209 protein-coding genes, 3 tRNA genes and 2 pseudogenes (1 of these 214 cut by a window edge) are annotated in these 229,197 nt (G+C 73.4%); 140 read left to right on the top strand and 74 right to left on the bottom strand.

Annotated features, from left to right (window positions below):
• From GA0070621_RS30245 to GA0070621_RS00215, 4 genes are all read left to right on the top strand, one after another.
• Positions 1-942: the end of a hypothetical protein gene (locus GA0070621_RS30245; protein WP_167666451.1), read on the top strand. It extends 2,862 nt beyond the left edge of the window; 942 of the gene's 3,804 nt are visible here — the last part of the coding sequence; its start codon lies beyond the left edge, outside the window; it ends in the stop codon at positions 940-942.
• Positions 926-3,199, top strand: a complete 2,274-nt coding sequence (locus GA0070621_RS31155; protein ID WP_167666452.1) for an RHS repeat domain-containing protein — start codon at positions 926-928, stop codon at positions 3,197-3,199. Before GA0070621_RS30245 ends, GA0070621_RS31155 begins: the two co-directional genes overlap by 17 nt.
• A gap of 85 nt (positions 3,200-3,284) precedes the next feature.
• Positions 3,285-3,692, top strand: a complete 408-nt coding sequence (locus tag GA0070621_RS00210) for a DUF3592 domain-containing protein (protein WP_167666453.1) — start codon at positions 3,285-3,287, stop codon at positions 3,690-3,692.
• A 112-nt stretch (positions 3,693-3,804) separates the two neighbouring features.
• Complete coding sequence (locus GA0070621_RS00215; RefSeq protein ID WP_091190139.1) at positions 3,805-4,536, top strand: Clp protease N-terminal domain-containing protein; 732 nt, start codon at positions 3,805-3,807, stop codon at positions 4,534-4,536.
• Between the two features lie 74 nt (positions 4,537-4,610).
• On the opposite strand, the gene GA0070621_RS00220 is transcribed toward GA0070621_RS00215, so the two are convergent.
• The 8 genes from GA0070621_RS00220 to GA0070621_RS00255 all read right to left on the bottom strand — a co-directional run bounded on the left by GA0070621_RS00220 (position 4,611) and on the right by GA0070621_RS00255 (position 10,646).
• Positions 4,611-5,129: a hypothetical protein gene (locus tag GA0070621_RS00220; RefSeq protein ID WP_091190145.1), complete on the bottom strand. Its 519-nt coding sequence runs from the start codon at positions 5,127-5,129 to the stop codon at positions 4,611-4,613.
• 120 nt (positions 5,130-5,249) lie between these two features.
• Positions 5,250-5,435: a DNA repair protein gene (locus GA0070621_RS00225; RefSeq protein ID WP_091201801.1), complete on the bottom strand. Its 186-nt coding sequence runs from the start codon at positions 5,433-5,435 to the stop codon at positions 5,250-5,252.
• Positions 5,436-5,499: 64 nt separating this feature from the next.
• A complete protein-coding gene (locus GA0070621_RS00230; protein ID WP_091190149.1) occupies positions 5,500-6,528 on the bottom strand; it encodes a sensor histidine kinase in 1,029 nt (342 codons plus the stop codon).
• Entirely contained in the window at positions 6,521-7,216 is a 696-nt protein-coding gene (locus tag GA0070621_RS00235; protein ID WP_091190153.1) for a response regulator transcription factor, read from the bottom strand. The genes GA0070621_RS00230 and GA0070621_RS00235 overlap by 8 nt, the downstream gene beginning before the upstream one ends.
• A gap of 255 nt (positions 7,217-7,471) precedes the next feature.
• Complete coding sequence (locus tag GA0070621_RS00240) at positions 7,472-8,176, bottom strand: TetR family transcriptional regulator (protein WP_091190156.1); 705 nt, start codon at positions 8,174-8,176, stop codon at positions 7,472-7,474.
• Positions 8,112-8,609, bottom strand: a complete 498-nt coding sequence (locus GA0070621_RS00245) for a thiol-disulfide oxidoreductase DCC family protein (RefSeq protein ID WP_091190158.1) — start codon at positions 8,607-8,609, stop codon at positions 8,112-8,114. Before GA0070621_RS00245 ends, GA0070621_RS00240 begins: the two co-directional genes overlap by 65 nt.
• Positions 8,606-9,088, bottom strand: a complete 483-nt coding sequence (locus tag GA0070621_RS00250; RefSeq protein WP_091201803.1) for a hypothetical protein — start codon at positions 9,086-9,088, stop codon at positions 8,606-8,608. The genes GA0070621_RS00245 and GA0070621_RS00250 overlap by 4 nt, the downstream gene beginning before the upstream one ends.
• Positions 9,089-9,194: 106 nt before the next feature.
• Positions 9,195-10,646 carry a glycoside hydrolase family 3 protein gene (locus GA0070621_RS00255; RefSeq protein ID WP_091190161.1) on the bottom strand — a complete coding sequence of 484 codons (1,452 nt, stop codon included), beginning with the start codon at positions 10,644-10,646 and terminating at the stop codon, positions 9,195-9,197.
• Positions 10,647-10,769: 123 nt separating this feature from the next.
• Between GA0070621_RS00255 and GA0070621_RS00260 the strand changes: the two genes are divergently transcribed.
• A complete protein-coding gene (locus GA0070621_RS00260; RefSeq protein ID WP_091190164.1) occupies positions 10,770-11,945 on the top strand; it encodes an ROK family transcriptional regulator in 1,176 nt (391 codons plus the stop codon).
• Between the two features lie 114 nt (positions 11,946-12,059).
• Here GA0070621_RS00260 and GA0070621_RS00265 read toward each other — a convergent pair whose 3' ends face one another.
• Positions 12,060-13,070 (bottom strand): ABC transporter permease subunit, encoded by a 1,011-nt coding sequence (locus GA0070621_RS00265; protein ID WP_091190168.1) that lies wholly within the window; start codon positions 13,068-13,070, stop codon positions 12,060-12,062.
• Entirely contained in the window at positions 13,067-14,080 is a 1,014-nt protein-coding gene (locus GA0070621_RS00270) for an ABC transporter ATP-binding protein (RefSeq protein WP_091190172.1), read from the bottom strand. Before GA0070621_RS00270 ends, GA0070621_RS00265 begins: the two co-directional genes overlap by 4 nt.
• Before the next feature lie 75 nt (positions 14,081-14,155).
• On the opposite strand from GA0070621_RS00270, the gene GA0070621_RS00275 reads away from it, so the two are divergent.
• Positions 14,156-15,007: an ABC transporter ATP-binding protein gene (locus tag GA0070621_RS00275; protein ID WP_407940363.1), complete on the top strand. Its 852-nt coding sequence runs from the start codon at positions 14,156-14,158 to the stop codon at positions 15,005-15,007.
• Between the two features lie 17 nt (positions 15,008-15,024).
• The gene (locus GA0070621_RS00280) at positions 15,025-15,924 is read left to right on the top strand and encodes a ribokinase (protein WP_091190174.1); all 900 of its coding nucleotides are present in this window, start codon (positions 15,025-15,027) and stop codon (positions 15,922-15,924) included.
• A 5-nt stretch (positions 15,925-15,929) separates the two neighbouring features.
• Here the strand turns inward: GA0070621_RS00280 and GA0070621_RS00285 are convergent, their stop codons facing one another.
• Positions 15,930-16,898 carry a helix-turn-helix domain-containing protein gene (locus GA0070621_RS00285; protein ID WP_091190177.1) on the bottom strand — a complete coding sequence of 323 codons (969 nt, stop codon included), beginning with the start codon at positions 16,896-16,898 and terminating at the stop codon, positions 15,930-15,932.
• 71 nt (positions 16,899-16,969) lie between these two features.
• On the opposite strand from GA0070621_RS00285, the gene GA0070621_RS00290 reads away from it, so the two are divergent.
• Positions 16,970-17,422, top strand: a complete 453-nt coding sequence (locus GA0070621_RS00290) for a rhodanese-like domain-containing protein (protein WP_091190180.1) — start codon at positions 16,970-16,972, stop codon at positions 17,420-17,422.
• Between the two features lie 7 nt (positions 17,423-17,429).
• On the opposite strand, the gene GA0070621_RS00295 is transcribed toward GA0070621_RS00290, so the two are convergent.
• Positions 17,430-17,912, bottom strand: coding sequence for a DUF6232 family protein (locus tag GA0070621_RS00295; protein ID WP_091190184.1), 483 nt, complete (start codon positions 17,910-17,912; stop codon positions 17,430-17,432).
• 345 nt (positions 17,913-18,257) lie between these two features.
• Between GA0070621_RS00295 and GA0070621_RS00300 the strand changes: the two genes are divergently transcribed.
• Entirely contained in the window at positions 18,258-18,683 is a 426-nt protein-coding gene (locus GA0070621_RS00300) for a nuclear transport factor 2 family protein (RefSeq protein WP_091190187.1), read from the top strand.
• On the opposite strand, the gene GA0070621_RS00305 is transcribed toward GA0070621_RS00300, so the two are convergent.
• Positions 18,629-19,150, bottom strand: coding sequence for a DUF6232 family protein (locus GA0070621_RS00305; RefSeq protein WP_091190191.1), 522 nt, complete (start codon positions 19,148-19,150; stop codon positions 18,629-18,631). The genes GA0070621_RS00300 and GA0070621_RS00305 overlap by 55 nt on opposite strands.
• 98 nt (positions 19,151-19,248) lie before the next feature.
• Here GA0070621_RS00305 and GA0070621_RS00310 point away from each other — a divergent pair, with 98 nt between their 5' ends.
• Both GA0070621_RS00310 and GA0070621_RS00315 read left to right on the top strand, forming a co-directional pair.
• Positions 19,249-20,022 carry an enoyl-CoA hydratase/isomerase family protein gene (locus GA0070621_RS00310; RefSeq protein WP_091190195.1) on the top strand — a complete coding sequence of 258 codons (774 nt, stop codon included), beginning with the start codon at positions 19,249-19,251 and terminating at the stop codon, positions 20,020-20,022.
• Between the two features lie 108 nt (positions 20,023-20,130).
• Complete coding sequence (locus tag GA0070621_RS00315) at positions 20,131-21,753, top strand: acetolactate synthase (RefSeq protein ID WP_091190199.1); 1,623 nt, start codon at positions 20,131-20,133, stop codon at positions 21,751-21,753.
• Between the two features lie 39 nt (positions 21,754-21,792).
• Here the strand turns inward: GA0070621_RS00315 and GA0070621_RS00320 are convergent, their stop codons facing one another.
• The 3 genes from GA0070621_RS00320 to GA0070621_RS00330 are packed head-to-tail and all read right to left on the bottom strand — an operon-like array spanning position 21,793 to position 22,908.
• Positions 21,793-22,197, bottom strand: coding sequence for a PLD nuclease N-terminal domain-containing protein (locus GA0070621_RS00320; RefSeq protein ID WP_091190203.1), 405 nt, complete (start codon positions 22,195-22,197; stop codon positions 21,793-21,795).
• Positions 22,198-22,225: 28 nt separating this feature from the next.
• Positions 22,226-22,525 carry a DUF202 domain-containing protein gene (locus GA0070621_RS00325; RefSeq protein ID WP_091190206.1) on the bottom strand — a complete coding sequence of 100 codons (300 nt, stop codon included), beginning with the start codon at positions 22,523-22,525 and terminating at the stop codon, positions 22,226-22,228.
• Positions 22,525-22,908 (bottom strand): YidH family protein, encoded by a 384-nt coding sequence (locus GA0070621_RS00330; RefSeq protein WP_091190209.1) that lies wholly within the window; start codon positions 22,906-22,908, stop codon positions 22,525-22,527. Before GA0070621_RS00330 ends, GA0070621_RS00325 begins: the two co-directional genes overlap by 1 nt.
• 41 nt (positions 22,909-22,949) lie before the next feature.
• Between GA0070621_RS00330 and GA0070621_RS00335 the strand changes: the two genes are divergently transcribed.
• The 9 genes from GA0070621_RS00335 to GA0070621_RS00375 all read left to right on the top strand — a co-directional run bounded on the left by GA0070621_RS00335 (position 22,950) and on the right by GA0070621_RS00375 (position 31,347).
• Complete coding sequence (locus GA0070621_RS00335) at positions 22,950-23,747, top strand: GNAT family N-acetyltransferase (protein WP_091190214.1); 798 nt, start codon at positions 22,950-22,952, stop codon at positions 23,745-23,747.
• Positions 23,744-24,154, top strand: a complete 411-nt coding sequence (locus GA0070621_RS00340) for a hypothetical protein (protein ID WP_197673932.1) — start codon at positions 23,744-23,746, stop codon at positions 24,152-24,154. The genes GA0070621_RS00335 and GA0070621_RS00340 overlap by 4 nt, the downstream gene beginning before the upstream one ends.
• Positions 24,155-24,542: 388 nt before the next feature.
• Positions 24,543-25,322: an electron transfer flavoprotein subunit beta/FixA family protein gene (locus GA0070621_RS00345; RefSeq protein WP_091190218.1), complete on the top strand. Its 780-nt coding sequence runs from the start codon at positions 24,543-24,545 to the stop codon at positions 25,320-25,322.
• Between the two features lie 9 nt (positions 25,323-25,331).
• Entirely contained in the window at positions 25,332-26,291 is a 960-nt protein-coding gene (locus GA0070621_RS00350; protein WP_091190221.1) for an electron transfer flavoprotein subunit alpha/FixB family protein, read from the top strand.
• A gap of 210 nt (positions 26,292-26,501) precedes the next feature.
• On the top strand, positions 26,502-27,677 hold the full coding sequence (locus GA0070621_RS00355) for a cysteine desulfurase family protein (RefSeq protein ID WP_091190225.1): 1,176 nt from the start codon (positions 26,502-26,504) through the stop codon (positions 27,675-27,677).
• Between the two features lie 37 nt (positions 27,678-27,714).
• Complete coding sequence (mnmA, locus tag GA0070621_RS00360; protein ID WP_197673933.1) at positions 27,715-28,788, top strand: tRNA 2-thiouridine(34) synthase MnmA; 1,074 nt, start codon at positions 27,715-27,717, stop codon at positions 28,786-28,788.
• 104 nt (positions 28,789-28,892) lie between these two features.
• Positions 28,893-29,897 carry a uroporphyrinogen decarboxylase/cobalamine-independent methonine synthase family protein gene (locus tag GA0070621_RS00365; RefSeq protein ID WP_091190232.1) on the top strand — a complete coding sequence of 335 codons (1,005 nt, stop codon included), beginning with the start codon at positions 28,893-28,895 and terminating at the stop codon, positions 29,895-29,897.
• Between the two features lie 36 nt (positions 29,898-29,933).
• The gene (locus tag GA0070621_RS00370) at positions 29,934-30,302 is read left to right on the top strand and encodes a VOC family protein (RefSeq protein ID WP_167666457.1); all 369 of its coding nucleotides are present in this window, start codon (positions 29,934-29,936) and stop codon (positions 30,300-30,302) included.
• A gap of 31 nt (positions 30,303-30,333) precedes the next feature.
• Complete coding sequence (locus GA0070621_RS00375) at positions 30,334-31,347, top strand: ADP-ribosylglycohydrolase family protein (RefSeq protein ID WP_091190240.1); 1,014 nt, start codon at positions 30,334-30,336, stop codon at positions 31,345-31,347.
• A 24-nt stretch (positions 31,348-31,371) separates the two neighbouring features.
• Here the strand turns inward: GA0070621_RS00375 and GA0070621_RS00380 are convergent, their stop codons facing one another.
• On the bottom strand, positions 31,372-31,902 hold the full coding sequence (locus GA0070621_RS00380) for a type II toxin-antitoxin system PemK/MazF family toxin (RefSeq protein ID WP_091190244.1): 531 nt from the start codon (positions 31,900-31,902) through the stop codon (positions 31,372-31,374).
• A gap of 223 nt (positions 31,903-32,125) precedes the next feature.
• On the opposite strand from GA0070621_RS00380, the gene ligA reads away from it, so the two are divergent.
• The 7 genes from ligA (at position 32,126) to GA0070621_RS00415 (ending at position 44,524) form a co-directional block, all read left to right on the top strand.
• Positions 32,126-34,261, top strand: coding sequence for an NAD-dependent DNA ligase LigA (gene ligA, locus GA0070621_RS00385; RefSeq protein WP_167666459.1), 2,136 nt, complete (start codon positions 32,126-32,128; stop codon positions 34,259-34,261).
• Positions 34,262-34,424: 163 nt separating this feature from the next.
• Positions 34,425-36,935, top strand: coding sequence for a putative bifunctional diguanylate cyclase/phosphodiesterase (locus tag GA0070621_RS00390; RefSeq protein WP_091190250.1), 2,511 nt, complete (start codon positions 34,425-34,427; stop codon positions 36,933-36,935).
• A gap of 171 nt (positions 36,936-37,106) precedes the next feature.
• Positions 37,107-37,412 carry an Asp-tRNA(Asn)/Glu-tRNA(Gln) amidotransferase subunit GatC gene (gene gatC, locus GA0070621_RS00395; RefSeq protein ID WP_091190253.1) on the top strand — a complete coding sequence of 102 codons (306 nt, stop codon included), beginning with the start codon at positions 37,107-37,109 and terminating at the stop codon, positions 37,410-37,412.
• Positions 37,409-38,890: an Asp-tRNA(Asn)/Glu-tRNA(Gln) amidotransferase subunit GatA gene (gene gatA, locus GA0070621_RS00400; RefSeq protein WP_091190258.1), complete on the top strand. Its 1,482-nt coding sequence runs from the start codon at positions 37,409-37,411 to the stop codon at positions 38,888-38,890. The genes gatC and gatA overlap by 4 nt, the downstream gene beginning before the upstream one ends.
• Positions 38,891-39,042: 152 nt before the next feature.
• Positions 39,043-40,404: a putative Ig domain-containing protein gene (locus tag GA0070621_RS00405; RefSeq protein ID WP_091190260.1), complete on the top strand. Its 1,362-nt coding sequence runs from the start codon at positions 39,043-39,045 to the stop codon at positions 40,402-40,404.
• A 97-nt stretch (positions 40,405-40,501) separates the two neighbouring features.
• The gene (gene gatB / locus GA0070621_RS00410) at positions 40,502-42,001 is read left to right on the top strand and encodes an Asp-tRNA(Asn)/Glu-tRNA(Gln) amidotransferase subunit GatB (RefSeq protein ID WP_091190264.1); all 1,500 of its coding nucleotides are present in this window, start codon (positions 40,502-40,504) and stop codon (positions 41,999-42,001) included.
• A 165-nt stretch (positions 42,002-42,166) separates the two neighbouring features.
• Positions 42,167-44,524 (top strand): transketolase-like TK C-terminal-containing protein, encoded by a 2,358-nt coding sequence (locus GA0070621_RS00415; RefSeq protein ID WP_091190267.1) that lies wholly within the window; start codon positions 42,167-42,169, stop codon positions 44,522-44,524.
• A 54-nt stretch (positions 44,525-44,578) separates the two neighbouring features.
• Here the strand turns inward: GA0070621_RS00415 and GA0070621_RS00420 are convergent, their stop codons facing one another.
• Positions 44,579-46,198: a metallophosphoesterase family protein gene (locus GA0070621_RS00420; RefSeq protein ID WP_091190271.1), complete on the bottom strand. Its 1,620-nt coding sequence runs from the start codon at positions 46,196-46,198 to the stop codon at positions 44,579-44,581.
• An 86-nt stretch (positions 46,199-46,284) separates the two neighbouring features.
• Entirely contained in the window at positions 46,285-47,460 is a 1,176-nt protein-coding gene (locus GA0070621_RS00425; protein WP_091190273.1) for a PQQ-dependent sugar dehydrogenase, read from the bottom strand.
• Between the two features lie 69 nt (positions 47,461-47,529).
• Here GA0070621_RS00425 and GA0070621_RS00430 point away from each other — a divergent pair, with 69 nt between their 5' ends.
• Positions 47,530-48,456 (top strand): 2-hydroxyacid dehydrogenase, encoded by a 927-nt coding sequence (locus GA0070621_RS00430; RefSeq protein WP_091190276.1) that lies wholly within the window; start codon positions 47,530-47,532, stop codon positions 48,454-48,456.
• A gap of 43 nt (positions 48,457-48,499) precedes the next feature.
• On the opposite strand, the gene GA0070621_RS00435 is transcribed toward GA0070621_RS00430, so the two are convergent.
• Positions 48,500-48,877: a PH domain-containing protein gene (locus GA0070621_RS00435; protein ID WP_167666461.1), complete on the bottom strand. Its 378-nt coding sequence runs from the start codon at positions 48,875-48,877 to the stop codon at positions 48,500-48,502.
• 241 nt (positions 48,878-49,118) lie between these two features.
• Here GA0070621_RS00435 and GA0070621_RS00440 point away from each other — a divergent pair, with 241 nt between their 5' ends.
• Positions 49,119-51,497, top strand: coding sequence for an EAL domain-containing protein (locus GA0070621_RS00440; RefSeq protein ID WP_167666462.1), 2,379 nt, complete (start codon positions 49,119-49,121; stop codon positions 51,495-51,497).
• Positions 51,498-51,529: 32 nt separating this feature from the next.
• On the opposite strand, the gene GA0070621_RS00445 is transcribed toward GA0070621_RS00440, so the two are convergent.
• Positions 51,530-52,549, bottom strand: a complete 1,020-nt coding sequence (locus tag GA0070621_RS00445; protein ID WP_091190281.1) for a LacI family DNA-binding transcriptional regulator — start codon at positions 52,547-52,549, stop codon at positions 51,530-51,532.
• Positions 52,550-52,922: 373 nt separating this feature from the next.
• Between GA0070621_RS00445 and GA0070621_RS00450 the strand changes: the two genes are divergently transcribed.
• From GA0070621_RS00450 to GA0070621_RS00465, 4 genes are all read left to right on the top strand, one after another.
• Positions 52,923-54,206: an ABC transporter substrate-binding protein gene (locus tag GA0070621_RS00450; protein WP_091190285.1), complete on the top strand. Its 1,284-nt coding sequence runs from the start codon at positions 52,923-52,925 to the stop codon at positions 54,204-54,206.
• Between the two features lie 78 nt (positions 54,207-54,284).
• Positions 54,285-55,292 carry a carbohydrate ABC transporter permease gene (locus GA0070621_RS00455; RefSeq protein ID WP_091190289.1) on the top strand — a complete coding sequence of 336 codons (1,008 nt, stop codon included), beginning with the start codon at positions 54,285-54,287 and terminating at the stop codon, positions 55,290-55,292.
• A 200-nt stretch (positions 55,293-55,492) separates the two neighbouring features.
• Positions 55,493-56,335, top strand: coding sequence for a carbohydrate ABC transporter permease (locus GA0070621_RS00460; protein ID WP_091190293.1), 843 nt, complete (start codon positions 55,493-55,495; stop codon positions 56,333-56,335).
• Between the two features lie 26 nt (positions 56,336-56,361).
• The gene (locus GA0070621_RS00465; protein ID WP_091201812.1) at positions 56,362-58,773 is read left to right on the top strand and encodes a glycoside hydrolase family 2 protein; all 2,412 of its coding nucleotides are present in this window, start codon (positions 56,362-56,364) and stop codon (positions 58,771-58,773) included.
• Here GA0070621_RS00465 and GA0070621_RS00470 read toward each other — a convergent pair.
• On the bottom strand, positions 58,760-59,698 hold the full coding sequence (locus tag GA0070621_RS00470) for an RNA polymerase subunit sigma-70 (protein ID WP_091190296.1): 939 nt from the start codon (positions 59,696-59,698) through the stop codon (positions 58,760-58,762). The two genes, GA0070621_RS00465 and GA0070621_RS00470, sit on opposite strands and share 14 nt — an antisense overlap.
• Before the next feature lie 68 nt (positions 59,699-59,766).
• On the opposite strand from GA0070621_RS00470, the gene GA0070621_RS00475 reads away from it, so the two are divergent.
• A complete protein-coding gene (locus GA0070621_RS00475; protein ID WP_091190298.1) occupies positions 59,767-60,369 on the top strand; it encodes a dihydrofolate reductase family protein in 603 nt (200 codons plus the stop codon).
• On the opposite strand, the gene GA0070621_RS00480 is transcribed toward GA0070621_RS00475, so the two are convergent.
• Together GA0070621_RS00480 and ilvD are read right to left on the bottom strand one after the other, a co-directional pair.
• Entirely contained in the window at positions 60,366-61,076 is a 711-nt protein-coding gene (locus tag GA0070621_RS00480) for a hypothetical protein (RefSeq protein ID WP_091190300.1), read from the bottom strand. The two genes, GA0070621_RS00475 and GA0070621_RS00480, sit on opposite strands and share 4 nt — an antisense overlap.
• Before the next feature lie 57 nt (positions 61,077-61,133).
• The gene (gene ilvD / locus GA0070621_RS00485; RefSeq protein WP_091190303.1) at positions 61,134-62,981 is read right to left on the bottom strand and encodes a dihydroxy-acid dehydratase; all 1,848 of its coding nucleotides are present in this window, start codon (positions 62,979-62,981) and stop codon (positions 61,134-61,136) included.
• 111 nt (positions 62,982-63,092) lie between these two features.
• On the opposite strand from ilvD, the gene GA0070621_RS00490 reads away from it, so the two are divergent.
• The 5 genes from GA0070621_RS00490 (at position 63,093) to serA (ending at position 71,237) form a co-directional block, all read left to right on the top strand.
• On the top strand, positions 63,093-65,546 hold the full coding sequence (locus tag GA0070621_RS00490; protein WP_091190306.1) for a putative bifunctional diguanylate cyclase/phosphodiesterase: 2,454 nt from the start codon (positions 63,093-63,095) through the stop codon (positions 65,544-65,546).
• Between the two features lie 182 nt (positions 65,547-65,728).
• Entirely contained in the window at positions 65,729-67,663 is a 1,935-nt protein-coding gene (locus GA0070621_RS00495) for an acetolactate synthase large subunit (RefSeq protein ID WP_091190310.1), read from the top strand.
• A gap of 61 nt (positions 67,664-67,724) precedes the next feature.
• The gene (ilvN, locus tag GA0070621_RS00500) at positions 67,725-68,240 is read left to right on the top strand and encodes an acetolactate synthase small subunit (protein WP_091190312.1); all 516 of its coding nucleotides are present in this window, start codon (positions 67,725-67,727) and stop codon (positions 68,238-68,240) included.
• An 85-nt stretch (positions 68,241-68,325) separates the two neighbouring features.
• Positions 68,326-69,339, top strand: coding sequence for a ketol-acid reductoisomerase (gene ilvC, locus GA0070621_RS00505; protein ID WP_091190316.1), 1,014 nt, complete (start codon positions 68,326-68,328; stop codon positions 69,337-69,339).
• Between the two features lie 299 nt (positions 69,340-69,638).
• On the top strand, positions 69,639-71,237 hold the full coding sequence (gene serA, locus GA0070621_RS00510) for a phosphoglycerate dehydrogenase (RefSeq protein ID WP_091190319.1): 1,599 nt from the start codon (positions 69,639-69,641) through the stop codon (positions 71,235-71,237).
• Between the two features lie 62 nt (positions 71,238-71,299).
• Here the strand turns inward: serA and GA0070621_RS00515 are convergent, their stop codons facing one another.
• Positions 71,300-71,656: a hypothetical protein gene (locus tag GA0070621_RS00515; protein WP_091201814.1), complete on the bottom strand. Its 357-nt coding sequence runs from the start codon at positions 71,654-71,656 to the stop codon at positions 71,300-71,302.
• A gap of 344 nt (positions 71,657-72,000) precedes the next feature.
• Positions 72,001-72,873: an FAD:protein FMN transferase gene (locus tag GA0070621_RS00520; RefSeq protein WP_091190321.1), complete on the bottom strand. Its 873-nt coding sequence runs from the start codon at positions 72,871-72,873 to the stop codon at positions 72,001-72,003.
• A 222-nt stretch (positions 72,874-73,095) separates the two neighbouring features.
• Between GA0070621_RS00520 and GA0070621_RS00525 the strand changes: the two genes are divergently transcribed.
• Both GA0070621_RS00525 and GA0070621_RS00530 read left to right on the top strand, forming a co-directional pair.
• Positions 73,096-74,127, top strand: a complete 1,032-nt coding sequence (locus GA0070621_RS00525) for a 3-isopropylmalate dehydrogenase (RefSeq protein WP_091190325.1) — start codon at positions 73,096-73,098, stop codon at positions 74,125-74,127.
• A 207-nt stretch (positions 74,128-74,334) separates the two neighbouring features.
• Positions 74,335-75,432, top strand: a complete 1,098-nt coding sequence (locus GA0070621_RS00530) for a branched-chain amino acid aminotransferase (RefSeq protein ID WP_091190329.1) — start codon at positions 74,335-74,337, stop codon at positions 75,430-75,432.
• Between the two features lie 99 nt (positions 75,433-75,531).
• Here GA0070621_RS00530 and GA0070621_RS00535 read toward each other — a convergent pair whose 3' ends face one another.
• From GA0070621_RS00535 to GA0070621_RS00550, 4 genes are all read right to left on the bottom strand, one after another.
• Positions 75,532-76,272: a tyrosine-protein phosphatase gene (locus GA0070621_RS00535; RefSeq protein WP_091190332.1), complete on the bottom strand. Its 741-nt coding sequence runs from the start codon at positions 76,270-76,272 to the stop codon at positions 75,532-75,534.
• 68 nt (positions 76,273-76,340) lie between these two features.
• The gene (locus tag GA0070621_RS00540) at positions 76,341-76,799 is read right to left on the bottom strand and encodes a PRC-barrel domain-containing protein (protein ID WP_091190335.1); all 459 of its coding nucleotides are present in this window, start codon (positions 76,797-76,799) and stop codon (positions 76,341-76,343) included.
• An 89-nt stretch (positions 76,800-76,888) separates the two neighbouring features.
• Positions 76,889-77,419 (bottom strand): carboxymuconolactone decarboxylase family protein, encoded by a 531-nt coding sequence (locus GA0070621_RS00545; RefSeq protein WP_091190338.1) that lies wholly within the window; start codon positions 77,417-77,419, stop codon positions 76,889-76,891.
• Positions 77,420-77,421: 2 nt separating this feature from the next.
• Positions 77,422-77,982 (bottom strand): peroxiredoxin, encoded by a 561-nt coding sequence (locus GA0070621_RS00550; RefSeq protein ID WP_091190341.1) that lies wholly within the window; start codon positions 77,980-77,982, stop codon positions 77,422-77,424.
• Between the two features lie 363 nt (positions 77,983-78,345).
• On the opposite strand from GA0070621_RS00550, the gene cimA reads away from it, so the two are divergent.
• A complete protein-coding gene (cimA, locus tag GA0070621_RS00555) occupies positions 78,346-79,926 on the top strand; it encodes a citramalate synthase (RefSeq protein WP_091190344.1) in 1,581 nt (526 codons plus the stop codon).
• A 15-nt stretch (positions 79,927-79,941) separates the two neighbouring features.
• Here the strand turns inward: cimA and GA0070621_RS00560 are convergent, their stop codons facing one another.
• Positions 79,942-80,937: an endonuclease/exonuclease/phosphatase family protein gene (locus GA0070621_RS00560; RefSeq protein WP_091201816.1), complete on the bottom strand. Its 996-nt coding sequence runs from the start codon at positions 80,935-80,937 to the stop codon at positions 79,942-79,944.
• A 337-nt stretch (positions 80,938-81,274) separates the two neighbouring features.
• Here GA0070621_RS00560 and GA0070621_RS00565 point away from each other — a divergent pair, with 337 nt between their 5' ends.
• From GA0070621_RS00565 to GA0070621_RS00605, 9 genes are all read left to right on the top strand, one after another.
• Entirely contained in the window at positions 81,275-81,814 is a 540-nt protein-coding gene (locus GA0070621_RS00565) for a hypothetical protein (protein WP_091190348.1), read from the top strand.
• A 216-nt stretch (positions 81,815-82,030) separates the two neighbouring features.
• Positions 82,031-83,080, top strand: coding sequence for an AAA family ATPase (locus GA0070621_RS00570; protein WP_091190352.1), 1,050 nt, complete (start codon positions 82,031-82,033; stop codon positions 83,078-83,080).
• Positions 83,077-84,078, top strand: a complete 1,002-nt coding sequence (locus GA0070621_RS00575; protein ID WP_091190356.1) for a DUF58 domain-containing protein — start codon at positions 83,077-83,079, stop codon at positions 84,076-84,078. The genes GA0070621_RS00570 and GA0070621_RS00575 overlap by 4 nt, the downstream gene beginning before the upstream one ends.
• Positions 84,075-85,034, top strand: coding sequence for a VWA domain-containing protein (locus GA0070621_RS00580; RefSeq protein WP_091190360.1), 960 nt, complete (start codon positions 84,075-84,077; stop codon positions 85,032-85,034). The genes GA0070621_RS00575 and GA0070621_RS00580 overlap by 4 nt, the downstream gene beginning before the upstream one ends.
• A 48-nt stretch (positions 85,035-85,082) precedes the next feature.
• Positions 85,083-85,943: a S1C family serine protease gene (locus GA0070621_RS00585; RefSeq protein WP_091190364.1), complete on the top strand. Its 861-nt coding sequence runs from the start codon at positions 85,083-85,085 to the stop codon at positions 85,941-85,943.
• Positions 85,944-86,071: 128 nt separating this feature from the next.
• Positions 86,072-86,377: a hypothetical protein gene (locus GA0070621_RS00590; protein WP_091190367.1), complete on the top strand. Its 306-nt coding sequence runs from the start codon at positions 86,072-86,074 to the stop codon at positions 86,375-86,377.
• Between the two features lie 9 nt (positions 86,378-86,386).
• Positions 86,387-86,812 (top strand): alternative ribosome rescue aminoacyl-tRNA hydrolase ArfB, encoded by a 426-nt coding sequence (gene arfB / locus GA0070621_RS00595; RefSeq protein ID WP_091190370.1) that lies wholly within the window; start codon positions 86,387-86,389, stop codon positions 86,810-86,812.
• Positions 86,813-86,863: 51 nt separating this feature from the next.
• Positions 86,864-87,436 (top strand): GNAT family N-acetyltransferase, encoded by a 573-nt coding sequence (locus GA0070621_RS00600; protein WP_091190375.1) that lies wholly within the window; start codon positions 86,864-86,866, stop codon positions 87,434-87,436.
• A gap of 112 nt (positions 87,437-87,548) precedes the next feature.
• Positions 87,549-88,697, top strand: coding sequence for a cellulose binding domain-containing protein (locus tag GA0070621_RS00605; protein ID WP_091190378.1), 1,149 nt, complete (start codon positions 87,549-87,551; stop codon positions 88,695-88,697).
• 74 nt (positions 88,698-88,771) lie between these two features.
• Here GA0070621_RS00605 and GA0070621_RS00610 read toward each other — a convergent pair whose 3' ends face one another.
• Positions 88,772-89,638 carry a 3-methyladenine DNA glycosylase gene (locus tag GA0070621_RS00610; RefSeq protein WP_091190381.1) on the bottom strand — a complete coding sequence of 289 codons (867 nt, stop codon included), beginning with the start codon at positions 89,636-89,638 and terminating at the stop codon, positions 88,772-88,774.
• Positions 89,639-89,672: 34 nt separating this feature from the next.
• Positions 89,673-91,061, bottom strand: coding sequence for a hypothetical protein (locus GA0070621_RS00615; RefSeq protein ID WP_091190385.1), 1,389 nt, complete (start codon positions 91,059-91,061; stop codon positions 89,673-89,675).
• Positions 91,062-91,239: 178 nt separating this feature from the next.
• On the opposite strand from GA0070621_RS00615, the gene GA0070621_RS00620 reads away from it, so the two are divergent.
• The 4 genes from GA0070621_RS00620 to GA0070621_RS00635 all read left to right on the top strand — a co-directional run bounded on the left by GA0070621_RS00620 (position 91,240) and on the right by GA0070621_RS00635 (position 92,668).
• Positions 91,240-92,043: a fumarylacetoacetate hydrolase family protein gene (locus tag GA0070621_RS00620; protein WP_091190388.1), complete on the top strand. Its 804-nt coding sequence runs from the start codon at positions 91,240-91,242 to the stop codon at positions 92,041-92,043.
• A 106-nt stretch (positions 92,044-92,149) separates the two neighbouring features.
• A tRNA-Gln gene (locus GA0070621_RS00625) sits at positions 92,150-92,221 on the top strand.
• 135 nt (positions 92,222-92,356) lie between these two features.
• Positions 92,357-92,432, top strand: a tRNA-Glu gene (locus tag GA0070621_RS00630).
• A gap of 160 nt (positions 92,433-92,592) precedes the next feature.
• Positions 92,593-92,668 (top strand) — tRNA-Glu (locus GA0070621_RS00635).
• A 168-nt stretch (positions 92,669-92,836) separates the two neighbouring features.
• Here GA0070621_RS00635 and GA0070621_RS00640 read toward each other — a convergent pair.
• Positions 92,837-93,523 carry an IclR family transcriptional regulator gene (locus GA0070621_RS00640; protein WP_091115602.1) on the bottom strand — a complete coding sequence of 229 codons (687 nt, stop codon included), beginning with the start codon at positions 93,521-93,523 and terminating at the stop codon, positions 92,837-92,839.
• A gap of 49 nt (positions 93,524-93,572) precedes the next feature.
• On the opposite strand from GA0070621_RS00640, the gene leuC reads away from it, so the two are divergent.
• The 4 genes from leuC to GA0070621_RS00660 all read left to right on the top strand — a co-directional run bounded on the left by leuC (position 93,573) and on the right by GA0070621_RS00660 (position 98,668).
• Positions 93,573-95,015: a 3-isopropylmalate dehydratase large subunit gene (gene leuC, locus GA0070621_RS00645; RefSeq protein ID WP_091190392.1), complete on the top strand. Its 1,443-nt coding sequence runs from the start codon at positions 93,573-93,575 to the stop codon at positions 95,013-95,015.
• Between the two features lie 13 nt (positions 95,016-95,028).
• Complete coding sequence (gene leuD / locus GA0070621_RS00650; RefSeq protein WP_091190395.1) at positions 95,029-95,616, top strand: 3-isopropylmalate dehydratase small subunit; 588 nt, start codon at positions 95,029-95,031, stop codon at positions 95,614-95,616.
• 160 nt (positions 95,617-95,776) lie between these two features.
• Positions 95,777-96,448 (top strand): HU family DNA-binding protein, encoded by a 672-nt coding sequence (locus GA0070621_RS00655; RefSeq protein ID WP_167666466.1) that lies wholly within the window; start codon positions 95,777-95,779, stop codon positions 96,446-96,448.
• 129 nt (positions 96,449-96,577) lie between these two features.
• Positions 96,578-98,668, top strand: a complete 2,091-nt coding sequence (locus GA0070621_RS00660; RefSeq protein WP_091190402.1) for an endonuclease/exonuclease/phosphatase family protein — start codon at positions 96,578-96,580, stop codon at positions 98,666-98,668.
• A 48-nt stretch (positions 98,669-98,716) separates the two neighbouring features.
• On the opposite strand, the gene GA0070621_RS00665 is transcribed toward GA0070621_RS00660, so the two are convergent.
• From GA0070621_RS00665 to cofC, 3 genes and pseudogenes are all read right to left on the bottom strand, one after another.
• Positions 98,717-99,598, bottom strand: a complete 882-nt coding sequence (locus tag GA0070621_RS00665; RefSeq protein WP_091190406.1) for an NUDIX hydrolase — start codon at positions 99,596-99,598, stop codon at positions 98,717-98,719.
• 73 nt (positions 99,599-99,671) lie between these two features.
• Positions 99,672-101,972, bottom strand: coding sequence for an RNA degradosome polyphosphate kinase (locus GA0070621_RS00670; RefSeq protein WP_197673963.1), 2,301 nt, complete (start codon positions 101,970-101,972; stop codon positions 99,672-99,674).
• A 276-nt stretch (positions 101,973-102,248) separates the two neighbouring features.
• Positions 102,249-102,866, bottom strand: a pseudogene (cofC, locus tag GA0070621_RS30620) (2-phospho-L-lactate guanylyltransferase); the annotation flags it as partial.
• A gap of 112 nt (positions 102,867-102,978) precedes the next feature.
• On the opposite strand from cofC, the gene GA0070621_RS00680 reads away from it, so the two are divergent.
• The 5 genes from GA0070621_RS00680 (at position 102,979) to GA0070621_RS00700 (ending at position 107,962) form a co-directional block, all read left to right on the top strand.
• On the top strand, positions 102,979-103,704 hold the full coding sequence (locus tag GA0070621_RS00680; protein ID WP_091190415.1) for a lysophospholipid acyltransferase family protein: 726 nt from the start codon (positions 102,979-102,981) through the stop codon (positions 103,702-103,704).
• Positions 103,701-104,708, top strand: a complete 1,008-nt coding sequence (locus tag GA0070621_RS00685; protein ID WP_091190418.1) for an NAD(P)H-dependent glycerol-3-phosphate dehydrogenase — start codon at positions 103,701-103,703, stop codon at positions 104,706-104,708. Before GA0070621_RS00680 ends, GA0070621_RS00685 begins: the two co-directional genes overlap by 4 nt.
• Before the next feature lie 7 nt (positions 104,709-104,715).
• Entirely contained in the window at positions 104,716-105,831 is a 1,116-nt protein-coding gene (locus GA0070621_RS00690) for a cystathionine gamma-lyase (protein WP_091190421.1), read from the top strand.
• A gap of 167 nt (positions 105,832-105,998) precedes the next feature.
• Complete coding sequence (locus tag GA0070621_RS00695) at positions 105,999-106,784, top strand: putative protein N(5)-glutamine methyltransferase (protein WP_091190425.1); 786 nt, start codon at positions 105,999-106,001, stop codon at positions 106,782-106,784.
• 125 nt (positions 106,785-106,909) lie between these two features.
• Positions 106,910-107,962 carry an ROK family protein gene (locus tag GA0070621_RS00700; RefSeq protein ID WP_091201818.1) on the top strand — a complete coding sequence of 351 codons (1,053 nt, stop codon included), beginning with the start codon at positions 106,910-106,912 and terminating at the stop codon, positions 107,960-107,962.
• Positions 107,963-108,007: 45 nt separating this feature from the next.
• On the opposite strand, the gene GA0070621_RS00705 is transcribed toward GA0070621_RS00700, so the two are convergent.
• Positions 108,008-108,208 carry a DUF397 domain-containing protein gene (locus GA0070621_RS00705; protein WP_091190428.1) on the bottom strand — a complete coding sequence of 67 codons (201 nt, stop codon included), beginning with the start codon at positions 108,206-108,208 and terminating at the stop codon, positions 108,008-108,010.
• A gap of 4 nt (positions 108,209-108,212) precedes the next feature.
• Entirely contained in the window at positions 108,213-109,058 is an 846-nt protein-coding gene (locus GA0070621_RS00710) for a helix-turn-helix domain-containing protein (RefSeq protein ID WP_091190431.1), read from the bottom strand.
• 278 nt (positions 109,059-109,336) lie between these two features.
• Between GA0070621_RS00710 and GA0070621_RS00715 the strand changes: the two genes are divergently transcribed.
• Entirely contained in the window at positions 109,337-109,564 is a 228-nt protein-coding gene (locus GA0070621_RS00715) for a hypothetical protein (protein WP_091190434.1), read from the top strand.
• A 253-nt stretch (positions 109,565-109,817) separates the two neighbouring features.
• Positions 109,818-110,918: a D-alanine--D-alanine ligase family protein gene (locus GA0070621_RS00720; RefSeq protein WP_091190436.1), complete on the top strand. Its 1,101-nt coding sequence runs from the start codon at positions 109,818-109,820 to the stop codon at positions 110,916-110,918.
• Between the two features lie 21 nt (positions 110,919-110,939).
• Here GA0070621_RS00720 and GA0070621_RS00725 read toward each other — a convergent pair whose 3' ends face one another.
• Positions 110,940-111,620, bottom strand: a complete 681-nt coding sequence (locus GA0070621_RS00725) for a DUF3515 family protein (RefSeq protein WP_167666469.1) — start codon at positions 111,618-111,620, stop codon at positions 110,940-110,942.
• Positions 111,621-111,854 carry an Lrp/AsnC ligand binding domain-containing protein gene (locus GA0070621_RS00730; RefSeq protein WP_018786298.1) on the bottom strand — a complete coding sequence of 78 codons (234 nt, stop codon included), beginning with the start codon at positions 111,852-111,854 and terminating at the stop codon, positions 111,621-111,623.
• A 161-nt stretch (positions 111,855-112,015) separates the two neighbouring features.
• Here GA0070621_RS00730 and GA0070621_RS00735 point away from each other — a divergent pair, with 161 nt between their 5' ends.
• Positions 112,016-112,963 (top strand): thiamine-phosphate kinase, encoded by a 948-nt coding sequence (locus GA0070621_RS00735; RefSeq protein ID WP_091190438.1) that lies wholly within the window; start codon positions 112,016-112,018, stop codon positions 112,961-112,963.
• Between the two features lie 64 nt (positions 112,964-113,027).
• Complete coding sequence (locus GA0070621_RS00740) at positions 113,028-113,495, top strand: GNAT family N-acetyltransferase (RefSeq protein ID WP_091190441.1); 468 nt, start codon at positions 113,028-113,030, stop codon at positions 113,493-113,495.
• A gap of 160 nt (positions 113,496-113,655) precedes the next feature.
• Here GA0070621_RS00740 and rpmB read toward each other — a convergent pair whose 3' ends face one another.
• The gene (gene rpmB, locus GA0070621_RS00745; protein ID WP_013284551.1) at positions 113,656-113,847 is read right to left on the bottom strand and encodes a 50S ribosomal protein L28; all 192 of its coding nucleotides are present in this window, start codon (positions 113,845-113,847) and stop codon (positions 113,656-113,658) included.
• A gap of 342 nt (positions 113,848-114,189) precedes the next feature.
• Here rpmB and GA0070621_RS00750 point away from each other — a divergent pair, with 342 nt between their 5' ends.
• A complete protein-coding gene (locus GA0070621_RS00750; RefSeq protein ID WP_091190444.1) occupies positions 114,190-115,806 on the top strand; it encodes a DAK2 domain-containing protein in 1,617 nt (538 codons plus the stop codon).
• Entirely contained in the window at positions 115,803-118,004 is a 2,202-nt protein-coding gene (gene recG, locus GA0070621_RS00755) for an ATP-dependent DNA helicase RecG (RefSeq protein WP_091190447.1), read from the top strand. The genes GA0070621_RS00750 and recG overlap by 4 nt, the downstream gene beginning before the upstream one ends.
• A 186-nt stretch (positions 118,005-118,190) precedes the next feature.
• Here recG and GA0070621_RS00760 read toward each other — a convergent pair whose 3' ends face one another.
• Positions 118,191-119,150, bottom strand: a complete 960-nt coding sequence (locus GA0070621_RS00760; protein WP_091190451.1) for an RAD23 family protein — start codon at positions 119,148-119,150, stop codon at positions 118,191-118,193.
• Positions 119,151-119,402: 252 nt separating this feature from the next.
• Between GA0070621_RS00760 and rsmD the strand changes: the two genes are divergently transcribed.
• From rsmD to GA0070621_RS00805, 9 genes are all read left to right on the top strand, one after another.
• Complete coding sequence (gene rsmD, locus GA0070621_RS00765) at positions 119,403-119,963, top strand: 16S rRNA (guanine(966)-N(2))-methyltransferase RsmD (protein WP_091201822.1); 561 nt, start codon at positions 119,403-119,405, stop codon at positions 119,961-119,963.
• Entirely contained in the window at positions 119,960-120,448 is a 489-nt protein-coding gene (coaD, locus tag GA0070621_RS00770) for a pantetheine-phosphate adenylyltransferase (RefSeq protein ID WP_091190453.1), read from the top strand. Before rsmD ends, coaD begins: the two co-directional genes overlap by 4 nt.
• Positions 120,449-120,729: 281 nt before the next feature.
• Complete coding sequence (locus GA0070621_RS00775; RefSeq protein WP_073832495.1) at positions 120,730-121,227, top strand: SPFH domain-containing protein; 498 nt, start codon at positions 120,730-120,732, stop codon at positions 121,225-121,227.
• A gap of 126 nt (positions 121,228-121,353) precedes the next feature.
• Positions 121,354-121,917, top strand: coding sequence for a YceD family protein (locus GA0070621_RS00780; RefSeq protein ID WP_091190457.1), 564 nt, complete (start codon positions 121,354-121,356; stop codon positions 121,915-121,917).
• A gap of 5 nt (positions 121,918-121,922) precedes the next feature.
• Entirely contained in the window at positions 121,923-122,096 is a 174-nt protein-coding gene (rpmF, locus tag GA0070621_RS00785) for a 50S ribosomal protein L32 (protein ID WP_091190461.1), read from the top strand.
• Between the two features lie 111 nt (positions 122,097-122,207).
• Positions 122,208-123,188, top strand: coding sequence for a phosphate acyltransferase PlsX (locus GA0070621_RS00790; RefSeq protein ID WP_091190464.1), 981 nt, complete (start codon positions 122,208-122,210; stop codon positions 123,186-123,188).
• On the top strand, positions 123,185-124,006 hold the full coding sequence (gene rnc / locus GA0070621_RS00795) for a ribonuclease III (RefSeq protein WP_091190467.1): 822 nt from the start codon (positions 123,185-123,187) through the stop codon (positions 124,004-124,006). Before GA0070621_RS00790 ends, rnc begins: the two co-directional genes overlap by 4 nt.
• Positions 123,999-124,856: a bifunctional DNA-formamidopyrimidine glycosylase/DNA-(apurinic or apyrimidinic site) lyase gene (gene mutM, locus GA0070621_RS00800; protein ID WP_091201824.1), complete on the top strand. Its 858-nt coding sequence runs from the start codon at positions 123,999-124,001 to the stop codon at positions 124,854-124,856. The genes rnc and mutM overlap by 8 nt, the downstream gene beginning before the upstream one ends.
• Before the next feature lie 235 nt (positions 124,857-125,091).
• Positions 125,092-127,311, top strand: coding sequence for an MMPL family transporter (locus tag GA0070621_RS00805; protein ID WP_091190469.1), 2,220 nt, complete (start codon positions 125,092-125,094; stop codon positions 127,309-127,311).
• A gap of 82 nt (positions 127,312-127,393) precedes the next feature.
• On the opposite strand, the gene GA0070621_RS00810 is transcribed toward GA0070621_RS00805, so the two are convergent.
• Positions 127,394-128,290, bottom strand: coding sequence for an endo alpha-1,4 polygalactosaminidase (locus GA0070621_RS00810; RefSeq protein WP_167666474.1), 897 nt, complete (start codon positions 128,288-128,290; stop codon positions 127,394-127,396).
• A gap of 142 nt (positions 128,291-128,432) precedes the next feature.
• Positions 128,433-129,611 (bottom strand): CAP domain-containing protein, encoded by a 1,179-nt coding sequence (locus GA0070621_RS00815; protein ID WP_091190472.1) that lies wholly within the window; start codon positions 129,609-129,611, stop codon positions 128,433-128,435.
• 373 nt (positions 129,612-129,984) lie between these two features.
• On the opposite strand from GA0070621_RS00815, the gene GA0070621_RS00820 reads away from it, so the two are divergent.
• From GA0070621_RS00820 to GA0070621_RS00830, 3 genes are all read left to right on the top strand, one after another.
• Complete coding sequence (locus GA0070621_RS00820) at positions 129,985-130,179, top strand: hypothetical protein (protein WP_007456482.1); 195 nt, start codon at positions 129,985-129,987, stop codon at positions 130,177-130,179.
• A gap of 325 nt (positions 130,180-130,504) precedes the next feature.
• Entirely contained in the window at positions 130,505-134,104 is a 3,600-nt protein-coding gene (gene smc, locus GA0070621_RS00825; protein WP_091190475.1) for a chromosome segregation protein SMC, read from the top strand.
• On the top strand, positions 134,101-134,721 hold the full coding sequence (locus GA0070621_RS00830; protein ID WP_091190477.1) for an HAD family hydrolase: 621 nt from the start codon (positions 134,101-134,103) through the stop codon (positions 134,719-134,721). Before smc ends, GA0070621_RS00830 begins: the two co-directional genes overlap by 4 nt.
• Positions 134,722-134,822: 101 nt before the next feature.
• Here the strand turns inward: GA0070621_RS00830 and GA0070621_RS00835 are convergent, their stop codons facing one another.
• The 5 genes from GA0070621_RS00835 to GA0070621_RS00855 form a co-directional block, all read right to left on the bottom strand.
• Complete coding sequence (locus GA0070621_RS00835) at positions 134,823-135,344, bottom strand: DinB family protein (RefSeq protein WP_091201829.1); 522 nt, start codon at positions 135,342-135,344, stop codon at positions 134,823-134,825.
• A 44-nt stretch (positions 135,345-135,388) separates the two neighbouring features.
• Complete coding sequence (locus tag GA0070621_RS00840) at positions 135,389-135,880, bottom strand: universal stress protein (protein ID WP_091190480.1); 492 nt, start codon at positions 135,878-135,880, stop codon at positions 135,389-135,391.
• Positions 135,877-137,466 (bottom strand): MDR family MFS transporter, encoded by a 1,590-nt coding sequence (locus GA0070621_RS00845; RefSeq protein ID WP_091190483.1) that lies wholly within the window; start codon positions 137,464-137,466, stop codon positions 135,877-135,879. Before GA0070621_RS00845 ends, GA0070621_RS00840 begins: the two co-directional genes overlap by 4 nt.
• A gap of 124 nt (positions 137,467-137,590) precedes the next feature.
• Positions 137,591-138,028 carry a MarR family winged helix-turn-helix transcriptional regulator gene (locus GA0070621_RS00850; protein ID WP_091190486.1) on the bottom strand — a complete coding sequence of 146 codons (438 nt, stop codon included), beginning with the start codon at positions 138,026-138,028 and terminating at the stop codon, positions 137,591-137,593.
• Between the two features lie 13 nt (positions 138,029-138,041).
• On the bottom strand, positions 138,042-139,811 hold the full coding sequence (locus GA0070621_RS00855) for an alkaline phosphatase D family protein (protein WP_091190490.1): 1,770 nt from the start codon (positions 139,809-139,811) through the stop codon (positions 138,042-138,044).
• 148 nt (positions 139,812-139,959) lie between these two features.
• Between GA0070621_RS00855 and ftsY the strand changes: the two genes are divergently transcribed.
• From ftsY to GA0070621_RS00970, 23 genes and pseudogenes are all read left to right on the top strand, one after another.
• On the top strand, positions 139,960-141,141 hold the full coding sequence (gene ftsY / locus GA0070621_RS00860) for a signal recognition particle-docking protein FtsY (RefSeq protein WP_091190493.1): 1,182 nt from the start codon (positions 139,960-139,962) through the stop codon (positions 141,139-141,141).
• A gap of 7 nt (positions 141,142-141,148) precedes the next feature.
• Positions 141,149-142,012, top strand: coding sequence for a phosphotransferase (locus tag GA0070621_RS00865; protein WP_197673934.1), 864 nt, complete (start codon positions 141,149-141,151; stop codon positions 142,010-142,012).
• Positions 142,013-142,239: 227 nt separating this feature from the next.
• Entirely contained in the window at positions 142,240-143,601 is a 1,362-nt protein-coding gene (locus tag GA0070621_RS00870) for an ammonium transporter (RefSeq protein ID WP_091190499.1), read from the top strand.
• 25 nt (positions 143,602-143,626) lie between these two features.
• Positions 143,627-143,965 (top strand): P-II family nitrogen regulator, encoded by a 339-nt coding sequence (locus GA0070621_RS00875; protein ID WP_067307311.1) that lies wholly within the window; start codon positions 143,627-143,629, stop codon positions 143,963-143,965.
• Between the two features lie 12 nt (positions 143,966-143,977).
• The gene (locus tag GA0070621_RS00880; RefSeq protein WP_091190502.1) at positions 143,978-146,293 is read left to right on the top strand and encodes a [protein-PII] uridylyltransferase; all 2,316 of its coding nucleotides are present in this window, start codon (positions 143,978-143,980) and stop codon (positions 146,291-146,293) included.
• Positions 146,294-146,383: 90 nt separating this feature from the next.
• Positions 146,384-147,286 (top strand): ABC transporter ATP-binding protein, encoded by a 903-nt coding sequence (locus tag GA0070621_RS00885; protein WP_091190505.1) that lies wholly within the window; start codon positions 146,384-146,386, stop codon positions 147,284-147,286.
• The gene (locus tag GA0070621_RS00890) at positions 147,276-148,097 is read left to right on the top strand and encodes an ABC transporter permease subunit (RefSeq protein ID WP_091190507.1); all 822 of its coding nucleotides are present in this window, start codon (positions 147,276-147,278) and stop codon (positions 148,095-148,097) included. Before GA0070621_RS00885 ends, GA0070621_RS00890 begins: the two co-directional genes overlap by 11 nt.
• A gap of 20 nt (positions 148,098-148,117) precedes the next feature.
• On the top strand, positions 148,118-149,245 hold the full coding sequence (locus tag GA0070621_RS00895) for a sensor histidine kinase (RefSeq protein ID WP_091190510.1): 1,128 nt from the start codon (positions 148,118-148,120) through the stop codon (positions 149,243-149,245).
• Positions 149,242-149,898, top strand: coding sequence for a response regulator transcription factor (locus tag GA0070621_RS00900; protein ID WP_091190512.1), 657 nt, complete (start codon positions 149,242-149,244; stop codon positions 149,896-149,898). The genes GA0070621_RS00895 and GA0070621_RS00900 overlap by 4 nt, the downstream gene beginning before the upstream one ends.
• A 124-nt stretch (positions 149,899-150,022) precedes the next feature.
• Positions 150,023-151,576 (top strand): signal recognition particle protein, encoded by a 1,554-nt coding sequence (gene ffh / locus GA0070621_RS00905; RefSeq protein ID WP_091190515.1) that lies wholly within the window; start codon positions 150,023-150,025, stop codon positions 151,574-151,576.
• 133 nt (positions 151,577-151,709) lie between these two features.
• Complete coding sequence (locus GA0070621_RS00910; protein ID WP_091190517.1) at positions 151,710-152,789, top strand: amidohydrolase family protein; 1,080 nt, start codon at positions 151,710-151,712, stop codon at positions 152,787-152,789.
• Between the two features lie 70 nt (positions 152,790-152,859).
• Positions 152,860-154,266, top strand: a complete 1,407-nt coding sequence (proS, locus tag GA0070621_RS00915; RefSeq protein ID WP_091190520.1) for a proline--tRNA ligase — start codon at positions 152,860-152,862, stop codon at positions 154,264-154,266.
• A 72-nt stretch (positions 154,267-154,338) separates the two neighbouring features.
• Positions 154,339-154,986, top strand: a complete 648-nt coding sequence (locus tag GA0070621_RS00920) for a DUF402 domain-containing protein (protein WP_091190526.1) — start codon at positions 154,339-154,341, stop codon at positions 154,984-154,986.
• Between the two features lie 240 nt (positions 154,987-155,226).
• A complete protein-coding gene (rpsP, locus tag GA0070621_RS00925; RefSeq protein WP_091190529.1) occupies positions 155,227-155,673 on the top strand; it encodes a 30S ribosomal protein S16 in 447 nt (148 codons plus the stop codon).
• Positions 155,648-155,908: an RNA-binding protein gene (locus tag GA0070621_RS00930; RefSeq protein WP_172967834.1), complete on the top strand. Its 261-nt coding sequence runs from the start codon at positions 155,648-155,650 to the stop codon at positions 155,906-155,908. The genes rpsP and GA0070621_RS00930 overlap by 26 nt, the downstream gene beginning before the upstream one ends.
• Positions 155,908-156,459 carry a ribosome maturation factor RimM gene (gene rimM / locus GA0070621_RS00935; RefSeq protein WP_091190533.1) on the top strand — a complete coding sequence of 184 codons (552 nt, stop codon included), beginning with the start codon at positions 155,908-155,910 and terminating at the stop codon, positions 156,457-156,459. The genes GA0070621_RS00930 and rimM overlap by 1 nt, the downstream gene beginning before the upstream one ends.
• Positions 156,460-156,475: 16 nt before the next feature.
• Positions 156,476-157,249 (top strand): tRNA (guanosine(37)-N1)-methyltransferase TrmD, encoded by a 774-nt coding sequence (gene trmD, locus GA0070621_RS00940; protein ID WP_091190535.1) that lies wholly within the window; start codon positions 156,476-156,478, stop codon positions 157,247-157,249.
• Between the two features lie 143 nt (positions 157,250-157,392).
• Positions 157,393-157,752: a 50S ribosomal protein L19 gene (rplS, locus tag GA0070621_RS00945; protein WP_091190539.1), complete on the top strand. Its 360-nt coding sequence runs from the start codon at positions 157,393-157,395 to the stop codon at positions 157,750-157,752.
• Positions 157,753-157,942: 190 nt separating this feature from the next.
• Positions 157,943-158,808, top strand: a pseudogene (lepB, locus tag GA0070621_RS00950) (signal peptidase I).
• A 9-nt stretch (positions 158,809-158,817) separates the two neighbouring features.
• On the top strand, positions 158,818-159,450 hold the full coding sequence (gene lepB, locus GA0070621_RS00955; protein WP_091190546.1) for a signal peptidase I: 633 nt from the start codon (positions 158,818-158,820) through the stop codon (positions 159,448-159,450).
• 48 nt (positions 159,451-159,498) lie between these two features.
• Positions 159,499-159,966, top strand: a complete 468-nt coding sequence (locus tag GA0070621_RS00960) for an NUDIX hydrolase (protein WP_091190553.1) — start codon at positions 159,499-159,501, stop codon at positions 159,964-159,966.
• A complete protein-coding gene (locus tag GA0070621_RS00965) occupies positions 159,960-160,772 on the top strand; it encodes a ribonuclease HII (RefSeq protein WP_091190557.1) in 813 nt (270 codons plus the stop codon). Before GA0070621_RS00960 ends, GA0070621_RS00965 begins: the two co-directional genes overlap by 7 nt.
• Positions 160,769-161,092 (top strand): DUF2469 domain-containing protein, encoded by a 324-nt coding sequence (locus GA0070621_RS00970; protein ID WP_011905215.1) that lies wholly within the window; start codon positions 160,769-160,771, stop codon positions 161,090-161,092. Before GA0070621_RS00965 ends, GA0070621_RS00970 begins: the two co-directional genes overlap by 4 nt.
• 45 nt (positions 161,093-161,137) lie before the next feature.
• Here the strand turns inward: GA0070621_RS00970 and GA0070621_RS00975 are convergent, their stop codons facing one another.
• Together GA0070621_RS00975 and GA0070621_RS00980 are read right to left on the bottom strand one after the other, a co-directional pair.
• Positions 161,138-162,244, bottom strand: a complete 1,107-nt coding sequence (locus GA0070621_RS00975) for a sulfite oxidase (protein WP_091190559.1) — start codon at positions 162,242-162,244, stop codon at positions 161,138-161,140.
• A 19-nt stretch (positions 162,245-162,263) separates the two neighbouring features.
• Complete coding sequence (locus tag GA0070621_RS00980; RefSeq protein ID WP_091190561.1) at positions 162,264-162,914, bottom strand: class I SAM-dependent methyltransferase; 651 nt, start codon at positions 162,912-162,914, stop codon at positions 162,264-162,266.
• A gap of 131 nt (positions 162,915-163,045) precedes the next feature.
• Between GA0070621_RS00980 and GA0070621_RS00985 the strand changes: the two genes are divergently transcribed.
• Positions 163,046-163,768 (top strand): M23 family metallopeptidase, encoded by a 723-nt coding sequence (locus GA0070621_RS00985; protein ID WP_167666477.1) that lies wholly within the window; start codon positions 163,046-163,048, stop codon positions 163,766-163,768.
• Here GA0070621_RS00985 and GA0070621_RS00990 read toward each other — a convergent pair.
• The 5 genes from GA0070621_RS00990 to GA0070621_RS01010 form a co-directional block, all read right to left on the bottom strand.
• Positions 163,702-164,883 (bottom strand): aminotransferase class V-fold PLP-dependent enzyme, encoded by a 1,182-nt coding sequence (locus GA0070621_RS00990; RefSeq protein WP_091190565.1) that lies wholly within the window; start codon positions 164,881-164,883, stop codon positions 163,702-163,704. The genes GA0070621_RS00985 and GA0070621_RS00990 overlap by 67 nt on opposite strands.
• Before the next feature lie 86 nt (positions 164,884-164,969).
• Positions 164,970-166,097, bottom strand: a complete 1,128-nt coding sequence (locus tag GA0070621_RS00995; RefSeq protein WP_197673964.1) for a tyrosine recombinase XerC — start codon at positions 166,095-166,097, stop codon at positions 164,970-164,972.
• A gap of 258 nt (positions 166,098-166,355) precedes the next feature.
• Positions 166,356-167,555: a DNA-processing protein DprA gene (locus tag GA0070621_RS01000; RefSeq protein ID WP_091190573.1), complete on the bottom strand. Its 1,200-nt coding sequence runs from the start codon at positions 167,553-167,555 to the stop codon at positions 166,356-166,358.
• Between the two features lie 76 nt (positions 167,556-167,631).
• Positions 167,632-169,152 (bottom strand): YifB family Mg chelatase-like AAA ATPase, encoded by a 1,521-nt coding sequence (locus GA0070621_RS01005; RefSeq protein ID WP_091190577.1) that lies wholly within the window; start codon positions 169,150-169,152, stop codon positions 167,632-167,634.
• A gap of 2 nt (positions 169,153-169,154) precedes the next feature.
• Positions 169,155-169,514, bottom strand: a complete 360-nt coding sequence (locus GA0070621_RS01010) for a YraN family protein (RefSeq protein WP_091201833.1) — start codon at positions 169,512-169,514, stop codon at positions 169,155-169,157.
• Between the two features lie 255 nt (positions 169,515-169,769).
• Between GA0070621_RS01010 and GA0070621_RS01015 the strand changes: the two genes are divergently transcribed.
• The 8 genes from GA0070621_RS01015 (at position 169,770) to GA0070621_RS01050 (ending at position 178,904) form a co-directional block, all read left to right on the top strand.
• The gene (locus GA0070621_RS01015) at positions 169,770-170,690 is read left to right on the top strand and encodes a hypothetical protein (RefSeq protein WP_091190580.1); all 921 of its coding nucleotides are present in this window, start codon (positions 169,770-169,772) and stop codon (positions 170,688-170,690) included.
• Between the two features lie 457 nt (positions 170,691-171,147).
• Positions 171,148-171,975 carry a 30S ribosomal protein S2 gene (rpsB, locus tag GA0070621_RS01020; protein ID WP_091190583.1) on the top strand — a complete coding sequence of 276 codons (828 nt, stop codon included), beginning with the start codon at positions 171,148-171,150 and terminating at the stop codon, positions 171,973-171,975.
• A gap of 137 nt (positions 171,976-172,112) precedes the next feature.
• A complete protein-coding gene (tsf, locus tag GA0070621_RS01025) occupies positions 172,113-172,940 on the top strand; it encodes a translation elongation factor Ts (RefSeq protein ID WP_091190587.1) in 828 nt (275 codons plus the stop codon).
• Positions 172,941-173,101: 161 nt separating this feature from the next.
• A complete protein-coding gene (gene pyrH / locus GA0070621_RS01030) occupies positions 173,102-173,869 on the top strand; it encodes a UMP kinase (RefSeq protein ID WP_091190591.1) in 768 nt (255 codons plus the stop codon).
• Positions 173,870-173,945: 76 nt separating this feature from the next.
• Positions 173,946-174,503: a ribosome recycling factor gene (frr, locus tag GA0070621_RS01035; protein WP_091190595.1), complete on the top strand. Its 558-nt coding sequence runs from the start codon at positions 173,946-173,948 to the stop codon at positions 174,501-174,503.
• Between the two features lie 570 nt (positions 174,504-175,073).
• Positions 175,074-176,372 (top strand): phosphatidate cytidylyltransferase, encoded by a 1,299-nt coding sequence (locus GA0070621_RS01040; RefSeq protein WP_091201835.1) that lies wholly within the window; start codon positions 175,074-175,076, stop codon positions 176,370-176,372.
• A gap of 104 nt (positions 176,373-176,476) precedes the next feature.
• Positions 176,477-177,625, top strand: coding sequence for a 23S rRNA (adenine(2503)-C(2))-methyltransferase RlmN (rlmN, locus tag GA0070621_RS01045; RefSeq protein ID WP_091190598.1), 1,149 nt, complete (start codon positions 176,477-176,479; stop codon positions 177,623-177,625).
• A gap of 31 nt (positions 177,626-177,656) precedes the next feature.
• Complete coding sequence (locus GA0070621_RS01050; protein ID WP_091190602.1) at positions 177,657-178,904, top strand: DivIVA domain-containing protein; 1,248 nt, start codon at positions 177,657-177,659, stop codon at positions 178,902-178,904.
• A 119-nt stretch (positions 178,905-179,023) separates the two neighbouring features.
• Here the strand turns inward: GA0070621_RS01050 and GA0070621_RS01055 are convergent, their stop codons facing one another.
• Complete coding sequence (locus tag GA0070621_RS01055) at positions 179,024-179,248, bottom strand: DUF2631 domain-containing protein (protein ID WP_091190605.1); 225 nt, start codon at positions 179,246-179,248, stop codon at positions 179,024-179,026.
• 89 nt (positions 179,249-179,337) lie between these two features.
• Between GA0070621_RS01055 and GA0070621_RS01060 the strand changes: the two genes are divergently transcribed.
• The gene (locus GA0070621_RS01060) at positions 179,338-180,207 is read left to right on the top strand and encodes a tetratricopeptide repeat protein (protein ID WP_091190609.1); all 870 of its coding nucleotides are present in this window, start codon (positions 179,338-179,340) and stop codon (positions 180,205-180,207) included.
• Between the two features lie 127 nt (positions 180,208-180,334).
• Positions 180,335-181,891: a Rieske 2Fe-2S domain-containing protein gene (locus tag GA0070621_RS01065; RefSeq protein WP_091190612.1), complete on the top strand. Its 1,557-nt coding sequence runs from the start codon at positions 180,335-180,337 to the stop codon at positions 181,889-181,891.
• A gap of 153 nt (positions 181,892-182,044) precedes the next feature.
• Here the strand turns inward: GA0070621_RS01065 and GA0070621_RS01070 are convergent, their stop codons facing one another.
• Positions 182,045-183,646 (bottom strand): phytoene desaturase family protein, encoded by a 1,602-nt coding sequence (locus tag GA0070621_RS01070; protein WP_091190615.1) that lies wholly within the window; start codon positions 183,644-183,646, stop codon positions 182,045-182,047.
• 11 nt (positions 183,647-183,657) lie between these two features.
• Positions 183,658-184,395 (bottom strand): TetR/AcrR family transcriptional regulator, encoded by a 738-nt coding sequence (locus tag GA0070621_RS01075; protein ID WP_091190618.1) that lies wholly within the window; start codon positions 184,393-184,395, stop codon positions 183,658-183,660.
• A gap of 110 nt (positions 184,396-184,505) precedes the next feature.
• Here GA0070621_RS01075 and GA0070621_RS01080 point away from each other — a divergent pair, with 110 nt between their 5' ends.
• The 7 genes from GA0070621_RS01080 (at position 184,506) to ispG (ending at position 192,045) form a co-directional block, all read left to right on the top strand.
• A complete protein-coding gene (locus GA0070621_RS01080) occupies positions 184,506-186,680 on the top strand; it encodes an MMPL family transporter (RefSeq protein WP_091201837.1) in 2,175 nt (724 codons plus the stop codon).
• Positions 186,681-186,739: 59 nt separating this feature from the next.
• Positions 186,740-187,279: a GNAT family N-acetyltransferase gene (locus GA0070621_RS01085; RefSeq protein ID WP_091190622.1), complete on the top strand. Its 540-nt coding sequence runs from the start codon at positions 186,740-186,742 to the stop codon at positions 187,277-187,279.
• A gap of 230 nt (positions 187,280-187,509) precedes the next feature.
• Positions 187,510-187,881, top strand: a complete 372-nt coding sequence (locus GA0070621_RS01090) for a roadblock/LC7 domain-containing protein (RefSeq protein WP_091190626.1) — start codon at positions 187,510-187,512, stop codon at positions 187,879-187,881.
• Positions 187,878-188,348 carry a roadblock/LC7 domain-containing protein gene (locus GA0070621_RS01095; RefSeq protein WP_167666481.1) on the top strand — a complete coding sequence of 157 codons (471 nt, stop codon included), beginning with the start codon at positions 187,878-187,880 and terminating at the stop codon, positions 188,346-188,348. Before GA0070621_RS01090 ends, GA0070621_RS01095 begins: the two co-directional genes overlap by 4 nt.
• A 56-nt stretch (positions 188,349-188,404) precedes the next feature.
• Positions 188,405-189,616 carry a 1-deoxy-D-xylulose-5-phosphate reductoisomerase gene (dxr, locus tag GA0070621_RS01100; protein ID WP_091190630.1) on the top strand — a complete coding sequence of 404 codons (1,212 nt, stop codon included), beginning with the start codon at positions 188,405-188,407 and terminating at the stop codon, positions 189,614-189,616.
• On the top strand, positions 189,616-190,863 hold the full coding sequence (locus tag GA0070621_RS01105) for a M50 family metallopeptidase (RefSeq protein ID WP_091190634.1): 1,248 nt from the start codon (positions 189,616-189,618) through the stop codon (positions 190,861-190,863). Before dxr ends, GA0070621_RS01105 begins: the two co-directional genes overlap by 1 nt.
• Positions 190,864-190,872: 9 nt before the next feature.
• The gene (gene ispG, locus GA0070621_RS01110) at positions 190,873-192,045 is read left to right on the top strand and encodes a flavodoxin-dependent (E)-4-hydroxy-3-methylbut-2-enyl-diphosphate synthase (protein WP_091190638.1); all 1,173 of its coding nucleotides are present in this window, start codon (positions 190,873-190,875) and stop codon (positions 192,043-192,045) included.
• 66 nt (positions 192,046-192,111) lie between these two features.
• On the opposite strand, the gene GA0070621_RS01115 is transcribed toward ispG, so the two are convergent.
• A complete protein-coding gene (locus tag GA0070621_RS01115) occupies positions 192,112-192,798 on the bottom strand; it encodes a winged helix-turn-helix transcriptional regulator (protein WP_091190640.1) in 687 nt (228 codons plus the stop codon).
• A 130-nt stretch (positions 192,799-192,928) separates the two neighbouring features.
• On the opposite strand from GA0070621_RS01115, the gene GA0070621_RS01120 reads away from it, so the two are divergent.
• Positions 192,929-193,750, top strand: coding sequence for a class I SAM-dependent methyltransferase (locus GA0070621_RS01120; protein ID WP_091190644.1), 822 nt, complete (start codon positions 192,929-192,931; stop codon positions 193,748-193,750).
• Between the two features lie 60 nt (positions 193,751-193,810).
• On the opposite strand, the gene GA0070621_RS01125 is transcribed toward GA0070621_RS01120, so the two are convergent.
• Entirely contained in the window at positions 193,811-194,398 is a 588-nt protein-coding gene (locus tag GA0070621_RS01125; protein ID WP_091190647.1) for a PadR family transcriptional regulator, read from the bottom strand.
• A 122-nt stretch (positions 194,399-194,520) separates the two neighbouring features.
• On the opposite strand from GA0070621_RS01125, the gene GA0070621_RS01130 reads away from it, so the two are divergent.
• From GA0070621_RS01130 to GA0070621_RS01155, 6 genes are all read left to right on the top strand, one after another.
• Positions 194,521-195,747 carry an MFS transporter gene (locus GA0070621_RS01130; RefSeq protein WP_091201842.1) on the top strand — a complete coding sequence of 409 codons (1,227 nt, stop codon included), beginning with the start codon at positions 194,521-194,523 and terminating at the stop codon, positions 195,745-195,747.
• Between the two features lie 88 nt (positions 195,748-195,835).
• Positions 195,836-196,675, top strand: a complete 840-nt coding sequence (locus GA0070621_RS01135; RefSeq protein WP_091190651.1) for a GNAT family N-acetyltransferase — start codon at positions 195,836-195,838, stop codon at positions 196,673-196,675.
• A gap of 120 nt (positions 196,676-196,795) precedes the next feature.
• The gene (locus GA0070621_RS01140) at positions 196,796-197,542 is read left to right on the top strand and encodes an ATP-binding cassette domain-containing protein (protein ID WP_091201844.1); all 747 of its coding nucleotides are present in this window, start codon (positions 196,796-196,798) and stop codon (positions 197,540-197,542) included.
• Entirely contained in the window at positions 197,539-199,689 is a 2,151-nt protein-coding gene (locus GA0070621_RS01145; protein WP_091190655.1) for a YhgE/Pip family protein, read from the top strand. The genes GA0070621_RS01140 and GA0070621_RS01145 overlap by 4 nt, the downstream gene beginning before the upstream one ends.
• Before the next feature lie 65 nt (positions 199,690-199,754).
• Positions 199,755-200,348: a TetR/AcrR family transcriptional regulator gene (locus GA0070621_RS01150; RefSeq protein WP_167666483.1), complete on the top strand. Its 594-nt coding sequence runs from the start codon at positions 199,755-199,757 to the stop codon at positions 200,346-200,348.
• An 89-nt stretch (positions 200,349-200,437) separates the two neighbouring features.
• The gene (locus tag GA0070621_RS01155; protein WP_091190663.1) at positions 200,438-203,935 is read left to right on the top strand and encodes an ABC transporter ATP-binding protein; all 3,498 of its coding nucleotides are present in this window, start codon (positions 200,438-200,440) and stop codon (positions 203,933-203,935) included.
• Positions 203,936-204,017: 82 nt separating this feature from the next.
• On the opposite strand, the gene GA0070621_RS01160 is transcribed toward GA0070621_RS01155, so the two are convergent.
• The 4 genes from GA0070621_RS01160 to GA0070621_RS01175 all read right to left on the bottom strand — a co-directional run bounded on the left by GA0070621_RS01160 (position 204,018) and on the right by GA0070621_RS01175 (position 208,253).
• Positions 204,018-205,085 (bottom strand): NADH:flavin oxidoreductase/NADH oxidase, encoded by a 1,068-nt coding sequence (locus GA0070621_RS01160; protein WP_091190667.1) that lies wholly within the window; start codon positions 205,083-205,085, stop codon positions 204,018-204,020.
• A 59-nt stretch (positions 205,086-205,144) separates the two neighbouring features.
• On the bottom strand, positions 205,145-206,437 hold the full coding sequence (locus GA0070621_RS01165) for a dicarboxylate/amino acid:cation symporter (protein ID WP_197673966.1): 1,293 nt from the start codon (positions 206,435-206,437) through the stop codon (positions 205,145-205,147).
• 237 nt (positions 206,438-206,674) lie between these two features.
• Positions 206,675-207,295, bottom strand: coding sequence for a DUF998 domain-containing protein (locus GA0070621_RS01170; RefSeq protein WP_091190674.1), 621 nt, complete (start codon positions 207,293-207,295; stop codon positions 206,675-206,677).
• Positions 207,288-208,253, bottom strand: a complete 966-nt coding sequence (locus GA0070621_RS01175; protein WP_091190678.1) for a glutathione S-transferase family protein — start codon at positions 208,251-208,253, stop codon at positions 207,288-207,290. Before GA0070621_RS01175 ends, GA0070621_RS01170 begins: the two co-directional genes overlap by 8 nt.
• A 103-nt stretch (positions 208,254-208,356) precedes the next feature.
• Between GA0070621_RS01175 and pcaF the strand changes: the two genes are divergently transcribed.
• The 3 genes from pcaF (at position 208,357) to GA0070621_RS01190 (ending at position 212,006) form a co-directional block, all read left to right on the top strand.
• Complete coding sequence (gene pcaF, locus GA0070621_RS01180) at positions 208,357-209,562, top strand: 3-oxoadipyl-CoA thiolase (protein WP_091190682.1); 1,206 nt, start codon at positions 208,357-208,359, stop codon at positions 209,560-209,562.
• A gap of 101 nt (positions 209,563-209,663) precedes the next feature.
• Positions 209,664-210,077: a hypothetical protein gene (locus GA0070621_RS01185; RefSeq protein WP_157739794.1), complete on the top strand. Its 414-nt coding sequence runs from the start codon at positions 209,664-209,666 to the stop codon at positions 210,075-210,077.
• Between the two features lie 363 nt (positions 210,078-210,440).
• On the top strand, positions 210,441-212,006 hold the full coding sequence (locus tag GA0070621_RS01190) for an amino acid permease (RefSeq protein ID WP_091190688.1): 1,566 nt from the start codon (positions 210,441-210,443) through the stop codon (positions 212,004-212,006).
• Positions 212,007-212,189: 183 nt separating this feature from the next.
• On the opposite strand, the gene GA0070621_RS29315 is transcribed toward GA0070621_RS01190, so the two are convergent.
• Positions 212,190-212,573 (bottom strand): SH3 domain-containing protein, encoded by a 384-nt coding sequence (locus GA0070621_RS29315; protein ID WP_157739795.1) that lies wholly within the window; start codon positions 212,571-212,573, stop codon positions 212,190-212,192.
• Between the two features lie 314 nt (positions 212,574-212,887).
• Here GA0070621_RS29315 and GA0070621_RS01195 point away from each other — a divergent pair, with 314 nt between their 5' ends.
• The 5 genes from GA0070621_RS01195 to GA0070621_RS01215 all read left to right on the top strand — a co-directional run bounded on the left by GA0070621_RS01195 (position 212,888) and on the right by GA0070621_RS01215 (position 221,059).
• Entirely contained in the window at positions 212,888-214,252 is a 1,365-nt protein-coding gene (locus GA0070621_RS01195; RefSeq protein ID WP_091190690.1) for a glutamine synthetase family protein, read from the top strand.
• A gap of 120 nt (positions 214,253-214,372) precedes the next feature.
• Entirely contained in the window at positions 214,373-215,728 is a 1,356-nt protein-coding gene (locus GA0070621_RS01200) for an aldehyde dehydrogenase family protein (RefSeq protein ID WP_091190692.1), read from the top strand.
• Position 215,729: 1 nt separating this feature from the next.
• Positions 215,730-216,497 carry a 3-oxoacyl-ACP reductase gene (locus GA0070621_RS01205; RefSeq protein ID WP_091190696.1) on the top strand — a complete coding sequence of 256 codons (768 nt, stop codon included), beginning with the start codon at positions 215,730-215,732 and terminating at the stop codon, positions 216,495-216,497.
• A gap of 56 nt (positions 216,498-216,553) precedes the next feature.
• Complete coding sequence (locus tag GA0070621_RS01210; RefSeq protein WP_091190698.1) at positions 216,554-217,276, top strand: gamma-glutamyl-gamma-aminobutyrate hydrolase family protein; 723 nt, start codon at positions 216,554-216,556, stop codon at positions 217,274-217,276.
• Between the two features lie 123 nt (positions 217,277-217,399).
• Positions 217,400-221,059, top strand: a complete 3,660-nt coding sequence (locus GA0070621_RS01215) for a SpoIIE family protein phosphatase (protein ID WP_091201846.1) — start codon at positions 217,400-217,402, stop codon at positions 221,057-221,059.
• Positions 221,060-221,093: 34 nt separating this feature from the next.
• Here GA0070621_RS01215 and GA0070621_RS01220 read toward each other — a convergent pair whose 3' ends face one another.
• Positions 221,094-221,408 (bottom strand): STAS domain-containing protein, encoded by a 315-nt coding sequence (locus tag GA0070621_RS01220; RefSeq protein WP_167666485.1) that lies wholly within the window; start codon positions 221,406-221,408, stop codon positions 221,094-221,096.
• Positions 221,409-221,502: 94 nt separating this feature from the next.
• On the opposite strand from GA0070621_RS01220, the gene map reads away from it, so the two are divergent.
• Together map and GA0070621_RS01230 are read left to right on the top strand one after the other, a co-directional pair.
• The gene (map, locus tag GA0070621_RS01225; RefSeq protein ID WP_091190703.1) at positions 221,503-222,360 is read left to right on the top strand and encodes a type I methionyl aminopeptidase; all 858 of its coding nucleotides are present in this window, start codon (positions 221,503-221,505) and stop codon (positions 222,358-222,360) included.
• Positions 222,357-223,070, top strand: coding sequence for a VIT1/CCC1 transporter family protein (locus GA0070621_RS01230; RefSeq protein WP_091190707.1), 714 nt, complete (start codon positions 222,357-222,359; stop codon positions 223,068-223,070). Before map ends, GA0070621_RS01230 begins: the two co-directional genes overlap by 4 nt.
• 66 nt (positions 223,071-223,136) lie before the next feature.
• Here the strand turns inward: GA0070621_RS01230 and GA0070621_RS01235 are convergent, their stop codons facing one another.
• The 6 genes from GA0070621_RS01235 to GA0070621_RS01260 all read right to left on the bottom strand — a co-directional run bounded on the left by GA0070621_RS01235 (position 223,137) and on the right by GA0070621_RS01260 (position 229,128).
• Positions 223,137-223,874, bottom strand: a complete 738-nt coding sequence (locus tag GA0070621_RS01235) for a hypothetical protein (RefSeq protein WP_091201847.1) — start codon at positions 223,872-223,874, stop codon at positions 223,137-223,139.
• 173 nt (positions 223,875-224,047) lie between these two features.
• The gene (locus GA0070621_RS01240) at positions 224,048-226,744 is read right to left on the bottom strand and encodes an FtsX-like permease family protein (RefSeq protein ID WP_091190710.1); all 2,697 of its coding nucleotides are present in this window, start codon (positions 226,742-226,744) and stop codon (positions 224,048-224,050) included.
• Complete coding sequence (locus GA0070621_RS01245; protein ID WP_091190713.1) at positions 226,741-227,472, bottom strand: ABC transporter ATP-binding protein; 732 nt, start codon at positions 227,470-227,472, stop codon at positions 226,741-226,743. Before GA0070621_RS01245 ends, GA0070621_RS01240 begins: the two co-directional genes overlap by 4 nt.
• Positions 227,473-227,586: 114 nt before the next feature.
• Positions 227,587-228,168, bottom strand: coding sequence for a PadR family transcriptional regulator (locus GA0070621_RS01250; protein WP_091190716.1), 582 nt, complete (start codon positions 228,166-228,168; stop codon positions 227,587-227,589).
• Positions 228,169-228,238: 70 nt separating this feature from the next.
• Positions 228,239-228,688, bottom strand: a complete 450-nt coding sequence (locus GA0070621_RS01255; protein WP_091190719.1) for a ferritin-like domain-containing protein — start codon at positions 228,686-228,688, stop codon at positions 228,239-228,241.
• Positions 228,685-229,128 (bottom strand): hypothetical protein, encoded by a 444-nt coding sequence (locus tag GA0070621_RS01260; RefSeq protein ID WP_197673967.1) that lies wholly within the window; start codon positions 229,126-229,128, stop codon positions 228,685-228,687. The genes GA0070621_RS01255 and GA0070621_RS01260 overlap by 4 nt, the downstream gene beginning before the upstream one ends.
• Between the last annotated feature and the right edge of the window lie 69 nt (positions 229,129-229,197).

A 229,197-nucleotide genomic window follows, 5' to 3' on the forward strand; every position in this document is an offset into this window, starting at 1 on the left:
TCGTACGACGGCAATGCCTGGAAGACCGCTCCGACGCGAGGGCTGGCCACCCGCAGCGAGGAGATGGCGGCCTGGAACGCCGGTGCGCCGACCTTCACCACGGTGGGGCAGGCCGACTACGACGCGCAGGGCCGGATCACCTCGTCCCGCGACGCGCTGAACTACGAGACGAAAACGGCGTACGTCCCGGCCAGCGGCGGTCCGGTGACGTCGATGACGATCACCAATCCGCTTCTGCACACCGCGACGACCACGCTCTCACCGGCCTGGGGTTCGGCGACCGCCACCGTCGACGTGAACGGCAAGCGGACCGACCTGGCCTACGACGGGCTGGGCCGGCTCACGTCGGTGTGGTTGCCGGGCCGGGTCAAGGGCACCGACACGGCCAACTTGACCTTCGCCTATCTGATCCGGAACAACGCGGCCAGCGTGGTGTCGACGTCGAAACTCAACCCGCAGGGTGGCTACACCACCTCGCACACCCTCTACGACGGCCTGCTGCGCGTCCGGCAGACCCAGGCGTCCTCACCGTCGGGCGGCCGGCTACTCACCGACGTCTTCTACGACTCCGCCGGCCGGCAGGTGAAGGTCTTCGACCCGTACCACACGAGCGGTAGCGCCGGCACCACCCTGGTGACGGCGACCGAGCGGGCCTTCGTGCCCACTCAGACCCGGACCGTCTACGACGGGGCGGGTCACCGCGTCGGTATTCCAGCCCTACGACGCCGAGCGCTGGCGGACCCGGACCTACTACGCCGGCGACCGGGTCGACGTCACCCCGCCCGCCGGCGGCACCGCCACCTCGACCGTCACGGACGCCCGGGGCCGCACCGTCGAGCTGCGCCAGTATCTCGGCACCGCGCCGACCCCGGGAACGGCGGGAAGCTGGGACGCCACCCGCTACTCCTTCAACCGCCGGGGACAGTTGGTCGGGGTCCGTGACGCGGCAGGCAACGACTGGAAGTACGGCTACGACATCCGGGGCCACCAGACCACGGTGGACGACCCCGACAAGGGCCTGACCACGTCTACCTACGACAACGCTGGGCGGATCGCCACGACGGTTGACGCTCGCGGCCGGAAACTCGCCTACCTGTACGACTCGCTGAACCGCAAGCGGGCGGTGTACGACGACCAGGTCGGCGGCACCATGCGGGCCCAATGGGTGTACGACACCCTGGCCAAGGGCCAGCTCACCCAGAGCACCCGGTTCGTCGGCGCCAGCTCCTACCAGGTACGGGTCACCGGGTACACCGACAACTACCAGCCGACCGGGACACAGGTCGTCATCCCTGCCTCCGAGACGGGCCTCGGCGGGACGTACGACTTCACCAGCACGTGGAACGCGGACGGTTCGCTGGCATCGAACAGCCTGCCGTCCACCAACGGGGACCTACCGGCCGAGACCCTGCTCTACGGCTACAACCAGCTCGGCCTGGCCACCACGCTGAGTACGATCTACGGGTCGATCAACACGCAGTACGTCGAGCGGACCGACTACAACGCTCTCGGCCAGGCCGACCAGTACGACCTGCACGGCCCGAGCGGCGGGCACGTGTGGCAGTCGTTCAGCCGTGAGCTGGAGACCGGGCGGCTGACCGGGATCCGGACCGACCGCGACTCGGTGGCCCCCAACACCCTCGCCGACGTCCGCTACACCTTCGACGACGCCGGCAACATCATCAAGTCCCAGGACGTCGCACCCGATCCGGTCGACGACACCCAGTGTTTCCAGTACGACCACCTCCGCCGGCTGACCCAGGCATGGACCCCTGCCTCCGGCGACTGCGCGGCCGCGCCGACAGCGGCCGGGCTGGGTGGCCCGGCGCCGTACTGGCACAGCTGGGGCATCGACAAGGTGGGCAACCGGACCACGGAGACGGTGCACACGACCGCCGGGGACTCGACGACCACCTACAACTACCCGCCGGCCGGGAGTGCGCGGCCGCACACCCTGACGTCGACCACGGGGGCCCGCACCGGCTCGTACACCTACGACGCCACCGGCAACACCCTCACCCGTCCCACCGCCTCCGGCGGCACGCAGACGCTGACCTGGGACGCGGAGGGCCGCCTCGACACGTCCACGGACGCCACGGGCGAGACGCGCTACATCTACGACGCGGACGGCAACCGGCTGATCCGGCGGGACCCCACCGGTCGCACGCTCTACCTGCCGGGCCAGGACATCCGCTACACGGCGAACAGCGGGGCCACCAGTTCCACCCGCTATTACGCCCACAACGGTCGGGTGATCGCCTCCCGTACGGCCGCCGAACTCACCTGGCTCGGGGGCGACCACCAGGGCACCATGCAGGTCGCCGTGAACGCCGCGACGCAGGCGTCGAGCATCCGCCGGCAGACGCCGTACGGCGGAGGCCGTGGCGCGAATCCGGGTTGGCCCAACGACCGGGGTTTCGTGGGCGGCGTCACGGACAACACCGGGCTGACCCACCTCGGAGCCCGCGAGTACGACCCGGCCATCGGGCGGTTCCTCTCCGTCGACCCGGTGATGGACGAGGGCGACCCCCAGCAGTGGCAGGCCTACTCGTACGCCAACAACACGCCGATCACCATGAGCGATCCGGACGGGCTCGCCCCGTGCGAGCCGGGTGAGGACTGCAGTGGCTACAAGCCGGGCTGCGAACGCTGCAACATCGACGAGAAGGCCAAGAACCCGTGCTGGCCGGCCAAGTCCTGCGACCCGCCGAAGAAGCCCGCCGACAACCACAAGGGCGGGGACGACTCGAAGGAGAAGCCGCCGCCGCCGAAGAAGAAGGAGGAGCCGAAGTTCCTGGCTCTGGCCGAGAACGTGGCGAAGGCGCTTGACTTCGCGAGCACGCTGCTAGGCCTCCTACCCGGCTTCATTTGCCAGCCGTGCGCCGTGCTCGGGATGATCGCCGGGACGCTCGCCGGTGTTATGTTCCTCATCGCCGGCAAGGTCGGTGAGGCGATCAAGGCATTTGGCGGGGCATTGCTCGGCATGGTGCTGGGCGAGGCGGGCAAGCTGCTGTCCAGCAAGATTCTGATCAAGAAGTTCGGTGGACAGTTCTTCGACGTCGCGTACTCGATCAGGAACAAGGTGCACCACTATCGATTCGTCCCGTCCGGCATCAGAGCGAAGATCGATGCCGCGATCGATACCATCACAGCGGGCATCGGGACGCTCTACAACGCACTTGTCCCAACGGGCAGTTGATCGATGCGAACCGAGGTGCGGGGAGGATCAGGGGTTGGCGGGCCTACGTGCTGGACGGCAGTTGAGGTTGGTCCTGGCTGTCGTCGTGGGCACCCTTCTGGTCGGCGGTGGGCTCCTGCTCGACGCCCGGCTGAGGGCCGCGATCGACGAGCGGGTGCGCGTCGGCGCCGAGACGACCGGCCGGGTGGTCCACGTGGAACGGTTCCAGATCAGTCGTTCCTTCGCGGCTACGAGGGTGACCGTGGACTACACGTTCGACGGCGTGCGGCACCGGGAGCGGTTCTCGAACGAACTCAACAAGCGTCGGTTCGAGATCGGGGAGGTGCTCTCGGTGCGGGTCGACCCCGTCGATCCGACCAGGGCCGCCACCCCTGACGGATACGCGACGGAAGACCTGCTCCTGCAGGCGCCGACCGTCCTGGAAGGCTCCGGCCTCATCGCCATCCTGATCTCGCTCGCACTGATCCGGACAGGGCCCACCCGGGCCCAGTGAGACGAGAGGGCAACTGCCGCCCCGCCCCGGCCCGGGGGGCGGGGCGGCAGTTCCACGAAGGCAGCGTCAACCCAAGGTTGACGAAAGTCATGCGTCAACCTATGGTTGACGCATGACTGATCCGCTGAAGATGCCCCACCCGGTACGCCTCGACGACCTGATCGAGGGGATCAAGAAGACGCACACCGACGCGCTGGACCAACTCGCCGACGCCGTCCTGGTCGCCGACCACCTGGGCGACATCGCCGACCACCTGATCGGCCACTTCGTCGACCAGGCGCGTCGGTCCGGTGCCTCCTGGACGGAGATCGGCCGCAGCATGGGCGTCAGCAAGCAGGCGGCCCAGAAGCGCTCCGCCGCCAAGGCCGAGACGGCGGCCGCCCTGGACCCGAACGCCGGGTTCGGCCGGTTCACCCCCCGAGCCCGCAACGTGGTGATGGCCTCGCAGGAGGAGGCACGCTCCGCCGGTAACGCCGAGATCGGCCCCGGGCACCTCGCCCTCGGCCTCTTCGTCGACCCGGACGCGCTCGCTCCGCGCCTGATCGAGGCCGCGGGCGTGTCCGCGGAGCGGTTCCGGGAGGCGGTCACCGCGACCCTGCCGGCGAAGGCCGAGCAGGTCCCGGACCTGATCCCGTACGACCCGCGTGGCAAGAAGGTGCTGGAGCTGACGTTCCGGGAGGCGCTCCGGCTCGGCCACAACTACATCGGCACCGAGCACATGCTGCTCGCCCTGCTCGAAGAGGAGGGCGGCGACGGCGTACTCGCCGGCCTCGGGCTGAGGAAGGACACGACGGAGGCCGCGATCGCCGGCGCACTGGCCGAGATCGCCCGGAAGATGGCCTGACCGCGCGCTGCCCACACCGAGGGCCGCAGTCGACCGGGCACGCGCCGCGGGGGCGCGTGCCCGGAACCGCGACGTCAGTCGGCGGCGGGGAAGCCGTAGCGGGCGGCGTGCTCCGGGTCGACCGGGTCGACCTGGCGGATCCCGGCGTCGGCGAGGCGCTTGTTCACCTCGTCGAGGTGCTCGCGCACCAGCCGCGCCTCCTCCTCGGTGACCCGGCCGCGGTGCGGCTTCCCGGCGTGGTCGATGGTGCCGTAGTCGACCTTCTCCGGGCTCCGCCGCGCCTTCGGCGGCCTGACCCGCTCCGCGGTACGCAGCAGCTGCGCCATCGGCACGTCGGTGGCCATGGTGTCGAACTCGCTGGCGGTCAGCACCACCCGGCGCGGCTCGCCCCCGCCGTGCCTGTCGTGGATCTCCACCACGGCCACGTCCAGCGCCGCGTCGTCGATGTTCTCCACCTCGACGGGTGTGGCATCCAGCTGCACGGGCCCGGCGACGAGGTCAGGGTGCTCCAGCACGACGACCTTGACCACCTCGTCGTCGGGGCCGAGCAGCTGGCCGGTGAAGTCGGAGACGTGGATCGTCTTCTTGCCCATGCGCGGCGTTTCTCCTGTCGTAGGCCGGGATTTCGGACCAGACGACGCTACCCGACACCTGTGCGAAAGGTCGGGGTGGAGCGCCCGGGTGTGTCGCCGCCGTCGGTGGGCCGTGGCGCGTCAGCGGGTGTTGAGGCCGTGCCGGGCCGAGACGCCGGCGGGTAGCGCGTTGAGTGCCGCCCACGAGAGCGACCGGGTCCGGGTTTCCCGGTGTCGGGACTGTGCCGGGATCCGCTCGGCGCGTACGGTGGCCGGCCAGTTGCGCTCGGCGTCCTGCTGATACCGGTCATCTGGCTGTTTCGGCATGACCATTACCGTCCCAGGAAAAGTTGTACATGTATGGAAATGAATATGACGCGGGATCGATGCGTCAGGTTCCCGACGCCGGCAGCCGCACCACGAACCGGCAGCCTTCGGCGAGGTTGTGTACGTCTACCCGCCCGCCGTGCGCCTCAACCAGCCCGCGCACGATCGCCAGTCCCAGCCCGCCCGACCCCTCGACGCCGCCGTTGCCCTGTCGTGGGGTCCGGGCCGGCTCACCCCGGAACGCCACGTCGAACAGCCGGGGCAGATCCGCCTCGGGAATGCCGCCGCAGGTGTCCGCCACGGAGAGCCACGCGAAATCAGCGTCCCGGCCGGCGTCCACCCGTACCGTGCCGTCCTCCGGGGTGTAGCGGATCGCGTTCAGCAGCAGGTTGCCCACCACCCGGGCCAGTTCCGGCTCGCTCGCCGTCACCGTCGGCCAGCCCGACTCGGGCGCGACCAGCCGGACCCGGTGCGCGGCGGCCAGCGGCGCGGTGCTGGCCAGGGCGTCCGAGACCACGTCGCCGAGCGGCACCGCGGAGAGCGACAGCCGCAACGCGCCCGCGTTGATCCGGGACAGCTCGAACAGGTCGTCTACCAGCCGGGTCATCCGGTCGGTCTCCACCCGGATCCGGCGGTGGTACTCGGCCACCGTCTCCCGGTCGCCGACCACCCCGTCCTCCAGCGCCTCGGCCATCGCCCGCAGGCCGGCGAGCGGGGTGCGCAGGTCGTGCGAGACCCAGGCGACCAGATCCCGGCGACCCTTCTCGATCCGCCGTTCCCGCTCCCGCGCCTGATTCGCCCATACCGCCGCCGCGGCCAGCCGGCGGCCGAAGAGCCCGCCGACCGCGAGGCTCACCACCGCCGCGGCCGACACGCTGATCAGCACCACCTCCAGGTCGTGCGGCGAGAGGAACATCGCCTCGGCGACCACCGCCACCCCGGCCACCACCGCGCCCACCGTGACGGTCAGCAGCACGAGGATGTGCCCGGTGATCGACCGGCCGCGCAGGAGCCGCAGGGCGATCGCGCCGGCCAGCCCCACCGCGAGCGCGGCGGCCAGCGCCATCCCGAAGATCAGTGCCAGGTCACGCATCGGCCGGCTCGTACCGGTAGCCGACGCCCCACACGGTGACGATCCGGCGGGGGTTGGCCGGATCGGTCTCGATCTTCTCCCGCAGCCGTCGTACGTGGACCGTCACCGTCGACTGGTCGCCGAAGTTCCAACCCCACACCCGTTCCAGCAACTCGCCGCGGCGGAACGCCCGCGCCGGGTGCCGCATCAGGTGCGCCAGCAGGTCGAACTCCCGCAGGGTCAGGGTCAGCTCCCGGCCGTGCAGCCGGGCCACCCGGGGCCCCGTGCGCACCTCCAGGCCGTCGTCGACAAGCACCTCCGGGGGTACGTCGCTCGGCTCCCCGCCGACCCGACGCAGCACCGAGCGGACCCGCAGCACCAGCTCACGCGGAGAGAACGGCTTGCCCAGGTAGTCGTCCGCGCCCAGTTGCAGGCCGAGGATCCGGTCGGCCTCGTCGCCGCGCGCGGTCAGCATGACGATGGGTACGCCGTCCGGGCGTTCCCGCAGCCGCCGGCAGACCTCCAACCCGTCCAGCACCGGCAGCATCAGGTCGAGCACCACCAGGTGCGGCGGGCGGCGGGCCACGGCGGCCAGCGCGGCCGCCCCGTCCCCGACGTGACTCACCTCGTAACCGGCGTGCTCCAGGTAGCGGCACACCACGTCGGCGACCGTTTGGTCGTCGTCGACCACCAGCACCCGCTGCGCCACCGCTGACCTCCCTGCCGTGGGCAGCGTATCGGCGTACACGGTAGTTGATCTATTGCCGGTTTCTTACGGGCTGGTCGGTACGGCGGCGCGGACCGTGGATCCCGGGCCGGATCCACGGTCCGCAGCCTCTCCTCCCAGGTCCGTCCCCGGTAACGCTAAGTGTCGAAGATCTGCCGGGCAAGGGCTGCGGAGAGGGTTGCCTGTGTCCGGTAGTGGACTTGACCTGGGGTTCCGTGCGGCCGGGTGCGGTGGCGGTCAGTGACGTAGCGTGTGGATGAGGGTGAGTACCTGCCGGGTCACCGGGCGCAGCACCCGGAGCCGGGACAGCCCGATCAGCCGGTCGACCAGCGGCACCGCGCCGTCGATGAGCTGTCGCGTCTTCACCTGCTCCGGCGAGCGGTCGTGCACCCAGTAGAGGATCACGCCCATGTACGCGAGCCACAGCAACTCCGGCAGCGCCGGGCGCAGCTCGGGGTCCACCCGGGCGGTGGAGCCCTCCAGCACCTCCCGGAACAGCGCGACCGCCGCCTCACGAGGTTCGGAGGACTCCGCGGAGAACGGGCTGAGCGGCGAGGTCGGCTCGGCCGCCGTCTTGAAGAAGCTGGCGGCGAAGGAGTGGTACGGCGTCAGCACGTCCACGCCGGCGTGCAGCACCCCGGCGAGCCGGGCGGCGAAGTCCCGCTCCCGGGCGAGCGTCGGCGCCGTCGCGGCCCGGTGCTCGTGCTGGGTGTCCGTGTAGAACCCCTGGATCAGATGTTCCTTCGAGCCGAAGTAGTAGTAGGCGTTGCCCACCGCCACGCCGGCCTCCTGGGCGATCACGCGCATGGTGGTGCGCGCGTACCCCCGCTCGCGGAACAGCCGCATCGCGGTGTCCAGGATCAGCTGCCGGGTCTGCTCACCCCGGGCGGTCGCCCCGGTGGTCGGGCCACCCGCACCGGTCGCCGCAGTCTGCTCGGTCATCGTCGTCACCGTATCCCGGGTCCGGCCACGGCTGGCGGACCAGTCCGCGTACCGAGGAGGCGGTGGCCACCATCCGCCGGGCCAGCGGCAGCAGGTGCGGGCGGGCCAGCCGCTCGGCCGTCGACCGGTGGTCGGCCAGCGCCCACAGGCAGGCGAACCAGGCGCCGTCGCCGGCGTACACCGCGCCGGTGTCGGCCACCACGGTCAGGTCCCGCAGCGTCGCGTCGTGGTCGAGCCCGGGGAAGCGCCGCCGGGCCTCCGCCGAGCCGGCCGGCACGAACTCCAGGGGTACGAGCTGGGCGCGGGACGCGAGCCACTGCCGGGCGGCCCGGCACAGCGGGCAGTGCGCGTCGTAGAGGACGGTGAACCCGCGGATCCCACCGGCCCCGTGCCCGGTGGGATCCGCGGGGTGCCCGCCCGGCCCGACGGTCACGGTGCCGGTGGCGTCGGGCCGGTGGACGGTGCGGGGCCGCCGGTTGGGATCGGCCCGGCGGGGCCGGCCGGTCGAGGTCCGGGCGGTACGGCCAGGTAGCCGACCGGGGCGAGCGGGGGATGGGCGGCCGCCTGCTGACGGAGTCGGCCGCGCCGGTACCGGCCGAGCGCGAAGACGTTGAAGAAGTGCAGCGCGCCGAGCACCAGCAGCACCAGGCCGATCTTCATGGAGAGTTCCTCCAGCGCCCGGCTGGTGGTGCCGATCGGTCCGGCCTCCTTCATCGCCACCGTCACGTAGCCGAGGTTGAGCAGGTAGAAGCCGACCACGAGGAGGCTGTTGACCGCGTCCGCCAGCCGCTTGTCGGCGAAGACGTCCTCCAGGAAGACCAGCCCGTTGCGGGCGAGCGCCCGGGCCACCCAGACGGTCAGACCGATGCTGATCGCGAGGTAGGTCAGGTACATCCAGACCTTCACGTCCATCTCGTCGCCCTTCTTGAACGTGTTCAAATCGAGGTCGGCCTCAGCGTACGACAGGTTTTGAACGTGTTCAAGTAGGGTGGCGCGATCCCGGCGCGCCCGGGGCGGCTCAGCCGGCCAGGCCGAGCACCTGCGCCGCCGCGCGCCCGTTGGCGTGGCTGGCGCCGTACGTGGTGACGAAGGCGCGGGCTCCGGCGGGACGCCAGGCGCCCGGCCAGCCCATCTCGACCACCGTCACCGGATGCGCGGCGGCCAGCGCCTCGACCAGCTCCCGCGCCCCGGGCAGCCGGTGCAGGTGGCGGCCCACCAGCACGATCGGCCGGTCACCGGCCCGCCCGCGCAGCTCGTCCGGGTCGGTCTCACCGGCGACCACGCGGACCTCCTCGGCGCCGGCGAGGTGCGGACCCAGCCCCCACGGCACCCGCCCCTCGGCGATGGTGGAGGCGGCGTGGACCTGCACCACCAGCGGCGCGGTCAGGCCGGTGACGTCGCCCTCGACGCGTACCGCGCGCAGCGCCGCGGCGTAGCCGAGGCCGTCGGGCGTGGCGGCCGGGGTGCCGGCGGCACCTGTCCAGGCGGCCAGCTCGGCGGTCCGCCCGGCCGCCTCCTCGACCCGGCCCCGGTCCAGCCGGCCCTCGCCGAGCGCGCCGACGATCTCCTCGACCACCAGTTCCACCAGGTCGGCGTCGACCTTCGCGCCGATGCAGAGCAGGTCCGCCCCGGCGGCCAGGGCGCGTACGGCGGCCGGACCGACCCCGCCCGCGGCCAGCGCGGCCCCCTTCATCTCCAGCGCGTCGGTGATCACCGTGCCGGTGAAGCCGTACTCGCCCCGCAGCAGGTCGACCAGGACCGGCCGGCTGAACGTGGCCGGGCCGTCGCCGGTCAGCGCCGGCACCCGGATGTGCGCGGTCATGATCGCGCGTACCCCGGCGTCGACGACCGCGGCGAACGGCGGCAGGTCGCGCTCACGGAGCACCGCCGGCGGTACGTCGACGGTGGGCAGCTCGTAGTGGGAGTCGGCGACGGTCGCGCCATGCCCGGGGAAGTGCTTGGCGCAGGCGGCCACCCCGGCCGACTGGAGGCCGGCGACCGCGGCTGCCGAGTGGGCGGCCACCCGGGCCGGGTCGGCGCCGAACGAGCGGGTGCCGATCACCGGGTTCTCCTCGGCGCTGTTCACGTCGACGGTGGGCGCCAGGTCGACCGTGATGCCGAGCGCCCCGAGCTCCGCCCCGATCGCCGCGTACACCTGGCGGGTGAGCGTCACGTCGTCGACCGCGCCGAGCGCGGCGTTGCCCGGGTACGGGCTGCCGGTGGCGTGGGCCAGCCGGGTGACGTCGCCGCCCTCCTCGTCGATCGCGAGGATCACGTCGGGTCGGCCGGCGCGCAGCGCGGCGGTGGTCGCCGCCACCTGGGCCGGGTCGTGGATGTTGGTGCCGAACAACGTGTGCCCGGCGAGCCCCTCGGCGAGCAGGTCCACCGCCCAGTCGGGCGGGATCGGGCCCGGGTACGCGGCCAGCAACGTGCCCAGCGCCAGCCGCCGGAGTCCTGGATCCTGCCCCACGAGTCTCCCCTTTCCCTGCCGGGTCGTCCGACGACTCCGGATCGGGGCGGCCGATACGCTAGCGGACACCCCGGTACAGGCATTTTGTGGTTAGCAAACTTTACTGAAAATAGAGGACGTGGCATGAGTGCGACCCGGCTGCCCGGCACCCCCCGCCTGCTACGCGCGCTCAACGACCGGGCGGCGCTGGAGCTGCTGCTCGAACGCGGGCCGCTCACCCGGGCCCGGCTCGGCGAGCTGACCGGGCTCTCCAAGGTCACCGCGTCGCAGCTGGTGGAGCGGCTGGAGGAGCGTGGCCTGGTCACCCGGGTCGGCGAGCAGGCCGGCGGGCGGGGCCCGAACGCCCAGCTCTACGCGGTCCGGCCGAGCAGCGCGTACGTGGTGGGCGTGGACGTCGGCGCGGAGCGCGTGGTGGCGGCCTGCGCCGACATCACCGGCGAGGTCGTCGGCCGGGTGGAACAGTCCACCCGGGACACCGACGACCCGGTCGGCGTGGTGCACAACGCGGTGGTCCAGGCGGCGAGCAGCGCCGGGGCGGAGCTGTCGAGCGTACGCCGCATCGTGCTGGGCACCCCGGGCCTGGTGGACCCGGGCACCGGCGACATCACCTTCGCGTTCAACCTGCCGCGCTGGCACCGCGGCCTGCTCGCCGCGCTCCGCGACGACCTGCACACGCCGGTGGTCTTCGAGAACGACGTCAACCTGGCCGCCGTCGCCGAGGCCCAGTCCGGCGCGGCCCAGGGCGTGTCGGACTTCGTGCTGGTGTGGGTGGGCGCCGGCGTCGGCCTGGCGATCGTGCTCGGCGGCCGGCTGCACCACGGCAGCAGCGGGGCGGCCGGCGAGATCGGCTACCTGCCGGTGCCCGGCGTACCCATCCCGCGGGACGTCTCGAAGCGGGCCAAGCCGGCGTTCCAGCAGCTCGCGGGCGCGGACGCGGTCCGCGCGGTGGCCGCCGAGCACGGCTTCACCGAGGCCGGCGCCGCCGAGGCGGTGTGCGCCGCGATCGCCGCCGGCACGGCCGGCGGGCCGATGCTGGACGAGTTGGCCCGCCGGCTGGCCCTCGGCGTGGCGAGCACCTGCGTGGTGCTCGACCCGCCGCTGGTGGTGCTCGCCGGCGAGGTGGGCCAGGCGGGCGGGGCGGCGCTGGCCGAGCGGGTGCAGCACGAGGTCGCCGCGATCACCCTGGTCCGGCCGCGGGTGGTCACCACCGGACTGACCGAGGAGCCGATCCTGCGGGGCGCGCTGCGTACCGCGCTCGACGCGGTACGCGACGAGGTGTTCGGCTCGACGGTCGGTTGACCGTCCGCCACTCGCCGCCCCCACCGCCATGTGAAGGAATTCTTCACTAGCCGGAGAAGTGCTGCAAGGAGTTGCCGGTACGGCCCCGCCGTCGCGGGGCCGTACCGGTCGCGCTCAGATCAGGTCGCGGCGGCGGAACGCGGTGAAGGCGCCCCCGACCAGCAGGACCGTGAACCCGAGCAGCACCGCCAGTCCCGCTCCCCAGCCCAGGGTGTACGAGCCGTCGCAGTAGCTGCCGAAGTCGTTGCGGCAGGCGTGGCGGTCCCAGAACTGGACCTCACCGGAGAGCCAGGCGATCAGGTAGCTGGAGAACATCCACTGTTCCGGCCGGGCCACGTCGACGATCTGCATCACCAGACGCGCGCCCAGCTCCCACACCACCAGGTACGCGGCCACCGTGCCCAGCGCCGCCGAGGTGTGCCGCCCCAGCGTCGCGATGGCGAAGCCGAGCGCCCCGGCGAGCAGCACCAGCACCAGCCCCCGCCCGTGCACGGCACCCAACGACCGCCAGAACGCCCCGTCCAGATGCCCGGGGTGCCCCGCCGTCTGTCCGATCAGCCAGAACGCCGTCAGGTACGCCGCCGACGCCACCGCGGAGAGCACCAGCAGCGCGCCGAGCAGCGTACCCAGCTTGGCGCTGAGCACCGCCCAGCGGCGGGGCCGCCACAGCAGCAGGTTGACCACCCCGCCCGAGTTCAGGTCGGCGCCCATGTACGAGGCCCCGACCAGGAACCCGAAGAGCACCAGGAACGCCACGAGGAAGTAGAGCAGCGGCCGGGCCTCGACGGCGAAGACGAACACCCCTTCGAGGAAGTCCGCCGTGATGGGCAGCCGCTCCATCCGGCCCGGGTCCACCTCGGCGCAGTCCGCCGGGACGTAGTCGTTCTCGGTCGGCGTCGCCTGCCCGGCCTTGATCCGCAGACAGCGGTCGTGCGCCATCTCCAGCTCGCGTATCTGGTTGACGGCCTGTGCCTGGGCCCGGCTCAGCTCCGCCGGCGTGGGCCGGTGCGAGCCGGCCAGCGTGGTCGCCGCGGTCACCGCGAAGGCGAGCAGCAGCAGCACCACCATCAGTTGCACGAAGCGGCGAGCGGTCAGCCGCTCCAGCTCGGCTCGGACCAGGTTCACGCGTCCACCTCCCGGTTCTCGCGCGCGTCGAGGTCGATCACCACATCGTCCGCACCGGCCGGTGGCGTCCCCGACCCGTCCACCTGGCGCGGCAGGTGCGGGGTGGTGCCGGTCAGCTCCAGGAAGACGCTCTCCAGATCCGGGCGGAGCGGGATCAGCTCGCGTACCCAGAGCCCCTGCTCGCCCAGCGTGCGGCTGATCAGTTCCGGCTCGTCGACCCCGGCGACCACCAGGTGGCCGGGGTGGGCGGTGACCGACAGGCCGGCCCGCCCCAACAGCTCCACGGCCCGCTCCGGCTCGGCCACCCGGACCTGCCACTCGTGCTGGTCGAAGCCGGCCAGCACGTCGTCCACCCGGCCGTGCGCCACTCGCTGGCCCCGGCTGATGATCGTCACGTGGTCGCAGATGAGCTGGATCTCGGCCAGGATGTGGCTGGAGAGCAGCACGGTCACCCCGGCCGCGGCCAGCGACCGCACCAGGTCCCGCATCTCCCGGATGCCGGCCGGGTCCAGGCCGTTCGCCGGCTCGTCGAGAATCAGCAGCTCCGGCTGCTTCAACAGCGCCGAGGCCACCGCCAGCCGCTGCTTCATGCCCAGCGAGTAGCCCTTCACCCGCTCCTCGCTGCGGTCCCGCAGGCCGACCTGGTCCAGCACCTCGTCGATGCGGCTGGTGGGCACACCCCCGGCCAGGGCCAGCAGCCGCAGCGTACGGCGGGCGGTGAAGTTGCCGAAGAACTGCGGGCTCTCCACGATCGCGCCGACCCGCCCCGCCACCTCGGGCAGGCGGTCGGGCGACTCGGCCCCGAGCACGCTCATCCGGCCGCCGTCGGCCCGGACCAGCCCGAGCAGGGCGCGCAGGGTGGTGGTCTTGCCCGAGCCGTTCGGCCCGAGGAACCCGTGCACCTGTCCGGCCTCGACCAACAGGTCGAAGCCGTCCACGGCGACCCGGCGCCCCTGGCGCAGGGTGTGGAACGTCTTTCGGAGACCGGAGATCTCGATGACCGCGCTCATCCGCGCGGCTCCGGGCAGCAGTCGGGCATGAACCGTCCTCGGGTAATGGTGACCAACGACACGGCGCCCCACCATATGGCGGCGGCGCCGCCCGTGGGGGGCAACCCGCGGGCTGCGTGGTTGGATGGACCGGTGACTGGTGACCTTGATCTGGTGGTCAGCCTCGACGGGGTCGGCGTCAAGCGCTCCGGCACCGCGCTGCTGCACGACATCGACTGGCAGGTCGAGCTGGACGAACGCTGGGTGGTGCTGGGCCCGAACGGCGCCGGCAAGACCACCCTGCTCAACCTGGCCGCCGGCCGGCTGTATCCGACCACCGGCACCGCGCACGTCCTCGGCGAGCGGATCGGCCGCACCGACATCAACGAGCTGCAGACGCGGATCGGCCTCTCCACCGCCACGTTGGCCGAGCGGATCCCCGCCGACGAGCGGGTCGCCGACGTCGTGGTCACCGCGGCCTGGTCGGTGATCGGCCGCTGGCGGGAGAGCTACGACCGCGTCGACGAGGCGCGCGCCCACGCGCTGCTCGGCCAGCTCGGCGTCGGCCACCTCGCGGACCGGCCGTACGGCACGCTGTCCGAGGGGGAACGCAAACGGGTGCAGATCTCCCGGGCCCTGATGACCGACCCGGAGCTGATGCTTCTCGACGAGCCCGCCGCCGGGCTCGACCTCGGCGGGCGCGAGGACCTGGTCGCCCGGCTCGCCGAGCTGGCGTACGACCCGGACGCGCCGGCCATGGTGCTGGTCACCCACCACGTCGAGGAGATCCCACCCGGCTTCACCCACGCACTGCTGCTGCGCGAGGGCGGCGTGATGGCGCAGGGACTGCTCGCCGACACGCTCACCGCCGACAACCTGTCCAAGACCTTCGGCCTGCCCCTGGTCGTCGAGCGCTCCGGCGACCGCTGGACCGCCCGCGCCGCCTGATCCGAGGAGAGACCAGCGTGCCGCAGACCCGGGTCGCCGTGGTGGGCAGCGCCAACATGGACGTGGTCGGCACCACCGCCGCGCTGCCCCGTCCCGGCGAGACCGTGCTGGGCAGCGACTTCGTGATGGTGCCCGGCGGCAAGGGCGCCAACCAGGCCATCGCGGCGGTCCGGGCCGGCGCGTCCTGCGCCTTCCTCGGCGCGATCGGCTCGGATGCCTTCGGGGTCACCCTCAAGGCCCGGATCACCGCCGCCGGGGTCGACACCAGCCAGCTCCGGGTGGTCTACGGGTCCTCCGGCGTCGCCCTGGTCATGGTCAACGCGACGGGCGAGAACGCCATCCTGGTGGTCCCCGGCGCCAACAGCGCGTTCACCGGCCTCACCGAGGGCGAGCTGCACGCCGTACGCGAGGCGGACGTGCTGGTCGCCCAGCTGGAGGTGCCGGTCGAGACGGTGACCGAGGCGGCGGTGGCGGCCCGGGCGGCCGGCACCCGGGTGGTGCTCAACGCGGCGCCCGCCCGGCCGGTGCCGGCGGAGCTGCTCGCCGCGGTGGACCTGCTGGTGGTCAACGAGACCGAGGCCCGCACGCTCACCGGCCGGGGCCGGGACGCGCCGGAGGCGCTGCTCGACCTGGTGCCCCGGGCGGTGCTCACCCTCGGCGCCGAGGGAGCCCGGTACGTCGACCGGGACGGGACCTCGGTGCACGTCCCGGCGGTGAAGGTCGACGTGGTGGACTCCACCGCGGCCGGGGACGCCTTCACCGCCGCCCTCGCGGTGGCCTGGGGCGAGGGGCGGGAGTTGCTCGACGCGGTGTGCTGGGCGGCGGCGGCCGGTGCCGCCTGCGCCCGCCGGCTCGGCGCCTCGGTGGCGCTGCCCCGCCGGATCGAGATCGACGAGCTGTACGTCGCGCCCTCCTGACCGGCTCAGGCCGGGCCGGCCCGAAACGCCCGCCGATACGCCGACGGCGAGGTCCGCATCGCCCGGCCGAAGTGGTGCCGGTAGGTGACCGGGCTGTCGAAGCCGACCGCCGCCGCGATCTGCGCGACCGGGGCGTCGGTCGTCTCCAGCAGGGCCAGGCTGGCCCGAACCCGCTGGTCGATCAGCCACCGGATCGGGCTGGTGCCGGTGGCCCGGGCGAAATGTCGCAGGTAGCTGCGGGCCGACAGGTGGGCCTGCCGGGCCAGCGCCGCGACGGTCAGCGGCTCGGTGAGGTTTCGTACCGCCCAGGCCATGCTGGCCGCGATCCGGTCGTCGTCCGGGTCGACGCTCACCGGCGCCTCGATGAACTGGGCCTGCCCGCCGTCCCGTTGCGGCGGAATCACCAGCCGGCGGGCGACCGCGTTGGCCACCGCAGCGCCGAAGTCGCGGCGTACCACGTGCACGCAGAGGTCCAGCCCAGCGGCGCTGCCCGCGCTGGTGAGGATGTCGCCGTCGTCGAGGTAGAGCACGTCCGGGTCGACGGTGACCGCCGGGTGCCGGCGGGCCAGCAGGTCGGCGTACCGCCAGTGGGTGGTGGCCCGGCGGCCGTCGAGCAGGCCCGCACCGGCCAGGGCGAACGCGCCGGAGCAGATCGACATCAGCCGGGCGCCCCGATGGTGCGCCCGGCGCAGCGCGGCCACCAGCGCCGGCGACGGGTCGACGGTCACGTCCGGCACCCCGGGCACGATCACCGTGCCCGCCCCGGCCAGCGCCGCCAGGCCGTACGGGGTGTGCAGGGCGGCGCCGCCGACCACCGGCACCGGCCCGGGCAGCTCCGTGCAGACGGTGAGCCGGTACCAGTCGACTCCCAGCTCGGGCCGGGGCAGCCCGAACACCTCGGTGACGATGCCGGTCTCGAACACCGACATCCCCGGGTACGCGAGCACCGCCACGGTCCGGTCGACGGGAGGCATGGCGGGATGTTAGCGAAGGACGGCGATCCTGCCACTCCCGCCGGGGTCCGGGGCGGCTCAGGATCGGGGGCATGATCTTCTCTACACCGCCGGCCGACCCGGCGACCGCCGCCGCTCACTTCGGCGCCCGGCTCAGCGTCGAGACCGACGTCAGCGACGTGCACGCCGCCCTCGAAGCGGGCACGCCGGGGCTGGTCGTGGTCGACTCACGGGGCGTCGCGGCGTGGCAGCAGGGACACCTGCCGGGCGCGCTGCATCTGCCCACCGCCGAGATCGCGGCCCGGGCCGCCGAGCTGGTGCCCGCCGGGACGATGGTGGTGACGTACTGCTGGGGACCGGGATGCAACGGCGCCACGCGGGCGGCGCTGGAGTTCGCCCGGCTGGGCCGGCCGGTCAAGGAGATGATCGGCGGCTTCGAGTACTGGGTCCGGGAGGGGCTGCCGGTGGTCACCGCGACGGGGACGGTCCGCCGCCGAGTGGACGAGCTGACCGCCGTGCGCGCAACCGTGGCCTGCGACTGCTGAGAGCCGGTCAGCGGTGCTCGCTCTGCTGCTCGACGGCCCGTTGCACGGCCCGGTAGATCTGGCCGAACCGTAACGCGTCGGGGGTGCGCAGCAGCATCACCTCTCGGCCGTGGTGCTGCACCCACAGCTCGTGCACCCGGCTGCCCCGCTCGTAGGAGCGGTCCAGCCAACCGAGCGGCAGCTCCAGGAACGGGGTCAGCGCCAGCCCGACGACCACGAACGCGGCCAGGATCACCACCGCCAGCTTCCAGTCGCCCCGGTCCTGCGCGGCCCAGGCCAGCGAGAGCACACAGACCAGCGCCGCGAGCGGCGGCAGCGACAGCAGCAGAACCAGCACGCCCCGGCCGAGGACCCGGGACCGGACGGCCATGGTCGTCGCGCCGCGGGCGTGCCAGACGTACGTCACGTCGGCGATGGCGACGACGTGCCCGCCGGCGTGGATCGATTCGGAGGTGACCTGTACCGCGTCGTCCCGGTAATAGAGGGTCATCACTTAGCCTAACCATCCGGGTTCAAGGTGGACGATGCCCGCGATGTCCAGTGGCGCGAATGCCGTGCGCACCGAGATGGGTGGGCACCGCCTTTGGAGCTGAATCGTCTGCGCTATCGCCGCGGTTCGCCCCGCACGGTCCGGCACGCTCCACCCCGCCGGCCGCTCGGCCGGGACCGCTCGGCCGGGACCGCTCGGCCGGGACCGCTCGGGCCCGCACGCCGATTTGTTTGCGATATCAGTTCCAAAGGCGCTGTACGGGAGTGGCGGTGGTCGGCCGGGCTGACCGGTGCCCAGGTCCTTGCCGGGCGGCGGGGAAGGGCCGGTCCCGGTAGCGTCCCGGGCATGGCGGACCGGGATGGGGCGGACACCACCGAGCCGGAGCGCAATGTCGCGGTGGTCCGGCGTTACCTGCGGACGTTCGTCACCAAGGACCTGGCCGAGTTGGCCGAGGTGGTCGCCGGGGACGTGGCGATCTACGGTTCCGGCGCGGCGGTGCGCGGGCGGCACCACGTCGAGGCGGCGATCTCCGCACCCGGGCTGACCGTCCTCCGCCAGGAGATCCAGGAGATCTTCGCGGCGGAGGACCGGGTGGTCGTCTCGTTGGCGCAGACGTACCGGCGGGAAGCGACCGGGGCCACGACGGTGCAGAGCGCCTGCAAGATGTACCGCCTCGCCGACGGGCGGATCGTTCAGTTCTGGGGCGAGCAGGACACCTACGGCCTGCTGCGCGGCCTCGGTCTGCTGCCGGACGAGCCGATCGCGTTCTGAGCCGGTGACGACGCCTGGGCGCGTTCCATCGCCCGCTGCACCGCCCGGTAGATCTGGCCGAAGCGCAGCGCGTCGCCGGTACGCAGCAGCCGCACCGGCCGGCCCCGCCAGCGCGCCCACATCTCCAACTCCCGGCTGCCCCGGGCGTACGACCGGTCGAGGCGCTCGAACAGAACGTCGGCGAGCGGCCCGGCCCCGAGGCCGACCAGCACGGACGCCCCGACGACGGCGACGGTGACCACGGGGGAGAGGTGCAGCCGGAGCGCGATTCCGACGCCGAGCGCGGCGGCCACCAGCGGCCCGGCGAGGGCCACGCCGATCGCGCCCCGGCCGGCGAGCACCCGCCAGGAGCGGGCGCCCCGCCGGTGCCACACCAGGCCCAGTTCCGCCAGCGGATAGGACCGCCCGTCCACCCGGACGGCGGCGGAGGTCACCTGCACCGACCGGTCCTCGTAGTAGGTGATCATGGCCTCACTCCGGGTGTCGCGGCGGACACCATACTGTCTACCCCAACGAGCCGGGTCGTAAGGTTGGCACGCGACTTCGACGAGGAAGTGAGGGCAGCGTGGGCGAGTTCGTCAGGCTGGAAGTGAAGGACGGCATCGGCACCATCCGGCTGGAGCGGCCGCCGATGAACGCGCTCAACACGCAGGTGCAGGAGGAGTTGCGGGCCGCGGCGACCGCCGCCACCGCCGACGCCGAGGTCCGCGCCGTCATCGTGTACGGCGGGGAGAAGGTCTTCGCCGCCGGCGCGGACATCAAGGAGATGGCCGACATGTCCTACGTGGACATGGCCGACCGGGCCGCCGACCTCTCCAGCGCCCTGGGCGCGATCGCCCGGATCCCGAAGCCGGTGGTCGCCGCGATCACCGGGTACGCCCTGGGCGGCGGCTGCGAGCTGGCCCTGGCCTGCGACTGGCGGGTGGTGGCCGAGGACGCCAGGCTCGGCCAGCCGGAGATCAAGCTCGGCATCATCCCGGGCGCCGGCGGCACCCAGCGGCTGGCCCGCCTGGTCGGCCCGGCGCGCGCCAAGGACCTGATCATGACGGGCCGGATGGTCGACGCGCAGGAGGCGCTGCGCATCGGGCTCGCCGACCGGGTGGTCCCGGCCGCCGAGGTCTACGACGCCGCGGTGGCGCTGGTGAGGCCGTTCCTGACCGGTCCGGCGCAGGCGCTGCGGGCCGCCAAGCTGGCCGTCGACGGCGGTCTGGACATGGACCTCAACTCGGGCCTCGCCTGGGAGAGCCAGCTCTTCGCGGCGCTCTTCGCCACCGACGACCGGCGCGAGGGCATGGCCGCGTTCGTCGAGAAGCGTAAGCCGGACTTCACCGGCCGCTGATCCGCCGTCCGGGTCGGCGGCGCACCCCGCCGCCGGCCCGAGGGCGGTTCCCATTCTGCCTACCGGCCAGTAACGTGTGACTCCGGTCCTGGGACGAGGGGAGTCGCGATGACGGAACGGGTCGAGGGGCACGGCGGCGAACTGGCGCTGGCGGCGCTGCGCGCGCACGGCGTACGGGAGATGTTCACCCTCTCCGGCGGGCACGTCTTCCCGCTCTACGACGCCGCGCACAAGACCGGCTTCCCGATCTACGACGTCCGGCACGAGCAGTCCGCCGTCTTCGCCGCCGAGGCGGTGGCGAAGCTCCAGCGCCGCCCCGGCCTGGCCGTGCTCACCGCCGGCCCCGGCGTCACCAACGGTGTCTCCGGCCTGACCAGCGCGTTCTTCAACGCCTCCCCGGTGCTGGTGCTCGGCGGGCGGGCCCCGCAGTTCCGCTGGGGCTCCGGCAGCCTCCAGGAGCTGGACCACCTGCCGCTGGTCGCCCCGGTCACCAAGCACGCCGAGACGGTCTTCAGCGCCGACGACATCCCGCGTGCGGTCACCGCCGCGCTCACCGCGGCGCGCACCCCGCACCGCGGCCCGGCCTTCCTCGACCTCCCCCTCGAAGCGGTCTTCTCCGCCGGCGACGCCGACCTGCCGGCCGTCACCCCGATCGAACCGATCGAGGCCGACCCGGACGAGGTCGCGAAGGCCGCCGGGCTGATCGCCGGCGCGTCCCGGCCGGTGGTCATCGCCGGCTCCGACGTGTACGCGGGCGACGCAGTCGACGCCCTGCGCGCTGCCGCCGAGTCGCTCCAGGCGCCGGTCTTCACCAACGGCATGGGTCGGGGCGCGCTGCCCCCGGCTCACCCGCTCGCCTTCGCCAAAGCCCGCCGGGTCGCCCTCAAGGGCGCCGACGTGGTCGTGGTGGTCGGCACCCCGCTGGACTTCCGGCTCGGCTTCGGCGACTTCGGCGACGCGCGGGTCGTGCACGTCGTCGACGCGCCCAGCCAGCGCGCCGGGCACGTCCAGCCGGCCGCCAGCCCCGCCGGCGACCTGCGGCTCATCCTCACCGCCTTCGCCGAGCACCCCGGCGACCGGGCCGACCACGCCGACTGGATCGCCCAGCTGCGTACCGCCGAGGACGCCGCGAAGGCCCGCGACGCCGAGGAGATGGCCGCCGAGACGGACCCGATCCGGCCGGCCCGGGTCTACGGCGAGCTGCGCAGGGTGCTCGCCGCCGACGCGATCACCATCGGCGACGGCGGCGACTTCGTCTCGTACGCCGGAAAGTACCTGGAGCCGGCGCAGCCGGGCACCTGGCTCGACCCCGGCCCGTACGGCTGCCTCGGCACCGGCATGGGCTACGCGATGGGGGCCCGGGTGACCCACCCCGACCGGCAGGTCTGCGTGCTGATGGGCGACGGCGCGGCCGGCTTCTCGCTGATGGACGTGGAGTCCCTGGTCCGGCAGCAGCTCCCCGTGGTGATCGTGGTCGGCAACAACGGCATCTGGGGCCTGGAGAAGCACCCGATGCGGGCCATGTACGGCTACGACGTGGCCGCCGACCTCCAGCCCGGCCTGCGCTACGACCGGGTGGTCGAGGCGCTCGGCGGTGCGGGCGAGACGGTGGAGAAGGCCGCCGAACTCGGTCCGGCCCTGGGCCGCGCCTTCGACGCCGGAGTGCCGTACCTGGTCAACGTGCTCACCGACCCGGCGGACGCGTACCCCCGGTCGTCGAACCTGGCCTGACGACCAGGGCGACGCCCGGCCCGCGCCCGGCGGCCGTGCTCAGACCTCCGGCCGGTCCCGGTCGCCCTCCTGCCGGCGCAGCTCATCCTCGCGCCGGCGCAGGTCGTCCTCCCAGCGGCGCAGGCGCTCCTGGTCGTCCCGGCGGGCCCGGTCGGCGAGGGAGGACAGGAACGCGGGGTCGTCGTCCGGCGCCACCGGTCGGCGTTCCCGCTCGGAGAACCCGTTGCCCATCGGCCAGGCGGTGGGCGACCGCCGGGCGGTCGGCTCCCGCCCGGCGGCGAACCAGGCGATCGAGCCGACCAGCGGGAAGAACAGGATGATCAGCACCCAGGCGATCCGGGGCAGCGCCCGGATCTCCCCCTCCTCGGCGGAGAGACAGCTGATCAGCGCGAAGACGGCGAGTACGACTTGGGCCAGGAAGAGGAACCCGTAGAGGCGTGCCATGCCGGACATCATCGCGCAGCGATGCCGGTCAGCGCAGCCCGTGTAGCACCAGCACGGCACCGAGCAGCGCGAAACCGGCGGCGGTCAGCGCCGCCAGCGGGAACGCCCAGCGGTCCGCGCACCGGGGGCCGGTGCCGGTGGCCCGCCGCCAGGTGACCCCGAGCGCGCCGAGCCAGCCCGCCACGGCGAGCCCGGCCAGCAGGGCGCCGGTGAGCCCGCCGCCGAGCGCCAGCCGGACCAGCAGCAGGGTGACCCCGGTGAGGGTCAGCAACGTACGCCGCCAGGCCAACCGGGTCCGCTCCGGCTGGAGGCCGGGGTCGCCGGTCATCAGAGGCCCCGGACGAGGACCACGATCACCAGCAGCAGCGCCCCCACGGCCACGGCGAGGGCCAGGATCGCCGGGAAGCGGGACGCCGGCAGTTCCTCGCCCAGCCGGATCGCCCGCTCGGTACGCGCCCAGTGGTCGACCGCCCGGATCGCGACGGTGGCGCCGAGCACCAGCAGCGCGATGGCGATCGCCTCGCGCAGGTGGGCCAGCGGGAGCGGAGGCAGGAACTGCGCGGCGGCCAGCCCGCCGGCGACCAGCGCCAGCCCGGTACGCAGCCAGGCCAGGAAGGTCCGCTCGTTGGCCAGCGAGAAGCGGTAGTCCGGCGTACTGCCGACCGACCGTAACTCGCGCGGGTCGAACCACCGCCTGATCGCCTGCCACACATCGCCGATTATCCGCTTTGCCCGCTGCCTAGCCTGTCAGCATGACCGACCTTGACGCGCGGACCCTGCGCGACGCATACGACCTCCAGATCCGCCCGGAGATCCCGGACCCGCTGCCGGCCGGGGTGACCGTCGAGCGGGACGGCCCACTGGTCCGCATCGTCGGATTGGACCACGGCGGCTTCCTCACCTACCGGACTCTCGACGGGCTGGCCGGCGCGGACCTGGACGCGCTGATCAACCGGCAGGTCGAGTTCTTCCGCCGCCGGGGCGAGGCGGTCGAGTGGAAGCTCAACGGCCACGACGAGCCGGCCGACCTGGGTGACCGGCTGCGCGCCGCCGGGTTCGTCCCGGATGACCTGGAGACCGTCGTGGTCGGCCCGGTCGCGGCCCTGGCCGCCGCCGTCCCGGTCCTGCCCGACGGGGTACGCCTGCGCGAGGTCACCGCCCGGGAGGACCTGGAGCGGATCCGCGCGATGGAGGAGGCGGTCTGGCACGCCGACCGCAGCCACCTGGTGACCGGGTTGGCGAAGGAGATCGAGGCCGACCCGCAGTCGATCACGGTGGTGGTGGCCGAGGCGGGCGAAACCGTGGTCAGCGCCGGCTGGGTGCGTTACCTGCGCGACACCAGCTTCGCCACGCTGTGGGGCGGCTCGACGCTGCCGGAGTGGCGGCGCAAGGGCGTCTACCGGGCGCTGGTGGCGTACCGGGCGCGGCTGGCCGAGCAGCGGGGGAAGGCGCTGGTGCAGGTGGACTGCTCGTCGGACAGCCGGCCGATCCTGGAGCGGCTCGGGCTCGTTGCGGTCACCACGACCACCCCGTACGTCTACACTCCATGATCATGGAACGGTTGACGGCGGACGAGCGGTTGACCCTCAAGACGGGGGCGTTCGGTGCTGTCTTCCTGGTCTCCAACGCCGAGCCCGGGATGCTGGCCATGGTGCGGGAGAGCATCGCGGCGTCGGGCGCGTTCGGCGCGGCCAGCGGGGTGGTGAAGGAGGCCCTGACCACCGGCCCGCTGCCGGAGCTGCCCCGGGACTCCGCGCTGGAGATCGAGGCGATCGTGCTGCCCGCGCTGAGCCGGTCGGTGGTGATCCTGCGGGCGAAGTCACCGGGGGACGTCGAGGTGTACCGGTCGGTGGTGCTGGCTGCGGCCGACCAGGTGGCGCAGGCCCATCATGGCGTGACTGCGGCCGAGGCTGCGGTGCTGGAGCGGATCAGGGTGGCGCTGGCCGAGCCGGTCTGAGCGGCTGGGCGGACCAGAGCGTCCGGACGCTGGCCCGGACGCAGCGGTCGCGGACCCGGCCGCAGGCACACCGGTAGGTGTCCGGGAGCATCCGACGGCAGGGGCGGCGGGAGGTGCCGGTGCCTTCCGCCGCCTCGCGTACGACGACCGGAACGCAATTTTCCGACATGTACGTCACCTCCCGATTCGGGAGCTTACCCGCCGCTCCGCCCCTCGGTGAGCTGTGTCACTCTAAGGCTCCCGAGAGGGCATGCTACTTGTGGGTAACATTGGCCCGTGGGCAAGTGCACAGCGGCCCGCAGTTGACCGATCGTTAAGTCACGCGGGAGGCTGCGCCCGTGACCGGGCGAGGGATCGCTACACCAAACAGGAGGGTCGTCGAAGCGCGATGAACATCGTCGTACTCGTCAAGCAGGTGCCCGATTCGGGCGCGGACCGCAACCTGCGTGCTGACGACAACACCGTCGACCGCGGTTCGGCGAACAACGTCATCAATGAGATGGACGAGTACGCCGTCGAGGAGGCGTTGAAGATCAAGGAGGCGCACGGCGGCGAGGTCACCATCCTGACCATGGGTCCGGACCGGGCGACCGAGTCGATCCGCAAGGCGCTCTCCATGGGCCCGGACAAGGCCGTGCACGTGGTGGACGACGCCCTGCACGGCTCCTGCGCCGTGACCACCTCGAAGGTGCTCGCCGCCGCCCTCGGCCAGCTGGGCGCGGACCTGGTGATCTGTGGCGCGGAATCGACCGACGGCCGGGTCCAGGTCCTGCCGCACATGATCGCCGAGCGGCTGGGCGTGGCCGCGCTGACCGGCGCCCGCAAGCTCACCGTCGACGGCACCACGCTGACCGTCGAGCGGCAGACCGAGGAGGGCTACGAGGTGGTCACCGCCTCGACCCCGGCCGTGGTCTCCGTCTGGGACACCATCAACGAGCCGCGCTACCCGTCCTTCAAGGGCATCATGGCCGCCAAGAAGAAGCCGGTGCAGACGCTCGCCCTGGGTGACCTGGGCGTCGCCCCCTCCGAGGTGGGCTTCGACGGGGCGACCAGCACCGTGCTGGAGCACACCAAGCGCCCGCCGCGCTCCGGCGGCGAGAAGATCACCGATGAGGGCGAGGGCGGCGTGAAGCTGGTCGAGTTCCTCGCCACCGAGAAGTTCGTGTGAGGTCTGGACATGTCTGAGGTTCTCGTCGTCGTCGAAGCCACCCGAGAGTTCGGCGTCAAGAAGGTCACCCTGGAGATGCTCACCCTCGCCCGTGAGCTGGGCACCCCGAGCGCGGTCGTGCTCGGTGGCGCCGGCGCGGCGGAGGCGCTGAGCGCCAAGCTGGGCGAGTACGGGGCGGAGAAGGTCTACGCCGCCGAGGGTGAGGAGATCGACGGCTACCTGGTGGCGCCGAAGGCGACCGTGCTGGCCGACCTCGTCCGGCGGGTACAGCCGGCCGCGGTGCTGCTCGCCTCGTCGCAGGAGGGCAAGGAGATCGCCGCCCGGCTCGCCGTGAAGCTGGACAACGGCATCCTGACCGACGTGGTCGCCCTCGCCGCCGACGGCACCGCGACCCAGGTCGCCTTCGCCGGCTCCACCATCGTCAAGTCCAAGGTCACCAAGGGTCTCCCGCTGGTCACCGTCCGGCCGAACTCGCTCACCCCGGCCCCGGCCCCGGCCACCCCGGCCGTCGAGCAGCTCGCCGTCTCCGTCGGTGCGGCCGACAAGCTGGCCCGGGTCGTCGAGCGGGTCGCCGAGCAGAAGGGCTCCCGCCCCGAGCTCACCGAGGCGTCGGTCGTCGTCTCCGGCGGTCGCGGTGTCGGCAACGCCGACAACTTCAAGCTGGTCGAGGAGCTGGCCGACCTGCTCGGCGGCGCGGTCGGCGCGTCCCGCGCGGCGGTCGACTCCGGGTTCTACCCCCACCAGTTCCAGGTGGGTCAGACCGGAAAGACCGTCTCCCCGCAGCTCTACATCGCGCTGGGCATCTCCGGCGCCATCCAGCACCGTGCCGGCATGCAGACCTCGAAGACCATCGTCGCGGTCAACAAGGACGGCGAGGCGCCGATCTTCGAGCTGGCCGACTTCGGCGTGGTCGGCGACCTGTTCAAGGTCGTCCCGCAGGCCGCCGAGGAGATCCGCAAGCGCCGGTGAGCGCTCCCCTTCCCCCGTACGGGCGAAAGGGAGCTGATCGGCGGGCCGGGGAGCTGAGCCGGCCCGCCGATCAGCTCGTCAGGGTGACCCCTCGGTTCAGCCTACCGAGCGGGGACATCCGCATCGTGCCGGGATGGACAATCCGGTCCCGGCCCGCGAGGGGTGGTCCGGGACCCGGCACGACGCGGCTCGGCCGTTAGGCTGAACGGGATGGCATACCTGGATCACGCGGCGACGACCCCGATGCTCGACGAGGCACTGGAGGCGTACGTCGCCACGGCCCGCGAGGTGGGCAACCCGTCGTCGCTGCACGCCGCCGGCCGGCGCGCCCGGCGGCGGGTGGAGGAGTCGCGCGAACGGGTGGCCGCCGCGCTCGGTGCCCGCCCCTCCGAGGTGATCTTCACCGGGGGTGGCACGGAGAGCGACAACCTCGCCGTGAAGGGCATCTTCTGGGCCCGTCGCGCCGAACTTGCCGACCGCACCCGGGTGGTCTCCAGCGCCGTCGAGCACCACGCGGTGCTGGACACGGTGGACTGGCTGGCCGGGCACGAGGGCGCCGAGGTCGGCTGGCTGCCGGTCGACGCCACCGGCCGGCTCGACCCGGCGCGGCTCCGCGCCGAGTTGTCCACACACGGCGACCGGGTCGCCCTGGTCACCGCGATGTGGGCGAACAACGAGGTGGGCACGGTGCAGCCGGTGGCCGAGCTGGCCGCGGTCGCGGCCGAGCACGGCGTGCCGTTCCACACCGACGCGGTCCAGGCGGTCGGCCAGGTGCCGGTCGACTTCGCCGCCAGCGGCGTCTCCGCGCTCACCGTCACCGGCCACAAGCTCGGCGGTCCGGCCGGCGTGGGCGCGCTGCTGCTGGCCCGCGACGTGGCCGCCACCCCGCTGCTGCACGGCGGCGGCCAGGAGCGCGACGTCCGCTCCGGCACCCTCGACACCGCCGGCATCGTGGCCTTCGCGGTCGCCGTCGAGGCCGCGGTGAAGGGCCAGCAGGAGTACGCGACCCGGGTCGCCGCGCTCCGCGACGAACTGGTGGAGCGGGTCCGGCAGGCGGTCCCCGAGGTGGTCTTCAACGGCGACCCGGTCGACCGGCTCCCCGGCAACGCGCACTTCTCCTTCACCGGTTGCGAGGGGGATGCGCTGCTGCTCCTCCTGGACGCCCAGGGCATCGCCTGCTCCACCGGCTCGGCCTGTTCCGCCGGGGTGGCCCAGCCCTCGCACGTGCTGCTGGCGATGGGCGCCGACGACGACCGGGCCCGGTCGTCGTTGCGGTTCACTCTCGGCTACACCAGCACCCGGGCGGACGTCGACGCCCTCATCGCCGCGCTGCCCGCCACCGTGGAGCGGGCCCGGCGCGCGGCCGCTCTCCGTACCCCCCGCTGATCCGGATACCCTCGGTGAGGACGAGGGGAGTGGGCCGGTGAGGGTTCTGGCGGCGATGTCGGGTGGGGTGGACTCCGCCGTGGCGGCGGCGCGGGCGGTGGCGGCCGGGTACGACGTGACCGGGGTGCACCTGGCGCTGGCCCGCAACCCGCAGACCTACCGCACCGGCGCCCGGGGCTGCTGCACCCTGGAGGACTCCCGGGACGCCCGACGGGCCGCCGACGTGATCGGCATCCCGTTCTACGTCTGGGACATGGCCGACCGGTTCCACGCCGACGTGGTGGACGACTTCGTCGCCGAGTACGCGGCCGGCCGTACCCCGAACCCGTGCCTGCGCTGCAACGAGAAGATCAAGTTCGCTGCGGTGCTGGACCGCGCCGTGGCCCTCGGCTTCGACGCCGTGGTCACCGGCCACCACGCCCGGCTCGGCCCGGACGGGCTGCTGCGCCGCAGCGTCGACGTGGCCAAGGACCAGTCGTACGTCCTCGCGGTGCTGACCCGTGAGCAGCTCGACCGGTCGATCTTCCCGCTCGGCGACTCCACCAAGGCCGAGGTACGCGCGGAGGCCGCCCGGCGGGGCCTCGCCGTGGCCGACAAGCCCGACTCGCACGACATCTGCTTCATCGCCGACGGCGACACCCGCGGCTTCCTGGCGCAGCGGCTCGGCGAGGCCCCGGGCGACGTGGTCGACGCGCTCACCGGCGGGGTGGTCGGCAGCCACAGCGGCGCCTACCAGTACACCGTCGGGCAGCGGCGCGGTCTGCACCTGGACCGGCCCGCCCCGGACGGCCGCCCCCGCTATGTGCTCTCCATCACCCCGAAGACCAACACCGTGACGGTCGGCCCGGCCGAGGCGCTGGAGGTCGCCCAGGTCCGGGCCACCCGGCCGGTCTGGACCGGTGGCGACCGGCCGGCCGCGCCGATCGAGTGCGAGGTGCAGCTACGGGCGCACGGCGACGTGGTGCCGGCCACCGTCGAGCTGACCGCCGACGGCCTCCGCGCCGACCTGCGCCGCCCGGCCCGCGGAGTGGCCGCCGGCCAGGCGATCGTGGCGTACCGGCCGGACCCGGCCGGGGACGTGGTGCTCGGCTCCGCCACCATCACCGGCTGACCCGGCCGCTGCCCGGGCCCGGACTCCCACCACCGTTGATCTTCGGCGAGCACACGGCGGGCGTCCGCGCCGAGAGCGGACCCGGCAGCGGATAGTCTGCGGCGGTGACTGATCAGCCCTGGCCCTGGCCCTCGGGGGCGGCGACCGGCATCGGTTCGCTGCCCGGCACCGACATCGGCGAGGCGCAGCGCATCGTGCTCGGCGAGCTGCCCGCCCTGCCGCACCTGCCGGAGCTGCCTGCCCGGGGCCCCGGCGCGGACCTGATCGGCCGGACCGCCGGCCTCCTCGTCGAGCTGCCGGTCGAGCTGTACGCGGCCCGCTGGCGGATCGCCCCGCGCCCCGGCCGGGACCTGCGCCGCGCCCGCGACCTGTTGGAACGCGATCTCGACCAGCTCGCCGAACAGGCCGAGGAGTACGCCGGCCCCGTCAAGATCCAGGCGGCCGGCGCGTTCACCCTGGGCGCCTCGCTGGAACTGCCGATCGGCGGCCGGCTGGTCCGCGACCCGGGCGCGCTCCGCGACCTCGCCGGCTCGCTCGCCGAGGGGCTGCGCGGGCACGTCGAGGCGGTCGCCCGGCGGCTGCCCCGCGCGTCGGTGCTGCTCCAGCTCGACGAGCCGTCCCTGCCGGCGGTGCTGGCCGGCCGGGTACCCACGGAGAGCGGCTTCGGCACGTACCGGGCGGTGGAGCCGGAGGTCGCCCGGACGCTGCTGCGTCGCGTGATCGAGGCGGCCGGGGTGCCGACCGTGGTGCACTGCTGCGCGCCCGACGTGCCGCTGGAGCTGATCCGGACCGCCGGGGCGGTCGGGGTCGCCCTCGATCTCGGCCTGGTCACCGACCTGGATCCGCTCGGCGAGGCGATCGACGCCGGGCTCGGGCTGCTGGCCGGCGCCGCGCCCGCGCTGCCCCCGTCCGCCGGGCGCGCCCCCAGCTCGGCCCAGGTCGCCGATCGGGTACGACAGCTCTGGGACCGGCTCGGCTTCCCCCGCCGCCGGCTCGCCGAACAGGTGGTGGTCACCCCCGTCTGCGGCCTGGCCGGAGCCACCCCGGCGTACGCCCGGGCGGTCCTCACGGCCTGCCGTGACGCCGGGCGGCGGCTCCACGAGGAGTGAGGTTTCCTGTCGTACCTCGGGGGCAGGATGACCGGCATGGTTGGACGACTGCGTTCCACGGTGATCGACTGCCCCGACCCGCGTGCCCTGGCCGGCTTCTACGCCGAGCTGCTCGGCCTGCCGCTGATCGAGGACAACTCCGACGGTGACGAGTGGGTGGTGCTCGGCGGCCCGCCGGGACACCAGCCCCGGATCGCCTTCCAGCAGGCGCCCGGCCTGCGTGCGCCGCAGTGGCCCGACCCGGATCGGCCGCAGCAGTTCCACCTCGACGTGACGGTGGACGACATCGAGGCGGCGGAGAAGGCGGCACTGGCCCTGGGCGCGCGCCGGCTGCCCGGCGAGGGCGAGGGCTTCCGGGTCTACGCCGACCCGGCCGGGCACCCGTTCTGCCTCTGCTGGGACTGACCACGGCGGCTGCGGCTTGCGCCCGGGCGGCATGATCGCCATCGTGATCGACTCCGCTCCGCGCCGTGCCTCCGGTTCGTTCTTCGGCCTTGCCTACGGTGACGCTCTGGGGCGCCCCACCGAGTTCCTCACCGTCGCCGAGATCGTCCGCCGGTACGGCCCGGCCGGCCCCCGGGAGCTGGCCGGCGACCCGGCCCTGGTCACCGACGACACCCAGATGGCGCTCGCGGTGGCCTGGGCGCTGCACGACGCACCCGCGTACGCGCCGGAGGTGGTGGAGCCGCTGCTGCGGCGGCGGTTCCTCGATTGGGCGGTCAGCCCGGACAACAACCGCGCGCCGGGGATGACCTGCCTGCGGGCCTGCGCCGAGCTGGACCGGGGCATCCGCTGGCAGGAGGCGACCGTGGCCGGATCGAAGGGGTGCGGGGCGAACATGCGGGTCACCCCGGTCGGGCTGCTCGACGTCGACCTCGACACGCTCGCCGGGCTGGCCCAGCTCCAGGCCGGGCTGACCCACGGCCACCCGACCGGCCTGGCGGCCAGCGAGCTGACCGCGTACGCGGTCCGGCTGCTGCGCGACGGTGCCGCGCTCGCCGAACTGCCCGGACTGCTCGCCGCGCGGGCCCGGGAGCAGCGGACGGTCTACCGGGCCGACTGGCTCGGCGACCTGTGGCGGCGTTCCGGCGAGACGACACCGGCGGCGTTCATCGCCCGGGGCTGGGACGACTGCCTGCGCGTGCTCGGCCTGCTCGACGCGGCGCTGGCCCACCCGGACGACGGCGACGACCCGTGCCGGCTCACCGGGGAGGGCTGGATCGCCGAGGAGGCCCTGGCGACCGCGCTGCTCTGCGCGCTGCGGCACGCCGACGACCCGGTCGGCGCGCTGGCCCGGGGCGCCACCACGGCCGGCGACTCGGACTCGATCGCCGCTCTCGCCGGCGCGTTCGTCGGCGCGGCCCACGGCATGTCCGCCTGGCCCGCCGAGTGGTCCGCCCGCATCGAGTACGCCGGCCAGCTCACCGCCCTCGCCGCACCGCACGACTGACCGCTGACTTCGGGGCCGGAAGGGTCAGGGGGTGAGGTGGGGCAGCCGGCGGAGCTGACGCCAGAGCGCGGGGTCGCAGGTGCCGGCCCGATCCGCGAAGGCGGTGGCGGGGACCGGGATGGGCTCGCTGATGTCGAGGAAGCTGTCGTGGTCGGCGTCCGGGTCCCAGCTCCGGGTCGGAATGGGGACGTGATCGTCCCGGTCCGACTTGTCCTGGCTGGTGATCTTCAGCACCTCGCCGCCCAGGCCGTCGACCCGCAGCACCAGGCAGGGGCGCACCTTCGAGCCGGTCCCGTCGGCGTACGGCACGTCGGCCCACCAGATCTCGCCGGGGCGCGGCGCCTCCGCTCCCCGGTCGGCGTCCCGTGGCCGGGGTGCCGCGCCGGTCCGCCCCCGCGCCGGCCTGCCGGGGCGACCGCCGGCCGCCCCCGTCCGGCTCGGCCGGGCGCCGCCACGCCCCGGCCGGGCCGCGCGGCGAGCGCGCCACTCGCTCCACAGCCAGCCGGCCGCCACGGCGGCCACGATCAGCGCCGCCCAGAGCACCCAGTCGGGCATTCCTACCCCTGCCTCTCGTCCCGTGCGGTCCACCGCCGTCCGGCGATCGTCGCACGGCCCCGGCCGCCGCGCCGGACGGCGCGTCGGTAGGCCGCCGACGCCGGGCCGGCGGGTGCCGGTGCCCAGGTCAGGGCGGGTGGCGGGACGATTGTCAGCCCCGCCCGCTACCGTGCGGGAGTAACGCGATCACGGGAGGTCGACAGCGGTGTCCGAAGGCGGCAGGGTGTCCGAGGAAGCGGTTCCCCAGGCGGTCACCGCCGCGCAGGAGGCGGCGGCGGGCGCCGAGCCGACCCCGGCGGCGCGGGAGCGGCACGCCACGCTGAGCCAGGAGCTCACCGAGCACCAGTACCGCTACTACGTGCTGGACGCGCCGACCATCTCCGACGCCGAGTTCGACAAGCAGCTGCGCGAGCTGGAGGCGCTGGAGGCGGAATACCCGGCGCTGCGCACCCCCGACTCGCCGACCCAGCGGGTCGGCGGCACCTTCTCCACCGAGTTCACTCCGGTCACCCACGCCGAGCGGATGCTCTCGCTCGACAACGCCTTCGCCGACGAGGAGCTGGCAGCCTGGGCCGAGCGGGTCGAGCGGGACGCCGGCGGCCCGGTGCCCTACCTCTGTGAGCTGAAGGTCGACGGCCTGGCCATCAACCTGACCTACGAGAAGGGCCGGCTGGTCCGGGCCGCCACGCGGGGTGACGGGCGTACCGGCGAGGACGTCACCGCCAACGTGCGCAGCATCCGGGACGTGCCGGCCCGCCTGACCCCCGCCGACGACTTCCCGGACGTGCCGGAGTTCCTGGAGGTACGCGGCGAGATCTACTTCCCGGTCGCCGCCTTCGCCGATCTGAACGCCGGCCTGGTCGAGCAGGGCAAGGCCCCGTTCGCCAACCCGCGCAACGCCGCCGCCGGCAGCCTGCGCCAGAAGGACCCGAGGATCACCGCGTCCCGGCCGTTGCGCCTGGTGGTGCACGGCATCGGCGCCCGCCGGGGCTTCCAGCCGACGGCGCAGTCCGAGTCGTACGCGGCGCTGAAGGCGTGGGGGCTGCCGACCAGCGACCGCTGGCGGGTGGTGCCCGACCTGGCCGGGGTCGCCGACTTCATCGCCTACTACGGCAAGCACCGGCACGACGTCGAGCACGAGATCGACGGAGTGGTGGTCAAGATCGACCCGGTCTCCATCCAGGGCCGGCTCGGCTCGACCAGCCGCGCGCCGCGCTGGGCGATCGCCTTCAAGTACCCGCCCGAGGAGGTGACCACCAAGCTGATCGACATCGACGTCAACGTGGGCCGCACCGGCCGGGTCACCCCGTTCGCCGTCCTCGAACCGGTCCGGGTGGCCGGCTCCACGGTCGCCCTGGCCACCCTGCACAACGCCCAGGAGGTCGAGCGCAAGGGCGTGCTGATCGGCGACACGGTGGTGCTGCGCAAGGCTGGCGACGTCATTCCCGAGGTGCTCGGCCCGGTGGTCGACCTGCGCCCCGCCGACGCCCGTCCGTTCGTCATGCCGACCACCTGCCCGGCCTGCGGCACCCCACTGGCACCCGCCAAAGAGGCCGACGTCGACATCCGCTGCCCCAACGCGCGTACCTGCCCGGGCCAGATCCGCGAACGGGTCTCCTACCTGGCCGATCGCAAGGTGCTCGACATCGAGGCGCTCGGCGAGAAGAGCGCCGCCGCGTTGCTGGACGACCAGATCATCACCAACGAGGGCGACCTGTTCCAGCTCGACGCCGAGCAGCTCGCCCGCTCCCCGTTCTTCGTCAACAAGGACGGCACCCTGGGCGGCAACGCCACCAAGCTGCTGGACAACCTGGCCGTGGCCAAGGAGCGCGACCTGTGGCGGGTGCTCGTCGCGCTCTCCATCCGGCACGTCGGCCCGACCGCGGCGCAGGCCCTGGCCCGGCACTTCCGCTCGATCGACGCGATCGAGGCGGCCAGCGAGGAGGAGCTGTTCTCGGTGGACGGCGTCGGCCCGACCATCGCCGCGAGCATCAAGGAGTGGTTCGCCGTCGACTGGCACCGCGAGGTGGTGCGCAGGTGGGCCGACGCCGGCGTACGGATGGCGGAGGAGGCCGGCGAGGAGGGGCCGCGCCCGCTCGAAGGGTTGACCGTCGTGGTGACCGGCACCCTGACCGGGTTCAGCCGCGACCAGGCGTCCGAGGCGATCCAGAGCCGGGGCGGCAAGGTCACCGGCTCGGTCTCCAAGAAGACCAGCTTCGTCGTGGTGGGCGACAACCCCGGCTCCAAGGCCGACAAGGCGGCCAGCCTCAAGCTGCCCGTCCTCGACGAGGAGGGCTTCCGGGTGCTGCTGGAGTCCGGCCCGGAGGCGGCCCGGGAGGTGGCCCGCGTCGAGTCCTGAAGCGGGCACAAAGTGAATCTTGGCCGGGCCGCGCCGCGTATACCAACTTAATTACGACTACGACCGATTCGTGACTGTCGTGTCGGGGAATCCGGCACCGAGGGCGTTTCATTGGCGTACGGCGTGCGGTGGGCGCACGCCAGGGCCGTGCCCGGGAGGTGCGATGGAGACCGGCGACCCGCGAAACTCCGTTCCGCCCGGGCGGGGTGCGCCGTTCTTCGCTTTCGTCGTGGCGGTCGGTGTCCTGGCCGTACTCGTCTCGGCCGGCCCGCTGGGCCAGCTGCCCGCCCGGCTGTCCGGCATGCCGGCCGCGTTCTGGACCATGGCCGCGCTCGCCGTCGCCTGTGACGCCCGACCGTTCGTGCCACCCGGGCGCCGCACCTCGGCGGTCTTCCCGTCGACCTGCTTCACCTTCGCCATCCTGCTCGGCTGGGGGCTCGGCCCGGCGGTCGCCGTGCAGGCCGTGGCGGTGGCCGTCGCCGGCTGGCGGTTGGGACACGCCCCGTGGCGGACCGCCTTCAACGCCGCCCAGTACGCCTGTGCGCTCGCCGCCGCGTACGCGGTCACCCGGCTCGGCCCCGGCGAGCTGTTCGACGACGGGCGGCTGCACTGGACGGACGTGGCGGCGGTGGGCGGCGCCACGGCCGCCTGGTTCGTGGTCAACTACGGCCTGGTCAGCTCCGCGATCCGGCTGCGCTTCGGTGACCGCTGGTGGCCCAGTGTCCGGCTCGGCCTGGGGTACGAGCTGCTCTCCACCGGCTCGCTGCTGCTGCTCGCCCCGGTGCTGGTCGCCGCCGCTCGGGCCAGCGCCGCGCTGATCCCGCTGGTGCTGGTGCCGCTGTTCGCCGTCTACCGGATGGCCCGGCTCTCCACCGAGCGCGAGCAGTTGGCCGCCCTCGACCCGCTCACCGGGCTGCCCAACCGCAAGGCGCTGCTGGCCGAGGTGGCCGAGCAGGTGCACCTGCACGCCGAGCGGGCCGCCCGGGGCGAGCCGGACGCCCACCTGGCCCTGCTGCTGCTCGACCTGGACCGGTTCAAGCACGTCAACGACGCCCTCGGGCACGCGGTGGGGGACCGGCTGCTGGTCGAGGTGGGCGCCCGGCTGACCGGCGTGGTGCGCGAGGGCGACCTGGTGGCCCGCCTCGGCGGTGACGAGTTCGCCATCGTCGTACCCCGACTCACCGGCACCGACCAGGCCCGCGAGCTGGCCGACCGGGTGGTCGCCGCGCTGGCCGAGCCGGTCCCGCTGGACGGGCTGCCGCTGGACGTGGGCGGCTCGATCGGCATCGCGATCTTCCCCGAGCACGGCGAGGACTTCGCCACCCTGATGCGCCACGCCGACGTGGCCATGTACGACGCCAAGCAGCGCAACGACACCGTCGCCGTGTACGCGGCCGAGTCCGATCACAACTCGGCGGAACGGCTCAGCCTCCTCGCCGACCTGCGTCGGGTCCTGGAGACCACGCCCGCCGTCGGTGCCGAGGAGCCGCCCGGCGTACGCGGGGGCGACGGCGCCACCCTCGCTCCCGCACCCGGCCTGACCGGCCCGGACCGCGCCGGCCGGGGCGACGGCGTACCCCGCAACGGTGGCCGGGCCGGCGGCGCCGGACGGCCGGGGGACGGACCGGGGCGGTGGCGGCTGCGGCGGCGCGAACGGGCCGAGGTGCGGCCCGACGACGAGCTGATCAACCGGATCGTCACCAACGCCGATCCGATCCGTCGCCGGGCGGTCCGGACGGTCACGGCCGACGGGCCGGCGGGTGCCGGCCACGGGGGCCGGCTGCCGGCGACGTTCGGCGGCCGACCGGAGGCGGCGTCCGGCGGCGCCGGGATCCGGGCGACCGGCGGTGCGGACGACCCGGCCGCGGATCCGGGCGAGATCACCATGTACTACCAACCGCAGATCGAGATCGCCACCGGTGAGGTGGTCGGGGTCGAGGCGCTGCTGCGCTGGCGGCACCCGCGTCGGGGCATGGTCGACCCGGGGGAGCTGATCCAGGTCGCCGAGCAGAGCGCGGTGATGCGGCTGCTCACCCGGCGGGTGGTGGACGACGTGGTGGAGCAGCTCGCGAAGTGGTCGGCGGCCGGCATCACGCTGCGCGCCGCGCTCAACGTCAGCGTCCGGGACCTGCACACCGGCGAGATCGCCGACCAGATCGCCGACCGGCTCGCCGGCTACGGCGTACGCCCGGACCGGCTCCAGGTGGAGATCACCGAGGGCGCCCTGATGGCCGACCCCCGTCGGGTGCTGGCCAGCATCTCCCAGCTGCACCGGATCGGCGTCGGCATCGCGCTGGACGACTTCGGCACCGGGTACTCGTCGTTGCAGCACCTGCGCCGGCTGCCGCTGTCCGAGGTGAAGGTGGACCGGTCTTTCGTCCTCGGCATGGTCGACGACCCGGACGACGCGGCGATCGTCCGGTCGATGATCGAGCTGGCCGGGGCGCTCGGGCTGCGGGTGGTGGCCGAGGGGGTGGAGGACGAGCGCACCTGGCGGCTGCTGCACGCCGCCGGCTGCGACGTGGCCCAGGGCTGGTTCCACGCCCGGCCGATGCCGGCCGGGGAGCTGGCCGCCTGGCTGGCCCGGTACCGCCCGGTCCGCCCGGTGGTGACCGCGGACACCGACGGGCCGCACCGCCGTCCGGGAGCGCGCGGCGACGACGACCACGGATAGCGTGCGGGTGCGGGCAAGGTTCCGCGCCGGGCGCGGCGCGGCTGCCGGGTGGTGGGCGGCCGGGGAGCCGGAGGGACCGTCGGACGCCCCGACACATAGACTCGGCACGGTCACCACCTGCGCGGCACGCGGGCAGGTCGGCACGCAGCACACAGCCAGGAAGGGGTCGTCATGGCCGCCATCTCCCGCGAGGAGGTCGCGCACCTGGCGCGACTGTCGCGGCTCGCCGTCACCGAGGAGGAGCTGGACACCTTCGCCGGCCAGCTCGACGTGATCCTCCAGTCGGTCGCCCAGGTCGGCGAGGTCGCCGCGGCGGACATCCCGCCGACCTCCCACTCGGTGCCGCTGACCAACGTCCTGCGCGAGGACGTGGTGGTGCCCGGGCTGACCCCGCAGGAGGCGCTGTCGGGTGCGCCCGACGCCGAGGAGCAGCGGTTCCGCGTCCCGCGGATCCTGGACGAGGATGTGGCTTCATGACCGACCGTGACTTGACCAGACTCACCGCCAGCGAGATCGCGGGGCTGGTGGCCAGCGGGGAGACCTCCGCGGTCGAGGTGACCCAGGCCCACCTGGACCGGATCGCCGCCGTCGACGATCGCGTGCACGCCTTCCTGCACGTCGACACCGAGGGCGCGCTGGCCGCCGCCCGTACGGTGGACGAGCGCCGGGCCGCCGGCGCGGAACTGGGCCCCCTGGCCGGCGTGCCGGTGGCCGTGAAGGACGTGCTCACCACCAAGGGCGTGCCGACCACGGTCGGCTCGAAGATCCTGGAGGGCTGGCGCCCGCCGTACGACGCGACGATCGTGCAGCGGCTGCGTGACGCGGGCACGGTGATGCTCGGCAAGACCAACATGGACGAGTTCGCCATGGGCTCCTCCACGGAATACTCCGCGTACGGCCCGACGCGTAACCCGTGGGACCTCGACCGCATCCCGGGCGGCTCCGGTGGCGGCAGCGCCGCGGCCCTGGCCGCGTACGAGGCGCCGCTGTCGATCGGCTCGGACACCGGCGGCTCGATCCGCCAGCCGGGCGCGGTCACCGGCACGGTCGGCGCGAAGCCCACCTACGGCGGCACCTCCCGGTACGGCCTGGTCGCGTTCTCGTCGTCGCTGGACACTCCCGGCCCGTGCGCCCGTACGGTGCTGGACGCCGCGCTGCTGCACCAGGTGATCGGCGGCCACGACCCGCGCGACTCGACCTCGATCCCGGCCGCGGTGCCGGACGTGGTCGGCGCGGCGAGGCTCGGCGCGACCGGCGACCTGACCGGCGTGAAGCTCGGCGTGGTGACCGAGTTCACCGGCGAGGGCGCCGAGCCGGGCGTGATGGCCGCGTTCCGCGAGTCGGTCGAGCGGCTGGCCAAGCTGGGCGCCGAGATCGTCGAGGTCTCCTGCCCGCACTTCAAGTACGCGCTGCCGGCCTACTACCTGATCGCGCCGAGCGAGTGCTCCTCCAACCTGGCCCGGTTCGACGGCGTCCGGTTCGGCCTGCGGGTCGGCGACGACGGCAACCGGTCGCTGGAGGAGGTCATGTCGCTGACCCGCGAGGCCGGCTTCGGCCCCGAGGTCAAGCGGCGCATCATGGTCGGCACGTACGCGCTCTCCTCGGGCTACTACGACGCCTACTACGGGCAGGCGCAGAAGGTGCGGACCCTGATCACCCGGGACTTCACCGCCGCGTTCGAGCGGGTGGACGCGCTGATCTCGCCGACCACCCCGTTCGTGGCGTTCCCGATCGGGGCGCGCACCTCCGACCCGTACCAGATGTACCTGGCCGACCTGTTCACCATTCCGACCAACCTGTACGGCGGGCCGGCCATCTCCGTCCCGTGCGGCGTCTCCGACGGGCTCCCGGTCGGTTTCCAGATCATGGCTCCGACCATGGCCGACGACCGGATGTACCGGGTCGCCGCCGCCCTGGAGTCCGCGGTCGGCACCCTCACCCCGCCGGCACTGTGACCCTTCGCGGGGCGGCCGACCGGCCGCCCCGCGAATCGGCGACACGTGCACACCGTTCGGTCCATTACGCGTTGCCAGCGCTCCTGATTGGATAAAGTCTCTTTCCACTGGCGAACGCGAATGGCTTGCCTCGATAAATTCCTGGACGGGCGATGAAGACGCTACGGCCGATCATGATTCTGTCGGCGCTCATGGTGCTCATTTTCGGCACGGCGCAGCCGGCGGCCGCCGCGACGATCACCATCACCTCGGGTGATCCCACCTCCCCGGTGACCGCGTACGAGCCGTATCCGACGCACACGTTCACGGCGTCGGGTGGCACGGAGCCGTACACCGCCTCGCTGCGGTCGGGCTCGTTGCCGGTGGGCATGGCGCTGTCGTCGATCTCGCGCAACCTCTCGGGTACGCCGACCACTCCGGGCACCTACACCTTCGGCGTGCGGATCACCGACAAGGACGGGTCCTACGCCGACCAGGACGTGACCGTCGAGGTGGTCGCGCCGACGATCACCATCACCTCGGGTGATCCCACCTCCCCGGTGACCGCGTACGAGCCGTATCCGACGCACACGTTCACGGCGTCGGGTGGCACGGAGCCGTACACCGCCTCGCTGCGGTCGGGCTCGTTGCCGGTGGGCATGGCGCTGTCGTCGCTCTCGCGCAACCTCTCGGGTACGCCGACCACTCCGGGCACCTACACCTTCGGCGTGCGGATCACCGACGCGAACGGCTTCTACGCCGAGCAGGAGGTGACCGTCGAGGTGGTGGCACCCACGATCACCATCACCTCGGGCGCCCCCACCTCGCCCTGGTTCACCGGGCAGCCGTACCCGACGCACACGTTCACGGCCTCCGGTGGCACCGGGCCGCACACGCTGTCGCTGCGGTCGGGTTCGTTGCCGGTGGGGATGGCGTTGTCGTCGATCTCGGGGAAGCTCTCGGGTACGCCGACCAGCACGGGCACCTACACCTTCGGCATCCGGATGACCGACGCGAACGGCTTCTACGCCGAGCAGAACGTCACGGTCGTCATCGCCGACCCGGCCACCACCATCACGTCGGGCGACCCGCCGCTGGGCACGGTCGGCGAGGCGTACTCGTTCCGGTTCACCGCCGCCGGTGACTCCGACATCAGGTTCAGCCTGGCCGCCGGTGACCTGCCCGACGGGCTCACCCTCGCCCCCGACGGCGTGCTCGGCGGCACTCCCGAGGCCGTTGGCAGCTTCCGCTTCACGGTCAAGGCGACCGGCACGGCGACGAGTGACACGGCCGAGGTGACCGTCACCATCGCCGCGGCGCCCTCGCCGACGCCGTCGCCGACCTCGACGCCGACCTCGCCGGCGCCGGGCACGCCGGATCCGGCCTCGCCGACGACCACACCCGGCAGCGGCCTTCCGGTCACCGGATCGAGCACGGCCACCATGCTGCTGCTGGGCGTCGCGGCGATCGCCGTCGGTGGGATGATCCTCGTTGTGCTCCGCGTCCGCCGCCAGCGCTTCACGGCGGGTGGGTGACGCCCGACCGAGGCGGGACAGGCCGAGCGGTTAGGCTTGCGTCTGTTGTTTCCGGATGCCGCCGTGCGCCGGCTGCCGCCCGAAAGCTGGAGTTCTCATGACCACGACGCTGCCCGCGTACGACGAGGTCGTCGCGCGGTACGAACCGGTGATCGGCCTGGAGACCCACGTCGAGCTGGGCACGAACACCAAGATGTTCTGCGGCTGCCCGACGGATTTCGGCGGCGAGCCGAACACCCGGGTCTGCCCGGTCTGCCTGGGCCTGCCCGGCTCGCTGCCGGTGGCCAACAAGGCCGCGATCGAGGCGACGATCCGGATCGGCCTGGCGCTGCACTGCTCCATCGCCGAGTGGTGCCGGTTCGCCCGGAAGAACTACTTCTACCCGGACATGCCGAAGAACTTCCAGATCAGCCAGTACGACGAGCCGCTCTGCGTCGACGGCTACCTGGACGTCGAGGTCAACGGCGAGACGGTGCGGATCGGCATCGAGCGGGTGCACCTGGAGGAGGACACCGGTAAGACGCTGCACGTCGGCGGCGCCACCGGCCGGATCCACGGCGCGACCGAGTCGCTGGTCGACTACAACCGTGCCGGCATTCCCCTCGTCGAGATCGTCACCAAGCCGATCCCCGGCACCGGCGCGCTCGCGCCGGAGGTGGCCCGGGCGTACGTCACTGAGCTGCGCGACGTGCTCCGCTCGCTGGGCGTCTCCGACGTCCGGATGGAGGAGGGCTCGCTGCGCTGCGACGTCAACACGTCGCTGAACCGGCCGGGCGACGAGTGGGGCACCCGTACCGAGACCAAGAACGTCAACTCGCTCCGCTCGGTCGAGCGGGCGGTCCGGTCGGAGATGCTGCGCCAGGCGTCCGTGCTCGACGCCGGCGGGAAGATCACCCAGGAGACCCGGCACTTCCACGAGGACACCGGGGACACCACGCCCGGCCGGTCCAAGGAGACCGCCACCGACTACCGGTACTTCCCGGAGCCGGATCTGGTTCCGCTCGCGCCGGACCCGGCCTGGGTGGTCGAGCTGAAGGCCGCCCTGCCGGAGCTGCCGCGCCTGCGCCGCAAGCGGATCCAGCAGGATTGGGGCCTGTCCGACCTGGACATGCAGTCGGTGGTCAACGCCGGCGCGGTCGAGCTGATCGAGGCCACCGTGGCCGCCGGGGCCACCCCGGCCGCCGCCCGTAAGTGGTGGCTGGGCGAGCTGTCCCGGCGGGCCAACGAGGCCGGCGTGGAGCTGGCCGACGTCGGGGCCACCCCGGGGCAGGTCGCCGAGCTGCAAGGCCTGGTCGACGCGGGCAAGCTCAACGACAAGCTGGCCCGTACCGTCCTGGAGGGCGTGGTGGCCGGCGAGGGCTCGCCGACCGAGATCATGACCAACCGCAATCTGGAGGTCGTTTCCGACACCGGCGCGCTCACCGCCGCCGTGGACGAGGCGATCGCCGCCAACCCGGCCGTCGCCGACAAGATCCGTAGCGGCAAGGTCGCCGCGGCCGGCGCGCTGGTCGGCGCGGTCATGAAGACCACCCGCGGCCAGGCGGACGCCAAGACCGTCCGCGAGCTGATCCTGGAGCGCCTCGGCGTCCAGGCGTAGAGAAGGCCCCTGTTGACGCCTGGCGTGTGACAGGGGCCCTCCTGACAGCATCCGCGAAGGCCGCCGCCGTGATCCGGCCGGCGGCCTTCGGAGCCTTACGAGTGCGCGCGTGATCCGCGCCACCCCTCGCGAGGGCGTCAACGGCGACGCCCGGATGGAGCCACCGTGAACCAGCACGACCTCGACGTTCTCGACGACATCCAGCGGCGGGTGCTCTGGCTGGCCACCCGCATCGTGGACGCGGCCAACCACGACCGGAACACCGGCGACGGGGTGAAGGTCGGCGGCCACCAGGCGTCCAGTGCCTCCCTGGTCACCGCGATGACCGCGCTCTGGTTCGCCCACCTGGACGCCGAGGACCGGGTCGCGGTCAAGCCGCACGCCTCGCCGGTCTTCCACGCCATCCAGTACCTGCTCGGCAACCTGGACCGGTCGTACCTGCCGAGGCTGCGGGCCCGGGGCGGGTTGCAGTCGTACCCGTCGCGGACCAAGGACCCGGACGGGGTGGACTTCTCCACCGGCTCGGTCGGCCTCGGCGCCGCCGCGCCGCTCTTCGCCGCGGTCACCCGCCGCTACGTCGACGCGCACTTCGGCCAGCGCCCGCACTCCCGGTTCATCGCGCTGATCGGCGACGCCGAGCTGGACGAGGGCAACATCTGGGAGGCCGTCGCCGACCCGGCCACCACCGGGCTGGGCAACGTGATGTGGCTGGTCGACTTCAACCGTCAGTCGCTGGACCGGGTCGTCCCGGGCATCCGGATCAACCAGTGGCGCGGCCAGTTCGAGGCCGCCGGCTGGCACGTCGTCGAGGTCAAGTACGGCCGCCGGCTCGCCGAGGCGTACGCCCGGCCGGGCGGCGCGGCGCTGCGGGACTGGATCGACCTGATGCCGAACGAGCAGTACCAGTCGCTGTTCGGGCTGACCGGGCCGGCCCTGCGCAAGCAGTTCCTCGACGGTGCGCCGGCCGAGGTGTCCGCCTTCGTCGCCGACATCCCCGACGCCGAGCTGGGCCCGCTCGTCACCGACCTCGGCGGGCACGACCTGGAGGCCATGCTCGACGCGTACGCCCAGTGCGACGGGGTCACCGACCGGCCCAGCGTGGTCTTCGCCTACACGGTCAAGGGGTGGGGCCTGCCGATCGCCGGCAACCCGCGCAACCACTCGGCGCTGCTCACCACCGAGCAGGTCGACGCGCTGCGCGAGGCCCACGGCCTGACCGTCGACACCGAGTGGGACCGCCTCGACCCGGCGTCCCGGGCCGGCATCCGGGCCGGCGAGCGCCGGGAGGCGCTGTCCCGCGCGCCCCGCGAGCGGGCGCTGGGCGTCACCGTCCCGGAGACCACCAAGGTACGCGCGAACAAGCCCGTCTCGACCCAGGAGGTCTTCGGCCGGGTGCTGGTCGACCTGGCCCGGGACGAGAACGTCGCCCCCTACCTGGTCACCACCGCGCCGGACGTGGCCACCTCCACCAACCTGGCCGGGTTCATCAACAAGACCGGCGTGTTCGCCCCCACCGCGCAGCGTTCCTGGTCCGAGGACCGGATGCTGCGCTGGACGGAGAGCCCGGCGGGCCAGCACATCGAGCTGGGCATCTCCGAGATGAACCTGTTCCTGCTGCTCGGCCAGCTCGGCCTGTCCTGGGACCTGTCCGGCCAGCCGCTGCTGCCGGTCGGCACGGTCTACGACCCGTTCGTGCTGCGCGGCCTCGACGCCTTCCTCTACGGCACCTACTCCGGCTCCCGGTTCGTGGTCGCCGGGACCCCGTCCGGCATCACCCTCGCGCCGGAGGGCGGCGCCCACCAGTCCACCATCACCGCCTCCGTCGGCCTGGAACTGCCCGGCGTCACCTTCATCGAGCCCGCGTACGCCGGCAGCCTCGACTGGCTGCTCTGCGACGCGCTCGGCCAGATCGCGCAGGGAGCGACGCCGACCGCCACCGCCGCGCCGAGCGAGGACGGGGCGTACTACTTCCGGCTCAGCACCCGCCCGATCGACCAGGCGCCGTTCGAGGCGGCTCGGGCCCGGATCGGGGACGCGGTGCTGCGCCGGCAGGTGGTCGCCGGGGCGTACCGGCTGGTGGACGCGCACGAGGCGTACCCGCACCTGGCGGACGCCCCGGTCGTGCAGCTCGCCGCCTCCGGCGCGGTGCTGCCCGAGGTCCTCGCCGCCGCCGCGGAGCTGGCCGAGGAGGGCGTCGCCGCGCACGTGGTCGACGTGACGAGCCTGGACCGGCTCTACCGCGCCTGGCAGCGGACCCTGCGCCAGGGCGTACGCACGGCGACCGTGCCGAGCGTGCCCGGCGCGCTGCGGTCGGCGTTCGCCGACCGGGTGCCGGTGGTGACCGTGCACGACGCCGCCTCGCACGCGATGGCCTGGCTCGGCTCGGCCCTCGGCGCCCCGGCGGTGCCGCTCGGGGTGGACGAGTTCGGCCAGTCCGGCAGCGTCCAGGAGCTGTACGAGCTGCACGACCTGCTGCCCGGCAGCATCGTCAACGCCGCCCTGGCCGCGCTCTCGCTGCGCTGACCCGGCCACCGGCCGCCGGGCGGCCCCGCGCGGTGGCGGGGCGCCCGGGGCCGGTCAGCGGGTGGGGGTCACGGCCGGGGTCGGGGTCGACGACTCCAGTCCACCCCGGGTGGGCGTCGGGGTGACCGGCACCTGGGCGCCCTTCTCCGGCTCCCGGATCACGTGCCGTTCCAGGTTGACCTGCGACTGCCCGGTGCCGCCCACGGTGATCTCGTCGTACGCCTGGAGCATCTTCTGCTGGTCGAAGTAGAGGACGGTCATCGTCAGCGGGGTCGGCTTCTCGCCCTCCAGGCCGCGCAGCCCGGCGCCGCCGGTGGAGCCCTCCACCATCAGCGTGGTCGGGTCCGCGCCCGGCGGCTGCGGCAGCTTCGCCACCTGCCGTTCGTGCAGGTGCCCGGCCAGCACCAGCGGGGTGATGCCGGAGAGCGGCCCGGCCGAGGCCGGGTCGTGCACCAGCGCGATGTCCACCTTGGTCGGCGAGTTCTTCACCGTGGTGCCGAGCTGCTCACCGGCCCCGATCACCTGGTCGGCGACCTGCGGGGTGAGCCCGCTGCCGGCCGGCGAGGTCTCCTTGTCGGGGGTGAACCGGGGGTCGCCGATGCCGGCGATGGTCAGCCCGGAGACGGTGGTGGTCGAGTTGTCCAGCACGATCGCGTTCGGCTGCTGGGCCACCGCCGCGGCGGTCCGCGCCGAGTCGTGGTTGCCGCGGATATAGACGTACGGCTTCTTGAGCAGGCCGATCGAGCCGACGTAGGACGCCTCCGGCTCGCTGCCCCAGTCGGTGATGTCCCCGGTGTCGATCACCACGTCGATGCCGAACTGCTCGACCACGGTCCGGATCAGCGACCAGCCGGTCGGGTTCAGGTGCATGTCGGAGACGTGCAGCACCCGGGTGGAACCGGGCGCCGGCTCGTACAGCGGCAGCGCGGAAACCGTGGTGTAGAGCTGGCTGACGTTGCCGACCATTCGCTGGAGCTGCTCGGCGTACTTGGTGTAGTCGTTGGCGATCCGCCGCGCGTCGCCGACTATCGCCGGCGCGTTGACCAGCAGCCCCTCGTAGCGGGGCTCCTCGATCGACTGCGGGCGGACGGTTGCGGCGGCCAGGCCGAGGCTGCCCCCGGTGATCACCAGCGCCAGGCCGCCGGCCCAGGCCGTCCGGCGTACGTTCCGGAAGACCAGTCCGGCCAGCAGCAGGGTGGCCAGCACCGCCCAGGCGAGCGTCTTGAGCCCGAGACGCATCACGCCGATGCGGACGTCCTCGACGGCGGACTGGCTGGCCCGGCTGATGCTCGCCGGGTCGTCGAGCAACGCCTCGGTACGCCGCTGGTCCAGCGAGCCCAGCTTCACGGTCAGGTAGGCCGGCCCGTTGTGGCTGTCCAGCAGCAGCGCGCCCAGCGGCGACACGTCGATGGTGGTGCCCCCGCTCAGTGACGGGCTCAGGCTGAGTTCCGCGCGGAACGGGCCGATGTCGGTGCCCTGGTGCCCGCCGGCGTACGTGCCGGCGACGGTCCCGGCCAGGGTGACCACGAGCACAGCCAGCGCCAGGCCGAGCCGGCGCAGCCCGGCGACCCACCACCGGGCACCCGGCCAACGGAACGCCCGGCGGCGGGCACGCCCGGCCTCCGGGGCCGCCTCGTCCCCGGTGCCGCGTTCCTCGTTCTCCTGGCCGTCCATGTTCAAATCCTGACCTGCCCAATGAGGGATCGTGGAAAACCCGGGGCTTCCCGGGCCTGCTCAACCGCCCGGCCGTACGGCCGGCCTCAGCTGCGTCCGGCCCCGCCGTCGGCGAAGACCAGCCGCAGTATTCGGTCGTCCTCCGCGGCCGGCTTGCCCCGCCCGTCCCGGTTGGACGTGCTCACCCAGACCGAGCCGTCCGGGGCGACCGCGACGGCCCGGAGCCGGCCGTACTTGCCGGTCAGCAGCTCGTGCGGCTGGCCGAGAACGCTGCCGTTCGCGGCCAGCTCGACCAGCCAGAGCCGCTGCCCGCGCAGGCAGGCGGTGACCAGCAGTCGCTCCGCCGCGGCCAACCCGGAGCAGGAGGCGTCGGCGGTGCGCCACTGCACGATGGGGTCGACGTAGCGCTGGTCGTCGACACGCCCCTCGGCCTGCGGCCAGCCGTAGTTGCCGCCCTTGTTGATCTGGTTGATCTCGTCCCAGGTGTTCTGGCCGAACTCCACCGCGTACATCCGTTTGTCCGGCGTCCAGGCGAAGCCCTGGACGTTGCGGTGCCCCAGCGACCAGACCGGGGAGCCGGGGGTGGGGTTGCCCGGCGCGGGCTTGCCGTCCGTGGTGATCCGCAGGATCTTGCCGCCGAGGCTCTTCGGGTCCTGCGCGTTGGCCGTCTTCCCGGCGTCGCCCGTGCTGGCGTAGAGGTAGCCGTCCGGGCCGAAGCCCAGCCCGCCGCCGTCGTGGTTCCCGGCCTTCGGGATGCCGGTGAGGATCGGGGTGGGTGCCCCGCCCAGTTGCAGCTTCGCGATCCGGTTGTCCTGCTCGGCCGTGTAGTAGACGAAGACGGTGCGGTCCTTGGCGTACGACGGGGAGACGGCGATGCCGAGCAGCCCGCCCTCGCCGCCGGCCGCCACGCCCGGCACGGTCTGCACCACGCCGACCTTCAGGCCCTCCGGCCCGGACTCGGGGCCGACCTGGAGGATCCGGCCGTTGTCCCGCTCCGTCACCAGCGCGCCACCGTCGGGCAGGAAGGCGATCGCCCAGGGCACCGCCAACCCCTTGGCCAGCACGGTGGCGACCACCTGCTGCCCGGCGCCGCCGGCGCCGGCCGTCGCCGAGGGCGTCGGCAGGTTCGGCGGCTCGCCGGCCGGGTCGGGGTCCGGCTCGCCGAACGCGCAGCCGGCGGTGCCCAGCAGCAGCGCCGCGCAGGGCGCCGCCAGCGCCGTCCGGAGGCGGCCGATGCGGGGGTACGGGGGACGGGCGTTCACCCGCCCCAGGGTAGCCGGGCTGCGGCCGACCGGCTGGCTCGGCGGGCGCGACGGCTATCGTCGGCGGTCGTGAAGGTATGGATTCCGCACTCGGCCGGCCGTGCTCTCCTCGGCGAGCTGCCCCCGGGCGTCACCGTGGAACTGCTGGAGAACCCGACCCGACCGCCGTCGTCGCCGGCCGGCGTGCGCTTCTGGGTGCCGCCGTTCCTGTCCGGCGGGGATGCCGGCGCGCTGCTGGCCGAGCTGCCCGACCTGGCGGTGGTGCAGCTGCTGTCCGCCGGCGCGGACGCCTGGGTGGGCCGGATTCCCGACGGGGTGACGCTCTGCGACGCCCGGGGCGTGCACGACTCGGCCACCGCCGAGTGGGTGGTCGCCGCGATCCTGTCCGCGCTGCGCGGCTTCGGCCCGCTGGCCCGGGCCCAGGGCCGCCGCGAGTGGGCGTACGACGAGGTGGCCCCGACCGACGAGCTGGCCGGCAAGCGGGTGCTGATCGTCGGGGCGGGCTCGATCGGCGCGGCGGTCCAGGCCCGGCTGGCCCCGTTCGAGGTGACCTTCACCCTGGTCGCCCGCACCCCGCGTCCCGCCGAGGGGGTGTACGGGGTGGACGAACTACCCGCCCTGCTGCCCGAGGCGGACGTGGTGGTGCTGCTGGTGCCGTTGACCGAGCGGACCCGGGGGCTGGTCGACGAGAAGTTCCTCGCCGCGATGCCGGACGGCGCGTTGTTGGTCAACGCCGCCCGCGGCCCGGTGGCCCGAACCTCGGCGCTGGTGGCCGAGTTGGCCTCCGGCCGGCTGCGGGCCGCCCTGGACGTCACCGATCCCGAGCCGCTGCCCGCCGACCACCCGCTGTGGGAGCTGCCGAACGTGCTGCTCACCCCGCACGTCGCCGGCTCGGTACGCGGCCTGCTGCCGCGGGCGTACCGGCTGGTGGGGGAGCAGCTACGCCGGTTCGTGGCCGGAGCGCCGCTGGCGAACCGGGTGGTGGACGGCTACTGACCGGGCCCGCCCGGCCGGGGTCCTCGGGCGCCGGCCGGGCGGCTCAGCCGGCGCCGCCGGGCAGGTCCTGCCCGGTGGCGGAGACCAGCCGGGGCAGGTCGGCGGCGCGTACCGCGGGGAGGACGAGCAGTTCCCCGTCGTCGAGCCGGACGACCCCCCGGCCGCGGGCGTCGCCGGCCAGTTCGGCGACCCGGTCCCAGGGGATCCGTCGCTGCCCGGCGAGGGCCCGCAGGCGCAGCTCGCGCGAGTCGGCGTCGGTGCCGGCCCGCCACGCCCAGACGAGGACCGCGAGCGGGATCAGCAGCACCCAGAGCAACCACAGGCTCGCGGTGGCCAGCGGCAGCGCGCCGACGAACGCGACGATCGCGGCGACCAGGATGGCCTGGTTGTGGCGGAAACGGATGGTGTCGGGGCGGGTCACCTCCCGATGATCGCACCCCGGGGGCGTACCGGTCCCGGCGGGCGCGACGGCGGCGATCGGCGGCACACCTGTGACTGGCATCACGCGCGGTGTCCCGTCACCGGCCGCGTCCGGGATCGTTCATAGGCATGGCCGCGCCGGTCCCCGCCCGGACGGCCGAGCGCCATTCTCCGCCCACCGCTGAACCCGCACGCCGCTCCGCAACAGCACCGCCCCGTGCCCCCTCACGAAGGCGATCGCCGTGCCCGTCACCCGCCCCGTCGCCGGTCGGCGCCACCGACCCCCGCGGTCCGATCTCGTCCCCTCGCTGCCCGACCTGGTCGTGCCGCTCGCCGGCGGGCTGCTCGTCCTGGCCGGGGCCGCCGGCCTCGTCCCACCCCTCGCCGCGGTGGCGCTCGCCGTCGCCGCGGGCTGCACCGTGGCCTGCGTCCGGCTCGCCTGGCTGGCCGGTGCCCCGCCCGCCGCCACCGAGCCGGACCGACCCCCGCCCGCCGCCACCGACCGACCCCCGCCCACCGGCACCGAGCCGGACCGGCCCCCGGCCGCCGAGCCGGCTCGCACCACCGTCGGGTCATCGGTGACCGGTCGGCGGGCCCGGCGGCGGGCGCTGTCCCGCCGGTGCGCCGCGATCCTCGACGGGGCCGTGCTGGCCGCCGGGCTCACCGTCGCCGTACTGCCGCTGGCCGATCCGTCGCGCCGGCCGCCGGTCGCGCTGACCGGCCTCGCCGTCACCGCCGCGCTGTACGCCGTGGCGCTGCGCAAGCTTCCCGGCCGTTCGCGGCTCGCCGCCGCCGAGCGCCTCCGCCGGACGGTGGACGTCCTCAGCCTCGGCGTCAGCCTGGTCTTCACGGCCTGGATGCTGTTGCCGCCCGGCCCGGTGCCACCGGCGGCGGCCACCACGACCGTCGGCGGCGCGACCGGAGCGGCGGTGCTGCTGGTGACCGCGCGGGCGGACCGACGACGCCGGCCGGGGCCGGCGCGCTGTTTCGCCGGAGCGGCAGCCTCCCTCGCCGGGCTGGCCCTGCTCGTGGTGCTGTTCGCCTACGGCGCCCCGGACCGGGCCGCCCTGGCCGCCGCGCCCCCGTTGCTGGCCGGTGCGCTGCTCACCGCCGACGGCGCCCGGCGCACGGCCGCCGGGGAACGGCCCCGGCCCAGCGGCTTCCCGGCGGTCTGGCCCGCGCTGACCGCGCCGGCCGGCATCGCCGCGCTCGCCGCCGGACACCACCTGTGGACGGTGGGGGAGATCGCCGCCCCGGCGATCGCCCTGGGACTGGCGGTCATCCCGCCGATGGTGCTGCGCGAGCTGCTCGCCGTCGCCGACCAGCGTCGCCACGCCGACCGGCTGGCCCGGGACGCCGGCATGCCCGCCCGGGCCGACGTCCGGCCGGCCACCGACCCGCTCGCCGCGCTGGCGGACCCGAGCGACCTGCTACGCGGGCTCGTCGGGCGGGCGGGCGGCGCGCTGCTCGTCGTCGACCTGGTCGGTGCCGACGACGGCACGGTCGTGAACCGGCCCGTGCTGGTCGAGGTCGCCCGGCGGCTCCGGGCCGGTTGCGGCCCCGGCGATCTGGTGGCCCGTCTCGCCGAGGCCGAGTTCGCCGTGCTCACCGACGTCGGGCCGGTTGTCGCGTACGCGCTGGGCAGCCGGTTGCTGGCCGCGCTGACCGAGCCGTACCCGAGGGAGGGCGGGGTGACCCGGCTCCGGGTCGGCATCGGGCTGGCCGAGACGACCGGCGGTGAGCCGGCGGACGTGCTGCGCGCGGCCGAACTGGCCCGGCGGCGCGCGGTGCAACTCGGCCGGGACCGGGTCGAGTGGTACGACGCGTACCTGGAGGAGCAACTCGTCCGGCGGCTGGACCTGGAAAGGGAGCTGCCGGGCGCGATCGCCCGGGGCGAGCTGGACCTGGTCTACCAGCCGGTGCTGACCCTCGCCGATCGGCAGCCGGTCGGCACCGAGGCGCTGCTGCGCTGGCGTAGCCCGGCGCTGGGCACCGTGCTGCCGGACGAACTGCTGCCGGTCGCGGCCGACCTGGACCTGCTCGGCGAGGTGGGGCGGTGGGTGCTGGACCGGGCCTGCCGGCAGCTAGCCGACTGGTCGTACGGGGGGCGGGAACTGTGGATGGCGGTGAACGTCACGCCCCGCGAGCTGGCGGCGCCGGACTTCGTGGCCCGGACGGCGACCGCCCTGGCCGCGTACGACGTGTCACCGGAGCGCCTCGTGGTGGAGGTCGCCGAGCCGGCCGTCGCCGCGGAGCTGCCCACGGTGGTGGCCCGGCTCGCCGGTCTGCGTTCCCTCGGGGTACGGACGGCGTTGGACGACTTCCGCGCCGAGCACGCCTCGCTGGCCCAGCTCCGCCGGCTGCCCATCGACCTGCTCAAGGTCGGCCCGCACCTGGTCGGGCCGGCCCCGGACGGGAACCGCCCGCTGATCGACGTGGTGGCCAACCTGGGCGACCGGCTCGGCCTGGAGGTGGTGGTCGAGGGGCTGGAGTCCGACGTCCAGGTCACCGGGGCGCGGCGGGCCGGCTGCCGCTACGGCCAGGGCTTCGCCCTCGCTCGTCCGGCCACCGCCGAGCGGGTCGAGGCGTGGTTCGAGGAGTTCGGCTCCGCGCCCCGCTGAACTGGGCGCTCAGTTGGATTCCCTGAACCGGTTCACCGGATTCGCGGCGGTGCCGTGCTGCCGCGCGGCGTGAGGTGGGCGGTCTCGTCCTGGAGGCCGGTGACCGGTTCGCCCGCGATCACGGCGAGGAGTTGCCGGGCGGCGTGTGCCCCGTACGCGGGGATGTCCCGGCCGAGGGCGGTCAGCGGCGGGTGCACCAGCTGGCAGAGCGGTGAGTCGTCCCAGGCCACGATGGACAGGTCGCCGGGGACGGCGAGCCCCATCTCCTGGGCGACCGACAGCCCGGCGATCGCCATCACGTCGTTGTCGTAGATCACTGCGGTGGGCCGGTTGGCGGAGCTGAGCAGCCGGCGGGTGGCCCGGGCGCCCTCCTCCCCGGTGTAGTCCGACCAGACGGTGCTGGCGTCGGCCAGCCCCAGCCGTCGGCACACCGCGTCGAACGCGTCGTCGCGGATCTCGGTGTGCAGCAGTGCGGGCAGTCCGCCGACCCGGGCGATCCGCCGGTGCCCGAGCGCGACCAGGTATTCCACGGTTTCCGCCAGGGCCGCCGCGTCGTCGGACCAGACGTTGGTCAGGCGGCCGGTGTGACCGGGCCCGCCGATCACCACGGCCGGTAGTTGCAGCTCCTCCAGCGCCGGCACCCGCCGGTCGTCGGTCCGCAGATCGCACACGAGGACGCCGTCCACCCGCCGCTCGGCCCACCACCGGCGGTAGACCGCGACCTCCGCCTCCTGGTCGGCCACCACCTGGAGGGTCAGCGCGTACGAGCGGGCCGACAGTTCGGCCTCGACGCCACTGATCAGCTCCATGAAGAACGGCTCGATGCCCAGCGTCCGCGCCGGCCGGCACAGGGCCAGGCCGACCGCGTTGGCGGTGGCGCCGGAGAGCGCCCGCGCGGCGCTGCTCGGGCTGAACCCGATCTCGGCGGCGATCGCCAGGATGCGTCGGCGGGTCGCCTCGGACACGCCGGGTTGTCCGTTGAGCGCGTACGACACCGCGCCCTTGGAGACCCCGGCCCGCCGGGCGACGTCGGCGATGGTCGGCCGCTTCACCGGCGCGCTCCTCCAGTTGTCCGGCCCCGCGGGGCACTTTTCAGCCGCCGGGGGACCGGCGGCTGCCACGCTACTGCAACGGGCCTCGCCCGCGCCTCGGCGCGGCGGCGTGGCCCGGGGACTCCGCACTTGCGCGGTTAAGCGTACGACCACACCCGGCGTCGTCCGCCAGGACCCAGCTCACGATTTTGCTCTGGAGAGCGCTTCACCACGCATGATCGCGCTCCCACGACGGCCGTGAGGTTACCGTTCGGCCTCGCTGTTAACCGGCCGTTGACAGTCCAGATGGTCCCCCGTACGGTGTGCTCACTTATCCGGTTCAGTCAACGTTTCTCGATCTTGGGAGCGTTCCCAGTTTGGTGCGGAGGATGACATGAAACGGTCCTGGACGCACTGGGCCCGGGCGGTCACCGTGGGTGCCGTCAGCCTGGTCATGGTCGCGGCATGCAGCGGCAAGAGCACCACCGGCGGCTCGGATTCGGCCGACGGGCAGATCACTCTGAAGATCAACTTCTGGGGCGACTTCGGCCTCCAGGACCTCAAGGCCAAGTACGAGGCCGAGCACAAGAACGTCAAGATCCAACTGAACTCGGGCGAGTACAACGCCCAGCACGAGGACCTGCAGAAGAAGCTGGTCGCCGGCTCCGGTGCCGCGGACATCGCCGCGATCGACGAGGGCTTCATGGTCCAGTTCCGCAGCCAGTCCGACAAGTTCGTCAACCTGCTGGACAAGGGCGCCGGCTCGTACGAGAGCAAGTACCTGCCCTGGAAGTGGAAGCAGTCGCTGTCGGCCGACGGCAAGACCCAGATCGGTCTCGGCACCGACGTCGGCGGCCTGGCCATGTGCTACCGGACCGACCTGTTCCAGGCCGCCGGCCTGCCCACCGACCGGGACCAGGTCTCCGCCCTCTGGCCCACCTGGGACAAGTTCATCGAGGTCGGTCAGCAGTACACCGCCAAGACCAAGAAGAAGTTCGTCGACTCGGCCACCAACATGTTCAACCCGATCCTCGGCCAGCAGCCGGTCGGCTTCTACAACGAGCAGGACCAGCTCCAGATGGACGGCGGCCCGAAGGTCGCCTTCGACTACACCGTCAAGGGGATCGAGGCCGGCCTGTCGGCCAATCTCGCCAGCTTCCAGGCCGACTGGGACAAGGGCTTCACCAGTGGCTCCTTCGCCGTGCTCGCCTGTCCGGCGTGGATGCTCGGTCACATCAAGGACACCGCGCCCGGCACGCAGGGCAAGTGGGACATCGCCGCGGTGCCCGGCGGCGGCGGCAACTGGGGTGGCTCCTTCCTGACCATCCCCAAGCAGGGCAAGCACGTCGACGAGGCGTACAAGCTGCTGGAGTGGCTGGTCGCGCCCGAGCAGCAGATCGAGATCTTCAAGAAGGTCGGCAACCTGCCCTCGCAGCCGGCGCTCTACACCGACCCGGCGATCGCCGACTTCAAGAACCCGTTCTTCAACAACGCGCCGGTCGGGCAGATCTTCCCGAAGATGGCCCAGGGCCTGACCCCGCAGTACCTCGGCAAGAAGAACGGCCCGACCCGGGTCGCGGTCGAGAACGTCATCAACCGGGTGCAGAACAAGAGCCTGAAGCCGGACGCCGCCTGGGGCGAGGCGGTGAAGGAGGCCGAGAAGGCCGCCAACTCCTGACGCAGCACCGGTGCCGGAGCGGGTCCGTCCGCTCCGGCACCGCCCGTCCCGTCACCACCTCGGCCCTGGAGTGACCCGATGTCCACCACCCGTGCCGCGCCGTCGAGCCGGCGACCCGCGCCGGAGCGCGGCCGCCCCGGGGCCGACGACCGGCGGATGACCTGGCGCGACCGGCTGTACCGCTTCGACATGCGTTACATGCCGTACCTGATGATCGCGCCGTTCTTCCTGCTCTTCATCGTCTTCGGGCTTTTCCCGCTGGTCTTCAACGGCGTGGTCGCGCTGCGCAACTACCGGCTCGACGACCCGACCCTGCCGTACTGGGCCGGCGGCGACAACTTCAGCAGACTCGTCGGCGACGAGGACTTCTGGAACGCCCTCTACAACACCTTCGGCATCTTCCTGCTCTCCTCCGTGCCGCAGCTGCTGCTCGCGCTGGTGGTCGCCGCGCTGCTCAACCGCAAGCTGCGGGCGCAGACCTGGTGGCGGGTCGGCGTGCTGCTCCCGTACGTCACCCCGATCGTCGCCTCGACCATGGTGTTCAGCGTCTTCTTCTCCCGCGACTTCGGCATGGCCAACTGGGTGCTCGGCCTGTTCGGCCTCGGTGGCCCGGACGACCCGATCGACTGGCGGGCCGACAAGCTGCACGCCTGGATCGCCGTCGCCACGATGGTCAACTGGAAGTGGATCGGCTACAACGCCCTGCTCTACCTGGCCGCGATGCAGTCCATCCCGCGTGACGTCTACGAGGCGGCCGCGATCGACGGCGCCGGCCCGTGGAAGCAGCTATGGCGGATCACGGTGCCGATGATCCAGCCGGTCGTGCTGTTCACGGTCATCCTCTCCACCATCGGCGGCCTCCAGCTCTTCACCGAGCCGATGCTGTTCGACCTGAACGCGCAGGCCGCGACCGGCGGGCCGAACGGCGAGTGGCAGACCATCGCCCAGCTCGTCTACAAGGTCGGCTGGAAGGACCTCAACCTCGGCTACGCCGCGGCGATGTCCTGGGCCCTCTTCCTGATCATCCTGATCGTCGCCGGCATCAACTACCTGGTGACGAACCGACTCTCCGGAGGCCGCCGGTGAGCGCGAGGAACGCAGCGGAGCGGAGTCCCGCAGTCGCGAGCGAAAGAAGGTACCGGTGAGCGCGAGGAACGCAGCGGAGCGGAGTCCCGCAGTCGCGAGCGAAAGAAGGTACCGGTGAGCGCGAGGAACGCAGCGGAGCGGAGTCCCGCAGTCGCGAGCGAAAGAAGGTACCGGTGAGCGCGAGAATCACACCTCGGCTGATGGCCCGGGCCCCGCAGGACACCCAGGCCGGGGTCTGGACGTACCTGCTGCTCTCGCTGACCCTGCTGTTCGCCGCGTTCCCGTTGTACTGGATGTTCGTCATCGCGACCAGCAACGACGAGGCGCTGGCCAAGCTGCCCCCGGCGGTCATCCCCGGCGACCGGTTCCTGACCAACGTCGACGAGGTCTTCTCCCTCCAGGACGTCTACTTCGCCGCCTCGCTGGTCAACAGCGTCATCGTCTCGACCGTGGTGGCCGCCTCGGTGCTCTTCTTCTGCTCGCTGGCCGGGTTCGCCTTCGCGAAGCTCCGGTTCAAGGGCAGCAACGCGCTGATGCTCTTCGTGGTGCTCACCCTGACCGTGCCCAACCAGCTCGGCATCGTGGCGCTGTACATCGTGATGGGCAAGCTCGGCTGGAACGGCACCCTGCTCGCGGTCATCGCCCCCGGCCTGGTCACCGCGTTCGGCGTGTTCTACATGCGGCAGTTCATCGTCAACAGCGTGCCCGACGAGCTGGTCGAGTCGGCCCGGGTGGACGGCGCCACCACCATGCGGGTGTACGCCACCATCGTGCTGCCGGCGATCCGTCCCGCCCTGGCGGTGCTCGGCCTGCTCACCTTCGTGGCCACCTGGAACGACTTCCAGTGGCCGTTGATCACACTGAGCGGCACCGACTACCCGACCTCGATGGTGGCGGTGTCCGACCTGGCCAGCGGCAACTACGTGATCTACCGGCGGGTGCTGGCCGGGGCGTTCATCGCCACCGTCCCGCTGCTGGTGATGCTGTTCATCGGCGGACGTCAGATCGTCCGCGGAATCATGGAAGGCGCGGTGAAGTCGTGAGCCGGCAGGCGTTGCACGAGGGCTGGATGCTGCGCGCCGTACCCGGTCCGCAGGTGCCGCCGGAGGTCGCCGACACGGCGGTGCCGGCCACCGTGCCCGGCTGCGTGCACACCGATCTGCTGGCCGCAGGCATCATCCCCGACCCGTACCTCGACGACAACGAGACGAGGCTCGGCTGGATCGGGCGTACCGACTGGGTCTACGAGACCACCTTCGACCGGCGGCCGGGCGACGCGGACCGGGTGGACCTGGTCTGCGCCGGCCTGGACACGGTCGCCACGGTGATCCTCAACGGCACCGAGGCCGGCCGCACCGAGAACCAGCACCGTGGGTACCGGTTCGACGTCGGCGCGCTGCTCCGGCCGGGAGAGAACACGCTGACCGTCCGCTTCGACTCGCCGTACCGCTACGCGGAGGCGCACCGCGACCGGCTCGGTGACCGGCCCAACTCGTACCCGGAGCCGTTCAACTTCATCCGCAAGACCGCCTGCAACTTCGGCTGGGACTGGGGGCCGAACCTGGTGACCGCCGGCATCTGGCAGGAGATCGGGCTGCACGCCTGGTCGACCGGCCGGCTGGCCGGCGTCCGTCCGCTGGTCACCGTCTCCGGCGACACCGGCCGGGTGGAGCTGCACGTCGAGGTGGAGCGGGCGGCGGACGTACCGTTGGTCGTGCGGGCCGAGGTCGCCGGCGTCGCCGCCGAGGTCACCGTCCCGGCGGGGCGGCGCACGGCCGTGGCGACGCTCACCGTCCGCGACCCGGAGCGGTGGTGGCCCGTCGGGTACGGCGAGCAGCCGCGCTACGACCTCGACGTGACCCTCCGCGCCGAGGACGGCCCGGAGCTGGACGCCTGGTCGCGGCGGATCGGTTTCCGTTCGGTACGCCTCGACACCGCCCCCGACGCGCACGGCACCCCGTTCGCGCTGCACGTCAACGACGTGCCGGTGTTCGTCAAGGGCGTCAACTGGATCCCCGACGACGTCTTCCCCAACCGGGTCACCCGGGATCGGCTGGCCGAACGCCTCACCCAGGCGGTCGGGGCGAACGTCAACCTGATCCGGATCTGGGGTGGCGGCCGGTACGAGTCGGACGACTTCTACGACCTGGCCGACTCCCTCGGCCTGCTGGTGCAGCAGGACTTCCTCTTCGCCTGCGCCGCCTACCCCGAGGAGGAGCCGTTCCGGACCGAGGTCGAGGCCGAGGCGCGCGAGCAGGTGACCCGGCTGGCCGGCCACCCTTCGCTGGTCCTCTGGACCGGCAACAACGAGAACATCTGGGGCTGGCACGACTGGGACTGGCAGCAACCCCTCGCCGGCCGGACCTGGGGGCGCGGCTACTACCTGGAGCTGCTGCCCCGGATCGTCGGCGAGCTGGACCCGACCCGACCGTACTGGCCGGGCAGCCCGTGGTCGGGCCGGGAGGACGTGCACCCCAACGATCCGGCGCACGGCACCACGCACATCTGGGACGTCTGGAACACCGACGACTACCCGAAGTACCGGGCGTACCTGCCGCGTTTCGTCGCCGAGTTCGGCTACCAGGCGCCCCCGGCGTACGCGACCCTTCGGCGGTCCATCTCGGACGAGCCCCTCGCCCCCGACTCGCCCGGGATGGCCCACCACCAGAAGGCGATCGACGGGGATCTGAAGCTCCGGCGCGGGCTGGACGCGCACCTGCCGGTGCCCGCCGACTTCGACGACTGGCACTACCTCACCCAGCTCAACCAGGCCCGGGCGATCCAGCTCGGCGTCGAGCACTTCCGGTCCCACCGGCCGGTCTGCATGGGCGCCATCGTCTGGCAGCTCAACGACTGCTGGCCGGTCACCTCCTGGTCGGCGGTGGACGGCGACGGCCGGCGCAAGCCACTCTGGCACGCGCTGCGCCGTGCGTACGCCGACCGGCTGCTCACCGTGCAGCCCCGCGAGGGCGGGCTGGCCCTGGTGGCGGTCAACGAGACCGCCGAGCCGTGGCGTACGCCCGCCACGGTCACCCGGTTCACCCTGGCCGGGGAGCCGAGGGCGAAGACCTCGGTGGATCTCGACGTCCCCGCGTACTCGTCGGTGGTGCTGGCGCTGCCCGCGCAGCTCGCGCGGCCGGACGAGGCCCAGCGGGAACTGCTGGTCGCGGACGCCGGCGAGACCGCGGAGCGGGCGCTGTGGTTCTTCGCCGAGGACCGGGACGTCGAGTGGCCGACGGCGGAGCTGGACGCGGTGGTCGAGCCGGCCGGCGACGCCCAGCGACTCCGGGTGACCGCCCGGACGATCCTGCGCGACCTGACCCTCCAACCGGACCGGCTCGACCCGGCCGCCCAGGTCGACGAGGCCCTGGTCACCCTGCTGCCGGGGGAGTCGGCCACCTTCACCGTCACCGCGGCGACGCCGCTCGACCCGGTCGCCCTCACCACCCGCCCGGTGCTCCGCTGCGTCAACGACTCATGAGAGGCGCGGTCGGCTGTTCGTCGTCCAGGGTCGCCGGGAGGCCGAAGGCGGCGAACAGGCCGGGCGTCTCGAACACGTCCATCGCGGCGAGGAGGCCCGCCTCGGGGCGCAGCACGATCAGCGCGAAGGAGCGGAACACGGTGTCGCCGGCGCCGCGGACGTAGGCGGCGACCGCCGGCTGGCGGTTCGCGGCCGTCGGTAGCATCCGCCACCGGCCGGGGGTGTTCATGTCCCGGCGCAACGCTCGGGCGACCGCGGCCCTGCCGTTCCACTCGCCGACGCCCGGCTCGATGGTCAGCCGGATGTCCTCGTGAAGCAGGTCGACCAGGGCCTGCGGGTCCGCCCGCTCGTGCGCGGCGATGTACCGCGCCAACAACTCGCGCTGCGCCGGGTCCGGAAGCGCTGCGGGCGACCACTCCAGGCGGCCACCCGGCCACCGTTCGCGCAGCGTGGCCCGGGCCCGTTGCAGAGCGCTGTTGGCGGCCGGCACGCTCGTGCCGAGCAGCGCGGCCGTCTCGCCCGCAGTCCAGGACAGCACGTCGCGCAGGATGAGCACGGCCCGCTGGCGGGGCGGCAGGAGCTGGATCGCGGCGAGGAACGCCAGGGAGATCGTCTCGCGGCCGATGGCCACGGCGTCGGGGCCGGGACGCTCGTCGAGCAGATGATCCGGGTACGGCTGCAGCGGCGGGGTCGTCCGGCGCAGGGTGTCGAGGCAGGCGTTCGTGGCGATGCGGTACAGCCAGGTTCGGGCGCTGGCACGTTCCTCGAACGCCTCCCTGGACCGCCATGCCCGCAGGAACACCTCCTGCACGTGGTCCTCGGCCGCGTCCAGCGACCCGAGCAGCCGGTAACAATGGACCCGCAGCTCGCGGTGGTGCCGACGGGTCAGTTCCGCGAACCTCGTGGCGTCCACAGCAACGTTCATACCGGTACCGACGGAAAAAGACGGCCCGGTCACCGGTGATTCTTCCGCCGGGGCGCGTCTACCCGGGTATGGCGATTGTTGAGGTGGACATCTCGATGTCGGTGGACGGGTTCGTCACCGGGCCCGACCTGGACACCTGGCCCGGCTTCGGCAGGGGCGGCGAGCGGCTGCACGCGTGGCTCGGGCACGACGCGGGGCGGCGGCTGAGCGAGGCGACGTTCGCCGCGTCCGGCGCTGTGGTGACGAGCCGGAGGGTGTACGAGGACACCAACGGCTGGGCCGACCAGGACGGCTTCTACCGGATGCCGGTCTTCGTCGTGACGCACCGGCCGCACGAGGCGGTACGCCGGGGCGACACCGCGTTCACGTTCGTGACCGGCGGGGTCGCCGCCGCGATCGAGGCGGCCGTGGCCGCCGCCGCCGACAGGCGGGTGCACGTGATGGGCGGCGCGTCGATCATCCGGCAGGCGCTGCGGAGCGGCCTGGTCGACCAGCTCCGCCTGCACATCGTTCCGCTGCTGCTGGGGGCCGGCACCGCCCTGTTCGACGGTGCCGGCCCGGAGCTGGAGCACCAGGACACGGTGGACACACCGGAGGCCACGCATGTGACGTACCGGGTCGGGCGGATCGGACCCGGACCGGCCCGGGCCGAGCCAGGCGATCCGGCCTAGCTCGGCAGAGCGCCCAGCCCGGCGAGCAGTTCCCACCGCTCGTCCGCGCTGAGCACCGCGTACGCCGGTGCGTCGCGGCGGTCGGTCTCGGCCTCGATCGCCGCGCGTTCCGGCCCGTCGGGGAGGGCCTTGATCTGCTCGGCGGTCAGCCCGGCGGCCCGCCACGCCGCCCGGTGCGCGTCGGCCCGGTGGTGACGCAGCGAACCGAGCCGGGTGGTGAGCAGCACCGCCGGCGAGGCGTCGTCCGGCTCGTACGGCGGGGTCATGGCGCGGAACGCGGGCCCACCGGTGGCCAGCCCGTGTGCCAGCACCCGGCCGACCAACTCGGCCAGCCGGGGCACCGACGCCAGGCCGGGCAGCATCGGGGGTCCGGCGGACCAGAGTTCCTCGGCGGCCTCGCCGGTCGCCCGCTGCGCGTACCGCGCCAGTTCCCGGCCCAGCTCGGTCAGGTGCCAGGTGCCCTCGGCGTCCACCTTCAGCACGCCGCGCGTCAGCTCGGGGCTCATGTCACCGTCGGTGTAGGCCAGCCCGTCGGCGAGCGCGTCGGCCGGCATCGGCCGGGCCAGCAGGCCGGAGTAGAAGCTGTTCTCCGCGCCGAGTTCCGCGCCCCGCTCCGCGTAGAACGCCTCCATCCGGGCCCGGGCCGTCCACCGGGCAGCCACGTACACCCGGTCGATGACCGGTCGGATCTGTCGCGCATAGCTCATGGTCGTCTCCACGACGCGCGACCCTACCTAGGTAGGGCCGCGCCGTGGGGGCGGCGACTACTCCGGCACGCGGCGGTAGGCGCCATCGCTGGCCGAGGTGGCCATCGAGGCGTACGCGCGCAGCGCCGCGGAGACCGGCCGCTGCCGGTCGGCCGGGGTGTACGGGCGGTCCCGCTTCTCCTCGGCGACCCGGCGGGCCTGGAGCACGTCGTCCGGCACGTCGAGGTGGATCGAGCGGGCCGGGATGTCGATGACGATCTCGTCGCCCTCCTGTACCAGCGCGATCAGCCCGCCGGAGGCCGCCTCCGGGGAGACGTGGCCGATGGAGAGCCCGGAGGTGCCGCCGGAGAACCGCCCGTCGGTGAGCAGCGCGCAGGAGCGGCCCAGCCCGCGGCCCTTGAGGAACGAGGTGGGGTAGAGCATCTCCTGCATGCCGGGGCCGCCCTTCGGGCCCTCGTACCGGATCACCACCACGTCCCCGGCGGCGACCTCCTTGGCCAGGATCGCCGACACCGCGTCGTCCTGCGATTCGTAGACCTTGGCCGGGCCGCGGAAGGTCAGGCACTCCTCGGGCACGCCGGCGGTCTTCACCACGCAGCCGTCCGGGGCCAGGTTGCCGTGCAGGATGGCCAGCCCGCCGTCGGCGGAGTACGCGTGCTCCCGGTCCCGCACGCAGCCGCCGGCCGCGTCGGTGTCCAGCGACGACCAGCGGTTGGTGGTGGAGAACGGCTCGGTGGTGCGCACCCCGCCCGGGGCGGCGTGGAACAGCTCGACCGCCGCCGGCGTGGCCGAGCCGCCCCGCACGTCCCAGTCGGCCAGCCACTGCGCCAGACTCGGGGAGTGGACGGCGTGCACGTCCCGGTGGAGCAGGCCGGCCCGGTCCATCTCGCCGAGGATGGCCGGGATGCCGCCGGCCCGGTGCACGTCCTCCATGTGGTACTGCGGCGAGTTCGGCGCGACCTTCGCCAGGCAGGGCACCCGGCGGGAGATCGCGTCGATGTCGGACACGCCGAAGTCCAGCTCCGCCTCGCGGGCGGCGGCGAGCAGGTGCAGCACGGTGTTGGTCGAGCCGCCCATGGCCACGTCGAGCGCCACGGCGTTCTCGAATGCGGCCCGGTTGGCGATCGAGCGGGGCAGCACCGAGGCGTCGTCGGAGTCGTACCAGCGCTTGGCGATCGCCACGGCGGTGCGGCCGGCCTCGACGAAGAGCGAACGGCGGGCGGCGTGGGTGGCCAGGGTCGACCCGTTGCCGGGCAGCGCCAGGCCGATCGCCTCGGTGAGGCAGTTCATCGAGTTGGCGGTGAACATGCCGGAGCAGGAGCCGCAGGTCGGGCAGGCCGAGCGCTCGATCTGGCCGAGCTGGTCGTCGGTGACCGCCTCGTTGGACGAGGCGATCATCGCGTCGATCAGGTCGATCTTGGAGTGCACGATGCCCTCGATCGCCACCGTCTTGCCGGCCTCCATCGGGCCGCCGGAGACGAAGACGGTCGGGATGTTGAGCCGCAGCGCGGCCAGCAGCATGCCCGGAGTGATCTTGTCGCAGTTGGAGATGCAGACCAGGGCGTCCGCGCAGTGCGCGTTGACCATGTATTCCACCGCGTCGGCGATCAGCTCCCGGCTGGGAAGCGAGTAGAGCATGCCGCCGTGGCCCATGGCGATGCCGTCGTCCACGGCGATGGTGTTGAACTCCCGGCCCACGCCGCCGGCCTCGGCCACCGCGTCGGCCACCAGTCCGCCGAGGTCCTTGAGGTGTACGTGGCCGGGTACGAACTGGGTGAAACTGTTGGCGATGGCGACGATCGGCTTGCCGAAGTCGTCGTCGGTCATCCCGGTGGCCCGCCACAGGGCCCGGGCGCCGGCCATCGTCCGACCGTGGGTGGAGGTCCTCGACCGCAGCTCAGGCATGGCTACCAGTGTGGCACCGCCGTCGCGGCGGCCCCCGGGCGCGCGGGTCGTGTCCCAACAGTTGCACACCCGGTACCTCTCGGGGTGCGCGCATCCGGCACAGTTGAGGTCGTGCATCCGACCCCGGGCGTGGTCATCGTCGTGGCGCTGAGCGGGCTTGCCGCCGTCAGCGCCACCGCGCTGCTGGCCGCCTCGGCCCGCCGCCGGGTCGGGTCCCACCGGCAGACCCACGTGCTGCTCGCCGTGGCCGCCGGGATCGCCCTGCTCAGCCTCCTCGTCGGGGTCACCGCCCTGCTGGCCGTCGGCGACGACTGGGGCCACCGGCAGGGGCAACGCACCGGCTGGGCGACGTTCGTCTCGGCGGGCGGCACGGTCACCGGCCTGGCGCTCGGCGCCGCCCTGCTCCGTCTGCCCGGCGCCGCGGCCACCCGGGCCGCCACCGCCCGGTTGCTGCTCGACGGCGTGATCATGGCCAGCGCGCTCTGGTTCGTCGGCTGGGTGCTCCTCAGCGAGCCGACCCGGCTGCTCGGCGCGCTCACCCCGGTCGCCTGCGTACCCATCGTGCTGGCCACGCTGAGCGCGGCGCTCACCGCCGGGCTGACCCTGATCATGGTGCTCCGGGCCGACGCGCCGCGTGGGCGGCTGGTCCTGCTCGGCCTCGGGGCGACCGGCGTCACCGGCGGCGGGCTGGGCCTGTCCGCCGGGCTCTGCCAGGCCGGCCCGACGATGGCCCTCGCCGGCGCCGCGACGCTGGCCGCGGGCCTGCTGGCCACCGCCGCGGCGGTGCACCGGGTCGACCTGCCCGGGCAGGTCGACGTCGACCTGATCCGCCGCGACGGCGAGTACGCCTTCGTGCCGATGTTCGCCATGGCCGCCTCGGCGATGTACCACCTGAGCCAGGGCGGCGGATTCGACGCCTACAGCATCGTCGCCGGCAGCGTCGAGGGCTTCGCCCTGGTGGCCCGGCAGTACCTGGCCCTCAACGACGTCCGGGGCTACGCCGGCCGGCTGGCCGCCCGGGAGGCCCACTTCCGTGAGCTGGCGCACACCGACCCGCTCACCGGCCTGGCCAACCGGCGCGGGCTGCTGCGCGCGCTGCACCGCTGCGCCGAGGCCGGCGTGCCCTGCGTCCTGCTCGGGCTGGACCTGGACGGCTTCAAGAACGTCAACGACATGCGGGGGCACGACGTCGGCGACGCGGTGCTGGCCGAGGTCGGCCGGCGGCTGCGCGGCAACCTGCGCCCGGGTGACCTGGCCGCCCGGCTGGGCGGTGACGAGTTCGCGGTGCTGATGCACGGCGCGAGCGACGCCGAGCCGGTCGCGGAACGGCTGCTCGGGGTGCTCGGCCGCCCCTACGAGGAGGCGGACGGGCCGATCTTCCTCTCGGTCAGCATCGGGGTGGCCGGCAACCGCGGGGAGACCGACGTCGCGCTGCTGCTGCGCAACGCCGACCTGGCCCTGCGCTACGCCAAGCAGCGGGGCAAGAACCGGATCGAGCGCTACGACGCCACGTACGACCAGCTGCTGCGCCGGCGCACGATGCTGGAGCACGAGATGCGCGGCGCGATCGAACGCGACGAGCTGCGGCTGGCCTTCCAGCCGGTGGCCTCGCTGCCGTCGGTGCGTCCGGTCGGCGCCGAGGCGTTGCTCCGCTGGCACCACCCCGAGCTGGGCAACGTCCGCCCGGACGAGTTCATCCCGCTCGCCGAGGAGTGCGGGATGATCTCGAAGCTCGGCGCCTGGGTGCTGCACCAGGCCTGCTACCAGCTCTCCCGCTGGCTGGCCGACGGGCACGACGTCTGGGTGTCGGTGAACGTCTCGCCGCGCGAGCTGCACGCCCCGGAGTACGTGGTGCAGGTCGCCGACGCGCTGCGCGCGCACCACGTACCGCCGCAGCGGCTGGTGCTGGAGGTCACCGAGCACGCGGTCGCCACCGACCTGGACGAGCTGATCCGGCGGCTGGCCGCGCTGCGGCTCACCGGGGTACGGATCGCGCTGGACGACTTCGGCGCGGGCTACTCGTCGCTGGGGCAGCTACGCCGGCTGCCGATCGACATCCTGAAGATCGACCACAGTCTGGTCGCCGAGCACGAGCCGGTCCGGCCGATCGGCCGGGACGGTCCGGCGTTCGCCCCGATGGTCGACATCGTGATGCGCCTCGGGCACCACTTCGGGCTGGAGGTGATCGCCGAGGGCGTCACCAGTCCGACCGAGCTGGCCGCGGTGGTGGCCGCCGGCTGCCGCTTCGGTCAGGGCGCGCTGTTCGGCTGGGGGGTGCCGGCCGAGCACCTGGAGGCGATGCTGGAGGCGGCGACCTCGCCGGGCGCGCGTCCCCACCCGGTGCCGCCGGCGCCACCGGTCGCGCCGGTCCGCCCCGGCTCGTCGCCGCTGCTGCCCCGGCTCCGGTCGAACGCACCCGCGTCGGTGCCGGCGCCCCGTCCCTCGGAAGAGGGATCTTCGCAGGTGGGATCGGCTGCGGAGGGCGTGTCGCAGCGGGACGTGCCGACGTCCGTTAACCAGAATGTGGGATCAGTTGACTCATCGCGTGAGATGCGTCAGGCTTAGCCACATGTCGTCGAACCGGTCGCTGCGAGTACTTACCTGAGCGCACTCTCCTCTGCTTGAGAGTGCGCTGGCCCCGTGCATTTGCACGTGGGCCGTTTTTGTTGCCATCGGACCATCGCCGGGACGCCCGCGTTCCATCCTGAGAAGCGCATCACCCACTCCAGCTGAAGGCCTGAACCGCCATGACGAGACCCACGCCAGAGACCCTCGCCCACTCCGTCCGGCGAAGCCGCCCGGCCACCGAGCCGGCCGGCGCCGCCGACCACGCCTCCACCCCCCGTAACGGATCCGTCCCGGCCGAGCCGGCCGCAGGGGGACGGGGCGCCCCGGCTGGCGCGGACGGGACCACCGCGACCGAACGGCGGCCGGCGTCGGCGCAGGTCTCCGGCGCCGGATCGCTGGTGCGGTCGCTCGAGGCCCTCGGCGTCGACGTCGTCTTCGGCATCCCGGGCGGCGCGATCCTGCCGGCCTACGACCCGCTCTACGACTCCACCGTGCGGCACATCCTGGTCCGCCACGAGCAGGGCGCCGGGCACGCCGCCACCGGGTACGCCCAGGCCACCGGCAGGGTCGGGGTCTGCATGGCCACCTCCGGCCCGGGCGCGACCAACCTGGTCACCCCGATCGCGGACGCGTACATGGACTCGGTGCCGATCGTGGCGATCACCGGTCAGGTCGCGCGGCCGGCGATCGGCACGGACGCCTTCCAGGAGGCGGACATCCAGGGCATCACCCTGCCGATCACGAAGCACAACTTCCTGGTGCAGACGGCCGAGGAGATCCCGCAGGTGCTGGCCGAGGCGTTCCATCTCGCCTCGACCGGCCGGCCCGGCCCGGTCCTGGTGGACATCCCCAAGGACGTCCTGCAGACGCAGACCACCTTCTCCTGGCCGCCCACCCTCGACCTGCCCGGCTACCGGCCGACCCTGCACCCGCACGGCAAGCAGATCCGCGAGGCGGCCCGGCTGATGACCAGCGCCCGCCGTCCGGTGCTCTACGTCGGCGGCGGCGTGCTCAAGGCCGGCGCCACCGAGGGGCTGCGCCGGCTGGCCGAGCTGACCGGCATCCCGGTGGTCACCACGCTGATGGCGCTCGGCGCGTTCCCCGACTCGCACCGGCAGCACCTGGGCATGCCCGGCATGCACGGCACCGTCGCCGCGGTCTACGGCCTGCAGAAGGCCGACCTGATCGTGGCCCTGGGCGCCCGCTTCGACGACCGGGTCACCGGCAAGCTGGACTCGTTCGCGCCGGACGCCACCGTCGTGCACGCGGACATCGACCCCGCCGAGATCGGGAAGAACCGGCACGCGGACGTGCCGATCGTCGGCGACGCCCGGCACGTGATCGACGAGCTGATCGCCGCGGTCGGCACCGAGCGGTCCGCCCGGCCGGCCGCCGACCTCGGCGACTGGTGGGCCCAGCTCGACGACCTGCGCCGGCGCTACCCGCTCGGTTACGAGGAGCCGGCCGACGGCACCCTCTCCCCGCAGTACGTGATCAAGCGGCTGGGCGAGATCGCCGGCCCCGACTCGGTCTACGTGGCCGGTGTCGGCCAGCACCAGATGTGGGCCAGCCAGTTCATCTCGTACGAGAAGCCGTACACCTGGCTCAACTCCGGCGGCCTCGGCACCATGGGGTACGCCGTTCCGGCGGCGATGGGCGCCAAGGTCGGCAAGCCGGACACCACGGTCTGGGCGGTGGACGGCGACGGCTGCTTCCAGATGACCAACCAGGAGCTGGCCACCTGCGCGCTGGAGGGCATCCCGATCAAGGTCGCCGTGATCAACAACGGCAACCTGGGCATGGTCCGGCAATGGCAGACCCTGTTCTACGGGGAGCGTTACTCCAACACCGAGCTGGGCACCCACAAGCACCGCATCCCGGACTTCGTCAAGCTCGCCGAGGCGCTCGGCTGCGTCGGCCTGCGCTGCGAGACCGCCGCCGACGTGGACAAGACAATCGCGGCGGCCATGGCGATCAACGACGCCCCGGTGGTCATCGACTTCGTGGTCGGCAAGGACGCCATGGTCTGGCCGATGGTCGCCGCCGGCACCAGCAACGACGAGATCATGTTCGCCCGGGGCGTCCGCCCCGCCTTCGACGAGGACGAACTGTAGTCATGACCGAATGCACCGAGCGCAGCGAGGGCCGTGAGGGCATGACGAGGAGGGCACCGAAATGACCATGCACACTCTCAGCGTGCTCGTGGAGAACAAGCCGGGCGTCCTGGCCCGGGTCTCCGGGCTGTTCTCCCGGCGCGGCTTCAACATCGACAGCCTCGCCGTTGGGGAGACCGAGAACCCGGACGTCTCCCGGATCACCATTGTGGTCAACGCCGAGTCGTCCCCGTTGGAACAGGTGACCAAGCAGCTCAACAAGCTGGTCAACGTACTCAAGATCGTCGAGCTGGACCCGCAGGTCTCGGTGGCCCGGGAGTTGCTGCTGGTGAAGGTCCGCGCGGACCGCAACGCCCGCGCCCACGTGCTGGAGACGGTGAACCTGTTCCGCGCGCGGGTGGTCGACGTCGCCCCGGACACGCTGACCATCGAGGCCACCGGCACGCCCGACAAGCTCGACGCGCTGTTGCGTGACCTCGAACCCCTCGGCATCAAGGAGATGGTGCAGTCCGGCACGGTGGCGATCGGGCGCGGCTCACGCTCGATCACCGCCGGCCCCGCGCTGCGCGCCGCCTGACCCGCCCCGACCGGCGCCCGAGCGCCGCATCCACCGCACAAGTCCACGACGGGCCGCCGGGCACCGCCGTACGAAAGGGAAGTCAATGAGCGTTGAGGTGTACTACGACGACGACGCCGACCTGGGCCTGATCCAGGGCCGCAAGGTCGCGGTGATCGGGTACGGCAGCCAGGGCCACGCCCACGCGCTGTCGCTGCGCGACTCCGGCGTCGACGTGGTGATCGGTCTGCCCGTCGGTTCGAAGAGCCGGCCGAAGGCCGAGGAGCAGGGCCTGCGGGTGCTCACGCCGGCCGAGGCGGCGGCCGAGGCCGACGTCATCATGATCCTGGCGCCGGACACCGCCCAGCGCGGCCTGTACGCCGAGGCGATCGCCCCCAACCTGACCGCCGGCAAGGCGCTCTTCTTCGGCCACGGCTTCAACATCCGCTATGGCCTGATCAAGCCGCCGGCCGACGTGGACGTGGCGATGGTCGCCCCGAAGGGCCCGGGTCACCTGGTCCGCCGCCAGTACGTCGACGGTAAGGGCGTGCCCTGCCTGGTCGCCGTCGAGCAGGACGCCAGCGGCAACGCCTTCGGCCTGGCCCTGGCGTACGCGAAGGCGATCGGCGGCACCCGGGCCGGCGCGATCCGGACCACCTTCACCGAGGAGACGGAGACTGACCTCTTCGGCGAGCAGGCGGTGCTCTGCGGCGGTGCGGCCGCGCTGGTGCAGACCGGTTTCGAGGTGCTCACCGAGGCCGGCTACGCCCCCGAGGTGGCCTACTTCGAGTGCCTGCACGAGCTGAAGCTCATCGTCGACCTGATGTACGAGGGCGGCATCGCCCGGATGCGGTACAGCATCTCGGACACCGCCGAGTACGGCGACCTCTCCCGCGGCCCCCGGGTCATCGACTCCCGGGTCAAGGAGGAGATGCGCAAGATCCTCGGCGAGATCCAGTCCGGTGAGTTCGCCCGCGAGTGGGTGGCCGAGGACGAGGCCGGCCGGCCGAACTTCGCCAAGTGGCGGGCCGAGGGCGCGGCGCACCCGATCGAGGAGACCGGGCAGAAGCTGCGCGCCATGATGAGCTGGGTCGACCGGCCCATCACCGAGACCGCCTGACCTCGGGTCAGGTCGCTGAGGACGCGGCCCGCGGCCCGACGCTCTCCCCGGCGTCGGGTCACGGGCCGCGCCGGCCCCATGCCGCGAACTCTCGGGCCGCAGGTCGTTCACCTGCCAAGACGGGACGGCCGATGTGAGGGCCCTCACCCCGCACTCCGGGGTACGCCACCGGAACCGCCCCCTACGATCCTTCATAGGTGTGCAGCCCGCACCTGACGGCCACGGCACGGATCAGCGCAGGGCGCAGCGCGGCGTCCCGGCGTGCCAGGCTGACCGCATACGAGCGTCTACGAGGACCGATGAATCCTGTCGTACTGATCGCCGAAGAACTCGCCCCCGCCGCCATCGAGGTGCTCGCGCACGACTTCGACGTGCGCCACGTCGACGGCACCGACCGTCCGGCCCTGCTCTCCGCGCTCTCCGAGGCCGACGCGGTGATCGTACGCAGCGCCACCCAGATCGACGCCGAGGCGGTCGCCGCCGCGCCGCGGCTGAAGGTGGTCGCCCGGGCCGGCGTCGGTCTGGACAACGTCGAGGTGCCGGCCGCCACCGCGCGGGGCGTCATGGTGGTCAACGCGCCCACCTCCAACATCGTCTCCGCCGCGGAGCAGGCCGTCGCGCTGCTGCTCGCCGTGGCCCGCAACACCGCCAGCGCCAGCGCCGCGCTCAAGGCGGGGGAGTGGAAGCGGTCCAAGTACACCGGTGTGGAGATCCAGGGCAAGACCGTCGGCGTGGTCGGCCTCGGCCGCATCGGCGTGCTGTTCGCGCAGCGCATCGCCGCCTTCGGCACCCGGCTGATCGCGTACGACCCGTACATCCAGCCGGCCCGCGCCGCGCAGCTCGGCGTCCGCCTGGTCGGGCTGGAGGAGCTGCTGCGGGAGAGCGACTTCATCTCGATCCACCTGCCCAAGACGCCGGAGACGGTCGGCCTGATCGGCGAGAAGGAGCTGGCGATCGTCAAGCCGGGCGTCCGGATCGTCAACGCCGCCCGCGGTGGCCTGGTCGACGAGCAGGCCCTGGCCGACGCGATCGCCGAGGGCCGGGTCGCCGGCGCCGGCGTCGACGTGTACGCGAAGGAGCCCTGCACCTCCTCGCCGCTGTTCGCCTTCGACAACGTGGTGGCCACCCCGCACCTGGGCGCGTCCACCCACGAGGCACAGGACAAGGCCGGCCTGGCCGTGGCCAGGAGCGTCAAGCTGGCGCTACAGGGCGAGTTCGTGCCGGACGCGGTGAACGTGCAGGCCGGCGGCGTGGTCGCCGAGGACGTCCGGCCGCTGCTGCCGCTGGCCGAGAAGCTCGGTCGGGCCTTCACCGCGGTGGCCGGCGGGGTGGCCGCCAGCGTCACCGTCGAGGTGCGCGGCGAGGTCGTCACGCACGACGTGTCGGTGCTCAAGCTCGCCGCCACCAAGGGGCTGTTCAGCTCGGTGGTGGAGGAGCAGGTCACCTACGTCAACGCGCCGCACCTGGCCGCCGAGCGCGGGGTCGAGGTGACGCTGACCACGCACGCCGAGACGACCGACCACTCCAACCTGGTGACCGTACGCGGCGCGCTGCCGGACGGCCGGACGGTCAGCGTCTCCGGCACGGTGACCCACAGCGGCACCCGCGACGTCCTCAAGCTGACCGAAGTGGACGGTTTCGACGTCGAGATCGGCGCGGAGGGCATCCTGGTCTTCCTGCGCTACGCCGACCGGCCGGGCGTGGTCGGCACCGTCGGCACCCTGCTCGGTGCGGCCGGGGTGAACATCGCCGCCATGCAGGTCGCCCGTCGGGAGGCCGGTGGCGAGACGCTGATGACGCTCACCGTCGACCAGGCGCTCGGCGCCGACCTGCTCAGCTCGGCCGCCGACTCGATCGGCGCGGTCGCGGCCAGCGCGGCCGACCTGCGCGACGAGTAGTCCAGACACGACGGATCGGGGGCCCGGCCGGCAGGCCGGGCCCCTTGTCGTACCGGCCCGGGTCAGGGGGTGACGCGGGCCGGCGGTGGGTAGACCGTGCCGTCCTGTGCGTCGAAGAGCATCAGGTCGTGCTCGGCGGCCAACCGCTCGATGTCGAGCAGCACCCGGTCCTCGCAGGTCGGGACGAGGTTCATCTCGACGTGGTCGCAGGCCGCGTGCAGCGGGGCGACCTCCCACGGGGTGCCCGGACCGGCCGGGCGATCCGGATACGAGGCGGTGATCGCCCGGTAGAAGCCGACCACCCTCGGATCGGGTTGCTGCTCGCCGTGCCACCCCTCGCGGCACCGCTGCACCGCCGCCCGTACCTGGTCGGGTGTGGCCCCGGCGGGCAGGGCCCACACGCTCAGATCAAAACTCACGGCGGACACTGTGCCATTTGCGGCGGCGGTCCGTCATCCCTGCCCCGCCGCCGGTCAGTGCCCGGCCGTCAGATTCGGACGCGGGTACGGTCCGCTGTGGAGACTCTTGCGTAGAGTTGCGGCGATTCGCTAGCGTACCCGTGCGGTCACTGGCTGAGTTGAGACTCCGGCCCGTCTTCGGGTGGCGCGGTCGAACGTCCGGCCCGCCGGCCCGCACCCCTCGATTGCGCGAGCCACGCGCACTCGTCGCTGACCGGCCCTCACGGTCGTTGCCGAGACCGTGGGGGCCGATCGCGGACGACGCCCCGGATGCGAAGGCGGGGCGACGCGGGCCGGGCCTCGCTCTACCGTCGACGGTGGGCGAAGAGCACCCGATAATCCGAGCCGTTGCGGAACCAGGCCAGCCCGGCGGGCCCGGCGGCGTAGAGGGCGGTGGCGTAGGCGTCGGCGATCGCGAGGTCCGGTCCCACCACGGTGGCGGCGAGGAGTTGGTCGGCCGGCTCGGCGGTGTGCGGGTCCACCACGTGCCCCCGGCGCCCGGTCACCCCGGAGGTGCCCACCGCGCCGGCCGTCATCTCCAGCATCAGCGGGGCCCGGCGCGATTCCGTCGGATGGTGCACGGCGACCCGCCACGGGCCGCCGTGCGGCGCGTGGCCGCGTACGGTCAGATCGGCGCCGCTGAGCACGGCGTAGTCGTGGACGCCGGCCGCGCGCAGCCGGGCCGCCGCCCGTTCCACGGCCCAGCCGCCGAGCAGTCCGCCCGGGTCGAAGCCGCCCGGCACCGCCCAGGCGTCGAACCATCCGTCGGTCGCCGCCCGCATCGCGGCGCAGCGGTCCACCAGGTCGGCCAGCGGAGGGTACGACTCGGGGCTGATCTCGCCCCGGCGCAACTTCGACACGAGGCTGTCCGGCTGGTTCGGCCCGTACGTGAGGTCGATGGCGCGCAGTTCGGCGACGGCGTCCCGCAGCGCCTCCCCGACGCCCCGCCGGCCCAGCCAGTCGGGCGCGTTGAGCAGAAGGGTGTACTCGGCGGTCGAGGTGCGGACGGTGTGCCGGACGCTGATCCGGTCGACGGCGCTGCCGCCGGCCCGGTCCAGCCGGTGGCAGCGGGCGCCGAGGCGCAGGTCGGGCCGGGTGAGGAAGGAGGACTGGTCGATCCACCGGGTGCGGGGCTGCTCGTCAGCCCAGTGGGTCCGTCGCTGCGTGTCGATCCGCATCGCACCTGCTCCCTCGCTGACGACGCCGCAGCGCCGCGGCGAAGCCGGTCCCGGGCCCCGTCGGCCCCGGTCACCATCGACCCTAGGCAGTGGAGATGACCGCACCATGAATGCCACCTGGGAGCCTCCTGAGCATCTGCTATCCCGAATACTGGAAGGCGCGTACCGGGGGGCGGGACGGCGGCGTACCGTTGCGCTGAACGACGAGGTGAGGAGCGCCAGGTGGCACGGATCGCGGTGGTGGCCGGGGACGGGATCGGACCCGAGGTGGTCGGGCAGGCCCGCAAGGTCATCGACTCGGTGCTGCCCGGCGTGACGGCCACCGAGTACGACCTCGGCGCGGCCCGCTATCACCGTACCGGTGAGGTGCTGCCCGACTCGGTCCTGGACGAGCTGGCCGGCCACGACGCCATCCTGCTCGGCGCGGTCGGCGACCCGACGGTGCCGCCGGGGGTGTTGGAGCGCGGCCTGCTGCTGAAGCTCCGCTTCGCGTTCGACCAGTACGTCAACCTGCGCCCGTCGCGGCTCTGGCCGGGCGTGCCCGGGCCGCTGGCCGCCGTCAAGCCGGGCGAGGTCGATCTGGTCGTGGTCCGCGAGGGGACCGAGGGCCTGTACGCCGGCGCCGGTGGTTCGCTGCACCGGGGCACCCCGGCCGAGGTGGCCACCGAGGAGAGCCTGAACACCCGGCACGGGGTGGAGCGGGTGATCCGGGACGCCTTCGCCCGTGCCCGCCGCCGCGAGCGGCGCAAGGTCACCCTGGTGCACAAGACCAACGTGCTGACCCACGCCGGCTCGCTGTGGGCCCGCGCCTTCGAGGCCGTCGCCGCCGAGCACCCCGACGTGGCCACCGAGTACCAGCACGTCGACGCGGCGGCGATGTTCCTGGTCACCCAGCCCCAGCGGTACGACGTGGTGGTCACCGACAACCTCTTCGGCGACATCCTCACCGACATCGCCGCCGCGGTGACCGGCGGCATCGGGCTGGCGGCCAGCGGCTGCATCAACCCGGAGGGGCGCTACCCGTCGATGTTCGAGCCGGTGCACGGCTCCGCGCCGGACATCGCCGGCCGGGGCGTCGCCGACCCGGTGGCCGCGGTGCTCTCCGCCGCGCTCCTGCTCGACCAGCTCGGCCACGCCGATGCCGCCGCCCGGGTCACCGCCGCCGTCGCCACCGAGCTGGCCGGCCGTACGCCGGGGGCGCCGCTGCGCACCGAGGAGGTCGGCGACCGGCTCGCCGGTTACGCCGTAGCCTGACCGGGCCGCCTCGCGTCGGCCCGGGATCCGGGCCGCCAGACCCGTACCCGGGCCGCCGCCTGCGTCGATGACCGCACCGCCATCCGGTGTGTTCGATGTGCCGGGGCGGAGCTATCCGCTGAACGACCGTTCGGGGTAAGTTTCTGGCACCAATGACGTCGGCGTGCGATGTCGCATGCCGTAAGGACCCGCAGGGAGGTCAGCGCGATGAGCGGTGGTGACAAGCTCGATTTCGAGATCCGTCCGAATCCCGCGCCGGTATCCGCCGCCGACCGGGCCGCCCTGCTGGCGAACCCCGGTTTTGGTCGCGTGTTCACCGACCACATGGTGACGATCCGCTACGCCGACGGCAAGGGCTGGTACGACGCCCGGGTGGAGGCGCGCGCGCCGATCCCGATGGACCCGGCCGCCGCCGTCCTGCACTACGCACAGGAGATCTTCGAAGGGCTGAAGGCGTACCGGACCGGGGACGGGGGCGTGACCCTGTTCCGTCCGGAGGCGAACGCGGCCCGCTTCGTCGCGTCCGCCCGGCGGCTGGCCATGCCCGAGCTGCCGCCGGCGACGTTCGTCGAGTCGCTGCGCCAGCTTGTCGAGATCGACCGGGACTGGGTCCCGGAGGACGACGACGGCAGCCTCTACCTGCGGCCGTTCATGTTCGCCAGCGAGGTCTTCCTCGGCGTCCGGCCGGCCAACGAGTACCTCTACGCGGTCATCGCCTCCCCGGCCGGCGCCTACTTCACCGGCGGGGTCAAGCCGATCACGGTCTGGGTCTCCCCGGACTACACCCGCGCGGCGCCGGGTGGCACCGGTGCGGCCAAGTGCGGCGGCAACTACGCCGCCTCGCTGGTCGCCCAGGCCGAGGCGATCGAGGCGGGCTGCGACCAGGTGGTCTTCCTGGACGCGGTGGAGCGGCGCTTCGTCGACGAGCTGGGCGGCATGAACGTCTTCTTCGTCTACGACGACAACACCCTGGTCACCCCGCCGCTGACCGGCACCATCCTGCCGGGCATCACCCGGGACGCGGTCCTCACCCTGGCCGCCGAGTCCGGGCACCGGGTGGCGGAGCGGCCGGTCAGCTTCGCCGACTGGCAGGCGGACGCGGCCAGCGGACGGCTGCGCGAGGTGTTCGCCTGCGGCACCGCCGCCGTGATCACCCCGATCGGTGGGGTGCGTTTCCCCGACGGAGAGTTCCTCGTCGGCGGCGGCGAGCCGGGACGCTTCACGATGGCCCTGCGGCAGCAGTTGGTCGACATCCAGCGCGGCCGGGCCGAGGACCGGCACGGCTGGGTGCAGCGGGTGCTCTGACCCGCCCTGACACACCGGTTACGGCCGGCACCGTCGGAGACGGTGCCGGCCGTGCGTCGTCGTGCCGCCGCGCCGATCGACTCGCGCGGGGCGGGCGGGTCAGGCCAGGAGGTGGGTGGGGAGGGCGGCCAGTTGGCTGTCGGTCACGCCGGCGTGGTGCAGGTAGCCCTCCACGGTGCCGTACCCGGCGCGCAACTCGGTGAGGAAGAGCGTCATCGCCTCGGCGGGGGAGGCGAGGAAGGGCGGCGGCAGCTCCGCCTCCGCCGGACTGGTGGCCGCGACCCAGGCGCTGAACCGCGCGGACGCCTCGGTGCTCAGCGCGTAGTCGGCGGCGATGTCCTCGTCGGCCACGCCGAGCACCGCGAGGGTGAGCGCGCAGACGACCCCGGTCCGGTCCTTGCCGGCGACGCAGTGCACCACCACCGGCGCGTTGGCGCTGTCCGCGATCAGCCCGATCGCCTCGGCCAGGCCGGCGGTGCCCGTCTCGGCCAGGGCCGCGTACCGGTCGGCGAGCCAGCGCGACAGGCTCTCCCGCGGGTCGTACGGGATGCCGGCCCAGTCCGGGTGCTCGGGATGGATGTGCCGGTAGGCGAGCCCGTCGTACGCGGGCACCCGGCCGTCGCGGGTCACCTCGGTGGGGCGGCGCAGATCGATCACGGTGCGGATGCCGAGCGCGGTGAACGCCGCCCGGTCGGTCTCGTCGATCCGGTGCAACGAGTCGGAGCGGTAGAGCCGGCGGCGGCGGACGGTCCGTCCGTCATGGCCGGTCAGGCCGCCGACGTCGCGGAAGTTGAAGAGGGCGGGAAAGGGGGTCCGGTGAGGAGTGTCCGTGCCATCCACCCCTGACACGGTAACGGCCGGCGAGGCATCGATGTGCCCCGCCGGCCGTCAGCTGCAGGTGCCCTCCGTCACCGGGCGGTGCCCGGCGGGATCGACGAGTACGTGTCGTCGTAGTACCCGCCGAGCTTCTCCCGGTATGCCGGATCCGTGTCGGTGGACACGTCGTACTCGGGCGCGGCCTTGATCTGGTCCTTGCTCCGGTCGACGTAGACCTTCCGCTCGTCGTGGTCGACGTGGTTGACGGTGCCGGCCGGCATCAGGACCTTCTTGCCGAAGATCCACGGCCCGGTGTCGACCACGAGGTAACTGGAGTTCACCTCGTGGCTGGCCCGGTCCACCTTGCCGATACCGCCGTCGCTCGCCTCCACCTTGTAGCCGACCAGATCGACGCCGGACACCCCGGCGTCGTCCCGGTAGCTCCACGGATCGAAGCGTCCCGCGGACGTGCCGCCCGCGGAGGCGCCCTGACCGCCCTGGTTCAGCGGGTCCGGCGTCCCGTGGGTCGTTCGAGGGTCGAGCCGCTCCATTGGCGTCCACTCCCTTTCTCGACTTTCTCGGGGGATGTGCCCTGTCGGACCCTTCGTACCCGGCTGTGGAGATCTCTACACCGGCGGGCTCAGGCCAGCGCGGCCTCCGCGTCGAGGGCCACCGCGGCGGCGTGCACGACGGACGCGATCCGCAGCCCCTCGTGCACCTGCTCACGGGTGAACCCGGCGGAGCGCAGGGTCTTCTCGTGCGACTCCAGGCAGACGCCGCAGCCGGTGATCGCCGAGACGGCGAGGCACCACAGCTCGAAGTCGCCCTTCTCCACGCCCGGCCGGGCGATGATCTGCATCCGCAGCCGGGCCGGCAGCGAGGTGTACTGCTCGTCGCCGATCAGGTGCTTGGCCCGGTAGTAGATGTTGTTCATCGCCATGATCGTGGCGGCGCCCTTGGCCGCCTCGACCGCCTCCGGCGTGAGGTGGTCGGACGCCTCGGCGGCGATCTCCCTCAGCACCACCGGGTTGCGGGCCGCCACCGCGCAGGCCAGGGCGGTGCCCCAGGCCAGCTCCGGCTTGAGCGTGGAGGTGGCGACGGTGGAGCCGAGGTTGAGCCTGATGTCCCTGGCGTACTCGGGCAGCGCCGCCTTGACCGCGTCCAGGCCCATCGTCAGGCCCCGGCGCCGGCGAGCAGCGCGTTGGCGTCCAGGGTCGCGCCGCCCTTGTTCCAGTTGCACGGGCAGAGCTCGTCGGTCTGCAGCGCGTCCAGCACCCGCAGCACCTCGGAGACGTTCCGGCCGACCGAGCCGGCGGTCACCATGACGAACTGGATCTCGTTGTTCGGGTCGACGATGAAGGTGGCCCGCTGGGCGACGCCGTCCGCGCCGAGCACGCCGCACGCGGCGGTCAGCTCGCGCTTGATGTCGCTGACCATCGGGAAGGGCAGCTCGCGCAGGTCGGGGTGGTCCTTGCGCCACGCGTAGTGGACGAACTCGTTGTCGACGGAGACGCCGAGGACCTGGGCGTCCCGGTCGGCGAACTCGCCGTTGAGGCGGCCGAACTCGGCGATCTCCGTCGGGCAGATGAAGGTGAAGTCCTTCGGCCAGAAGAACACCACCCGCCACTTGCCCTCGTGGGACTTGTGGTTGATCGTCTCGAACGCCTTGTCGGCGTCCAGCGACACGCAGGCGGTGAGTTCGTACTCGGGGAAGTGGTCACCGACAGTGAGCACAGGTCCTCCTTGACAGCGGCTTGCCAGTGGCGCGAAGCCGGTAACTGGATCGGTTCCAGATACTTCCCCAGCGTTGTTTTCGCCTGGTGGCGGCCGGTCGACTTGTGAAGTCGATCACCGGCGGCGCGTTCCGCCCCGAGGTCGTCCCTCGATCGGGTATGAGCACCCTGCGTCACCGTCCCGACATGTGGATTCTTCCTCCCAGAACCAGGGCCGGAGTGGCAGAGTACGGATCGTGACCAGCCACGTCCTGATTATTGGCACCTAGCGCGCCGGCCTTCCCTCTCGCCGAGCGCGCAGACCTCCCGCATCCGCGGGGGGTCTTTTTGTTGCTCCCCCAGGGTTCGAGAAGAGGACACTCCCATGACCTTCCAGGTGTACGACACGACGCTGCGCGACGGTGCCCAGCGCGAGGGGCTCAGCTACTCGGTGGTCGACAAGCTGGCGGTGGCCCGCCTGCTCGACGACCTCGGGGTCGGCTTCATCGAGGGCGGCTGGCCGGGCGCCGTCCCCAAGGACACCGAGTTCTTCCGGCGGGCCCGTACCGAGCTGGGGCTCAGGCACGCGACCCTGGTCGCCTTCGGGGCCACCCGCAAGGCCGGGGTGGCGGTCGAGACCGACCCGCAGGTGCGGGGGCTCCTCGACGCCCAGACCCCGGCGGTGGCGCTGGTCGCCAAGGCCGACCTCCGGCACGTCGTACGGGCGCTGCGCACCACCGCCGGCGAGAACCTGGCCATGGTCCACGACACGGTGCGGTTCCTGGTGGAGCAGGGGCGGCGGGTCTTCGTCGACGGGGAGCACTTCTTCGACGGCTACCGGCACGACCCGGCGTACACGGCGGCGGTGCTGGAGACGGCGCTGGCCGCCGGGGCCGAGCGGTTCGTGCTCTGCGACACCAACGGCGGCATGCTGCCGTCCCAGGTCACCGCCGCCATCGCGGACGTCACCGCACGTACCGGGGTGGCGCCGGAGCTGCTCGGCATCCACTGCCAGAACGACACCGCCTGCGCGGTGGCCAACACCATCGCCGCCGTCGAGGCCGGCGTCCGGCATTTCCAGGGCACCGCCAACGGGTACGGCGAGCGCCCCGGAAACGCCGACATCTTCGCGGTCGTCGCCAACCTCCAGCTCAAGCTCGGGCTGCCCGTCCTACCGGAGGGCTGCCTGGAACAGATGGTGCGGGTCTCGCACGCCATCGCCGAGATCGCCAACATCGCCCCCGACACCCACCAGGCGTACGTCGGGGCCGCCGCCTTCGCCCACAAGGCGGGGCTGCACGCGAGCGCGATCAAGGTCGACCCGTTGCTCTACAACCACGTGGACCCGTCGGTGGTGGGCAACGACATGCGGATCCTGGTGACCGAGATGGCCGGACGGGCCAGCGTCGAGCTCAAGAGCCGCGAGCTGGGCCTGGACCTGTCCGGCCATCCGGCCGCCCTGACCACGGTCACCAACCGGGTCAAGGAGCTGGAGGCCGACGGCTGGTCGTTCGAGGCCGCCGACGCCTCGTTCGAGCTGCTGGTCCGCTCCGAGCTGCCGGACCGGGCCGCGCCCCGGCCGTTCGCCCTGGAGTCGTACCGGGTGCTGGTCGAGCACCGCGAGGACGGCGCGGTGGTCTCCGAGGCCACCGTCAAGATCCGGGTACGCGGTGAACGGGTGATCGCCACCGCCGAGGGGAACGGCCCGGTCAACGCCCTGGACGAGGCGCTGCGGGTGGCGCTCGTGCGGCACTACCCCGAGCTGCGCGACTTCGAACTGGCCGACTACAAGGTCCGCATCCTGGAGGGCAGCCACGGCACCGGCGCGGTGACCCGGGTGCTGGTGGAGACCGCCGGCGCGGGCCGGGACTGGACCACCGTCGGCGTGCACCCGAACGTGGTCGAGGCGAGCTGGCACGCCCTGGTCGACGCTCTCACCTACGGCCTCGACCGGGCCCGCGTGTAAGGAGGGATCTCCTCCTCACGTCGAGGCGGGCAGGCGTAGTTCGGCGAGGACGGCTCGGTGGTCGCTGCCGGGCACCGCGTACACGGCCACCGAGCGCACCGCGACGCGTCGGTCGACCAGCACGTGGTCGATGGTGACCGGCGGGATCTTGTCGCCGTCGTACGGGCCCCAGGTGCCGGCGAGCCCGGCGCCGGCCGCGTCGGCGGCGTCGGCGTACCCGGTGGCGATCAGGGCCCGCAGCGGGGCGTGGTCGAGGGTGGCGTTGAAGTCCCCGGCCAGGATGCTCAGCCGCCCCCGTGGCGTGGCCGGCGGCTGCCCGCGCAGGTCGGTCCGCCAGTCCGGCACCACGGCGACGGCGTACGGGGCGGCCGGGTGCGCCGACTCCACCCGTACCGGGGGCGCGCCCGGCACGGCCAGCGTCCCGTACGCCTGGGTGAAGAGGAAGCCCTGGTTGCGCCGGAACCCGCCCTCGCCGAGCGGGAAACGCGCGTAGAGCCCGGAGCCGGTGGTGCCGACCTCCGGGTTCAGCACCCGGTAGGGCAGCAGGGCGTCCAGCCCGAGGCGGTCCAGCTCGGCCGCGATCCCCGGGGTGAACTCCTGCACGGCCAGCACGTCCACCCGGTGCCGACGGACCAGGTCGACCAGCCGGGTCGGGTCGGCCCGGCCCTTGAGCAGGTTGGCGGTGAGCAGCCGCAGCGTCGGACCGTCGGCGACCGGCTGCGGGGCGGCGACCGCGCGCGGGGCGACCGCACCGATCAGCGCCAGCGTCGTGGCCGCCGCGACCACCGCCGCCGCTCGCCGCCGCAGGGCGAGTGCCAGCACCAGCGGCACCAGGGAACCGACGGCGGCGTACGGCGTGAAGGCGACCGCCTGCACCAGCGGCCCCCGGTCCGATCCGGCCAGCCGGAACAGCACCCAGGCGGCGGCGGGCGCGACGGCGAGCCAACACGCCGTCGTCGCGATCCGGCGGTTCCGGGCTGTGCTCCGTCCCTCGTCCGTCGTCGTGGTCACGGTCGTCACCGTACCGTCCGACGTCCCGCGGCGACGTCCTGCGGCGCCATTTCGTGAATGGATCCCGATTCGCCTTTCGCAATTTTCAACCACGCCTCGGACAGGCGGAACGCAAATCAGCGCTATTGACCAGCGGCTTTTTGTGGTGCTAACTTCCACTCTGGTTGCGACGTCCGAACTCTCCGTAGTAACCCCAGCTCAAGCCGGGTGCATCTGGTGCGCGAGAGAGGCGGCCCCCGGTGGTCCGCCGTCTTTGCGCCCGGCTCTCCTGCGGTAACGAACCGACCCGCGAATCGCGGGCCGGCCGTATCAGCACGGTCGAAAAGGGAGACCTGTCATGGCCACATTCTTCAGACGCAAGGCGGCGGTGGTGGCACTCGGCGTCCTGGCCCTCACCCTGGCCGGTGGGGGCATCGCGGCCGCCGCCAAGCCGACGGCGAAGGCTCCGGTCGAGGCCGCCCAGCCCGGCGCCCGGCAGCCCGGTCACCAGCCTCCGGTGACCGCCGCCGAGTCCCGGGCGGCGAAGACCGCGCTGCGCGCGACCCTCGCCCCGCCCGCCGGTGGCACGGTCGCCTGGGCCGTCGTCAGCAGCAACGGCACCCTGCTCCAGCACTCGGCCAACGTCACCGGCGCCTCGAGGTTCGCCAGCAACCTGCCGGGCCAGAACGCGGGGCAGTACCAGGTGACGCTCGACTACGACGTGCACCTCAAGGCGTTCAACGCGGCCGTCGGCACCAACGACCCGAACAACGTCCCGCCGGGCGGCGAGGTCTCGGTCGCACCCCGGTACCTGATCCCCAACGCCGTCTTCGTCCAGACCCGCAACTCCACCGGCGGGTTCGCGGACAAGCCGTTCCACATCGTCATCGCCAACTGACCCGTCCCGCCGTGCTGGCCCCCGCCCCGGCGGGGGCCGGTGCCGGGCCCTGGCCCCCGCCGACCGGCGGTCCGGTCTGCGCCGGTCTGCGTCGCCAGACCTCGGTCGTGCGGTTGCCGCCCGGCCGAGGGAGTCGTCCCCGTCCGACCCTGGAACGACCCGACACGGACCGATAATCCGACGTTTGTCCGAGCGCCCGTACGGGAAGCAAGCACCGTGACGGACATCTCGGACACCCTGGCCAGTGCGCCCAGCCCGGTCGACGCCGACGCCGGCGGCGTCGAGCTGGAACAGACCCTATTCGAGGTCAAGCGCGTGATCGTGGGGCAGGACCGCCTCGTCGAGCGCCTGCTCACCGCCCTGGTCGCCGACGGACACTGCCTGCTGGAGGGCGTGCCCGGGGTGGCCAAGACCCTCGCCGCGCAGACCCTCGCAACCGTCGTCGGCGGCACCTTCACCCGCATCCAGTTCACCCCCGACCTGGTCCCCTCGGACATCGTCGGTACCCGCATCTACCGCGCCTCAACCGAGGCCTTCGACGTCGAGCTGGGCCCGATCATGGCGAACATGGTCCTCGCCGACGAGATCAACCGAGCCCCGGCCAAGGTGCAGTCGGCGCTGCTGGAGGCGATGGCCGAACGGCAGGTCTCCATCGGCGGCCGGACCTGGCCGGTACCCGACCCGTTCCTGGTGCTCGCCACCCAGAACCCGATCGAGTCGGAGGGCGTCTACCAGCTCCCCGAGGCGCAGCGCGACCGGTTCCTCATGAAGATCGTGGTCGACTATCCGAGCGACGCCGACGAGCTGGCCATCCTCTACCGCATGAGCAGCGACCGGCCGACGCCCCGGCCGGTGCTCGACCCGGCCCGGCTGCGCGAACTCCAGCATCGGGCCAGTCAGGTCTTCGTCCACCACGCGCTCGCCGAGTACGTCGTCCGGCTGATCCTCGCCACCCGGGACCCGGGCCGGTTCGGGCTGAACGACATGGCGCCGCTGCTGGCGTACGGGGCGAGTCCCCGGGCCACCCTCGGCCTGGTCGCCGCCGCCCGCGCCCAGGCGCTGATCCGGGGCCGGGAGTACGTGCTCCCGGAGGACGTCCGGGACCTGGCGGTGGACGTGCTGTCGCACCGGCTGGTGCTCTCCTTCGACGCGGTGGCCGACGGGGTCTCCGCCGAGGCGGTCGTCCGCCGGCTGATCGAGGCGGTGCCGCCGCCCCGGGTCGTCGCCGGCCGTCCCGAGGCGGCGTCCGACCTGGCGGCGGCATGAGGCGCCGGGCCGCCCCGACCCTGCCCGAGCCCGGCCTGGCGGATCTCGCCCCCGACCAGCGGCTGCGCCGGCTCGAACTGACCGTCACCCGCCGCCTCGACGGGCTGCTGCACGGCCAGTACCGCGGCCTGCTGCCCGGCCCGGGCAGCGAGGTGGCCGGCAGCCGGGAGTACCGCCCCGGCGAGGACGAGGTACGCCGGATGGACTGGGCCGTAACCGCGCGCACCACCGTCCCGCACGTCCGCGAGGTCGACGCCGACCGCGAGCTGACCACCTGGCTGCTGGTCGATGCCAGCCCCAGCATGGAGTACGGCACCGCCACGCTGGACAAACGCGAACTCGCGGTGGCCGCCGTGGCGGCGGTCGGATTTCTCACCGCGGGCGCCGGCAACCGCCTCGGCGCTCAGGTGCTCACCCCCGACGGGCTGCGCCGGTTCCCGGCCCGCAGCGGCCGGACCCACCTGCTCGGGCTGCTGCGCACCCTGCTCGGCGCGCCCCGCACCGGCGGGTACGAGGAGACCGCGGCACCCGCCCCGCCGAACCTCGTGGACGGGCTGGCCGGCGTCCAGCGGGTGGCCACCCGGCGCGGTCTGGTGGTGGTCGTCTCCGACTTCCTCGACGGGCTGCCCGACGACCCGGACGCCGCCCCGCCCTGGGAGGCGGCGCTGCGGCGGCTCGCCGTCCGGCACCAGGTGCTCGCGGTGGAGGTGACCGACCCGCGCGAGCTGGAACTGCCGGACGTCGGCCTGATCACCCTGATCGACCCGGAGACCGGCCGGCGGCGCGAGGTGTGGACCGGCGACCGGGCCCTGCGGGAGCGGTACGCCCAGGCCGCCGCCGCCCAGCGCGACCAGGTACGCCAGGTGCTGCGCCGGGCCGGGGCGACCCACCTGGCGCTGCGTACCGACCGGGACTGGGCCGCCGACATCGTGCGGCACGTGCACCACCAGCGCCGGCTGGCCGCCGCGCCCGCCGCGGCCCGGGGAGGTGGCGCGTGACCTGGCAGTCGCCCGCCCGCCTCTGGCTCCTGCTCGGCGTCGCCGCGCTCGTCGTCGGCTACCTGGCGATGCAGCGCCGGCAGAGCCGGTACGCGGTCCGCTTCACCAACCTGCGCCTGCTGGACCGGGTCGCGCCACGCCGGCCGGTCTGGCGCCGGCACGTGCCGGCGGGCCTCTTCCTCGCCATGCTCGCGCTGCTGGTGGTCGGCTTCGCCCGGCCCAACGCTGAGGTGCGGGTGCCCCGGGAACGGGCCACCGTGATGGTGGCGGTGGACGTCTCCACCTCGATGCTCGCCACCGACGTCGACCCGGACCGGCTGACCGCCGCCAAACAGGCCGCCCGCCGGTTCGCCGACGGCCTGCCGAAGGAGTTCAACGTCGGGCTGGTCGCCTTCGCCGGCAGCGCGGCGGTGCTGGTCCCGCCGGGCACCGACCGGGACGCCCTGCACGAGGGGATCGGGCGGCTCGCCGAGGGGGTCACCGGCGTGCAGGGCACCGCCATCGGGGAGGCGATCAGCACCTCGCTGGGCGCGGTGAAGAGCCTGGACGCCAAGGCCGCCAAGGACCCGCCGCCGGCCCGGATCATCATCCTCTCCGACGGGGCCAACACCTCCGGGATGGACCCGATGGAGGCCGCCGGCCAGGCCGTGGCGGCCAAGGTTCCGGTGCACGCCATCTCGTTCGGCACCCCGTCCGGCTTCGTCGACCGGGGCGGGCGGGCCATCCAGGTGCCGGTCGACGGACAGACCCTCAAGGCGGTCGCGGAGGAGACCGGGGGCGGCTTCCACGAGGCGTCCACCAGCGCCGAGCTGCGCGCCGTGTACGAGGACATCGGCACGTCGGTCGGCTACCGCAAGGAACGGCAGGACATCTCCGCCCGCTTCATCGGCCTCGGACTGGTCTTCGCCATGGGCGCGGCGGCCGGATCCCTGCGGTGGTTCTCCCGGTTGCCCTGATCGGCACCACCCATCCGGCATGTCGGCACGACACGTGAGGAGCCAGGTATGGCAGTGCAGACCGGACTCGGCGAGCCACGCGGCCCGTGGTTCGTCTCGCCCGAGCTGGATCCGGACGGGCGCGGGCGCTGGGACGTACCCGGATCGGAGCGGGGCGGGGGGCCACGGGGCTGGCGCGGCCGGCTGCTCAGCGCGGTGGCGGTGCTGGCCATCTCCACGCTCTCCGGGGCGGCGGCCGGTAGCTGGGTGGCCGGCCGCGACGCGCCCGGGCAGGCGGCGGCCTCCGCCGCGCCGGTGCCGGCGGAGCTGGTCACCGCCGCCGAGAAGACCGTGCCGGGGGTGGTCTCGGTGATGGTCGGCGGCTCGTCCGGGTCGTCGGCGAGCGGCTCCGGCTTCGCCATCGACCACGAGCAGCACATCGTGACCAACGACCACATCCTGGCCAAGGGCGGCTCCGGACCGGTGACCGTGGAGACCTCCGACGGCCGCCGCTTCACGGCCGAGGTGGTGGGGCGGGAGCCGAACAGCGACCTGGCGGTGCTCAAGGTGCCCACGTCGGCCGGGCTGTCACCGTTGCCGCTGGCCAAGCCCAACTCCACCCGGGTCGGCGAGCCGGTCCTGGCGGTCGGTTCCCCGCTCGGGCTGGCCGGCACGGTGACCGCCGGTATCGTCAGCGCGCTCAACCGGCAGGTACGCATCGGCAACGGCCGGCACACCGCGGTGCAGACCGACGCCTCGATCAATCCGGGCAACTCGGGTGGCCCGCTGGTCAACGCGCGGGGCGAGGTGGTCGGGGTGAACACGGCCATCGCCACGATCGACGGCAACGGCTCGATCGGCATCGGGTTCGCGATCCCGATCGACCAGGTGCAGCAGACCGCCGACACGATCATCGGCCGGGGTGGCTGACCGCGCGCCACGGCCGTGACGTGCGGAGGCGTCCCGGACCATCCGGCCGGATCGGGTGAACTGTCGGATATCCGGCGTGGGACCATCGTGCCATGGAAATATTACGCTGAGTATGGATACTGGCGTGGGTGGAGCAAGCTGTCATCGCGGCCCTCCTCCTGGTGGGCCTGGTCATCGGCACCGGCGTCGGTGCGGCGTACGCCCGTGCGAAGCGTGGTTGGAAGGACTACCGGACCGCGCGGAACACCGTTCCCACCGCCCGGCGGACCGCCTGGCTGGCGATCCGGGCGGTCCTCACCAAGGTGGGCGTGATCGCCCTGCTGCTCGGCGGCGCGGCCGCGTACGCGGCGGTCGGGTCGGACCACGAACGGGCGGGTCCCGGGCCCACCCCGACCGTGACAACTCCATCGCCGAGTCACCCGGTCGGGCGATAGCCTCAGGGCGTGGATGACGGACTGCGGGTGACCGAGCGGCTCGTGGTCCCCGCCGCCGAGCTGCGGGAACGCTTCTCCCGTTCGTCGGGGCCGGGCGGGCAGGGGGTCAACACCGCCGACTCCCGGGTGGAACTCAGCTTCGACCTGGCCGGCTCGCCGAGCGTGCCCGAGCCGCTGCGCGCCCGCGCGCTGGACCGGCTCGCCGGCCGGCTGGTCGACGGCGTGCTGACCGTGGCCGCCAGCGAGCACCGGGCGCAACTGGCCAACCGGGAGGCGGCCCGCGATCGGATGACCGCCCTGCTGCGCGAGGCGGTCGCCCCGCCGCCGAAACCCCGCCGCCCGACCCGCCCGTCCCGAGGGGCGAAGGAGCGCCGCCTGGCCGAGAAGAAGCGCCAGTCCCAGCGCAAGCGAGACCGGCGGGTGGATGGCGACTGACCGCCGCAAAACGGCTTGTCGCCGGCCGGCGGGCCGCCCACAATTCGCCGCGTGCCCGTCGACTTCTCCGTCAAGCCCACCCTCACCGGCGACCGGGTCGTACTGCGCCCGTTCGTCGACGCCGACATCGCCGTCTTCGAGGTCGTCCTGGCCGATCCGGAGGTGGCCCGGCTCACCGGCAGCCCGCCGGAGCCGCCCGACCCGGGTCGGCTCCGGGCCTGGTACGGCACCCGCAACAGCCAGACCGACCGGTTGGACCTGGCCGTGGTGGACAAGGCGACCGGGAGCTGCGTCGGCGAGGTGGTCCTCAACGAGTGGGATGGCCACAACGGCAACTGCAACTTCCGTACGTTGATCGGTCCGGGCGGCCGTGACCGGGGGCTCGGCACCGAGGCGGTGCGACTGATCGTCGGGTACGGCTTCGAGCGACTCGGCCTGCACCGGATCTCGCTGGAGGTGTTCGCGTTCAACCCGCGCGCCCGGCGGGTCTACGAGAAGTGCGGCTTCGTCGCCGAGGGCACGCTGCGCCAGGTGCTGCGCGACGGCGAGGACTGGGTCGACGCCACCGTCATGTCGATCCTCGCACCGGAGTGGACGGTCCACCGGGGCCACCCGGCGGGCTGAGCCACCCACGGCGCGGGACCGGGTTGAGCCGGATCCATCAACCTGATTGAATCCTTGCCGGGAGCAGGGGCCGTCACCGACCACCACGTCACGTGACAGGAGTCCCGTCATCATGCTCCGTGCACCACTGCGCGCCGCGCTGACCGCGGTCGCCGCCCTCCTGCCCGCCCTCGCCCTGGGGCTGGCCCTCGTCTCGACGGCGCCCCCGGCCGCCGCCGCTGCCGCCCCGCTACGCGTCATGCCGCTCGGCGACTCGATCACCGGCTCGCCCGGCTGCTGGCGGGCGCTGCTCTGGAACCGCCTCCAGTCCACCGGCTACACCGACGTCGACTTCGTCGGCACCCTCGGCCCGCAGGGCTGCGGTGTGCCGTACGACGGGGACAACGAGGGCCACGGCGGCTACCTGGTGACCAACGTTGCCAACCAGAACCAGTTGCCCGGCTGGCTCGCCGCCACGCACCCGGACATCGTGCTCATGCACTTCGGCACCAACGACGTGTGGAGCAACATCGCGCCGGCGACGATCCTGGCCGCGTACTCGAAGCTGGTGGACCAGATGCGGGCCAGCAACCCGGCGACGACGGTGATCGTCGCGAAGATCATCCCGATGGCCCCGAGCACCTGCACCGAGTGCGGCCAGCGGGTCGTGGCGCTCAATTCCGCGATCGACGGCTGGGCGGCGGGCAAGACCACGACCGCCTCCCCGATCGTGGTGGTCGACCAGTGGACCGGCTTCAACACCGCCACCGACACGTACGACGGGGTGCACCCCAACGCGTCCGGCGACCAGAAGATGTCCGACCGCTGGTACCCGGCGCTCGCCGCGGCCCTGCGCCGGACCACCCCGACGCCCACGGCGTCGCCGACCGCCAGCCCCACGCCCACCAGCAGCCCCAAGCCCACCAGCAGCCCCACGCCGACGCCGACCCCGACGTCGACCCCGACCGGGGCACCGGGCACGGGCTGCGCCGCCGAATACCGGATCGTGGGCCAGTGGCCCGGCGGCTTCCAGGGTGAGGTGACCGTCCGCAACAGCGGCACCGCGCCGATCGCCGGCTGGACCGTCCGCTTCAGCTACGCCGACGGCCAGCGGATCACCCAGTCCTGGAACGCCGAACTGACCCAGAGCGGCACCCAGGTCACCGCGCGGAACGTGAGCTGGAACGGGGCCCTCGCCCCGGCCGCCCAGGCCACCTTCGGCTTCCTGGCCGACGCACCCGGCGGGAACCGCGTACCGACGGTGAGCTGCACCGCGAGCTGAGCCATCCTCGGCCCGGCGGCGAACCGCGCCGCCGGGCCGAGCCCGACTCCGAGGCCCGGCGGTCGGCTCGGCGGTCAGTCGAGCGCGGCGAGCAGCCGGGCGCGCAGCCCGGCGGCCCGCTCGGCGAAGCCGCGCTGGGCGGCGGCGTATTCGGCGCGGCCCTCGGGGGTCTCCACCCGCACCGGCGGGTAGCCCAGGTCGGCCAGGTCGTACGGGCTGGCCCGCATGTCCAGCGCGCGGATCTCCCGGGCCAGCGCGAAGCACTCCGCGACCAGCTCCGACGGCACCAGCGGGGAGAGCTTGTACGCCCACTTGTAGAGATCCATGTTGGCGTGCAGGCAGCCCGGCTGCTCCAGCGCGTGCTGCGTCTCCCGGCTCGGGGTGAGCACGTTCAGCGGCCGGGCCGGCGCGGTGAAGAACCGGTACGCGTCGAAGTGGCTGCACCGGACGCCGCGTTCCTCGACGACCGCGGCGGTGGCCTCCGGGCCGAGCCGCAGCGGCCAGGAGTTGTGGCGTATCTCGTCCTGGGTCTGCCGGTAGACCATCGCCCACTCGTGCATCCCGAAGCAGCCGAGGTGGGCGGGGCGGCCGGCGGTCGCCGCGAGCAGCGTACGGATCCAGGCGAGCGACTCGGCACGTCGGGCGCGTACCCCATCGGTGTCGAGGGTGAGCCCGGCGGCGGTGGCGCGGTAGTCCCGGCCGAACTCGGCCGGGTCCGCGTCGCGCAGCGCCACGCCCGCGCCCGGGTGCCAGCGGCGTAGCTGGGCGGGCCGGTGCGAGTAGTAGGTGAAGAGGAAGTCCTCCACCGGATGCTTCACGCCGCCGCGCCGGCGGGTCAGGTGCGGCGTCAGCCAGGCGTCCACCCGCTCCTCGTGGGCGCGCCGCCGGGCCTGCCAGTCGGCCGCGTCGAGCGCGGTGGCGGGGGCGAGGGCGGCGGTCACGGACCCCAGGGTACGACCGCCGCCCGCCCTCCGGTCAGGGCACGTCCACCCGCACTCCGGCGGAGAAGACGCCGCTGCGCAGCTCCAACTGTTTGGGCTGGTCGCTGCCGTGCACGCTGAAGACCAGCGGAAGGAGCACCCGGCTGCCCGCGGCGACCGGCTGGGCGAAGACGTCCCGCCCGAGGTTGGCCACCCGGGTGGCGTCCTCGTCGGTGGCGACCCAGTTGCCGCCCGGCAGGTACGCCCGTTGCAACTGCCCGTGCCAGGTCTGCTCGTCCGATGTGAGGTTGCGCACCCCGACCGTGGCCAGACACTGCCGGCCGCCCGCGGTGGTCGAGGGAAGCGACCCGGCGCCGCAGGCCACCCGGTAGACGGTGAACTCGAAGGCGGACTCGCGCAGCGGCACGCCGACCGCCCCGGTCACGCTCTTGCCCATCCACGCGCCGCTGGTCGGCTGCTTGCTGGTGTCGATCGCGGCGACCCGCTGGCTGGCCGTCCACGCCCCCACCCCGACCAGGCCGGCCAGCACCGCCGCGGCGACCGGGAAAATCAGCCACATCGGCAGGCTGCCGCCGCGCCGCCTCGGCGAGGGCATCGCCGGGCGTGGGTAGACGGTGCCGCGCTCCGCCGGTCCGGCCGTCGCGCCGGCGAGCGCCGGGGCGCCGACGCCCGTGGCCGCCGGGCCGGTCGGTGTCACGCCGGTGCGCCGCCTGCGCCGCCACCACCAGGTGAGCGCGCCGGCGGCGAGGACCAGGAGCGCGGCCAGCGCGGCCAGCAGCACCGGCGGTCGCTGCCACACCGGCGGCGCGGCCGTCACCTGCGCCGTCGGTGCCGCCGGGGCCGCCCAGGTCGCCGTGGCGCAGTCGTACGGCCGGGTGCCGTCGGTGCCGTACGCGCAGGTGGGCGCGGTCACCGGCCGGCCGGGCGCGGCCGTGCTGAGGGCGGTGTTCAGGGTGGTGGTGCTGTGCGCCGGCAGCTTCAGCCGCCAGGTCACCTCGTTGGCCGTTGACGACCCGGCCGGGGCGGTGGCCCGACCGCCGGCGGTCACCGTGGTGGCCTTCGAGCCCGCCGGCAGTTCCTGCCGTACGGTCGTCTCGACCGCCTTGTCGCCGCCGTTGCGGACCAGGATCTGGTAACCGGGCGCCGGGGTGTTCGCCGCGGTCATCGCCACGGTGATCGGCGGGGCCGACATCTGGACCGGCGGCGGCTTCCCGGTCGGCATCGCCGGTGGGGACGCCGGCGCGCCGGTCGGGATGGGTGTGGCGCGTTCCGCCGGGGCGGCCTGCGCCGCCGCCGGGACCGGGTTCGCGGGTGCCGCCGCCGCCCGGGGTGCCGCGGCGGGCAGGGCCGGTACGGCGGCGATGACCCCGAGGCAGTTCACGATCAGGGCCAGGGACCCGTGGTGTCGTCTCGTTGCAGGCATGGACCGAACCTCCCGGACCCGAAGCTATGGTCCCCGGCCCGCCGTGCGGGTACGAAGTGGGCATTCCCGCCCCGGTCGGCGCGTGGCGGCGTAACCTGGCGCGTCCCGCGCACCGTGCCGACGTGGTGTGCCTCGCGTCCGGCGTGGTCCGGGGCGGTGGCGGCGATAGATTGGCCGGGTGCGTATCGCTCGTTTCGCTCATGCCAAGGGAATGTCGTTCGGGGTCGTCGAGGGCGAGCCGGAGGCCGGGCCGCAGGGCCTGACCATCGCCGAGATCGAGGGTCACCCGTTCGGGCAGATCTCGTTCTCCGGCGCCCGCTGGGCGCTCTCCGACGTCCGGCTGCTCTCGCCGATCCTGCCGAGCAAGGTGGTCTGTGTCGGCCGCAACTACGCCGAGCACGCCGCCGAGCACGGCAGCGAGGTGCCCAAGGAGCCATTGCTCTTCCTCAAACCGTCCACCTCGGTGATCGGGCCGCGGGACGCGATCCGCCTGCCGATCTTCTCCAAGCAGGTCGAGCACGAGGCGGAGCTGGCCGTGGTGATCGGCGCTCCGGGCGCGCGGCGCGCCGACCGGGCCGCCGCCGAGCGCGCCATCTTCGGCTACACCTGCGCCAACGACATCACCGCGCGGGACCTGCAACGCTCCGACGGGCAGTGGACCCGGGCCAAGGGCTTCGACTCCTTCTGCCCGCTTGGCCCGTGGATCAGCACCGGGTTGGACGTGGCCGACCTGGAGATCCGGTGTGAGGTGGGTCGCAACCCGGAGGAGATGGAGGTGCGCCAGCTCGGCCGGACCAAGGACATGGTCTTCGACGTGCCGGCCCTGGTGTCGTACATCTCCCACGTGATGACGCTGCTTCCCGGCGACGTGGTGCTCACCGGCACGCCGGCGGGGGTTAGCCCGCTCGCCGACGGGGATACGGTCACCGTGCGGATCGAGGGGATCGGCGAGCTCACCAACCCGGTGGTGCCGGTCGCCTGATGCGTCCGACGTCTCGTTTCCGCTGGTCAGGGGCGGTTCGAGGGGTTGGATTTGGCCTGCCGGCGCGGGGAGGGTAAAGTTCATTCCCGGCGCCGCAAGGGGCCAATGGGGTATGGGGTAATTGGCAGCCCGACTGATTCTGGTTCAGTTAGTCTAGGTTCGAGTCCTGGTACCCCAGCGCAGCCGCGGATCCGCGAGGATCCCGGACGCTGGATTCTGGCGGAGTTCCGCTCCGTCCCTCATGCGGGGGACGGCAGATGAACTCTGATAGAGTGCAGCTTCCTCGCCCACGGGTGAGGAAGCAAATAGTTCTGGCCCCGTCGTCTAGCGGCCCAGGACGCCGCCCTCTCAAGGCGGTAGCGCCGGTTCGAATCCGGTCGGGGCTACCACGCGCACAGCCCGTCCCACCTGTGGGGCGGGCTGTTTCGTGTCCCGGCTGCTCGTGACCGAGGTGTTGCGTCTTCCGACCCCCGTCGTCGGGTGCTCCGGGCGGTGCCGCTAGACTATCGCCGCACCGCTCGTCACGGGCGGTGAAGCAGGAAAGTGCCTGGCCCCGTCGTCTAGCGGCCCAGGACGCCGCCCTCTCAAGGCGGTAGCGCCGGTTCGAATCCGGTCGGGGCTACCACGCGCACAGCCCGTCCCACCTGTGGGGCGGGCTGTTTCGTGTCTTCTCGGCCACCCGGTTACGGGATGTTGCGGTAACCGGGTGGCGGCGGACACCGCCAGATACGCGAGCCGGAGTGGATCAGCCCGCCCCACCGCCCCGGAGGGCGAGGGGCGGGCAGGCCGGGGGTCAGAGGCCGGAGAGGCGTTGGCCGGCACGGACGACGGCCATGGCGTGGCGTTCGCCGGGGCGCCGGCCGAGACGCTCGATCGGGCCGGAGATGCTGATCGCCGCGATCACCCGACCGGTGCGGTCCCGAATCGGGGCCGAGACGCTCGCCACGCCGGCCTCCCGCTCGGCGACGCTCTGCGCCCAGCCGCGACGGCGTACCTCGGCCAGGGTGCGGCCGGTGAACTTCGACCGGGGCAGCAACGGCATGACCGCCTCGGGCGGCTCCCAGGCGAGCAGGATCTGCGCCGCCGACCCGGCCGTCATGGGCAGCACCGAGCCGATCGGTACGGTGTCCCGCAGGCCGCTGGCCCGCTCGGCCGCGGCCACGCAGACCCGCTCGTCGGCGCGGCGCAGGTAGAGCTGAGCGCTCTCCCCGGTGGCGTCGCGCAGCGCGGCGAGCAGCGGCTCGGCCGCGGTCAGCAGCACGTCCGGCGCGGCGTTCGCCAGTTCGCCGAGCCGGGGACCCGGGCGCCAGCGCCCCTGGGTGTCCCGGACCAGCATCCGGTGGATCTCCAGCGCCTGTGCCAGCCGGTGCGCGGTGGCCCGGGGCAGCTTGGTGCGTTCAACGAGCTCGGCCAGGCTGGCGCCGTCGACACAGGCGGCCAGGATGACCACCGCCTTGTCGAGAACGCCGACACCGCTCATACTGTGTCCCACAAGCCGAAATTTACCTCCCAGAATTTAGGATGTCCAGATGGTGGGAGTCACTCAACCGAGGACCCTGGCCGAGAAGGTCTGGGACGCGCACGTCGTCCGCTCCGCCGCCGGCGAGCCGGATCTGCTCTTCATCGACCTGCACCTGCTCCACGAGGTCACCAGCCCGCAGGCGTTCGACGGGCTGCGGCTGACCGGCCGCCGGGTGCGGCGCACCGACCTGACGATCGCGACCGAGGATCACAACACCCCGACCGGGTACGACGACCCGTCGTTCCGGTCCCGGCGTGGCGACCTGCTGACCATCGCGGATCCCACCTCCCGCACCCAGATCGAGACGTTGCGCCGCAACTGCGCCGAGTTCGGCGTACGGCTGCACCCGCTGGGCGACGAGAACCAGGGCATCGTGCACGTCATCGGCCCGCAGCTCGGCCTCACCCAGCCCGGCCTGACGATCGTCTGCGGCGACTCGCACACCGCCACCCACGGCGCGTTCGGCGCGCTCGCCTTCGGCATCGGCACCAGCGAGGTGGAGCACGTGCTGGCCACCCAGACGCTGCCGCAGGCCCGGCCGAAGACCATGGCGGTGAACGTCACCGGCCGGCTCGCCCCGGGCGTCACCGCCAAGGACCTGGTGCTGGCGCTGATCGCGCAGGTGGGCACCGGCGGCGGGCGCGGCCACGTGGTGGAGTACCGGGGCGAGGCGATCCGCGACCTCTCCATGGAGGGCCGGATGACCATCGCCAACATGTCCATCGAGTGGGGCGCCAAGGCCGGCATGATCGCGCCGGACGAGACCACCTTCGCGTACCTGAAGGGACGGCCGAACGCGCCGCAGGGCGCGGATTGGGACGCGGCGGTGGCGTACTGGCGGACGCTGCCCACCGACGAGGGGGCGACCTTCGACGCGGAGGTGACCCTGGACGCCAGCCGGATCACCCCGTTCGTCACCTGGGGCACCAACCCCGGGCAGGGCGCCCCGCTGGGCTCCGCCGTGCCCGCCCCGGAGGAGTTCGGCACCGAGCCCGAACGGGCCGCCGCCCGCCGCGCTCTGGAATACATGGACCTCGCCCCCGGCACCCCGCTGCGCGACCTCGCCGTCGACGTGGTCTTCGTCGGCTCCTGCACCAACGGTCGGCTGGAGGACCTCCGCGCCGCCGCCGACGTGCTGCGCGGCCACCAGGTCGCCGACGGCGTACGCATGCTCGTGGTTCCCGGGTCCGCCGCGGTCCGCGAGGCGGCCGAGGCGGAGGGGCTGGACAAGGTCTTCACCGACGCCGGCGCCGAGTGGCGCTTCGCCGGCTGCTCCATGTGCCTGGGAATGAACCCGGACACCCTCTCGCCGGGCCAGCGCTCGGCCTCGACCTCCAACCGCAACTTCGAGGGCCGCCAGGGCCGGGGCGGGCGTACCCACCTGGTGTCCCCGCCGGTCGCCGCCGCCACCGCCGTGGTCGGCCGGCTGGCCGCCCCCGCCGACCTGTAGAAGGGCAGCCGAGATGGACAAGTTCACCACCCACACCGGCACCGCCGTGCCGCTGCGTCGATCCAACGTGGACACCGATCAGATCATCCCCGCCGTGTACCTCAAGCGGGTGACCCGTACCGGTTTCGCCGACGGGCTCTTCAGCGCGTGGCGGGAAGATCCGGAATTCATTCTCAACGATCACGCCCATTCGGGTGCGTCGATTCTCGTCGCCGGTCCCGAGTTCGGTACGGGTTCCTCGCGCGAGCACGCCGTCTGGGCGTTGCGGGACTGGGGCTTCCGGGCCGTGATCGCGCCCCGCTTCGGTGACATCTTCCGTGGCAACGCGCTGAAGGAAGGGCTCCTTCCGGTGGAGCTGGAATTGCCCGCCGTGGAGGCGCTCTGGGATCTGGTGGACGCGGATCCGACCACCCCGATCACCGTCGACCTCACCGCCCGCCAGGTCCGTGCCGGGGATGCCACCTGGTCTTTCCCGCTCGACGACCACAGCCGTTGGCGGCTGATGGAGGGCTTGGATGACATTGGACTCACCCTCCGGCACGAGGCCGAGATCGGCGCGTACGAAGCGTCCCGACCGTCGTTCCTGCCCTCGGTCGCCTGACCGCAGATAGCTATTCGCCCCCGTCGGCCCGGCCGGCGGGGGCGAATCCGTTACGACACAAGGCCTTTTTTCCACCGAATGTTTGTGTCCCGGCAGCACAGGGCATACCGTGCGCGCAGAATGGCTCGCGTCGAGTCAGTTGCACAATCGGGAGGAAGTCGTGAACAAGGCCGAGCTCATCGAGGCGCTCGCCGTTCGCCTGGGGGACCGGAAGACGGCGACGGCCGCGCTCGACGCGGTCCTCGCTGAGGTCCAGGCGTCGGTCACCAAGGGCGAGAAGGTGGCGATCACCGGATTCGGAGCGTTCGAAAAGCGCATCCGGGGGGCGCGAACAGCGCGCAACCCGCGGACAGGCGAGGCGGTGAAGGTCAAGAAGACCTCCGTCCCGACCTTCCGTCCGGGCGCTGGTTTCAAGGAGATGGTGGCCAACGGCAAGGTGCCGAAGGCCACGGCCGCCGCCAAGAAGATCGCCGCGGCCGCCGCCAAGACCACCGGTGCGAAGGCGGCCGGAGCCAAGGCGACCGCGGCGAAGAAGACCACCGCGGCCGGCGCCGCCAAGAAGACCACGGCGGCGAAGGCCACCAAGGCCACCGCCGCGACGAAGAAGGCCGCGCCGGCGAAGAAGGCCGCGCCGGCCAAGGCCGCCGCGGCCAAGAAGACCACCGCCGCCAAGAAGGCGCCGGCGGCCAAGAAGACCACGGCGGCGAAGAAGGCGCCGGCGGCCAAGAAGACCACGGCCGTCAAGAAGACCGCCGCGGTGAAGAAGAGCACCGCCGCCAAGAAGGCACCGGCGAAGAAGGCGCCGGCCAGGAAGACCGCCGCCCGGCGTTGACCGTCGCGGCCGGAGGGCGCCCACCGTTCGCGGTGGGCGCCCTTTTCGTGGGTACGCGTTGACCCGCCGTGGAGCGGGCCCGCAGAATCCTCGTGCCGAACACCCCCGTCGGTCACGAGAAGAGGCGCCGTGCGCCACCGCCATCTCCCCACCGCCGCGCTGGCCCTGGGCATCGTGGTCCTGCTCGACCTGCTGCGGGTGTGGCTGCCCGCAATCATCACCATCTTCGGCCGGGCGGCCGAGACCCCGGCCGAACTCCTCGGCGGCTTCGCGCTCGCCTGGTTCCTCGTCGCGCTCGCCGCTCCGCCGCTCGTACGCCGGCTCGGTCCCCGTCCGGTCGGTCTGGTCGCGGCCGGGGCGCTGGCCGCGGCCCGGCTCGCCCTGACCGCCGCGCCCGGCGGTCAGCCGCAGCTCTGGTTGGCCTGCTCCGGGCTGCTTGCCGGACTGGTCTGGCTCGCCGCCACCGCGGCCCGCACCGAACGGCCGGTGCCCGGCCTGGCCCTCGGCCTGGCGATCGCCGCCGTCGGCCACGCGCTGCTCGGCACCGAAGACCTCGTCTGGCGCGGCGGCCCGCTCGGCTGGAGCCTGAGTGTCCTGCTGGTGCTGGCCTTTCTCGCCGCCGCCGCAGCGCCCGACGGCTGGTTTCCCGGCTCGCGGCGCGGCCCGGCGGCCCCGCACGCCCCCGCCGCGTCGATCGGGTCCACACCAACCAGGTCCGCGTCGACCAGGGCAGCGTCGACCGGGCCGGCCACCGGCTCGGCCGGGCGCCGGGCCTGGCTGGTCGTCGGACCGGCGCTGCTGGTGGCCGGCCAACTGGCGCTGGCCCCGGGGCTGTGGAGCGCCTCGTCCTCCTACGGGTACGCCTCGTCCGACTTCCCCGGCCTGGGCCGCCCGCCGGAGGGCATCGCCTCGGCGTTCCCGGCGTACGCGGTCGGGCTCTTCCTCGCGGCCGCGCTCACCCGGCCTCCGGCCTGGCTCGGGCGGGTGGTGTGGCCGGTCGCCCTGCTCGCGGGTGCGGCGCTCTTCGCCGCCGACCGGCCGGCCTGGCTGGGACCGGCGTGCCTGCTCGCCGCCGTCGGCCTCGGCGGCTGCCTGGCCCGCACCGACAGCGCCGCGCCGTCCGCTGTGGTGTCGGCGTCCGGCGCGGGCGCGACCGGGCATCGCGGGGCCGCCGACCCCGGGGACCCGTCCGGCGCGGCATCCGGGCCGGACACCGCGGCGGCTCGTACGGCGCACGCCGGTGACGCGCGGCGCGGCTACCCGGCCGTCGGCGGAATGCTGCTCTTCGCCGTCGCGTCCGTCGCCTACTACGCCGCCTACGACCTGGGCTATCCCAACGGTTGGGTGCCGGTGGCCACGGCCGGGCTGATCGCCGTGCTCGCCGCCACCGGGCCGGCGCAGGCCGCCCCCCTCCTGACCGGGTATCCCCGGCGCCTCACGGCCCTGCTGCTGGCGCTGCTGGCCGTGCTGGCGGGCGGGTTGTACCGGCCGCCGGGTACGGCCACCCGGCCCGCCACGCCACCGGCGGCGGTACGGGTGCTGGCGTACAACGTCCGGATGGGCTTCGGGCTGGACGGGCGGTTCGACCTCGACGCCCTGGCCCGGGCGGTCGGCGGGGCCCGACCCGACGTGGTGCTGCTCAGCGAGGTGGACCGGGGCTGGCTGCTCAACGGCGGCCACGACCTGCTCGCCCTGCTGGCCCGGCGGCTGCGGATGCCGTACGTCTTCGCGCCCGCAGCCGATCCGCTGTGGGGGGACGCGGTGCTGAGCCGCTTCCCGGTGCGGTCCGGCCGGACCCGGCCGCTCGCGGCGTACGGCGCGCCGACCGGGGCGCAAGCCCTCGGCGTCACGCTCGACCTCGGCGGGCGGGAACTCGCCGTGGTCGCCACCCACCTGCAACCGCCACCCGGGCGGGGGCCGGTGGCCCAGGCCCGCGACGTCGCCGCCTTCGCCACCCGGTACGCGGCCGGCCGTCCGCTGGTGCTGGCCGGCGACCTGAACACCGAGCCCGGCGACGCCGCGTTCGGCGAGTTCGTCCGGGCCGGTCTGGTCGACGCCCTGGCGGCGGCCCGCCCGCTGGCGACCAGCCCGGCCGACGATCCGCGGGAGCAGATCGACCACGTACTCGTCTCGCCCGGCCTCGCCGCCGGCGCGGTGGCGGCACCGCGTACCACGGCCAGCGACCACCTGCCGGTCGCGGTGACCCTGACCCTGCCGTGAGCCCCGCCCGTCGACCGAGGTCGGGCAGCGGGACAACCGACCGGGCGCCTACAGGCGGTCGGCGGCGAGGAGGCGGTCGCCGGTGAAGGCGAGCAGCCAGCCGCCGCCCTTGGGCGTGGTGAAGTCGTCCGCCCGGCCGGTCAACCGCTCCAGCATGCCCGGGATCACCTTGCCCTGGCCGCACACGGCGACCGGTTCGCCGGCGGCGGCCAGCGCGGTGACGCACGCCGCGGCGGCGAGGGCGCACTCGTCCGGCTGCTGGCCGGGCTTCGGCTCGTCCAGGTCGCCGATCACCTCGATCGGCAGGTCCAGCCGGGCGGCCGCCGGGTCGAGGGTCTGCACGCAGCGCCGGGCCGAGGCGGCCAGCAGGCGTACCGGGCGGATCAGGGCCACCAGGTCGGCCAACGCCCGCGCCTGCGCCCAGCCCTGCTCGTCCAGCGGCCGGCCGTTGTCCGGGCCGGTCCAGGTGCCCCGCCTGCCGGCGTGCGCGTGCCGGACCAGCAGCACGGTGCCGGTGACCGGCGGCAGCGCCGCGAACGCGGCGATCACCTCGGCGTCGTGCGGGTAGCTGACCCGGCGTACCGCCTCGTCGACGTCGAGCCAGCGCACCTCGTCGACCTCGGTGTCCGGCTGGAAGCCGCCGGTCGCGGCGGCCCGCATCGACCAGTAGTCGACCGCCTTCGGTCGCCCCTCGCTGTGGTAGCGGACCGTGGGCAGGCGTACCTGTGGCACGGCCCGGGCGTCGGTCTCCTCGGCGACCTCGCGGACGGCGGCCCGCAGCGGGTGCTCCCCGGCGTCCAGCTTGCCCTTGGGCAACGACCAGTCGTCGTACCTGGGGCGGTGCACCAGGCAGACCTCGACGCCGGTCGGCCCCGGGCGCCAGGCCACCCCGCCCGCCGCCCGGATCCGTACCGGCTCGTCGTCCGTCACCCGCTCACCGTAAGCCCGGTCCGAGCCGGCCGCGCGGTCGAACCGGCGGCCGGGACCGTCTTCGTCGGCCCGTTCACCCCGCCGTACCGCCGACCCGGCGCAGCAACAGGTCCTGCAGGTGCGTCAGCGGCTCCTCCGCGGTGCCGGTACGCCGGCTCCAGCTGCCGTCCGCGGCCAGCTCGAACGCGTCCACCTCCGGGCTGAACGCGGCGGTCAGCACGAAGTCGAGTTCGGCCCGGGCCACCGGGTCGCTCACCTGCGCCAGCGCCTCCACCCGGCGGTCCAGGTTGCGGTGCATCAGGTCGGACGAGCCCATCCAGAACTCGGCGTCGCCGTTGTTGCCGAACCGGAAGATGCGCGAGTGCTCCAGGAACCGGCCGAGGATCGAGCGGACCCGGATGTTCTCCGACAGCCCCGGCACCCCCGGACGCAGCGTGCACATGCCCCGGATCAACAGGTCGACGTGCACGCCGGCCTGGGAGGCCCGGTAGAGCGCGTCGGTGATCTCCTCGTCCACCAGGGCGTTCACCTTGAACTGCACCAGGCCCGGCATGCCGAGCCGGACGTGCGTGATCTCCCGCTCGATCCGCTCGATCAGGCCACTGCGGATGCCCTGCGGGGCCACCAGCAGCCGCCGGTACGCGGTCTGCCGGCTGTAGCCGGTGAGCACGTTGAACAGGTCGGTCAGGTCGGCGCCGATCTCCGGGTCGGCGGTGAGCATGCCGAAGTCCTCGTAGGTCCGGGCGGTCTTCGGGTGGTAGTTGCCGGTGCCGATGTGGCAGTAGCGGCGGATCTGGTTGCCCTCCTGGCGTACCACCAGGGCGGTCTTGCAGTGCGTCTTCAGGCCGACCAGGCCGTAGACGACGTGGCAGCCGGCACGTTCCAGGGTGCGGGCCCAGCCGATGTTCGCCACCTCGTCGAAGCGCGCCTTCAACTCGACCAGCACCACCACCTGCTTGCCGGCGGCGGCCGCGTCGACCAGCGCGTCCACGATCGGGGAGTCGCCGCTGGTGCGGTAGAGGGTCTGCTTGATGGCCAGCACGCCCGGGTCGGCCGCGGCCTGCTCGATGAAGCGCTGCACGCTGGTCGCGAAGGAGTGGTACGGGTGGTGCACCAGCACGTCGCCGTCGCGCAGGGTGGCGAAGACGCTGCGCGGCACCTCGCCCTCGGTGAGCCGGGGGTGGGTGGCCGGCACGAACGGCGGGTCCTTGAGCTCGGGGCGGTCGGACTCGCCGTACACCTGCCAGAGCGCGGAGAGGTCCAGCAGGCCGGGCACCCGCAGCACCTCCTGGTCGTGCATGTCCAGCTCGCGGACGAGCAGCTCCAGCACCCGGTCGGAGATGGAGGCGGCCACCTCCAGCCGGACGGGCGGGCCGAAGCGCCGCCGGGCCAGCTCCCGTTCGAGGGCCTGGAGCAGATCCTCGTCGCGGTCCTCGTCGACCTCCACCTCGGCGTTGCGGGTGACCCGGAACAGGTGGCACTCCACCACCTGCATCCCGGAGAAGAGCTGCCCGAGGTGCACCGAGATGAGGTCTTCCACCGGGATGAACCGGACGCCGGGAGCGTCCCGGGCCACCCGGACGAAGCGGGGCACGTTGTTGGGCACCTTCACCCGGGCGAACAGCTCCGAACCGCCGTCCGGGTCGCGCACCGACACGGCGAGGTTCAACGACCGCCCGGAGATGTACGGGAACGGGTGCGCCGGATCCACCGCGAGCGGGGTGAGCACCGGGAAGATGTGCTCCCGGAACCAGGTGCGCAGCCGTTCCCGTTCCGGGTCGTCCAGCTCGCTCCAGCGCAGGATCCGGATGTCCTCGTCGGCCAGCCTCGGCAGCACGTCGTCGACGAAGCAGTTGGCCTGCCGGGCGACCAGGTCGGCGGCCTTCGACGCGATCAGCTCCAACTGGGTACGCAGCGGCAGCCGGTCGCCGCCGCGTACCGGCAGGCCGGCGGAGAGCCGGCGCTTCAGCCCGGCCACCCGCACCATGTAGAACTCGTCCAGGTTGCTGGCGAAGATGGCCAGGAACTTCACCCGCTCCAGCAGCGGGGTACGCGGGTCCTCGGCCAGCGCCAGCACCCGGGCGTTGAAGTCGAGCCAGGAGAGTTCCCGGTTGAGGAACCGGTCCTCGGGCAGTGGCTGGGCCGCCGCCCGTTCGGCGTACGGGCCCGGGCCCTCGACCGGGTCGAGCGGCTCCTCCAGGCCGGCGGAGGCGGCTGCGGCGTCCAGGTCGGCCGGGTCGACGGCGAGGTCCTCCTCGGGCGCGCGGACCCGGCGGAACCGGCCGTCGACGCCCCGGGCCGGGGTGCCGTTGCGAGGCGACTCCGGGTCGAGGATGTGCTGCGTGCTCTCGGGGTGCTCGCGAGGGGTGCTCACCATCTCATGATTCCCCGATTCCGGTGAACGGAAAATGAACTCGGGGCAGGTTGCTCAGGCCATCGTCGGCAACGTCACGCGGACGATCTCGCCCGCGGCGTCCCGTTCGACCCGGACCCGCTGGCCGAGCCGGAGCAGCCGCAGCCCGGAGGCGTCGAACGCGCGGGCCGGGAAGGGCAGCTCGGTGCCGTCGTCCAGGAGCAGCACGCCGCTGCGGGTCGACGCGTCGTAGGTGGCCACCGTGCCCTGCATGCCAGCACCGTACCCGACCGGTCCGCCGAGCAGCCCCGCCGTGCGCGGACCGGCGCCCAGCCGCGCGGCGGTGGCCAGGTCGGCGGCGGTGTCCACGTCCCGACGCAGGGTCGGCCAGTCGCCGCGCAGCGGCAGCGCCCCGCTCGCCGCGTGCGCCGCCGCCGAGCCCACCCCGAACCGGGGGTCCAGCGGGACCCCGGCCGGCGCGGCGAGCAGCACGGTGCCGCTGCCCGGGGCGTCGGCCACGAACCCGCGTACCCCGGACGGGCCGGCCGGGACGGCCCGCAGCGCCGCGGCCAGCTCGGCCGGACGCAGCGCGGGCAGGTCGGCGGTGAGGCCGGCCACCGCGACGCGCGGGCCGGCGACCGCCGCCCCGCGCCGGAAGGCGGCGTTCAGCCCGGCGCCCGGGTCGGGCACCGGCCGCGCGCCGGCCGCCGACGCCTCCGCCACCACCCGCGCGTCGTCGCTGACCACCAGGACCTCGCCCACCGCCGGGCAGGCGCGCACCGCGCGGACCGTGTCGGCCGCCAGCGCCAGCGCCAGCTCCTCGTGGGGTACGGCGGGCAGCGCGCCCCGCAGGCGGCTCTTCGCCGCCCGGAGGCGCTTCACCGGCACCACCACGGTCCAGGTCGGGTCGGGCACGTGACCATCCTGCCAGCCGGACGGCGGTACCCTCACTGGCCGGACCCAGGGCGAGCAGGCATGATTTCGTCGCGGGCGTGGCGCGTGGGTCGGGGCACTACGAGGAGGCAGGGTGGCACCGCGGAGGCTGGGGTTCTGGCAGTGGCTGGCCGTGGTGCTGGTCAAGCCGGTGTTGACCGTCTGGACGCGGCGCACCTGGCGGGGCATGGAGCACCTGCGCCACCCCGGCGGCGTCATCATCGTGCCGAACCACGTCTCGCACGCGGACCCGCTGGTCTCCGCGCACTTCATCCACGACGCCGGGCGCTGGCCGCAGTATCTGGGCAAGGCCAGCCTGTTCCGGGTGCCGGTGATCGGCTGGATCCTGTACCGGTGCAAGCAGATCCCGGTGGAACGGGGCACCGTCGAGGCGGCCAAGTCGCTGGACAAGCTGGTCGCCGCGGTGCGGGCCGGTGGCGCGGTGGTGATCTACCCGGAGGGGACCATCACCCGTGAACCGGACCTTTGGCCGATGAAGGGCAAGACCGGGGCGGCCCGGCTGGCGCTGGCCACCGGCGCGCCGGTGATCCCGGTCGCCATGTGGGGGCCGGAGAAGATGTTCGAACCGCGTACCGCCCGGCTCCGGCTGCGCCCGCGGACCCCGGTGACCGTGGTGGCCGGGCCGCCGATCGACCTGAGCCGCTGGGCGGGCGCGACGCCGTCCCGGGTCGTGCTGGAGGAGATGACCGACACGATCATGCTCCGGCTCCGCGACATGGTCGCCGAGATCCGCGGCGGCACGCCGCCACCGCTGTGGGAGCGTCCCGCCCGGACCCGCACCCGTGAGGCCGGAGAATGACCGGGCATGTCGCGGTGCTGGGGGCGGGGTCGTGGGGTACGACGTTCGCCAAGATCCTCGCGGACGCCGGCCGGGACGTGACGATCCTGGCCCGGCGACGGTCGGTGGCCGAGGCGATCCGCACCGAGCGCCGCAATTCGGACTACCTGCCGGGCGTACGGCTGCCCGACCGGGTCACCGCCACCGGCGACGCCGAGGAGGCGATCGTCGGCGCGGAGGTGGTGGTGCTCTCCGTGCCGTCGCAGACGCTGCGCGGCAACCTCGCCGGGTGGACCCCGTACCTGGACCCCGACGCCACGCTGGTCTCCCTGATGAAGGGCATCGAGCTGGGCACCACCAAGCGGATGAGCCAGGTGATCATGGAGACCGCCGGGGTGCCGGCCGACCGGGTGGTGGTCGTCTCCGGGCCCAACCTGGCCCCGGAGATCGCCGCCGAGCAGCCCGCCGCGACCGTGATCGCCGGCACCGACAGCCGGCGGGCCGCCCTGGTCCAGTCGTCGATCCGGACGCCGTACTTCCGCCCGTACACCAACGACGACGTGATCGGCTGCGAGCTGGGCGGGGCGGTGAAGAACGTGATCGCCCTGGCGTACGGGATCGCCACCGCGATGGGCTTCGGCGACAACACCCGGGCCATGCTGATGACCCGGGGCCTGGCCGAGACCGCCCGGCTGGGCGTGGCGCTCGGCGCCGACCCGATCACCTTCGCCGGGCTGGCCGGCATGGGTGACCTGGTCGCCTCGTGCTCCTCCCCGCTGGCCCGCAACCGGACCTTCGGCGAGCACCTGGGCCGGGGGGAGACCCTGGAACAGGCGCAGGCGGCCACCCGGCAGACCGCCGAGGGGGTGAAGAGCTGCCTGGCCATCCGGGACCTGGCCCGGGCGCACGGGGTGGAGATGCCGATCACCGAGCAGATCGAGCGGATCTGCCACGAGGGGATGGACCCGCGGCTCGCCGTGGACGCCCTGATGAGCCGGACCGCGAAGCCCGAGTCGTACGAGTGAGGCCGCGATGACCGAGTGGGGGGACGGCACCCGCAGCGTGCACGCCGGGCTGCCCGCGCCGACGCCGGGCGAGCCGTTCCTGCCCGGGCCGGTCTTCGCCGCGCCGTACCACCTGGACCCGTGGCAGGGGCCGACGGCGACGCCCAACGGGTACGGCCGGCCGGACAACCCGACCCGGCGGCTGCTGGAGGCGGCCATCGGCGAGTTGGAGGGCGGGGACTGCCGGGTCTTCGCCAGCGGCCAGGCGGCCATCACCGGGCTGCTGCTGGCGCTGCTGCGCCCCGGCGACACGGTGCTGCTCCCCGCCGACGGCTACTTCCCGGTGCGCGCCTTCGCCACCGACACCCTCGCCGGCATCGGGGTGCGGGTCGGCTTCGTGCCGACCGCCGGGCCGTACCCGTCGTTCTCCGGCGTCCGGCTGGTGCTGCTGGAGACCCCGGCGAACCCCGGCCTGGACGTGGCCGACGTGCCCGCGCTGGCCGCCGCGGCGCACGCCGCCGGGGCCCTTCTGGCGGTCGACAACACCACCGCCACGCCGCTCGGGCAGCGCCCGTTGGACCTCGGCGCCGACGTGGTGGTGGCCTCCGGCACCAAGGCGCTCACCGGCCACTCCGACCTGTTGCTCGGGTACGTGGCGACCCGCTCCGCCGAGCTGCTCGACCCGGTGACCGCCTGGCGGACCACCACCGGCGCGGTGCCCGGACCGTTCGACTGCTGGCTGGCCCACCGCTCGTTGGCGACCATGGACCTGCGGCTGGCCCGGCAGGCCGCCAACGCGGAGGCGCTCGCCCGGCTGCTCGCCGGCCGCGCCGACGTGACCGGGCTGCGCTGGCCCGGGCTGCCGGGGGACCCGGCGTACCCGGTCGCCTCGGTCCAGATGCGACGGATGCCCGGGGTGCTCTCGTTCGACCTGGGCGACGCCGACCGGGTGGCCCGGTTCCTCGACGCGTCGCGCCTGGTCGCCGCCGCCACGTCGTTCGGCGGGGTGCACACCACCGCCGACCGGCGGGCCCAGTGGGGCGACGACACCGCCCCCGGCTTCGTCCGGCTCTCCTGCGGCATCGAGGACCCCGCCGACCTGGTGGCCGACGTGGCCGCCGCGCTGGACGCCAGCGCGACCTGACGCCGCCGGCTCCGCTATCGTGTCGGGCAGCCACGGCCCTCACGGGCCCCGACCGGAGGAGGTGAGACCGATCCACCAGACGAGGACCGGCGCTCCCTCCGAGTCCACGTCGCCCCGGGACTAGGGCGACGCCGGGAGCGTCGACGAGCGCTCCCGAAAGGCATCACATGGCACCGATCCATCCCGACCGTCCCGCCCTCGTCGCCCGGCTGCGCGCCGCCGGTTGCGTCTACGCCGAGGACGAGGCGGAACTGCTGATCGCCGCCGCCGACACGGCCGAGGCACTGACCGACCTCGTCGACCGCCGGGTCGCCGGCCTGCCGCTGGAACACCTGCTCGGCTGGGCCGAGTTCTGCGGCCTGCGGGTCGCCGTCGAACCCGGGGTGTTCGTGCCCCGGGGCCGTACCGCGCTGCTGGTCGCCGCCGCCGCGTCGGTGGCCGGGCCGGCCCCCGCCGTGCTCGACCTCTGCTGCGGGTCGGGCGCCGCCGCACTGGTGCTGCACGGCCGGCTCGCCCCGCGCTGGCTGGCCGCCGCCGACATCGACCCGGTCGCGGTGGCCTGCGCCCGACGCAACCTCGCCCCGTTCGGCGTACCCGTCTACCAGGGCGACCTGTTCGCGCCGGTCCCGCCGGAGTGGCGGGGCCGGCTCGACCTGGTGGTGGCGAACGCCCCGTACGTGCCGAGCGGCGCGGTGGCGCTGATGCCGGCGGAGGCGCGGCTGCACGAGTCGTCGGTGGCCCTGGACGGCGGCGCGGACGGGCTGGCCGTGCTGCGCCGGGTGGCGGCCGGCGCGGCCGAGTGGCTCGCCCCGGGCGGGCACCTGGCGGTCGAGGTGAGCGTCACGCAGTCCGGGGCGCTCTGCGCGGTGCTGGCCGGGGCGGGCCTGGTGCCGACGGTCGTGCACGACGACGACCTGGATGCCACGGCGATCACTGCCCGCCGGCCCGCCTGAGGCCCCACGGCCGACACCGCCCGACGGTCGGCGGGGCCAGGTCGTGGGTGGTGGCCGTCCGGCGCATGGCGGGCCGGTCAACGCCGAACTAGCCTCGGGTCAGGCTCAGGTGGGAGGCGGTGGCCGTGGGCAGCGCGGGTGTGCCGGTGGTGGTGGGTCTGGACAACGGCGGCAACAGCGACAACGCCACCGTGCTGACCGTGGACGGCCGGTTCCTGGTGGACGGGCTGGTCGAGATCCCCAGCGAGGTCCAGGCCGGCCCGGAGGCGGCGATCGAGGCCCTCGCGCGGGCGTTCGACGGCATCCTGGCCCGCACCGGCGTGCCCCGCGAGCTGGTGCGCGCGGTCGGCCTGGACACGCCCGGCCCGGCCAGCGCCACCGGGGTGATCTCCTCGCGCGGCTCGACCAACTTCTCCCAGCCGGCCTGGCGGGGGTACGACGTGCGCGGCGCGTTGGAGCGCCGGCTGGGGCTGCCCGTGGTCTACGCCAACGACGGCAACGCGGCGGCCCTCTACGCCCACCACGTCCACTTCGGAGCGGACGCGATGCGTCGCTCGTCCGTAGCCGCCATCGTCGGCACCGGTCTCGGCGGCGGGGTGGTGGAGGCCGGTCGGGTGGTCGGCGGCGGGGCCGGCATGGCGGGTGAGTTCGGGCACGTGCACATCCCGCTCGACGGGCTGCTGGCCCCGGGCCAGCCCGTGCCCACCTGTGCCTGTGGCTTCGCCGGGGACGCGGAGAGCATCGCCTCGCTCACCGCCATCGAGCGCAGCCTGCTGCCGTACTGGCTGGGGCGGTTTCCGGGGCATCCGCTGGCGGCGGAGGAGCCAGGCCGGGCGGCGAAGCTGGTCCGGGGCTACGGCGAGCGGGGCGACGAACTGGCCCGGCAGCTCTTCGCCCAGCAGGCGACGGCGCTGGGCCGGCTCTTCACCATCGCGGCGAACTTCACCGACCCGCACGCGTACTTCGTCGGTGGCGGGGTGGTGGAGGCGGCGCCGGAGTTCCGCGACTGGTTCCTCGACGTCGTACGCGAGCACACGGTGCTCCGCGCCGAGCAGCGTGCGGTGGCCACCTTCGCCCTGGTGCCCGACCGGGACATGGCCGGGGCGCGTGGGGTGGCCATCGCCGCTCTGGAGGCGCTCCGGGCCGACGCCGTCGCCGGCCCGCTGGTCGCCGGCTGATCCGCGGCCCGTCCGCGCCGGAGTCCGGCCGGCGCCGGTGGCGGGTCAGCCGCGCGGTGGCGCGCCGGTGAAGGCCGCCCAGGCGGCCGGGGGGAAGACCAGCACCGGACCGCTCGGATCCTTGGAGTCGCGGACCGCGACCGCCTCCGGCAACAGCGCCATCTCGACGCACGCGCCCTCGTCCCCGCTGTGGCTGCTCTTGCGCCAGCCGGTGGCCGGCGGGCGGGGGCTGTTCGTGCCGTTCATGGGTCTACCTCTCGTTCAGCAGGCGGAGGAGCTGTTCCCGGGTGGCCGCCGGGCTCAGCGCCACGGTCCGCAGGTGCTCCATGATCTTGGTGCAGGTACGCAGGTCACCCGGCCGGTCCAGGACCATCTGCCCGGCGACCGTCTCCACGGAGGCGATGATCGGATCCTCCGGGTCGGCGAATTCCAGGATGTGCAGCGAGCCCCGGGTGCCCCGGTGGTAGCCGGCGGCGAGGGGGATCACCTGCACGGTGATGTTGGGTAGCTCGCCCATCTTCAGCAGGTGCCGCAACTGACCCTCCATCACGGACCGGTCGCCGACCGGTCGCAGCAACGCGCCCTCGTCGATGATGGCGTCGAGGATCGGCGGATCGTCACCCGTGAGCCGCTGCTGCCGGTCGAGTCGCAGGTGGACCCGCTGCTCCACCTGCTCGTCGCTGAGCGTGTGCGGGCCGCCGCGCATCACGCCCCGGATGTAGTCGGCGGTCTGGAGCAGGCCGGGCACCACCGAGGGCTCGAAGTTGGCGATCCCGGTCGCCTCCGCCTCCAGCGCGATGAAGTCGATGGTCCGCCGGTCCAGCAGGTACGAGTAGGAGACCCACCAGCCGGGCTTGCGGGCGTCCTTGGCCAGTTGCACCGCCGCGGCGATCTCGTCCGGGCTCACCCCGTAGAGGGTCAGCAGGGCGCGTACGGTGGCCGGACTGACCAGCGTCTGGGCGTTCTCGTAGCGGGACAGGGTGCTCCGAGTGCTGTTGATCTCGTCGGCCGCCACCTCCAGGGTCAGGCCGGCGGCCTCCCGGTGGGTACGCAGGGCGATGCCGAGCCGTCGGGCCCGGGCGGTCTTCGGCGCCATGGATCGATGGTCGCACATTCAACGGGAAAGTGGGCATGAGAGAAAGTCGATGAGAGTTGCATTCACGCGTGTCCACCTGTCAATCTGTGACCACGTCCTCACCACCGGTTGTCGTGGCGACGGTGGTGGTGAGCGACCGGAGGGGATGGGGCGCGCGGCGATCGGGTTATTTCTCCCCCCACGACCCGATCGTCGCGTGCCCCTTGCCGGCTGAGCAGACGGGGAGGGAATCACATGACGGCGATGGGCTGCCGCCCTCCGGACGGCGGTGCACAGCCATGACCCGCTTCCTGGTGGTCCTCACCGACGTCCGGCCGCTCGACGGCGTGGCGCGCAACGAGCGGACGAGCCCGGAGCGCCGCCGGCAGGTGGTCGGGGCGAGCAGCCGGGAGGCGGCGGACCGGATCGCCGGCGCCTTCATGGCGCTGGGCATGGTCCGCGCGGGACGGCAGCGGGTCAAGGTCATCGCCGTCGGACGTCGCGTCGCCGCGCTCCGGAGCGCCTGAACTGAATCCCGCCCGCCCTGCGGACCCGGAACCCGGGGCGGCGCCCGGACGGCCGGTGGCAGGTCCCGCCACCGGCCGTCCGGCCTGTCGCCGTACGGTTACTCACCGTATACGATTCGTTGCCCGGATCGGTTCGGCCGTCGTTCTCCCCGGGTATCGACCACCCGTGCTCGCCACGCACAGTAAGGTCAACCGGGTGAGCGCCAACGGCGAGCACGGCCAGCCGCAGTCGCGACCGAAGAGGTGACCACCAGTGACCACCCCAGGCAAAACCCGTGTGGCGATCGTCTTCGGCGGCCGTAGCCCCGAGCACGGCATCTCCTGCGTCAGCGCGGGCAGCGTGCTGGACGCGCTGGACCCGGACGAGTTCGAGGTGGTGCCGGTGGGCATCACCCGGCAGGGCCAGTGGGTGCTGGCCAGCGGCGACCCGAGTCAGCTCGCGATCCAGGACCGCAAGCTGCCGGAGATCACCTCCAGTTCCGGGGCGGAGCTGGTGCTGCGCGCGGACCCGGCGGCGGGTGGCCTGATGGTGCTCGACCCGACGCAGGGTCCCCGGGCACTGGCCGACGTGGACGTGGTCTTCCCGGTGCTGCACGGCGCGTACGGCGAGGACGGCACCATCCAGGGCATGCTGGAGATGGCCGACATCCCGTACGTCGGGGCGAACGTCTTCGCCTCCGCGGCCGCCATGGACAAGGAGTTCACCAAGAAGCTCTGCGTCGCCGAGGGCATCCCGGTCGGCCCGTACGTGGTGCTGCGCAGCGGGATGACCATGACCGGGGAGGACAAGGAGCGGCTGGGCCTGCCGGTGTTCGTCAAGCCGTCCCGGGCCGGCTCCTCCTTCGGCATCACCAAGGTCGACGACTGGTCCCAGCTCGACGCGGCGGTCGCGACGGCCCGGGAGATCGACACAAAGGTGCTGGTCGAGGGCGCCGTCGTCGGTCGCGAGATCGAGTGCGGCGTGCTGGAGGGGGAGGCCGGCGGCGCCCCGGAGGCGTCGGTGCTGGCCGAGGTACGGATGATCGGCGGCCACGACTGGTACGACTTCGAGGCCAAGTACATCTACGCCGACGAGGTCTGCGAGTACGACGTCCCGGCCAACCTGCCCGAGCGGGTCACCCGCCAGGTGCAGGAGTACGCCGCCCGCGCGTTCACCGCCCTGGACTGCTCCGGCCTGGCCCGGGTCGACTTCTTCGTCACCCCCGAACTGGACGTCTACCTCAACGAGATCAACACCATGCCCGGGTTCACCCCGACCTCGATGTTCCCCCGGATGTGGGCGGCCAGCGGCCTGGAGTATCCCAAGCTCGTCAACCGCCTCATCCGTACCGCCCTGCGCCGCGCGGGCCGCTGACCCGACCCGCGCGGGAAGCGGTCAGGAGGAGCAGCCGGAGGGGGCGGACTTGGCCGACGGGACCGTGGCGACGATCGCGTCGGAGATCTGCGCGATCCACTGGAGCGGCTGCTCGTACGCCTTCGGCAGCCCGACCCGGACGGGGACCTCCCGGTCGACGGCGGTCAGCACCGCGCCGTCGGACTCCTGCGCCGTGTACCAGCAGACCCCGTTGACCCGCCACACGTCGCCGGTCGCCGGGATGCAGCCGTCGGCCGGCTGCTCGGTCGACGCGCCCGGGGCCGGCGAGGGGCACACCGTGAGCGGCGGGACCCCGCAGGCGACCGTCAGCGCCGGGTCGCCGTACGCGGCGTTCTGCTCGGCGCCGGCGGTGACCGGTCGCTGGTTCAGGTCGCGGACGCTCGGCGGGAGCTGCGACACCAGGGCGCGGCACACCGTCGCCGGCCGCTCCGCCAGGTGCGGGACCGGCATCTCGACCGGGGCGACGGACTGCGTCCGTCCGGTGCTCGCCGACGGGCTCGGTGTGGCGACCGGCTCCGTCGGGGCGAGGCTCGCGAAGGTGAATCCGGCCACCGCCGCGGTGACCGGCACCGCGACCAGCGTCGCCCAGAGCGCCGCCCGGCGGGAGGAGCGGTCGCGGGTCGGGGCCGGCCCAGCCGGGCGGGACCCGTCGGGAGCGGGGGAGGAAGTGATCTCGTCCACTTACAGGCGCACCACCGAACACGTGAGGGTGCGGGTGATGCCGGGCACCATCTGCACCTTGCTGACGATGAGTTTGCCAAGCTCGTCGACGGTGTTCGCCTCGGTGAGCACGACCACGTCGTACGGCCCGGTGACGGCGTCGACCCGTACCACGCCGGCAAGGTCCGCGATCTGACCGGCCACGTCACGCGCCCGACCGACCTCGGTCTGGATGAGGATGTACGCCTGTACCACGACTCGACCTCCGTCCGTCGCCGCCTGGGGCGGCCCGAAGGGTGAAACTACCTTACGGAGCAGGCCCGATCCCTATCGGTGGTCGGCTGGACGCGGTGAGCGAGGACACGCCGGGTGTGGTGCGGCAATGTGAAAACGGAAGAGCGCGACGAGAGGACGGCATGACAGTCGCGGGTGTCGGGGAGTTCGGGCTGATCGACCGGGTTACGGCCCGGCTGGCGTACGGGGAGAGCTGCCTGCTCGGCCCGGGGGACGACGCGGCGGTGGTCGCGGCCCCGGACGGGCGGGTGGTGGCCTCCACCGACGTGCTGGTCGAGGGGCGGCACTTCCGCCGGGACTGGTCCGGGGCGCGGGACATCGGACACCGGGCGGCGGCGGCCAACCTGGCCGACATCGCGGCCATGGGCGCCACCCCGACCGCGCTGCTGGTCGCCCTCTGCATCCCCGCCGAGCTGGACCCGACCTGGGCGGAGGAACTGGCCGACGGGCTGGGCGCCGAGGCGGCCCTGGTCGGGGCGGGCGTGGTCGGCGGCGACATGTCGGCCAGCTCCGTCATCACGATCGCGGTGACCGCCCTGGGTGACCTGGCCGGCCGGCCGCCGGTGGTCCGCTCCGGGGCCCGCCCGGGCGACGTGCTGGCGCTCGCCGGGCGGACCGGCTGGGCGGGAGCCGGCTACACCGTGCTCTCCCGGGGCTTCCGGACGCCCCGGCTGCTGGTCGAGGCGTACCGCCGTCCCGAGGTGCCGTACTCGGCCGGCCCGGAGGCGGCCCGGCACGGCGCCACCGCCATGATCGACGTCTCGGACGGGCTGCTGGCCGACCTGGGGCACGTGGCGAAGGCCAGTGGGGTGGCGATCGACGTGACCCGGGACGCGTTCGAGGTGCCCCGACAGATGCGCGACGCGGCCCAGGCGTTGGGCGTCGACCCGTACTCCTGGATCCTGGCCGGAGGCGAGGACCACGCCCTGGCGGCGACCTTCCCGGCGGCGGCCACCCTGCCGCCGGGCTGGCGGCCGATCGGCCGGGTGGCCGAGGGCGCCGGGGTCACCGTGGACGGCGCGGCGTACGACGGCCCCACCGGGTGGGACCACTTCCGCCGGGCGGAGTGATCTGCGACCGACCTGTGCCGGGGTGGACCGGGGTGGCCCGGACTCCGGTCGTAGCCTTCTTGGCGTGAGCGAGATCGAGATCCGGGCCCGGCGCTTCGACGCGCCCGAGTCGCAGGCGTTGATCCGGGCGGCCCTGGCCGACCTCGGCGAGCGGTACGGCGGCAGCGGCGACGACACCCCGGTCGACGCGGCGGAGTTCGCGCTTCCGGCCGGCGCCTTCCTGGTCGCCTACCTCGACGGGCAGCCGGTGGGTTGCGGCGGCTGGCGCAGCCACGGCGACGACGGCGCGACGGCCGAACTGAAGCGGATGTACACCGCGCCGGCGGCCCGGGGCCGGGGCGTCGCCCGGTCGGTGCTCACGGCCGTCGAACGGTCGGCCCGGGAGCAGGGCCGCGAGCGGATCATCCTGGAGTGCGGCGACCGGCAGCCCGAGGCGATCGCGATGTACACCTCGGCCGGCTACGAGCGGATCCCGAACTTCGGCTTCTACAAGGACGCGCCGGGCTGCCTCTCCTTCGGCCGTACCCTCTGACCGCCGCCCGGCCGTACCCTCTGACCGCCGTCCGGCCGGGCCCGCCGGCCCCGCCCGGGTGGCGCGATCGCCCACCGGCTCCGTTTTTCGGACACGACAGAAGCCGGCGGATCCCAACGGATCCGCCGGCTACCGACGAGTGCTGCGGTGGTGCCGCGCGTCAGGCGCGGGTGACCTTGCCGGCCTTGATGCACGAGGTGCAGACCTGCAGCTTCTTGGTGGTGCCGCCACCGGCCGGGGTACGCACCGACTGGATGTTCGGGTTCCAGCGGCGGTTGGTCCGCCGGTGCGAGTGGGACACGTTGTGGCCGAAGCCCGGCCCCTTGCCACAGACGTCGCACACGCTAGCCACGGGATACTCCTGGGTTTGAAACGTTCATGAGGTCGCCGCCAGGCGCTGCCCGGGCAACCTGGCCAGGTTACCCGATGACCACCCGGTACGCCCAACCGGCCCTGGTCGGCGGCCGACGGCTCCGGGTCGCGGCGCGGTCTCACCCGCTGAGCCGGAGTTGTCGGACGGAAACCCGCCCAGCCTACCGGCCGCTCCGGTGGCCACGGCGCGCGGCCCCACACCGAGCGGGTGGGCTCGCGGCCGCGGCGAGACCGTGGGTGCCCGCCGGGCGGCCCGCCGGACACGCCGACGTGGACCAGGCGACCTCGGCGCGTGTCGGTACACGCCAGTAGGCTTCCGGTCGTGCTGGACACCCTCGACGCCGCCGCGGTACGCCGCTGGTGCGCGAGCGGGCTGGCCGCCCTCCAACGGCACCAGGGCGAGATCGACGACCTCAACGTCTACCCGGTCCCGGACGGCGACACCGGCACCAACCTGGTGCTCACCCTCACCTCCGCGCAGCAGGCCCTCGCCATGGACCTGGACACCCTCCCCGACGACGGGCACACGCCGCACGGGCACGCGCTGCGGCTGATGGCCCAGGGCGCGCTGCTGGGCGCGCGGGGCAACTCCGGGGTGATCCTGTCGCAGATCCTGCGCGGCCTCGCCGACGCGCTGGCCGCCGCCCCGGCGGTCCGCGGCCGGCAGCTCGCCGCCGGGCTCACCGCCGCCACCACCGCCGCCTACGCCGCGGTCGCCCACCCGGTCGAGGGCACCCTGCTCACCGTGGTCGCCGCCGCGGCGCGCGCCGCCGAGCAGACGGAGAGCGACGACCTGCCCGCCGTGGTCCGGGCCGCCGCGGCCGGCGCGGCCCGCGCGCTCGCGCGTACCCCGGAGCAGTTGCCCGCGCTGGCCCGTGCCGGCGTGGTGGACGCCGGCGGGCGCGGCCTCTGCCTGCTGCTGGACGCGCTGGTCGAGGTGGTCACCGGGGAGAGCCCCCGGCAGCCGGCGCCCGCGACGCCCGCGGTCCGCCCGCCCGCCACCGCCGTCCGGGAGACCGGCTCCCCGGCGTACGGCTACGAGGTGCAGTATCTGCTCGACGCCACCGACGAGGCGGTGGCCCGGCTGCGCGCCGAGCTGGAACCGCTCGGCGACTCGCTCGTCATCGTCGGGGACGGCAGCCCGGGCGTCGGCACCTGGAACGTGCACGTGCACGTCAACGACGTCGGCGCGGCGATCGAGGCGGGGATCGTCGCCGGCCGGCCGCACCGGATCACGGTGACCAGGTTCGCCGACCAGGCCGCGCTGCCCGCGCCGGTCCCGCTGCCCGACGGCCGGGCGGCCGTGGTGGTGGCCACCGGCGCCGGCATCGCCGAGCTGTTCGCCGCCGAGGGGGCCACCGTGGTGCCGGCCAACCCGTCCACCGGCGAGCTGCTCGACGCGATCCGGGCCACCGGGGCGGCCCGGGTGGTGGTGCTGCCCAACGACCCCAACACGCAGTCGGTGGCGAGCGCCGCCGCCCGCGAGGCGCACGGGCTCGGGGTGAAGGTCAGCGTGGTGCCCACCCGCTCCCCGGTGCAGGCCCTCGCCGCCCTCGCCGTGCGCGACCCGTCCCGGCGCTTCGAGGACGACGTCATCGCGATGGCCGAGGCCGCCGGCGCCTGCCGCTACGCCGAGGTCTGCCACGCCGGCAAGGAGGCGCTCACCGTGGCCGGCCCGTGCCGGCCGGGCGATGTGCTGGCGCTGGTCGAGGGGGAGGTGCACCTCATCGGCGCCGACCTGCTCGACACCTGCACCGCCGTGGTCGACCGGATGCTCGGCGGCGGCGGGGAGCTGGTCACCCTGCTGCGCGGGGCGGGCGCCCCGGCCGGGCTGACCGAGCGGGTACGCGAGCACGTCGAGCGTTCCTGGCCGTTCGTGGAGATCCAGGCGTACGAGGGCGGGCAGCCGCACTATCCGCTTCTGGTGGGGGTCGAATGACGAGCGAACCGGCCACGGTGGACACGCCGCTGAAGAAGCTGGTCGGGGAGAAGACCGCGAAGGCCCTGGCCGGCCACCTCGACCTGCACACCGCCGGCGACCTGATCTACCACTTCCCCCGTCGCTACGACGAGCGCGGCGAGCACACCGACATCCGCTCGCTGGACGTGGGGGAGCAGGTCACCGTGCTGGCCCAGGTGCAGCGCACCGCCGTACGGCCGATGCGCCAGCGCCGGGGCAACCTGCTGGAGGTGACCGTCGGGGACGGCTCGGGCGGCGTGCTCACCCTCACCTTCTTCGGCAACCAGGCATGGCGCGAGCGGGAGCTGCGGCCCGGCCGGTGGGGGCTGTTCGCCGGCAAGGTCACCGAGTTCCGGGGCAAGCGGCAGCTCAACGGCCCGGAGTACGTCCTGCTCGGCGAGGGCGGCGACGGCGAGGCGGCGGCCAACGAGGAGGTCGAGGAGTTCGCCGGGGCGCTGATTCCGGTCTACCCGGCCGCCGCGGCGGTGCCGACCTGGGTGATCGCCCGCTGCGTCCGGGTGGTGCTGGACACCTTCACCCCGCCGGAGGACCCGCTGCCGGCCGCCCTCCGGGCCAGCCGGAACCTGGTCGGCATCGGGGCGGCGCTGCGCGAGATCCACCGACCGTCCAGCAAGGAGGAGCTGTACCGGGCCCGTCGCCGGCTCAAGTGGGACGAGGCGTTCGCCGTGCAGCTCACCCTGGTGCAGCGCAAGCACCGCGCGGCGGCCTGGCCGGCGCAGGCCCGGCCAGCGCGCGCCGGCGGCCTGCTGGACGCGTTCGACGCCCGGCTGCCGTACGAGCTGACCCCCGGCCAGCAGGTCGTCGGCCGGGAGATCGCCGCCGACCTGGCCACCGCGCATCCGATGCACCGGCTGCTCCAGGGCGAGGTCGGCTCCGGCAAGACGGTGGTCGCGCTGCGGGCAATGCTTCAGGTGGTCGACGCCGGTGGGCAGGCGGCGTTGCTCGCCCCGACCGAGGTGCTCGCGGCCCAGCACCACCGGGGCATGCTCGACCTGCTCGGCCCGCTCGCCCAGGCCGGCGAGCTGGGCGCGGCCGACGACGCGACCCGGGTGGAGCTGGTCACCGGTTCGCTCGGCGCGGCGGCCCGGCGGCGGGCGCTCGCCGAGGTGGCCGAGGGGCGGGCCGGCATCGTGCTGGGCACCCACGCCCTGCTCTACGAGGGGGTCGACTTCCACGACCTGGGTCTGGTGGTCGTCGACGAGCAGCACCGGTTCGGCGTGGAGCAGCGGGACGCGCTGCGGGCCAAGGCCGACCAGCCGCCGCACGTGCTGGTCATGACCGCCACCCCGATTCCGCGTACGGTGGCCATGACGGTCTACGGCGACCTGGAGGTGTCCACTCTCTCCGAGCTGCCGCAGGGGCGCTCGCCGATCGCCTCGCACGTGGTGCCGGCCGCCGAGAAGCCGGCCTTCCTCGACCGGGCCTGGCGTCGGCTGCGCGAGGAGGTGGCCGCCGGCCACCAGGCGTACGTGGTCTGCCCGCGGATCGGCGAGGGGCCGCAGAGCGACGAGGAGGCCCCACGCGAGGACGACAGCGGGCGGCGCCCGCCCCTGGCGGTGACCGAGGTGGCGCCGCTGCTGGCGGAGGGCCCGCTGCACGGGCTGCGGATCGGCGTGCTGCACGGGCGGCTGCCGGCCGACGAGAAGGACGCGGTGATGCGCTCCTTCGCCGCCGGTGAACTGGACGTGCTGGTGGCGACCACGGTGGTCGAGGTGGGCGTGAACGTGCCCAACGCCACCGTGATGATCGTGCTGGACGCCGATCGGTTCGGCGTCTCCCAACTGCACCAGTTGCGCGGCCGGGTGGGGCGCGGCTCGGCCGCCGGCCTCTGCCTGCTGGTGACCGAGGCGGCGGAGGGTTCGTCGGCCCGGGAGCGGCTCGACGCGGTCGCCTCCACCACCGACGGGTTCAAGCTCGCCGAGCTGGATCTGGAACAGCGCCGTGAGGGCGACGTGCTGGGCGCCACCCAGTCCGGCCGCCGGTCCCACCTGCGGCTGTTGTCGTTGCTGCGGGACACCGACCTGATCCGGGACGCCCGGGCCGAGGCGATCGCCCTGGTCGAGGAGGATCCGGAGCTGGCCCGGCACCCGGCCCTGGCCGCCTCGGTCGCCGCCCTGGTCGACGAGGAACGCGCGGAGTACCTGGAGAAGGGCTGACGGCCCGGCTCGGTCCGTCTTGTCGGCTCGGGTGCAGCGTGCCGTGGCTCTGCGCCGGCGTCGTCGCGCCGATCTGCCGCCTGCGGAGTCGCTCGTCCCGTCGTTCGGGGCGGACACGCCGAGGGCGCGCCGACCGGATGGTCGACGCGCCCTCGGTTCAGTTCAGCGCGGATGGTTCAGCGCGGGTCAGACGGTGAAGCGGATCCGACGACGGCGAGCCATCACGAAGAGCACCGCGCCGGCGGCGAGCAGCACGGCGGCCCCACCGGCGATCGCGCCGGCGGCCGGGCCGGTGACCGGCAGACCGCCGCCCTGGCCGCACTCCTCCGGCTGGGTGTACTCGATGGTCTCGGTCTCGTCGACCACGTCGTACTTGACGGTGACCTTGAGGCCCTTGTAGGCGTCGAAGCTGACCGAGGTGGTCTTGCCCGGCACCGACTCGAGCTTCTTGGTGACACCCTTCTCACTGGTCAGGGTGGCGGTGAACGGGATGCCCTTGGCCGGGTTCTCCACGATGAAGGTCATCGTGTCGCAGGTCTCCTCCAGCTGGAAGACCGGCTCCTCCGGCTCCTCCGCCGGGGTGGAGGGGGTGGCCGTCGGGCTGGCCGACGGGGTCGGCTCCGGCGAGTCCGTGGGCGCCGGGGTCTCGCTCGGCGCCGGGGTCTCGGTCGGCTCCGGCGAGGCCGGCGGGGTCGGCTCCGGCGACTCGGTCGGGCCGCAGTCCTGGCTGGGCTGCGCGACGACGGTGCGCTCCCCGGTGAGGACCTTCTTGTCGCGCTTCTTGCCGCGCTCCCACCGCGCCGCGACGGTGAGCTTCAGCTCGGGGATGTCGCCCTCGAAGGTGTAGGTCTGGGTGCCGGTCAGCGGACCGTCGCCCTGCTTCTTCAGGGTCGCCCCGACGGCCAGCTCGCCGGTGATGTCACCCGGCACGGTGGACTCGAGCTTGGTGATGGTGCCGTCGATGTCGGTTTCACTGCTGATCACCGACCAGTTGACGGTGACCTTGCCGTCCGGGGTCGCGCAGTAGCTGCCGGAGGGCTCGGGGTGGTGGGCCATGGCCGGGCTGGCGACGATGGCGACGCTGGCGAGGCCGATCAGTGCACCGGCGGTGAGGGCCGTGGCACGCCGGAGGTTGAGACGGTTCACGTCTACTCCTGGTGAGGGGAAATCGGAGGGTGCGACGGGCGGACCGAAGCCGCGCGCCCGACGACCGGGCAGACCCTAGCGAGATCGACAGCTCGGGCGTTACCGGGATCGACGGCATGTAAAGGGTCTGTTATGAACTTGAGATCATTGATGTACCGCGGGTGATCGTCCGGTACGTGCCTGCGTACCGGCCGGGTGTGCCGGGTGGGCCGGCGCGTCGCGTAGCGTCATGGGCATGTGCGGGAGCAGACGGTGACCCGGATCGTGGCCGGGACGCTCGGCGGGCGGCGGATCGCCGCGCCGCCCGGCGCCGGCACCCGGCCGACCTCCGACCGGGTCCGGGAGGCGTTGTTCAGCGCGGTGCAGGCCGAACTCGACCTCGACGGGGCGCGCTTCGCCGACCTGTACGCCGGCTCCGGCGCGGTCGGGCTGGAGGCGCTGTCCCGCGGTGCGGAGCACGTGCTGCTGGTCGAGTCCGACGCCCGGGCGGCCCGGGTGATCCGGGAGAACATCGCCGCGCTGCGGGCCGCCCCGGCCGCCCGCCTGGTCACCGGCAAGGTGGCCACCGTGCTCGCGGCCGGCGCGGACGGGCCGTACGACGTGGTCTTCGCCGACCCGCCGTACGCCGTACCCGACGAGGAGATCACCGCGTTGTCGGCCGCGCTGGTCGACGGCGGCTGGCTGGCCCCGGACGCCCTGGTGATCGTCGAGCGGTCCAGCCGTACCGGGCCGGTCACCTGGGTGGACGGCATCACGCCCGGGCGCTCTCGCCGCTACGGCGAGACCACCCTTTGGTACGGTCGCCGATCATGAGACGCGCGGTCTGCCCGGGCTCCTTCGACCCGGTCACCAACGGACACCTCGACATCATCGGTCGGGCCAGCCGGCTCTTCGACGAGGTGATTGTCGGCGTGCTGATCAACCAGTCCAAGCAGGGGCTGTTCACCGTCGAGGAGCGCATCGACATGCTCCGCGAGGTGACCGCGTCGTACGACAACGTGCGGGTCGAGTCGTTCCGTGGGCTGCTGGTGGACTTCTGTCGTGCCCAGCAGGCGAGCGTGCTGATCAAGGGCCTGCGGGCGGTCAGCGACTTCGACTACGAACTCCAGATGGCCCAGATGAACATCGGCCTGGCCGGCGTGGAGACGCTCTTCATGCCGACCAATCCGCTCTACTCCTTCCTCTCCTCCAGTCTGGTCAAGGACGTGGCCAAGTGGGGCGGCGACATCTCCGCCCACGTCCCCGACACCGTCCGCCAACAACTCACCACCCGCCTCCACCCCACCCCCCGCCCCTAACCCCCCCACCCCCACCCCCCACCCCCACCCCCCGTCCCTCCCGCCCCACCCCACCGCGGCGATCTTGCACTTCGGGTCGGGGATTCGCCCGAACATGGGCGGAATGTCAGGGCCGAAGGTGCAAGATCGGCGAGTCGGGGCGGGTGACGGGTGGCGGGCGACGCGCCGGGAGGGGTGGATCGGTCTGGGGTGGAGGGGGCGCGACATGATGTGTGCAGCGCCGAACCCGGGTGCAGGCCGCATCATGGAGGGCGGCCGACGAAGACAGGAGTGAGGTACCGGTGGACCCGCTCGATCGCATCGACGAACTGATCGCCATGGTGGAGCAGGCCCGCTCCGTCCCGATGTCGCGCAACAACTGCATGGTCGACCGGGGTGAGATGATCGCCGCCCTCGACGAGCTGCGCGCCGAGCTTCCCGCCGACCTGCGCCGGGCCGCCGCGCTGCTGGAGGAGCGGGACAAGATCATGGAGGCCGGCAAGCGCGAGGCCGACCGGATCATCAGCGAGGGTGAGGCGGAACACGCCCGCCTGGTCTCGGTGAACGAGATCACGGTCTCCGCCGAGCACGAGGGCGCCCGGATCATCGCCGAGGCCCGCGCCGAGGCGCAGCGCCTCCGCGACGAGGTGGACGACTACGTCGACACCGCGCTGGCCAACTTCGAACAGTTCCTCACCCGGGCGCTCGCCTCGATCGAGCGCGGCCGGGACAAGATGCACGCGCTGCGCGAGATCGGCACCTTCGCGGGTGACGAGGCCGATCGGCCGCTACCCTTCTGAGCGGCCCCTGGCCGGCGGCCGACAGCCGGCACCCGACGGGCCGGGGCGAGCGACGCCCCGGTTCGACGGTCCGGCCCCCACCCAGGTAACCTTCTTTGTCGGCCTCTCACCGGCCGGAGTCTGACTATGCCCAAACACTCGTCATCCCCACTCAACCCCAGGTCGCCGCTGGTCCTCGACACGAGGGAACTGCCGCGTCGGCCTGGCGCGTTGCGTACGGTCAAGCGGGTCGTGCCGGCACCGGAGGACCTCGGCGTGGAGTTGATCGGCGTGCCGGTGGGCGCGGACCTCGACCTCGACCTGAGGTTGGAGTCGGTGTCCGAGGGCGTGCTCGTCTCCGGGACCGTCTCGGGCCCGGTCAAGGGCGAGTGCGGCCGCTGCCTGCGCGAGATCGACGACTCGGTGTCGGTGCGGATCCAGGAGCTGTACGCGTACGAGAACAGCACCACGGACGACACGACAGACGAGGACGAGGTAGGCCGGATGCAGGGCGATCTGATCGACCTGGAGCCGGCGCTGCGGGACGCGGTGGTGCTCGCGCTGCCGACGAACCCGCTCTGCCGGGAGGACTGCCCAGGCTTGTGCCCCGACTGTGGGGTGCACTGGGACGATCTGCCGGCCGACCACAGCCATCAGCAGATCGACCCGCGTTGGGCGGGCCTGTCGCAACTGACCCGTACAGAGGAGTAAGAACCGTGGCCGTCCCCAAGCGCAAGATGTCGCGCAGCAACACCCGGGCCCGTCGGGCGCAGTGGAAGGCCGCGGCGGTCGCGACCGTGGCCTGCCCGCAGTGCAAGTCGGCCAAGCTGCCGCACACCGCCTGCTCCGTCTGCGGCACCTACAACGGCCGCCAGGTCCTCGAGGTCTGACCTGGACGCCGAGTGACGTCCCCGACCGCCGGTCGGGTGGCGCGCACACCCAGGCTCTCGCCCGGTGTCCCGGCTCCCTCCACCGCCGGCCGTTCCCCGGCCGGCACCCCGATGGAGCCGGGCACCGCGCGGATCGCCGTCGACCTCCTCGGCGGGGACGATGCTCCCGCCGTCGTGGTTGACGGCGCTCTGCGGGCGGTGCGTACCGACCCAGACCTGCACCTGCTGCTCGTCGGACCGACCGAGGTCGCCGGCGGGCTGATCGGTGCGCTGAACCCGGAGCAACGCGCCCGGGTCACGGTCCGCCCGGTGCGGACCGCCGTCGGCATGGCCGACCATCCCACCGCCGCGCGCGCGGAGAGCACCGTCCGCGCGGCGGTCACCGCCGTCCGCGACGGGCTCGCCGACGCGATCGTCTCCGCCGGCTCGACCGGCGCCACCGTCACCGCCGCCGCGCTCGGCCTCGGCCGGTGGGCCGGCATCCGCCGCCCGGCCCTGGTGGCCACCCTGCCCGCCGTCGCCGGCCCGGTGGTGCTGCTGGACGTCGGCGGCACGCTGGAGTCCGGCCCCGCCACCCTCACCCGGCACGCCGTGCTCGGCGCCGCGTACGCCGCCGTGGCGCACACCGTCGCCGCGCCCCGGGTCGGGCTGCTCTCCGTCGGCACCGAGGCCGGCAAGGGTGACCGGCTGCGCCGCCTCGCCGACCCCGCCCTCGCCGCCGTGCCGCTGCCCTGCGACGGCCGCTACGTGGGCCTCGTCGAGGGGTTCGACATCTCCCTCGGCGCGCGCGCCGACGTCGTGGTCACCGACGGGTTCACCGGTAACGTGCTGCTCAAGGCCATCGAGGGCGCGTACGCGATGGCCGGCGGGCCGCCGGCCAGTGGCGGTGCCCCGCGTGCCGCGGCCCTGCTCGGCGTGGCCGGCACGGTGGTCGTCTGTCACGGGGCGGCCCGGCCCGCCGACGTCGCCTCCGGCATCGCCCTCGCCGCCCACCTGTGGCGACGTGGCGCCACCAACACCGTCTCCACTCTGCTCGACGCTGTCCCGCACGATCCCGCACCTGACCGTAACGACACCGAGGTAGCACCATGACCAACGACAAGCGGCGGCGTGCTCCCGTCGGCCACCTGGAGGCGGCCTTCGGAGTGTCGCTCGACCCGGAACTGCTGGAGCGCGCGCTGACCCACCGCTCCTACGCGTACGAGAACGGCGGCCTGCCCACCAACGAGCGGCTGGAGTTCCTGGGCGACTCGGTCCTCGGCGTGGTGATCACCACGGCCCTGTTCCACAACCACCCGGACCTGGCCGAGGGACAGCTCGCCAAGCTGCGCGCCAGCGTGGTCAACATGCGCGCCCTCGCCGACGTGGCGCGTGGCCTCGGTCCGGGCGGGCTGGGCGCGTACCTGCTGCTGGGCAAGGGGGAGGAGACCACCGGCGGCCGGGACAAGGCCAGCATCCTGGCCGACACCCTGGAGGCGCTGCTCGGCGCGATCTACCTCCAGTACGGCCTGGACACCGCGGCCGTCGTGATCCACCGCCTCTTCGACCCGCTGATGGCCGAGTCGGCCGGCCGGGGCGCCGCGCTGGACTGGAAGACCAGCCTCCAGGAGTTGACCGCCGCGCTGGGGCTGGGCGTGCCGGAATACCGGATCGAGGGCACCGGGCCGGACCACCTCAAGACGTTCACCGCCTGGGTGGTGGTGGCCGGCAACCGGTACGGCGGCGCGGAGGGGCGCAGCAAGAAGGAGGCCGAGCAGCGGGCCGCCGAGTCGGCCTGGCGGATGCTGACCGAGCAGGCCGAGCAGGAGCAGGGCGCGCTGACGGCGGGGGACGCCGACGGGGCGACCGCGGACGGCGCGGGCAGCGGATCCACGGCCGACGCGGCCGGTGCGGGTGCCGGCCGTGCCTGAGCTGCCCGAGGTCGAGACGGTCCGGCAGGGCCTGGCCCAGTGGGTCATCGGCCGGACGATCAGTTCCGTCGAGGTACGTCACCCCCGGGCCGTACGCCGGCACCAGCCGGGCGGGGCGCACTTCGCCGACGTGCTGGCCGGCCGGACCATCACCGACGTGCGGCGCCGGGGCAAGTACCTGTGGCTGCCGCTGGACACCGGCGACGCCCTCGTCGGTCACCTCGGCATGTCCGGTCAACTGCTGCTCCAGCCGGTCGGGGCGGCCGACGAGCTGCACCTGCGGGTCCGGTTCCGGTTCGCCGACGACGGCCCGGAGCTGCGCTTCGTCGACCAGCGTACGTTCGGCGGGCTGGCGGTGTCCGAGGGCGGCGCGGAGCTGCCGTCGGAGATCGCGCACATCGCCCGGGACCCGATGGATCCGGAGTTCTCCGACGCCGACTTCGTGGCCGCGCTGCGCCGGCGGCGTACCGAGGTCAAGCGGGCGCTGCTGGACCAGACCCTGGTCTCCGGGATCGGCAACATCTACGCCGACGAGGCGCTGTGGCGGGCGAGGCTGCACGGCGCCCGCCCGACCGACGCGCTCACCGGTCCGGCGGTCGGCCGGCTGCTCGGGCACGTCCGGGACGTGCTCGCCGAGGCGATCAAACAGGGCGGCACCAGCTTCGACGAGCTGTACGTCGACGTCAACGGCGAGAGCGGCTACTTCGACCGGTCGCTCAACGCGTACGGCCGGGAGGGGGAACCCTGCGGGCGGTGCGGTGCGCCGATCCGCCGCGAGGCGTTCATGAACCGTTCGTCGTACAGTTGTCCGCGCTGCCAACCCCGCCCCCGAGGGGCGCTGCGGGGATGACCCTGAGCCGCCTCGGGGTTGCGCCGGTGTGCCTCCCCGGGCGGCTTGCGGCGCGTCCCCCGGCCGTACCCTGAAAGTCCCCTTCTGTCCGGTTGGTTGAGCCGATCCGGACCGACCGGCCGGGACCGGACGGATCGGGGACGAGCCGGGGCCGTTCCCCGATGTCCGGGCATCGCCCGCTCCCTAGCGTCAGCACCGTCGGCACGGGGCCGACGTGTGGAGGGGGAACCCGGGTATGGGCAGGCGACCGGTGACGGTGCGATTGGCGCGGTGGAGTGCGGAGCATCCGTGGCGGGCCATCGCGCTGTGGGTGGTGTTCGTTGCGGTGTGCTTCGTCGGCGGCAACGCCGCGGGCCTGAACGAGGCCAGCTCCGCCGACCAGGCGATCGGCGAGGTGGGACGGGCCGAGCTGATCGTCGACGGCGGCGGCTTCCACGAGCCGGCGACCGAGAACGTGCTGATCACGTCCCGCTCGGGGACGCTCGACCAGTCCGCCGCGAAGACCGCCGCCGACGACGCGGCGGCCCGGCTGCGGCAGGTCGAGGGGGTGGCCTCGGTGGGTACGCCGCTGCCGTCCCGGGACGGCAGCGCGCTGCTGCTGCCGGTCACCATGTCCGGCGACCCGGAGACCGCGTCGGACCGGGTGCAGCCGCTGCGGGACGCCACCGCCAAGGTGCAGGAGGCGCACCCGGCGCTGCGGATCGAGGAGGTCGGGGGACCCTCGATCAACAAGGCGCTCGACGAGACCCTCGGGAAGGACTTCAAGCGGGCGGAACTGCTCAGCCTGCCGGTCACCCTGGCCATCCTGATCATCGCGTTCGGCGCGCTGATCGCGGCCGGCGTGCCGGTGCTGCTCGCGCTCTCCTCGGTGGCCGCGGCCATGGGGCTCTCCACCCTGGCCTCGCACCTGGTGCCGGCCAACGACACCACGGCCAGCGTGATCCTGCTGATCGGCATGGCGGTCGGCGTCGACTACTCGCTGTTCTACGTCCGCCGGGAACGGGAGGAACGGGCGAAGGGCCGGTCCGGGCTGGACGCGGTGGAAGTCGCGGCGGAGACCTCCGGGCACGCCGTGGTGGTCTCCGGGGCCGCCGTGATCATCTCGATGGCCGGGCTGCTGCTCGCCCAGGACGCGATCTTCTCCTCGCTGGCCGTGGGCTCGATCCTGGTGGTCGCGGTCGCGGTGCTCGGCTCGCTGACCGTGCTGCCGGCGCTGCTCGCCAAGCTCGGCCGCTGGGTCGACCGACCCCGGGTGCCGCTGCTGTGGCGGCTCACCGCCCCGCGTACCGGCCGGCACGGCCAGCCGGCCCGGCCCCGGTTCTGGCCGGCCGTGCTGAAGCCCGCGCTGCGGGCGCCGCGGACCACCCTGATCGTCTCGATCGGGCTGCTGCTCACCCTGGCCGCCCCGGCGCTGAGCATGAAGATGAAGTTCCCCGGCATGGAGGACGTACCGCGCACCACGCCGGCCATGCAGGCGTACGACCGGCTCACCACCGCCTTTCCGAGCAACGGCACCAGCCACACCGTGGCGGTGCGGGCGCCGGCCGAGCAGGCCGACCGGGTGCACGCGGCGTTGACCGACCTGGCCGGGCGGGCCGCCGCCGACCCGCTCTTCGCGCCGGCCGAGGGGGACGGCGCGAAGATCGAGGTGTCGGCCGACCGCCGGGTGTCCGTACTGGAGGTCGCCACCCCGTACGGCAGCCGCACCGACGAGGCCACCCGGTCCCTGCACGAGCTGCGCGAGGACCTGGTGCCGGCCGCGCTGCGCGGCATCCCCGGGATCGAGTACGCGGTCGGCGGCGCCGTGGCCGCCAACGAGGACTACGCCCAGCACATCAGGGAGAAGCTGCCGATCGTGGTCGCCTTCGTGCTGGCGCTGACCTTCCTGGTGATGGCCTGGACGTTCCGGTCGGTGGTGGTCGCGCTCACCTCGATCCTGCTGAACCTGCTCTCCGCCGGGGCCGCGTACGGCCTGCTGGTGCTGGTCTTCCAGGGTGACTGGGCGGCCGGGCCGCTCGGCTTCACCTCGATGGGCGCGATCGTCACCTGGCTGCCGCTGTTCCTGTTCGTGGTGCTCTTCGGGCTCTCCATGGACTACCACGTCTTCGTGGTCAGCCGGATCCGCGAGGGTGTCCGCGCCGGCCTGCCCAACCGGGACGCGGTGGCGTACGGGATCACCTCCTCGGCGGGCGTGGTGACCAGTGCGGCGATCGTCATGGTCGGGGTCTTCTCGATCTTCGCGACGCTGAGCACCATCGACATGAAGCAACTCGGCATCGGGCTGGCCGCGGCGATCCTGCTGGACGCCACGATCATCCGGGCCGTGGTCCTGCCGTCCCTGATGACCCTGCTGGGCGACGCGAACTGGTGGGCTCCGCGCTTCCTGCGCCGCCGGGCCGCCACCCCGCCGGCCGAGCCGCCCGCCCCCACCCCGGAGCTGGTCGGCGCCCACTGACCTGCCGGCGTCACCCCCGAGGGCCGGGCCGCACGAGCGGCCCGGCCCTCCACGGCTTCCCGCCGCGCGGGGCGGCGACGGATCAGAGTTGGGGGCAGGGGTCGCGCCAGGCGTCCAGCTTCCGGTCCTTGAGCATGGAGGCGAAGCCGTAGCCGACGGTGGTGACGCAGAAGGCGGTCGGGTCGCCGGTGTACTCGACGTGGAAGACCGGCTTGTCGGCGTCGGCGAAGGGCAGCAGCTTGGCGCACTCCCGCCGGCGTACGCACTCCTGGTTGACGGCGAAGTCGAAGTCGGGCGCGAGCGCGGCCACCTGCGGCACGTCGTCGACCAGCCCCGGCGAGAGATCGAGCCGGCGGGCCAGGGCGGCCAGCCGGCGGTTGAACCGCAACTGGTCGTCGAAGTCGAGTGGGAAGCCGGTGCGGTGCCGGTAACCGTCGGCGTCGTCGACCGCCACCGCGCCGAAGCCCTTGCCCCGGCACAGCCGGAACCGGTCGGCGAGCACCGGCTCCAGCGCGTCCCACCGGCGTACGTCCAGCCACTGGCTGCCCGGCCGACCCGCCACCGCCGCGCCGAGTGCGTCCGCCGGGAACCGGCTCGCGTCCGGGTCGGTGGACGCGTACGTCCCGACGCGTATCTGGCAGACCAGCCGGCGGTCCCGGGCCCGCAACGCGGCGGTCTCGGCGGAGGTGGTGCGGACCGGGTCGAGCAGGTACACGTCGGCGTCGACCGTGACGTCCACCTGGCCGGTGAGCTGCCACTGCCACTGCCACCGGTGGGCCAGTTCCGCCGGCCACCGGGTGGGCGCGCCGGGTGGGACGACCGGGGTGTGGCAGCCGGCCACCGGGGCGAGCACCAGCACCGCCGCCAGTGCCACCGCGCCGCGGCGCGGTCCGCGTGGCAGGACGCGGACCGACCGGCCGCGCGGCACGGGCCACGCCGGCCGCATCCGCATCGACAGCTCCCGGGTCGCGGGCGGCACGCCGCCGCCCCTGCCGGTACGTCGAGCCGACCCGGGTCACCGGCCGTGCCGGCACCATGGGACGACCCCGGCGCACCTCACCCGGTCAAACGAGCGCGGACCCGGTCACGACACGACGGCGGCGCGACGTCGACCCGTCCGTTCAGCGGGGGGTGCCGAAGTCCTGCGTCCAGTATGGCCCGTTGCTCCGCGCCACACCCACGCCGATCTGGGTGAACGAGCAGTTCAGGATGTTGGCGCGGTGGCCCGAGCTGTTCATCCAGGCGTCCATGACGGCGGCCGGGCTCTGCTGGTTCCAGGCCACGTTCTCCCCGTACGCCCGCCAGGCGTAGCCGACCCGGTCGAGCCGCTCGCCGACGTCGCTGCCGTCGCTGCCGTCGTGCGTCATGGTCTTGTGGTCGGCCTGGTCCTGGCTGTGCCGCTGGGCGGCCAGCGTCAGCTTGTCGTCGACGGTCACCGCCTTGCAGCCGGCCTTGGCCCGTTCCTGGTTGACCAGGTCGACGACCTGCTGGAGTTCGGCGCTCAGCCCGCCGGTCGAGGCGGTCCGGGTGGCGGTGCTGCTCGGCGCGGCGGTGCGCTGGAGCTGGCGGGAGGGGGCGGTGGTCCGGCTCGGCTTCGGGGTGGCGGTGCGGGTCGGGCTCGGCCGGGCGCTGGTCGGGGCGGCGCTGGGGGAGCCGGTCGGCGCGCCGGTGGGTGAGGCGGGGGCGAGGGCATCGCCGGGGGCGGCGTCGGTGTTGTCGGGCGCGACGGGGGCGGCGGCCACCGCGTCGGTCGCGGTCGAGTCGGTGTGCTGGCCGTCGCCGGGCAGCATCAGGGCGGCCACGCCCAGGGTGGCCACCAGCGTCGCCGCGGCGGCGGCACCGCCGACCAGCAAAGGGCGCGGGAAGCGGCGCGGCTGCCGGTGCCGCCCCGGCTGCTCGAGCGAGGAATCGAAGGCCGGACGCCAGGTGGTGGTGGACTGCTCCTCGGCCGGCCAGCCGGCGGCCCGCTCGAACTCGGGGACCGGCGTACCCGGGTCGGAGGCCGCCTGCTCGGCGGTCCAGTCGAGGTGCCCGTGGGGCTGCCACTGGTCGTCGGGGCCGTCGGTCCGCCCGGCGTCGTCCGGGCCGTGGGTCGGCCAGGCGTCGTCCGGGCCGTGAGTCGGCCAGGCGTCGGTCGGCGTGCCGGTCCGCTTTGCGCCCGAGTCATCCGGTTCGTCCCCGAAGAGGTACGCCGACCGCGGCTCCGGCCGGTCGGTGAGCCAGGCCGGCCCGTCGGCGGCCGGCGGCTGTGGGTGCCGGGCGGAGCCGTCCGGTTCGATCGGGTCGGTCCAGCGGTACACGCCTGTCCCCTCCACGGGTCGGTTGTCGGCCCGGCTGACGCTACGGTCGCGCCGCGAGCTGCGGCAACGTGGCTAAGAAAGAGTTAAGGGGAACCTGACGGCGAGGGTGAGACGTTCACGCATTCCCGGGCGTACAGTTATGGCGTCCGGACAGAGCGTGTCCGCGCCTCACGGCAGCCCCCCGACAAGTGGACAGGTCGACGTGGAGATGATCTACGGCCTGCGAGAACTTGACGAAGGAGGGGTTTGCGGCTCAATATATAGGTGTCGCCAGTCGCGCCCAGTCATGCCCGCATTTTGCTGGGATGGCAGCCGCGAACATGATGGGCGCGCGTTGGCCGGCCTTTCCGGCAGCGCATATCAAGGAGTCAGCATGGCGAAGGCCCTCTACGGCCACGTTGGTGCAGCGCCCGACCGGCGCCTGCTCGACGAGGTCACCCGACTGCGTGCCAGGGTTCAGGCACTGGAGTTCGAGATCACGCGTCTGCGCGCCGACAATGATCGGCTGGCGGCGGCAGCGGCGGAGGCTGACGACCTCCTCCGGCTGGCCGAGCCCGCGTTGACCTGATCTCCGGTTGTCGGAAAACTGAATCGCACCACACGAAAACGCGCGCCGACACCCCAAGTGCCGGCGCGCCGCTTTGTGCGTACGCCTTTTGTTTTCGCGGCGCGTCTTCCGATCGGGTGAGCCCGGAATTGCGCGACGGCAACCGGGGCCACGAATAAGATCTTGTGGTTTTCCACACTCTCCTCCGGGGCACGCCGAAACCGGACACGACGGGCCGCGCGGTGGGTCGCTTGCCGCGGCTTCCCCGGCCCCGGGTTAGTCTGCGGGTCTACCAGGTCCGCGCAGCCGGCGACGGTACGGCGGCCACCGGACGAGGATCGAGAAGGTGCATCTCAAGAGCCTGACGGTGAAGGGCTTCAAGTCCTTCGCCTCCGCGACGACGCTGAAGCTGGAGCCCGGGATCACCTGCGTGGTCGGCCCGAACGGCTCCGGCAAGTCCAACGTCGTCGACGCCATCGCCTGGGTACTCGGCGAGCAGGGGGCCAAGGCGCTGCGTGGCGGCAAGATGGAGGACGTCATCTTCGCCGGCACCGCCGGGCGGGCGCCGCTGGGCCGGGCCGAGGTCACCCTCACCATCGACAACACCGACGGCGCGCTGCCGATCGAGTACACCGAGGTCTCCATCACCCGCCGGATGTTCCGCTCCGGCGAGAGCGAGTACGAGATCAACGGCGACTCCTGCCGGCTGCTGGACATCCAGGAGCTGCTGTCGGACTCCGGCATCGGCCGGGAGATGCACATCATCGTCGGCCAGGGCCGGCTCGACGGCATGCTGCACGCCAAGCCGGAGGACCGGCGGGCGTTCATCGAGGAGGCGGCCGGGGTCCTCAAGCACCGCAAGCGCAAGGAGAAGGCGCTGCGGAAGCTCGACGCGATGCAGACCAACCTCAACCGCCTCACCGACCTCACCGCCGAACTGCGCCGCCAGCTCAAGCCGCTGGGCCGGCAGGCCGAGGTGGCCCGCCGCGCCGCCGCGATCCAGGCCAACCTGCGCGACGCCCGGTTGCGGCTGCTCGCCGACGACCTGCACACCCTGCGGACCACGCTGGACAAGGAGATCGCCGACGAGACGGCGCTGCGCGAGCGGCGGGAACAGATCGAGGCGGAACACACCGAGGTGCAGTCCCGCCTCGGCGAGCTGGAGGCCGCCCTCGCCGAGGACGCCCCGCTGCTCGCCGCCGCCCAGGACACCTGGTACAAGCTCTCCGCGCTCCAGGAGCGGTTCCGGTCCATCGAGCAGCTCGCCCGGGAGCGGCTGCGCCACCTCAGCGCCACCCCCGACGACGAGCGCCCCGGCCGCGACCCCGACCAGTTGGAGGCCGAGTCGCGGCGGGTTCGCGAGCAGGAGGAGGAGCTGCGCGCGGCGCTCACCGAGGACCAGATCCGGCTGGCCGAGGCGGTCGAGCACCGGCAGGAGCTGGAGCGGCAGCTCGCCGCCGCCGAGCGGGAACTGGTCGCCGCCGCCAAGGCCATCGCCGACCGGCGGGAGGGGCTGGCCCGGCTGACCGGCCAGGTCAACTCGGCCCGGGCCCGGACCACCAGCGCCGGCGAGGAGATCGAACGGCTCGCCACCGCGCACACCGACGCGCTGGCCCGGGCCGAGAAGGCGCAGGCCGAGCTGGACGCGGTCGCCGAGCAGTCCACCGAGGCGGACCGGGACAACGCCGACCTGGACGCCCGGCACGCCGAGGCGGTCACCGTCCACGAGCAGGCACAGGCGGCCGTCCGCAGCCTCGCCGACGCCGAGCGCGCCGCCGAGAAGGACGCGGCCACCTGGAAGGCCCGCGAGGAGGCGCTCGCCCTCGGCCTGCGCCGCAAGGACGGCGCCGGGGCGCTGCTGGCCCGCGCCGACCAGGTGCCCGGCCTGCTCGGCAGCCTCTCCGGGCTGCTCACCGTCGCACCCGGCCACGAGGCGGCGCTCGCCGCCGCGCTCGGCGGGCTCGCCGACGCGGTCGCGGTCAGCGGCGTGGACGAGGCGGTCGAGGCGATGCGGCTGCTGAAGATCTCCGACGCAGGCCGGGCCGGCCTGCTGGTCGGCAGCCCCGCCGGGCCGGGCATGGACGGCCCGGCCGACGCGCTGCGCCCGAAACTGCCCGATGGCGCCCGCTGGGCGCCCGACCTGGTGGAGTGCTCGGCCGAACTCCGGCCGGCGGTGTATCGGGCGCTGCGCGACGTGGCGCTGGTCGACGATCTCGCCGCCGCGGCCGAGCTGGTCGCCGGCAACCCGGAGCTGCGCGCCGTCACCCCCGACGGCGACATCGTCGGGGCGTACGCGGCGGCCGGCGGGTCGGCCAAGGCGCCCAGCTTCATCGAGGTGCAGGCGGCCGTCGAGGAGGCCCGGACCAACCGGCTCGCCGCCGAGCGGACCGGCGCCGAGCTGCGCGAGCAGCTGGTCGAGGCGCGCGCCGAGGTGGCCGCCGCGAAGGAGGCGGTGCAGCACGCCGCCGCGGCCAAGCGGGAGGCGGAGAGCCACCGCAACGCCGCCGCGCGCCGGCTGGCCGAGCTGGGCGCGGCGGCCCGGTCGGCCAAGGCGGAGACCGACCGGCTGGGCGAGTCCCGGGCCCGCGCCGAGGCGGCCCGGGAACGTGACCTGACGGCGCTCGCCGAGCTGGAGGAGCGGCTGCGGCTGGCCGAGGCCACCCCGGTCGACGCGGAACCGTCCTCCGAGGAGCGCGACCAGCTCGCCGCGATGGTGCCGCAGGCCCGGCAGAACGAGATGGAGGTCCGGCTCGCGGTGCGTACCGCCGAGGAGCGGGTCTCCTCGATCGCCGGCCGGGCCGACTCCCTGGCGCGGCAGGCGAACGCCGAGCGGGCCGCGCGGGAACGCGCGGCGGCCCGCCGGGCGGCCCGCACCCGCGGCGCGGAGATCGCCCGGGCCGTGGTCGGCGGCGCCCGCGAGGCGCTGGCCCGGCTCACCGTCTCCATCGCCCGGGCCGAGGAGCACCGCGACGCCGTGGCCCGCGAGCGCGCCGCCCGTGAGGCCGAGCTGTCCGAGGTACGCGGCGCGGCCAAGCGGCTCGGCGCCGAGCTGGACCGGCTGACCAGCCAGGTGCACCGGGACGAGGTGGCCCGCGCCGAGCAGCGGCTGCGTATCGAACAGCTGGAGGCAAAGGCCGCCGAGGACTTCGGCCTCGACGTGGCGACGCTGATCGCCGAGTACGGCCCGGACCAACCCGTCCCGCCCACCGACGCGGACGTGGCGGCGGCCGAGAAGGAGGGCCGGCCGGTGCCCGAGCCGGTCCGCTACGAGCGGCCGGTGCAGGAGAAGCGGGCCGCCAAGGCGGAACGGGAGCTGGCCCTGCTCGGCAAGGTCAACCCGCTCGCGCTGGAGGAGTTCGCCGCGCTGGAGGAGCGTTTCAAGTTCCTCTCCGAGCAGCTGGAGGACCTCAAGGCCACCCGCCGGGACCTGCTCACCGTGGTCAAGGACGTCGACGACCGGATCCTGGAGGTCTTCGCCAGCGCGTTCGAGGACACCGCGCGGGAGTTCGAGCAGGTCTTCACCGTGCTCTTCCCCGGCGGCGAGGGGCGGCTGGTGCTCACCGACCCGGAGGACCTGCTCACCACCGGCGTCGAGGTGGAGGCCCGGCCGCCGGGCAAGAAGATCAAGCGGCTGTCGCTGCTCTCCGGCGGCGAGCGGTCGCTGACCGCGGTGGCCATGCTGGTGGCGATCTTCCGCGCCCGGCCCAGCCCGTTCTACATCATGGACGAGGTGGAGGCGGCCCTCGACGACGTGAACCTGGGCCGGCTGATCACGCTGCTGGCGCAGTTGCGGGAGAAGAGCCAGCTGATCGTGATCACCCACCAGAAGCGGACCATGGAGATCGCCGACGCGCTGTACGGCGTGACCATGCGGAGCGGGGTCACCCAGGTGATCAGCCAGCGGCTCAACCGGGCCGATGACGACGGGCAGGAGAAGGACGAGTGAGTCGGGAACGCGCGACCGCGCTGCTGGTGGACTTCGACGGCGTGCTGCGCCGCTGGGACCCGGCGGTGGCCGCCCGCGTCGAGCGGGAGTACGGGCTCACCGAGGGCGTCCTGGGCGAGATCGCGATGTCCTGGGGGCTGCTCCAGCCGGTGCTCACCGGCCAGGTCAGCCACGCCCAGTGGATGAACAGCGTGGCCGAGGCACTCATCCCCTCGGTGGGCGACCCGGCCCGGGCCCGCGCGGCGGTGGACGAGTGGCAGCGCTACCGGGGCGAGGTCGACCCGGACGTGCTCGCGTTCGTCCGCGAGGTGCGGGCGGCCGGCGTACGGATCGGGCTGGGCACCAACGCCACCGACCTACTGGACGCCGACCTGGCCGCGCTGGGCCTCACCGACGAGCTGGACGTGGTGGTCAACTCCTCGGTGGTCGGGGTGCACAAGCCGGCGAAGGAGTACTTCGAGGCGGCGTGCGAGGCGCTGGAGACCCCGCCGGCGCGGGTGCTCTTCCTCGACGACGAGGACCGGGCGGTTGCGGGCGCCCGGGTGGCCGGGCTCTCCGCGCACCGCTGGACCGGCGCGGGTGACCTGCGCTACCTGCGCGCCGCGCTGGCGTACTGACGCAGTGCCCGCCGCCTCGGCGCGGCGGGCGACTCCACCTCGCCGATGTGGCGGGTTTCCGCTCGCCGCGACCCCGCCACATCGCCGTACCGGTGTGGAGATCAGTCGCCGGTGACGCCGTCGATCCGCTCCCGGATCAGGTCGGCGTGCCCGTTGTGCCGGGCGTACTCCTCGATCATGTGCACGTACACCCAGCGCAGGTTGAAGGTGCGCTTCTTCGGTCCGACCTCGATGAAGGTTTCGTCCAGGGAACGGCCGGCCGCGGCGGCGCGGGCCAGTTCGACCTCGTGGTGGTACGTGGCGAGGTCGGCCTCGGCGTCGGCGGTGCTGACATCGTGGTCGGCGTCCGGATTCTCCGGGGTGAAGTACGGGTAGTCGACCCGCTGGCCGGCGAAGTTCTCCCGGAACCACCAGGCCTCCACCTCGGTCATGTGCCGGACCAGGCCGAGCAGGGTCAGCGCGGAGGGCTCGACGCTCGCTGTGCGCAACTGCTCGGCGGTCAGCCCGGCGCACTTCATCAGCAACGTCTGGCGGTGGTAGTCGAGCCAGCTCTCGACTACGGTGCGCTCGTCGCCGACGGTGCTCTCGTTGGTCCGGACGATCTCCGGTGCTCTCCAGGTCATGCCGGCCATCCTGGCCGGAAGACCGGACAACCCGCGACCGGATATCAGGGGACCACGACGACCGGCCAGCGGCCGGTGCGGACCAGGCGGGTGGCGACCGAGCCGAGCAGGCGGTGCCCGGCCTGCTCGGACGAGCCGACCACCACCAGGTCCGCGCGGAACTCGTCGGCCGCCTTGCACAGCTCGGCGTACGCGTCGCCGCGCCGGCACAGGAAGGTCACCGGCAGGCCCAGCTCCTCCGCGCCGCGCCGGCACTCGTCACGCAGCTCGGCGGCCAGTTCGTCGTGGGTCTGCTGGACCGCCCCGGCCACCACGCCGGACATCATCGCGGCGTACGGGGCCGGGGAGCTGACGAACACCACCACCAGGCCGGAACGTTGCCGGCGGGCCAGCCCGGCCGCGTACGCGGCGGCCCGCAGCGAGGTGCGGCTGCCGTCCACGCCGACCAGCACCACCCGGGGCCCGTCCGTGCCACGTTCGAACGGCAGCGGACGGGACTCCGGGCCGTACTTCTCACGCTCGACAGGTGCGCTCATGCCGTCGCCTCCCTGCGGTCGGTCGACTCCCGCCCGACCTCGGCGGAGGTCGCGTCGCCGGTGTGCCGGCGCAGCGGCACCTCCTTGATGAGCAGGACCGCGATCAGGGCGATCAGCCCGAACGGGGCGGCGGCCAGGAAGATGTCCCCGGCACCGTGCCCGTACGCGGACTCGACCACCATCCGGATCGGGGCGGGCAGGGTGTGCACGTCGGGCAGGGTGCCGCCGCCGGCGCTGGACGCCTTGATCCCGAGCCCGGCCAGCCCCTCGGCCAGGTAGTCCTTGACCTTGTGGCCGAGGATCGCGCCGAGGGCGCTCACCCCGATCGCGCCGCCGAGGCTGCGGAAGAACGCGACGGTGGAGCTGGCCGCGCCGAGTTCGTGCGCGCCGACGGTGTTCTGCACGGCGAGGACCAGGTTCTGCATGGTCATGCCCAGCCCGAGACCGATCAGCGCCATGAAGACGGCGAGCCGCCAGTACGGGGTGTCCGCGCGCACCGTGCCCATCAGGGCGAAGCCGACCGTGAGCAGGGCCGAGCCGGCGACCAGGTAACGCTTCCAGCGGCCGGTGTTGGTGATGATCCGGCCGACCACCGTGGAGGCGACCAGCAGGCCGCCGATCATCGGCAGGGTCATCAGGCCGGACATGGTCGGGCTCGCGCCGCGGCTGATCTGGAAGTACTGGCCGAGGAAGACCGAGGCGCCGAACATGCCGACGCCGACCGCGATGCTGGCGATCACGGCGAGGGTGATGGTGCGGTTGCGGAACAGGCGCGGCGGGATCATCGGCTCGGCGGCCCGCCGCTCCACCCGGATGGCGAGCGCGCCGAGCAGCACCGCCCCGGCCACCATGACGGTGGACTGCCAGGAGATCCAGGCGTACCGGTCGCCGGCGAGGGTGACCCAGATCAGCAGCATCGACACGGCTGCGGTGATCAGCGTCGCGCCCCACCAGTCGATCTTCGCCGGGCGCTTGACCACCGGCAGGTGCAGGGTCTTCTGGAGCACGATCAGGGCGAGGACCGCGAACGGCACGCCGACGTAGAAGCACCAGCGCCAGCCGAGCCAGTCGGTGTCGACGATGACGCCACCGATCAGCGGGCCGCCGATGGTGCCGACGGCCATCACCGCGCCGAGGTAGCCGCTGTACCGGCCGCGCTCGCGCGGGGAGATCATCGTCGCCATGATCACCTGGGCGAGGGCGGTCAGGCCGCCCGCGCCGACGCCCTGGAGCACCCGGCAGGCGATGAGCTGCCCGGTGGACTCGGAGAGCCCGGCCAGCATCGAGCCGAGCACGAAGATCCCGAGGGCGAGCTGGACCAGGACCTTCTTGCTGGTCAGGTCGGCGAGCTTGCCCCAGATCGGGGTGGTCGCGGTGGTCGCCAGCAGCGTCGAGGTGACCACCCAGGTGTACGCGGACTGGCCGCCGTGCAGCTCGGTGATGATCCGCGGCAGCGCGTTCGAGACGACCGTGGAGGAGAGGATCGCGACGAACATGCCGAGCAGCAGGCCGGAGAGCGCCTCCAGGATCTGCCGGTGGGTCATGCCGACGGCGGTCGCCCGGGTGGGCGCTGTCGCCTGCGTCATCGTGGGATGCCTCCGGAGGGAGAGTCGGGGGATGTCGATCCGGCTTGGTTGCCTCAAGCAACAACCGGGGGTGGCGCCGGTCTTATTCCCGCCCGATCGGGGCTCGGAAGGTCTCGTCGAGGGCTCAGAAGTTCTCGTTGAACCGGTGCAGCAGCCGGGCGAAGTCCTCGACGTCCCGTTCCGGCCAGTTCTGCAGCGTGCGTCGGATCTGTTCGAAACGGGCGACCCGCGCGGCGTCGAACCGGCGGCTGCCCTCCTCGGTGAGGCTGAGCTGCGCCGCCCGCCGGTCGCTCGGGTCCGGGTCGCGGCGGACCAGCCCCAGCCCTTCGAGGCCGGCGATCTGCCGGCTGAGCGTGCCCTTGCCGATGCCCAGCCGCGCGGCCAGGTCGGTCAGCCGGACCGAGCCCGACCGGCGCAGCCAGAGCAGCAGACCGTAGGCGTTCGGCTCCAGGTTGGGATGGACCTCCCGGGCGACCTCCCAGGACAGCGCCCGACCACGGCGCAGCAGCGCCGTCAGCTCGTCCTCCACCGCGCGCAGGGTCTCCGGAAGGTGATCGTCCACGGGCAGAGCGTACTCACGCGTCAGCGCTGAGGGGCTGCCGAGCCACCTCACGGAGCCGTCCGTCGGCGGTGGTGCCCTCGATCACCACCTCGGCCGACCGGCCCCGGTGGGTCAGCGTGGCCACCGCGTTGCCGAAGTACGGCCCGGCCAGCCTCCGCCACCGCACGCTCGACCGGCGCACCCCGGCGGAGCGCGCGAGGGCCCAGGTAGCGGCGGCCGGTCCCGGGTTCCAGCCCAGCCGCATCAGCGGGCGCATCGCCGCCGGCACCTGGTTGTGGATCGGCGAGCAGGTGAGCTGGTGCACCGGGGTGTGTACGGTCCGGTCGGCGAACCGCGCCCGGGCCACGTACGAGTGGTGCACGTCACCGGAGAGCACGCTGATCGAGGCCGGTGGCGCGTACGCCGGACCGGCGCCGACCCGCGCCCCGGGTTCGGCCGGGGTGCCGCTGCCCAGCCGGGCGAAGAGTTCGCCGAGGGCGTCGAACGAGCGCCGGAACGACGCCCAGTGCTCCAGGTCCAGGGCCCGGCGCAGCCGTTCGGAGAGCCTCGCCACCCAGCGCCGGCGGGAGTCGGCGAGCCTCTCGTTCCACGCCTCGACGTGGTGGATGCCGGGCGGCAGCAGCCAGGGCAGCGAGGCGCCGACCACCAGGTGGTCGTAGACGCCGTGCGCGCGGTCGAGAAACCACGACCACTCGCCCGGCGGCAGCATCGCCCGGTGGCCGGACTCCAGCACCCGGCTGGACCGGTTGTCCAGCATCACCAGCCGGGTACGCCCCAGGTCCAGGGCGTAGCTCCACTGGTAACTGCGGGCTCGCCAGGGCACGTGCGAGGAGTGAGCGGAGCGAGCCCCGCAGTCGCGGGCCGAAGACCAGCTCGGCTCGGTGTCGTGCGCGACGTCGGCCTCCCGGTCGACCCGCTCGCCGAACTCGTGCAGCACAGCGGTGGCGTCCTCGGCGGCGACGACCTTGGCGTACACCGGGTCGGCGGCGATCTCGTCCGGGGCGAGGTTGCCCAGGTGCTGGTAGACCCAGTACGAGGCGAGACCGCTGCGGATCCGCTCCGCCCACCACGGCCGGCCACGCATGTCCGCCCGCCACGACGCCGAGGTGTTCCAGTCGTCGATCACCTCGTGGTCGTCGAAGATCATCACGCTGGGCACGGTGGAGAGCAGCCAACGGATCTCCGGGTCGCGCCAGGACTCCAGATAGAGCTTGGTGTACTCGTCGAAGCTGACCACCTGGGTGGCCGGGGCACCCGCCGGCCGGCGCCGACGCCGCCTGAGCAGCCTGCGCACCGTCGGCGAGGTGACGTCGGCGTAGACCTGGTCGCCGAGCAGCACCAGCAGGTCGGGCAGGGCGGCGGGATCCGGGTCGGCGATCAACCGCCGGGCGTACGCGTCGAGCGCGTCCGGGGGCAGCCTCCGGGCGGTCGCGTGCTGGGTGGTCTCCCGGCACGAGCCGAAGAGCAGGGTCACCGGCTGGTCCCGGTCGTCGGCCGCCCGGGTCCGGATCACGCTGGGCGGGAAGCCGCTCTCCGGCACCGGCCAGGCGACCTCGTCGTCGATCAGCACCTGGTACGTCGTGGCGCTGTCCGGGGTGAGCCCCGCCACCACCACGATCGCGTAGTGGTGGTCGTACGCCGAGAAGGTCGGCGCGGTGCCGGTGGCGCCGCCGGCCGTGCGGACGGTGACCACCGCGGGCGCGCTGGTCTCCACCCAGACGGTCGCCCGCGTGCCGACGACCCGTCTCAGCAACGGGCCGATGAGCAGGCGAGAGCTGGGCACGGAGCACCTCCGAGGGAGAATGTTTCACCGTTCCTACCCGGACGGCGCCTTCGGCACGCCTGGCTGCGGCGAGCGTACCGGCAGCCCGCTCGCGGGCACGGAGGCGGTGATTGGGACGCCGTCGCCGCGATCTGACAGGATTTCGGGCATGAAGGAATACCTCCTCATCATCATCGCCCTGCTCGGCGTGCTGATCCTCGGTGGCCTCAGCCTCGTGGTGCCCCGGCTGCGCCGGCGCCCCGCGCCGCCGCCGGAGACGGAGGTCGAGACCCGGGCCGAGGAGGAGTTGGCCGCCCCGCCGGTCGAGGCGGTGCCGGAGGTCTCCACCGGCGTGCTGGTCGAGCCGCCGGTGGTCGAGGCGCCGGCGATCACCATCGAGGTGCCCGAGCCCACCGCCGGCCGGCTGGTCCGGCTGCGCTCCCGGCTGTCCCGCTCGCAGAGCGTCTTCGGGCGGGGCCTGCTCGGCCTGCTCACCCGCGAACACCTGGACGAGGACGCCTGGGAGGAGATCGAGGACAGCCTGATCACCGCCGACGTCGGCATCGACGCCACCCGGGAGATCGTCGACCGGCTGCGCGAGCGGACCCGGGTGCTCGGCACCCGCTCCACCACGGAGCTGCGCGCCCTGCTCGCCGCCGAGCTGGTCAACGCCCTCGACCCGGCCCTGGACCGGTCGCTGAGGACCGCCCCCAAGGTGGACGTGCCGGCCGTGGTGCTCGTCGTCGGGGTCAACGGCGCCGGCAAGACCACCACCTGCGGCAAGATCGCCCGGGTGCTGATCGCCGACGGGCGCACCGTGCTGCTCGGCGCGGCCGACACCTTCCGGGCCGCCGCCGCCGACCAGCTGGAGACCTGGGGCAGCCGGGTCGGCGCGGAGACGGTACGCGGGCCGGAGGCCGCCGACCCGGCCAGCGTCGCCTTCGACGCGGTCCGGCGGGGCATCGACACCAGGGTCGACACCGTGCTGGTGGACACCGCCGGCCGCCTCCAGAACAAGATCGGCCTGATGGACGAACTGGGCAAGGTCAAGCGGGTGGTGGAGAAGCACGGCCCGATCGACGAGACCCTGCTGGTGCTCGACGCCACCACCGGCCAGAACGGCCTGGAGCAGGCCCGGGTCTTCACCGAGGTGGTCAACGTGACCGGCGTGGTGCTGACCAAGCTCGACGGGACCGCCAAGGGCGGCATCGTGATCGCCGTGCAGCGCAAGCTCGGCATCCCGGTCAAGCTGGTCGGCCTCGGCGAGGGCCCGGACGACCTGGCCCCGTTCGACCCGGCACAGTTCGTCGACGCGTTGCTCGGCACCGAGCCGCTCGCCCGGGACGCGTAGCCTCGACGTGACGACTGACGATCGCGCCTACGCGGGGTGGCGCGACCCCAGCCACCCGTCGCCGCGCCTCGGGAGACCGTACGTGACCTCACAGGAGATCCCGCTGCACGGCGGGAACGTCAGCACCGTGGTCCGGGTGGGCGACACGGTGCGGCGCAACGCCGGCCCGTGGACCCCCTCGGTGCACGCGTTGCTGCGGCACCTGGAGTACGTCGGCTTCACCGGCGCGCCCCGCGCCCTCGGCATGGACGAGCGCAACCGGGAGGTCCTGTCGTACCTGGAGGGGGAGTGCGGGGAATATCCGCTGGCCCCGCACTGGGTCACCGACGAGGCGCTGGTGACCGTGGCCACCATGTTGCGGATGTTCCACGACGCCCAGTACGGCTTCACCCCGCCGCCGGGCGCGGTCTGGCGCTCGTTCGGCCCGCCCCCGCCGGACACCGAGGTGATCTGCCACCACGACGCCGCCCCGCACAACGTGATCTGGCGGCCGGACGGCACCCTCGGCCTGATCGACTTCGACCTGGCCTCGCCGGGCGCGCGGATCTACGACGTGGCGTACGCGGCCTGGACCTGGGTGCCGATCTTCGCCGACCGGGACTCGATCACCCTCGGCTGGAAGCACCCGGACCGGCCGCGCCGGCTGCGGCTCTTCGCCGACGCGTACGGGCTGATCCCGCGCGACCGGCACCGGCTGGTCCGGACCATCCGCAAGCGGGTCGTGGACCACGTCGAGGGCATCCGCCGGATGGCCGCGGCCGGGGAGCCGGCGTTCGTCCGGATCGTGCACAAGGGCCACCTGCGCCGCCCGATGCGTGACCTGCGGCTGCTCGACTACGAGCGGCACGCCCTGGAGTACGCGCTGCGCTGACTCCGGCGGGCAGAAGTGGCCGATTCCTCCCGGGGACGGCCACTTCTCCTGTTTTCCCGGCCCAAGATCGGCGTTCTTCACACGCCGGAAACAACCCGTCACGCGACGGAAATCGAGCGGTGTCGGTGCAGGAAACAGCCGGCGGCCAAGCTTCCGCGCAACCGGCTGACGGGCGACGCTGCCAGGAATCAGTCGGAGGGAGGACATCCACACCGAGAGGAGGCAGCGTGGAGATCAACACCGGCAACACCGCCTGGTTGCTCCTGTCGTCTGCGCTCGTGCTGCTCATGACGCCCGGTCTGGCCCTGTTCTACGGTGGGCTGAACCGGTCCAAGGGCGTACTGAACATGATGATGATGAGCTTCTCGTCCATCGGGCTCATCAGCATCCTGTGGCTTTTCTACGGCTTCACCGTCGCCTTCGGCGAGGGCGGCAAGTTCATCGGCGACCTGGGGCAGTACCTCGGCACCAAGACGTTCGTCGGGGAGAACGACCTCTGGGGCGAGACCGGTATCCCGATCTACGTCTTCATCGCCTTCCAGATGATGTTCGCCGTCATCACCGTGGCCCTGATCAGCGGCGCGCTCTCCGACCGGACGAAGTTCGCCGGCTGGTTGGTGTTCGCCTTCGGCTGGGCCACCCTGGTCTACTTCCCGGTTGCCCACATGGTCTGGGGCGGCGGTCTCATCGGCGGCGACATCGGTGCCCTGGACTTCGCCGGCGGCACCGCGGTGCACATCAACGCCGGTGCCGCGGCGCTCGCCCTGGCGCTGGTCCTCGGCAAGCGGGTCGGCTGGCCCCGGGAGAGCGCCAAGCCGCACAACGTCCCGTTCGTCGCGCTCGGCGCCGCGCTGCTCTGGTTCGGCTGGTTCGGCTTCAACGCCGGCTCCGAGCTGACCGCGGACGGGGTCACCGCGCTGGCCTTCATCAACACCCAGGTGGCCACGGCCGCCGCCCTGCTCGGCTGGATCGTGGTGGAGTGGGTACGCGACGGCAAGCCGACCCTGGTCGGCGCCTCCTCGGGCGCGGTGGCCGGCCTGGTCGCGATCACCCCGGCGTGTGCGTTCATCACCCCGGCCGCGTCGGTGCTGCTGGGCCTCGTCGCCGGTGCGGCCTGCGCCCTCGCGGTGGGCCTGAAGTACCGGTTCGGCTACGACGACTCCCTGGACGTGGTCGGCGTGCACTTCGTCGGCGGGTGGATCGGCTGCCTCTGGATCGGCCTCTTCGGCACGGCCTCGGTCAGCTCGCTGGTGACCAGCGACGGTCTGCTGGTCGGCGGCAACGCCAGCCTGCTCGGCAAGCAGGCGCTGGGCGCGCTGATCGTGACGGTCTACTCCTTCGTGGTCGCCTACGCCCTCGGCTTCGTGATCGACAAGACGATGGGCTTCCGGGTCTCCGCCGAGGCGGAGGTCGAGGGCATCGACGTCGCCGAGCACGCGGAGAGCGCGTACGACCTGTCGCCGACCACCGGCGGCGGCGCCGGTGGCGCGTTCGCGATGGCCGGGATCGGCGCCGCCAAGCCGGCCCCGGCAGCCACCGACGAGGTGGACGAGCCCGCCGAGCCGGTCAGCGAGAAGGTCGCCGGTTAACGTTCCTGGGATGGAGGGGATGGACATGAAGCTGGTGACCGCGGTCATCAAGCCGTACCAGCTGGACGCGGTGAAGGAGGCCCTGCACGCCCTCGGCGTGGCCGGCCTGACCGTCAGCGAGGTCCAGGGCTACGGCCGGCAGAAGGGGCACACCGAGGTCTACCGGGGCGCCGAGTACACGGTCGAGTTCCTGCCCAAGATCCGGGTCGAGGTGCTCACCGACGAGATGGACGTGGACAAGGTCGTCGACGCCATCGTGGCCGCCGCCCGGACCGGCAAGATCGGCGACGGCAAGGTCTGGGTGACCGGCGTCGAGGAGGTCGTCCGGGTCCGCACCGGCGAACGCGGCCTGGACGCGCTGTAGGAGACACGCTCGATGACCTCGTTGACCAAGGGGAACGCGTCCGGACACCCGGGCAGCGGTGACGCAAACCTCTTGATCAACGAGGTCGTCGGCGTACCCGGCGGGGTCGGGACGGAAGCGCGGGCGGCCCGGGCGGAGGCGCTCGACGCCTGGCTGGGCTCGCTCTTTCCAGATCGGGAGGGGATCGCTCTCGTCGCGGTCGGCGGGCTGGGGCGGCGCGAGTGCGCCCCGTACGGTGACCTCGACCTGGTGCTGCTGCACGCCGGGGTGCCCGGCATCGAGGAACTGGCCGGCTCGCTCTGGTACCCGGTCTGGGACGCCGGCCTGCGGCTCGACCACTCCGTCCGTACCGTCGCCGAGGCGCTCTCCGTCGCCCAGGACGACGTGAAGGTCGCCCTCGGCCTGCTCGACGCCCGCTACCTCGCCGGCGACCGGGCGCTCGCCGACCAGCTCATCCGTACCGCCACCGACCACTGGCGGCGTACCGCCGTCCGGCAGCTGCCGCGGCTGCGGGAGATCACCACCGCGCGCTGGGCGACCCACGGCGAGCTGGCCTTCCTGCTCGAAGGCGATCTGAAGGAGGCCGCCGGCGGGCTGCGTGACGTGGGCATCCTGCGCGCCATCGCCACCGCCGGCGTCACCGACGCGCTGCGCCCGGCCGTCCGCGCCGCCCACCGGCGGCTGCTCGACACCCGCGACGCGCTGCACCAGCAGGTCGGCCGCCGCGTCGACCGACTCGTCGCCCAGGAACGCGACGGCGTCGCCAAGCTGCTCGGGCTGGAAGACGGGGACGCGCTGCTGCGCCGGGTCGCCGGGGACGCCCGTACCGTCAGCCACGCCCTCGACGACGCCTGGCGGGCCGCCGACCGGCTGCGCTCCGGCCGCCGCCGGGGTGCCGACGGCCGGCCGGTGCGCCGACCGGTCGCCCGGGACGTCGTCGAACACGACGGCGAGCTGGTGCTCGCCCGTACCGCCATCGGCGCCCGACCCGACCCCAGCCTGTCGCTGCGGGTCGCCGCGGCGGCGGCCGTCACCCGGCTGCCGATCGCCCGGGCCACCTGCGAGTGGCTGTCCGCCTACTGCCCGCCGCTGCCCGCGCCGTGGCCGCCGGCCGCCCTGGCCGCGCTGATCACCCTCCTCGGGGCCGGTCCCGGCCTGGTGCCCGCCTGGGAGACCTGCGACCGGTACGGCCTGGTCGACCGCTGGCTGCCCGAGTGGACCCGGCTGCGCAGCCTGCCCCAGCACAACCCCGTGCACCGGTTCACCCTCGACCGGCACCTGGTGCAGACCGCGTACGAGGCGAGCCGGCACACCCGCGACGTGGACCGCCCCGACCTGCTGCTGCTCGGCGCGCTCCTGCACGACATCGGCAAGGGACTGGCCGCCGGGGACTCCGGCGGTCCCGAGCCCGCCGGCACCTTCGCGGACCACAGCACGATCGGCGCGCCGCTGGCCGAGGCGGTGGCCACCCGGATCGGGCTGCCCGACACCGAGGCGGCGCTGATCGGCACGCTGGTCCGGCTGCACCTGCTGCTGCCCGACGTGGCGACGCGGCGCGACCTGTCCGACCCGAAGACCGTCGCCGGGGTCGCCGAGCAGGTCGGCGACACCACCACCCTGGACCTGCTGCACGCCCTGGTCCGGGCCGACGCCGCCGCCACCGGGCCGGCCGCCTGGTCGGACTGGAAGGGGCGGCTCATCGCCGAGCTGGTCGCCCGGGTGCGTACCGCCCTCGACACCGGCGTGGTGCCGGCACCGCCCGCCCCGGACCCGGCGCTGGTCGCGGGGCCGCTGCCGGTCGTACACCTGGGGGAGGACCGGGTGTCGGTGGCCGCCGCGGACCGGCGGGGCCTGCTCGCCACGGTGGCCGGCTGCCTGGCCCTGCACCGGCTGGAGGTGATCTCCGCGGACGCCGCCACGGTAGACGGCCGGGCCCTGGTCGAGTGCCGGGTCCAGCCCCGCTACGGCCTGGCGCCCGACCCGGTCGCGCTCACCGCCGACCTGCGCCGCGCGGTCGGCGGCGACGTCTCGGTCACCCAGCGGCTGCGCGGCCGGGCGCTCGCCGCCCGTGGCCAGGGCGCCGCGCCGCGGGTGGTCTGGCACCGCGAGGCGGCCACCGACGCGGTGCTGCTGGAGCTGCGCGCCGCCGACGCGGCCGGGCTGCTCTACCGGGTCACCTGCGCCCTCGACGAGGCCGGCGCCCAGGTACGGGCGGCCCGGATCTCCACCCTCGGCGGCGACGTGGTGGACGCCTTCTACCTGGTCGGCGGCTGGCCCTCCGACGCGGACCGGGAGCGCGTCGAGGCCGCCGTGCTCGCCGCGGTGTAGGCGCCGCCCGAGGGGATACGTCCCGGGGCGTACGCGGGGTGCCGCTCGTGGGGCGACGATGCCCGGCCCGGTAGGCGGCACGCTCGGGACATGAACCTGCCAGTGCACACCGAAGGGCTCACCAAACGGTACGGCGGCCTGACCGCCGTGCGGGACCTCGACCTGACCGTCCGCTCCGGCGAGGTGTACGGCTTCCTCGGTCCGAACGGCGCCGGCAAGACCACCACCCTGCGCATGCTGCTCGGGCTGGTCCGCCCCACCGCCGGCACGGTACGGCTGCTCGGTCGGCCACCCGGCGCCGGCCGGCTCACCGGCGTCGGGGCGCTGATCGAGGGGCCCGCCTTCTACCCGTACCTGTCCGGGCGGGAGAACCTGCGCGTGCTCGCCCGCTACGCCGGGGTCGGCGCGGACCGGGTGGCGCTGGTGCTCGACCTGGTCGACCTCACCGACCGGGCCGGCGACCGGTACGCCGGTTACTCGTTGGGCATGAAACAGCGGCTCGGCGTGGCCGCCGCCCTGCTCAAGGACCCGCGCCTGCTGATCCTGGACGAGCCGACCAACGGCCTCGACCCGGCGGGCATGGCCGACATGCGCACGCTGATCCGCCGGCTCGGCGGGTCCGGGTGCACGGTGCTGGTCTCCAGCCACCTGCTCGGCGAGGTCGAGCAGGTCTGCGACCGGGTCGGGGTGATCTCCCGGGGGCGGCTGATCGCCGAGGGCAGCGTCGCCGACCTGCGCGGCGCGGCCGTGCTGCGGGTGCTCGCCGACCCGCTCGACCAGGCGGCGGCGCGGGCCCGGGAGCTGGTCGGCGCCGAACGGGTACGGGTGGTCGACGGCGGGCTGGAGCTCTCCGTCGAGCCGGGGCGGGCCGCCTGGCTCAACGCCGAGCTGGTCGGCGTTGGGGTGGCGGTGCGGGAACTGCGTACCCGGGAGCGGGATCTGGAACAGGTCTTCTTCGACCTCATCGAGAAGGGAACGGCCGATGTCGCGTAGCTTCCGCGCCGAGGCGGTCAAGCTGGTCCGCCGGCCGGCGTCGTGGCTGCTGCTGGCCATCACGCTGGTGCTCGCCCTGGTCTTCACCTACGTCTTCCCGTACGCGAGCATCGCCGGTGGGACGTCCGGCCCGAACACCGACCGGACCCTGCCGATGCTGCTGCCCGACCGGCTGGTCGGGAACTCGCTCGGCGGGCTGCCGGTCTTCCTGGGTGCGATCGTGCTGATCCTCGGCGTGCTCACGGTCGGCGGCGAGTACGCCTGGGGCACCTGGAAGACCGTGCTCACCCAGGGGCCCACCCGGCTGGAGGTGTACGCGGGCAAGCTGCTCGTCCTGGCCGCCGCCGCCCTCGCCGTGGTGCTCTCGATCTTCGCCGTCGGCGCGGTGTCGAGTGTGCTGATCGCGGTCGCCGAGTCGCAGCCGGTCCACTGGCCGTCGGTCGGCGACCTGCTCACCGGGATCGGCGCGGGGTGGCTCGTCGCGACGATGTGGGCCATGCTCGGTGCGGTGCTCGCCGTCGCGCTGCGGGCGGTGGCGCTGCCGGTCGGGCTGGGGCTGGTCTGGATGCTCGCGGTGCAGAACCTGCTCGCCGCGCTCGCCGCGCCCCTGCTCGACTGGGTGGCCCAGCTCCAGAAGGGGCTGCCCGGCCCGAACGCCGGGTCGCTGGCGGCGGCGCTCGGCGCGCCCGGCGACACGCCCGGCGTCGTGGCGACCGTCGGCGGCGGGCAGGCGGCGATGGTGGTGGCGGCCTATCTGGTCGCGTTCGCGGTGGTCGGCGCGGCGCTGCTACGCCGGCGGGACATCGGCTGAGACCGGCGGGGAGGGACGGCGTGGACCGGAACCGGGGCGGCTGGGGCGACGGCGTCTTCGACGCCCTGCTCGCCCTGGCCCTGGTCGTCTTCGGGCTGTTCGGCACCGAGCCGGCCGGCCTCAACCAGGGGGTGGGCATCGGCCGGGCGACGTACCCGCTGGTCGTGGTGGCCGCGCTCGCCCTGGCCGGCCGGCGGCGGTGGCCGCTGGCCACCCTGGCCGTGGTCACCGCGGCGACCACGGCGTACCTGGTGCTCGGCTACCCGTACGGGCCGATCCTGATCTCGTTCTTCGTCGCGGTGTACACGGTCGCCGCGTACCGGCCGCTGCGGACCGCGGCGCTCGCCGGCGGAGCCGCGCTGGTGGGGCTGGTGGCGCACGTCTTCGCCGGGGTGCGTCCGACCGGCCTGACCGGCCTGATGCCGGTCGCCGCCTGGGTGGTCGTCCCGTTCGCGGTCGGCACCACGGTCCGGCTGACCCGGGAGAGCGCCGCCCGGGGGCGGGTCGACGAGGCCCGTCGGCTGGCCGACGCCGAGCGGCTGCGGGTCGCCCGGGAGGTGCACGACGTGGTCGGGCACGGTCTCGCCGCCATCCACATGCAGGCGGAGATCGCCCTGCACCTGCTCGGCAAGCGGCCGGAGCAGGCCGAGGCGGCGCTGACCGCGATCAGCCGGACCAGCAAGGAGGCGCTGGACGAGCTGCGGGTGACGCTCACCGTGGTCCGGCGGGACGAGGCGGCCGACGAACGGTCGCCGGCCCCCGGGCTGGACCAGCTGCCGCAGCTGCGCGAGCGGCTGGCCGGCGCCGGGGTACCGGTCAGCGTCGAGGTCGGCGGGGAGCCCCGCCCGCTTCCGGTCGCCGTGGACCTGGCGGCGTACCGGGTCGTGCAGGAGTCGCTGACCAACGTGCTGCGCCACGCCGGTCCGGCCACCGCCACCGTCCGGCTGCGGTACGCGCCCGACGAGGTCACCATCGAGGTCGTCGACACCGGGCGCGGCCCGGTAGCCGGGCCGGACCGGGTCGGCGGGTACGGCCTGGCCGGCATGCGGGAGCGGGTGACCGTGCTGGGCGGGTCGTTCGCCGCCGGCCCCGGACCCGCCGGCGGCTTTCGGGTGTACGTCACACTGCCGGCGGAGGAGGTCGCATGATCCGGGTGTTGCTCGCCGACGACCAGGACCTGGTCCGGATCGGGCTGCGTGCCCTGGTGGAGAGCGAGGACGACCTGACGGTGGTGGGCGAGGCGGCCGACGGGCTCGGCGCGGTCGAGCTGGCCCGGCGGGAACGCCCCGACGTGGTGTTGATGGACGTCCGGATGCCGGGCGTGGACGGCATCGAGGCGACCCGGCGGATCGTGGCCGACCCCGGGCTGGCCGGTACCCGGGTGGTCGTGCTGACCACCTTCGAGCTGGACGAGTACGTCTTCGACGCGCTCCGGCACGGGGCCAGCGGCTTTCTCACCAAGGACACCCGCCCGGCCGAGCTGCTGCGGGCGATCCGGCTGGTCGCCGAGGGGGAGGCGCTGCTGTCGCCGTCGGTGACCCGGCGGGTGGTCCGGGAGTTCGCCACCCGGCCCGCCCGGGTGCCCCGACCGCACCCTCGGCTCGGCACCCTCACCGACCGGGAGCGGGAGGTGGTGGGGCTGGTCGGCGAGGGACTGAGCAACGCCGAGATCGCCGAGCGACTGGTGGTCAGCCCGGCCACCGCGCGTACCCACGTCAGCCGGGCCATGGTCAAGCTGGCCGCCCGGGACCGGGCCCAGTTGGTGGTCTTCGCGTACCAGTCGGGATTGGTGGCCTCCTGATCTTCCGATCGGGTCCGGCCGGCGGGAAGCAGTGGGTGGGCGGGACCGTTACCCTTGCGGGTAGCCGGCCTTGTGCGTGCCGGCCGACTTGTGCCCGCCGAAAAACGACAAACGGGATGTTCGCGTGTTTGACACCTTGAGTGACCGCCTCTCCGGGATCTTCACCAAGCTCCGCGGCAAGGGCCGGCTCACCGACGCCGACATCGACGCCACCGCGCGCGAGATCCGGATGGCGTTGCTGGAGGCCGACGTCGCCCTGCCGGTGGTCAAGGGCTTCATCGCGAACGTCAAGGAGCGGGCCCGCAGCGCCGAGGTCTCCCAGGCGCTGAATCCGGCGCAGCAGATCGTCAAGATCGTCAACGAGGAACTGGTCGCGGTCCTCGGTGGCGAGGGGCGGCGGCTCCAGTTCGCCAAGCACCCGCCGACCGTGATCATGCTGGCCGGTCTCCAGGGCTCCGGCAAGACCACCCTCGCCGGCAAGCTGGCCCGCTGGCTCAAGACCCAGGGCCACCAGCCGCTGCTGGTCGCCGCCGACCTCCAGCGCCCCAACGCGGTCGGGCAGCTCCAGGTGCTCGGTGGCCGGGCCGGCGTCGAGGTGTACGCCCCGGAGCCCGGCAACGGCGTCGGCGACCCGGTCCAGGTGGCGCGCGCCTCGATCGAGCACGCCAAGCGGGCCGCCCGGGACATCGTGATCGTCGACACCGCCGGCCGGCTCGGTATCGACGCCGAGATGATGCAGCAGGCCGCCGACATCCGCGACGCGGTCCAGCCCGACGAGGTCATCTTCGTCATCGACGCGATGGTCGGTCAGGACGCGGTGCGTACCGCCGAGGCGTTCCGCGACGGCGTGGGCATCACCGGCGTGGTCCTCTCCAAGCTCGACGGCGACGCCCGCGGCGGTGCCGCGCTGTCGGTCCGGGAGGTCACCGGGCAGCCGATCCTCTTCGCCTCCACCGGCGAGAAGCTGGAGGACTTCGACGTCTTCCACCCCGACCGGATGGCCAGCCGGATCCTCGGCATGGGCGACGTCCTCACGCTGATCGAGCAGGCCGAGGCGGCCTTCGACGCCGATCAGAAGGAGAAGATGACCGCCAAGCTGGTGGGCGGCGAGACCTTCACCCTGGAGGACTTCCTCGACCAGCTCATCGCGGTGCGCCGGATGGGCCCGATCGCCAACGTGCTGGCCATGATGCCCGGCATGGGGCAGATGAAGGACCAGCTCGCCGAGCTGGACGACAAGCACTTCGACCGGGTCACCGCGATCATCCGGTCGATGACCCCGGCCGAGCGCACCAATCCGAAGATCATCAACGGCTCCCGGCGGGCCCGGATCGCCAACGGCTCCGGCGTCACCGTGATGGACGTCAACCAGCTGCTCAACCGCTTCGCCGACGCGCAGAAGATGATGAAGCAGATGGGCGGCATGATGGGCCTGCCCGGCGCCGGCCGGCGCAAGGCGACCAAGTCGCCGAAGAACAAGCGTAAGGGCACCAAGGGCGGCGGCCGGCCGCGTACCGGGGCGGGGCTGCCGGGGGGCTTCCCGGGCGGTATGCCGCAGCTCCCGCCGGGCCTGGACCCGGGCGACCTGGCCGGCGCCCAGGGCCTGCCGCCGGGCTTCAAGCTCCCGAAGATCGACTTCAACAAGCTCGGCAAGGGCGGCGACAAGAAGCCCCGCTAGCGTGCGGGTGACGGCGGGCGACATGATCGGCATCCAGGATCATGTCGCCCCCTCCGTCGAACTGCCCGCCCTCGCCGCCCGGCGCATCGACCTGCTCGTCTCCGACGAGGAGTGATGGGGTAGGACTGTGCGCATGGCTCTGCATGTGCGCGGTGTGCTCCTGCCGGACGACGAGGTCCGGGATCTTTGGCTGGTCGGCGACCGGGTCACCTTCGAACCGGTGCCCGGCGCGGAGACCGTCGCCGACGGCGGCTTCGTCCTCCCCGGCCTGACCGACGCCCACTGCCACATCGGCATCGCCCGGGGCGGCGCCCCGATCACCTCCTTCGAGCAGGCCCGCGAACTGGCCCGGGTCGACCGGGACGCCGGGGTGCTCGCCATCCGGGACGCCGGCTCGCCGTACCCGTACCCGGAACTCGACGACGACCCGGAGCTGCCGCGACTGGCCCGCGCCGGCCGGCACGTCGCGCCGCCGAAGCGGTACCTGCGCGACATCGGGGTGGAGGTCGGCGCGGCCGAGGTGGCCGCGACGGTGACCGAGCAGGCCGCCGCCGGCAACGGCTGGGTCAAGCTGGTCGGCGACTGGATCGACCGCGGCGTGGGCGACCTCGCGCCGGCCTGGGACGCGGACACCATGACCGCCGCCGTTGCCGCCGCACACGCCGCCGGGGTACGCGCCGCCGTGCACACCTTCAGCGAGTCGGCTGTGGAGATCATGGTGCGGGCCGGGGTGGACTCGGTGGAGCACGGCACCGGCCTCAGCCTCGACCTGATCGACCTGATGGCCCGGCAGGGCACCGCGCTGGTCCCCACGATGATCAACATTCAGACCTTCGGCCACATCGCCGACCAGGCCCGCCCGAAGTTCCCCGGGTACGCCGACCACATGCTCGCCCTGCGGGACCGCTTCCCCGACCTGGTCCGGGCCGCGTACGAGGCGGGGGTGCCGGTCTACGTCGGCACCGACGCCGGCGGGGGCATCGACCACGGGCTGGCCGCCGAGGAGATGCTGCTGCTGCACGAGCGCGCCGGCATGTCCGCCGAGGACGTCCTCGCCGCCGCCTCCTGGCGGGCCCGGGAGTGGCTCGGCTTCCCCGGCCTGGTCGAGGGCGGCCTCGCCGACCTGGTCGTCTACCCCGAGGACCCGCGCCGCGACCTCCGGGTGGTCCGCACCCCGTCCCGCATCGTCCTGCGCGGTCGCGTCATCCGTTGAGCCGGCGCGACACGGCGAGGCCGGCTCCCGGGCGTACCGACAGCGCGGGTGGCGCATAGGATGTGCCCTCATGGCACGCGTGCTCACTCCCCGCGCGGAGGACTTTCCCCGCTGGTACCAGGACCTGATCGCCAAGGCGAAGCTGGCCGACAACGGCCCGGTGCGGGGCACCATGGTCATCCGACCGGCCGGCTACGCCATCTGGGAGCGGATGCAGGCCGAGATGGACGGCCGGATCAAGGCGGCCGGCGCGGAGAACGCGTACTTCCCGCTCTTCATCCCGGAGAGCTACCTCAAGCGCGAGGCCGAGCATGTCGAGGGCTTCTCGCCGGAGCTGGCGGTGGTCACCCACGGCGGCGGCAAGCAGCTCGCCGAGCCGGTGGTGGTCCGCCCCACCAGCGAGACGGTGATCGGCGAGTTCATGGCCAAGTGGATCGACTCGTACCGGGACCTGCCGCTGCTGCTCAACCAGTGGGCGAACGTGGTCCGGTGGGAGCTGCGGCCCCGGATCTTCCTGCGTACCAGCGAGTTCCTCTGGCAGGAGGGGCACACCGCGCACGCCACCCGGGAGGACGCTCGGGCCTACGCCCGCAAGATCCTGCACGAGGCGTACGAGGACCTGATGGTCAACGTGCTCGGCATCCCGGTGGTGGTCGGCCTGAAGACCGCCCGTGAGCGGTTCGCCGGGGCCACCGCCACCTACACCTGCGAAGGCATGATGGGTGACGGCAAGGCGCTCCAGCTGGGCACCAGCCACGAACTCGGCCAGAACTTCGCCAAGGCGTTCGACATCAGCTACTCCTCGGCCGAAGGCGGCCGGGAGCACGCCTGGACCACCTCCTGGGGCACCTCGACCCGGATGCTCGGCGGCCTGATCATGTGCCACGGCGACGACAACGGCCTGCGGGTGCCGCCGCGGCTGGCGCCGGTCCAGGCGTACGTGATGATCGTCAAGGACGGCGAGGGCGTGAGCGAGGCGGCGGCCAAGCTCCGCGACGCGCTGCGCGACGCCGGGGTCCGGGTCGCGCTGGACGACCGGACCGACACCGCGTTCGGCCGCCGGGCCGTCGACGCCGAGCTGCGCGGCTACCCGGTCCGCGTCGAGGTCGGCCCCCGCGACCTGGCCGCCGGCAACGCGGTGGTGGTCCGGCGTACGGACGGCTCGAAGGCCGCCACGCCGGTGGCCGACGTGGTCGGCGCGGTCCTGGCCGCGCTAGAGGCCGACCAGCAGGCGCTGCACGACCAGGCCCTCGCCTTCCGGCAGTCCCGCACCACCGAGGTCGCCACCCTGGCCGAGGCGATCGAGGTGGCGGCCACCGGCTGGGCCCGGGTGCCGTGGTCGGCGGTCGGCGTCGAGGGCGAGGCCGAGGCGAACGCCCAGGGCGTCACCGTCCGGTGCCTGCTGCGCGCCGACGGCTCGGTGCCGGACTCCGAAACCGAGCCGGACCTGGTCGCCGTCCTGGCCCGCGCCTACTGAGGTGTAAGAAGGGGCCCCTGTCTCGACTCCTGAGGTGGAGGAAGGGGCCCGGCAGACCCCTGGGGTGGTGACGTGCGCTTCGAGCCAGGTCGGCTGATCATGCACCGGAACGTCCGCAACGGCCGGATCGGCTGGGTCCGGCCGGCCCGGGTGGTCCTCGACGACGACCGGGGGCTGCTGCTCTGGATCGCCCGGGACACGCCGGTGGCCAACGAGGTGACCGAGGCGGGGCTGGGCATGCGGGCCATGCCGTTCGTGGAGTGGATCACCTTCCGCTACCGGCTCGCCGAGGGCCGTTGGAACGGGCCGCCGCTGCTCAAGTTCCTGCCCACCGGCGCGGCCCACTCGGTCTGGTGGTTCCAGGACGCCGAGGGCGGGTTCCGCAACTGGTACGTCAATCTGGAGGAGCCGGGCGTCCGCTGGGACGACGGCCCGGTGGCCGGGGTCGACGTGGTGGACCAGGACCTCGACGTGGTGGTCCACCCCGACCTGAGCTGGGCGTGGAAGGACGAGGAGGAGTTCGTCGAACGACTCGCCGTCCCGGAGCACTACTGGGTGGCCGACGAGAAGGCGGTACGCGCCGAGGGGGAGCGGGTGATCCGGCTCGCCGAGGCGGGGGAGTTCCCGTTCGACGGCACCTGGTGCGACTTCGTGCCGCCCGCCGAATGGGACGTACCGGATAAGCTTCCGCCGGGCTGGGATCGGCCGCCGGTCCGCTGAGGCGTGTCGTACCTCACCCGGAGGTTGACTCCGGGGTTACCGTCCGGGTCCGGTGTGAGAGATCGGGGTCGGATCTGGCAGAATGGGTCGCTGGTATCCGGCGCGCGTCCGGCGCCCTCTAACCCGGGCGCGTCGCCAGTTGACCGAGCAGTCTCCGGCCCAACCCCACTGTGCCGGTCGGCGCTCACCCGCCACACCGCCCGTACGGGCCGGTGAAATCGCAACAGGAGCGAAACAACTGTGGCCGTAAAGATCCGGCTCCTGCGGATGGGCAAGATCCGCAACCCGCAGTACCGCATCGTCGTCGCCGACTCGCGCACCAAGCGCGACGGCCGGGCGATCGAGTTCGTCGGTGTGTACCAGCCGAAGGAGGACCCTTCGGTGATCGAGGTCAAGTCGGAGCGGGTCCAGTACTGGCTCTCCGTCGGCGCGCAGCCGAGCGAGGCGGTGCAGCGCCTGCTGGAGCTGACCGGTGACTGGCAGAAGTTCAAGGGTCTGCCGGCCCCCGCTCCGCTGAAGGTCGCCCCGGAGCGGGCCGACCGCAAGGCGGCGTACGAGGCCGAGGCGAAGGCCGCCGCCGGCATCGCGGAGACCCCGGCCAAGCCGGCCAAGAAGGCCGCCAAGCCGGAGGCCGAGGCGCCGAAGGCCGAGGAGCAGACCGGTGCAGAGTCCGGCGAGCAGGCCTGACATGGCGCTGCGTCCCGCCCTGGAGCACCTGGTCAAGGGAATCGTCGATCACCCGGACGACGTCCGGGTGCGGATGGTCGACTCCCGCCGGGGTAAGCGGCTTGAGGTCCGCGTACACCCGGAGGACCTCGGCACGGTGATCGGGCGGTCCGGCCGGACCGCCAAGGCGCTGCGCCAGGTGATCGGCTCCATCGGCGGGCGCGGAGTACGCGTCGACATCGTCGACTCGTACTGATGCTTCTCGTCGTCGGCAGGATCGGTAAGCCGCACGGGATCCGCGGTGAGGTCACCGTGGAGGTGCGGACCGACGAGCCCGAAGCGCGGTTCGCTCCGGGCATGGTGCTCCGCACCGTGCCCGGAGCGACGCGTCAGGCCGAGCAGGTCGAGCCCGAGGCATACCAGGTTCCGGCGGAACTGACGGTCGAGGCGGCGCGCTGGCACCAGGGCCGGATGCTCGTCGCCTTCGAGGGTGTGCTGGACCGCGACGTCGCCGAGGCGCTGCGCGGCACCCTGATCGGGGTGGACAGCGCCGACGTCGCGCTGCCGGAGGACCCGGAGGAGTTCCACGACCACCAGTTGGTCGGCCTCTCCGTGGTCACCCCGGCTGGCGAGCGGCTGGGCGAGGTGGCCCGGATCGACCACGCCCCCGCCTCCGACCTGCTGGTGCTGCGGCGCCCCGAGGGGCGTACCGCGCTGATTCCGTTCGTCAAGGCGATCGTGCCCGAGGTGGACCTCGCCGGCGGTCGCGTCGTCGTCGACCCGCCCGCTGGCCTGCTCGACCTGTAGTTGGAGTCAGCCCCTCATGCGCGTCGACATCGTGTCGATCTTTCCTGAGTACTTCGCCCCGCTGGAACTGTCGCTGATCGGCAAGGCCCGGGCGACCGGCACGCTGCGGCTGGCCGTACACGACCTGCGGACCTGGACCCACGACGTGCACCGCACGGTCGACGACACGCCGTACGGCGGTGGGCCCGGCATGGTGATGCGGCCGGAGCCGTGGGGCGAGGCGCTGGACGCCCTCGCGCCGGCGGAGGCACCCCCGCCCCGGCTGCTGGTGCCCTCCCCGGTCGGCGTCCGGTTCACCCAGGCACTGGCGCACGAGCTGGCCGCCGAGCCGCACCTGCTCTTCGCCTGCGGCCGGTACGAGGGCATCGACCAACGGGTGCTCGACCACGCGGCGACCCGGATGCGGGTGACCGAGGTCTCCCTCGGCGACTACGTGCTCTTCGGCGGCGAGGTGGCCGTGCTGGTGATCCTGGAGGCGGTCACCCGGCTGCTGCCCGGGGTGCTCGGCAACGCCGGCTCGCTGGACGAGGAGTCGCATGCCCACGGGCTGCTGGAGGCGCCGATGTACACCAAGCCGGCGACCTGGCGTGGGCACGAGGTGCCGGAGGTGCTCCGCTCCGGCGACCACGGGCGGATCGCCCGCTGGCGGCGCGACGAGTCGCTGCTGCGTACGGCCGCCCGCCGCCCGGACATGATCGCCGCGCTGCCCCCGGAAAGCCTGGACAAGCGGGACCGGGCGACCCTGGACCGGGGTGGATTTCAGCCGCCGCCGGGGGATGTGGCAAAGTAGAGGGGTTGCCGCATCCGTCCACGCCGTGGGCGGCTGCGAGGACCCTCGACCGGGGCCGGCGTCGCCGGTCGCCACCCGGGGGTCAGAATCACCCATTCGCGCATCGACTGACGGTGCGCCGTGAGCCTTACGAGGACGCAGCGATGAACATCCTGGACGCCCTTGACGCCCAGTCGAAGCGCGTTGACATCCCCGACTTCCGTGCTGGTGACACCGTCAAGGTGCACGCCCGGGTCGTCGAGGGCAACCGGTCCCGGGTCCAGATCTTCCAGGGCGTCGTCATCCGTCGCCAGGGTGACGGTCTGCGCGAGACCTTCTCGGTCCGCAAGGTCAGCTTCGGCGTGGGTGTGGAGCGGACCTACCCGCTGAACAGCCCGGCGATCGACCGGATCGAGATCGTCACCCGCGGTGACGTGCGCCGCGCCAAGCTCTACTACCTGCGCGAGCTGCGCGGCAAGAAGGCCAAGATCAAGGAGCTTCGCGAGAAGCAGCCGGCGAGCTGAATCTCCGCTCGCCACGCCGCCTGAACTGCGCGGATGTCGTATCGATCGGAGCGCATTACCCTGGTCGTACGGGCGCAGTGGGACGGCGCGCCGCGCTCGTTCGCGGTGGCACGACGATCCACTACCGCCCGTGGGGTCTCCTGGCGAGACTCCCGGGCGGTAGTGTCGTTTCCGCGGACCGGAGAGTGGCATGGTGCAGATGCTTGACGAGGACGGCACCGTCGATCCGTGGCGCCGGCGATCCCGGCGTCGCCGGCAGTTGCCCCTCTGGCAGGAGCTGCCGCTGCTGCTGGTCGTCGCGTTCTGCCTGGCGGTGCTGATCCGCACCTTCCTGCTCCAGGCGTTCTTCATCCCTTCCGGGTCGATGGAGAACACCCTGCTCATCGGCGACCGGGTGCTGGTCAACAAGGTCGTCTACGACGTCCGCGAGCCGGCGCGCGGCGAGGTGGTGGTCTTCCGGGGCACCGACAGGTGGGTGGCCCAGGAGGCCCCGGCGCCGCCGACCAACTTCGTCGGACGGGTCGGTCGGACCCTCGGCGACCTGGTCGGCATCAGCCGCCCGGGGGAGAAGGACTTCATCAAGCGGGTCATCGGCGTTCCCGGTGACCGGATCTGGTGCTGTGACCAGGGCCGGGTCGTGGTCAACGGGGTGCCGCTGGACGAGCAGTCGTACGTGTCCGAGGACTCGCCGGACGACCTGCCGCCGAACGCGAGGGAGTGCCGCTCCCGGCAGTTCACCGAGGTGGTCGTACCGCCGGGGCAGATCTTCGTGATGGGCGACCACCGGCTGGTGTCCCAGGACGCCCGGTGCCAGGGGCCGGTGCCGGTCAGCAACGTGGTCGGCCGGGCCTTCATGATCGTGTGGCCGTCGCAGCGGTGGGCCACCCTGCCCGTACCGCAGACCTTCACCGACCTGCCGCAACCGGACGCGGCGCCGGCCCGGCCGGTGCCGGTGGATCCCGACCCGGCGGGCGGTGTGGTCCTGGTCATCCCGGTCACGGCCGCGCTCTCCGTTCTCGCGCGTTCGGGGCGACCGCGCCTTGCCCGGCAACGTAGGCTCCTCCCGTGATCGACGAGCAGACCGAAAAACCGCGCAGCTCCTTCTGGAAGGAGTTGCCCATCCTCCTGGGCGTGGCGATCCTGGTCGCAGTGCTGGTACGTGCCTTCGTGCTGCAGACCTTCTTCATCCCGTCGCCGTCCATGGAGAACACTCTCAAGATCGACGATCGGGTGCTGGTCAACAAACTGGTCTACGACTTCCGCTCGCCGCACCGGGGCGAGGTGATCGTCTTCAAGGCGCCCACCGCCTGGAGCGGCAACCCGAAGGGCGAGGACTTCATCAAGCGGGTGATCGGCGTCGGCGGCGACCACGTGGTCTGCTGCGACCGCACCGGCCCGCAGGAGCGGCTGGTCATCAACGGCAAGCCGATCGACGAGCCGTTCATCTTCCCGGGCAACAAGCCGGCCGACCAGGACTTCGACATCACCGTGCCGCAGGGGCGGCTCTGGGTGATGGGCGATCACCGGGAGGCCTCCGGCGACTCCCTGGAGCACTGGCAGCAGTCCGGCGAGGACATCAACGAGGCCACCATCCCCGAGGACCAGGTGGTCGGCCGGGCCTTCACGATCTTCTGGCCGCCCAGCCGGGCGACCTGGCTCACCGTGCCGAAGCAGTTCGACGGGATCCCCAATTCCTGAGCCCGGAGGGCGTGGGCGTTCGTCGGAGGCGTCTGGCAGGCTGGAGCGGTGACCGTCTACACCCCTCGTCGCGCGGCTCGGGTGCTGCTCGTCGACGCGTCCGACCGGGTGCTGCTCTTCGCCGGCACCGACCCGGGTCGGCCGGGGCACGCCTACTGGTTCACCCCTGGGGGCGGCCTGCGTCCCGGGGAGAGCCCCGCCGAGGGTGCGGCCCGGGAACTGGCCGAGGAGACCGGGCTGCGGCTGGCCCCGGCCGCGTTGGGCGTGCCGGTCCGGGCGGAGACCGTCGAGTTCCCGTTCGACGGCGTCTGGTACCGCCAGGAGCAGGAGTTCTTCCTGGTCCGGGTGCCGTCCTGGGAGGTCGACACGGCGGGCTTCGACGAGATCGAGCGGGCCAGCGTGTCCGGCCACCGGTGGTGGTCGGCGGCGGAGTTGGCGGCGACCGTCGAGCGCTACTACCCGCCGGACCTGCCGGAGCTGCTCGCCCGGGTGCTCACCGGAGGTGCGCCGTGCTGACGCCCCCGCGTACGGTGGTGCGCCGCGAGGGCGGCCTCTACGCCCTGGAACGGGCCCTGCAACGGCGGGGCTTCCGGCACGTGGCCGGTGCCGACGAGGCCGGGCGGGGCGCCTGTGCCGGCCCGCTGGTGGCCGCCGCGGCGGTGCTGCCCGAGGGGCGGCGCGGCGAGATCGAGGGGCTGGCCGATTCCAAGCTGCTCACCCCGGCCAGCCGGGAGCGGATCCACGACGAGGTGGTGTCCCGGGCCCTGGCGTACGCGGTGGTGGTGATCCCCGCCGAGGAGGTCGACGCGCGGGGGCTGCACGTGTGCAACCTGGCCGCGATGCGCCGGGCGCTCGCCTCGCTGACCACCCGTCCCGAGTACGTGCTGACCGACGGTTTCGGCGTGGATGGGCTGGACGTGCCCGGGCTGGCGGTCTGGAAGGGGGACCGGGTGGCCGCCTGCGTGGCGGCGGCCAGCGTGCTGGCCAAGGTCACCCGGGACCGGATCATGGTCGAGCTGGACGGGCGGTACCCGGGCTACGGCTTCGGCGAGCACAAGGGCTACATCACGCCGGAGCACACCGCCGCGCTGCGGGAGCTGGGGCCGTGCCGGGAGCATCGCTTCTCGTACGTGAACGTGGCGACCGTCTCCGGGCGGGACGGCCGGCCCCCACGTTCCCGGCGCCCCGCGGCCGGGGGGCCGGACGAGCCGATGGAGCGCGCCGGCACGCCAGGGGGTACCGTCGGCGTGGCGTTGGGCGAGCAGCCGCGACCTCCGGCGCCGGTGGGGGAAGATGTGGTCATGGAAGGCGGAGAGCGATGAGCGCCGAAGATCTCGAAAAGTACGAGACCGAGATGGAGCTGCAGCTCTACCGGGAGTACCGCGACATTGTCCGCCAGTTCTCCTACGTGGTGGAGACCGAGCGCCGCTTCTACCTGGCCAACCAGGTCGACCTGCACGTGCGTAACTCCGACGGCGAGGTCTACTTCGAGGTCGAGATGCACGACGCGTGGGTGTGGGACATGTACCGCCCTGCCCGGTTTGTCAAGAATGTTCGGGTGATGACGTTCAAGGACGTCAATGTGGAAGAGCTGGAAAAGCCCGACATCTCGCTTCCCGCAGATTCCGGATTCGGCAGCTGACCCCGGGCGGCGGGCCGGCCCGAACCGCCGCCCGCCGCCGGCGGATCACTCCGCCAGCACCACCACCTCGACCCGCTGCACCAGGTTGTTCGCGAAGCCACCCCGGTTCCACGGCTGCTCGACCGGCTGGGTCCGCCCCGAGGCGTCCGTCGCCCGCGCGCCCAGCACGTGACGCCCCGGCGTCGGATGCCACTCGACGTGCCAGCGCCGCCAGGCCCACGTACCCCCGGTCGGCTCGTCCAGCGTTGCCGGCACCCACGTCGCACCGCCGTCGAAGGTGACCTCGACGGCGGTGACCGGCGCGTGGCCCGACCAGGCCCGGCCGTCCACCGTGCACGGCCCCAGCCGCAGCACCCGGGTACGCGACATGAAGTCCGGGAAGCCCGGCGGGCGCACCAGGGCACGCGGCTCGATCCGGGTCACCGGCACACCCGGGTCGTCGGCGTCCTGCCGCAGCCGGTACGCCACCGCGTTCTGGTAGCCCTCGAACGGCTCGGTCAGCACCCGGATCTCGCGCAGCCACTTCACGTGCGCCATGCCGTACCAGCCGGGCACGATCAGCCGCAGCGGCGCGCCGTGCTGCGGCAGCAGGGGAGCACCGTTCATCTCGTACGCGAGCAGCACCTCCTCGCGCAACGCGTCCGCGACCGGCAGCGCCCGCCGGTAGTCCTGCTCCACGCCGCGCTCGACCCCGTGGTCCGCGCCGGTGAAGACCACGTCGACGGCGTCGGCGGCGAGCCCGGCCTCCCGCAGCAGCGGCGCCAGCGGAGTGCCCGTCCACTCGGCGTTGCCCACCGCCTCCACCAGCCAGGGCTGACTGACCGGGCGGGGGTGCAGCAGCGCCCGGCCGTTGCCTGCGCACTCGAGCGTCACCCGGTGGGTGACCCGGGGCCGCTCCCGCAGCGCGGCCAGGTCGAAACTGAGCGGGCGCCGCACCGCGCCGTCGACGGTCAGGGTGTGCGCCGCCGGGTCGACGTCCGGGATGTCGTAGTGGATGAGCAGGTAGTGCAGGCCGGCCGGGGTCACGTCGTAGCGGAGCGCCTCCAGCGGAATCCCGTGGTTGCGCGCGGCCAGTTGAAGTTCCTCGGCGCTGATCGCCTCGTCCGGCCCGGCGACCCGGGAGGGCCCGCTGGCATGGTCCACAGTGGTCATCGCTGCTTCCTCGATCCGGTCAGGGGTGGGTGAGGCGGCGGTAGCCGACGAACTCGAACATCGTCACCCCGGCCGGCAACGGGCGCGGCGTACCGGTGAAGCGGTGCACGCCGACCCCGACCCCGTCGGCCGGGCTGCTCACCGCCACCGGCGCGAAGCCCTCCTCGGCGAACCATTCGACGATGGTGGGGACCAGGTCCGGCTCGCGACGGTGCCGGGTCCAGAAGACCGTGCCGCCGGTGGCGCAGAGCGCCGCGCAGTGCCCGACCGTGGCCCGGATGTCCGCGTCGACGATGTTGCCGAACACCCCGCAGACCAGGACCAGATCCGCCGGGACGAGATCCGCGTACCGGTCGGTGAGCGCCGCGTCGCCGACCACCACCTCGACGCCGGTGAGGCCGGCCGCGGCGGCGGACTCGCGGGCCACCTCGGCGTTGCGCGGGTCCAGCTCGACCAGGCGGGCGGTGACGTCGTCCCGCCGGGGATGGGTGGCGAGCACCGGGATCAGGTCGTGCCCCTGGCCCGCGCAGAGGCTGATCGCCCGCAGCGGGCCCGCCGGCGCCGCGTCCAACGCCTCCCGGATCCGGACCCGCACCTCGGCGAGACGCCGGGACAGGGCCGAGTCGGGCTGGTCGTAGTCGGCGTGCCAGGCGTACCAGTCGGTCGTCACGCGGCCAGCATAGGCGGCGGGCCCTTACCAGATCGTCCCCGCGCGCGGGGCCCGTCCACAGGCCGGCCGCCGTCCACAGTGACCGGCTCCGGCGCTGGCCCGACCCCGCCGGGAACGGCAGGCTGCGTGGCGTGCGGACCTTTCTGCGACGGGCCGGCACGGCCCTCGGCGCCCTGCTGCTCGTGATCCCGGCGACCGGCCCGGTCGGTGCCTCGCCCCGACCAGGGGTGACCGTCCGCTCGGCGGCACCCGTCCACACGCCGACGACGGCCCGCGGGCCAGCGGCGGGCGCCGGAGGCGGGTCGATGATCGCCTCCGGTGGCGCGGAAGCAGCCACGGCGGCGGACACCGGACCCCGGCCGCGGTTCGGCTGGCCGCTGGCCGGCACGCCCCGACCGGTACGCCGGTTCGATCCACCGCCACAGCCGTGGCTGCCCGGCCACCGGGGCGTCGACCTGGCCGCCGTGCCGGGCGTCGAGGTCCGCGCCGCCGGCGCCGGGAACGTCCTCTTCGCGGGCATGGTGGCCGGCCGTCCGGTGGTGACCGTCGGGCACGCCGACGGGCTGCGCACCACCTACGAACCGGTACACCCCGAGCTGCCGGTCGGTGCCCGGGTCACGGCCGGCACGCCGATCGGCGCGCTCCTCGCCGGCCATCCGGGCTGCCCGGTCGGGGCGTGCCTGCACTGGGGGCTGCGCCGGGGCGAGGAGTACCTGGACCCGCTCGCCCTGCTCGGCCTCGGCCCGGTCCGGCTGCTTCCGCTCGACGTCCCGGCCGCCGACGCCGCTCAACCCTGGGCGAGCAGCGTGGGAAGGCGGACGGCCAGCCGGTCGTACTCGTCCGGGGTGTTGTAGACCTGACCGCAGAGGCGCAGCCAGCCCCGGCCGTTCCAGGCCGCCACCGACACCTCGGCGGCGAGCCGCTCCGCGATCCGGGACCGCAGCGCCCGCGCCGCGTCGATCGTCGTGGCGACGCCGGGCGGCAGCGGGATGAGCCGCATGGCCATCGTCGGCCCGCCGGGTTCCGGCAGGTGGGACGGCGCCACCCCGAGCGCGTCCCCGACCACCCGCTGCCCGTACGCGGCCAGCGCGGCGTTGTGCGCGCGTACCCGGTCCGGTCCCAGGCTACGCAGGGTGAACGGGCCCGCCGGGGCGGCCAACCACGACGTGTAGTCCAGCGTCGCCTGCCACTCGACCCGGGCGGGAAAGCCGCTGTCCTGTTCCCACGACACGACCAGCGGTTCGATCCGCTCCCGCCACGGCTCGGCCACCACCAGCGCGGCGGTGCCCCGCGGCGTGTACGCCCACTTGTGCAGGTTGCCGACCCAGAAGTCGGCGCCGACCGAGGCCACCGTGATCGGTAGCATGCCCGGCGCGTGCGCCCCGTCGACCAGGACCGGGATGCCCTGCTCCCGGGCCACCCCGACGATCGCCGCCGTCGGGAAGAGCCGGGCAGTGGGCGAGGTGATCTGGTCGACGATCAACAGCCGGGTACGCCCCGGGCGTAACCCGGTCCGGATGATGTCGACCACCTCTTCGTCGGTGGCGTTCAGCGGCACCGGCAGGGTCCGCGACACCGCCCCGGTACGCCGGCACTCCCGGGCCACCGAGAAGGCGACCGCCCCGTACCCGTGATCGGTGGTCAGCACCTCCTCGCCGGGGCGCAGACCGAGCGACTGGAGCACCACCGCCACGCCGGTGGTCGCGTTGCCCACCAACGCGGTGCCCTCCGGGTCCGCCCCGATGAACCGGGCCAGGTGCCGCCGCGTGTGGGCGATCCTGTCGACCAGGCCCTCGGCGAAGAAACGGAGCGGATTCGCCTCCATCTCGTCGCGCAGGCGCTGCTGGGCCCGCTGCACACCGATCGGAACCGCGCCGAACGATCCGTGGTTGAGGTGGCTGACCGACGGGTCGAGGGAGAAGAGCAGACGAGCCCCGGGAATGGGCTCGGGCGGCTGCGGGACCGTCATTCGCTGATCGTAGCCCGCCGTGGATCATCAACTCGCGGTTCTTCCGCCCTGCCGGACGGGACGGGCACGGCGGGGCAGCACCAGGGTCAGGCCCGCGGGTGCGCCTGCCGGTACGCCGCCCGCAGCCGCTCCACCGACACGTGGGCGTAGATCTGGGTGCTGGCCAGCGAGGAGTGGCCCAGCAGTTCCTGCACGGCCCGCAGATCCGCGCCGCCCTCCAGCAGATGGGTGGCCGCGGAGTGCCGCAGCCCGTGCGGGGTCGTGCGGGGCAGGCCGGCGGCCTCGGCGTAGCCGGCGACGACCCGGCGCGCCGTGGTCGGATTGAGCCGTCCGCCGCGGGCCCCCAGCAGCAGCGCCGCCCCCGAGGCGGGGCCGGCCAGGGCGGGCCTTCCCCGGCTCAACCAGGCGTCCAGAGCGCGCTGCGCCGGCACCCCGTACGGCACGGCCCGTTCCCGACCACCCTTGCCCAGGACCCGGACCACCCGGCGGGAGTGGTCGACGTCGGTGACGTCCAGCCCGCACGCCTCGCTGATCCGTACGCCGGTGCCGTAGAGCAGCTCGAGCAGCACCCGGTCGCGCAACAGCACCGCGTCACCGGATCCGACGCCGTCCGGGCCGCCGCCAGCCGACCCGGCGCCGCCAGCCGACCCGGCGCCGCCGGCCGATTCGGCGCCGTCGGGCGGTCTGCTCGTGCCGGCTGTTTCGTTCGTGCCGGCCGACTCGGTGTTGCCGGTCGGCCTGCTCGTGCCGGCTGAGCCGGTGACACCGGCTGACCCGGTGGTGCCGAGGGGCCGGGCCGGCGGGCTGGCGGCCTCGTCCTCCGCCGCCCGCGTCGCGGCCGGTTGCGGCGCGTTCATCAGGGCGACAGCCTGGTCGGCCCGCAGGACCGTGGGCAGTTCCCGGTGGGCCCGGGGACTGGCCAGCGGGGCGGCCACATCTGCGGTGATCAGGCCCGCCCGATGCGCCCACCCGCTGAACGTGCGCGCGGAGGCGGCCCGGCGGGCCAACGACGTGCGGGCCGCGCCCATCGTCCGCTGCTTCGCCAACCAGCTCCGCAGCACGATCAGATCCAGCTCCGACAGGTCGGCGCAACCCATCCGCACCGCGTGGTCGAGCAGGGAGACCAGGTCCGTCACGTACGCCCGCACGGTGTGCGCGGACCGGTTACGCACCCGGGCCAGGTGCTCGGCGAACCCGTCCACCGCCTCCCGCATCTCCAGCGGCAGCGCCTCGTGGGCCGCCCGCGTGCCGCGCCGCTCGGCACTCACCGGCGTCCCCCGGATCGCCCGTTGACCGGCCGTCCGACCGGGACCGGAGCCCCGGTCACACGGCGGGCCGTGCCGGTGGACCAGAACGGGCGGGGAGCATCGTTCGGAGACGTCCCGCAGCCGGTGCGGACGCTGCTGTCGGCGGACACCGGCCCAGCGTACGGCCGCGCCGCCCGGGTCGCCCCGAGGCGGCACCCGGCCGCGTCACGATCCGGCCTTCGGGGCGCCACCCTTCTCGGTCGGTGGTGCGAGCGCGTAGCCGTCGTCGCGGCGGACCACCACGGCCAGCTCCTCCAGCATGGACAGCTTGCGCATGGCGGTACGCAGGTCCACCCCGGCGCGGGCCGCGACGCTGTCCAGGCCCAGCGCCTTGCGCCGGGGCAGCGCCTCCAGCACCTGGACCGCCTCGTCGTCGAGCCGGTCCCGAAGCCGTTCCGGTGCCCGTACGGGCGGGGCCAGATCGTCGCCGATCCGGCCCACCTCCTCCAGCACGTGCGCCACGCCGGTGACCAGCCGGGCCTTGGGCTGCTCCCGCAGCAGCTCGTGCGCGCCCACCGACATCGCCGAGGTGACCGGGCCCGGCACCACCATGCCCGGCCGACCGACCCCGATCGCCCGGTTCAGGGTCTGGGTCGCGCCGCTGCGGGCCGCCGCCTCCACCAGCACCGTCCCGAGCGTGCCGGCCGCGATGACCCGGTTGCGGATGAGGAACCGGGGCCGTAGCGGGTCGGCGCCCGGCAGCCACTCGCTGACCAGCAGGCCGCTGTCCGCGATCCGGTCGAAGAGCGCTGCGTTGCCCATCGGGTACGGGCGGTCCACCCCGCAGGCCAGCACGGCGACGGTGACCCCGCCGGCGGTCAACGCGCCCCGGTGCGCGGCGGAGTCGATGCCGAAGGCACCACCGGAGACCACCGTCCAGTCCCGGTCGGCCAGCCCGTAGCCGAGTTCGGTGGCCACGTGCGTCCCGTACGGGGTCGCAGCCCGGGCGCCGACGACGGCGACGGAACGGTCCAACGCCTGCCCGAGCGGCCAGGCGCCGCGTACCCAGAAACAGAGCGGTGGCGCCGTCTCCAGGTCGACCCGGCGTTCGGCCCCCGGCAGGATCAGCCTGCGCAGGTTCGCGACCCGGGCCGGCCACTCGTCGTCCTCCGGGGTGACCACCCGTGCGCCGAGCCGCTCGGTACGCGCCAGAGCCTGCTCCGCCGCCGCCCTGGCGTCGCCGCCCGCCGAGCGGGCGGCCACCGTGGACCGCAGCGCCCGGTCCGGAGCACCGCCGTCGAGCAGCAGGTCCAGGGTGGCGACCGGGCCGAGCCGGTCGACCAGCCGGTGCACCGACCATGTCCCCGGCTCGGTCAGCCAGGTCAGGGCGACCCGCGCCAGCCGGCGGTCCGCCATCGTGGTCATGCCGGCACTCCGCTTCGCTCCGTGCCGTCATGAGCCACCACGGCACCGGGCCTGATGATTCGCTCGCTGCGCTCGCTCATGCGCCCTCTCCCGTCCTGAGCTGGATTGCCTCCGCGATGTCCCCGCCGTCCGGGCGGTCCCGCCCGTCCAGGTCGGCGATGGTCCAGGCGAGCCGCATGACCCGATCGAAGCCGCGGGCGGAGAGCGAACCGGAGTCGAGCCGCTTGCGCAGCTCGCGGGTGTCCCGCCCGGGCAGCCGCCACGGTGGGCGGCGCAGGTACGGGCCGGGGACCTCGGCGTTCACCCGGCGGCCGGTGGACGCCCACCGGTCGGCGGCGGCCCGGCGTGCGGCGGCGACCCGGGCGGCCACGGTCTGGGACGACTCGTTCGGCGTGCTTGTCTCGAGCAGCTCCGCCGCCCGTACCGGCAGCAGTCGGACCTGCACGTCGACCCGGTCGAGCAGCGGCCCGGAAAGCCGGCCCAGGTAGCGCCGCCGGGCCAGCGGAGTGCACTCGCAGGCCGCGTCCCCGGACGGCTTCGCGCAGGGGCAGGGGTTGGCGGCCAGCACCAGTTGCGTGCGCGCCGGGTATTCCGTCGCGCCCCGGGTCCGGGCGACCCGCACCTGGCCGCTCTCCAACGGTTGGCGCAGCGCCTCCAGCGCCCCCTTGCTGAACTCGGGCGCCTCGTCGAGGAAGAGAACGCCGCGATGGGCCAGCGACACCGCGCCCGGCCGGGCCAGCCCGGACCCGCCGCCGACCAGGGCGGGGACCGTGGCCGTGTGGTGCGGCGCCTGGAACGGCGGCCGGCGGAGCAGCCGTCCGCCGGGCGGCAGGAGCCCGGCGATGGAGTGCAGGGCGGTGACCTCCAGCGCGGCGTCGTCGTCCAGCTCCGGCAGGATCGACGGAAGTCGCTCGGCGAGCATGGTCTTGCCGGCCCCCGGAGGCCCGAGCAGCGCCAGGTGGTGCCCGCCCGCCGCGGCCACCTCCAGTGCCCGCCGGCCGAGCTGCTGCCCGGCCACCTCGGCGAGGTCAGGACCGCCCTCGTCGGCGGCCGGCGCGAACTCCGGTGGTGGGAGCAGCGGCGAGCCGTCCCGCACGAAGGCGACCAGCCGATGCAGGTTGTCGACCGCGCGTACCTGGACGCCGGGGATCACCGCAGCCTCGGCGGCATTGCCGACGGGCACCACCACCCGCGGAAAACCAGCGCTGGCCGCGGCGGCGACCATCGGCAGCACACCCCGCACCGGGCGGACCGCGCCGTCCAGGCCGAGCTCGCCGAGGATCACCGTCCGCTCCAGGGGCAGCAGCGGCAGCTCGCCCGAGCCGCCGAGCACCGCCGCCGCGATGGCCAGGTCGAACGCGGACCCGCACTTCGGCAGGGTGGCCGGGAGCAGGTTGAGGGTGATCCGCCGGTTCGGCCACTTCTGGCCGGAGTTGACGATGGCCGCGCGGACCCGGTCCCGGGCCTCGTGCAGGGCCGTGTCGGGCAGGCCGGAGATCGCCACGCCCGGCAGCCCGGGCGCCAGGTCGGCCTCCACCTCCACGACGTGCCCGGCCACCCCGACCAGGCCAACGCAGAGCACCTTGGCGTAGCTCATGGCTAGAACGCGCCCCTCAGGTGCTCGACCCGGGCCGGGCCGGCGACCGGGAGCCGGACGGCCAGCACGTCGAAGCGGACCTCCTCGGCGACGGTGCCCGTCTCGGCCAGCCAACGGGCGGCCAGGCCGCGCAGCCGGCGTGCCTTCGCCGGCACGACCGCCTCGGCCGGGGTGCCGAAGTCCTCCGTACGGCGGGTCTTCACCTCGCAGAAGGCGAGCACCGGTCCGTCCCAGGCGATGATGTCGATCTCCCCGCCCGGGCAGCGCCAGTTCCGGGCGACCGGGCGCAGCCCCGCCTCGATCAGGTGCCGGACGGCGCACCGCTCCCCGTACGCGCCGACGGCCTGGTTCCGCTTCGTCATGCCGGCCACGGTGCGCGTTCGGCGGCCCGGCGGTGGGGTTTCACCCGGTGCCCTGTGGACGACGGGGTGCCCTGTGGACGGGCGGACGATCATGCCCCGACTGTGCTAGAGGCCGCCGCGTCGGGTGCTGAGCGTGCCATCGCCCAGCCGCGAGCAGTCACTCAGCGTGTTCGCGACGGACCGGTCGGTGTGGCGCCGACCAGCGGTGAGAGCTGGCACGGGGGTGGATGGCGCGCGTGGAGCCGGTCGCATACGGTGCCGGTCGTGGACGGACGAAGGAGCTTTCCCGAGGATCAGCAGGGGTCGCACTGGAACGACCCCGGATACGCCGAGCCAGGTTGGCGCGCCGCCAGCGAGCCGCGCTACCGCGACGACGACCTCCAGGCCCCGGAGCAGCGCACCGGCGAGACCCGATACGGCGACCCGGGACGGTTCGGCGCGGCCGACCCGCTGGGCGACGACACCGACAGCTACCGGGGGGCGCGCCGGCTGGGCGACCCGGAGATCTCCGGGGAACTGCCGGGCGAGCGCGGCCGCCGGGCGGCGCGCGAGGCCGGCGACCCCGCCGGGGGCGTGCGCGAGAGCGGGGCCGACCCGCTCGGCCTGGACCGTACCGGCGACGCGCTGCGCCCGCTGGGCGGTTACCCGATCGTCGAGCCCTCCCACCCGGCCGAACCGGCCGTCGCCGCCCCGTCGCCGATCACCGTCGGGGACCGGCCGTCGCACGGTATGCCCACGCCGCTGACCGTCGGGGAGCGGCCCGCCGTGCCCCCGACCGAGGCGGTGGGCGGCCCCGCGCCGCACCCGTTGGACCTGCCGACCGGCCCGATGCCCTCGGTCGCGCCCCGGCTGGACGGCCCGCCGCCGGGGGACGGCGTCTACCGGACCCGGCGGCCGGCGCTCGCGATGCTGCTGGCGGTGCTGGTGCTGGCCCTGGAGGTCCCCGCGCTACGGGTGCTCCTGCGCGGCGTGGTGGGCGATCCGGTCTCGACCTCGCACGTCGTGGTGGGCTCGTTCCTCGTGCTGGGGCTGCCGATCTTCGGCGTGGGGCTGTACGGGCTGCGCACCGGCGGGCTGGCGCTCGCCGACGGCAGCCGCGGCTGGCTCCGGCCGCCGACGGCGTACCTCACCGTCGGGCTCGTGCTCTTCGTCGCGGCGGCGCTCGCCGCCCGCTGACCCCCGTGGCGCTCGCTGCCGGTCTGCCGGCCGTGGCGCTCGCCGGCGGCTGATCCGCCGGGCCCGTCCGCCCGTCGAGACGGGCGGGGCCGCGCCAGATCCGCGCACTCTCGCTCAAAGCGGTCCAAGATACCCGGGCCGCGCGATCTCGGGGCGGGAGCGGACCTCGGGACGCCGCCGGCCGGGCGCACCGGCGAGCGCTGCGGCCGGGCGGAGGCCGGAACCGACCTGGTGTGCGTTCCCGCACCCCGGGACCGGCGTACGGGGAAGGGGCGTACACTGGTCGACTGGCGACCGCCGTGCGCGGTCGACCTCGCGCGCCCTCTCCGCGACCAGTTCGCGGGGCGGCGGCCTCCCTGGTCCCGATCTTGATCGGGTCCCGTCACGGCCGGCGACCGGGTGCCAGGCGTCCGGCCGCCGGCCGGACGGGACAACCAGGGAAATTAGGAGTAACACCATGGCCGTCGTGACCATGCGTCAGCTGCTGGAGAGCGGTGTCCACTTCGGGCACCAGACCCGGCGCTGGAACCCGAAGATGAAGCGCTTCATCTTCACCGAGCGCAACGGCATCTACATCATCGACCTGCGCCAGACCCTCGACTACATCGAGAAGGCGTACGACTTCGTGCGCAACACCGTCGCCGAGGGTGGCAGTATCCTCTTCGTCGGCACCAAGAAGCAGGCCCAGGAGGCCATCGCCGAGCAGGCGACCCGGGTCGGCCAGCCGTACGTGAACCACCGCTGGCTCGGCGGCATGCTGACCAACTTCCAGACGGTGTACAAGCGGCTCCAGCGGATGAAGGAGCTGGAGGCTCTCGGTGACCTGAGCGGCACCGCCGCCGGGTACACCAAGAAGGAGACCCTGCAGCTCTCCCGCGAGAAGGACAAGCTGACCAAGACCCTCGGCGGTCTGCGGGACATGCAGAAGCTTCCGGCTGCGGTCTGGGTGGTCGACACCAAGAAGGAGCACATCGCCGTCGACGAGGCCCGCAAGCTGGGCATCCCGGTGATCGCCGTGCTCGACACCAACTGCGACCCGGACGAGGTCGACTTCCCGATCCCGGGTAACGACGACGCCATCCGCTCGGCCGAGCTGCTGACCAAGGTCGTCGCCGCCGCCGTCGCCGACGGTCTGATCGCCCGCTCCGGCCGCCGGCGCGGCACCGACGAGAAGCCCGAGGCGGGCCAGGTCGGCGCCGACGAGCCGCTGGCCGAGTGGGAGCGTGAGCTGCTCGAGGAGCCGAAGAAGAGCGACGAGCAGCCGGCGACCACCGCCGCGGAGTGATCGAACCGTCCGCGTCCCCACCGTCCGATTTTCCGGCCAGTGGGGACGCGGACGGGTCCCCGGGCACATTTGGCCCGGATCCGGGTAACCGGCACCCAGACCATCCCACCGCAGCCTCAAGACCCGAAGAGAGAGCCATGTCCAACTTCACCGCCGCGGACGTCAAGAAGCTCCGCGACCTCACCGGCGCCGGCATGATGGACTGCAAGAAGGCGCTGACCGAGGCCGAGGGCGACTTCGACAAGGCCGTCGAGATCCTGCGCGTCAAGGGCGCCAAGGACGTCGGCAAGCGGGCCAGCCGTACCGCCGCCAACGGCCTCGTCGCGCACTCCGGCCAGGCGCTGCTCGAGCTCAACTGCGAGACCGACTTCGTCGCCAAGAACGACGCCTTCATCGTGCTGGCCCAGCAGCTCGTCGAGCACGGCGTGGCCAGCGGCGTGAGCAACGCCGAGGAGCTGCTCGCCAGCACCATCGACGGCAAGAGCGTCGCCGACCTGATCCAGGAGCAGTCGGCCAAGATCGGCGAGAAGCTGGTCCTCAACCGTTTCGGCAAGCTCGACGGCACCACCGCGGTCTACCTGCACCGCAAGAGCCAGGATCTGCCGCCGGCCGTCGGTGTGCTGGTGCAGTACGCCGGCAAGAGCGACGAGGCCGCCGACGCGGATGCCCGCGGCGTGGCCATGCAGATCGCCGCCATGCGGCCGAAGTACCTCACCCGCGACGAGGTCCCGGCCGAGGTCGTCGACTCGGAGCGGCGCATCGCCGAGCAGACCGCCCGTGAGGAGAGCAAGCCCGAGGCGGCGCTGCCGAAGATCGTCGAGGGCCGGGTCAACAGCTTCTTCAAGGACTTCGTGCTGCTGGAGCAGTCGTCGGTCGCCGACAACAAGAAGTCGGTGAAGCAGGTGCTGGCCGAGGCCGGCATCGAGGTCACCAGCTTCCTGCGGTTCGAGGTCGGCCAGGCCTGAGCCGCCGCCCCGGGCGTATGACGCGCCCGTGGCCAGGGAAACGTCGACGAGGAGGCCGCCGGTGTACGTGACAGGCACCGCGGCCTCCTCGTCGCATAAGGTCGGCAACGGCAGGTACGCGGTACGCGCGCCCGGGGTGCGCGACGGAAGGGGCGGGGCGGATGACGCAGGTTGTGAGTGACCGGAGCCTGGCGGCGGATGATCCGACCGCCCCACCGCCCGGCCGGGCCCGACGGGTGGTGCTGAAGCTCTCGGGCGAGGTCTTCGGCGGCGGCGCGATCGGCGTCGACCCGGACGTCGTGCAGGGCATCGCCCGGCAGATCGCCACCGTGGTCCGCCGTGGCGTACAGGTCTCCGTGGTGGTTGGTGGCGGCAACTTCTTCCGCGGCGCGGAGCTGCAGAAGCGCGGCATGGACCGGGCTCGGGCCGACTACATGGGCATGCTCGGCACCGTGATGAACTGCCTGGCCCTCCAGGACTTCCTGGAGAAGGAGGGCATCGAGACGCGGGTGCAGAGCGCGATCACCATGGCCCAGGTCGCCGAGCCGTACATCCCGCTGCGCGCGATCCGGCACCTGGAGAAGGGTCGGGTGGTCATCTTCGGCGCGGGCGCCGGGATGCCGTACTTCTCCACCGACACGGTCGCGGCCCAGCGGGCGCTGGAGATCCGCGCCGACGTGGTGCTGATGAGCAAGAACGGCGTGGACGCGGTCTACACCGCCGACCCCCGGATCGACCCCACCGCGAGCAAGCTCGACTCGATCACCTTCTCCGAGGTGCTGCGCCGCAACCTGCGGGTGGCCGACGCCGCGGCGTTCAGCCTCTGCATGGAGAACGGCCTGCCGATGCTGGTCTTCGGCGCCCAGGGCGACGACACGATCGTCCGCGCCGTCGGCGGTGAGAAGATCGGCACCCTGATCACCGCCTGAGCGGCCCGCCGAGCCGGCAGCGGTCCTCCGATACGACCCAGTTCACGACGAGCAACAGAAGGAGGCGAGGAGACCGGTGATCGACGACACCCTCCTCGAGGCCGAGGAGAAGATGGAGCGTGCCATCGAGCACGCCAAGGAGGAGTTCGGCGGCATCCGCACCGGTCGCGCCAACGCCGCCATGTTCTCGCGGATCGTCATCGACTATTACGGCAGCCCCACGCCGCTGCCCCAGATGGCCTCCATCGCGGTCCCGGAACCGCGCATGGTGATCATCAAGCCGTACGACAACTCGCAGCTCAACGCGATGGAAAAGGCGATCCGCGACTCCGACCTCGGGGTGAACCCGAACAACGAGGGCAACCAGCTGCGCATCCTGCTCCCGCAGATGACCGAGGAGCGGCGCCGCGAGATGATCAAGGTCGCCCGGCAGAAGGGCGAGGAGGCCAAGGTGGCCGTCCGCAACATCCGCCGTAAGGGCAAGGAAGAGCTGGACCGCCTGGTCAAGGACGGCGAGGTCGGCGAGGACGACGGCCGGCGTGCCGAGAAGGAGCTGGACGACCTGACCCAGCGGTTCGTCGCCAACGTCGACGAGCTGGTCAAGCACAAGGAGAACGAGCTGCTCGAGGTCTGAGCGGCCCGCCACCCGTCACGGCACCGGCGTGCCGCCGCCCAGCCCGGGTGGCGGAGCCGGTGCCGTCGTCGTGGCCGGGCCATCGTCCGCCGTGCCGGGTTCCCCGGTGCAGTAGGCTCGGCACGACCCCCGACCACCACGGGGTGAACGGCGGGGATCTCCCGGCCGTCGGGTCGGTCAACCGGAACAGTCACGCCTGTAGGGGATGGTCTTGGTCTTGCGTCATGTGGTGGCTCTCGTACCGCTTCCGCTCGGTACGTGATGTCCCGCCCCGACCCCTACGGCGCCGCCGAGTCACGCGGCTGGGACCGATCGGCCCCGCTGCCGTGGCCCGAGACCGACCTCGAACCGCAGCCCTGGCGCCAGTCGGGCGGCCCGGAGGCGTACGTGGAATCGTCCGGGCGCACCCGTTCCGCCACTGACCCGTACGCCCGTCCCGGGCCCGACGACGACCGGTACGACGGGCCGGGCCGCCGGCCGTACGAGGATCGTCCCGGCCACGGCAGGGGCGACCGGGGGTACCGCGAGGCGGACCGCGGTCCGCGCGACCAGACCAGCTACCGCGACGACCTGGGCCGCCCGGACACGGGCCGCGGGGAGCACGACCGGTGGGACGCCGGCCCGGCCTACCGCGACTCGGATCGCGAGGAGCACCGGTGGGATGGCGGCCCGGCGTACCGCGAGGAACGCGACCCCTGGGACGCGGGCCCGGATTACCGCGACGCCGGCCAGGGCTACCGCGACGCCGGCCAGGGCTACCGCGACGGCGGCCCGGGCCATCGGGGTGATTCCTGGTACCCGGACGCGGACCACGATCCCCGTGACCGGGGCTACGACGAGCCGGTTCGGGGTAGCCGCCTCCACGTGCCGGATGACGAGTACCCGACCGCCCAGATCGCCCCGGTGCGGGACGAACCTGACCAGCTTGCCGCAGGGCAGGACGAGCCGACCGGCCAGCTCGCGGCGGTACGGGACGAGCCGGCGGCGGGCCGGCGGGGGCGCGGCCGTCGCCGGGCCAGCGCCGACCGGCCCGCCACGGCACAGCCGGCGACCGGCCGGGCCGGCCGCAACCTGCCGGCGGCGATCGGTGTCGGCCTCGCTCTCGGCGCGGCGATCCTGGTGCCGCTCTTCCTCTATCCGCCGGCGTTCCTCGCCGTGATCGCCGCCGCGGTGGCGATCGGCACCTGGGAGATGGCCCGGGCGGTCCGCCGTGGCGGGGCCCACCCGCCGCTGCCGCCGCTGATCGCCGGTGGCGTGATCACCGTCGGGCTGGCCTGGTTCGCCGGCCCGGACGCGCAGAGCCTCGGCCTGCTGGTCACCGTGCTCGGCACGATGATCTGGCGCCTGGGCGACGGCCCCGGCAACTATCAGCGTGACCTGACCGCGGCCACCCTGATCGCGGTGTACGTGCCCTTCCTCGGCGGCTTCGCAGCCATGCTCGCGGCCGCCCCCGGCGACGGCCCGCTGCGGGTGCTGGTCACCCTGGTCGCCGTGGTGCTCTCCGACACCGGCGGGTACGCGGCCGGCGTCGCTTTCGGCAAGCATCCGATGGCCCCCAGGATCAGCCCGAAGAAGTCCTGGGAGGGCTTCGCCGGCTCGCTAACCGCCGCCGCGGCGGGCAGCGCCCTGCTGCTCTGGCTGCTTTTCGAGCTGGCCCCGTGGTGGGGTGCGCTGTTCGGGGTGGCGATCGCCTGCGCGGCGGTTCTCGGCGACCTCGCCGAGTCGATGATCAAGCGGGATCTCGGGGTCAAGGACATGAGCAACCTGCTCCCCGGGCACGGTGGCCTGATGGACCGGCTCGACTCGATCCTGTTCGCGGTGCCGACGGCGTATCTGCTGCTGACGGTCCTGGTGCCGGCGGTGGGCTGAGGGATGAATCACGTGGGTGGGCCCGCATCCACCGGCCGGTCAAGGCCGATTCGGGACCTACGGACGGGTACGACCCGCGCCGGGCGTGTCAGACTGGACGCGCCATGACGAGCCTCCCCCTGATCCCCGTGGACCCCGACGCTCGCGGCCGACGGCCCGCGCTGCCGCCCCGTCACCTCGCCGACCTGGATCTGCCCGGCCGGCAGGCGCTGGTCGCCGAGCTGGGCGAGCCCGCCTTCCGGGCCAAACAGGTCTCCAACCACTACTTCGGCCGGCTGGTGCGCGACCCCGCCGGGATGACCGACCTGCCGGCGGCCGCCCGGGAGCGGCTGGCCGGAGCGCTGCTGCCCAACCTGCTCACCCCCGTACGCGAGCTGGCCTGCGACGACGGTGCCACCCGGAAGGCGCTCTGGCGGCTGCACGACGGCTCGCTGGTGGAGAGCGTGCTGATGGGCTACCCGGATCGGGTCACCGTCTGCATCTCCAGCCAGGCCGGCTGCGGCATGGCCTGCCCGTTCTGCGCCACCGGACAGGCCGGCCTGACCCGTAACCTGTCGACCGCGGAGATCGTCGACCAGGCCGTCTACCTCGCCGGGGTGGCCGCCTCGGGCGCGGTGGCCGGCTCGCCGCCGCGCCTGTCGCACGTCGTCTTCATGGGCATGGGCGAGCCGCTGGCCAACTACTCGCGGGTCGTCGCGGCGATCCGCCGGCTGGTCGCGCCGGCCCCGGAGGGGCTCGGCCTGTCCCAGCGGCACATCACCGTCTCCACGGTCGGCCTGGTGCCGGCCATCCGCCGACTGGCCAGCGAAGACCTGTCGGTGACTCTTGCGCTGTCGCTGCACGCCCCCGATGATGAGCTGCGCGACGAACTCGTCCCGGTCAACCAGCGCTGGAAGGTGTCCGAGGTGCTGGACGCGGCGTGGGACTACGCGGCCACGACGGGGCGTCGCGTGTCGATCGAGTACGCGATGATCAAGGACGTGAACGACCAGCCGTGGAGGGCCGATCTGCTCGGGCGGCTGCTGGCCGGCAAGCTGGCACATGTGAATCTCATCCCGCTCAACCCGACTCCGGGCAGCCGCTGGGACGCCAGCCCGAAGCCGGTCGAGCGGGAGTTCGTCCGGCGGTTGCGCGAGGCCGGGGTGTCGACCACCGTGCGGGACACCCGGGGGCGCGAGATCGACGGCGCGTGTGGGCAGCTCGCCGCCGCCGAGGACAGGGACACCGACACGCCGCGGGAGGCAACGGCGTGACCGGGCGTAGCGAACGAGACCAGGAGACATAGTGGCGAGTCAGGGTCAGCGTTTCCGGCGTAAGGCGCTCCGCCGGGGATACAAGGTCGACGAGGTCGACGCCTTCCTGGACAGGGTGGAGGCCACCCTCGCCGGCCAGCCGGTCGGTGCGCCCGTCGCCTCCCAGGAGGTCCACGACGTCGTCTTCCGGGTCCGGTTCAACGGCTACGACGAGTGGCAGGTCGACCTGCACCTCGACCGGGTGGAGCGGCAGCTGGCCGAGTTGGAGGAGCGGGGCGGCGTCCCTGGCGGGCGCGGTGGCGACCCCCGGATGGCCGACCGGCACGGTCCGCCGATGCGCGACGACCGCGGCCTCTCGCCCGTGCCGCAGCCGCCGATGCAGCCCCGACCGATGCCCGCGCAGGCCGGCCCGCCCGCCGACCGCTTCGGCAACCGCTACGACGACCCGACCGGCGGCAACCGCTACGACGAGCCGACCGGCGGCAACCGTTACGACGAGCCGACCGGCGGCAACCGCTACGACGAGCAAACCGGCGGCGGCCGCTACGACGAGCCGACTGCTGGCGGCCGTTACGACGACCCGACCGGTGGTGGCCGTTACGACGAGCCGACCGGTGCCTTCGCCGGCGGGTACGACGGCCCGCGCGGCGGGTACGACGCGCCCCGCGGCCCGGCCGGCCCCGGTCCAATGGGCCCGGGTGGTCCGATGGGCCCGGGTGCCCCGATGGGGCACGGCGGACCGCCGCCCCGCGGCCTGCCCCCGGGGCCCGGCGGCTACGGTCCCGATGACCGGTTCGACGGTTTCGAGGCCGGCCGGCGTGGTCGCCCCGACATGACGGCCGAGATCCGGATGCCCGAGCGGGACCTGCGTGACCCGCGCGGCCGGGGCCCGGGCGGCCCGCCTCCCGTGCCTCAGCAGGGTTTCGGAGGCGGTCCGATGGGCGGCCCGCCGATGGCCGGTCCGCCCCCCGCCGGTCCGCCGATGGCCGGTCCGCCGATGGCCGGTCCGCCGATGGCCGGCCCACCCGGTAGCGACCTCTACCGGGTGGACCAGATCCGCCGTAGCTTCCAGGTACGCCGTTTCGGCAGTGGGTACGACCCGGACCAGGTCGACCGGTTCTTCGACAGCCTGCTCGGCGGCATGCAGGGCCGTAACCCGATGCCGGTGAACCCGAAGGACCTGGACACCCTGCGCTTCGGGCTGGTGCCCGGCGGCTACTTCGAGGCCGAGGTCGACGCCGCGCTCAAGGACGTGCAGGACATCCTGCTCGGCCGCTGAACCGTCGCCGACGAGGCCCACCCCGAACCGGGCGAGGGCCTGCCGTGAAACAGACGAGGGCCCGCCCCCGAACCGGGGGCGGGCCCTCGCGCGTTTCGGTCGAGCGCGTGACCGCCGGATCAGGACCGCAGGCCGCTGCGGCGCAGCACCGCGTCGGCGATCACGATGGCCAGCAGCAGCGCGGCGATCCCGATCAGCCAGATGTCCTCGACCCTGCCCTCGTGGTTGCCGCAGAGCGCCATGACCACCAACAACGCCGCCGACAGCACCGCACCGATCCGTCCGGACCTGCGGTGTCCGGGCTTGTGCTGATCTGGCGCGGTTACCGGCTCGCTTCCTGCCACTGTCGGTCCTTCCCTCGCGATCGGATCTCCGGTTAGTCTGGCACGCCCCGTGCCGGGCCCGGCGCAGGGTCCGACCTGATGGGGGACGCATGACCCGCGCGGAAGACCGCGAACTGCTCAAGGCGGCGTACCAGGCGTGGGACGCGGAGGACTGGGCGGTCGCCGGGGAGTCGCTGGAGCGCCTGGCGCGGCGCCTGCCGGACCACCGCCGGGCCGGGGTCTGGTGGTATGACGCCGCGCTGGCGCACAAGTTCCTGCGCAACTGGGCGAAGGCGTACGAGCTGGGCCGGGAGGCGGCGGCGCGGGCCAAGCGGGGCACCGAGGACCCGGCGTTCTGGAACCTGGGCATCGCCGCGACGATCATGGAGGACTGGGCGACGGCCCGGGACGCCTGGCAGGGTTACGGGCTGACCATCCCGGCCGGCGACGGTGAGATCGTGGCGGACTTCGGGCCCACCCCGATCCGGCTGACCACCGGGCAGGGCGGCGGCGAGGTGGTCTGGGCGCAGCGGCTCTGCCCGACCCGGGCCCGGGTGCTCAACGTGCCGACGCCGGAGTCGGGCCGCCGGTACGGCGAGATCGTGGTGCACGACGGCGCTCCGAACGGGGAGCGGGAGGTCGACGGCCGGACGTACCCGGTCTTCGACGAGCTGTTGCTGTTCCGGGCCTCCGAGCTGCCCACCACGATCGTCGAGGTCGCCGCCGACACGCCGGAGGACGTCCGGGCCCTGGCCGTGCTCTTCGACGAGCAGGGGTACGCGGCGGAGCCGGCCAGCGGGGTCCGGGTGCTCTGCGCGTGTTGCAGCGAGGGGAACGTGACCCAGGACCGCGACCACCAGATCGCGGGCGGGCAGCAGGTGTACCTCGCGGCGCCGGCCGACCGGATTTCCGCGCTGATGGACGGCTGGTGCGCCGCCGCGCCGGAGCGCCGGAGCTGGGCGGGGCCGGTGCGGGGCTGAGCGCCCGGGCCGTTGGTCCCGTCCTGAACGGGGCGGAAGGGCACTACCGGCGTCGCGGAACGACGATCACACTGCCTCCGGTAGCGTCTTGACGTACGCCTGATTGCCTTTTTTGAGGGAGACTGCGGTGCGAGTGACCGGTACGGGACATGCCAGCATGCGGATCGACACGGCCGCGGGCAGCATCCTGTGCGACCCGTGGGTCAATCCCGCCTACTTCGCCTCCTGGTTCCCTTTCCCGGACAATTCACAGCTCGACTGGGACACCCTGGGTCAGGTCGACTACCTCTACGTGTCGCACCTGCACCGGGACCACTTCGACGCGAAGCACCTGCGTGACTTCGTCAGCAAGGACGCCACCGTCCTGCTCCCCGAGTTCCCCACCTCGGAGATGGAGGACGAGCTGCGGGAACTGGGCTTCACCAAGTTCCTCAAGGCCCCGAACGAGCAGGTCGTGGAGCTGCCCGGCGGCCTGAAGATCATGATCCAGGCGCTGACCAGCCCGACCGACGGCCCGATCGGTGACTCCTCGCTCTGGGTGGAGTACGACGGCGTCCGGCTGCTCAACCAGAACGACGCCCGTCCGACCGATCTGAGCGTCTTCGCCGACCTGGGCCACGTGCACGCGCACATGCTCCAGTTCTCCGGCGCGATCTGGTACCCGATGGTCTACGAGCTGCCGCAGGCGGCGAAGACCGCGTTCGGCAAGCAGAAGCGGGATCGGCAGTTCGACCGCACCTGGCGCTACATCGACGACCTTAAGGCCGACCACGTCTTCCCGATCGCCGGGCCGCCCTGCTTCCTCGACGACGAGCTGTGGCAGTTCAACGACATCTTCGACGACGAGGGCAACATCTTCCCCGACCAGTCGGTCTTCCTGGCCGAGTACGCCAAGGTCGGCGGCACCAACGGCATCGTGCTGCTGCCGGGCAGCGTCACCGAGGTCACCACCGAGGGAGCGACCACCACCCACCCGATGCCGGTGGAGGAGTTCTTCGCCAACAAGGTGGCCCACCTGGAGGAGATGCGGGAGCGCAAGCGCCCGATCATCGAGGCCGAGAAGGCGTCCTGGCGTCACCCCGAGGTCGATGTGCTCGGCGAGATGAAGCGCCGGATCGAGCCGCTGCTGGACGAGTCGATCTACCTGGCCAAGGGCGTCGGCGGCCCGGTCCGCTTCGATCTCGTCGGGTACGACGGGGAAAGCGTCGAATCCATCGTGGTGGACTTCCCGGAGAAGGAGGTCCGGCCGTACGCGGACGAGAAGGTTCGCTACCGGTTCCGTACCGAGCGGGCGCTGATCGAGCACCTGCTGCACATCGGCGAGGTGGACTGGGTCAACTCGCTCTTCCTCTCCTGCCGCTTCTCCGCGGCCCGGATCGGCCAGTACAACGAGTTCGTCTACGCCTTCTTCAAGTGCCTCTCCGAGGAGCGCCTCCAGTACGCGGAGGGCTGGTACGACGAGCACGAGCGGGCCGTCGACGCTGAGGACATCACGCTTGACGGCTGGGTGGTGCAGCGCCGCTGCCCGCACCTGAAGGCGGACCTGAGCCGGTTCGGCATCGTCGACGGCGACCAGCTCACCTGCCAGCTGCACGGCTGGAAGTTCGACCTGGCCAGCGGCCGCTGCCTCACCAGCGTCGGCCACAAAATCCGCGCCCACCGCGCCGACACCCCCACCCCCTAACCCCCTAACCCCCTCCCCCCTCCCTCCATCCCCCTCCCGCGATCTTGCACTTGCTGTCCGAACAAAAGGGACGAAGGCCGCGAACGAGAGGCCGGAAGTGCAAGATCGCGGGGGAGGGGGATGTAGAGGGGGAGGGGGAGGGTGGGGGCGGGGTTAGTGGGAGAGGTCGGTGAGGATGCGGCGGGCGGCGTTGTGGCCGGCGGCGCCGATGACGCTGCCGGCGGGGTGGCAGCCGGCGCTGCCGGCGTAGACGCCGTCGATGCCGGTGGCGTACGGCATCCGGTCGGTGAACGAGACGGTGTTGTCGACGTGGTGGATGTGGCCGCCGGTGATGCCGAAGTGCCTCTCGATGCCGGGCGGGGCCAGCGGCACCGCGTCGGCGATCAGGTCGCCGGTGCCGGGGGCGTACCGCTCGCAGATGTCGACCAGTCGGGAGACGTAGCCGGGCAGCGCCTCGTCCCAGGTGGTGCCGGCCAGTTCGTACGGGACGGACTGCACGAACAGCGCCGACGAGTGGTGCCCGGCCTCGTCGGCCAGCGACGGGTCGACAGTGGTGTGCAGGTACCACTCGATGGTCGGCTCCGCAGGCAGCCGCCCGGCCCGCACGTCCGCCCACATGGCGCGCAGCGCGGCCATCGGCGACTCGCCGCCCTGCCCGACCAGCGAGGCCGAGCCGGGCAGCAGGTGGATGGTGGAACCGAACGGGCTGGGCGCGTCGGCCGGCAGGCAGGAGAACCGAGGTAGGCCGCGCAGCGCCAGGTTGAGCTTGAGCGTGGTGCCGGGGCGGCGGACCGCCGCCATCCGCTCGCCCAGCGCCGCCGGGACCGCGCCGTCGGGCAGCAGCTCCAGCAGCCGGTACGGGTCACAGGCGCCGAGCACCACCGAGGCCGCCACCTCCCGCCCGTCGGCGAGGACGACCCCGGACGCGGTGCCGCCGTCGAGGGTGATCGCGGTGACCGGCGTACCGGTCAGGATGGTCGCTCCGGCGGCGCGGGCGGCCTCGGCGAAGGTCCGGGAGACGGTGCCCATGCCGCCCTGGGCGATCATCCAGGTGCCGCCCGATCCGGGCAGCCGGCACATGTTGTGCACCAGGAAGTTGTGCCCGGTGCCGGGGTCGTCCGGGCCGGCGTTGAGGCCGGAGAGGCCGTCGGTGACCGCGTACATGCTGACCAGCAGCTCGGAGCGGAAGTCGAAGCGGGCCAGGTAGTCGGCGACCGAGCCGCGGACCAGGTCGACGAAGACCTGCCGCAGCGCCGGGCGGACGTACCGTTCGGCGGTCTCCTCGACCGGCAGCGGCTCGGTCAGCCAGGTCGGGGCCAGGTCCTCGCGGAGCTGCGCCAGCTCGGCCTGGAGCGCGTCGTCGGCCGCCGCGTCCGCGGGGGAGAACATCTCCGCGAGCTGCCGCCGGCTGGCCGCGGCGTCGCTGCCGAAGAGCAGGTACGGCGAGCCGAGCCCGCCCGGGGTGGGCAGGAAGTAGTGCGGGTCGCGGCGCAGCACCGGGATGTGCACGTCCAGCGTGGCGAGCAGCTCCGGCGGCATCAGCCCGAGCAGGTACGAGCCGGTGGAGTGGCGCAGCCCGGGGACCCTGGGGAACGGGTTCTCGGTGCGGGTGGCGCCGCCGATCACCTCCGCCGCCTCCAGCACCAGCACGTCGAGGCCGGCCCGCGCCAGCAGGATCGCCGAGACCAGTCCGTTGTGCCCGGAACCCACCACGACGACGTCGACGCGGGACGGCAGCACGCTTTGCTCGCTCATGTCCGGGCAGCCTAGTGGCGCGCGCCGCCTTGGGGGAGGGTCTCGCCGGGGTCGGCCGGACGGAGCTGGGCGAGCTGGCTGACCAGCTCGGTCTCGAAGAACGCCGCCGGCTCGTCGACCGCCCAGCCGAGGTGCCCGAAGACCTCCATGGCGACCAGGCCGTAGAGCCGGGTCCAGGCGGAGAGGAAGGCGTACGCGACCTCGATCGGCAGGGTGCCGTGCCTGGTCGTCAGCGGGGCGAGGTGCCCGCCGAGCTGTTCCTGGAGCAGCTCCGCCGGTGGGGTGGGCAGCCGGCTGCCCCGGGTGAGTTCCACGAACGGGGTGAGGAAGACCGCGCACAGGCGTGCCCCCGGATGGTCGGGGTCGGCGCATTGATCGGCGAGCCCGGCCACCCCGGGGACCGGGTTGCCGAAGATCAGGGTGAACTCGGCGGGGTGGCCGACGGCCCAGCGCCGCAGGGCCCGGCACATTTCGAGGAGCTGGCCGGTGGGGTCCGGGCTCGCCGCGTCCCGGGCCGCCTCGATCTCCTGGCGCAGTTCGTCGTAGAGGTCGCCGGCCAGCCCGGCGACCAGCGCCTCCAGGCTGGGGAAGTACCGGTAGATGGCCGGGGCGGTCATGCCCATGTCCCGGGCGATCGCCCGTAGTGAGACCGCCTCGACCCCGCCGGTCACCAACAGCCGCCGCGCCCCGTCCTTGATCTCGGAGAGGGTCGCCGTGCGCAGGCGTTCCCGCCGGGTGGGTGCGGTCATCCGTCAGCCCCCTTGACCGGAGAGAACGCCGTTGTCATAGTAAACGCCGTTCACTCAGATGATCGATGGTTACCGGATACGACCTTAACGGCCGGTGAGGAGGAATGGCGATGTTCGCCTGGTGGGGGCGAGTGGTGGTGCGCGCCCGGTGGGCGGTGCTGGCCGCCGCCGTGGCGCTCGTGGTGCTCGGCTCGACCTGGGGTGCGGGCGTCTTCGGCGAACTGACCGGGGGCGGCTTCCAGGACCCGGCCAGCGAGTCCAGCCGGACCGCCGAGCGGATCACCGCCGAACTGGGCCGGCAGGGCGCCGACGTGATCGTCCTCTGGTCCAGCGACACCGCCACCGTCGACCAGCCGGCGTTCCGTGACCCGGTCACCGCAACCGTCGCCGGCCTGCGCGGGCGGTCCGCGGTGACCAGTGTGACCACCTGGTACGACAGCCCCACCCCGGCCCTGGTCGCCACCGACCGTCAGGCCACGTACGCCCTCGTCCGGCTCGCCGGTGCGGACGAGGACGCGCGGTCGACACAGTTCGCGGCGCTGCGCCCCGCGCTCGACGTCCCCGGGCTGCGTACCGAGGTGGGGGGCACCGTCGCCTTCCAGCACTACGCCAACACCCAGACCACCAAGGACATCACCCGCGCCGAGACGCTGTCCATGCCGGTGCTGCTGGTGCTCCTCGTGCTGATCTTCGGCGGACTGGTCGCCGCCACCACCCCGCTGCTCATCGGCGGGCTGGCCATCCTCGGCGCGTTCGTCGCCGTACGGGTGGTGAACCTGTTCACCGACGTATCGATCTTCGCGATCAACATCATCACGCTGATCGGCCTCGGCATGGCCGTCGACTACGCGCTGTTCGTGGTGAGCCGGTTCCGGGAGGAACTCGCCGCCGGGCACGACACCACCGAGGCGATCCGGCGCACCATGGCCACCGCCGGCCGCACCGTGCTCGTCTCCGGGCTCACCGTGGCCCTCGCCCTGGCCAGCCTGCTGATCTTCCCGCAGTCGTTCCTCCGCTCGATGGGACTCGGCGGCGTGGCCGCCGTCCTGGTCGCCATGCTGGCCGCGCTGACCGTGCTGCCGGCCCTGCTGGCGGTGCTCGGGCACCGGATCGACGCGCTGCGCGTACCCCTGCCGTGGCGGCGCGGGACGCGGCGTACCGGACCGGCGGCGGCCGGCGGGGGCGGCGCGTGGGCCCGGATCGCGCGGAGCGTGATGCGCCGCCCGGTGCGCTACCTGGTCGGGGTCGCGGTGCTGCTCGGCGTGCTGGCCACCCCGTTCCTGCGGGTCACCTTCGGCGGCTTCGACGAGCGGGTGCTGCCGGCGGACGCCGCGCCCCGGGTGGTCTCCGAGCGGATCGCCGCCGAGTTCCCCGGCGGCCAGGTCGCCCCGATCGACGTGCTGGTCTCCGGGGCGCCGGCCGAGGCGGCGCGCGGGTTCGCCGACCGGATCGCGGCGGTGCCCGGGGTGACCGGGGTACGGGTCGCCGCCGAGCGCGGGCAGGCCACGCTGCTCTCGGTGAGCTACCCCGGCGAGCCGACCGGCGACGTCGCCCAGCGGGTGGTCCGCGAGCTGCGCGGGCTGCCCGGGCCGGCCGGGGCCGAGGTACTGGTCGGCGGGCGACCCGGCGCCGACCGGGACCTGCTGGACAGCCTCGGCGACCGGCTGCCGTGGATGGCCCTGTTGATGGCCGTCGCCACCCTGCTGCTGCTCTTCCTCGCCTTCGGCTCGGTGGTGCTGCCGGTCAAGGCGGTGCTGATGAACCTGGTCTCGATCGGCGCGTCGTTCGGCGTGGTGGTCTGGATCTTCCAGGACGGTCACCTGGCCGGGGCGCTCGGCTTCACCTCGACGGGCTTCATCGAGCCGAGCAATCCGATCCTCATGCTCGCGGTGCTCTTCGGGCTGGCCACCGACTACGAGGTCTTCCTGCTCTCCCGGGTCCGTGAGGAGTGGGACCGCACCGGCGACAACACCGCCGCGGTGGCCGGCGGGCTCCAGCACACCGGGCGGATCATCACCGCCGCCGCGCTGCTGCTGATCATCGTGGTGGCCGGCTTCACCACCGGCGGCATGTCCTACATCAAGCTCATCGGGGTCGGCATGATCGTGGCGATCGTGGTCGACGCGACGCTGGTCCGGGCCCTGCTGGTGCCGGCGACCATGCGGCTGCTCGGCCGCTGGAACTGGTGGGCCCCCGGTCCGCTGGCCCGGTTCTACCGCCGCTACGGCATCCGCGAGTCCGACCAGCCCGTCCCCGCCCCGCACGCCCCCGTCCCGGTCCCGTGACCCACCCGGGCCCGGCGATCAACGCGGCCGGGCCCCGGAAGGCACTAGCATCCGTCGGCATGATGATCGCCTCGACCGACCGGCTCGTGGTCCGGGACTGGACCGACTCGCCGGACGACCTGGCCCGGATCTACGACATCTACTCGCGGGACGAGGTGATGCGTTGGCTCGGCGGGGGTGCGGGGCTGATGACCGACCCGGCCCAGGCGGCGGAGCGGGTGCACGCCTGGCGGGACCGGTACGCCCCGTACGCCGGCCGGTGGGGGATCTGGGCGATCGAGCCGCGTGACGCCGGCCGGGCCGTGGGCAGCGTCCTGGTGAAGCCGCTGCCGGGGCGGGACGGTGTCACCCCCACCGACGACATCGAGATCGGCTGGCACCTGCATCCCGACTCGCAGGGCCACGGCTACGCCACCGAGGCGGCCCGGGCCGTGCTGGACCGGGAGTTCGCCACCGGCACCCGGCAGGTCTACGCGGTGGTGATGGCGGGCAACGAACCGTCGATGGCGGTGGCCCGGCGGCTCGGCATGAGCCACCTCGGCGTCCGCACCGACTGGTACGGCGGCATCGAGCTGGAAGCCTTCCGGCTGCGCCCCTGATCAAGCGGGGTATCAGACGGCGTCCGCGTCGAGGCATCCGCCGCGCCGGCAGTCTCACCCGCCCGGTGGTCGGCCACGGGGCCCCGCTCAGCCGGTTCGCCCCTGCCTGACGTGCGGATGGGATGCCGCGTGTGCAACTCTCGTCCGAGACTTCTTCACCGGGGCGACGGGGGTCCCGCGGAGACCCATGCGCCGCGTGGGCAGATACGTCAGTCGAACCTGGAGACAACATGGCCAACCTCGACGCCGCCCTGAAGGACGCGATGACCATCGACGGCGCGATCGGCGTCGCGCTCGTCGACTACACCAGCGGGATGACCCTCGGCGTGGCCGGCGGCACCCCGGAGATCGACCTGACCGTCGCGGCGGCCGGCAACACCGATGTGGTCCGCGCGAAGCTGCGCACCATCGAGATGCTGAAGCTGAACGACGAGATCGAGGACGTCCTGATCACCCTCGGCAGCCAGTACCACATCATCCGGCCGCTCAGCCGCCACTCCGGCAAGGGGCTGTTCCTCTACCTGATGCTCAGCAAGTCCCGGTCCAACCTGGCCCTCGCGCGGCACCAGCTCCGCAACATCGAGGAGCGGCTGGAGCTGTGAACGACCCCGGTGGATTCCTGCCCCGCCGTACCGCGCGGCAGCCCGACCTTCCGGCACCGGCCCCGCTTCCGCGCTCGCTGGCCGGCAACCCGTCGTTGCCGTACCCGGCGATCGGGACCGAGCTGGCCGAGCTGCGCCTGCAGATCCCCGGCGTGCGGGGAAGCGTGCTCGGCGGTGTGGATGGTCTGCGCATCACCCACGACGTGCCGGAGGAACTGGATCCCGACGACCTGGCCGCGGTGGCGGCGGCGACCTTCGGCCTGGGCCGGCAGGTCAGCCTCCGCCTCGGTCAGGGCGAGTTCTGCCAGTCCACCGTCCGCAACCAGGCCGGCTACTTCGCCGTGTACGCGGTGGGTGCGGAGGCGCTGCTCTGCGTGGTCGGCCAGGACGCGATCAACGTGGCTCGGCTGCACCTGCACGCCCCGCCGGTGGCGGAACGCCTCGCCAAGCTGCTCGCCCAGGTCTGACGACACAAACTGAGGCTCCCAGCGAGCGCCCAGGCGGGCTGAGGAAGAATGTCCGGGTGACGTATCCCCGCGATCTTGTCCTGCTCGGCTCGACCGGTTCGATAGGTACCCAGGCCATCGACATCGTCCGGCGTAACCCGGACCGGTTCCGGGTGGTGGCGCTCGGCGCCGGTGGCGGCAACGTGGATCTGCTCGCCGCGCAGGCGCTGGAGCTGGGCGTCGAGGTGGTGGGCGTGGCGAGGGCCTCCGCCGCCCAGGATCTCCAGCTCGCGTTCTACGCCGAGGCGAGCCGGCGCGGCTGGGCCACCGGCGACTTCAAGCTGCCCAAGATCGTGGCCGGCCCGGACGCGATGACCGAGCTGGCCGGGTGGCCGTGCGACGTGGTGCTCAACGGCGTGGTCGGCTCGCTCGGGCTGGCGCCGACGTTGGCCGCGCTGCGCGCCGGGCGTACCCTCGCCCTGGCCAACAAGGAGTCGCTGGTGGCCGGCGGCCCGCTGGTCAGGGCTGCGGTGGCACGTCCGGGGCAAATCGTCCCCGTCGACTCCGAGCACTCGGCGCTGGCGCAGTGCCTGCGGGGCGGCACCCGGGCCGAGGTGCGCCGGCTTGTCGTCACCGCCAGCGGCGGGCCGTTCCGGGGCCGCCGCCGCGACGAGCTGACCGAGGTCACGCCGGAGCAGGCCCTGGCCCACCCCACCTGGAACATGGGCCCGGTGGTCACGATCAACTCCGCCACGATGGTCAACAAGGCGCTTGAGGTGATCGAGGCGCACGAGCTGTTCGACGTGCCGTACGCCGACATCGAGGTGATGGTCCACCCGCAGTCGGTGATCCACTCGATGGTCGAGTTCGCCGACGGCTCCACCCTCGCCCAGGCCAGTCCGCCGGACATGCGGCTGCCGATCGCCCTCGGCCTCGGCTGGCCGGACCGGGTGCCCGAGGCCGCCGCCGCGGTCGACTGGACCAGGGCCCACACCTGGGAGTTCTTCCCGCTCGACGACGCCGCCTTCCCGGCGGTCGCCCTGGCCAAGGCGGCCGGGGAGGCCGGGCGCTGCCGGCCGGCCATCTACAACGCGGCGAACGAGGAGTGTGTGGCGGCGTTCGTCGCCGGGCGGCTGCCGTTCCTCGGCATCGTCGACACCCTCCGGCGTGTGCTGGACGGCGCTCCCGACTTCGACGAACCAGGTACCGTCGAGGACGTGCTCGCCGCCGAATCGTGGGCACGGGCGTACACCCAGGAGATCATCGTCGGTTCGGTGGAAGGAGCTTGATGAGTTACCTGCTCGGGGTGGTGCTCTTCGCCGCGGCGATCCTCATCTCGGTGAGCCTGCACGAGGCGGGGCACATGCTCACCGCCAAGGCGTTCGGGATGAAGGTCACGCGCTACTTCGTCGGCTTCGGCCCGACGCTGTGGTCCTTCAAGCGGGGCGAGACCGAGTACGGCATCAAGGGCATTCCGCTCGGCGGCTTCTGCAAGATCGTCGGGATGACCCCGCAGGACGACGACGTCGACCCGGCCGACCAGCCGCGCGCCATGTGGCGGTACCCGGTCTGGAAGCGGACGATCGTGATGTCCGCGGGCTCGATCACCCACTTCATCCTGGCCCTGGTGACGCTCTGGTTCATCGCGGTCACCGCCGGCCTGCCCAACCCGAAGTTCCCGAGCACCGACGAAGGATTCAAGGCCGAACCGGCGGTGATCGCCCTCGCGCCGTGCGTGGTGGTGGAGAACGCCAGCCGCGCCTGCCAGGCCGGCGACCCGGCCAGCCCGGCCGCGACCGCCCAGCTCAAGAGCGGTGACCGGATCACCGCGGTCAACGGCCAGGCGGTCTCCACCTGGGGCGACATGCTCGACGTGGTCCGCGCCACCAAGCCCGGCCCGGCCACCGTCGCCTACGTCCGCGACGGCACCCCGGCCACCGCCACCGTCGACCTGGCCGCCGTGCAGCGCCCGCCGCTGGACGACCCGAAGGGTGCCACCTCGGCGGTCTCCGCGCTCGGCGTCGCCCTGCGGCCCAGCACGCCCGCCCTGGTGCAGTACGGCCCGGGCGCCGCGTTCGGCGCGACCGCCGACTTCACCGGCAACATGGCGGTGCAGACCGCGCACGCCATGCAGCGGATCCCGCAGAAGGTCCCCGCCCTGTGGACCGCCGTCACCGGTGGCGAGCGGGACATGGACACCCCGATCAGCGTGGTCGGCGCCAGCCGGCTCGGCGGCGAGGCCGTGGAGAACAGCGCCTGGCTGGTGTTCTTCATGCTCTTCGTCTCGCTGAACTTCTTCATCGGCGTGTTCAACCTGCTGCCGCTGCTCCCGCTGGACGGCGGGCACATCGCGATCGCCTGGTTCGAACGGGTACGGTCCTGGCTCTACGCCCGGCTGCGCCGCCCCGACCCGGGCCGGGTCGACTACCTCAAGCTCATGCCCATCACGTACGTGGTGATCCTGATCGGTGGCGTGTTCACGCTGCTGACCGTCACCGCGGACGTCGTCAACCCGATCACGCTCTTCTCAAGGTGAGTGCCTGAAGTGACCGCTGTCAGTCTCGGGATGCCTCCCGTACCGCCGCCGCCGCTCGCCGCGCGCCGGGCCAGCCGCCAGATCATGGTCGGCTCGGTGCCGGTGGGCGGGGGCGCGCCGGTTTCGGTGCAGTCGATGACCACCACCCTGACCGCCGACGTCAACGCGACGCTCCAGCAGATCGCCGAGCTGACCGCGTCCGGTTGCCAGATCGTCCGGGTCGCCGTGCCGTCTCAGGACGACGTGGAGGCGCTGCCGGCGATCGCGAAGAAGTCGCAGATCCCGGTGATCGCCGACATCCACTTCCAACCGAAGTACGTCTTCGCCGCGATCGACGCCGGCTGCGCGGCGGTCCGGGTGAACCCGGGCAACATCCGGCAGTTCGACGACAAGGTCAAGGAGATCGCCAAGGCAGCCGGTGACGCCGGTGTGCCGATCCGGATCGGCGTCAACGCCGGCTCGCTGGACAAGCGGCTCCTGGCCAAGTACGGCAAGGCCACCGCCGAGGCGCTGGTCGAGTCGGCGCTCTGGGAGTGCTCGCTGTTCGAGGAGCACGGCTTCCGGGACATCAAGATCTCGGTCAAGCACAACGACCCGGTGGTGATGATCCGGGCCTACCGGCAGCTCGCCGAGAAGTGCGACTACCCGCTGCACCTGGGCGTGACCGAGGCCGGCCCGGCCTTCCAGGGCACCATCAAGTCGGCGGTCGCGTTCGGCGCGCTGCTGGCCGAGGGCATCGGCGACACCATCCGGGTCTCGCTCTCCGCCCCGCCGGTCGAGGAGATCAAGGTGGGCGCCGCGATCCTGGAGTCGTTGGGCCTGCGCGAGCGGGGTCTGGAGATCGTCTCCTGCCCGTCCTGCGGTCGGGCCCAGGTCGACGTCTACAAGCTGGCCGAGGAGGTCACCGCCGGCCTGGAGGGGCTGCCGGTGCCGCTGCGCGTGGCCGTCATGGGCTGCGTGGTCAACGGCCCGGGCGAGGCCCGCGAGGCCGACCTGGGGGTGGCCTCCGGCAACGGCAAGGGCCAGATCTTCGTCAAGGGCCAGGTCATCAAGACCGTGCCTGAGGGGCAGATCGTGGAGACGCTGATCGAGGAGGCGCTCCGGCTCGCCGCCGAGATGGGCGCGGAGATCCCCGAGGATCTGCGCGACCTGGTCCCCGGCGCCACGGTCACCGTGCACTGACCCCGGCTCCGCCCCGACGTGCGGCCGCCCTCACGGGGGTGGCCGCACGCGTCGTTTCCGGCCCGGTCAGGCCGGCGCCGTCGGCCTCGGTACGGCGGCGAACTCGGAGAGGGTGAACCATCGGGGCAGCGCCCGGCGCAGCGCCTCCGGGCCGGCCACCTCCACCGCGCCGCCGCGCAGTGCGTTCGGCCAGCTCAGGTCGCCCAGCCACACGCTTACCAGGGCGCGCAGGTCGGCGTGGACGGTCACCGAGACGCCGTGGCCCGGGTCCACGTCGCAGACGTCGGCCTCGCCGGTGTGGATGACGAGCCACCAGTCGCGCAGGTCCGCCGGCACGTCGCGGAAGCGGAACTGGACCACCGTCCGGCCGGCCGGGACGGCGTTGTGGTTCACGTGCCGGTGCATGTCCCACAGCAGCAGCTTCGGATCCAGGTCCGCGTCACCCAGCTCGCCGATCCAGCGGACGCCCCACGCGCCGAGCGCCTCAAGCACCGGCCGCAGTTCCCGGCCGGCCTGGGTCGGGACGTACCGTACGTCGGCACCGTCGACGTGCCGCTCCACGACGCCGGCCCGGACGAGCTGGTGCAGCCGCCGGGACAGCAGGGTGGGCGACATCCGCGGCAGACCCCGGCGCAGCTCGTTGAAGCGCTCGGAGCCGCTCACCAGCTCCCGGACGACCAGCAGCGTCCAGCGCTCGTCGAGCAGTTCCATGGCCTTCGCGACGGGGCAGAACTGGTGGTAGGAGGCCCCCATGAGCGGCACGCTACGCCGCCGGGGCAGGCCTGGACCAGGAGCTTGTCGGGTGCGGTACAGATCTCGTACTAGGTCGCGGCCTCCCCGCTGCCTACCGTCCGTTTCATCAGGACGACGCGGAGGAGCAATCATGATCGAATCAATGGAGCGGGATCGGGCGGTGAAGGCCGGACACCGGCAGATGTGGGCGCTCGGCAGTTACGCGGTGGTCGCCGCGGAGGTCATCCCCGAGCTGGGGGCGACCCTGGTCCGAGCGGCCGGCGCCGGCCCCGGCGACCGGGTGCTGGACGTGGCCGCCGGCACCGGCAACGCGGCCATCCCGGCGGCCCTGGCCGGGGCCAGCGTGGTGGCCAGCGACCTGACCCCGGAGCTGCTGGAGACCGGGCGGGCGCTCGCCGCGGAGCGCGGCGCCCGGCTGGACTGGCAGCAGGCCGACGCCGAGGCGCTTCCGTACGCCGACGGCGAGTTCGACCGGGTCCTGTCCTGCGTGGGCGTGATGTTCGCGCCCCGGCACCAGGCCGCTGCCGACGAGCTGGTCCGGGTCTGCCGGCCGGGGGGCACGATCGGTCTGATCAACTGGACGCCCGAGGGGTTCATCGGGCAGATGTTCGCCACGATGAAGCCGTACGCCCCACCGCCACCGCCGGGCGCGCAGCCCCCGCCACTGTGGGGGAGTGAGGACCATGTCCGTGCGCTGCTCGGGGATCGGGTCACCGATGTCGTCACCCGCCGTCAGGCGGTCATGGTGGACCGGTTCGCCAACCCGGAGGAGTTCCGCGACTTCTTCAAGGCCCACTACGGACCGACGATCGCGGTGTACCGGGCGATCGCCGGTGAACCCGAGCGGGTCGCCGCCCTGGATCAGGACCTCGCCGACCTGGCGCGGCGGCACAGCGAGGCCGGGAGGATGCGCTGGGAGTATCTGCTCGTCACCGCGCGTCGGGCCGCCTGAGCGTACGCCGGCCGGGGTGGCGGTCACGTGGCCACCCCGGCCGGCGTGCGTACGCCCGCCTCACTCGGATTCGGCGAGGATCGCGTACAGCTTGCGCCGGGTCTCGTCGAGCACCTGGGCGGCGCGTTCCCGCTGGTCGTCGGTGCCGGTCATCATGACCTGGCGCAGGGCGTGCATGGCCTGCTGCCCGGCGTCGCGGATGTCGTGCCAGCTGTTCACGGTGGTCTCGGCGAACTCCGCCCACGGCGGGTTCTGCGCCGCCGCGGCCGCTTCGTCGCGCCCCTGCTCGGTGAGGGCGAACCGCTTCCGTCCGCCGTCGGAGTCCGCGGCGGCGGCGATGACGCCCTCGTCCTCCAGCAGTTGCAGGGTCGGGTAGACCGATCCGGGGCTGGGCCGCCAGGCCCCGCCGGTCCGGGAGTCGATCTCCTGGATCATCTCGTAGCCGTGCATCGGCCGCTCGGTGAGCAGGGCCAGCACCGCGCCGCGCACGTTGGGTCGGCGTCCGCGCCCGCGGCCCCGCCCACCCCGGCCGTGCCCGTGGCCGTGCGGGCCGGGCGGGAACGGCGGCGGGCCGGGCGGTACGGGCGGAAAGCCGAAGCCTCGCATCCGCCGGTCGTGCATCTCGTGCAGTCGTCGATGGAAACCCATCGCGTCCTCCTTGGTCGTCGTATCACTGATACCTCGACGATATATCGGAAATGCATCGCCGACAAGACGGTTGGCCAAGGCGGGACTGCAAACCGTACGTACGTCTTGCTATGGTGTCGCCCGTGCGCCTGCTTCCCGAACCGGGCCCGGCCCGGACCCTCGCCCTCTCCACGCTGGTCAACACCGTCGGCCGGGGCACCTGGCTGACCGTCAGTGCGCTCTTCCTGACCCGGTCGGTGGGGCTGACCGTGACCCAGGTCGGCGTCGGCCTCACCGTCACCGCGCTGGTCAGCCTCGTGGCCAGCACCCCGATGGGCTATCTCGCCGACCGGTACGGCCCGCGCGGAATGCAACTCGCCGCGCTGCTCGCCTCGGCCGCGTTCACCGCCGCCCTGGTGGCCGTCCGGTCGTTCCCGACGTTCCTCGCGGTCGGCGTGCTGATGGCGGTCGCCGACGCGGTCAGCCGGGGCGCCCGGGGCGCGCTGATCGCCGGGGCGGTCCCGCCCGACCAGCGGGTCCGGACCCGGGCCTGGCTGCGCGCGGTCACCAACGTGGGGATCTCCGTCGGGGCGGTGGCCGCCGGCTTCGGCATCGCGGCGGACACCCGTCCGGCGTACGTGGCGCTGATCCTGCTCGACGCGGTGACCTACCTGGGCGCGGCGGCGATCCTGCTCCGGCTGCCCGCGCTGCCGCCGGTGCCCGCGCCGACGCACGGCCCGCGCCTGATCGCGCTGCGGGACCGCCCGTTCCTCGCCTTCACCGTGCTGGACGGACTGATGTCCATGCACTTCGGGCTGATCAACATCGCCCTGCCGCTCTGGATCGCCGAGCACACCGAAGCGCCGCGCTGGCTCGTCTCGGGCTGCCTGCTGGTCAACACGGTGATGGTCGTGCTCTTCCAGGTCCGCGCCTCGCGGGGCACCGAGGAACTGACCGGGGCCGCCCGGGCCGCCCGGCGGGCCGGCGCGGTGATCGCGGTCGCCTGCCTGTTCTTCGCGGCCAGCGGCGGGGTGTCCGCCCCGGTCGCCGTCGTGCTGCTGCTGGCCGGGGCGCTGGTGCACGTGGTGGGGGAGCTGTGGCACGCCGCGGCCGGCTGGGGCGTCTCGTTCGGGCTCGCTCCCGCCCACGCCCAGGGCCAGTACCAGGGCGCGTACGGGATGGGTATGCAGCTCGGCTCGATGGTCGCGCCGGTGGTGGTGACCACCCTGGCGGTCGGCTGGGGCGTACCGGGCTGGCTGCTGCTCGGCGTCCTGTTCCTCCTGCTCGGGGCGCTGGTGCCGCCGGTGGTGGCGTGGGCCGGACGCACCCGGCCGGTCGAGGGGGCCGCCGCTCCGGTTCCGGTTGGCTGAGTCGCCGCTCGGTTGCCGGTCCGCGATGCCCGTCGGGGTCCGCAGGTCGGCCCGCGCGCCCCGGGTCGCATCTGGCAGGCTGGTATCCGTGCTCACCGTGCCCGTACGCCAACTGGGGGAGTCGGAGCGCCGCGCGGTCGAACGGCTGCTCGACCTCGACCCGTTCGGCGGCGCGCAGGTCGCGGAGCGGGTGGCCGCCCGAGGGTTGGCCTGGTGGCGGGCCGAAGGGCGGATCCTGGGTTACGGCGCCCGGCGCAACCTGGAGTCGATCTGCTGGCTGGGCGGCAACCTGACCCCGGTGCTCGCCACGGAGCCCGCGGTGGCCGCCTTCGCCGACCTGTTGAGCAGCGAGGAACGGCTCTGCTCCTCGATCGTCGGGCGGGCCGACGCGGTGCTCGGGCTCTGGGACCGCCTCTCCGCGTACTGGGGGCCGGCCCGGGACGTACGCCCCAACCAGCCGTTGCTGGCCACGGACGCGCTGCCCGCCGTGGCGGCCGACCCGGAGGTGCGCCGGGTACGCGCCGGTGAGGTCGACCGGCTCTTCCCGGCCGCGGTGGCGATGTACACCGAGGAGGTCGGGGTCTCGCCGCTGGCCGAGGACGGCGGGCGCGGCTACCGGCGGCGGGTGGCCGACCTGGTCCGTGCGGGCCGGGCCTATGCCCGGTTCGTGGACGGCAAGGTGATCTTCAAGGCCGAGTTGGCCGTGGTGACCCGGCGGACCGCCCAGGTGCAGGGGGTCTGGGTGGCGCCGGAGTGGCGGGGGCGGGGGATCGCCACGGGGGCGATGGCGGCGGTGGTGCGCGACGCCCTGGTCCAGGTCGCCCCGACCGTGAGCCTCTACGTCAACGACTTCAACCTGCCCGCCCGGCGGGTCTACGAGCGCTGCGGGTTCCGCCCGGTCGGCACCCTCGCCACCGTCCTCTTCTGAGCCGGCCGACCGGCGGCATGGCCGGGATCACGTCGCTGCGAATTGCGCCGAACCGGACAGGAGGCGTTACGCTGCCCATGTTTTTGTACTGACCAGTCAGTCTAGAAAATGGGACGGGTGATGAAGATCGTCGAGGCCAGCGGGCTGGGGCTGCGTACCCGGCGCGGCTGGGTCTACCGGGACGTCGACCTCACCGCCGAGGCGGGGGAACTGCACGCGGTCACCGGGCCGCCCGGCAGCGGACGCACCTCGCTGCTGCTCACCCTGGCCGGGCGCTTCCCGTACAACGAGGGGGAGCTGCGCCGCCGGGGGAACGCCGCGCTCGGGCAGGTCGCCGGGGTGCACGAGGCCGACCCGACGCTGACCGTGGCCGAGCACATCCAGGAGCGCCTGCTGCTGCTCGGGCCGGTGCCGTGCCGCCGCCGGCAACTCGTCCCGGTCGCCGCCGTGCGGGCCCGGCGGGCGTACCGCCGGGACGCCTTCGCCGCCGCGCTCGCCGGCGCCGGCTGCACCGGCGTCCCACTCGACCCCGACCGGTACGGCCGGGACCTCACCCCCGTCGAGCGGCAGGTGCTCGGCCTGGTGCTGGCCGGCCTGAGTGGACCTAACCTGATCGTCGCCGACGACGTCGACGCCGGCTCCGACGCGCCCGAGCGGGCCCGGATCTGGGCCACCCTGGCCCGCCTCGCCGAGCAGGGGTACGCCGTGATCGCCAGCGCCCGCGCGGTCGAGCCGGGCAGCACCGCGATCGTGCACCGGATCGGCGACCCGGGCCGGCCCGCCCCGGCCGGGCCGACCCCACCCACCCCCACCCTCGTGTCCCCGCCCGCGACGGCCCGGCACCAGACCCCCGAGGTGGCCGCGTGAGCGTCGTCCGACTCGCCGTGTTCGAGCTGCGCCGGATGACCCGGGGCCGGCTGCCGCGCGCCGCGCTCGCCGTCCTCACCGTCATCCCGCTGCTCTACGGCGCCCTCTACCTCTACGCCTTCTGGGACCCGTACGGCAACCTCGACCGGATCCCGGTCGCCCTGGTCAACGCCGACCGGCAGGCGATGGCCGCCGACGGCAGCGAGGTGCACGCCGGGCGGGACCTCACCGAGGAGCTGCTGGACCGGAAGGTCTTCGGCTGGACGGTGACCGACCAGACCGACGCCACCGAGGGGCTGCGTGACGGCCGCTACCACCTGGTGTTCGCCATCCCGGCGGACTTCTCCGCCACCCTGGCCGTCGGCCCCGACCCGGACCAGCCGGCCCGCCGGGGCGAGCTGAAGCTGGTCAACGACGACGCCACCAACTACCTCTCCGGGCTGCTCGCCCGATCCGCGTTCAGCGAGATCCGGGCCGCCGCCGCGGAGAGTGCCGCCGCGTCGTACTTCGACCGGATGCTGATCGGCTTCACCGACGCCAAGGCCGAGACGGGCCGGGCCGCCGACGGGGCCGGGCAGCTCCACGACGGGCTCGGCGCCTCGCAGCAGGGCGCCGGGCAGCTCGCCGACGGGCTGGGCAGCGCCGAGCACGGCGCCGGGCAGCTCGCCGGCGGCCTCGACCAGTCCGTGCGGGGCGCCGAGAAGCTGGCCGGCGGCCTCGACCAGCTCTACACCGGCGCGGCCCAGCTCGCCGACGGCACCAACCGGGCGGCCACCGAGACCCGGGCCGCCGCGGCCCAGGTGGACGCCGCCGCCGGCCGGTACGAGCCGCTGCTGCGCAAGAACGCTGCCGACATCCAGCGCGCCGCCACCCTGGTCGCCGAGCGCGCACAGGCGCTCGCCGACGGGCTCGACGCGCTGCCGGCGAAGGCGGACGAGGTGGTGACCCGGGCGGAGCAGGCCCGCGACCGCCTCGACGCGGTGGTGAAGGCACACCCCGAGCTGGCCGACGACCCGGATCTCGTCGCCGCCCGGCAGGCCGCCGACCGGGCGGTCACCGCCGCCCGGGCCATGGTGTCCACGCTCGACCGGACCGACCTGGCCGCGCTGAGGAAGCAGCTGACCGAGGTCGCACGGACCGCCGGCGAGGTCGCCACCGCCGCGCCGCGGCTGGGCGACGACGTCGCCGCCGCCCGAGCCAAGGTCGACCAGCTCGCCGCCGGGCTCACCACGCTCGCCGACGGCAGCGCCAGGCTCCGCGACGGGCTCGGCGACGCCACCGAGGGCGCCGACCAACTCCGCGGCGGGCTGTACCGGCTCGCCACCGGCGCCCGCCAGCTCGACGGCGGGCTGGCCCAGCTCAGCTCCGGCGGGGCACGGCTTGTCGACGGACTGACCAGGCTCGAGAGCGGTGCCGGCGAGCTGGCCGACGGCCTCGCCGCCGGGGAGCGGAAGCTGCCCGGGTACCACGACGCGGCGAGCCGCTCCGGCGTCCTCGGCGACCCGGTCGACCTGATCCGCACCGCGCACCACCTGGCCGGCTCGTACGGGGTGGGCTTCGCCCCGTACTTCCTGGCCCTCGCCCTCTGGGTCGGCGCGATGATCACGTACATGCTGCTGCGGCCGGTCAACCGGCGGCACGTGATGTCCGGCGCGCCCGGCTGGCGGGTCGTGCTCGCCGGCTGGCTGCCCGCCGCGGCGATCGGCCTGGCCCAGGCCGGGGTGCTGTTCACCGTGGTCACCCTGGTGCTCGGCCTCGACCCACGGCACGGGCCCGCGACGCTGGGCCTGCTCGCGCTGACCTCGCTGGCGTTCACCGCGATCATGCAGCTGCTCGGCGTGGCGCTCGGCCCCGCCGGCCGGCTCGCCGCGCTCGCCCTGCTGATGCTCCAGCTCACCTCCTCCGGCGGCACCTACCCGGTGCAGACCTCGCCCGGCTTCTTCCAGGCGATCCACCCCTGGCTGCCGATGACGTACGTGGTGGCCGGCCTGCGGCACACCATCAACGGCGGCCCGGCCGGGCCGGTGCTCACCGGGGCGCTGGTGCTGGTCGCCTTCGGGGCGGGCGCGGTGCTGCTCGCCATCGGCGCGGCGCGCCGGTCCCGCCGGCTCACCCCGGCCAAACTGCACCCCGAACTCGCCATGTGAGGATGCTCATGGGTGTGTCGGGTCGCCCCGGCGGCCGGTACCCGACGGGTCGACGGGGAGGGCGAGTGACGGACGGACGAACACGACGGCGGGAGGACACCCGGCAGCGGCTCTTCGTGGCGGCGGTCGAGCTGATCGCCGAGCGGGGCTTCTCCGCCACCACCGTCGACGACATCGCCGCCCGGGCCGGGGTGGCGAAGGGGACCGTCTACTACAACTTCGAGTCCAAGACGGTCCTCTTCGAGGAGCTGCTGCGGCACGGCATCGGCCTGCTCACCGCCGACTTCCGGGCCGCGGTCGCCGGGCTGCCGCCCCGCGCGGCGCTCGCCGCGCTGGTCCGGGCCGAGCTGGAGTACATCCGCCGCTACCGGGCGTTCGCCCAGCTCCTGCTCTCCGAGATGTGGCGGACCAACCGGGAGTGGCAGCAGACCCTGCGGCTGCTGCGCGGCGAGGCGATCGAGGTGATCGCGGAGACCGTACGGGCCGGCGTGGCCAGCGGCGACCTCCCCGCCGACCTGGACGTGCCCACGGCCAGCTCGGCGCTGTTCGGGGTGGGCCTGGTGGTGGCCGTGGACTGGCTGGTCTTCCAGCCGGACCGGCCGATCGAGGACGTGCAGGAGGCGCTGCTCGGCATCGTCCGCCGGGTCGCCCAGGCGTGAACCGCGCGTAAATGGTTTGAGCCGACGCGGCCGGAGCGGAAGGCTGGAGGCACCGCCCCCCATGCCGACCCGAGTCCGGAGGACTGTCCATGCGCCTGCTCCGAGACCTCTGGGCCACCGCACCGCGTCGGATGGCGGTCGTCGGACTGTTCATCCTGCTCGGCGCCGGTGGTCAGGCGGCCGCCTCCGCGCTGGCCGGGCCGGTGCTGGTGCACCGCTCGGGCGGCTGGTTCACCGCCCTGGCCGCGGCGCTGGTCGCCGTCGTGGTCAGCGACCTGCTCATCGGGCTGCTGATGGCCGGCCTCACCGCCGACTGGTCCGCCGACGTACGCCGCCGGCTGTGCCGGGTGGCGCTCGGGCAGGACCTGCCCACCCTGGAGACCACCCCGGTCGGCGAGCTGCTCGACCGGATCGACAACGACGTCTACCAGGTCGCCGCCGAGATGCGGAACACCGGCGTACGCCTGGTCCAGGGGCTCGCCGTCTGCGTGCTCGCCACGGTCAGCGCCCTGTTCGTCTGGTGGCCGGCCGGGGTCGGGATGATCCTGCTGATCGCCCTGCTCGGCGTGGTGCTGCGCAAGCCCACCGCCCGGATCGCCCCGGCCCGGATGGCCGAGGAGGAGGCCTGGTCCGACCTGGCCGCGGTGATGGAGGAGGCGGTGCACGGCCAGGACGACGTGCGGACCAGCCTGGCCCGGCCGTACGTGCTGCGGCTGTACGCCCGCCGCGCCGCCGAGGTGATCGCCCGGGGCGGCCGGGTGTTCCGGATGTCCGCCAAGGTCACCGCCCTCGCCGCCGGCGGGATCCGGGTCGGCATCGCCGCCGTGGTCCTCGCCGGGGCCTGGGCGCTCACCACCGGCCGGGTCGACGGCGCCCGGCTCACCGCGATCTGGCTGCTCGCCCTCGCCTTCGGCGCGACCGTCGAGCACATCGCCCGCTGGGTGCCGCACCTGCAGTACGCGCTCGGCGCCTGGGCCCGGGTGCAACTGCTCTCCGACGCCGGGCAGGAACCCGCCGGCGGGGTCGCCCCGGACGACGGGGACCTGACCGTACGCGGGCTCACCTTCCGCTACCCGGCCGCCGGGGACGACCGTGGCCCGGCGCTGCGCGACGTCCGGCTCACCTTCGCCCGCGGCCGGTCGTACGCGCTGGTCGGGCGGACCGGGTCGGGCAAGTCGACCCTGGCCAAGGTGCTCACCCGGGCCGTGGACGTGCCGCGCGGCACGGTCTTCCTCGGCGACACCGACCTGGTCGACCTGGACGTCGAGGCGCTGCGCCGGTGGGTCGCGGTGGTTCCCCAGCGCACCGAGATCCTCGCCGGCACCCTGGCCGAGAACGTCGCGCTCTTCGACCCCGCCCTGCTCGACGACGCCACCCGGGCGTTGGCGGAGCTGGGCCTGGCCGGCTGGATCGCCGAGCTGCCCGACGGGGTGCACACGAAGCTGGGCGAGGGCGGGCAGGCGCTCTCCGCCGGGCAGGAACAGCTCGTGGCGTTCGCCCGGATCCTGGTCCGGGACCCGCACGTGGTGATCCTCGACGAGGCCACCGCCCGGCTCGACCCGGTCACCGAGACCCGGGTACGCCAGGCCACCGAACGCCTGCTCGCCGACCGGATCGGCATCGTCATCGCGCACCGGCTCTCCTCGGTGCGCCGCTGCGACGAGGTGGTGGTGATGGCCGACGGGGCGGTGCTGGAGGCCGGCCCGCTGCGCGAGTCGGCCCGCTTCGCCGAACTGCTCGCCACCAGCCACGCCAGCGCGTACGCCGGTGCCGGAGGCCGGCGCGGCGGGGTCGAGCTGCTGGACGGACCGGGCGACGCGTGGCCCGACGGGCCGGCGGAGCCGGCCGAGTCGGCCACCGTTCCGCGTCAGGCCGCGGTGCCGCGGACCGACCCGCCGCCGGTGCCCGCCGCGCCGCCCGCGCGGACCCTGCGGGAGATCCTCCGGCTGGGCACCAACGATCCACGGTACGGCCTGATCTCCGTCGGCTTCTTCATCGTGCTGACCCTGCTCGGGCTGGACGGCTCGGTGCTGCCGTGGCTCTGGGCCGAGGTGGTCGGCGGGGGCGACCCGTGGCTGCCGGCGCTCGGCATCGTCGCCGCGCTGCTGGTCGTGCTGCCGCTGCCGTACCTGACCAACCTGTGGTTCCCGCAGTGGTGGATCCGGCAGATGCTGCGGATCAGCCTGCGGCTGGTGCACGGGCAGACCGGGGCACGGCGGGTCAGCAGGCACACTCCCGCCGAGGTGGTGGCCCAGGGCGGCGACACCGAACGGGTGGTGCAGCTCGCCGACAACCTGATGGACCAGTTCATCTCGCTGGCGATTCTGCTCACCATGACCCTGGTGACCGGCAGCTTCGTACCGGCGCTGTTCTTCCTCGGCACCATGGTGGTCTCCGGGCTGGCGGCCACGCTGTTCGCGCCCCGGCTGGAACGCACCGCCCGTGGCACCGTCAAGGCCCGGGCCGCGTTCGCCACCGCGCTGGTCTCCTCGCTCTCCGCCGCCCGTACGGTGAAACTCGCCGGCGCCACCCGGCCGGTGCTGGACCATCTCGCGGCGCTGGACACCGTCCGCAGCGACCGGCAGCGGCGGGAGATCGCCATGCAGGTGTGGGCGCGGTCCACCCCGTCGATCGCCAGCGGGCTGCTGCCGATCGGGGCGTGGGCGCTCTACCTGGCCGGCGGGCTCTCCGCCGGGGCGACCCTGGTGGCGGTCTCCACGCTCGGCGCGGCCCGTTGGTTCGCGTGGACCACCGCGGCGCTGGTCTCCCAGTACCCGTCGGCGCGGGTGTGGACCCGGCGGACCGTGGCGATGACCGGGGTGGCCACGTACTCGGCGGAGGTGTCCGAGGTGGACCTGGCCACGGGCCGGGCCCCGGCGCCCGAGGCACCGGCCCGGCACCCGCTGCGCCGGCTGGAGCTGGCCGGGTTCGGCGCGCTGCACTCCGACGGCATTCACGCGGTCCGGGACGTCGACCTCACCGTCGAACGGGGACAGCTCGTGCTCGTGGTCGGGCCGGTCGGCTCGGGAAAGTCGTCGCTGCTGCGTGCCCTCGCCGGGATCGTCCACCACACCGGCACGTTGCGCTGGAACGGCGAGCCGGTCACCGAGCCGGAGCTGTTCCTCCGCCCCAACCAGGTCGGGTACGTCGGCCAGCTGCCCCGGGTGCTCTCCGGCACGGTGGCCGACAACATCGCGCTCGGGCACCAGGTGGACGCCGCCGGCGCGGTGTCGACCGCCCAGCTCGACCATGATCTGGCCGCCGCGGGCGGCGGGCTCGGGCTGCTCATCGGGCACAAGGGCACCCGGCTCTCCGGCGGCCAGCTCCAGCGGCTGGCGCTGGCCCGGGCGCTGGCGCCGCGTACCGAGCTGCTGGTCGCCGACGACGTGTCGTCCGCGCTGGACGTCACCACCGAGTTGGCGCTCTGGGCGGCGCTGCGCGAGCACGGGGTGACGGTGGTCGGGTCGACCTCCAAACGGGCCGCGCTGGTCCGGGCGGACCACGTGGTGGTGCTGGTCGACGGGGCGGTGATGGCGCAGGGGCCGTGGCGTGACCTGGAGGCCCACTGGGGCCACCTGGCCGGCTGACCGGGCCCGCCCGCCCGCCGCACCTGCCCGCCCGCCGCGCCCGCCCTGCCGCAGGCGGCCGAAGCGGGCGGGCGAGCCGGGGTCAGAAGGCGCGGGTGTACTGGTTGGGCCAGTCGGGGGTGGCGCCGAGCTTGGCGGCGGCGCGGCGCGGCCAGTACGGGTCGCGCAGCAGCTCCCGGCCGAGCAGCACCACGTCGGCCTCGCCGCCGGCGACGATCTGCTCGGCCTGCTCCGGCTCGACGATCAGGCCGACCGCACCGGTCGGCACGCCCGCCTCGCGGCGGATCCGCGCGGCCAGCGGCACCTGGTAGCCGGGGCCGACCGGGATGCTCGCCCCGGCCGAGGCGCCGCCGGAGGACGCGTCCACCAGGTCCACGCCGGCGGCGGCCAGCTCACCGGCGAGCACCACGCTGTCCTCGACGGTCCAGCCGCCCTCCACCCAGTCGGTGGCGGAGATCCGGGTGAGCACCGGCACCGCCTCGCCGACGGTGGCGCGGACCGCCCGGGCCACCTCCAGGGCGAGCCGCATCCGGCCGGTCCGGTCGCCGCCGTACGCGTCAGTGCGGTGGTTGGTCAGCGGGGAGAGGAACTCGTGCAGCAGGTAGCCGTGCGCGGCGTGGATCTCGACCGCGTGGAAGCCGGCGTCCAGCGCCCGCCCGGCGGCGAGGGCGAACGCCTCGACCACTGCGGCGATCCCGGCCCCGTCGAGCGCGGCCGGCCGGCGGTGGTCGGGCAGGAACGGCTCGCCGCCGGGGCCGACCGGCGTCCAGCCGCCCTCGGCGTCCGGCACGCCGCCCCGGTGCCCGGCCCACGGCCGGTACGTCGACGCCTTGAACCCGGCGTGCGCGAGCTGCACGGCCGGCACCGCACCCTGGGCGGCGACGAACGCGGTGATCGGCCGCCAGGCGTCGACGTGCGCGCCCGACCAGAGTCCGACGTCCTGTGGGCTGATCCGGCCCTCGGGGACCACCGCGGTGGCCTCGGTGAGGATCAGCCCGGCCCCGCCGACCGCGCGGGAGCCGAGGTGGACCCGGTGCCAGTCGGTGGGCAGGCCGTCCGGGCCGGCGCTGTACTGGCACATCGGCGCCAGGGCGACCCGGTTGGGCAGGGTGACGCCGCGCAGGGTGAGCGGAGTGAACAGGGCAGACATGTGGTGATCCTCCAACGAGGGAGGAGGGTCCTGGCCGGGGCCCTCCTCGTTCAGGGATGTCAGGCGGGGACCGGGGCGAGGGACTCCGTGGGGCGGTCGGCCTCGTCGGCGTCCACCAGGTCGCGGCGGCCGGCCGAGTCGTACGCGGGCCGGTCGAGGGTGCCCTCGCGGGCGGCGACGATGGTCGGCACGAGCGCCTGGCCGGCCACGTTGGTGGCGGTGCGGATCATGTCGAGGATCGGGTCGATGGCCAGCAGCAGGCCGGCGCCGGCCAGCGGCAGGCCCAGCGTGCTCAGGGTCAGGGTGAGCATCACGATCGCCCCGGTCAGGCCGGCGGTGGCCGCCGAGCCGACCACCGACACGAAGGCGATCAGCAGGTAGTCGGTGACGCCCAGGTGCACCCCGAAGACCTGCGCCACGAAGATCGCGGCCAGGGCCGGGTAGATCGCCGCGCAGCCGTCCATCTTCGTGGTGGCACCGAACGGCACCGCGAACGAGGCGTACTCGCGGGGCACGCCGAGCCGCTCGACCGAGCGCTGGGTCACCGGCATGGTGCCCACCGAGGAGCGGGAGACGAAGGCCAGCTCGATGGCGGGCCAGGCGCCGGCGAAGAAGCGCAGCGGGTTGAGTCGGCCGGCGGCCACCAGCAGCAGCGGGTAGACCACGAAGAGCACGATCGCGCAGCCGACGTAGACGGCGGTGGTGAACCTGGCGAGCGGGGCCAGCAGGTCCCAGCCGTACGAGGCGACCGCGTTGCCGATCAGGCCCAGCGTGCCGATCGGGGCGAGCCGGATGACCCACCAGAGCGCCTTTTGCACGATGGCCAGCAGCGAGCGGTTGAGCGCCACGAACGGCTCGGCGGCCTCGCCGATGAGCAGGGCGGCGGCACCCACCACCAGGGCGAGGAAGACGATCTGGAGGACGTTGCCCTCGACGAACGCGCCGACCGGATTGGTCGGGACGATGCCGGTGAGGAAGTCGGTCCAGGAACCGGTCCGCTTCGGCTCGGTGGCGCCGGCCAGGTCGAGCGTGACGCCCTTGCCGGGGTCGGTGAGCAGGCCGAGGCCGATGCCGATGCCGACCGCGATCAGCGCGGTGATGCCGAACCAGAGCAGCGTCTTCAGCGCGAGCCGGGCGGCGTTGGCGACGCCGCGCAGGCTGACCACGCTGACCACGATGGCGGTGAAGACGAGCGGTGGCACGGCCAGCTTGAGGAGTTGGACGAAGAGGTGGCCGACGGTGTCGAGGGTGCTGGTCAGCCAGGCGAGGTCGGTGGCGCGGGCGAGGAAGCCGAGCGCCACGCCCAGCACCAGGCCGAGCAGGATCTGCACGGAGAAGGGAGTCTTGCGCAGGGCGGAAGCCATGAGGACGTCCAAGGTCTGGTGGAGGTGAACGGGGCAGCGTCAGGAGAGCGGCTGCGCCGGACAGATGCCGCTGGCCTGCCGTCGGAGGTCGACGTACAGGCGCACGGTGAGGTGCCAGACGTTGGTCATCGACAGGTGACGTTACTCCCGTCCGGCGCGTAGCTGGAAGGAGCGACAGGCGTGACGATCCTTACAGGGCGGGTTTACCGCCCGGTGATCCAATCGTCACGATCGGCGGGCCAGGCCCAGGGCGGTCGCGGTGGCCAGGCCCCACCCGGCGGCGACCAGCAGCAGCAACCGCTCCAGCACCCCCACCACGCTGCCGCGCCCCACCGTCAGCATGGCCAGGCCGATCGCCGCGGACAGCGGCAGGGCCAGCGCCGCGCCCACCCCGGCGACCCGGCGCAGCAGCCGGCCGGCCGCCGGGGCGGCGACCAGGGCCAGCATCGCGAAGACCACCGCGGCGGTGGCCGCCACGCTCGCCCCGCCGTGCACCAGGTCGGCCACGGTGGCCGCCTCGAACGGCGGCAGCGGGCAGCCGGCGCTGCACGTCACCGCGCCGGAGAGCACCGTAAAGGCCCCGCCGACGGCGAGCAGCGCCGCCGCCGTCTCCAGCGCCGGGGAGAGCGCCGCCGCGAGCAGCAGCAGCGCCGCACCCAGTGCGAACACCCCGATCCGGTACGCCCCGGCGTAGCCGCTGTCGGTGATGCCGGTCTCGCTGACGTACCCGGTCAGACCCGGACCGGGACCGGCGACCACGGCGACCGTCACCGCGACCGTACCGGCCAGCACGCAGCCGGCGGCGGCCGACGCGGCAGCGGCCCGGGCGACGCCCGGCTCAGCCACGCCCGTGCGGCGTGGTCCAACCGTGCAGGTCCGGACCGAGCGGCACGATCCGGGTCGGGTTGATCATCTCGTGGGTGGCGTAGTAGTGCCGCTTGATGTGGTCGAAGTCCACCGTCTCGCCGAAGCCGGGGGTCTGGAACAGATCCCGGGCGTACGCCCAGAGCACCGGCATCTCGGTCAGCTTCTGCCGGTTGCACTTGAAGTGCCCGTGGTACGCCACGTCGAAGCGGACCAGCGTGGTGAAGAGCCGCACGTCGGCCTCGGTGATCTGGTCGCCCATCAGGTAGCGCCGCCCGGACAGCCGCTCCGACAGCGCGTCCAGCCGGGCGAAGAGCGCGGTGTACGCCTCGTCGTACGCCTGCTGGGAGGTGGCGAAGCCGCACCGGTAGACCCCGTTGTTGACGTCCCGATGGATTTCCGCCATCAGCGTGTCCATCTCCGGGCGCAGCTCGACCGGGTAGAGGTCCGGTGCGCCCGGCTTGTGGAACCGCCGCCACTCGGTGATCAGATCCAGGGTGAGCTGGGGGTAGTCGTTGGTCACCACCCGCCCGGTCCGGGTGTCGACGAGCGCCGGCACGGTCACCCGCCCCTGATAGTCCGGGTCGGTCGCCAGGTAAGCCTCGGAGAGGAAGCTGATCCCCAGCACCGGGTCGAAGCCGTCCTGGTCGAGGGTGAACCGCCAGCCCCGCTCGTCGCGGATCGGGTCGACCGTGCCCAGCGAGATCACGTCCTCCAGGCCGAGCAGGCTACGCACGATCCGCGCCCGGTGCGCCCACGGGCAGGCCCGGCACCAGATCAACCGGTACCGGCCGGCCTCCAGCGGCCAGCGGTCCTGCTCGTCGGGGCCGCCACCCTCGGGCGAGGTGGAGTGCGGGGTGACCCGACCGGTGAACCGGTTGGGCTGGCGGACGAACGCGCCGCCGCCGGCGGTCTCTGCGCTGAACTGGGCCCGAGCCATGCCGTCAACCTATCCGTTCCGGGCGCGGATATCCTGGCGCCGGGCGTCCCCGTGACCCGGCGGGCGCCGCCAGCCCCTTCCCACCCCCGGAGGACGCGCGCCGATGACCGTCGCATATCTCGTGGCCGGAGTTCGCACCCCGATCGGCCGCTACGCCGGCGCCCTCGCCGGGGTACGCCCCGACGACCTGGCCGCGCACGTGATCCGCGAACTGGTCGCCCGCCACCCGGCGGTGGACTGGGCCCGCACCGACGACGTGATCCTCGGCTGCGCCAACCAGGCCGGTGAGGACAACCGCAACGTGGCCCGGATGGCGGCGCTGCTCGGCGGGCTGCCCGAGGAGGTGCCCGGCAGCACGGTCAACCGCCTCTGCGGCTCCGGCCTGGACGCGCTCGCCGGCGCCGCCCGGTCGATCGTGGCCGGTGAGGCCGACCTGGTGGTGGCCGGCGGGGTGGAGAGCATGAGCCGGGCCCCGTTCGTCATGCCGAAGGCGACCACCGCGTTCGCCCGCACCGCCGAGGTCCACGACACCACCATCGGCTGGCGGCTGGTCAACCCGCTGATGAAGCGGGGCTGGGGCATCGACTCGATGCCGGAGACGGCGGAGAACGTCGCCGCCGAGTTCGGCGTCGACCGCGCGGCGCAGGACGAGTTCGCGTACCGCTCCCAGCAGCGGGCCGCCAAGGCGCAGGCCGACGGCCGGCTGGCCGAGGAGATCGTGCCGGTCACCGTGCCGGCCGGCCGGCGGGAGACGAAGCTGGTCGAGGTCGACGAGCACCCCCGGGAGACCTCGCTGGAGAAGCTGGCCGCGCTGCCCACCCCGTTCCGCGAGGGCGGCACGGTGACCGCCGGCAACTCCTCCGGCGTCAACGACGGCGCGGTGGCCCTGCTCGTCGCCTCCGAGGCGGCCGTCGCCCGGTACGACCTCACCCCGCTCGCCCGGGTGACCGGCGCGGCGGCGGCCGGCGTACCGCCCCGGATCATGGGGATCGGACCGGTGCCGGCCACCCGCAAGCTGCTCGACCGGTACGGCCTCGGCCTGGCCGACCTCGACGTGATCGAGCTGAACGAGGCGTTCGCCGCCCAGTCCGTCGCGGTGCTGCGCGAGCTGGGGCTGCCCGAGGACGCCGAGCAGGTCAACCCGAACGGCGGCGCGATCGCCCTGGGTCACCCGCTCGGCGCCAGCGGTGCCCGGCTTGCGCTCACCGCCGCGCTGGAGCTGCGCCGCCGGGGCGGGCGGCGGGCCCTGGCCACCATGTGCATCGGCGTCGGGCAGGGCATCTCCCTGCTGCTGGAGGCCGCGGCCTGACCTGACGGCGTGCGAGGGCGATGACTGCGGGGGCCGGGGGCATGGATCTTCTGGCCTGGCCGGGGCCCCGGCTGGCCGGTTGGGTCGCCAAGGTGCTTGACGTGGAAGGCAGGACTCCGGAGGCGCGGCGTGCCGAGGTCATCCGGGACATGACCTCGGCGCCCGGCGACGACTACGAGCTCTTTCTCCGTCATCTCACCCGGAGCGTGACCTGGTTCGTCCTGCTGGCCCTCGTCTTCCCGGCGACGCTGCTGCTGCTGGTGCCGGCCTCGTTCCTGCCCGGCGGCAGGGACGGCACCCCGTTCCTGGCGATCCTCTTCGCGGCCAGCCTGCTCACCTTCTTCGCCCTGTTCATGGCGTGCGTGCATCTCCTGAAGGCGCTGGTTGTCAACTATCTCCTCGAAGACAGGTGGGACGGGCGGAGCAGGGTGGGGCGGGCGCTGATGCTGGCGCAGACCCCGGACGTGGTGGTGGCGCTGGGCCTGGCCGTGCTCGTCGCCCGCTCGCTGGTGTGAGCTGCCGCCGGCAGGTCCTTTTGGAGCGCCGGCGCGGGGTGCCCGAAGGGTACGGCGAACCGCCGTATCAGTGAGAGAGAGGTGGGCACCCCGCGCCGCCGCGGACCGGGCGTGCCGAGCGCCCGGCGGTGGGCCCGTCGCGATCGGGCCTGGTCACTGGCTCAAGGATGCGGGCGGCCCACCCGGTGCGGCAAGGCATTTCGCGCCGCCGGGTGCGGGTGACGCGGCGTCCACCTCGGTTAATGGTCTGGTCCTGGCCGAATTTTCGGCCGATCTCCATTGACCTTGTTCAGGGTGTGGACTCATCATCCCGTCAGGCGGTGACGCAGGTCACAGTCTTCACCCCTCCAGAGGGAGACACCGATGAGCTCAACGATTGAGGACGGAGTAACCCCACCTTCCCCTGTCTCTGACGAGGAACGGCTCGCGCAGCTGGGATACAAGCAGGAACTCCGTCGCAAGCTGTCCGGCTTCTCCAACTTCGCGGTCTCGTTCTCCATCATTTCCATCCTGGCCGGCGCGATCACGTCGTACGGCATCGCGATGACGGCCGGCGGCCCGTTGGCGATCACCCTGGGCTGGCTCTTCGTCGGCGTCATGGTGATCTTCGTCGCGCTGGCCATGGCCGAGATCTGCTCGGTCTATCCCACCGCCGGGGCCCTCTACTGGTGGGCCGCCGCGCTCGCCAAGCGGAACAAGGCGGTCTGGGCGTGGTTCGTCGGCTGGTTCAACTTCCTGGGCGAGGTGGCGGTGACCGCCGCCATCGACTTCGGCGCGGCCATCACCACCTCGGCCTTCCTGAGCCTCGCCTTCGACCTGGAGGTGACCGCGGGACGCACCTTTCTGATCTTCCTGGTGATCATCGTCGCGCACGGTCTGCTCAACACCTTCGGCGTCAACCTCGTACGGCTGCTCTCGGATATCAGCGCGTGGTGGCACCTTGCCGGCGTCGCGGTCATCGTCGGTGCCCTCGCGATCGTGCCCGACCAGCACAAGCCCCTCTCCGAGGTGTTCCTGGAGGTACGCAACGAGACGGGCTTCACCTTCGCCGGCGCGGCCGGCTACGCGGTGCTCATCGGTCTGCTGATGGCGCAGTACACGTACACCGGTTACGACGCCAGCGCCCACGTGGCGGAGGAGACTCACGACGCGGCCCGCTCCGCGCCCCGCGGCATCGTGGCGTCGGTCGTGGTCTCGGTCGTCGCCGGTTTCGTGCTCCTCTTCGCCATCACCTGGTCCATCCAGGACTACGACGCCGAACGGACGACCGCGCTGGGCCTGCCCCCGGCGCAGATCTTCATCGACGCGGTGGGCCACGACCTCGGCACGTTCCTGCTTTTCATCTGCGTGGTCGCCCAGTTCTTCTGCGGCATGGCCTCGGTCACGGCGAACTCCCGGATGGCGTACGCGTTCAGCCGGGACGGCGCGCTGCCCGGCTCCGGGATCTGGAAGCGGGTCAACTCGCGTACGGGCACGCCGACCAACTCGATCTGGCTCTGCGTCACCTGCTCTGCACTGCTCGTCCTGCCGTCGCTCTGGAACACCACCGCCTACCTGGCGGCCACCTCCATCGCGGTGATCGGCCTCTACATCGCGTACGTGGCCCCGGTGTTCCTGCGTCGGCGCACGCCGGACTTCCGGGTCGGGCCGTGGAACCTGGGTCGGTGGAGCGCGCCGGTGGGATGGATCGCCGTCGTCTGGGTCGCGGTGATCTGCGTCCTCTTCGTGCTGCCGACCGGCAGCCCCATTACCGCCGGCACGTTCAACTACACGATCGTCGCGGTCGGCGTCGTGCTCGGCGGCGCCTGGCTCTGGTGGGTGCTCAGCGCCCGGCGCTGGTTCACCGGCCCCCGCCACAACGTGCCGGATCCGGCGATCCCGAAGCCGGCGACGGGTGCCGAGCCCGTCACCGAGCCGGCCGCCGAGTAGCTTGCGCGGGTGGCGGGTGCTCCGACGGGCGCCCGCCACCGCGCGTAGGGGGAAGGGGCGGCCGATGCCGCGCCAGCGCTTCATGAGCCGGCGCCGGGCCGACTCGGACCGCAATTCGCGGCGGTCGGTCGGATATTCAATCCGCCCCGGCGCCTGCCGTTACCCTAACCGGTATAGGCCGATCTACCAGCCTTCGTCGCCGCAGTAATCGTAACTGCCGCCGCGCTTCAGGTAAGCGTCAGACACCCAGCCGGGATTTCCCTGGAAATTGACGGCGCTCCACGTCGGTACCTGATTCACGACGTCGCCCTGCTGGTAACACTGAAGACCGACGATGCGCCCCTCAGGAATTCGAAGGATCAGACCACAGGAGACGTGGGGACCCGTGCGAAGAGCCAAACCGGTGGACCCGGCGCCCAGCACCGAGTCGTACCCGTCGTCCAAGTTTGGCATCTTGTGAGCAGTGCAACTGGCAAGAGCAGGAGAGGCGGTACTAGCCAGGACGCCGGCCGGGACAGCCAGGGCCAGCGCCATGGTTGCGGCAACAGTGCGGAAGGTCTTCTTCAATTTTTGCACCTACCCCCGTGCGTAACATTGATGTTCTTTTGCTTTGAAGGGCAGCCTACATAGACCGCATGTGCGAAGCAAGGCATTGACTGTGATCATTAATGTGGAGAAGTCGCTGAAATCCACCGAAAGGCTCCTCGCGCCGTCACGCCCCGGACCTGCGCCGCCGTTGCATCTCCTCGGCGCGGTCCGCGGCGGACGGCGTGACGTCCGAACGGGGCAGGGGCCGGTCGATCACGTCGGGCGCGGTGTCCGGAGGGAGCATTGACGGTGATCCGGTTCTGCCAGTAGACCTTGGTGATGGAGACGCGCCGATGAGGACAGCTCCGCTCACGCTGGAACAACTCCGGGTCGCCGTCGACGACGGCGGGATCGACACGGTGGTGCTGGCCCTGACCGACATGCAGGGTCGGCTCCAGGGCAAGCGGTTCCACGCGCCCTACTTCCTCGACCAGGTGGTCGCGCATGGCAGCGAGGGCTGCAACTACCTGCTCGCCGTCGACGTGGACATGAACACCGTCGACGGGTACGCGATGTCGAGCTGGGCCCGCGGCTACGGCGACTTCGCGATGAGGCCCGACCTGGTGACCCTGCGCCCGGTGCCGTGGCAGCCGGGCACCGCGCTGCTCCTGGCCGACCTGGAGTGGCTGGACGGCTCCGGCCCGGTGGTCGCCTCACCCCGGCAGATCCTGCGCCGGCAGCTCGACCGGCTGGCCGGGCACGGACTGACCGCGTACGCCGGGACGGAGCTGGAGTTCGTGCTGTTCCGCGACTCGTACGAGGAGGCGTGGCGGCGCGGCTACCGGGACCTGACCCCGGCCAACCAGTACAACGTGGACTACTCGCTGCTCGGCACCGCCCGGGTGGAGCCGCTGCTGCGCCGGATCCGTACCGAGATGGCCGGGGCCGGGCTGACCCCGGAGAGCGCCAAGGGCGAGTGCAACCTCGGCCAACACGAGATTGCCTTCCGCTACGACGAGGCGCTGACCTGCGCCGACCACCACGTGATCTACAAGAACGGGGCGAAGGAGATCGCCGCCCAGGAGGGCATGTCGATCACCTTCATGGCCAAGCCGAACGCCCGGGAGGGCAACTCCTGCCACATCCACTTCTCGCTGCGCGACGCCGACGGTCGCCCGGTGCTGGCCGGTGACGGGCCGGCCCACCTGAGCGCCACCGGGCAGCGGGTGCTGGCCGGGCTGCTCGCCACGATGCGCGAGTTCAGCCTCTTCTCCGCCCCGAACGTCAACTCCTACAAGCGCTACCAGCCGGGTTCGTTCGCCCCGACCGCGCTGCGCTGGGGCACCGACAACCGCACCTGCGCGCTGCGGCTGGTCGGGCACGGCCCGGGCCTGCGGGTGGAGAACCGGGCGCCCGGGGCGGACGTCAACCCGTACCTGGCGATCGCCGCGCTGGCCGCCGGGGCGGTGCACGGAATCGAGCGGGAGCTGACGTTGGAGGAGGAGTGCACCGGCAACGCGTACGACGACGGCACCGCCGAGCGTGTCCCCGGCACCCTCCGCGACGCCCTCGCCCTCTGGGAGTCCTCCGAGCTGGCCAGGGATGCCTTCGGCCCCGAGGTGGTCGCCCACTACGCCAACCAGGCCCGCGTCGAGCTCACCGCCTTCGACGCCGCCATCACCGACTGGGAACTAACCCGTGGCTTCGAACGCCTCTAACCCCCCCACCCCCACCCCCACCCCGGCGATCTTGCACTTTCGGCCCGTGTTTCGTGGCGATATGAGGCTTTTGTTGAGGCGGCAACTGCAAGATCGGCGGGTAGTGGGAGGGGAGGGCGCGTGACCGAGGTGCGGAACCCGGCGACGGGGGAGGTGCTGGGGGAGGTTCCCGGCACGTCAGTCGCGGAGGTGGATGCGGCGATCGGGCGGGCGGCGGGGGCGTACGAGCGGTGGCGGAAGGTGGCGCCGGGGGAGCGGGCGCGGGTGTTGCGGCGGTTCGCGGCGGAGGTCGACGCGCACCTTGAGGAGTTGGCGTCGCTGGAGGTCCGCAACGCGGGGCACACCATCGGCAACGCGCGGTGGGAGGCGGGCAACGTCCGGGACGTCCTGGACTACTACGCGGGCGCGCCGGAGCGGCTGACCGGGCGGCAGATCCCGGTGCCCGGCGGGCTCGACGTCACCTTCCACGAGCCGCTCGGCGTGGTCGGCGTGATCGTGCCGTGGAACTTCCCGATGCCCATCGCCGGCTGGGGCTTCGCGCCCGCCCTGGCGGCCGGCAACACCGTCGTGCTGAAGCCGGCCGAGCTGACCCCGCTCACCGCGCTGCGCCTGGCCGAGCTGGCCCTGGCTGCCGGGCTCCCGGAGGGTGTGTTCACGGTCCTGCCGGGACAGGGAAGTGTGGTGGGGGAACGGTTCGTCACCCACCCGGCGGTGCGCAAGGTCTGCTTCACCGGCTCCACCGAGGTCGGCACCCGGATCATGGCGGGCTGCGCGGCCCAGGTGAAGCGGGTGACGCTGGAACTGGGCGGCAAGTCGGCGAACCTGGTCTTCGCCGACGCCGACCTGGAGAAGGCGGCGGCCACCGCGCCGTACGCGGTCTTCGACAACGCCGGCCAGGACTGCTGTGCCCGGTCCCGGATCCTGGTCCAGCGCCCGGTGTACGACCGCTTCCTGGAACTGCTCGAACCGGCGGTGCGCGCGTTCCGGGTCGAGGACCCGGCCGCCGAGACCGCCGAGATGGGCCCGCTGATCTCCGCCGGCCACCGGGATCGGGTCGCCGGGTACGTCGACGGGGCGAAGGTGGCCTTCACCGGCTCCCGCCCCGACGGCCCCGGCTTCTGGTACGCCCCGACGGTGCTGCTCGCCGACTCCCCGGCCGACCGGCACTGGCGTGAGGAGATCTTCGGCCCGGTGGTCTCGGTGCTCCCGTTCGACGACGAGGCGGACGCGATCCGGCTGGCCAACGACACCGAGTACGGCCTCTCCGGCTCCATCTGGACCCGGGACGTCGGCCGGGCGCTCCGGGTGGCTCGGGCGGTGGAGTCGGGCAACCTCAGCGTCAACTCGCACTCCTCGGTGCGCTACTGGACCCCGTTCGGCGGGATGAAGCGCTCCGGCCTCGGCCGGGAGCTGGGCCCGGACGCGCTGCACGCCTTCACCGACGTCAAGAACGTGTTCATCAGCACGGAGGAGTGAGATGCAGGGTCGACTGACGGACCGGGTCGCGGTGGTGACCGGGGCGGGCAGCGGGATCGGGCTGGCCACCGTACGGCGGTTCGCCGCCGAGGGGGCCCGGGTGGTCTGCGTCGACATCGACGCCGAGGCGGGCGGGCGGGCCGCCGACGAGGTGGGTGGCGAGTTCGTCGCCTGCGACGTGGCCGACGAGGCGTCGGTCCGGGACCTCTTCGACGGGGTGGCCGAGCGGCACGGCCGGGTCGACGTGGCGTTCAACAACGCCGGCATCTCCCCGCCGGACGACGACTCCATCCTGGACACCGGGCTGGACGCCTGGGAGCGGGTGCTGCGGGTCAACACCACCAGCGTCTACCTGTGCTGCAAGTACGCCATCCCGCACATGCGTCGGCAGGGCAAGGGCTCGATCATCAACACCGCCTCGTTCGTCGCGCTGATGGGGGCGGCGACCTCGCAGATCGCGTACACCGCGAGCAAGGGCGGGGTACTGGCGATGACCCGGGAGCTGGGTGTGCAGTTCGCCCGCGAGGGCATCCGGGTCAACGCGCTCTGCCCGGGCCCGGTCGCCACCCCGCTGCTGCTGGAGCTGTTCGCCAAGGACCCGGAGCGGGCCGCCCGCCGTCTCGTCCACGTGCCGATGGGCCGGTTCGGCGATCCGGCGGAGATCGCCGCCGCGGTGGCCTTCCTGGCCAGCGACGACGCGTCGTTCATGACCGCCGCGCAGTTCGTCGTGGACGGCGGGATCACCGGTGCCTACGTGACACCCCTGTGAGCGCGAGGAGTGAGCCGGGGTTGCGAGCCCCGCGGTCGCGAACGGAAGACGGCCCTGTGAGTCGGCCGCTGATCGGGGTCACCGCGTACGTCGAGCCGGCCGACTGGGCGGTGTGGCGGGACGTCCCGGCGGCGCTGGTGCCACAGGCGTACGTCCGGGCGGTGACCGCCGCCGGCGGCCGGGCCGTGGTGCTGCCCCCGGACGACACGGACGCGGACGTGCTGCGGGTCCTCGACGGGTTGCTGCTGGCCGGCGGCGCGGACGTCGGCCCGGAGCGGTACGCCCAGCCGCCCGACCCGCGCACCGAGAGCCGGCCGGACCGGGACGCCGGTGAGCTGGCCCTGCTGACCGCCGCGCTCGCCGTCGACCTGCCGGTGCTCGGCGTGTGCCGAGGGATGCAGCTCCTCGCGGTCGCGCACGGCGGCGCGCTGCACCAGCACCTGCCGGACGTGGTCGGCCACGACGGGCACCGGCCGGCCCCGGGGGTGTACGGCGCCCACCCGGTCCGGTTCACCCCGGGCAGCCTGGCCGGGACCGTGCTGGCCGGGGTGGACCGGGTCAACTCGTACCACCATCAGGGGGTGGCCGACCCGGGGAGCCTGACCGCCACCGGCTGGGCCGACGACGGCGTGGTGGAGGCGGTCGAGGACCCGGGGCGCCGTTTCCTGCTCGGGGTGCAGTGGCATCCGGAGAACGACCCGGATCCCCGTCCGATCACGGCACTGGTCCGGGCCGCCGGCCGGTCGACTCGCCCCCGGCCGCCGGTTGGATCAGGATGAGGCGTAGGTGATCAGCGTCCATCGTCGGGCCTGCGTTACGTCGCTCCCCCGTCCGGGTAGTAGGCCGGGATGGCCGGCGGCGTCCCGTCGACCGTCGTGGACATGGCCGGAGCGGGAGGCTGCATGGGCTCGGCCCAGGGGGGCGAGGGGGACGGCCACCCGTCCTCGGGGACCGGTGCGGCGGCGCTGCCACCGCTGCTGGCCGCGGCGTTCGCGGCCGGCGGTGAGATGGGGGAGCGGCTGGGCGGCTTCGACTGGTCCGGCACCCCGCTGGGCACCCCGGACACCTGGCCGCCCGCCCTCTGCCACGCGGTGAGCACGATGCTCTCGTCCCGGGCCCAGATCGTGATGTTCTGGGGCGAGGATCATCACGCCTTCTACAACGACGCCTACCGGCCGACCATCGGCGACAAGCATCCGGCGGTGCTCGGGCAGCCGGCCCGCGAGTACTGGCGGGAGACCTGGGAGGTGCTCGGGCCGCTCCTCGACGGGGTCCGCCGCAGCGGCGAGCCGTACCGTGGCGAGAATCACCCGTTCCTGCTCAACCGGCACGGCTTCCTGGAGGACGTCTACTTCGACGTCTCGTACGACCCGATCCGCGAGGCCGACGGCAGCGTCAACGGCGTCATCTGCTTCGTCAACGAGACCACCGGCCGGGTGCTCGGCGAACGCCGGTTGAGCGCCCTGGCCGAGCTGGGCAACGAGCTGGCCGACGTGCGGAGCGTACGGGAGCTGGGCCGGGCCGCCGCCCGGGTGCTCGACGCGCACCGGGCGGACGTGCCGTTCAGCGCCGTCTGGCTGTACGACGAGGACGACACCCCCGCCCTGGCCGGCTGGACCGGGGCGGATCCGGGCGCGCTCGCGGGTGGGCCGCCGCCGCCCGGCGCGGGGGAGAGCGTGGCGCATCCGCGCTGGGTGTCCGTCGCCGACCTGCTCGGCGAGGTGCCGCCGAACGCCGCCGAGCGCGCCCTGGTACTGCCGTTGACGGCCCCCAACGAGCCGGCCGGCGTGCTGCTGCTCGGGATCGCCCGCCGGCTCGCCCTGACCGACGACTACCGCGACTTCCTCGACCTCGTCGCGGCCCAGATCTCCCGGGCGGTCGGCAAGCAGCGGGCGTACGAGCAGGAGCGCGCCCGGGCCGCCGAGCTGGCCGCGCTGGACCGGGCCAAGACCAACTTCTTCGCCAACGTCAGCCACGAGTTCCGTACCCCGCTCACCCTGATCCTCGGTCCGCTGGAGGACCTGCTCGCCGACCCGGGGCTGCCGCCGGCGTACGCCGAGCGGCTGGCCGTGCCGCACCGCAACGCGCTGCGGCTGCTCAAGCTGGTCAACACCGTGCTCGACTTCTCCCAGCTGGAGTCCGGCCGGCTCACCGCCCGCTACCAGGCCACCGATCTGGCCGACTACACCTCCCGGCTGGCCAGCACCTTCCGCTCGGTCGCCGAGCGGGCCGGGTTGCGGCTGGTGGTCGACTGCCCGCCGCTGCCCGCGCCGGTCCACGTCGACCCGGACATGTGGGAGAAGATCGTCCTGAACCTGGTGTCGAACGCGGTCAAGTTCACCTTCGGCGGCGAGATCCGGGTCGAGCTCCGCCCCGGCGACGGCGTCGCCGTGCTGGCGGTGACCGACACCGGCGTCGGGATCCCGCCGGAGGAGCTGCCGCACGTCTTCGAGCGGTTCCACCGGGTGCCGGGCGTCCGCTCCCGCACCTACGAGGGCAGTGGCATCGGCCTGGCCCTGGTCCGCGAGCTGGTCGAGATGCACGGCGGCACGATCGAGGCGCGCAGCGTGGTCGACCGGGGCACCACCTTCGCGGTGGCGCTCCCGTTCGGGCACGGGCACCTGCCCGCCGACCGGGTGACCGGCGCGGCGACGCCGCCGGGCGAGCCCGAGCAGGCCCACCTGTACGCCGCCGAGACGGCGCGCTGGACCGACGAGGTGATGCCGCCGGACGTCCTGCCGGAGCCGGTCGGCGGACCGGCCGGGGCGGGCCGGATCCTGCTCGCCGACGACAACGCCGACCTGCGCGAGCACGTCAGCCGGCTGCTCGCCCCCGCGTACGAGGTGGTCGCGGTGCCGGACGGCGTGGCGGCGCTGCGGCTGGCCGTCGAGCGCCCGTTCGACCTGGTGCTGACCGACGTGATGATGCCCTGGCTGGACGGATTCGGGCTGGTCACCGCCCTGCGGGCGAACCCGGCCACCCGGCACGTGCCGATCGTGCTGCTCTCCGCCCGGGCCGGCTCGGCGGAGGAGGTCGCCGGGCTCTCCGTCGGTGCCGACGACTACCTGACGAAGCCCTTCTCCAGCCAGGAGCTGATCGCCCGGGTCCGGGCCAACGTCGAGCTGGGGCAACTGCGCGGGCAGACCATCCGCCGGCTGCGGGCCCTCGCCGACGCGGCCGTGGCGATCAACACGGCCCGTTCCACGGCCGAGGTGGTGCGGGCCGCCGCCCGGCACGCGCTCAGCCTCGTCGAGGCGGCCCGGGTGGTGGTCACCGCCACCGGCGCCCGCCACGAGGCGGACGGCGGCGGCACGGCGTTCGCCGAACCGTCGGCGGTGCTGGCGCTGACCGGCACCACCGGCGAGCAGCTCGGCGAGCTGCGGGTCTGGTACCGCGAGGGCGGCGGCACCGAGCAGGCGGCGCTGACCGAGCTGGCCCGGCTGGTCGGCGTACGGCTGGAGAACGCCCAGCTCTACGAGGCCGAGCACCGCATCGCCACCACCCTCCAGCACAGCCTGCTGCCGCGTACGCTGCCGCAACTGCCCGGCGCGGTGGTGGCCAGCCGTTACCTGCCCGGCAGCGCCGACGTCGAGGTCGGTGGCGACTGGTACGACGTGATCGGCACCCGCGACGACGAGCTGGTGCTGGTCATCGGCGACGTGGTCGGCAAGGGGGTCCGGGCGGCCGCCGCGATGGGCCAGCTCCGCAACGCGCTGCGGGCGTACGTGTTGGAGGGCTTCGACCCGGGCCAGGCGCTGACCCGGCTCAACCACCTGGTCGGCTCCACCGAGGGCGGTTCCTTCGCCACGGTGGTCTGCCTCCGGTTCGCGCCCCGCACCGGCCGGCTGTGGTACGCCAGCGCGGGTCATCCCTCGCCGTTGCTGATCCGCGGTGACGACGTGTCGTTCCTGCACGACCGGGCGCTCGGACCGCCGATCGGGGCGATCCCGCAGACCCGGTACCGGACCGTCGAGGGCGAGCTGGCTCCCGGCGCCCGGCTGCTGCTCTACACCGACGGGCTGATCGAGGACCGGCGACTCGGCATCGACGCCGGGCTCGGCCAGCTCCGGTTGGACGCCACCGCCCCGGGCGGGCACGTGGCAGACCTGGTGGACGCGGTGGTCGAGCGGGTCGTCGAGCGTACCCGGCACGACGACGTGGCGGTGCTCGCGCTGGAGGCGGCCGAGGTGAACCGGTTCGCGCTGCGGCTGCCCGCCGACCCGACCCGGCTCGGCGTGCTGCGCAAACGGCTGGAGGACTTCCTGGTCGCCCACCGCGTCGGCGAGCACGACCGGTTCGACCTGACCGTGGCGATCTCCGAGGCGGCGGCGAACGCCATCGAGCACCCGGTCGAACCGATCGAGCCGGTGATCGACGTGGGGGTGACGATCGAGGGCGGCACCGTGACCGCCACGGTCCGGGACAGCGGCCGGTGGCGGGAGTCCACCGGATCGGGTTTCCGCGGTCGCGGGTTGGGGCTGATCAGGGCGCTCGGCGAGCTGACCGTGACCCGTACCGACGAGGGCACCGAGGTGGCGCTGCGCCGCCGGTTGGCGGGCTGACCGGGCCCGGCCGGTCGGGCCCGTGCGGCCTCGGTCAGTCGGGCTGGAGCCAGTCCTGCTCGCCGAGTCCGGAGATGTCCAGCACCCGGCGTACCTGCCGGGACGGCAGCACGGAGAGCGCCCCGGGGAACCGCTGGGCCAGCCGGGCCACCGCGTGGATGGCGGCCGAGTCGAAGAAGGTGACCGCCCGCAGGTCGAGCGTGACGTGACGGGCCGGCTCGCGGAGCGCGGCCTGGTACATGGCGTCGGCGGTCGCCATGTCGACCTCGCCGGTCACCACCACCCGGAGCTGATCACCGTCGACCTCCGCGACCGCGGAGAAGACGGGTGGTGCGGCCCCTTGATCCACGGAGCAACAATGGCACAGCCCTTGCCGCCCGGCAACAAGCCGCACGCGTGGGCCGTGGCGGGGTCGCCCAGGCGGGCGGCGATAGGCTGTGGCCATGACCGTCCGTGCGCCGCTGACCCCAGGCACGCTCTCCCCGTGGCGGGCGGTGCCCGCCCACATCCCGCGCCCCGAGTACGTGGGCAAGAAGCGTCCGCAGGAGTGGCGGGGCTCGCACGTGCAGACCCCCGAGACCATCGAGAAGATGCGGGTCGCCGGCCGGCTCGCGGCCCAGGCCACCCAGCTCGCCGGTGAGCACTGCAAGCCGGGGGTGACCACCGACGAGATCGACAAGGTGGTCCACGAGTTCCTCTGCGACCACGGCGCGTACCCGTCGACGCTGGGCTACAAGGGCTTCCCGAAGTCCTGCTGCACCAGTCTCAACGAGGTGATCTGCCACGGCATCCCGGACTCGACCGTGCTCCAGGACGGCGACATCATCAACGTCGACGTCACCGCGTACATCGGCGGGGTGCACGGCGACACCGACGCCACGTTCTGCGTGGGCGAGGTGAGCGAGGAGGCCCGCCTGCTGGTCGAGCGGACCCACATGGCGATGATGCGCGGCATCAAGGCGGTCGCCCCGGGCCGGCAGATCAACGTGATCGGCCGGGTCATCGAGTCGTACGCCAAGCGGTTCGGCTACGGGGTGGTCCGGGACTTCACCGGCCACGGCATCGGCGAGTCCTTCCACAGTGGCCTCTACGTGCCGCACTACGACAGCCCGCGCCCGACCGACGTGATGGAGCCGGGCATGACGTTCACCATCGAGCCGATGATCACCCTCGGCACCTACCAGTACGACATGTGGGACGACGGCTGGACGGTGGTCACCAAGGACCGCCGGTGGACTGCCCAGTTCGAGCACACCGTCGTCGTGACCGACGACGGCTACGAGATCCTGACCCTGCCGTGACCGACACCCCGGCCGCGCTGCGCGAGGCGCACCACGCGGACGTGTCCGGCGGCTGGCTGCGGCCGGCCGTGTTCGGCGCGATGGACGGCCTGGTCACCAACATCGCCCTGATCGCCGGTGTCGGCGGCGGCGGCGTCTCACCCCACAGCATCGTGCTGACCGGCGCCGCCGGGTTGGTCGCCGGCGCCATCTCCATGGGCCTGGGGGAGTACACCAGCGTCCGGTCGGCCAATGAGCAGGTGGCGGCGGAGGTGGCCAAGGAGCGGCGCGAGCTGGAACGGCACCCCGAGGCGGAGGCCCGCGAGCTGGCCGAGGCGTGGGTCCGCCGAGGGCTGCCCCGGGATCTGGCCATGCAGGTGGCCGACGCGGTCCGGGCCAACCCGGAAGAGGCGCTGCGCATGCACGTACGGGAGGAACTGGGCGTCGACCCCGACGACCAGCCGAGCCCGTGGGCGGCGGCGATCTCCTCGTTCCTCTGCTTCTCGGTCGGTGCGCTGGTTCCGCTGCTGACGTACCTGCTCGGCTTCACCAGCCTCTGGCTGGCGCTCGGCGTCGGCGGGGTGGGGCTCTTCGTGGCCGGCGCGATCGTGGCCCGGTTCACCTACCGCGCCTGGTGGTCCAGCGGCCTGCGGCAGCTCCTGCTCGGCGGCCTGGCCGCCGCCGCGACCTACTTCATCGGCACCCTGATCGGCGTCTCCGGCATCGGCTGACCGCCCCGCCCTGGGATTCGTGCCACATCGAGCGTGATCACCTGCGGGAGTGTGGGGTGGGCGGCGTCAGCTGGTGAGGAGGTCGTCGACGGTGCCGTCGACGGGGCGGCCCCGGGCGGCCAGTTCCTCGGCCTGGCGGGCCAGCACCGTGCCCACCTCGGTCATGTCCGCGCCGGCCAGCCCGGTACGTCGCACCGCGTCCCCGGGGTCGCGGAAGTAGGTGCGGCTGAGCAGCCCCTGCACCGTGGCCGCGGCCAGCCGCGCCTCGCCGAGCATGAGCAGCGCCTGGTCGGTCTCGTACCACTCGGCCAGCCGGAACGCCCGGGCGCGCGCCGCGCTGCCCCGGTACCACGCCTGTCGGGCGGCGGTGCTGAACTCGGCTGGCCGGGCCCGGGCCAGCCGGGCCAGGTGCTCGTCGCGCAGGGTACGCAGCCAACCGGTCGGGTCGTGCAGCGCACGGGTGGTGACGTACCGGTCGGCGGTCAGCGGCCAGAGCGGGCCGATCGTGCGCGCCTGCCCCAGGTAGTCGTCCGCCCCGGCGACGGTGAGGTCGACCAGCACCCCGTCCACCCGACGGGTGGCCGGCGACGGCCCGCCGCCCGGCCGGTAGGTGGCCAGCAGCAGCCCCACTTCGCCGTCCCCGCCGCCATCGTCGTCACCGTGCGCGAGGGGCCCGTGCACGGCCACGGCGAGCACGTCGGCCGGGAACCGCCGCAGCGCGGCGTCGCGTACCCGTTCGGCGACCCGCCATCGGGGATCGTGGAGGTATCGCTCGGTCTCCGCGTCGGCGTCACCGGTGTCCACGGTCCACCTCCGTTCCGTGGGCCGCTCGCCGGTGGCCCGGCGCACGTCGACTGTCACCACACTAATGCGGTGAGTGCCGGAGCCCCTGCTCGCCGCGCCCGGGGCGGGTGCGCCCGGCCGAGAACTACCAAGATCTCGCTGAGCCGCGATGAGGACGGTGGCGGTCGACGAGGTCAGTCGAGGCGACGTTCGATCGGGAGTCGGGAGCGGGTGAGCAGCCCCGCGCCGAGCATGGCCACCAGCGGCACCACCACCAGCACGGCGAGGGTCAGGCCGGGCACCGCCAGCGGGTACGGGTCCTGGATCGGCCACGACTGCGCGTACCGGCGGTTCAGGGAGGCCATGATGATGGCCGCCGAGCCGAGGCCGGCCAGGATGCCGAGCACCGAGCCGAGCCCGGCGATCACCCCGGCCTGGCAGAGCGACAACACCCGGCGTACCCGCGGGTCGGCGCCGACCGCGGCGAGGGTGGACAGGTCCCGGCGGCCCTCGGCGGCGGCGAGGCCGGTGGCCACCCCGGCCGCGCCCACGGTGATCAAGGCGGCGGCGCCCGCCAGCAGGAGCAGCAGCGGCCGCTGGTCTCCGTTCGGCGCCCGCTCCGTCTGCACGACCAGCGACGCCGACCGGGACAGCTCCCTGGTGAGCCGCTCCTGCTGGGCGGCGGTGGGCGGGGTCGGCATGTCGACCAGGTAGCCGAACGGCTCGCCGACGAGGCCGACCGCGGCCGCCGCCGACGAGGAGAGGAGCAGCCGGTCGATGGGGAGCCCGCCGCGCAGCACGTAACCGGGCAGCGTGGCGCTGGCCGCCGAGCCCCCGGCGGTGTGGGTGACGGCGAGCGTCACCCGACCGTCCACCACCTGACGCGGGTCGGTGACCACCACCCCGCCTGCCCGGAGCACCCGGGTCGCGGCGGCGATCTCCTCCGCTGTCGCGCCGGTGAGCCCGGGCAGCGCCGCGCCGTCGTCCACCAACGGCGGCAGATAGAGGTTGGTCGGATCGCGGAAGGGCGGTACGCAGCGTGGGTCGGCCCGCGCCTCGGCGCGGATGGCGGCGGTGACCGCCTCGCCCGGCTCGTACGGGCAGCGCCGCTCCTCCGGGAGCACGGTGGTGGTCACGCAGTAGTCCTCCGGGGACGCGGGTCGCGCGCAGGCCGGCACGGCGAGCGGGACGGCCGCGGTGGCCGGCAACACGGTCCGGATCCGCTGCGCGACCTCGTCGGCCGGCGGCTGGGGGCGGCTTCCCGGCGCGTCGGTGTCAACCAGCAGGACCTGCCCCGGCGGGAGGCCCGGCTGCCACTGCGTACGCTCCCGGGCGTCGGCGCTGGCCAGGTAGACACCGATGGCCACGCTGCCGGCGACCGCCGCCATCACGGCGGAGATGGCCGGCGCGGCCGAGGAACGGTTGCGGCTGGCGTCGCGCAGCGCGAGCCGGGGCGCCAGCGGCAGCAGCCGTCCCGCCCGGGCGAGCAGCCCGATCAGCGTCGGGGTGCAGAAGACCAGGCCCAGTTCGCCGAGGATGAGCCCGGTCAGGACGACCGGTGGGCTGGCCTGGGTGGCGCCCAGCGCGGCGAGGGCGGAGCCGGCCCCGGTGAGCAGCACCCCGAGCAGCAGCCAGCGGCGGCGGTGTCGGGGCGGATGGCGCCGACCGGCGAGGCCGGCCACCACGTCCTGCCGGGCGGCGGTCCACGCCGGTGCCAGCGCGGCCAGCAGCCCGGCCAGTACCGCCACCGCGGCGATCGCGGCCAGGGCGGCCGGGAAGACCCGGTATCCGCCGAGGCGGGACTGCACCAGGTAGTGCTCGACGAGCGGCCGGCCGGCGAACGCCGCGCCGACCCCGAGCAGCAGCCCGAGCGTCGCCCCGCCCGCGCCGAGCACCACCCCGTCGGCGAGCACGATCCGGCGCAGGTGCCCGGCGTCCCCGCCGGCGACCGCCACCAGGGCCAGGTCGCGGCGGCGCCGGCGTACGCCGACCGCGAAGGCCGGGCCGACCAGCAGCACCACCTCCAGCAGGCCGAGCCCGCCGACCAGCACCGCATTGCTCGCCTGCTCCGGGTCGGGCAACACCGGACCGGTGTACGCCTCCTCCCGGCCGGGCAGCGGGGCCCGGGTGGTCACCACGATCCCGTGCCCGTTGAGCCGGTCCACCAGCGCCTCGTCCACCGACCCGGGCAGGTCCACCAGCCAGCTCTCGTCGGACCCGCTCAGCGGTCCGAGCGGGCTCTCCGGGCGCAGCGCCACCACCTCGCGCAGGTTGTCCGGGAACTCCACCACCCCGACCACCACGTACGTCGCGCCCTCGGCCGTGTGCACCGGCTCGCCGAGCCGTACGCCCAACCGGCGCAGCGCGGCCGGGCTGACCGCGATCTCGTCGGGGGCGGTGGGCCGCCGGCCGGCGCGCAGCGCCGCGAGGGGGCGGGTGAGCGGGTCGGTGAGGTCGACGGCCCGCGCGTCGAACGAGACGAGCTTGTCGTCGACCCGTGCCTGGAACTGAACCCAGCGGCGGAGCCGGGTGACCCGGCTGCCGGGCGGCAGCAGGGCGCGGACCTCGTCGGCGGTCGCCGGGCGGGCCCGGGGCGTCGGCTCGGCCACGACCGGCCAGGAGTTCTCCCCCCACGCGTCCTGCCTGACCGCGTTCACATCCGTCCAGCGCAGCTCGGCGTCGGCCGCGCCGAGCTGGCGGTCCAGCCGTTCGGCCTGGGTGAGCTCCGTCATGTCAAAGGTCGCCGCGGCGAAGCTCAGCGCCAGCACGGGCAGCGCGATCATCGCCAGCACCAGCGCCGTACGAGCGCGCGCCCGACGGGCCTCGCGGTGGGCGATGCGCAGCGCGGTCCGCCACGAGCCGAGCGTGGCGGCCAGCCGGCCCCGGCTCACCGCCCGCTGCCGGTGAGCAGCTGCTCGACGCCGGCCAGCGGCGCCGTCGAGTCCACCAGAACCCCGTCCCGGAGGAACACCACCCGGTCGGCCCAGCCGGCGTGCCGCGCCTCGTGGGTGACCAGCACCCCCGCCGCGCCGGCGTCCACCCGGCGGCGCAGCAGGTGCAGCACCGCCTCCCCGGCCTGCGAGTCGAGCGCCCCGGTGGGTTCGTCGGCGAGGACCAGCCGGCGCTCGCCGACGAGCGCCCGGGCGATCGCCACCCGCTGCTGCTGGCCGCCGGACATCTGGTCCGGGAACCGGTCGCCGAGCGCGGCCACCCCCACCTCGGCCAGCGCGGTCCGGGCCGCCCTGCGGGCCGTGCGGACCCCGGCGCCGTCGAGTTCCAGGGGCAGCGCCACGTTCTCCAGCGCGGTGAGGCTGCCGAGCAGATTCAGGTCCTGGAAGACGTACCCGATCCGGCGGCGGCGCAGCCGAGCCAGCTCGCGCGCGGTGAGGCCGGCGAACGACTCCCCCTCGACCAGCACCTCACCGTCGGTGGGGCGGTCCAGCCCGCCGGCGAGCGCCAGCAGCGTCGACTTGCCGGAGCCCGACGGGCCCATCACCGCCACCAGTTCGCCGGCCCGAACGGTCAGGCTGATCCCGCGCAGCGCGTGCACGGCCGCCTCGCCGACGCCATGGGTGCGGTGCACGTCCCGCAGCTCCAGCACCTCGCTCCTCGCGCTCACCGTGCCACCTTTGTTCGCGGCTGCGGGGCTCGCAGAACCGGCTCGCTCCTCGCGCTCACCGTGCCACCTTCGTTCGCGACTGCGGGGCTCGCAGAACCGGCTCGCTCCTCGCGCTCACCGCCGGGCCTCCTCGTCGGCCCGGTCCACCGCCTCGGCGGACAGGGATGGCCGGCTCGGGGCGGGGCGGTAGCGGACCAGGCTGGTCTCGCAGTGGTCGAGCCAGCGGATCTCCGCCTCGGCCTGGAAGATCATCGCGTCCAGCACCAGGCGCCAGGGCAGGTCCTCCGGCTTGTCGCTGGCGTACTTCAACCGGGTCAACTCCTGCAACGCGCGCATGGTCGCGCTGCGCTGGGTCTGCACCACCGCGCGGACGTCCACCCCCGGGGTGGTCAGGGCCAGGGCCAGCTTGATCGACAGCTCGTCCCGGGGGCGGTCGGCGTGGCTGATCGGGGTGGCGAACCAGAGGGCCAGGTCCGCCCGCCCGGCGTCGGTGATCTCGTACGGCCGTTGCCCGCCGTCGTTCTCCGGCAGCGGCCGGACCAGGCCGTCGCGTTCCAGGCGGGAGAGGGTGGTGTAGACCTGCCCGATGTTCAGCGGCCAGGTCGAGCCGGTCGACTCCTCGAACGCGGCGCGCAGCTGGTAGCCGTACATCTGGCCGCGTTCGAGCAACGCGAGCAGGCCGTGACGGATGGACATGGCGAGGAGTATGCATACCTGGTATGCGGGCCGCAACCGGAGTGCTGCGCCGGGTGACCGAAACCTCGGCTCAGGCCGACCGGCCGGGGAACGGGACGGTGACCGGGGTCATTCCGGCGGTACGCCGCCAGCGGGTGGCCCGTACCGCGCAGTCGGTCAGCGCCGCGAGGGCCCGGTTCCGGTCGGCCCCGGTGGTGTGCGGCAGGGCCGCCCGCCAGTGGCCGGCGGTCCGCTCCTCGATCTCCACCGCCAGCTTCAGCGCGCTCGCCTTGTCGGTCACCGGATAGGGCAGGGCGTACCCGGCCTGGTCGGCGGGGACCTGGGTGCCACCCTCGCTCAACTGGAGGATGAGGGCGTCCCGGCGGGCCCGGTGGGCCGTCTCGGCGGAACGGGCGGCGGAGCGGGCCGCGTCGGCGAGGTGCACGCCGATCACCCCGTACGCCCAGATGGCGGCGTACTCGGCGGCGAGGGCTTCGGTCAACGCCTGGGCCGACCCGGTCGGTGCGGTACGGGGAATCACTTCAGCGCCTCCAGGTGGGTCGCCCGGGCGGCGGCGATCGAACCGAGCAGCGCGGCCCGCTCGCCCGGCGCGGCGGCGCACGCCTTCGCGGCGTTCTCCCGGGCCTGCTGTTCCGCCTGCCGCAGCTCGGCCAGCAGCCCCTGCGGATCGGTGGCCGTCACGGTCGGGCCGGCGGCGGGCGTGCCGGACGGGGCGGGCCGCCCGATCACCTTGCGCAGCTCGGCGGCGTGCGCCTGGTGGGCGTCGGCGATCGGGGTGAGCCGGTCGGCCAGCGTCCCGGCGGCGGCGATGGCCGCCCGGTACCGGCCCTCCAGGTCGGCGGCCTCGGCCGCGAGCGGCTCCAGCGGGTCCGGGGGCTTCGGCTTGTCGTCGAAAAGATCACAGCCGGTCAGCGGTACGGCGGCGCCGCCGAGTGCCAGCAGCGCCCCGGCACGCAGCAGGTTTCGCCGGGAATGCCCCGGTGCTCCGTCGCGCTGTGTCGTTCTGCCTGTCGCCACCGGACAAGTCAA

The organism is Micromonospora narathiwatensis, from assembly GCF_900089605.1.
GTDB lineage: Bacteria > Actinomycetota > Actinomycetes > Mycobacteriales > Micromonosporaceae > Micromonospora > Micromonospora narathiwatensis.

Bases quoted from the DNA above. Each gene is read 5' to 3' on its own strand.
- GA0070621_RS00605 (WP_091190378.1), top strand. From the start codon at position 87,549: ATGCTCCGTGCACCACTGCGCGCCGCGCTGACCGCGGTCGCCGCCCTC.
- pyrH (WP_091190591.1), top strand. From the start codon at position 173,102: ATGACGCAGGTTGTGAGTGACCGGAGCCTGGCGGCGGATGATCCGACC.
- GA0070621_RS00540 (WP_091190335.1), bottom strand. From the start codon at position 76,799: ATGGAGCGGCTCGACCCTCGAACGACCCACGGGACGCCGGACCCGCTG.
- pcaF (WP_091190682.1), top strand. From the start codon at position 208,357: ATGACCGTCGCATATCTCGTGGCCGGAGTTCGCACCCCGATCGGCCGC.
- gatA (WP_091190258.1), top strand. From the start codon at position 37,409: ATGACCGACCGTGACTTGACCAGACTCACCGCCAGCGAGATCGCGGGG.
- ilvN (WP_091190312.1), top strand. From the start codon at position 67,725: ATGACCATGCACACTCTCAGCGTGCTCGTGGAGAACAAGCCGGGCGTC.
- GA0070621_RS00615 (WP_091190385.1), bottom strand. From the start codon at position 91,061: ATGCCTGCAACGAGACGACACCACGGGTCCCTGGCCCTGATCGTGAAC.
- serA (WP_091190319.1), top strand. From the start codon at position 69,639: ATGAATCCTGTCGTACTGATCGCCGAAGAACTCGCCCCCGCCGCCATC.
- GA0070621_RS01085 (WP_091190622.1), top strand. From the start codon at position 186,740: ATGATGATCGCCTCGACCGACCGGCTCGTGGTCCGGGACTGGACCGAC.
- GA0070621_RS01155 (WP_091190663.1), top strand. From the start codon at position 200,438: ATGCGCCTGCTCCGAGACCTCTGGGCCACCGCACCGCGTCGGATGGCG.
- GA0070621_RS00695 (WP_091190425.1), top strand. From the start codon at position 105,999: ATGGCACCGATCCATCCCGACCGTCCCGCCCTCGTCGCCCGGCTGCGC.
- tsf (WP_091190587.1), top strand. From the start codon at position 172,113: ATGTCCAACTTCACCGCCGCGGACGTCAAGAAGCTCCGCGACCTCACC.
- GA0070621_RS00910 (WP_091190517.1), top strand. From the start codon at position 151,710: ATGGCTCTGCATGTGCGCGGTGTGCTCCTGCCGGACGACGAGGTCCGG.
- leuD (WP_091190395.1), top strand. From the start codon at position 95,029: ATGGACAAGTTCACCACCCACACCGGCACCGCCGTGCCGCTGCGTCGA.
- GA0070621_RS01125 (WP_091190647.1), bottom strand. From the start codon at position 194,398: ATGGGTTTCCATCGACGACTGCACGAGATGCACGACCGGCGGATGCGA.
- GA0070621_RS00375 (WP_091190240.1), top strand. From the start codon at position 30,334: ATGATCGCCATCGTGATCGACTCCGCTCCGCGCCGTGCCTCCGGTTCG.
- GA0070621_RS00880 (WP_091190502.1), top strand. From the start codon at position 143,978: ATGACCTCGTTGACCAAGGGGAACGCGTCCGGACACCCGGGCAGCGGT.
- GA0070621_RS00875 (WP_067307311.1), top strand. From the start codon at position 143,627: ATGAAGCTGGTGACCGCGGTCATCAAGCCGTACCAGCTGGACGCGGTG.
- GA0070621_RS00350 (WP_091190221.1), top strand. From the start codon at position 25,332: ATGTCTGAGGTTCTCGTCGTCGTCGAAGCCACCCGAGAGTTCGGCGTC.
- gatC (WP_091190253.1), top strand. From the start codon at position 37,107: ATGGCCGCCATCTCCCGCGAGGAGGTCGCGCACCTGGCGCGACTGTCG.
- GA0070621_RS00805 (WP_091190469.1), top strand. From the start codon at position 125,092: ATGGGCAGGCGACCGGTGACGGTGCGATTGGCGCGGTGGAGTGCGGAG.
- GA0070621_RS00450 (WP_091190285.1), top strand. From the start codon at position 52,923: ATGAAACGGTCCTGGACGCACTGGGCCCGGGCGGTCACCGTGGGTGCC.
- GA0070621_RS00370 (WP_167666457.1), top strand. From the start codon at position 29,934: ATGGTTGGACGACTGCGTTCCACGGTGATCGACTGCCCCGACCCGCGT.
- GA0070621_RS00470 (WP_091190296.1), bottom strand. From the start codon at position 59,698: ATGAACGTTGCTGTGGACGCCACGAGGTTCGCGGAACTGACCCGTCGG.
- GA0070621_RS01190 (WP_091190688.1), top strand. From the start codon at position 210,441: ATGAGCTCAACGATTGAGGACGGAGTAACCCCACCTTCCCCTGTCTCT.
- GA0070621_RS00355 (WP_091190225.1), top strand. From the start codon at position 26,502: ATGGCATACCTGGATCACGCGGCGACGACCCCGATGCTCGACGAGGCA.
- rimM (WP_091190533.1), top strand. From the start codon at position 155,908: ATGCTTCTCGTCGTCGGCAGGATCGGTAAGCCGCACGGGATCCGCGGT.
- GA0070621_RS00465 (WP_091201812.1), top strand. From the start codon at position 56,362: ATGCTGCGCGCCGTACCCGGTCCGCAGGTGCCGCCGGAGGTCGCCGAC.
- GA0070621_RS00320 (WP_091190203.1), bottom strand. From the start codon at position 22,197: ATGGCACGCCTCTACGGGTTCCTCTTCCTGGCCCAAGTCGTACTCGCC.
- GA0070621_RS00685 (WP_091190418.1), top strand. From the start codon at position 103,701: ATGACCGGGCATGTCGCGGTGCTGGGGGCGGGGTCGTGGGGTACGACG.
- GA0070621_RS00520 (WP_091190321.1), bottom strand. From the start codon at position 72,873: ATGCGGATCGACACGCAGCGACGGACCCACTGGGCTGACGAGCAGCCC.
- cimA (WP_091190344.1), top strand. From the start codon at position 78,346: ATGACCTTCCAGGTGTACGACACGACGCTGCGCGACGGTGCCCAGCGC.
- rplS (WP_091190539.1), top strand. From the start codon at position 157,393: ATGAACATCCTGGACGCCCTTGACGCCCAGTCGAAGCGCGTTGACATC.
- GA0070621_RS01070 (WP_091190615.1), bottom strand. From the start codon at position 183,646: ATGAGCGAGCAAAGCGTGCTGCCGTCCCGCGTCGACGTCGTCGTGGTG.
- GA0070621_RS00640 (WP_091115602.1), bottom strand. From the start codon at position 93,523: ATGAGCGGTGTCGGCGTTCTCGACAAGGCGGTGGTCATCCTGGCCGCC.
- GA0070621_RS00340 (WP_197673932.1), top strand. From the start codon at position 23,744: ATGATCATGGAACGGTTGACGGCGGACGAGCGGTTGACCCTCAAGACG.
- GA0070621_RS01090 (WP_091190626.1), top strand. From the start codon at position 187,510: ATGGCCAACCTCGACGCCGCCCTGAAGGACGCGATGACCATCGACGGC.
- GA0070621_RS00405 (WP_091190260.1), top strand. From the start codon at position 39,043: ATGAAGACGCTACGGCCGATCATGATTCTGTCGGCGCTCATGGTGCTC.
- GA0070621_RS01140 (WP_091201844.1), top strand. From the start codon at position 196,796: ATGAAGATCGTCGAGGCCAGCGGGCTGGGGCTGCGTACCCGGCGCGGC.
- GA0070621_RS00455 (WP_091190289.1), top strand. From the start codon at position 54,285: ATGTCCACCACCCGTGCCGCGCCGTCGAGCCGGCGACCCGCGCCGGAG.
- GA0070621_RS00530 (WP_091190329.1), top strand. From the start codon at position 74,335: ATGAGCGGTGGTGACAAGCTCGATTTCGAGATCCGTCCGAATCCCGCG.
- GA0070621_RS00420 (WP_091190271.1), bottom strand. From the start codon at position 46,198: ATGGACGGCCAGGAGAACGAGGAACGCGGCACCGGGGACGAGGCGGCC.
- GA0070621_RS00250 (WP_091201803.1), bottom strand. From the start codon at position 9,088: ATGGACGTGAAGGTCTGGATGTACCTGACCTACCTCGCGATCAGCATC.
- GA0070621_RS01195 (WP_091190690.1), top strand. From the start codon at position 212,888: ATGAGGACAGCTCCGCTCACGCTGGAACAACTCCGGGTCGCCGTCGAC.
- GA0070621_RS00390 (WP_091190250.1), top strand. From the start codon at position 34,425: ATGGAGACCGGCGACCCGCGAAACTCCGTTCCGCCCGGGCGGGGTGCG.
- ftsY (WP_091190493.1), top strand. From the start codon at position 139,960: ATGAAGGAATACCTCCTCATCATCATCGCCCTGCTCGGCGTGCTGATC.
- GA0070621_RS01000 (WP_091190573.1), bottom strand. From the start codon at position 167,555: ATGACCACGATGGCGGACCGCCGGCTGGCGCGGGTCGCCCTGACCTGG.
- ilvD (WP_091190303.1), bottom strand. From the start codon at position 62,981: ATGCCTGAGCTGCGGTCGAGGACCTCCACCCACGGTCGGACGATGGCC.
- GA0070621_RS00705 (WP_091190428.1), bottom strand. From the start codon at position 108,208: ATGAACGGCACGAACAGCCCCCGCCCGCCGGCCACCGGCTGGCGCAAG.
- GA0070621_RS00780 (WP_091190457.1), top strand. From the start codon at position 121,354: ATGCCCAAACACTCGTCATCCCCACTCAACCCCAGGTCGCCGCTGGTC.
- GA0070621_RS01160 (WP_091190667.1), bottom strand. From the start codon at position 205,085: ATGTCTGCCCTGTTCACTCCGCTCACCCTGCGCGGCGTCACCCTGCCC.
- GA0070621_RS00585 (WP_091190364.1), top strand. From the start codon at position 85,083: ATGGCAGTGCAGACCGGACTCGGCGAGCCACGCGGCCCGTGGTTCGTC.
- GA0070621_RS00230 (WP_091190149.1), bottom strand. From the start codon at position 6,528: ATGCGTGACCTGGCACTGATCTTCGGGATGGCGCTGGCCGCCGCGCTC.
- GA0070621_RS00335 (WP_091190214.1), top strand. From the start codon at position 22,950: ATGACCGACCTTGACGCGCGGACCCTGCGCGACGCATACGACCTCCAG.
- rnc (WP_091190467.1), top strand. From the start codon at position 123,185: ATGACCAACGACAAGCGGCGGCGTGCTCCCGTCGGCCACCTGGAGGCG.
- GA0070621_RS01080 (WP_091201837.1), top strand. From the start codon at position 184,506: ATGTTCGCCTGGTGGGGGCGAGTGGTGGTGCGCGCCCGGTGGGCGGTG.
- GA0070621_RS01175 (WP_091190678.1), bottom strand. From the start codon at position 208,253: ATGGCTCGGGCCCAGTTCAGCGCAGAGACCGCCGGCGGCGGCGCGTTC.
- GA0070621_RS00345 (WP_091190218.1), top strand. From the start codon at position 24,543: ATGAACATCGTCGTACTCGTCAAGCAGGTGCCCGATTCGGGCGCGGAC.
- GA0070621_RS00480 (WP_091190300.1), bottom strand. From the start codon at position 61,076: ATGAGCTATGCGCGACAGATCCGACCGGTCATCGACCGGGTGTACGTG.
- GA0070621_RS00270 (WP_091190172.1), bottom strand. From the start codon at position 14,080: ATGAGCGCGGTCATCGAGATCTCCGGTCTCCGAAAGACGTTCCACACC.
- GA0070621_RS00995 (WP_197673964.1), bottom strand. From the start codon at position 166,097: ATGCGGGAGGCGGTGGACGGGTTCGCCGAGCACCTGGCCCGGGTGCGT.
- GA0070621_RS01075 (WP_091190618.1), bottom strand. From the start codon at position 184,395: ATGACCGCACCCACCCGGCGGGAACGCCTGCGCACGGCGACCCTCTCC.
- GA0070621_RS00975 (WP_091190559.1), bottom strand. From the start codon at position 162,244: ATGACCACTGTGGACCATGCCAGCGGGCCCTCCCGGGTCGCCGGGCCG.
- recG (WP_091190447.1), top strand. From the start codon at position 115,803: ATGACGAGCGAACCGGCCACGGTGGACACGCCGCTGAAGAAGCTGGTC.
- GA0070621_RS00575 (WP_091190356.1), top strand. From the start codon at position 83,077: ATGAGGCGCCGGGCCGCCCCGACCCTGCCCGAGCCCGGCCTGGCGGAT.
- rpsB (WP_091190583.1), top strand. From the start codon at position 171,148: ATGGCCGTCGTGACCATGCGTCAGCTGCTGGAGAGCGGTGTCCACTTC.
- GA0070621_RS00845 (WP_091190483.1), bottom strand. From the start codon at position 137,466: ATGACGCAGGCGACAGCGCCCACCCGGGCGACCGCCGTCGGCATGACC.
- proS (WP_091190520.1), top strand. From the start codon at position 152,860: ATGGCACGCGTGCTCACTCCCCGCGCGGAGGACTTTCCCCGCTGGTAC.
- GA0070621_RS01215 (WP_091201846.1), top strand. From the start codon at position 217,400: ATGGGCTCGGCCCAGGGGGGCGAGGGGGACGGCCACCCGTCCTCGGGG.
- trmD (WP_091190535.1), top strand. From the start codon at position 156,476: ATGCGCGTCGACATCGTGTCGATCTTTCCTGAGTACTTCGCCCCGCTG.
- GA0070621_RS01250 (WP_091190716.1), bottom strand. From the start codon at position 228,168: ATGTCCATCCGTCACGGCCTGCTCGCGTTGCTCGAACGCGGCCAGATG.
- GA0070621_RS00545 (WP_091190338.1), bottom strand. From the start codon at position 77,419: ATGGGCCTGGACGCGGTCAAGGCGGCGCTGCCCGAGTACGCCAGGGAC.
- GA0070621_RS00735 (WP_091190438.1), top strand. From the start codon at position 112,016: ATGACAGTCGCGGGTGTCGGGGAGTTCGGGCTGATCGACCGGGTTACG.
- GA0070621_RS00460 (WP_091190293.1), top strand. From the start codon at position 55,493: ATGGCCCGGGCCCCGCAGGACACCCAGGCCGGGGTCTGGACGTACCTG.
- GA0070621_RS00890 (WP_091190507.1), top strand. From the start codon at position 147,276: ATGTCGCGTAGCTTCCGCGCCGAGGCGGTCAAGCTGGTCCGCCGGCCG.
- GA0070621_RS00300 (WP_091190187.1), top strand. From the start codon at position 18,258: ATGGCGGACCGGGATGGGGCGGACACCACCGAGCCGGAGCGCAATGTC.
- GA0070621_RS00225 (WP_091201801.1), bottom strand. From the start codon at position 5,435: ATGCCGAAACAGCCAGATGACCGGTATCAGCAGGACGCCGAGCGCAAC.
- GA0070621_RS00220 (WP_091190145.1), bottom strand. From the start codon at position 5,129: ATGGGCAAGAAGACGATCCACGTCTCCGACTTCACCGGCCAGCTGCTC.
- GA0070621_RS01120 (WP_091190644.1), top strand. From the start codon at position 192,929: ATGATCGAATCAATGGAGCGGGATCGGGCGGTGAAGGCCGGACACCGG.
- GA0070621_RS00215 (WP_091190139.1), top strand. From the start codon at position 3,805: ATGACTGATCCGCTGAAGATGCCCCACCCGGTACGCCTCGACGACCTG.
- leuC (WP_091190392.1), top strand. From the start codon at position 93,573: ATGGTGGGAGTCACTCAACCGAGGACCCTGGCCGAGAAGGTCTGGGAC.
- GA0070621_RS00305 (WP_091190191.1), bottom strand. From the start codon at position 19,150: ATGATCACCTACTACGAGGACCGGTCGGTGCAGGTGACCTCCGCCGCC.
- GA0070621_RS01005 (WP_091190577.1), bottom strand. From the start codon at position 169,152: ATGAGCTACGCCAAGGTGCTCTGCGTTGGCCTGGTCGGGGTGGCCGGG.
- GA0070621_RS00295 (WP_091190184.1), bottom strand. From the start codon at position 17,912: ATGACCCTCTATTACCGGGACGACGCGGTACAGGTCACCTCCGAATCG.
- GA0070621_RS00840 (WP_091190480.1), bottom strand. From the start codon at position 135,880: ATGAGCGCACCTGTCGAGCGTGAGAAGTACGGCCCGGAGTCCCGTCCG.
- GA0070621_RS00290 (WP_091190180.1), top strand. From the start codon at position 16,970: ATGATCTTCTCTACACCGCCGGCCGACCCGGCGACCGCCGCCGCTCAC.
- rlmN (WP_091190598.1), top strand. From the start codon at position 176,477: ATGACGAGCCTCCCCCTGATCCCCGTGGACCCCGACGCTCGCGGCCGA.
- GA0070621_RS00325 (WP_091190206.1), bottom strand. From the start codon at position 22,525: ATGACCGGCGACCCCGGCCTCCAGCCGGAGCGGACCCGGTTGGCCTGG.
- GA0070621_RS00285 (WP_091190177.1), bottom strand. From the start codon at position 16,898: ATGCCTCCCGTCGACCGGACCGTGGCGGTGCTCGCGTACCCGGGGATG.
- GA0070621_RS00380 (WP_091190244.1), bottom strand. From the start codon at position 31,902: ATGCCCGACTGGGTGCTCTGGGCGGCGCTGATCGTGGCCGCCGTGGCG.
- GA0070621_RS00820 (WP_007456482.1), top strand. From the start codon at position 129,985: ATGGCGAAGGCCCTCTACGGCCACGTTGGTGCAGCGCCCGACCGGCGC.
- coaD (WP_091190453.1), top strand. From the start codon at position 119,960: ATGAGACGCGCGGTCTGCCCGGGCTCCTTCGACCCGGTCACCAACGGA.
- GA0070621_RS00885 (WP_091190505.1), top strand. From the start codon at position 146,384: ATGAACCTGCCAGTGCACACCGAAGGGCTCACCAAACGGTACGGCGGC.
- GA0070621_RS00240 (WP_091190156.1), bottom strand. From the start codon at position 8,176: ATGACCGAGCAGACTGCGGCGACCGGTGCGGGTGGCCCGACCACCGGG.
- GA0070621_RS01205 (WP_091190696.1), top strand. From the start codon at position 215,730: ATGCAGGGTCGACTGACGGACCGGGTCGCGGTGGTGACCGGGGCGGGC.
- GA0070621_RS00260 (WP_091190164.1), top strand. From the start codon at position 10,770: ATGAGTGCGACCCGGCTGCCCGGCACCCCCCGCCTGCTACGCGCGCTC.
- GA0070621_RS00475 (WP_091190298.1), top strand. From the start codon at position 59,767: ATGGCGATTGTTGAGGTGGACATCTCGATGTCGGTGGACGGGTTCGTC.
- gatB (WP_091190264.1), top strand. From the start codon at position 40,502: ATGACCACGACGCTGCCCGCGTACGACGAGGTCGTCGCGCGGTACGAA.
- GA0070621_RS00565 (WP_091190348.1), top strand. From the start codon at position 81,275: ATGGCCACATTCTTCAGACGCAAGGCGGCGGTGGTGGCACTCGGCGTC.
- GA0070621_RS01060 (WP_091190609.1), top strand. From the start codon at position 179,338: ATGACCCGCGCGGAAGACCGCGAACTGCTCAAGGCGGCGTACCAGGCG.
- GA0070621_RS00710 (WP_091190431.1), bottom strand. From the start codon at position 109,058: ATGGCGCCGAAGACCGCCCGGGCCCGACGGCTCGGCATCGCCCTGCGT.
- GA0070621_RS00495 (WP_091190310.1), top strand. From the start codon at position 65,729: ATGACGAGACCCACGCCAGAGACCCTCGCCCACTCCGTCCGGCGAAGC.
- GA0070621_RS00315 (WP_091190199.1), top strand. From the start codon at position 20,131: ATGACGGAACGGGTCGAGGGGCACGGCGGCGAACTGGCGCTGGCGGCG.
- GA0070621_RS00835 (WP_091201829.1), bottom strand. From the start codon at position 135,344: ATGACCTGGAGAGCACCGGAGATCGTCCGGACCAACGAGAGCACCGTC.
- GA0070621_RS00275 (WP_407940363.1), top strand. From the start codon at position 14,156: ATGGCGGCGGCGCCGCCCGTGGGGGGCAACCCGCGGGCTGCGTGGTTG.
- GA0070621_RS00690 (WP_091190421.1), top strand. From the start codon at position 104,716: ATGACCGAGTGGGGGGACGGCACCCGCAGCGTGCACGCCGGGCTGCCC.
- GA0070621_RS01010 (WP_091201833.1), bottom strand. From the start codon at position 169,514: ATGACGAAGCGGAACCAGGCCGTCGGCGCGTACGGGGAGCGGTGCGCC.
- GA0070621_RS00990 (WP_091190565.1), bottom strand. From the start codon at position 164,883: ATGACGGTCCCGCAGCCGCCCGAGCCCATTCCCGGGGCTCGTCTGCTC.
- GA0070621_RS01105 (WP_091190634.1), top strand. From the start codon at position 189,616: ATGAGTTACCTGCTCGGGGTGGTGCTCTTCGCCGCGGCGATCCTCATC.
- GA0070621_RS00900 (WP_091190512.1), top strand. From the start codon at position 149,242: ATGATCCGGGTGTTGCTCGCCGACGACCAGGACCTGGTCCGGATCGGG.
- GA0070621_RS00715 (WP_091190434.1), top strand. From the start codon at position 109,337: ATGACCCGCTTCCTGGTGGTCCTCACCGACGTCCGGCCGCTCGACGGC.
- GA0070621_RS00970 (WP_011905215.1), top strand. From the start codon at position 160,769: ATGAGCGCCGAAGATCTCGAAAAGTACGAGACCGAGATGGAGCTGCAG.
- GA0070621_RS00790 (WP_091190464.1), top strand. From the start codon at position 122,208: ATGGAGCCGGGCACCGCGCGGATCGCCGTCGACCTCCTCGGCGGGGAC.
- GA0070621_RS01115 (WP_091190640.1), bottom strand. From the start codon at position 192,798: ATGGGGGCCTCCTACCACCAGTTCTGCCCCGTCGCGAAGGCCATGGAA.
- ilvC (WP_091190316.1), top strand. From the start codon at position 68,326: ATGAGCGTTGAGGTGTACTACGACGACGACGCCGACCTGGGCCTGATC.
- map (WP_091190703.1), top strand. From the start codon at position 221,503: ATGACCGTCCGTGCGCCGCTGACCCCAGGCACGCTCTCCCCGTGGCGG.